The 230686-nt window shown below is 44.3% G+C and carries 202 protein-coding genes, 8 tRNA genes, 1 other RNA gene and 3 pseudogenes (1 of these 214 cut by a window edge); 132 read left to right on the top strand and 82 right to left on the bottom strand.

Annotated elements, in window-relative coordinates:
- Positions 1-49 precede the first annotated feature (49 nt).
- Positions 50-1012 carry an OmpA family protein gene (locus UQW94_RS18780; RefSeq protein ID WP_005382010.1) on the top strand — a complete coding sequence of 321 codons (963 nt, stop codon included), beginning with the start codon at positions 50-52 and terminating at the stop codon, positions 1010-1012.
- Between the two features lie 114 nt (positions 1013-1126).
- Here the strand turns inward: UQW94_RS18780 and UQW94_RS18775 are convergent, their stop codons facing one another.
- The 3 genes from UQW94_RS18775 to UQW94_RS18765 form a co-directional block, all read right to left on the bottom strand.
- Positions 1127-1633, bottom strand: a complete 507-nt coding sequence (locus tag UQW94_RS18775) for a hypothetical protein (protein ID WP_005382011.1) — start codon at positions 1631-1633, stop codon at positions 1127-1129.
- Positions 1634-1912: 279 nt separating this feature from the next.
- A tRNA-Arg gene (locus UQW94_RS18770) sits at positions 1913-1989 on the bottom strand.
- Between the two features lie 175 nt (positions 1990-2164).
- The gene (locus tag UQW94_RS18765; protein ID WP_005382012.1) at positions 2165-3298 is read right to left on the bottom strand and encodes a flagellar assembly protein FlgT; all 1134 of its coding nucleotides are present in this window, start codon (positions 3296-3298) and stop codon (positions 2165-2167) included.
- 169 nt (positions 3299-3467) lie between these two features.
- Between UQW94_RS18765 and UQW94_RS18760 the strand changes: the two genes are divergently transcribed.
- Both UQW94_RS18760 and flgP read left to right on the top strand, forming a co-directional pair.
- On the top strand, positions 3468-4106 hold the full coding sequence (locus tag UQW94_RS18760) for a FlgO family outer membrane protein (RefSeq protein WP_005382013.1): 639 nt from the start codon (positions 3468-3470) through the stop codon (positions 4104-4106).
- Between the two features lie 9 nt (positions 4107-4115).
- Positions 4116-4547 carry a flagellar assembly lipoprotein FlgP gene (flgP, locus tag UQW94_RS18755; protein ID WP_005382014.1) on the top strand — a complete coding sequence of 144 codons (432 nt, stop codon included), beginning with the start codon at positions 4116-4118 and terminating at the stop codon, positions 4545-4547.
- Positions 4548-4649: 102 nt separating this feature from the next.
- Here flgP and UQW94_RS18750 read toward each other — a convergent pair whose 3' ends face one another.
- The 3 genes from UQW94_RS18750 to flgA form a co-directional block, all read right to left on the bottom strand.
- Positions 4650-5075, bottom strand: a complete 426-nt coding sequence (locus tag UQW94_RS18750; protein WP_005382015.1) for a flagella synthesis protein FlgN — start codon at positions 5073-5075, stop codon at positions 4650-4652.
- A gap of 27 nt (positions 5076-5102) precedes the next feature.
- The gene (gene flgM, locus UQW94_RS18745) at positions 5103-5417 is read right to left on the bottom strand and encodes a flagellar biosynthesis anti-sigma factor FlgM (RefSeq protein WP_005382018.1); all 315 of its coding nucleotides are present in this window, start codon (positions 5415-5417) and stop codon (positions 5103-5105) included.
- Between the two features lie 116 nt (positions 5418-5533).
- Entirely contained in the window at positions 5534-6280 is a 747-nt protein-coding gene (gene flgA / locus UQW94_RS18740) for a flagellar basal body P-ring formation chaperone FlgA (RefSeq protein ID WP_005382020.1), read from the bottom strand.
- A 76-nt stretch (positions 6281-6356) separates the two neighbouring features.
- Between flgA and UQW94_RS18735 the strand changes: the two genes are divergently transcribed.
- The 16 genes from UQW94_RS18735 to UQW94_RS18660 all read left to right on the top strand — a co-directional run bounded on the left by UQW94_RS18735 (position 6357) and on the right by UQW94_RS18660 (position 23859).
- Positions 6357-7283, top strand: a complete 927-nt coding sequence (locus UQW94_RS18735) for a chemotaxis protein CheV (protein WP_005382022.1) — start codon at positions 6357-6359, stop codon at positions 7281-7283.
- Between the two features lie 11 nt (positions 7284-7294).
- Positions 7295-8122: a CheR family methyltransferase gene (locus UQW94_RS18730; protein WP_005382024.1), complete on the top strand. Its 828-nt coding sequence runs from the start codon at positions 7295-7297 to the stop codon at positions 8120-8122.
- A gap of 303 nt (positions 8123-8425) precedes the next feature.
- Positions 8426-8821 (top strand): flagellar basal body rod protein FlgB, encoded by a 396-nt coding sequence (gene flgB, locus UQW94_RS18725; RefSeq protein ID WP_005382026.1) that lies wholly within the window; start codon positions 8426-8428, stop codon positions 8819-8821.
- 5 nt (positions 8822-8826) lie between these two features.
- Positions 8827-9240, top strand: a complete 414-nt coding sequence (gene flgC, locus UQW94_RS18720) for a flagellar basal body rod protein FlgC (RefSeq protein ID WP_005393132.1) — start codon at positions 8827-8829, stop codon at positions 9238-9240.
- 17 nt (positions 9241-9257) lie between these two features.
- A complete protein-coding gene (gene flgD / locus UQW94_RS18715) occupies positions 9258-9968 on the top strand; it encodes a flagellar hook assembly protein FlgD (protein ID WP_005382029.1) in 711 nt (236 codons plus the stop codon).
- A 30-nt stretch (positions 9969-9998) separates the two neighbouring features.
- On the top strand, positions 9999-11312 hold the full coding sequence (flgE, locus tag UQW94_RS18710; RefSeq protein ID WP_005382030.1) for a flagellar hook protein FlgE: 1314 nt from the start codon (positions 9999-10001) through the stop codon (positions 11310-11312).
- Between the two features lie 331 nt (positions 11313-11643).
- Positions 11644-12393 carry a flagellar basal-body rod protein FlgF gene (gene flgF / locus UQW94_RS18705; protein ID WP_005382031.1) on the top strand — a complete coding sequence of 250 codons (750 nt, stop codon included), beginning with the start codon at positions 11644-11646 and terminating at the stop codon, positions 12391-12393.
- A gap of 18 nt (positions 12394-12411) precedes the next feature.
- The gene (flgG, locus tag UQW94_RS18700) at positions 12412-13200 is read left to right on the top strand and encodes a flagellar basal-body rod protein FlgG (RefSeq protein WP_005382032.1); all 789 of its coding nucleotides are present in this window, start codon (positions 12412-12414) and stop codon (positions 13198-13200) included.
- A gap of 30 nt (positions 13201-13230) precedes the next feature.
- A complete protein-coding gene (gene flgH, locus UQW94_RS18695; RefSeq protein ID WP_005382033.1) occupies positions 13231-14010 on the top strand; it encodes a flagellar basal body L-ring protein FlgH in 780 nt (259 codons plus the stop codon).
- A 43-nt stretch (positions 14011-14053) separates the two neighbouring features.
- Positions 14054-15145, top strand: coding sequence for a flagellar basal body P-ring protein FlgI (locus UQW94_RS18690; protein WP_005393118.1), 1092 nt, complete (start codon positions 14054-14056; stop codon positions 15143-15145).
- A 16-nt stretch (positions 15146-15161) separates the two neighbouring features.
- Positions 15162-16088 carry a flagellar assembly peptidoglycan hydrolase FlgJ gene (gene flgJ, locus UQW94_RS18685; RefSeq protein ID WP_031779079.1) on the top strand — a complete coding sequence of 309 codons (927 nt, stop codon included), beginning with the start codon at positions 15162-15164 and terminating at the stop codon, positions 16086-16088.
- A gap of 160 nt (positions 16089-16248) precedes the next feature.
- Positions 16249-18189, top strand: a complete 1941-nt coding sequence (gene flgK, locus UQW94_RS18680) for a flagellar hook-associated protein FlgK (protein WP_258515574.1) — start codon at positions 16249-16251, stop codon at positions 18187-18189.
- A 13-nt stretch (positions 18190-18202) separates the two neighbouring features.
- A complete protein-coding gene (flgL, locus tag UQW94_RS18675) occupies positions 18203-19396 on the top strand; it encodes a flagellar hook-associated protein FlgL (RefSeq protein ID WP_322142480.1) in 1194 nt (397 codons plus the stop codon).
- Between the two features lie 427 nt (positions 19397-19823).
- Complete coding sequence (locus UQW94_RS18670) at positions 19824-20978, top strand: flagellin (RefSeq protein ID WP_005382038.1); 1155 nt, start codon at positions 19824-19826, stop codon at positions 20976-20978.
- A gap of 506 nt (positions 20979-21484) precedes the next feature.
- Positions 21485-22618, top strand: coding sequence for a flagellin (locus UQW94_RS18665; RefSeq protein WP_005382039.1), 1134 nt, complete (start codon positions 21485-21487; stop codon positions 22616-22618).
- A gap of 116 nt (positions 22619-22734) precedes the next feature.
- Positions 22735-23859 carry a flagellin gene (locus tag UQW94_RS18660; RefSeq protein ID WP_137281775.1) on the top strand — a complete coding sequence of 375 codons (1125 nt, stop codon included), beginning with the start codon at positions 22735-22737 and terminating at the stop codon, positions 23857-23859.
- A 94-nt stretch (positions 23860-23953) separates the two neighbouring features.
- On the opposite strand, the gene crr is transcribed toward UQW94_RS18660, so the two are convergent.
- The 5 genes from crr to cysZ form a co-directional block, all read right to left on the bottom strand.
- Positions 23954-24463: a PTS glucose transporter subunit IIA gene (gene crr, locus UQW94_RS18655; RefSeq protein ID WP_005382041.1), complete on the bottom strand. Its 510-nt coding sequence runs from the start codon at positions 24461-24463 to the stop codon at positions 23954-23956.
- A 121-nt stretch (positions 24464-24584) separates the two neighbouring features.
- Positions 24585-26309, bottom strand: coding sequence for a phosphoenolpyruvate-protein phosphotransferase PtsI (ptsI, locus tag UQW94_RS18650; RefSeq protein ID WP_005389298.1), 1725 nt, complete (start codon positions 26307-26309; stop codon positions 24585-24587).
- 140 nt (positions 26310-26449) lie between these two features.
- Entirely contained in the window at positions 26450-26707 is a 258-nt protein-coding gene (locus tag UQW94_RS18645) for an HPr family phosphocarrier protein (protein WP_005382043.1), read from the bottom strand.
- Positions 26708-27007: 300 nt separating this feature from the next.
- Positions 27008-27976: a cysteine synthase A gene (gene cysK / locus UQW94_RS18640; protein ID WP_322142479.1), complete on the bottom strand. Its 969-nt coding sequence runs from the start codon at positions 27974-27976 to the stop codon at positions 27008-27010.
- 164 nt (positions 27977-28140) lie between these two features.
- A complete protein-coding gene (gene cysZ, locus UQW94_RS18635) occupies positions 28141-28884 on the bottom strand; it encodes a sulfate transporter CysZ (RefSeq protein ID WP_322142478.1) in 744 nt (247 codons plus the stop codon).
- A gap of 251 nt (positions 28885-29135) precedes the next feature.
- On the opposite strand from cysZ, the gene zipA reads away from it, so the two are divergent.
- The 3 genes from zipA to UQW94_RS18620 all read left to right on the top strand — a co-directional run bounded on the left by zipA (position 29136) and on the right by UQW94_RS18620 (position 34115).
- The gene (gene zipA, locus UQW94_RS18630; protein WP_137281777.1) at positions 29136-30092 is read left to right on the top strand and encodes a cell division protein ZipA; all 957 of its coding nucleotides are present in this window, start codon (positions 29136-29138) and stop codon (positions 30090-30092) included.
- A gap of 90 nt (positions 30093-30182) precedes the next feature.
- Positions 30183-32195, top strand: a complete 2013-nt coding sequence (gene ligA, locus UQW94_RS18625; protein WP_017819968.1) for an NAD-dependent DNA ligase LigA — start codon at positions 30183-30185, stop codon at positions 32193-32195.
- 510 nt (positions 32196-32705) lie between these two features.
- A complete protein-coding gene (locus tag UQW94_RS18620; RefSeq protein ID WP_005382055.1) occupies positions 32706-34115 on the top strand; it encodes a hypothetical protein in 1410 nt (469 codons plus the stop codon).
- Between the two features lie 40 nt (positions 34116-34155).
- Here UQW94_RS18620 and UQW94_RS18615 read toward each other — a convergent pair whose 3' ends face one another.
- The 6 genes and pseudogenes from UQW94_RS18615 to UQW94_RS18590 all read right to left on the bottom strand — a co-directional run bounded on the left by UQW94_RS18615 (position 34156) and on the right by UQW94_RS18590 (position 39607).
- Positions 34156-34338 (bottom strand): hypothetical protein, encoded by a 183-nt coding sequence (locus UQW94_RS18615; RefSeq protein WP_021707681.1) that lies wholly within the window; start codon positions 34336-34338, stop codon positions 34156-34158.
- 618 nt (positions 34339-34956) lie between these two features.
- The gene (locus UQW94_RS18610; protein ID WP_322142477.1) at positions 34957-35418 is read right to left on the bottom strand and encodes an NfeD family protein; all 462 of its coding nucleotides are present in this window, start codon (positions 35416-35418) and stop codon (positions 34957-34959) included.
- Between the two features lie 3 nt (positions 35419-35421).
- Positions 35422-36339 carry an SPFH domain-containing protein gene (locus UQW94_RS18605; RefSeq protein ID WP_005382060.1) on the bottom strand — a complete coding sequence of 306 codons (918 nt, stop codon included), beginning with the start codon at positions 36337-36339 and terminating at the stop codon, positions 35422-35424.
- 159 nt (positions 36340-36498) lie between these two features.
- A complete protein-coding gene (locus tag UQW94_RS18600) occupies positions 36499-37353 on the bottom strand; it encodes a co-chaperone YbbN (protein WP_318304484.1) in 855 nt (284 codons plus the stop codon).
- A 471-nt stretch (positions 37354-37824) separates the two neighbouring features.
- Positions 37825-38653: pseudogene (locus UQW94_RS18595) on the bottom strand (SDR family oxidoreductase).
- Positions 38654-38692: 39 nt separating this feature from the next.
- A complete protein-coding gene (locus UQW94_RS18590; protein WP_213899496.1) occupies positions 38693-39607 on the bottom strand; it encodes a TIGR01777 family oxidoreductase in 915 nt (304 codons plus the stop codon).
- A 255-nt stretch (positions 39608-39862) separates the two neighbouring features.
- Here UQW94_RS18590 and UQW94_RS18585 point away from each other — a divergent pair, with 255 nt between their 5' ends.
- The 6 genes from UQW94_RS18585 to yfcE all read left to right on the top strand — a co-directional run bounded on the left by UQW94_RS18585 (position 39863) and on the right by yfcE (position 43109).
- Positions 39863-40597, top strand: coding sequence for a DUF1538 domain-containing protein (locus UQW94_RS18585; protein ID WP_064376309.1), 735 nt, complete (start codon positions 39863-39865; stop codon positions 40595-40597).
- The gene (locus tag UQW94_RS18580) at positions 40594-41385 is read left to right on the top strand and encodes a DUF1538 domain-containing protein (protein WP_186584426.1); all 792 of its coding nucleotides are present in this window, start codon (positions 40594-40596) and stop codon (positions 41383-41385) included. The genes UQW94_RS18585 and UQW94_RS18580 overlap by 4 nt, the downstream gene beginning before the upstream one ends.
- Complete coding sequence (locus UQW94_RS18575; protein WP_005382084.1) at positions 41375-41725, top strand: P-II family nitrogen regulator; 351 nt, start codon at positions 41375-41377, stop codon at positions 41723-41725. Before UQW94_RS18580 ends, UQW94_RS18575 begins: the two co-directional genes overlap by 11 nt.
- The gene (locus UQW94_RS18570) at positions 41722-42129 is read left to right on the top strand and encodes a CBS domain-containing protein (RefSeq protein WP_031781352.1); all 408 of its coding nucleotides are present in this window, start codon (positions 41722-41724) and stop codon (positions 42127-42129) included. The genes UQW94_RS18575 and UQW94_RS18570 overlap by 4 nt, the downstream gene beginning before the upstream one ends.
- A gap of 149 nt (positions 42130-42278) precedes the next feature.
- Positions 42279-42488, top strand: coding sequence for a hypothetical protein (locus tag UQW94_RS18565; RefSeq protein ID WP_005382086.1), 210 nt, complete (start codon positions 42279-42281; stop codon positions 42486-42488).
- Between the two features lie 75 nt (positions 42489-42563).
- The gene (yfcE, locus tag UQW94_RS18560; protein WP_005389637.1) at positions 42564-43109 is read left to right on the top strand and encodes a phosphodiesterase; all 546 of its coding nucleotides are present in this window, start codon (positions 42564-42566) and stop codon (positions 43107-43109) included.
- Between the two features lie 40 nt (positions 43110-43149).
- On the opposite strand, the gene UQW94_RS18555 is transcribed toward yfcE, so the two are convergent.
- The 4 genes from UQW94_RS18555 to UQW94_RS18540 are packed head-to-tail and all read right to left on the bottom strand — an operon-like array spanning position 43150 to position 45657.
- Positions 43150-43428, bottom strand: coding sequence for a SelT/SelW/SelH family protein (locus UQW94_RS18555; RefSeq protein WP_005382088.1), 279 nt, complete (start codon positions 43426-43428; stop codon positions 43150-43152).
- Between the two features lie 21 nt (positions 43429-43449).
- Entirely contained in the window at positions 43450-44205 is a 756-nt protein-coding gene (locus UQW94_RS18550; protein ID WP_047102891.1) for a sulfite exporter TauE/SafE family protein, read from the bottom strand.
- Between the two features lie 46 nt (positions 44206-44251).
- Positions 44252-44767, bottom strand: coding sequence for a transmembrane regulator ToxS (gene toxS, locus UQW94_RS18545; RefSeq protein WP_318304488.1), 516 nt, complete (start codon positions 44765-44767; stop codon positions 44252-44254).
- 11 nt (positions 44768-44778) lie between these two features.
- Complete coding sequence (locus tag UQW94_RS18540) at positions 44779-45657, bottom strand: transcriptional regulator (RefSeq protein WP_130546537.1); 879 nt, start codon at positions 45655-45657, stop codon at positions 44779-44781.
- A gap of 271 nt (positions 45658-45928) precedes the next feature.
- Here UQW94_RS18540 and htpG point away from each other — a divergent pair, with 271 nt between their 5' ends.
- The 3 genes from htpG (at position 45929) to hemH (ending at position 49928) form a co-directional block, all read left to right on the top strand.
- Positions 45929-47833, top strand: coding sequence for a molecular chaperone HtpG (htpG, locus tag UQW94_RS18535; protein WP_017819957.1), 1905 nt, complete (start codon positions 45929-45931; stop codon positions 47831-47833).
- A gap of 320 nt (positions 47834-48153) precedes the next feature.
- Positions 48154-48798: an adenylate kinase gene (gene adk / locus UQW94_RS18530; protein WP_005382094.1), complete on the top strand. Its 645-nt coding sequence runs from the start codon at positions 48154-48156 to the stop codon at positions 48796-48798.
- A gap of 167 nt (positions 48799-48965) precedes the next feature.
- Positions 48966-49928 (top strand): ferrochelatase, encoded by a 963-nt coding sequence (hemH, locus tag UQW94_RS18525; RefSeq protein WP_171344862.1) that lies wholly within the window; start codon positions 48966-48968, stop codon positions 49926-49928.
- 49 nt (positions 49929-49977) lie between these two features.
- On the opposite strand, the gene UQW94_RS18520 is transcribed toward hemH, so the two are convergent.
- Positions 49978-51366, bottom strand: a complete 1389-nt coding sequence (locus UQW94_RS18520; protein ID WP_005382097.1) for a peptide MFS transporter — start codon at positions 51364-51366, stop codon at positions 49978-49980.
- A 333-nt stretch (positions 51367-51699) separates the two neighbouring features.
- Between UQW94_RS18520 and rfaH the strand changes: the two genes are divergently transcribed.
- Positions 51700-52200: a transcription/translation regulatory transformer protein RfaH gene (rfaH, locus tag UQW94_RS18515; RefSeq protein WP_005382098.1), complete on the top strand. Its 501-nt coding sequence runs from the start codon at positions 51700-51702 to the stop codon at positions 52198-52200.
- A gap of 115 nt (positions 52201-52315) precedes the next feature.
- On the opposite strand, the gene asnB is transcribed toward rfaH, so the two are convergent.
- The 4 genes from asnB to nagA all read right to left on the bottom strand — a co-directional run bounded on the left by asnB (position 52316) and on the right by nagA (position 58235).
- Positions 52316-53980 (bottom strand): asparagine synthase B, encoded by a 1665-nt coding sequence (asnB, locus tag UQW94_RS18510; RefSeq protein WP_005384979.1) that lies wholly within the window; start codon positions 53978-53980, stop codon positions 52316-52318.
- Positions 53981-54210: 230 nt separating this feature from the next.
- Complete coding sequence (locus UQW94_RS18505; RefSeq protein ID WP_005384981.1) at positions 54211-55800, bottom strand: cation:proton antiporter family protein; 1590 nt, start codon at positions 55798-55800, stop codon at positions 54211-54213.
- An 81-nt stretch (positions 55801-55881) separates the two neighbouring features.
- A complete protein-coding gene (gene nagC, locus UQW94_RS18500; RefSeq protein ID WP_005382105.1) occupies positions 55882-57096 on the bottom strand; it encodes a DNA-binding transcriptional regulator NagC in 1215 nt (404 codons plus the stop codon).
- 2 nt (positions 57097-57098) lie between these two features.
- Positions 57099-58235 (bottom strand): N-acetylglucosamine-6-phosphate deacetylase, encoded by a 1137-nt coding sequence (gene nagA, locus UQW94_RS18495; RefSeq protein WP_322142476.1) that lies wholly within the window; start codon positions 58233-58235, stop codon positions 57099-57101.
- A gap of 489 nt (positions 58236-58724) precedes the next feature.
- Between nagA and nagE the strand changes: the two genes are divergently transcribed.
- Both nagE and glnS read left to right on the top strand, forming a co-directional pair.
- A complete protein-coding gene (gene nagE / locus UQW94_RS18490; protein ID WP_005384985.1) occupies positions 58725-60218 on the top strand; it encodes an N-acetylglucosamine-specific PTS transporter subunit IIBC in 1494 nt (497 codons plus the stop codon).
- Between the two features lie 276 nt (positions 60219-60494).
- A complete protein-coding gene (gene glnS, locus UQW94_RS18485; RefSeq protein ID WP_005382124.1) occupies positions 60495-62165 on the top strand; it encodes a glutamine--tRNA ligase in 1671 nt (556 codons plus the stop codon).
- Positions 62166-62386: 221 nt separating this feature from the next.
- Here glnS and fcrX read toward each other — a convergent pair whose 3' ends face one another.
- Positions 62387-62836, bottom strand: a complete 450-nt coding sequence (fcrX, locus tag UQW94_RS18480; RefSeq protein WP_005382141.1) for a ferric iron uptake transcriptional regulator FcrX — start codon at positions 62834-62836, stop codon at positions 62387-62389.
- 200 nt (positions 62837-63036) lie between these two features.
- On the opposite strand from fcrX, the gene UQW94_RS18475 reads away from it, so the two are divergent.
- Positions 63037-63540, top strand: a complete 504-nt coding sequence (locus UQW94_RS18475) for a DUF4442 domain-containing protein (RefSeq protein ID WP_005382144.1) — start codon at positions 63037-63039, stop codon at positions 63538-63540.
- A gap of 52 nt (positions 63541-63592) precedes the next feature.
- On the opposite strand, the gene fldA is transcribed toward UQW94_RS18475, so the two are convergent.
- The 3 genes from fldA to UQW94_RS18460 all read right to left on the bottom strand — a co-directional run bounded on the left by fldA (position 63593) and on the right by UQW94_RS18460 (position 65276).
- A complete protein-coding gene (fldA, locus tag UQW94_RS18470) occupies positions 63593-64126 on the bottom strand; it encodes a flavodoxin FldA (RefSeq protein ID WP_322142475.1) in 534 nt (177 codons plus the stop codon).
- 48 nt (positions 64127-64174) lie between these two features.
- On the bottom strand, positions 64175-64396 hold the full coding sequence (locus UQW94_RS18465; protein ID WP_322142474.1) for a DUF2788 domain-containing protein: 222 nt from the start codon (positions 64394-64396) through the stop codon (positions 64175-64177).
- A gap of 112 nt (positions 64397-64508) precedes the next feature.
- Positions 64509-65276: an alpha/beta fold hydrolase gene (locus UQW94_RS18460; protein WP_017819953.1), complete on the bottom strand. Its 768-nt coding sequence runs from the start codon at positions 65274-65276 to the stop codon at positions 64509-64511.
- Positions 65277-65368: 92 nt separating this feature from the next.
- Between UQW94_RS18460 and seqA the strand changes: the two genes are divergently transcribed.
- Entirely contained in the window at positions 65369-65911 is a 543-nt protein-coding gene (seqA, locus tag UQW94_RS18455) for a replication initiation negative regulator SeqA (protein WP_262902122.1), read from the top strand.
- A 92-nt stretch (positions 65912-66003) separates the two neighbouring features.
- Entirely contained in the window at positions 66004-67650 is a 1647-nt protein-coding gene (gene pgm / locus UQW94_RS18450) for a phosphoglucomutase (alpha-D-glucose-1,6-bisphosphate-dependent) (RefSeq protein ID WP_213987175.1), read from the top strand.
- Positions 67651-67711: 61 nt separating this feature from the next.
- Here the strand turns inward: pgm and UQW94_RS18445 are convergent, their stop codons facing one another.
- The gene (locus tag UQW94_RS18445) at positions 67712-68485 is read right to left on the bottom strand and encodes a DUF1853 family protein (RefSeq protein WP_053303293.1); all 774 of its coding nucleotides are present in this window, start codon (positions 68483-68485) and stop codon (positions 67712-67714) included.
- A 232-nt stretch (positions 68486-68717) separates the two neighbouring features.
- Between UQW94_RS18445 and UQW94_RS18440 the strand changes: the two genes are divergently transcribed.
- Positions 68718-69476 carry a Nif3-like dinuclear metal center hexameric protein gene (locus UQW94_RS18440; protein WP_262902121.1) on the top strand — a complete coding sequence of 253 codons (759 nt, stop codon included), beginning with the start codon at positions 68718-68720 and terminating at the stop codon, positions 69474-69476.
- A 91-nt stretch (positions 69477-69567) separates the two neighbouring features.
- On the opposite strand, the gene UQW94_RS18435 is transcribed toward UQW94_RS18440, so the two are convergent.
- Complete coding sequence (locus tag UQW94_RS18435; RefSeq protein ID WP_005382163.1) at positions 69568-70857, bottom strand: citrate synthase; 1290 nt, start codon at positions 70855-70857, stop codon at positions 69568-69570.
- A 396-nt stretch (positions 70858-71253) separates the two neighbouring features.
- Between UQW94_RS18435 and sdhC the strand changes: the two genes are divergently transcribed.
- The 8 genes from sdhC (at position 71254) to sucD (ending at position 80963) form a co-directional block, all read left to right on the top strand.
- Entirely contained in the window at positions 71254-71646 is a 393-nt protein-coding gene (sdhC, locus tag UQW94_RS18430; protein WP_017634811.1) for a succinate dehydrogenase cytochrome b556 subunit, read from the top strand.
- Positions 71640-71984 (top strand): succinate dehydrogenase, hydrophobic membrane anchor protein, encoded by a 345-nt coding sequence (sdhD, locus tag UQW94_RS18425; RefSeq protein ID WP_005382169.1) that lies wholly within the window; start codon positions 71640-71642, stop codon positions 71982-71984. Before sdhC ends, sdhD begins: the two co-directional genes overlap by 7 nt.
- Positions 71985-73751, top strand: coding sequence for a succinate dehydrogenase flavoprotein subunit (gene sdhA, locus UQW94_RS18420; protein ID WP_005382172.1), 1767 nt, complete (start codon positions 71985-71987; stop codon positions 73749-73751). It begins immediately after the preceding gene.
- A 15-nt stretch (positions 73752-73766) separates the two neighbouring features.
- Positions 73767-74477 carry a succinate dehydrogenase iron-sulfur subunit gene (locus UQW94_RS18415; RefSeq protein WP_005382174.1) on the top strand — a complete coding sequence of 237 codons (711 nt, stop codon included), beginning with the start codon at positions 73767-73769 and terminating at the stop codon, positions 74475-74477.
- 171 nt (positions 74478-74648) lie between these two features.
- A complete protein-coding gene (sucA, locus tag UQW94_RS18410; RefSeq protein ID WP_005382176.1) occupies positions 74649-77474 on the top strand; it encodes a 2-oxoglutarate dehydrogenase E1 component in 2826 nt (941 codons plus the stop codon).
- A gap of 28 nt (positions 77475-77502) precedes the next feature.
- Positions 77503-78711 (top strand): 2-oxoglutarate dehydrogenase complex dihydrolipoyllysine-residue succinyltransferase, encoded by a 1209-nt coding sequence (gene odhB / locus UQW94_RS18405; RefSeq protein ID WP_005382177.1) that lies wholly within the window; start codon positions 77503-77505, stop codon positions 78709-78711.
- A gap of 213 nt (positions 78712-78924) precedes the next feature.
- Positions 78925-80091 (top strand): ADP-forming succinate--CoA ligase subunit beta, encoded by a 1167-nt coding sequence (gene sucC, locus UQW94_RS18400; RefSeq protein ID WP_262902120.1) that lies wholly within the window; start codon positions 78925-78927, stop codon positions 80089-80091.
- A complete protein-coding gene (sucD, locus tag UQW94_RS18395; protein ID WP_005382181.1) occupies positions 80091-80963 on the top strand; it encodes a succinate--CoA ligase subunit alpha in 873 nt (290 codons plus the stop codon). Before sucC ends, sucD begins: the two co-directional genes overlap by 1 nt.
- Positions 80964-81082: 119 nt before the next feature.
- Here sucD and znuB read toward each other — a convergent pair whose 3' ends face one another.
- A complete protein-coding gene (gene znuB / locus UQW94_RS18390) occupies positions 81083-81868 on the bottom strand; it encodes a zinc ABC transporter permease subunit ZnuB (RefSeq protein ID WP_005382183.1) in 786 nt (261 codons plus the stop codon).
- Complete coding sequence (gene znuC, locus UQW94_RS18385; RefSeq protein WP_005382185.1) at positions 81861-82649, bottom strand: zinc ABC transporter ATP-binding protein ZnuC; 789 nt, start codon at positions 82647-82649, stop codon at positions 81861-81863. Before znuC ends, znuB begins: the two co-directional genes overlap by 8 nt.
- A gap of 78 nt (positions 82650-82727) precedes the next feature.
- Here znuC and znuA point away from each other — a divergent pair, with 78 nt between their 5' ends.
- The 5 genes from znuA to UQW94_RS18360 all read left to right on the top strand — a co-directional run bounded on the left by znuA (position 82728) and on the right by UQW94_RS18360 (position 90759).
- The gene (gene znuA / locus UQW94_RS18380; protein WP_176310841.1) at positions 82728-83615 is read left to right on the top strand and encodes a zinc ABC transporter substrate-binding protein ZnuA; all 888 of its coding nucleotides are present in this window, start codon (positions 82728-82730) and stop codon (positions 83613-83615) included.
- A gap of 202 nt (positions 83616-83817) precedes the next feature.
- Entirely contained in the window at positions 83818-87195 is a 3378-nt protein-coding gene (locus tag UQW94_RS18375) for a helix-turn-helix domain-containing protein (RefSeq protein ID WP_322142473.1), read from the top strand.
- 833 nt (positions 87196-88028) lie between these two features.
- The gene (locus tag UQW94_RS18370) at positions 88029-88256 is read left to right on the top strand and encodes a FeoA family protein (RefSeq protein ID WP_005382190.1); all 228 of its coding nucleotides are present in this window, start codon (positions 88029-88031) and stop codon (positions 88254-88256) included.
- Positions 88256-90532, top strand: coding sequence for a Fe(2+) transporter permease subunit FeoB (gene feoB / locus UQW94_RS18365; protein ID WP_322142472.1), 2277 nt, complete (start codon positions 88256-88258; stop codon positions 90530-90532). The genes UQW94_RS18370 and feoB overlap by 1 nt, the downstream gene beginning before the upstream one ends.
- Positions 90529-90759: a FeoC-like transcriptional regulator gene (locus UQW94_RS18360; RefSeq protein WP_005426709.1), complete on the top strand. Its 231-nt coding sequence runs from the start codon at positions 90529-90531 to the stop codon at positions 90757-90759. Before feoB ends, UQW94_RS18360 begins: the two co-directional genes overlap by 4 nt.
- Positions 90760-90867: 108 nt before the next feature.
- Here UQW94_RS18360 and UQW94_RS18355 read toward each other — a convergent pair whose 3' ends face one another.
- From UQW94_RS18355 to argS, 3 genes are all read right to left on the bottom strand, one after another.
- Positions 90868-91389 carry a YqhA family protein gene (locus tag UQW94_RS18355; protein ID WP_042523163.1) on the bottom strand — a complete coding sequence of 174 codons (522 nt, stop codon included), beginning with the start codon at positions 91387-91389 and terminating at the stop codon, positions 90868-90870.
- A 150-nt stretch (positions 91390-91539) separates the two neighbouring features.
- Entirely contained in the window at positions 91540-91968 is a 429-nt protein-coding gene (locus UQW94_RS18350) for an HIT family protein (RefSeq protein WP_005446436.1), read from the bottom strand.
- A gap of 125 nt (positions 91969-92093) precedes the next feature.
- A complete protein-coding gene (argS, locus tag UQW94_RS18345; RefSeq protein ID WP_025517318.1) occupies positions 92094-93827 on the bottom strand; it encodes an arginine--tRNA ligase in 1734 nt (577 codons plus the stop codon).
- A 220-nt stretch (positions 93828-94047) separates the two neighbouring features.
- Between argS and UQW94_RS18340 the strand changes: the two genes are divergently transcribed.
- Positions 94048-94647 (top strand): VOC family protein, encoded by a 600-nt coding sequence (locus tag UQW94_RS18340; protein WP_318149189.1) that lies wholly within the window; start codon positions 94048-94050, stop codon positions 94645-94647.
- Positions 94648-94721: 74 nt separating this feature from the next.
- Here UQW94_RS18340 and purU read toward each other — a convergent pair whose 3' ends face one another.
- Positions 94722-95555, bottom strand: coding sequence for a formyltetrahydrofolate deformylase (purU, locus tag UQW94_RS18335; protein ID WP_005382206.1), 834 nt, complete (start codon positions 95553-95555; stop codon positions 94722-94724).
- A 217-nt stretch (positions 95556-95772) separates the two neighbouring features.
- Here purU and UQW94_RS18330 point away from each other — a divergent pair, with 217 nt between their 5' ends.
- The 7 genes from UQW94_RS18330 to rnd all read left to right on the top strand — a co-directional run bounded on the left by UQW94_RS18330 (position 95773) and on the right by rnd (position 103265).
- A complete protein-coding gene (locus UQW94_RS18330; RefSeq protein WP_213969441.1) occupies positions 95773-97713 on the top strand; it encodes an ATP-dependent DNA helicase in 1941 nt (646 codons plus the stop codon).
- Positions 97714-97742: 29 nt separating this feature from the next.
- Positions 97743-98444 (top strand): tRNA (adenosine(37)-N6)-threonylcarbamoyltransferase complex dimerization subunit type 1 TsaB, encoded by a 702-nt coding sequence (tsaB, locus tag UQW94_RS18325; RefSeq protein ID WP_017819943.1) that lies wholly within the window; start codon positions 97743-97745, stop codon positions 98442-98444.
- Between the two features lie 60 nt (positions 98445-98504).
- Entirely contained in the window at positions 98505-98810 is a 306-nt protein-coding gene (locus UQW94_RS18320; RefSeq protein ID WP_322142471.1) for a chromosome partitioning protein ParA, read from the top strand.
- Positions 98811-98851: 41 nt separating this feature from the next.
- Positions 98852-99409, top strand: coding sequence for a Slp family lipoprotein (locus tag UQW94_RS18315; RefSeq protein ID WP_005382214.1), 558 nt, complete (start codon positions 98852-98854; stop codon positions 99407-99409).
- Positions 99410-99415: 6 nt separating this feature from the next.
- Positions 99416-100270, top strand: coding sequence for an alpha/beta fold hydrolase (locus UQW94_RS18310; RefSeq protein ID WP_005382215.1), 855 nt, complete (start codon positions 99416-99418; stop codon positions 100268-100270).
- Positions 100271-100376: 106 nt separating this feature from the next.
- Positions 100377-102068, top strand: a complete 1692-nt coding sequence (gene fadD, locus UQW94_RS18305; protein ID WP_005382216.1) for a long-chain-fatty-acid--CoA ligase FadD — start codon at positions 100377-100379, stop codon at positions 102066-102068.
- A gap of 78 nt (positions 102069-102146) precedes the next feature.
- Positions 102147-103265 carry a ribonuclease D gene (gene rnd, locus UQW94_RS18300; RefSeq protein ID WP_031777213.1) on the top strand — a complete coding sequence of 373 codons (1119 nt, stop codon included), beginning with the start codon at positions 102147-102149 and terminating at the stop codon, positions 103263-103265.
- Between the two features lie 77 nt (positions 103266-103342).
- Here rnd and minE read toward each other — a convergent pair whose 3' ends face one another.
- From minE to minC, 3 genes are read right to left on the bottom strand one after another with little or no spacing between them, the layout of a single operon-like run.
- Positions 103343-103606, bottom strand: a complete 264-nt coding sequence (gene minE / locus UQW94_RS18295) for a cell division topological specificity factor MinE (protein WP_005388332.1) — start codon at positions 103604-103606, stop codon at positions 103343-103345.
- 2 nt (positions 103607-103608) lie between these two features.
- Positions 103609-104421 (bottom strand): septum site-determining protein MinD, encoded by an 813-nt coding sequence (minD, locus tag UQW94_RS18290; protein ID WP_005388331.1) that lies wholly within the window; start codon positions 104419-104421, stop codon positions 103609-103611.
- A 17-nt stretch (positions 104422-104438) separates the two neighbouring features.
- On the bottom strand, positions 104439-105101 hold the full coding sequence (gene minC / locus UQW94_RS18285; RefSeq protein WP_005382304.1) for a septum site-determining protein MinC: 663 nt from the start codon (positions 105099-105101) through the stop codon (positions 104439-104441).
- 197 nt (positions 105102-105298) lie between these two features.
- On the opposite strand from minC, the gene UQW94_RS18280 reads away from it, so the two are divergent.
- The 4 genes and pseudogenes from UQW94_RS18280 to UQW94_RS18265 all read left to right on the top strand — a co-directional run bounded on the left by UQW94_RS18280 (position 105299) and on the right by UQW94_RS18265 (position 109091).
- Positions 105299-105580, top strand: a complete 282-nt coding sequence (locus UQW94_RS18280; protein ID WP_005382303.1) for a YcgL domain-containing protein — start codon at positions 105299-105301, stop codon at positions 105578-105580.
- A gap of 48 nt (positions 105581-105628) precedes the next feature.
- On the top strand, positions 105629-106600 hold the full coding sequence (locus UQW94_RS18275) for a lytic murein transglycosylase (RefSeq protein WP_005388330.1): 972 nt from the start codon (positions 105629-105631) through the stop codon (positions 106598-106600).
- Between the two features lie 88 nt (positions 106601-106688).
- Positions 106689-107633 carry a LysR family transcriptional regulator gene (locus tag UQW94_RS18270; RefSeq protein ID WP_005382299.1) on the top strand — a complete coding sequence of 315 codons (945 nt, stop codon included), beginning with the start codon at positions 106689-106691 and terminating at the stop codon, positions 107631-107633.
- 257 nt (positions 107634-107890) lie between these two features.
- Positions 107891-109091, top strand: a pseudogene (locus UQW94_RS18265) (NupC/NupG family nucleoside CNT transporter).
- 68 nt (positions 109092-109159) lie between these two features.
- On the opposite strand, the gene folD reads toward UQW94_RS18265, so the two are convergent.
- Complete coding sequence (gene folD / locus UQW94_RS18260; RefSeq protein WP_005382297.1) at positions 109160-110020, bottom strand: bifunctional methylenetetrahydrofolate dehydrogenase/methenyltetrahydrofolate cyclohydrolase FolD; 861 nt, start codon at positions 110018-110020, stop codon at positions 109160-109162.
- Positions 110021-110223: 203 nt separating this feature from the next.
- On the opposite strand from folD, the gene UQW94_RS18255 reads away from it, so the two are divergent.
- Together UQW94_RS18255 and UQW94_RS18250 are read left to right on the top strand one after the other, a co-directional pair.
- Positions 110224-110300, top strand: a tRNA-Arg gene (locus UQW94_RS18255).
- A gap of 286 nt (positions 110301-110586) precedes the next feature.
- Positions 110587-112155 carry a class I SAM-dependent methyltransferase gene (locus tag UQW94_RS18250; RefSeq protein WP_322142470.1) on the top strand — a complete coding sequence of 523 codons (1569 nt, stop codon included), beginning with the start codon at positions 110587-110589 and terminating at the stop codon, positions 112153-112155.
- A 93-nt stretch (positions 112156-112248) separates the two neighbouring features.
- On the opposite strand, the gene UQW94_RS18245 is transcribed toward UQW94_RS18250, so the two are convergent.
- Genes UQW94_RS18245 through UQW94_RS18165 form a run of 17 tightly spaced genes read right to left on the bottom strand, consistent with a single transcriptional unit; the run spans position 112249 to position 127463 of the window.
- Positions 112249-113472 carry a beta-ketoacyl-ACP synthase gene (locus tag UQW94_RS18245; RefSeq protein WP_047009505.1) on the bottom strand — a complete coding sequence of 408 codons (1224 nt, stop codon included), beginning with the start codon at positions 113470-113472 and terminating at the stop codon, positions 112249-112251.
- Positions 113469-114194: a 3-oxoacyl-ACP reductase FabG gene (fabG, locus tag UQW94_RS18240; protein ID WP_005388326.1), complete on the bottom strand. Its 726-nt coding sequence runs from the start codon at positions 114192-114194 to the stop codon at positions 113469-113471. Before fabG ends, UQW94_RS18245 begins: the two co-directional genes overlap by 4 nt.
- On the bottom strand, positions 114191-114655 hold the full coding sequence (locus UQW94_RS18235) for a hotdog family protein (RefSeq protein ID WP_017634799.1): 465 nt from the start codon (positions 114653-114655) through the stop codon (positions 114191-114193). The genes fabG and UQW94_RS18235 overlap by 4 nt, the downstream gene beginning before the upstream one ends.
- A complete protein-coding gene (locus UQW94_RS18230) occupies positions 114648-115835 on the bottom strand; it encodes a beta-ketoacyl-[acyl-carrier-protein] synthase family protein (protein ID WP_238970232.1) in 1188 nt (395 codons plus the stop codon). The genes UQW94_RS18235 and UQW94_RS18230 overlap by 8 nt, the downstream gene beginning before the upstream one ends.
- A 20-nt stretch (positions 115836-115855) precedes the next feature.
- Positions 115856-116467 (bottom strand): DUF3261 domain-containing protein, encoded by a 612-nt coding sequence (locus tag UQW94_RS18225; protein ID WP_104975963.1) that lies wholly within the window; start codon positions 116465-116467, stop codon positions 115856-115858.
- Complete coding sequence (locus UQW94_RS18220) at positions 116464-118806, bottom strand: MMPL family transporter (RefSeq protein WP_104975964.1); 2343 nt, start codon at positions 118804-118806, stop codon at positions 116464-116466. Before UQW94_RS18220 ends, UQW94_RS18225 begins: the two co-directional genes overlap by 4 nt.
- Positions 118778-119398, bottom strand: coding sequence for a LolA family protein (locus tag UQW94_RS18215; protein ID WP_017819935.1), 621 nt, complete (start codon positions 119396-119398; stop codon positions 118778-118780). Before UQW94_RS18215 ends, UQW94_RS18220 begins: the two co-directional genes overlap by 29 nt.
- On the bottom strand, positions 119398-119844 hold the full coding sequence (locus UQW94_RS18210) for an acyl-CoA thioesterase (RefSeq protein ID WP_025631406.1): 447 nt from the start codon (positions 119842-119844) through the stop codon (positions 119398-119400). The genes UQW94_RS18215 and UQW94_RS18210 overlap by 1 nt, the downstream gene beginning before the upstream one ends.
- Complete coding sequence (locus tag UQW94_RS18205) at positions 119844-121397, bottom strand: aromatic amino acid ammonia-lyase (protein WP_322142469.1); 1554 nt, start codon at positions 121395-121397, stop codon at positions 119844-119846. Before UQW94_RS18205 ends, UQW94_RS18210 begins: the two co-directional genes overlap by 1 nt.
- On the bottom strand, positions 121381-123087 hold the full coding sequence (locus UQW94_RS18200) for a glycosyltransferase family 2 protein (protein WP_322142468.1): 1707 nt from the start codon (positions 123085-123087) through the stop codon (positions 121381-121383). Before UQW94_RS18200 ends, UQW94_RS18205 begins: the two co-directional genes overlap by 17 nt.
- Positions 123080-123448, bottom strand: a complete 369-nt coding sequence (locus UQW94_RS18195) for a 3-hydroxyacyl-ACP dehydratase (protein ID WP_262665592.1) — start codon at positions 123446-123448, stop codon at positions 123080-123082. The genes UQW94_RS18200 and UQW94_RS18195 overlap by 8 nt, the downstream gene beginning before the upstream one ends.
- A 10-nt stretch (positions 123449-123458) precedes the next feature.
- Positions 123459-124859, bottom strand: a complete 1401-nt coding sequence (locus UQW94_RS18190; protein WP_322142467.1) for an AMP-binding protein — start codon at positions 124857-124859, stop codon at positions 123459-123461.
- A gap of 4 nt (positions 124860-124863) precedes the next feature.
- Positions 124864-125424, bottom strand: coding sequence for a hypothetical protein (locus UQW94_RS18185; protein WP_139059979.1), 561 nt, complete (start codon positions 125422-125424; stop codon positions 124864-124866).
- Positions 125424-125681 carry an acyl carrier protein gene (locus UQW94_RS18180; RefSeq protein WP_005382279.1) on the bottom strand — a complete coding sequence of 86 codons (258 nt, stop codon included), beginning with the start codon at positions 125679-125681 and terminating at the stop codon, positions 125424-125426. The genes UQW94_RS18185 and UQW94_RS18180 overlap by 1 nt, the downstream gene beginning before the upstream one ends.
- Positions 125682-125696: 15 nt before the next feature.
- The gene (locus tag UQW94_RS18175) at positions 125697-125957 is read right to left on the bottom strand and encodes a phosphopantetheine-binding protein (RefSeq protein WP_005382278.1); all 261 of its coding nucleotides are present in this window, start codon (positions 125955-125957) and stop codon (positions 125697-125699) included.
- Between the two features lie 13 nt (positions 125958-125970).
- Entirely contained in the window at positions 125971-126738 is a 768-nt protein-coding gene (locus UQW94_RS18170) for a lysophospholipid acyltransferase family protein (protein ID WP_085569950.1), read from the bottom strand.
- Entirely contained in the window at positions 126735-127463 is a 729-nt protein-coding gene (locus UQW94_RS18165; protein ID WP_085569949.1) for a beta-ketoacyl synthase chain length factor, read from the bottom strand. Before UQW94_RS18165 ends, UQW94_RS18170 begins: the two co-directional genes overlap by 4 nt.
- A 76-nt stretch (positions 127464-127539) precedes the next feature.
- Between UQW94_RS18165 and UQW94_RS18160 the strand changes: the two genes are divergently transcribed.
- The 13 genes from UQW94_RS18160 (at position 127540) to UQW94_RS18100 (ending at position 144118) form a co-directional block, all read left to right on the top strand.
- Positions 127540-127938 (top strand): hypothetical protein, encoded by a 399-nt coding sequence (locus UQW94_RS18160; RefSeq protein ID WP_213870643.1) that lies wholly within the window; start codon positions 127540-127542, stop codon positions 127936-127938.
- 27 nt (positions 127939-127965) lie between these two features.
- Complete coding sequence (locus tag UQW94_RS18155; protein WP_322142466.1) at positions 127966-129033, top strand: class I SAM-dependent methyltransferase; 1068 nt, start codon at positions 127966-127968, stop codon at positions 129031-129033.
- Positions 129034-129040: 7 nt separating this feature from the next.
- Positions 129041-130285, top strand: coding sequence for an NAD(P)/FAD-dependent oxidoreductase (locus UQW94_RS18150; RefSeq protein ID WP_262592564.1), 1245 nt, complete (start codon positions 129041-129043; stop codon positions 130283-130285).
- 210 nt (positions 130286-130495) lie between these two features.
- Positions 130496-131236 carry a transglycosylase SLT domain-containing protein gene (locus UQW94_RS18145; protein ID WP_258483694.1) on the top strand — a complete coding sequence of 247 codons (741 nt, stop codon included), beginning with the start codon at positions 130496-130498 and terminating at the stop codon, positions 131234-131236.
- A gap of 99 nt (positions 131237-131335) precedes the next feature.
- Positions 131336-132544: a DEAD/DEAH box helicase gene (locus tag UQW94_RS18140; protein WP_005382264.1), complete on the top strand. Its 1209-nt coding sequence runs from the start codon at positions 131336-131338 to the stop codon at positions 132542-132544.
- Positions 132545-132794: 250 nt separating this feature from the next.
- Positions 132795-133457, top strand: coding sequence for a potassium channel family protein (locus UQW94_RS18135; RefSeq protein WP_005388291.1), 663 nt, complete (start codon positions 132795-132797; stop codon positions 133455-133457).
- Positions 133454-134821 carry a TrkH family potassium uptake protein gene (locus UQW94_RS18130; protein WP_193837668.1) on the top strand — a complete coding sequence of 456 codons (1368 nt, stop codon included), beginning with the start codon at positions 133454-133456 and terminating at the stop codon, positions 134819-134821. Before UQW94_RS18135 ends, UQW94_RS18130 begins: the two co-directional genes overlap by 4 nt.
- Before the next feature lie 360 nt (positions 134822-135181).
- Positions 135182-138166 (top strand): M6 family metalloprotease domain-containing protein, encoded by a 2985-nt coding sequence (locus UQW94_RS18125; protein WP_322142465.1) that lies wholly within the window; start codon positions 135182-135184, stop codon positions 138164-138166.
- Between the two features lie 172 nt (positions 138167-138338).
- Entirely contained in the window at positions 138339-139151 is an 813-nt protein-coding gene (locus UQW94_RS18120) for a sugar transporter (protein ID WP_213891944.1), read from the top strand.
- Positions 139152-139327: 176 nt separating this feature from the next.
- Positions 139328-140797 (top strand): protein adenylyltransferase SelO, encoded by a 1470-nt coding sequence (locus tag UQW94_RS18115; protein ID WP_322142464.1) that lies wholly within the window; start codon positions 139328-139330, stop codon positions 140795-140797.
- A 212-nt stretch (positions 140798-141009) separates the two neighbouring features.
- Positions 141010-142008, top strand: a complete 999-nt coding sequence (locus UQW94_RS18110) for a TRAP transporter substrate-binding protein (protein ID WP_017634784.1) — start codon at positions 141010-141012, stop codon at positions 142006-142008.
- Positions 142009-142078: 70 nt separating this feature from the next.
- Positions 142079-142753 (top strand): TRAP transporter small permease, encoded by a 675-nt coding sequence (locus UQW94_RS18105; RefSeq protein ID WP_322142463.1) that lies wholly within the window; start codon positions 142079-142081, stop codon positions 142751-142753.
- A gap of 3 nt (positions 142754-142756) precedes the next feature.
- Positions 142757-144118 carry a TRAP transporter large permease gene (locus UQW94_RS18100; RefSeq protein WP_322142462.1) on the top strand — a complete coding sequence of 454 codons (1362 nt, stop codon included), beginning with the start codon at positions 142757-142759 and terminating at the stop codon, positions 144116-144118.
- Positions 144119-144151: 33 nt separating this feature from the next.
- On the opposite strand, the gene UQW94_RS18095 is transcribed toward UQW94_RS18100, so the two are convergent.
- The 3 genes from UQW94_RS18095 to UQW94_RS18085 form a co-directional block, all read right to left on the bottom strand.
- Positions 144152-144334: a hypothetical protein gene (locus UQW94_RS18095; RefSeq protein ID WP_021034161.1), complete on the bottom strand. Its 183-nt coding sequence runs from the start codon at positions 144332-144334 to the stop codon at positions 144152-144154.
- A gap of 78 nt (positions 144335-144412) precedes the next feature.
- Positions 144413-145750: a sigma-54-dependent transcriptional regulator gene (locus UQW94_RS18090; RefSeq protein ID WP_005382254.1), complete on the bottom strand. Its 1338-nt coding sequence runs from the start codon at positions 145748-145750 to the stop codon at positions 144413-144415.
- 4 nt (positions 145751-145754) lie between these two features.
- Complete coding sequence (locus UQW94_RS18085; RefSeq protein WP_033906887.1) at positions 145755-147560, bottom strand: ATP-binding protein; 1806 nt, start codon at positions 147558-147560, stop codon at positions 145755-145757.
- Positions 147561-147599: 39 nt separating this feature from the next.
- On the opposite strand from UQW94_RS18085, the pseudogene UQW94_RS18080 reads away from it, so the two are divergent.
- From UQW94_RS18080 to UQW94_RS18045, 8 genes and pseudogenes are all read left to right on the top strand, one after another.
- Positions 147600-147812 (top strand): annotated as a pseudogene (locus UQW94_RS18080) (hypothetical protein).
- A 274-nt stretch (positions 147813-148086) separates the two neighbouring features.
- Positions 148087-149394: a trigger factor gene (gene tig, locus UQW94_RS18075; RefSeq protein ID WP_005382251.1), complete on the top strand. Its 1308-nt coding sequence runs from the start codon at positions 148087-148089 to the stop codon at positions 149392-149394.
- Positions 149395-149499: 105 nt separating this feature from the next.
- Positions 149500-150126, top strand: coding sequence for an ATP-dependent Clp endopeptidase proteolytic subunit ClpP (clpP, locus tag UQW94_RS18070; protein WP_005382347.1), 627 nt, complete (start codon positions 149500-149502; stop codon positions 150124-150126).
- A 70-nt stretch (positions 150127-150196) separates the two neighbouring features.
- The gene (gene clpX, locus UQW94_RS18065; RefSeq protein WP_005382345.1) at positions 150197-151477 is read left to right on the top strand and encodes an ATP-dependent protease ATP-binding subunit ClpX; all 1281 of its coding nucleotides are present in this window, start codon (positions 150197-150199) and stop codon (positions 151475-151477) included.
- Between the two features lie 130 nt (positions 151478-151607).
- The gene (gene lon, locus UQW94_RS18060) at positions 151608-153959 is read left to right on the top strand and encodes an endopeptidase La (protein WP_005382343.1); all 2352 of its coding nucleotides are present in this window, start codon (positions 151608-151610) and stop codon (positions 153957-153959) included.
- 191 nt (positions 153960-154150) lie between these two features.
- Complete coding sequence (locus UQW94_RS18055; protein ID WP_005382341.1) at positions 154151-154423, top strand: HU family DNA-binding protein; 273 nt, start codon at positions 154151-154153, stop codon at positions 154421-154423.
- Between the two features lie 201 nt (positions 154424-154624).
- Positions 154625-156484 (top strand): peptidylprolyl isomerase, encoded by a 1860-nt coding sequence (gene ppiD / locus UQW94_RS18050; RefSeq protein WP_005382334.1) that lies wholly within the window; start codon positions 154625-154627, stop codon positions 156482-156484.
- 255 nt (positions 156485-156739) lie between these two features.
- Positions 156740-157024 (top strand): ComEA family DNA-binding protein, encoded by a 285-nt coding sequence (locus tag UQW94_RS18045; protein WP_031777211.1) that lies wholly within the window; start codon positions 156740-156742, stop codon positions 157022-157024.
- A gap of 98 nt (positions 157025-157122) precedes the next feature.
- Here UQW94_RS18045 and rrtA read toward each other — a convergent pair whose 3' ends face one another.
- Positions 157123-157674, bottom strand: a complete 552-nt coding sequence (gene rrtA, locus UQW94_RS18040; protein WP_165401728.1) for a rhombosortase — start codon at positions 157672-157674, stop codon at positions 157123-157125.
- A gap of 3 nt (positions 157675-157677) precedes the next feature.
- Here rrtA and UQW94_RS18035 point away from each other — a divergent pair, with 3 nt between their 5' ends.
- Complete coding sequence (locus UQW94_RS18035; RefSeq protein WP_213871761.1) at positions 157678-158292, top strand: tRNA-uridine aminocarboxypropyltransferase; 615 nt, start codon at positions 157678-157680, stop codon at positions 158290-158292.
- A gap of 6 nt (positions 158293-158298) precedes the next feature.
- On the opposite strand, the gene UQW94_RS18030 is transcribed toward UQW94_RS18035, so the two are convergent.
- The 3 genes from UQW94_RS18030 to UQW94_RS18020 form a co-directional block, all read right to left on the bottom strand.
- Positions 158299-159621, bottom strand: coding sequence for an anti-phage deoxyguanosine triphosphatase (locus UQW94_RS18030; RefSeq protein ID WP_322142461.1), 1323 nt, complete (start codon positions 159619-159621; stop codon positions 158299-158301).
- A gap of 15 nt (positions 159622-159636) precedes the next feature.
- Positions 159637-160221: a 5'-deoxynucleotidase gene (yfbR, locus tag UQW94_RS18025; RefSeq protein ID WP_262634440.1), complete on the bottom strand. Its 585-nt coding sequence runs from the start codon at positions 160219-160221 to the stop codon at positions 159637-159639.
- Positions 160222-160311: 90 nt separating this feature from the next.
- Positions 160312-161526: a pyridoxal phosphate-dependent aminotransferase gene (locus UQW94_RS18020; RefSeq protein ID WP_005384283.1), complete on the bottom strand. Its 1215-nt coding sequence runs from the start codon at positions 161524-161526 to the stop codon at positions 160312-160314.
- Between the two features lie 217 nt (positions 161527-161743).
- Between UQW94_RS18020 and UQW94_RS18015 the strand changes: the two genes are divergently transcribed.
- The 7 genes from UQW94_RS18015 (at position 161744) to UQW94_RS17985 (ending at position 169255) form a co-directional block, all read left to right on the top strand.
- Positions 161744-163051, top strand: coding sequence for an isochorismate synthase (locus tag UQW94_RS18015; protein ID WP_033906881.1), 1308 nt, complete (start codon positions 161744-161746; stop codon positions 163049-163051).
- Positions 163048-164766, top strand: a complete 1719-nt coding sequence (gene menD / locus UQW94_RS18010) for a 2-succinyl-5-enolpyruvyl-6-hydroxy-3-cyclohexene-1-carboxylic-acid synthase (protein ID WP_025766952.1) — start codon at positions 163048-163050, stop codon at positions 164764-164766. The genes UQW94_RS18015 and menD overlap by 4 nt, the downstream gene beginning before the upstream one ends.
- Positions 164753-165580: a 2-succinyl-6-hydroxy-2,4-cyclohexadiene-1-carboxylate synthase gene (menH, locus tag UQW94_RS18005; protein WP_213899478.1), complete on the top strand. Its 828-nt coding sequence runs from the start codon at positions 164753-164755 to the stop codon at positions 165578-165580. The genes menD and menH overlap by 14 nt, the downstream gene beginning before the upstream one ends.
- Complete coding sequence (gene menB, locus UQW94_RS18000) at positions 165573-166439, top strand: 1,4-dihydroxy-2-naphthoyl-CoA synthase (RefSeq protein WP_005382318.1); 867 nt, start codon at positions 165573-165575, stop codon at positions 166437-166439. The genes menH and menB overlap by 8 nt, the downstream gene beginning before the upstream one ends.
- A 125-nt stretch (positions 166440-166564) precedes the next feature.
- Entirely contained in the window at positions 166565-167554 is a 990-nt protein-coding gene (menC, locus tag UQW94_RS17995) for an o-succinylbenzoate synthase (protein ID WP_225497057.1), read from the top strand.
- A complete protein-coding gene (gene menE / locus UQW94_RS17990) occupies positions 167539-168966 on the top strand; it encodes an o-succinylbenzoate--CoA ligase (protein WP_225497059.1) in 1428 nt (475 codons plus the stop codon). The genes menC and menE overlap by 16 nt, the downstream gene beginning before the upstream one ends.
- Positions 168967-169066: 100 nt before the next feature.
- Positions 169067-169255, top strand: coding sequence for a hypothetical protein (locus tag UQW94_RS17985; protein WP_017634658.1), 189 nt, complete (start codon positions 169067-169069; stop codon positions 169253-169255).
- Here UQW94_RS17985 and UQW94_RS17980 read toward each other — a convergent pair.
- The 3 genes from UQW94_RS17980 to UQW94_RS17970 all read right to left on the bottom strand — a co-directional run bounded on the left by UQW94_RS17980 (position 169252) and on the right by UQW94_RS17970 (position 172774).
- Positions 169252-170181 carry a YeiH family protein gene (locus UQW94_RS17980; RefSeq protein ID WP_213973147.1) on the bottom strand — a complete coding sequence of 310 codons (930 nt, stop codon included), beginning with the start codon at positions 170179-170181 and terminating at the stop codon, positions 169252-169254. The genes UQW94_RS17985 and UQW94_RS17980 overlap by 4 nt on opposite strands.
- Before the next feature lie 114 nt (positions 170182-170295).
- Positions 170296-172170: an MFS transporter gene (locus UQW94_RS17975; RefSeq protein WP_005384269.1), complete on the bottom strand. Its 1875-nt coding sequence runs from the start codon at positions 172168-172170 to the stop codon at positions 170296-170298.
- Positions 172171-172183: 13 nt separating this feature from the next.
- Positions 172184-172774: a TetR/AcrR family transcriptional regulator gene (locus UQW94_RS17970; protein WP_005382308.1), complete on the bottom strand. Its 591-nt coding sequence runs from the start codon at positions 172772-172774 to the stop codon at positions 172184-172186.
- 392 nt (positions 172775-173166) lie between these two features.
- On the opposite strand from UQW94_RS17970, the gene UQW94_RS17965 reads away from it, so the two are divergent.
- The gene (locus UQW94_RS17965) at positions 173167-174039 is read left to right on the top strand and encodes a Tim44 domain-containing protein (RefSeq protein ID WP_005384268.1); all 873 of its coding nucleotides are present in this window, start codon (positions 173167-173169) and stop codon (positions 174037-174039) included.
- Positions 174040-174640: 601 nt separating this feature from the next.
- On the opposite strand, the gene UQW94_RS17960 is transcribed toward UQW94_RS17965, so the two are convergent.
- The 6 genes from UQW94_RS17960 to UQW94_RS17935 all read right to left on the bottom strand — a co-directional run bounded on the left by UQW94_RS17960 (position 174641) and on the right by UQW94_RS17935 (position 175569).
- Positions 174641-174725, bottom strand: a tRNA-Tyr gene (locus UQW94_RS17960).
- Positions 174726-174809: 84 nt separating this feature from the next.
- Positions 174810-174894, bottom strand: a tRNA-Tyr gene (locus tag UQW94_RS17955).
- 84 nt (positions 174895-174978) lie between these two features.
- Positions 174979-175063 (bottom strand) — tRNA-Tyr (locus tag UQW94_RS17950).
- A gap of 84 nt (positions 175064-175147) precedes the next feature.
- Positions 175148-175232: transfer RNA gene (locus UQW94_RS17945), tRNA-Tyr, on the bottom strand.
- An 83-nt stretch (positions 175233-175315) separates the two neighbouring features.
- Positions 175316-175400, bottom strand: a tRNA-Tyr gene (locus tag UQW94_RS17940).
- An 84-nt stretch (positions 175401-175484) separates the two neighbouring features.
- A tRNA-Tyr gene (locus UQW94_RS17935) sits at positions 175485-175569 on the bottom strand.
- A 284-nt stretch (positions 175570-175853) separates the two neighbouring features.
- Between UQW94_RS17935 and UQW94_RS17930 the strand changes: the two genes are divergently transcribed.
- The 3 genes from UQW94_RS17930 to UQW94_RS17920 all read left to right on the top strand — a co-directional run bounded on the left by UQW94_RS17930 (position 175854) and on the right by UQW94_RS17920 (position 180480).
- On the top strand, positions 175854-176948 hold the full coding sequence (locus tag UQW94_RS17930; RefSeq protein ID WP_213874663.1) for an efflux RND transporter periplasmic adaptor subunit: 1095 nt from the start codon (positions 175854-175856) through the stop codon (positions 176946-176948).
- Positions 176948-180061 (top strand): multidrug efflux RND transporter permease subunit VmeF, encoded by a 3114-nt coding sequence (gene vmeF / locus UQW94_RS17925; protein ID WP_213874664.1) that lies wholly within the window; start codon positions 176948-176950, stop codon positions 180059-180061. Before UQW94_RS17930 ends, vmeF begins: the two co-directional genes overlap by 1 nt.
- A 221-nt stretch (positions 180062-180282) precedes the next feature.
- Positions 180283-180480, top strand: a complete 198-nt coding sequence (locus UQW94_RS17920; protein ID WP_031781369.1) for a type II secretion system protein — start codon at positions 180283-180285, stop codon at positions 180478-180480.
- Positions 180481-180570: 90 nt separating this feature from the next.
- On the opposite strand, the gene UQW94_RS17915 is transcribed toward UQW94_RS17920, so the two are convergent.
- Positions 180571-181146: a porin family protein gene (locus UQW94_RS17915; protein WP_033905033.1), complete on the bottom strand. Its 576-nt coding sequence runs from the start codon at positions 181144-181146 to the stop codon at positions 180571-180573.
- A gap of 214 nt (positions 181147-181360) precedes the next feature.
- Here UQW94_RS17915 and UQW94_RS17910 point away from each other — a divergent pair, with 214 nt between their 5' ends.
- Positions 181361-181678 carry a DUF1244 domain-containing protein gene (locus UQW94_RS17910; RefSeq protein WP_005378586.1) on the top strand — a complete coding sequence of 106 codons (318 nt, stop codon included), beginning with the start codon at positions 181361-181363 and terminating at the stop codon, positions 181676-181678.
- A 60-nt stretch (positions 181679-181738) separates the two neighbouring features.
- Here the strand turns inward: UQW94_RS17910 and UQW94_RS17905 are convergent, their stop codons facing one another.
- Complete coding sequence (locus UQW94_RS17905) at positions 181739-182833, bottom strand: PLP-dependent cysteine synthase family protein (RefSeq protein WP_005389952.1); 1095 nt, start codon at positions 182831-182833, stop codon at positions 181739-181741.
- A gap of 140 nt (positions 182834-182973) precedes the next feature.
- On the opposite strand from UQW94_RS17905, the gene UQW94_RS17900 reads away from it, so the two are divergent.
- Positions 182974-183438 carry an Lrp/AsnC family transcriptional regulator gene (locus tag UQW94_RS17900; RefSeq protein ID WP_025998626.1) on the top strand — a complete coding sequence of 155 codons (465 nt, stop codon included), beginning with the start codon at positions 182974-182976 and terminating at the stop codon, positions 183436-183438.
- 456 nt (positions 183439-183894) lie between these two features.
- Positions 183895-186936 carry a cadherin repeat domain-containing protein gene (locus UQW94_RS17895; RefSeq protein WP_322142460.1) on the top strand — a complete coding sequence of 1014 codons (3042 nt, stop codon included), beginning with the start codon at positions 183895-183897 and terminating at the stop codon, positions 186934-186936.
- A gap of 68 nt (positions 186937-187004) precedes the next feature.
- Here UQW94_RS17895 and tesB read toward each other — a convergent pair whose 3' ends face one another.
- Positions 187005-187865, bottom strand: coding sequence for an acyl-CoA thioesterase II (gene tesB / locus UQW94_RS17890; RefSeq protein WP_005378575.1), 861 nt, complete (start codon positions 187863-187865; stop codon positions 187005-187007).
- A 240-nt stretch (positions 187866-188105) separates the two neighbouring features.
- Here tesB and UQW94_RS17885 point away from each other — a divergent pair, with 240 nt between their 5' ends.
- Positions 188106-188540 (top strand): YbaY family lipoprotein, encoded by a 435-nt coding sequence (locus UQW94_RS17885; RefSeq protein ID WP_054577989.1) that lies wholly within the window; start codon positions 188106-188108, stop codon positions 188538-188540.
- Positions 188541-188570: 30 nt separating this feature from the next.
- Here the strand turns inward: UQW94_RS17885 and UQW94_RS17880 are convergent, their stop codons facing one another.
- Positions 188571-188873 (bottom strand): DNA base-flipping protein, encoded by a 303-nt coding sequence (locus tag UQW94_RS17880; protein WP_005378570.1) that lies wholly within the window; start codon positions 188871-188873, stop codon positions 188571-188573.
- Between the two features lie 257 nt (positions 188874-189130).
- Here UQW94_RS17880 and UQW94_RS17875 point away from each other — a divergent pair, with 257 nt between their 5' ends.
- The 6 genes from UQW94_RS17875 to UQW94_RS17850 all read left to right on the top strand — a co-directional run bounded on the left by UQW94_RS17875 (position 189131) and on the right by UQW94_RS17850 (position 195900).
- Positions 189131-189874 (top strand): hypothetical protein, encoded by a 744-nt coding sequence (locus UQW94_RS17875; protein ID WP_005389942.1) that lies wholly within the window; start codon positions 189131-189133, stop codon positions 189872-189874.
- A 152-nt stretch (positions 189875-190026) separates the two neighbouring features.
- On the top strand, positions 190027-192030 hold the full coding sequence (locus UQW94_RS17870; protein WP_213903576.1) for a GGDEF domain-containing protein: 2004 nt from the start codon (positions 190027-190029) through the stop codon (positions 192028-192030).
- A gap of 137 nt (positions 192031-192167) precedes the next feature.
- Positions 192168-192264: signal recognition particle sRNA small type (ffs, locus tag UQW94_RS17865), an RNA gene on the top strand.
- Between the two features lie 120 nt (positions 192265-192384).
- Positions 192385-193008: a TnsA endonuclease N-terminal domain-containing protein gene (locus UQW94_RS17860; RefSeq protein ID WP_213986683.1), complete on the top strand. Its 624-nt coding sequence runs from the start codon at positions 192385-192387 to the stop codon at positions 193006-193008.
- 1 nt (position 193009) lies between these two features.
- On the top strand, positions 193010-194917 hold the full coding sequence (locus UQW94_RS17855; protein WP_322142459.1) for a Mu transposase C-terminal domain-containing protein: 1908 nt from the start codon (positions 193010-193012) through the stop codon (positions 194915-194917).
- Positions 194914-195900, top strand: a complete 987-nt coding sequence (locus UQW94_RS17850; RefSeq protein WP_213986681.1) for a TniB family NTP-binding protein — start codon at positions 194914-194916, stop codon at positions 195898-195900. The genes UQW94_RS17855 and UQW94_RS17850 overlap by 4 nt, the downstream gene beginning before the upstream one ends.
- Here the strand turns inward: UQW94_RS17850 and UQW94_RS17845 are convergent.
- Complete coding sequence (locus UQW94_RS17845; RefSeq protein ID WP_213986680.1) at positions 195897-196205, bottom strand: helix-turn-helix transcriptional regulator; 309 nt, start codon at positions 196203-196205, stop codon at positions 195897-195899. The genes UQW94_RS17850 and UQW94_RS17845 overlap by 4 nt on opposite strands.
- A 102-nt stretch (positions 196206-196307) precedes the next feature.
- Here UQW94_RS17845 and UQW94_RS17840 point away from each other — a divergent pair, with 102 nt between their 5' ends.
- From UQW94_RS17840 to udp, 17 genes are all read left to right on the top strand, one after another.
- Positions 196308-196859, top strand: coding sequence for a hypothetical protein (locus UQW94_RS17840; protein ID WP_322142458.1), 552 nt, complete (start codon positions 196308-196310; stop codon positions 196857-196859).
- Between the two features lie 592 nt (positions 196860-197451).
- Positions 197452-200766, top strand: coding sequence for a VPA1262 family protein (locus UQW94_RS17835; protein WP_322142457.1), 3315 nt, complete (start codon positions 197452-197454; stop codon positions 200764-200766).
- Positions 200767-201376: 610 nt separating this feature from the next.
- Complete coding sequence (locus UQW94_RS17830; protein WP_322142456.1) at positions 201377-203983, top strand: S-type pyocin family protein; 2607 nt, start codon at positions 201377-201379, stop codon at positions 203981-203983.
- Positions 203984-203985: 2 nt separating this feature from the next.
- On the top strand, positions 203986-204240 hold the full coding sequence (locus UQW94_RS17825; protein WP_025767126.1) for a bacteriocin immunity protein: 255 nt from the start codon (positions 203986-203988) through the stop codon (positions 204238-204240).
- A gap of 91 nt (positions 204241-204331) precedes the next feature.
- On the top strand, positions 204332-204598 hold the full coding sequence (locus UQW94_RS17820) for a hypothetical protein (protein ID WP_322142455.1): 267 nt from the start codon (positions 204332-204334) through the stop codon (positions 204596-204598).
- Between the two features lie 259 nt (positions 204599-204857).
- Positions 204858-206069 (top strand): TniQ family protein, encoded by a 1212-nt coding sequence (locus UQW94_RS17815; RefSeq protein ID WP_213986674.1) that lies wholly within the window; start codon positions 204858-204860, stop codon positions 206067-206069.
- A gap of 3 nt (positions 206070-206072) precedes the next feature.
- Entirely contained in the window at positions 206073-208160 is a 2088-nt protein-coding gene (locus tag UQW94_RS17810; RefSeq protein ID WP_322142454.1) for a type I-F CRISPR-associated protein Csy2, read from the top strand.
- A gap of 6 nt (positions 208161-208166) precedes the next feature.
- Entirely contained in the window at positions 208167-209204 is a 1038-nt protein-coding gene (csy3, locus tag UQW94_RS17805) for a type I-F CRISPR-associated protein Csy3 (RefSeq protein WP_213986672.1), read from the top strand.
- A complete protein-coding gene (cas6f, locus tag UQW94_RS17800; RefSeq protein WP_213986671.1) occupies positions 209204-209815 on the top strand; it encodes a type I-F CRISPR-associated endoribonuclease Cas6/Csy4 in 612 nt (203 codons plus the stop codon). The genes csy3 and cas6f overlap by 1 nt, the downstream gene beginning before the upstream one ends.
- 741 nt (positions 209816-210556) lie before the next feature.
- Positions 210557-211990, top strand: coding sequence for a hypothetical protein (locus UQW94_RS17795; RefSeq protein ID WP_322142453.1), 1434 nt, complete (start codon positions 210557-210559; stop codon positions 211988-211990).
- A complete protein-coding gene (locus UQW94_RS17790) occupies positions 211983-212192 on the top strand; it encodes a hypothetical protein (RefSeq protein WP_258662217.1) in 210 nt (69 codons plus the stop codon). The genes UQW94_RS17795 and UQW94_RS17790 overlap by 8 nt, the downstream gene beginning before the upstream one ends.
- 553 nt (positions 212193-212745) lie before the next feature.
- Complete coding sequence (locus UQW94_RS17785) at positions 212746-213759, top strand: SIR2 family protein (RefSeq protein WP_213986669.1); 1014 nt, start codon at positions 212746-212748, stop codon at positions 213757-213759.
- Between the two features lie 7 nt (positions 213760-213766).
- The gene (locus tag UQW94_RS17780; protein WP_250157628.1) at positions 213767-215497 is read left to right on the top strand and encodes an ATP-binding protein; all 1731 of its coding nucleotides are present in this window, start codon (positions 213767-213769) and stop codon (positions 215495-215497) included.
- A gap of 594 nt (positions 215498-216091) precedes the next feature.
- On the top strand, positions 216092-216826 hold the full coding sequence (locus UQW94_RS17775; protein WP_322142452.1) for an RNA methyltransferase: 735 nt from the start codon (positions 216092-216094) through the stop codon (positions 216824-216826).
- 247 nt (positions 216827-217073) lie between these two features.
- The gene (locus UQW94_RS17770; RefSeq protein ID WP_322142451.1) at positions 217074-217493 is read left to right on the top strand and encodes a CBS domain-containing protein; all 420 of its coding nucleotides are present in this window, start codon (positions 217074-217076) and stop codon (positions 217491-217493) included.
- 172 nt (positions 217494-217665) lie between these two features.
- On the top strand, positions 217666-219972 hold the full coding sequence (locus UQW94_RS17765; RefSeq protein WP_322142450.1) for a zinc/cadmium/mercury/lead-transporting ATPase: 2307 nt from the start codon (positions 217666-217668) through the stop codon (positions 219970-219972).
- 314 nt (positions 219973-220286) lie between these two features.
- Complete coding sequence (udp, locus tag UQW94_RS17760) at positions 220287-221045, top strand: uridine phosphorylase (RefSeq protein WP_005378479.1); 759 nt, start codon at positions 220287-220289, stop codon at positions 221043-221045.
- 156 nt (positions 221046-221201) lie between these two features.
- Here udp and UQW94_RS17755 read toward each other — a convergent pair whose 3' ends face one another.
- Together UQW94_RS17755 and UQW94_RS17750 are read right to left on the bottom strand one after the other, a co-directional pair.
- Positions 221202-222362: a DUF1887 family protein gene (locus UQW94_RS17755; protein WP_005378476.1), complete on the bottom strand. Its 1161-nt coding sequence runs from the start codon at positions 222360-222362 to the stop codon at positions 221202-221204.
- 163 nt (positions 222363-222525) lie between these two features.
- Positions 222526-224517: a methyl-accepting chemotaxis protein gene (locus UQW94_RS17750; protein WP_213903574.1), complete on the bottom strand. Its 1992-nt coding sequence runs from the start codon at positions 224515-224517 to the stop codon at positions 222526-222528.
- A gap of 269 nt (positions 224518-224786) precedes the next feature.
- Here UQW94_RS17750 and hinT point away from each other — a divergent pair, with 269 nt between their 5' ends.
- The 7 genes from hinT to UQW94_RS17715 all read left to right on the top strand — a co-directional run.
- Positions 224787-225137: a purine nucleoside phosphoramidase gene (gene hinT, locus UQW94_RS17745; RefSeq protein ID WP_005378473.1), complete on the top strand. Its 351-nt coding sequence runs from the start codon at positions 224787-224789 to the stop codon at positions 225135-225137.
- Between the two features lie 69 nt (positions 225138-225206).
- Positions 225207-226604 (top strand): COG3014 family protein, encoded by a 1398-nt coding sequence (locus UQW94_RS17740; protein ID WP_213903573.1) that lies wholly within the window; start codon positions 225207-225209, stop codon positions 226602-226604.
- Positions 226604-226996: a YcfL family protein gene (locus tag UQW94_RS17735; RefSeq protein WP_005378469.1), complete on the top strand. Its 393-nt coding sequence runs from the start codon at positions 226604-226606 to the stop codon at positions 226994-226996. The genes UQW94_RS17740 and UQW94_RS17735 overlap by 1 nt, the downstream gene beginning before the upstream one ends.
- A 66-nt stretch (positions 226997-227062) precedes the next feature.
- Complete coding sequence (gene lpoB / locus UQW94_RS17730) at positions 227063-227653, top strand: penicillin-binding protein activator LpoB (protein ID WP_005378467.1); 591 nt, start codon at positions 227063-227065, stop codon at positions 227651-227653.
- A gap of 24 nt (positions 227654-227677) precedes the next feature.
- Positions 227678-228559, top strand: a complete 882-nt coding sequence (thiK, locus tag UQW94_RS17725) for a thiamine kinase (protein WP_258509561.1) — start codon at positions 227678-227680, stop codon at positions 228557-228559.
- Positions 228560-228634: 75 nt separating this feature from the next.
- Entirely contained in the window at positions 228635-229177 is a 543-nt protein-coding gene (gene ycfP, locus UQW94_RS17720) for an alpha/beta hydrolase YcfP (protein ID WP_054729258.1), read from the top strand.
- 533 nt (positions 229178-229710) lie between these two features.
- On the top strand, positions 229711-230686 hold the 5' portion of the coding sequence (locus UQW94_RS17715; RefSeq protein ID WP_005378463.1) for an NAD(P)/FAD-dependent oxidoreductase. 314 nt of this gene lie beyond the right edge of the window; only the first 976 of its 1290 coding nucleotides appear in the window; the start codon lies at positions 229711-229713; its stop codon lies beyond the right edge, outside the window.

Below are 230686 nucleotides of genomic sequence, written 5' to 3'. Positions count from 1 at the left end.
ACGGCGCATTTCGGCATCTAACAAAAGAACTTCTTTAGAGGAATCAATAATGAAAAAATTAGCAGCGGTAATTTCAGCGTCTCTACTTATGGCTTCAGCAGCACAAGCAGAAGTATACGTTGGTGGTAAGATGGGTAAGTCATGGATGGAAGACGCGTGTGTAGCGGGCCAGGCTTGTGACAAAGACGATTCTACTCTTGGCGCTTTTGTTGGTTACGAAATGAATAAATACTTCGCAGTAGAAGCGGGTTTCGACAACATCGGTGATTTTAACCAAACTTCTTTCGGTGGCCACGTAGAAGCAATCACTCTTGCTCCTAAATTTAGCCTACCAATCACTGAAGACATCGCACTTTACGGTAAAGTGGGTGGCGCTTACGTAATGTTTGATGGCAAAGATGATTACTCTTACCTAGGCGCAGCTGGTCTTGAATTCAACCTAAGCCAAAACGTAACAGCTCGTGCGGAATACCAAACACTGACTGACATCAGCAACGATGTAACTCGTGCGACAGGTAACACTGCAACACTAGGTGTTTCTTTCAAATTCGGCGGCAACGATGAGCCAGTAATCGTAGAAGAGCCAGTTGTTGTTGAAGAAGTGGTTGTAGAAGAAGTGGTAGAAGAGCCAGTTGTAGTTACGAAAACATTCGAAACTCAAACAATTGGTACAGGTAGCTTCGATCTAAACAGCACAACTCTAAAACCAGAGAGCGCTGCAAAACTTGATAACCTAGTTGCTTTCCTAAACGAGCACCCACAAGCGAACGTTGAAGTTGTAGGTTACACAGATACGTCTGGTCCAGCAGCTTACAACCTAAAAGTTTCTGAAAAACGTGCTGAGTCTGTTGCTAACGCACTCGTTGAAAAAGGTATTGATTCATCACGTATCCAAGCTCGTGGCGAAGGTGAAAACAACCCAATCGCTTCAAACGACACTCGTGAAGGTCGTCAACAAAACCGTCGCGTAGAAGTCGTTGTTCCAGAATTTGAATACCAAGTTCAGCAATAAGCTCCTATTCGACCGTAGTATAGAAGACTGAAGCTGAAAGCCCCAAAGAGTTCGCTCTTTGGGGCTTTTTATTTCTCTTTAAAAACTGACTGAAATGTTCAAAGTGGCTAGGTATTACTTAAGATCAATGCTGTTTAAACGCCCCATAAATGTCAGGATCTCCAAGTTATCTTTATGTGCTTCTAACAACGCTTTTTTGGTTTGCATGTAGGCGGCAAGTTTGCCGTACTTACTAATAGAGCGAACCACCGTTTTATATTTATACTCACCGTCATCATTGAACTCTCGCCACTTGGCGATGTAACACGTATCTCGGTTGTCAGGGTTTTCAAGAGTAGGGTTAGGCTTGTGAACGATTTTAGGCTCAACGCTATGTGGAAGCCTAGTCATTAGGTAAGGGTCTTTCAAAAGACGTCGCCAGAATTTGCCCCACATTTGCCGGCCTAACTCGTTTCTCAGCTTAATGGCTTTTTGTAAGCCTTTTTTTTCTCCAATACGAACAAATCCTACCGAGCGGTGTAGTACCGTATCCTCGGGGGTATGGATATGTATCTTAAAGGCTGTCTTGCCTTTAGAAATAAAGCGGTGTCCAGTGTTAGTTATTAAATTGCTCTTAGACATAGTGCTAACTAATAATTTTATTAATAGCTAAAAGGGTAAGCAAAACTCATAGATAATTAAAGTAATAAAATACAAAACTGTAAATAGGGCTTGTTGAAATGATTTCAAGGGGAAGAAGTCAGATCAGTAGAAGGCTTTATCCCGTAACCGAAACACCCGATCCGATCATATTGATTACTGGGAAGATTATCTAACACGGTGTACTAGGGGGAGCAGTGCGAGGCTTGAAATTGAAGATACAAAAAAGCCTTAGCTCAAGTGGGAGCTAAGGCTATGATATGGCGCCCCCAGTAGGATTCGAACCTACGACCTGTCCCTTAGGAGGGGACTGCGCTATCCAGCTGTGCCATGGGGGCGTAATACCAATAGTTGCAGTTCATTGCACTGTTTTACTGAGTTCAAATCTAGCAATCTACCAGATCTGTATCAGCATCACGTTGAACGATTCGCTACGGTCATTGGTATAATCAAATAAGATGCGCTGCCTATGATATTCAAAAGTGAGCATATCTCAAGACTTAATGTTTGCTTTTATAGGATCTTGTTCATTACGTCGCCAATTTGAACGCTAGACGCTAAATTTGGCTGATCAATCGTCAGTTCCGCTTCGTGTTCGTATATGCGTGATACCGTTAATGTAATTTCGCTTTGCGAGACTTTGTTTCTTGGCAATCCATTTTGGTCGATAAACGACGCGGTGTGCCAAAGCTGTAATTTGTCTCCCTCTTTTACGCCGTGCATACGGCCGAGATCCATCGTTACGGTATTACCGAAGACTGCCACAACCTCTGGCAGTGTAATTTTGCAAGATAGCTCCGACTCCAGATCCAACATAATATTGCGACTAACGCGAAGCATCATCTCGCCATAGGTCGATGCCCAAAAACGTGCACTACGAGTGTCCACTTGACTCGTCTTAGCAAATGGCCAACGCGCGACCTCACGGTAGGCTTTGTTGAAGATTTCATGGCCAGTTTTACCATCAAATACTTTCATTTCTAACGCAAACTGACGATTGATGATGTCATCTTGCAATAGTTGAGATTCGACCGTTGCAGTGAGATCGGTGATGACCCCTCCAATGATGTATTGTGCGCCATTGTCTTGCGCGATCATTTGAGTGCGAGCAGGATAGTTGCTGCTTATTGAGTAGTCCGTTGTACCAACAGACACAAAGCTGCGTGAGGTTTGATCAAGTTGACGGTTCACTACGTGGCTAAAATCGTCACCAACTTGATAAATTTGTCCCATCACTGCTTGTTGTGGTGATGCGACCTCAATATTGCCGACCAGCATTGTCTTTTTGTATTGATCGGTGTGGCAACCCGTTGCCGATGGATAAATATCAACGCGGATTTTTACCTCGACTTTACCGCGACGTTTGCGTTCAGACTCGACCAAAATGTAACGGACTTCATGATTGGTAAACTGGTATTCGTTGCGGCTTTCTTCTAATAGCGGCATCAAGTTGCTAATACTGCCAATATCTGCGCCCGAAAAATTGACGGCTTTGAACAGCGCGTCTTCCAACGCATGGAGCCTTGCCGTCTCTTCTGAAGAAACGATGGTGGCAACGCCTGTGACTTCATACCAAGATGCCATTACCTTAAAAGGCACAAGCATCACTAAAGTGATTGAAAACAGACTGTTTAATATTTTTTTCATTGGTTACAACCGTTCGGGTATAAATATTGCTTTAACAAATTCAGTGAAGTTTGGTGGGTTTTTCTTCGTTAGACAAACAAAGAAAAGCAAAGACTGTTCCAATATTCATTTTCTTGGAAAGGAATTAATAAAGAACGGTATCACCTAAGATTATCTGGAGAATCAAACCATGAAAAAGTGGCTTGTCGCCGCATCGATGATGACGCTTCTGACATCGTGCGCGTACTCACCGATTTACAATGGTAAAGAACCGTACTCGGGAAGCCAGTTCATGCTGATGGATAGTCCGCGTCATACGATGGACTTTTTCATTGAGAGCATGACAGAAGACCTGATGGTTTCTAATGTGGCAGTATCAGCGCGGACACCGATTGCGATTACCTCGTTTGTTGATCTACAAAATATGGATGCAACAAACTGGTTAGGTAACTCGGTCTCTGAAGGTTTTATCCATCAGTTTCAGCGCCGAGGGTTTAAAGTGGTTGATTTCAAAACTACGGGCTCTATTCAAGTGACGCAGCAGGGCGATTTTGCTTTAAGTCGTGATTGGCAAGATTTAGCTCAAGAGCAGCAAATTCAGTATGTACTGACCGGAACAATGTTGCGCCAAGAGGGCGGAGTGCTTGTCAATGCACGCGTGGTTGGCATGCAAAGCCGTGTAGTTGTAGCGACAGCGCAAGGTTTCCTTCCGGCTGACCGTATTGGGCGTGACTTAGATACGTTAAATAGCATCCGCACACAAGATGGTGTGTTGATTCGTTCTGACCCTACCATTCGTCAGCCGTACACTGTGATTCTCCGTCCATAGGATAGAAGCATGAAGAAGTTATTATTTATTGTTGCCACACTGATATTGGTTGGGTGTCAGCCATTACAACAGATGCGTCAAGATGAAATCTTAGTGGCGGTGGGCTACGCCAGCGTCAGTGAGCAAACAGGCCGCACAGTAGAAGAAAAGCGTGTACGAGCAATGCGCGCATCAAAAATTGATGCTTATCGTGAGCTAGCAGAGCAAGTTTATGGCATGCGTGTTAGTGGACGTGCAGAGCTGCAAGACCAGCGTTTGGGTATTGAAAGCACCACTGGTGCCGTCGATGGTGTAATTCGTGGTGCAGAAGTTGTGCGTAGTTATCTTGTTGAAGACAGTTATGTGACTGAGCTGCGTCTGGATATCCGTAAGATGGATAAGCTACGTGATTATGGAGAAGTTCAGCAGGTGCCTGAGAAGCGTCAGCAAACCTTGTTTTAAACCATTTCACTAGACAGATAATCTTTTTGAGCGGCTTATTGGTAACAATGAGTCGCTTTTTTATATCTACGTGAGCGCGGGAATTGAGGGTAGGAGTGACGTTTAAGCTTTTATATTGGTGCCAAGCGTCGAGATGGTGTGGGTTTTTCCGCCCGCATTGTAGGTCATGCCAACTTTGCCATGAGTTCGCTGAAGCATGTTGTTGAGTTTATTGAAGCTCAGCTGTGCGCGACTAAGCGATTCGCCATTTACTTGGTTAACTTGTTGACAGTCTAGGACGATCGATTGGATCTGAGCAACAACCTGACTTAGGTGCTCATCTTCAGTAAGTTGATTGACGTGCGGGTGAGAGGCGATTCGCTGATCAGTTGTTCTGAGCTGATCAATGAGCGTCATCTTCTGTTTGGCAATGTTCTCAATCTCGGTAGAGACACGCGCCGTGATTGCTTGTGTTTCTTGGCGTAAAACAGCGGAAAGTGCCTTAGCATTTTCTAGCTGGAAATTAACGAGATCGACTAATGCTGCCATAAAATATTTACCTTCGGCCTAAGTCAGTTAGCTTTTGCCTTGCAATTCGTTTTCAAACTTAATCATGTTGTCAGCCAATTTTTCAGGATCGACTTTGTATGAACCGTTTGTGATAGCTTCTTTGATTGCTGCAACTTTGGCGCTGTCATATGCCGGAGAAGCTGCCATATCCTTCTGGAGTTTACTGACGGCTTTACTTTGCTGGCTGAGTGATACTGCGTCTTGTTGCGCTGGCGCCTTTTTTGATTCTGTCGTGCTGGTAGCATTGGAATCGTTACGTGCAGGTGCGCGACTTGTTGTCGTCATCATTTGCCCTGAACGTATATTATCTATACCTGCCATGTTTAACCTTTGCCTTGTATCGTAATACTGGTATCCAGACTATCGACCAGCGCAAAAATAACTTTAGTCATTTTTTGCATTTTTATTGATCAGTTTAAACACGCTACCAGTGGGGATTAAAAATTAACAGTGATTTCCGCAATGTCAGTCACTATGCCTTCTATTATACGTTGTGACTTATCATTTTTCACTCTTACTTGATCGCCAGCTGAACCATCCTGCAATGCTGTGCCTTGCGTTGTGATCGTCATGCCAGAATTCACCGCTTTGATAATGACCTTTTCATTTCGGCATACCACACAAACATCATTTCTCTCTACGACATCGCCTAAGCGAACATTACGCTTTAGCTTTGCCCCAACCACTTGATCGTAGCTAGAAAATCCATCTTTACGAAAGCGCTGTAGCTCGATCATGGAAGTGGTAACATCCGATGCGCTGACGATTTCTCCTCTCCCTAGTGTTCGTGTCGCGACGATCATTGGTACTGATACCGAGATCCTTACAGGGACATAGACTTTCCAGTCATCCGGTTGGCATTCTACTAACACATTGATGTTACTTCTCGTGCTGCTGGTGGAAGAGGCAGATGTATCTAACGGAACAGGGCAATCCGTTGCTTTTATTCTCGAGTCGATCTCTGCCGCATTAACAGATAGCTCGCCACCATCAGGCTGATCAACCGTAGCAAGAATATGTTGTTCTGCTGCTGTTTTTATTTGCTCGATCTGATTATCTGAAGCTGAATGAACAAAAAAGCTAAACATACTGAGCAAAATGCCGATAGACTTAGCGTACTTTGTAATTAGCGCTCTACATATTGTCATAGTCAATGGTGTCGAAGTGAAAGTGAAATACGCCATACTGTCTCCCTGGTATCGTGCTTGCCAGTGGTAGAGTATCATTTAAAAACAAAAAGTTTGAGATGGAGATGAGCATATGACGGGGATTCTTGACTCGGTGAATCAGCGTACGCAACTCGTCGGTCAGAACCGATTGGAATTATTGACCTTTCGACTGATGGGCCGACAGCGCTACGGCATTAACGTATTCAAAGTGAAAGAAGTACTACAGTGCCCTAAGCTGACTTCAATGCCAAATCTACACCCTCTGGTTAAAGGTATCGCTCATATCCGCGGCCATACCGTGTCCGTTATTGATTTGAGCCTGGCAATTGGTGGCCGCCCAACCACTGATTTAGATAAATGTTTTGTTGTTATTGCAGAATTTAACCGTACGATCCAAGCATTTTTGGTATCATCGGTTGAGCGTATTATCAATATGCATTGGGAAGCGATTTTGCCACCGCCAGACGGCGCAGGTAAAGCGCACTACTTGACTGCCGTTACAAACATTGACAATGAGCTGGTTGAAATCCTTGACGTTGAAAAAATCCTGGCAGAAATTGCGCCAGTTGATGAAACGATGGATTCCGCTATTGGCGAAGAAATCGCACAAGCAGAACAAGAAAAGCCTATTGTACGCCGTATACTGATTGCTGATGACTCGACGGTCGCGCGTAAACAGGTAGAGCGTGCGATTACATCCATCGGTTTTGAGGTCGTATCTGTCAAAGACGGCAAAGAAGCGTACAATAAGTTGATTGAAATGGCTCAAGAAGGCAATATCTACGATCAAATTTCGTTGGTTATTTCCGATATTGAAATGCCAGAAATGGACGGCTATACCTTAACGGCTGAAATTCGCAGACATGCCGATTTGAAAGACCTTTATGTTATCCTCCATTCTTCATTAAGTGGTGTATTCAACCAAGCTATGGTTGAGCGTGTAGGTGCCAACACCTTCATTGCGAAATTTAACCCAGATGAGTTGGGTAACGCGGTTAAATCTGCATTAACACAATAAAAGAGACATTAATGACTGCTATTACAATCAGTGATCAAGAGTATCGTGACTTTAGCCGTTTTCTAGAATCGCAATGTGGCATCGTGTTAGGTGATAGCAAGCAATACCTCGTGCGTAGCCGACTGAGTCCTTTAGTGACGAAGTTTAAGCTCGCATCGTTATCAGATTTGCTACGTGATGTTGTTACAGGGCGTAATCGAGAATTACGAGTCGCCGCTGTGGATGCGATGACGACTAACGAAACCTTGTGGTTTCGAGATACTTATCCGTTCACGGTTTTAGCTGACAAATTATTGCCAGAAGTAGCGGCAAGCAAGCGCCCAATTAAGATCTGGTCTGCTGCCAGTTCATCGGGCCAAGAACCGTATTCTATTGCAATGACGATCCTGGAAACGCAACAGCGCAAGCCGGGCTTGTTACCAAACGTGTCCATTACAGCCACAGATATTTCGGCAAGTATGCTCGAGATGTGTCGTGCAGGGGTGTACGACAACTTGGCTTTGGGTCGCGGGCTTTCACCAGAACGTCGTCGCACCTTCTTTGAAAATGCGGACGGTGGTCGCATGAAAGTCAAAGATAACGTCAAGCGTTTGGTGAACTTTCGTCCACAAAACTTGATGGACAGTTACGCACTGATGGGTAAGTTCGACATCATTTTCTGTCGTAACGTATTGATTTACTTTTCTCCAGAAATGAAATCTAAAGTGCTTAACCAAATGGCGAGCAGTTTAAACCCTGGTGGTTACTTGCTGTTAGGGGCATCAGAGTCGCTAACTGGTCTGACTGATAAATTTGAAATGGTGCGCTGTAATCCGGGCATCATTTACAAGCTTAAATAGCGGTATCTCTTCATTGATAGAAAAGCCTGACTTCGTGTCAGGCTTTTTTGTTTGTTACCTTTCTGCGCCGAGCGTTTCATGTATCACTCAATTAGTTGAAGCGCGTTTTTGCCTTGTGCCCTCAACACGGTGTATCTTTATTAAGTGAGCAAAGTGATACGACATGACATTCCAGTTACTTTGGCTCACTTATTGCTATTTCAATTCACGATAACCACTAGGTTGGTGTAATGCTTTAGGTTTTGGCATGCTAATTGCTTTTTGGTTATCAATCACGGTCAGTTCTTAATTGTAGAGGCAAACATGGCTATATCTTTTGACAATGCACTAGGCATCCACCAGCACACGGTGGGCGTACGTGAACGCAATGCAGAGGTGATTTCCACCAATATCGCACAAGCAAACACGCCTGGTTACAAAGCAAGAGGTTTAGACTTTGCGAAGGAATTGCAAGCGGCAACATCTGGGGCAAGCATTGGTCTTAGTCGCACAGATGGTCGGCATATTCCTGCCACTACAACGTTGGTTGGGGACAAGTTATATCGTCTTCCTACGCAACCAGATACGGGAGATGGCAACACGGTAGACTTGGATTTAGAGCGTAACTTGTTTATGCAAAACCAAATCAGACACCAAGCATCACTCGACTTTCTAGGCAGCAAATTCAAGAACTTAACCAAAGCAATCAAAGGGGAATAATTTAGATGAGCTTATTTAACGTTTTCAATGTGACAGGTTCCGCAATGAGCGCTGAATCCGTTCGTCTGAATACTACCTCAAGCAACTTGGCGAACGCCGACAGTGTCAGCAGCTCTGCGAAAGACACTTACAAAGCGCGTCATGCAGTGTTTGGTGCAGAGTTAAGTAACGCCATGCGTGGCGGTGATACGGTGCCAGTGAAAGTGATGGGTATTGTAGAAAGTGATAAACCGCTGAGTGCGGAGTACAACCCAGACCATCCCCTTGCAAACGAAGAAGGCTACATTTACAAGCCTAACGTCAATGTAATGGAAGAAATGGCAAACATGATTTCAGCTTCTCGTGCATACCAAACTAATGTACAGGTCGCTGATTCTAGTAAACAAATGCTGCTGCGTACGCTGCAGATGGGTCAATAAGGATAAGGGGGTAGCGTATGGCCGGAATTAACAACGTTGGTCAAAGCGGCTTGTCCTATATCGACCAGCTTAAAAGTCTACAAGAGAGTAACAAGAAAGCGGAAGAGAGCACGGGTAAGCAGGACCTAAAACAGGAAGACTTCTTATCATTGCTCACGAAGCAACTGTCTCAGCAAGACCCTTTTAAGCCGGTAAGTAATGACCAGATGATTGCGCAAATGGCTTCATTTGCGACCGTTGATGGCATTGGCAAGATGAACACTCAGTTTGAGAGTTTGAATTCGTCAATGACATCAAATCAAGCGTTACAAGCTTCCTCTTTGGTAGGGCGTGACGTATTGGTCCCAGGAGCAGCAGGTGTGAAGCAGGACGACGCACCAATGGCGGCAATGGTTAAGCTTTCACAATCTATCGATAATCTGTTTGTTCGTGTAGAGGATGAAGCTGGCCAACTGGTTCGTACCTTTGAGGTAGGGGCGAAACCAGCCGGCGACACGCGTGTGCTTTGGGACGGTAAAGATGAAAGCGGAAATCCACTGCCAGCTGGCAAATACAAAGTGAAAGCGTCTGGCTTAGTTGAAGGGGAGTCGCAAGAGTTCCCAGTATCGACATACGCCAACGTAAACAGCGTATTGCTTGGCAAAGGTGACGGAAACGTATTACTCAATCTGGCTGGTTTTGAATCGCCAGTTCGACTTGCAGAAGTATTGGAAGTCGGCAAAGCGTAGTCATAGCTCGCTAGATTAGGAGATTTTGGAATGTCATATGTATCTTTAAGCGGTTTGTCCGCCGCCCAACTGGATTTGAACACCACCAGTAACAATATTGCGAACGCCAACACTTACGGCTTTAAAGAGTCCCGTGCTGAGTTTGCTGATGTCTACTCTAACTCTTTATTTACTAACGCAAAAACCACACCGGGTGGTGGTGCGCAAGCAAGCCAAGTGGCACAGCAGTTCCATGAAGGCTCTAGCATTTACACCAACAACCCAATGGATTTGCGTGTTTCGGGGACAGGTTTTTTCGCTGTAGCGAAAGAGCGTCTAACTCCACAACAGAATGAACTGACACGTAATGGTGCATTTCACTTAAATAAAGAAAACTACATGGTGACCGCGAACGATGAGTTCTTATTAGGTTACCAAGTGGACCCAAGCTCTGGTGAGGTTTCTTCATACGAGCCACAACCCATCAATATTCCTGCTGAATTTGGTAAGCCAAAACAAACAGCAAACATTGAAGTGGGTGTGAACTTGCCAGCGAACGGCGATTTGAAAGATCCAACGCAGTTTGATTTTTCAGACCCAGATACATACAACCGTTCAACCTCTTCGACAATTTATGACTCGATGGGTCAGTCTTACAAGCTAACGACGTATTACTTGAAAGATCAGACTCAGCCAAATACATGGAACACTTACTACACCGTGACAGATAAAGAAGGTGAAAAGCCTTTAAATGTTGCGGCTGGTGATGCGCAAACGCCAACAGGTCATGTGGGGCATACCATGAAGTTCAACAACGATGGTACGTTGGCGAGCTTGAACAATGGTCAGCCAATCACTTCTGTGGCTCTGGGCGATCCGGCGACGAACACGACACCAGTCGATATGAATGGTGCCGATCCTGCGCAGACGCTTAACTTCGGCTTAGGCTCAGCAACACAGTTTGCGGCTCCGTTCGAACTGACTAAGTTTGACGAAGACGGTGCAACGACGGGCTTCCTAACCAAAGTTGACTTCGATGAAAACGGCAGCGTATTGGGAACTTACTCAAACGGTGAAAACGTTACATTGGGTCGTGTTGCTCTCGTACGTGTTCCAAACGAGCAAGGTCTGGATAAGAAAGGCGGCACTCAATGGGATTCAACGCAGTTCTCTGGTGACAAGATCTGGGGTGAATCAAATAAAGGCTCTTTCGGCACCATCAATAACGGTATGCTGGAACAGTCAAACATTGATATGACGCAGGAGTTGGTGGACCTGATCTCTGCTCAGCGTAACTTCCAAGCAAACTCACGTTCGCTAGAAGTACACAACCAACTACAACAGAATATCTTACAGATCCGCTAGAGCACTAGCTGGGTCATTCGATACTCTGCTTGAGTAAGCAATGGCGTGTGATTGCTTCTTAGTAATTACCGCTTTGTTCATTTTCATCATGACATTCATCTGATGCTTAGCCTGAATACACCTCACTCAGGCTAAGCATGCTTTGATCTACGATTTGCCGCTGTTGCCGCCGTATGGATCAAAACCTTGCCTCTCGTTACAGTTTTCTGCCTCTATTGACCTCTTTTCATTGTTGATTTTTAATTCAAAGTATTGATTAATAAGTCTATTTTTGTTTTGGCATAACTATTGCTTTTTACTCCGTGTACAGAGAGATTTTTTGGAGTAATTTATGGATCGCGCACTGTTTCTCGCAATGAGTGGCGCCAAGCAAAATATGCAGGCACTACAATTGCGCGCTAATAACTTGGCTAACGTAAGCACGACCGGATTTCGGGCTGATTTAGCACAGGCTCGCTCAATGCAGGCTTATGGTGAAGGCCATCCTTCACGTGTATTCAGCATGACAGAGCGTCCAGGGCATAACTTTGCTCAAGGTAGCGTGATTACAACAGGGCGTGATCTGGATGTGACGATTGAAGGCAGCGGTTGGATATCGGTACTCGATCATACAGGGAAAGAAGGGTTGACCCGTAACGGCAACCTAAAAGTCGATCAAAATGGCATGCTTACCAACGCAAGTGGTCATTTGGTGCTGGGTGAAAACGACGCGCCGATTACTTTGCCTATTCCTCTCTCCAAAATTGAAATCGGTCGGGATGGCACCATCTCTGTACTTCCTCAAGGTGCCCCGGCAGAAGAATTCCAAGCGGTTGATCGCATTAAGCTTGTTAAGCCTAATGATCAAAGCTTGTTTAAAGACACCAATGGCTTATTTCGCCATAAAACTCCAAACCAACCTTACGAAGCAGACGCGACTGTTAGCCTCCAGACGGGAGCGATAGAAGGCAGTAACGTGAATGCCGTAGGTGAAATGACCGCATTGATTGACTTACAACGTCAGTTTGAAATGCAAGTCAAGATGATGAGCACAGCTGAAGAAATGGATAAATCTTCAGATTCACTGCTTCGTATGAGTTAACAGAGTTAGAGGTTCACTATGCATCCAGCACTATGGGTAAGTAAAACAGGTCTAGACGCCCAACAAACCAACATTGCCACGATTTCGAACAACTTGGCGAACGCCTCTACTGTCGGCTACAAAAAGAGCCGTGCAGTATTCGAAGATCTGTTCTATCAGAACATCAACCAGCCTGGCGGCCAGTCATCTCAGAACACGGAACTGCCAAGTGGCTTGATGCTAGGTGCGGGTTCTAAAGTGGTTGCGACGCAAAAAGTGCACACGCACGGCAATGCACAGACAACGACCAACGCACTGGACATGATGGTGGAAGGCGACGGCTTTTTTCAAGTGACATTGCCGGACGGCAACATCGGTTATACCCGTAACGGTCAGTTCACGCTAAATGGTGAAGGCACGTTAGTCACGTCGGGTTCTGGCTACCCTGTAGAGCCTGAAATTGTGATTCCAGAAGATGCGATTTCTATTACTGTCGGTACGGATGGTGAAGTGTCGGTTCGCGTCCGAGGGCAGCAAGACAACCAAGTCGTTGGTCAGTTAACCATTACAGATTTTGTTAACCCGGGTGGCCTAGAGCCAATTGGTCAGAACCTTTACTTACCAACGGGGGCCAGTGGCGATCCACAAGAGGGTGTTCCTGGTTTGGACGGTTTGGGGGAAATTCGTCAATCCATGCTGGAAGCGTCCAACGTGAATGTAACAGAAGAGTTGGTCAACATGATCGAAGCCCAGCGCGTTTACGAAATGAATTCAAAAGTGATCTCGTCAGTCGATAAGATGATGAGCTTCGTTAACCAGCAATTGTAACGATTAAGAGCAAGATTTGAGGAGCTCACGATGAAACGTATTTGCCTACTCGCTTTGATTGCTACGATGTCGGGCTGTGCCATGTTGGAACCGATTGAAACGGATGAAGTGACACAAGCAACCACTGTGGTCGACGCAGTAGAAGGCGATAAATCGAAAGAAGAGAGCAGCGGTATTGTAGATACTTTACGTGGTAGAAGCGATCCGGTTGCTGGCGACCCTGCTTGGGCTCCAATTCATCCGAAAAACAAACCTGAGCATTATGCTGCTGCAACAGGTTCGTTGTTTAGCGCCGAGCACATTACCGATCTCTACGACGATTCTAAACCACGTGGTATTGGCGACATTATTACCGTAACACTGGATGAGACAACCAGTGCGACGAAAAGCGCAAATGCCGATTTATCGAAAACCAATGAAGCGCAAATGGACCCGCTTCAAGTTGGCGGAGAAGAGCTGCAAATTGGCGGAAAATATAATTTCTCTTATGACTTAAACAACTCCAACTCATTTGCAGGTGACTCTTCTGCAAAGCAGAGCAACAGCATCAGTGGTTACATCACTGTTGAGGTGATTGAAGTACTGGCAAACGGCAACCTCGTGATCCGCGGTGAGAAGTGGATGACGCTAAATACAGGTGATGAGTACATACGTTTAAGTGGCACTATTCGTCCGGATGATATTAATTTCGACAACACCATTGCATCAAATCGTGTTTCTAACGCAAGAATTCAGTACTCTGGCACTGGTTTGCAACAAGATATGCAAGAGCCAGGCTTCTTGGCACGATTCTTTAATGTAGCGCTATAACACGCCGTGCTGACGGCAATTTGACTGCAAGAGATAAGTAAGCATGAAAAAACTCCTTTTAGTACTGATGAGCGTTGCTCTGTTTTCTACCGTAGCCCAAGCCGCACGTATCAAAGACGTCGCGCAAGTGGCAGGTGTACGAAGCAACCAACTCGTGGGTTATGGTTTGGTTTCAGGCTTACCTGGTACGGGTGAAGCGAACCCGTTTACAGAGCAAAGTTTCGCCGCCATGCTGCAAAACTTCGGCATTCAGATGCCGCCGGGCACAAAGCCAAAAATTAAAAACGTTGCCGCAGTCATGGTTACGGCAGAATTGCCGCCTTTCTCTAAACCGGGTCAGCAAGTGGACGTGACTGTCTCTTCCATCGGAAGTGCTAAAAGTTTGCGTGGTGGTACGCTACTACAAACGTTCCTCAAAGGTCTCGACGGTCAAGTTTACGCGGTTGCTCAAGGTAACTTAGTAGTGAGCGGCTTCAGTGCTGAAGGCGCTGACGGTTCTAAAATCGTAGGTAACAATCCAACCGTTGGTCTTATCTCTAGTGGTGCGACAGTAGAGCGAGAAATTCCAAACCCATTTGGTCGTGGTGATTACATCACGTTCAACTTGCTTGAGTCAGACTTCACAACGGCTCAACGTATGGCGGATGCTGTAAACAACTTCCTTGGCCCACAAATGGCGAGCGCTGTTGACGCGACATCAGTGCGCGTGCGTGCTCCTCGTGACGTCAGCCAGCGTGTTGCCTTCTTATCGGCAATCGAAAACCTAGAGTTCGACCCAGCAGATGGTGCAGCCAAAATCATCGTTAACTCTCGCACGGGCACCATCGTAGTTGGTAAGCATGTGCGTCTTAAACCAGCAGCAGTAACGCACGGCGGCATGACGGTTGCGATCAAAGAAAACCTGAATGTTAGCCAACCTAACGGCTTTTCTGGTGGGCAAACCGTAGTCGTACCAGACTCGGATATCGAAGTCAGCGAAGAGCAAGGCAAAATGTTTAAGTTCGAACCAGGCTTAACGTTGGATGATTTGGTCCGTGCCGTGAACCAAGTCGGGGCTGCGCCTTCGGACTTGATGGCAATTTTACAAGCATTGAAGCAAGCTGGTGCCATTGAAGGCCAGTTGATCATCATTTAATGGTTAGGAGGTAGGTATAATGAACAATCCTAACGACATTGGTTTTATCCATGACATCAGTTCTCTGGACACTCTGCGTCAAAAAGCAGTGAAAGAGGGAAAAGATGGCGAGCAAGAAGCATTGCATGCGGCTGCTCGTCAGTTCGAATCGATCTTCACCTCCATGATGTTGAAATCCATGCGTGAAGCCAATGAGGGCTTTGAGTCCAACATGATGAACAGCCAAAACGAGAAGTTCTACCGACAAATGTTGGATGAACAGATGGCGAGTGAATTGAGTTCGTCTGGTTCAATGGGACTGGCCGATATGATTGTTAAGCAATTAACGGCTGGGCAAGGGAACGACAAAAAAGAAACGGCTATGCGTGATGCGGCAAACAATGCTGCGGAATATCGTCGTGTTGACCCGAAAAAAGCGCGCGAGATTGAACAGCGCTTGATTGAATCTGGTCAACTATCTCGACCAAGCAATGAACCCACTCGATTCGATTCACCAGAATCCTTTGTTAACTCGATGAAGCCATACGCGGAGAAAGCTGCGAAAGCCCTAGGAGTCGAGCCATCTCTGCTACTTGCGCAAGCCGCTTTGGAAACGGGGTGGGGACAAAAGGTCGTGAAGAACGCGCGTGGCAGCAGCAACAACTTATTTAATATCAAAGCAGATCGAAGCTGGCAGGGTGACAAAGTGACGACTCAAACTTTAGAGTTCCACGATAACACGCCAGTGAAAGAGACGGCAGCGTTTCGCTCATACTCAAGTTACGAAGACAGCTTTAATGACTTTGTACGATTTTTGAATGACAACCCACGTTACGAGACAGCATTGCAGCAACGCGGGAACTCAGAGTCGTTTATTCGCGGTATCCACAGTGCGGGTTACGCGACCGATCCGAATTACGCAGATAAAGTCCTGCAGGTGAAGGATAAAATCGAAAGTATGTAATGTTTCTGCGACAATTTATGAAGTTCTCGAAGGCTTGCCATAGTGCAAGCCTTCACTTTATCTGAACATCTACGCCTTTCTATCACTTGGCACATCTTTTGCTTTTAATGTGTCTAGGTGATCGGTTTTGCCGATTTATATTTCGTTTTTGGGGGCATGTATGGCGTCAGATCTTCTGAATGTAGGTACTCAAAGTGTGCTTACTGCTCAGAGACAATTAAACACCACTGGTCATAACATTTCTAATGTTAATACAGAGGGTTATAGCCGTCAGTCTGTTATCCAAGGCACGAATGATCCGCGCATGTTCGGTGGTTCTACCTACGGCATGGGTGTGCATGTGGAAAATGTTCGCCGCTCGTGGGATCAGTTTGCCGTGAATGAACTGAACCTGTCGTCGACCAACAATGCCAACAAAACGGATACCCAAGATAATCTTGATATGCTTTCTAGCATGTTGAGCTCTGTGGCATCGAAGAAAATTCCCGAGAACCTGAATGAATGGTTCGATGCGGTAAAAACCATGGCAGATACCCCGAACGATTTAGGGGCACGAAAAGTGGTATTGGAAAAGGCGAAAATCTTCTCTGATACATTAAATGATTTCCACGAAACCGTGCGACTGCAATCTGATGTCACCAATAAAAAATTGGATATGGGCATTGAGCGCGTTAATCAACTTGCGTTGGAAATTCGCGATATTCATCGACTGATGATGCGTACTCCCGGCCCACATAATGACCTGATGGATCAGCATGAAAAGCTGGTTACTGAGCTGTCAGAGTACACCAAAGTTACCGTAACCCCACGCAAAAATGCGGAAGGGTTTAATGTTCATATCGGCAATGGACACACTCTTGTTTCTGGCACGGAAGCAAGCCAGCTCAAAATGATCGATGGCTATCCGGATGTTCATCAAAGACGATTAGCAATGGTGGAAGGGAATGGCATTAAAGCGATCAAGTCTGATGATATGGATGGCAAAATCGGCGCTTTACTTGAAATGCGCGACAAACACATCCCACAACTGCAAGATGAAATGGGCCGTTTAGCAACGGGCTTCTCCTACAAAATTAATCAGCTGCAATCTCAAGGTCTGGATCTCAACGGTAAGATAGGTAAAGACGTATTTACTGACGTGAACTCTGAGCTGGTGGCAAAATCTCGAGTTTTTGCTGCGCCTGACTCTCAAGCTAATGTTGCGGTTTACATCGAGGATATTTCCGCGATCAAAGGTGGTGAATATTCGCTGCGTTATGATGGCGACCAATACAGCGTGACAACACCGAAAGGTGAGCAAATGTCGTTGAACATCGACCGTTCGGATTCGTCGTTTGTTCTGGATGGTATGAAAGTGCAAATTGGTGAAGGCCTTGCCGCCGGTGAGCGCGTATTGCTACGCCCAACGAGAAGTGGTGCAGCCATCATAAAGATGGAAACCAATGACGCAAAAGCTATTGCCGCACAAAGTTATGAAGCCTCAACCACTTTTGCACAAGGTAACGCCAAGTTTAAAATTCGTGAGGCGGGGGATGTTAAAGAGTTTGAGGTTACCGTACAACCAGCCGACGAGAAGCATGATAAGCCGTGGTTAAAGATCACGGATAACAAGGGTAATTTACTATCGGACAAATACTCATACCCGTTAGATAAAGATAACCCGATGATTGAAATCTCAGTGCCGAAAAGCCATCCGCTGTATAAAAACGGCGATGCAACCGTGTTTGAGTTGAGCGAAGGCGCTCTGATGAATGATAAATTCACCGCAAACTTGGTGCCTTCTGAAGGTGGTAACGGCAACTTGAGAAAAATGCAGAAGATCCAAACAGACAAGATGATGGATGGAAAATCCAGTACCTTGATCGATGTTTATCATAACCTCAATACTGAAGTTGGACTGAAATCTTCTACAGCAAACCGTTTAGCCTCCGTCGCTCGTTTAGAGCATGAAGCGGCGCAAGAGCGCGTTGCTTCTATTTCTGGTGTTAACCTCGATGAAGAAGCGGCCAACATGATGAAGTTTCAACAAGCGTACATGGCTTCATCACGTGTGATGCAAGCGGCGAACGATACCTTCAATACCATTTTACAACTGAGGTAAGGAGAAGAGATAAGTGCTAACCCGAATTTCTAGTTTCCATAACTATCAGTCCGTACAAAATGATCTGCGTCGTCAAGAGAATAAGGTTCACCACAACCAAGAGCAGCTTGCTTCAGGGAAAAAGTTACTGAAACCTAGTGACGACCCCCTCGCTGCGCATTACATCCAAAACATTAGTCAGCAACAAGAACAGCTACAACAATATCTTAGCTCGATAGTGTTGGTGCGTAATCGTCTAGAAAACCACGAAGTTAATATCGCCAATGCGGAGAATTTTGCCGACGAGTCGAAGCGCTTAACGATGGAGATGATTAACGGTGCGTTTTCTGCGGAAGACCGACAAGCAAAGAAGCGTGAGCTAGAAGAGATTGCGAACAACTTCCTTAACTTGGTGAACTCGCAAGATGAATCTGGTAACTACGTGTTTGCTGGCACTAAGCCAAAAAGCCAACCATTTTATCGCGATAAAGATGGTAGCGTGCAATACGCTGGGGACGATTATCAGCGTAAAATGAAAGTTTCTAGCATGCTTGAGATGCCAATGAACGATCCTGGCAGCAAGCTGTTTATGGAGATACCAAACCCATTTGGCGATTATAAGCCGAATTACGATCTACAAAACGGTTCTGAGTTGCTATTAAACAGAGCCACTAACGTTGATACGAAGGATGATGCGGCGTATCGCGTGACATTTGTCGATATGAATAACGGCAAATTTGGTTACCAATTAGAGCGTAACGGCAAAGTAGTGGATGCCGATGAGTTTTCTCCAGAGAAAGGGATTGAATACAAAGGCCTGAAAGTGCACGTAAAAGGCCAAATTACGCCTGGTGACAGCATTGAGATCGAAAAGCGGGCAGAGTTCAGCATTTTCGATACCTTCAAGGATGCAATGGCATGGTCAGACAAATCGGTTTCGGATACGTCGGGGACCGCCAAATTGCACCAAATGACAGAAGAATTCCACGCTGCTTTTATCCATTTGAATAAAGCGCGTACAGATGCCGGTGCTCGATTGAGTACGCTGGATATCCAAGAGCAAAATCATGAAGACTTTAATTTGTCTCTCGCAAAAGCGAAGAGCAACTTTGAGGACTTGGATTACTCTAAAGCCGTGATCGAGTTCAGTGAAAACTCGCGAGCGTTACAGGCATCGCAACAAGCATTCGGTAAGACCAAAGATTTAACGTTGTTTAACTACATCTAGTATGGCACTCATACACATTGTCTGATTTTGATGCCTTATGTGCAAAGCCTTAAGCGCGATAAGTCGGCGTAACCTGAGAGTCTGAGATGTCATGCGGCACGATTTTACCCAAAGCGGCAATGAGGCGGGAGGCAAGTCGGGCGGCAACAGGGCAGCGTTCAATACCCTTGGGCTAAGATGAGTCTGACAAACCTGAAATAGCTTAATGATAAAGCTAACTTATTGTTTATCTGACTCTTTTAAAAGCAGTTAAATGATTTACGTAAGTTGGCACACAAATTGTATTGAAAATATCAGAACAGATTTAGAGATTCTAAACCCTGCGTTTAAGGCAGATTTAGCAAGTAACTTTTACGGTCAGTGCTTATCCAAATGAGAGTAAAGCTGGCCGCTTCGCAAAAGCTTGCGAACTCAACAGGAGAGCAAAATGGCTGTAACAGTTAGTACTAACGTCTCCGCGATGACCGCGCAGCGTTACCTAAACAAAGCGACTGATGAATTAAACACGTCGATGGAGCGCTTATCTTCAGGACATAAGATTAACAGTGCAAAAGATGATGCGGCAGGTCTACAGATCTCTAACCGCTTAACTGCACAGTCTCGTGGCCTAGATGTCGCAATGCGTAACGCGAACGATGGTATCTCGATTGCACAAACCGCTGAAGGTGCGATGAATGAGGCAACCTCTGTCATGCAACGAATGCGTGACCTTGCGATTCAATCATCGAACGGTACTAACTCTCCAGCTGAGCGTCAGGCGATCAACGAAGAGTCAATGGCATTGATTGACGAGCTAAACCGTATTGCAGAAACCACTTCATTTGGTGGTCGTCGTCTATTGAACGGCTCATTCGGTGAAGCAGCATTCCAGATTGGTGCGAGCTCAGGTGAAGCCATGATCATGGGACTCACCAGCATTCGTGCGGACGATACTCGCATGGGCGGTGTGACCTTCTTATCTGAGAACGGTAAAGATAAAAACTGGAGTGTTGACCCAGCTAAATCTGACTTGAAGATCACGCTACCAGGTATGGGTGAAGACGAAGACGGCAATGTTGATGATCTAGAAATCAACATTAATGCCAAAGCGGGCGACGACATCGAAGAGCTTGCCACTTACATTAATGGTCAGTCTGATATGATTAATGCGTCTGTAAGTGAAGATGGCAAGTTGCAAGTTTTTGTCGCGCATCCAAACGTTCAGGGTGAGATTTCTATTTCTGGTGGATTAGCATCTGAGCTTGGCCTGAGTGATGAACCTATCAGAACGTCAGTACAAGATATTGATATGACCACGGTACAAGGTTCTCAAAACGCGATTTCTGTGCTGGATTCGGCACTGAAATACGTAGACTCGCAACGTGCAGACTTAGGTGCGAAGCAAAACCGTTTGAGTCACAGCATCAACAACTTGGCGAATATCCAAGAAAACGTTGACGCATCGAACAGCCGAATTAAAGATACAGATTTTGCGAAAGAAACCACGCAAATGACCAAAGCACAAATTTTGCAACAGGCAGGTACATCGATTCTTGCTCAAGCGAAACAGTTGCCAAACTCTGCAATGTCACTATTGCAGTAGTTTACTTAGCCTGTACTCAATACATTCAGACGTGGATGGGAATGCAGGCTTTTGGCAAGCAACTTTACAATAGAATGAGCGGCTCTCTCATCTCTCACCTGCCAATCATTTTCAATGTAAAGTTGCACTCGGTATGCCGGAAATGTGTTCATTTCTCTTGATCTCCACATAGGCTCTGGCGACCAACCTAGCCCCAGTTCTCTCAAAGGAAAAGGGGCTTTTTCTTTTCTAATTTTCACGTCTATCGTCTGCGAACTTACCTTTAATTGTTTCCTTTTGCTGGTTTTCTATACAATTTAGCCCTCTCGGCTCGATTTGTGGAAACTTGAGCACTTTTTCTTACTTTTCTTCAATTTTATTAGCTAAATCTCGCAATGTTATTTTTTTAAACTTTTTTCTAAAGCTTCTGAATTTGGTGTCGTTAATAGAGGTAACTTTGAGAGAACTACTTGGTTTTCCGAGACGTCGGAAACCGCTACACCGGAAAATCAATTGGAGAAATCACCATGGCAGTGAATGTAAACACTAACGTATCAGCGATGACCGCTCAGCGTTACCTAAACAACGCAAACTCAGCTCAACAAACTTCTATGGAGCGTTTGTCTTCGGGTTTTAAAATCAACAGCGCAAAAGATGACGCTGCGGGTCTGCAAATCTCGAACCGTTTGAACGTACAAAGCCGTGGTTTGGATGTAGCGGTTCGCAACGCGAACGACGGTATCTCGATTGCACAAACTGCTGAAGGTGCAATGAATGAGACCACTAATATTCTTCAACGTATGCGTGACTTGTCTCTGCAATCAGCAAACGGTTCAAACTCGAAAGCAGAACGTGTTGCGATTCAAGAAGAAGTGACCGCACTCAACGACGAACTAAACCGCATCGCAGAAACAACCTCTTTCGGTGGTAACAAGCTGCTAAACGGTACCCACGGCGCGAAATCGTTCCAAATCGGTGCGGATAACGGCGAAGCGGTAATGCTTGAGCTAAAAGACATGCGCTCAGACAACAAAATGATGGGCGGTGTAAGCTACCAAGCAGAAAGCGGTAAAGGTAAAGATTGGAACGTTGCCCAAGGCAAGAATGACCTAAAAATCAACCTAACGGACAGCTACGGCCAAGAGCAAGAAATCAACATCAGCGCAAAAGCGGGTGACGATATCGAAGAGCTTGCGACTTACATTAACGGCCAAACTGACCTAGTGAAAGCCTCAGTAGACCAAGACGGTAAACTGCAAATCTTCGCTGGCAACAACAAAGTTGAGGGCGAGGTCGAGTTTTCAGGCGGTCTATCTGGTGAACTAGGCTTAGGCGAAGGCAAAAAAGTAACAGTAGATACTATCGACGTAACCTCAGTTGGTGGCGCACAAGAATCTGTTGCTATCATCGATGCGGCACTGAAATACGTAGACAGCCACCGCGCAGAGCTAGGTGCATTCCAGAACCGTTTCAACCACGCAATCAGCAACTTGGACAACATTAACGAGAACGTGAATGCGTCGAAGAGCCGTATCAAAGATACAGATTTCGCGAAAGAAACGACGGCAATGACCAAATCACAAATTCTATCGCAAGCGTCAAGCTCAATCCTTGCGCAAGCGAAACAAGCGCCTAACTCAGCGCTAAGTCTGCTAGGTTAATCAATTAAACAAAGCAAGAAACCAAAGCCAGGCTCATCCCTGGCTTTTTGCTTATTGGCTATAACGATTCAGATGTGTCCTGACATTATGTTCGATAAGGCATTCATATCGATTAGATGATCTCTTTAAATTCCAATGTTTCTGCGATGGTGGCGCAGAGACACCTGAGTCAAGCAGCTGCGCAAAATGTTGAGTCACAACGCAACCTAACTTCGGGGTTTCGAATCAACTCGGCGAGCGATGATGCGGCAGGTTTACAGATATCGAATACTCTCCATGTACAAACGAGAGGGCTTGATGTCGCCTTAAGAAATGCGCACGACGCTTTTTCTGTTGCTCAAACAGCGGAGGGAGCATTGCACGAAAGCAGTGACATATTGCAACGCTTACGCTCTCTGGGGCTTCAAGCAGCAAACGGCAGTTATGACTCAAGTGATCGGCAAAGTATTCAATATGAGGTCGTAGCGCTGCAAGATGAGCTTGATCGTGTCGCGATCACGACAACATTTGCGGATAAAAACCTGTTTGATGGATCTTACGGTTCACAAAGTTTCCATATTGGCGCGAACGCTAATTCAATCTCTTTGACGTTACGTAACATGCGTAGCCATATCCCAGAGATGGGAGGGCAGCATTATGTTGGTGATGCGGTCGATAAAGATTGGCGAGTCACTAAAGATAACCAAACCCTAAAAGTCGAATACCAAGACAGTAAAGGGCAAACCCAAACGGAATCCATTGGACTCAAATTGGGTGACCGTATAGAACAGGTCGCCACTTACATCAATGCTCAACAATCGATAGTGAATGCTTCAGTAACGGAAAACAACGAACTGCAATTCTTCGCTTCTACGATGAAGGCGCCAGAGGGTGTGGTTCTCGAAGGGAGTTTAGCGGATGAGCTTGATGTGAGCGCTGGTCAATTAGTCACAATGGATGACATTGATATGTCGACGGCAGGTAAGGCTCAGCTTTCAGTTGGAGTGATTGATGCAGCAATTAAGTACGTTGATTCGCACCGAAGTGAAATTGGCAGCTTTCAGAACCGTGTAAACGGCTCGATGGATAACTTAAATACTGTGAATCGGAGTGTTACAGAGTCCAAGAGTCGAATAAGAGATACAGACTTCGCAAGAGAATCTACAGAAATGGTGCGTTCTCAAGTGCTCCAAGATGCGACAACTGCATTACTCGCTCAAGCGAAGCAAAGGCCGAGCTCAGCACTAGGCTTGCTCAGTTGAACGTGTTTCAGCGATGCACATCGCTCAGAAAAAAGTCAGATAATAAAAAACGCTGCCATTGGCAGCGTTTTTTTCGTGTTCGATTAAGTAAAAATTACTTAGTTACACGTAGAACTGGAGTTTCACCAACAGTTACAGAACCAGAAAGCTTGTTTAGCTCTTTGATTTCGTCCATGTTAGAGATAACAACTGGAGTTAGCGTTGACTTCGCTTTCTCTTCTAGAAGAGCTAGATCGAATTCAATTACAGTGTCGCCAGCTTTAACAGTTTGACCTTCTTCAGCGATACGCGTGAAGCCTTCGCCTTTTAGTTCAACTGTGTCGATACCGAAGTGAACGAAAAGCTCAACACCGTCGTCAGACTCGATAGAGAACGCGTGATTAGTTTCGAAGATCTTACCGATAGTACCGTTTACAGGAGCTACCATTTTGTTGCCTGCTGGCTTGATAGCAATACCGTCACCAACGATTTTCTCAGCGAAAACAACATCTGGCACGTCTTCGATGTTTACAATCTCACCAGAAAGTGGCGCGATGATTTCGATAGCACCAGCGTCAGCGCTGTCATCAGATACAAGCTTCTTAAGTTTGTCAAACAGACCCATTGTGTCATGCTCCTAAGGTTTGGTTTTATTCTGTCGAATTATAGTATACCAATATAGCTCATTAGACGACTTTTTTCGCCGTCTAATGGCCATTAAGTATTGAATTACTTGGTACTACCGATTACTGAGCTTTCTCAGCAATAAACTTTTCTACCACGGCTTCGATTTCTTCTGCTGTCGGTAGAGAAAGGGCTTCTTCAGCCATTGCTTTCACTTCTGCGAAGTTAGAGTTACGAACTACTTTCTTCACTTTAGGGATTGAAATGCCGCTCATTGAGAACTCGTCCAGACCCATACCTAGAAGTAGAAGTGTTGCACGCTCGTCACCTGCAAGTTCACCACACATACCAGTCCATTTACCTTCTGCGTGAGAAGCGTCGATAACTTGCTTGATCACTGTAAGTACAGCTGGTGATAGTGGGTTGTATAGGTGAGAAATCATCTCGTTACCACGGTCAACCGCTAGCGTGTACTGAGTTAGGTCGTTTGTACCGATAGAGAAGAAAGACACTTCCTTCGCTAAGTGGTGTGCGATCGCAGCAGCAGCAGGAGTTTCAACCATAACACCGATTTCGATGTTTTCGTCGAACGCGTGGCCTTCAGCGCGTAGCTCTTCTTTGTACTCTTCGATCGCTTTCTTAAGCTCACGGATTTCTTCGACAGAGATGATCATTGGGAACATGATACGCAGTTTGCCGTGTGCAGAAGCACGTAGAATGCCACGTAGCTGATCACGAAGGATTTCACGACGATCTAGACTGATACGTACAGCGCGCCAGCCTAGGAATGGGTTCATCTCTTTTGGAAGATCCATGTATGGGAGATCTTTATCGCCGCCGATATCCATAGTACGGATGATCACAGCTTGACCGTTCATTGCTTCCGCAACTTCTTTGTACGCTTGGTACTGTTCTTCTTCAGTTGGTAGCGCAGTACGGTCCATAAATAGGAATTCAGTACGGTACAGACCAACACCTTCACCGCCGTTACGAAGGATACCGTCACAATCTTTCACTGTACCGATGTTACCGCAAACTTCTACACGGTGACCGTCAGTCGTTTCTGCGTGTAGGTCTTTCAGTTTCGCTAGCTCTTCTTTTTCAGCTAGGAATGCTGCTTTAACCGCTTTCGCTTCTTCTAGCTCAGCTTCTGATGGGTTGACAACAATCTTGTTGTTCATTGCGTCAAGAATCAGCATGTCGCCATTCTTAACTTTCTTCGTGATGTCGTTAGTACCAACGATAGCTGGAAGCTCAAGTGAGCGAGCCATGATTGAAGTGTGAGATGTACGACCGCCGATGTCACAAGCAAAACCAAGCACGTAGTCTAGGTTAATTTGTGCAGTTTCAGATGGCGTTAGGTCGTAAGCAACAAGAATTACTTCTTCGTTGATATCGCTAAGCGAAACAATGTTGATGCCTAGTGCGTTCTTAACAAAACGAGAACCGATATCGCGGATGTCAGTTGCACGCTCTTTTAAGTATTCGTCGTCTAGAGACTCAAGAGCACATGCTTGCTCTTCGATCACTGAGTGGATAGCGTGATCAGCAGTCATCTTGTCGTTTTTGATAAGTGCTAGGATTTCCTCTTCTAGCTCTTCGTCTTCAAGAAGCATGATGTGACCTTCAAAGATCGCTTCTTTTTCTTCGCCAAACGTTTCAAGCGCTTTTTGCTTGATAGTTTCTAGCTGAGCTGCAGATTTGTTACGAGCGTCAAAGAAACGCTGAACTTCAGCTTCTACTTGATCGTCAGAAATAGTGTTTGTGTTTAGGACAATTTCATCTTCTTGAAGTAGTAGTGCTTTACCGATTGCAATACCAGGAGATGCTAGGATGCCTGAAATCATAGCCTTACCTTAAGTTTGGTCAACTTTATAAAACGGGAGAATAATGGGTGCGCTAACGAATAGTTTTAGCTTAGTTTTGAGCCTATTTCCAACGAAGCCATTTTGCTTTCACAAAATGGCTTCTGGAGTAGGAGACCGGATTAGTGTAGTTGGTCCATTAGAGCAACTAGGTGGTCAACTGCTTGCTGAGCTTGTGGGCCTTCAGCAGAAATAGTAACTTGAGTACCTTTCACTAGGCCTAGTGTTTGTAGTTTGAACAGGCTCTTAGCGCTAGCGCTTTTACCGTTAGAAGTCACAGTGATGTCTGCGTCGAATGCTTTTGCTTCTTTAACAAACTGTGCAGCTGGACGAGTGTGAAGGCCGTTTTCTGCTGTGATTTCTACTTGCTTCTCGTACATGTGATATACCCCAATAAATGTATTTTTTTGTTAGTTTGTGACCAGATTTTAGCTTAACTGCTTTACATCTTGTGCGCTAGCACGGGAAGAGTTCAAAGCGCGTCAGTTCTGATACTAGTCAAAAGTTTGGTAACTACGCAACTGTTTGCGTGCGTAATCACTTTGAAACCTTTTTGTGTTCTGCTTCTTTATTTTGAAGCTAGAAATAAAACACCCTGATATTACCAAAGGTAGGGCAGGGATCAACAAAAAAGCCCCTAAACGGGGCTTTTTTAAACTAAAAATTGATTTGAACACATATTATTGTTGGTTCTCTTTTTCGGTAAAGATACCTGCAAAGAGTGCTGTACTTAGGTAACGCTCACCGGAACTTGGCAAGACAGTTACAATTGTTTTTCCTTCAAATTCAGGTAGTTCCGCAAGTCGGTTCGCTGCAACAACCGCTGCACCAGATGAGATACCAGCTAGGATACCTTCCTCTTCCATTAGGCGACGAGCCATCTCAATCGCTTCTTCTGAGGTAACTTGCTCAACACGGTCAATAATGTCTAAATCGAGGTTACCAGGGATGAAACCAGCACCGATACCTTGAATTTTGTGTGGGGCAGGCTGGAGTTCTTCGCCAGCAAGTGCTTGTGCAATAACCGGAGACTCTGCTGGCTCAACTGCAACAGAAGTGATGGCTTTGCCTTTTTCACCTTTGATGTAACGGCTAGTACCTGTAATAGTACCGCCCGTACCAACACCAGCAACGAATACGTCGATTTCACCGTCTGTCGCTTCCCAAATCTCAGGGCCCGTAGTCTTTTCGTGGATTTCTGGGTTCGCTGGGTTGTCAAATTGTTGAAGAAGTAGGTACTTCTCAGGGTTGCTTGCTACGATTTCTTCTGCTTTAGCAATCGCCCCTTTCATGCCTTTCGCCGCTTCAGTCAGCTCAAGGTTCGCGCCTAGTGCTTTTAGTAGCTTACGGCGTTCTAGGCTCATTGATTCAGGCATGGTCAATGTTAGCTTGTAACCGCGAGCAGCCGCTACGAATGCTAGAGCAACACCAGTGTTACCACTGGTAGGTTCTACAAGCTCTACACCTGGCTTAAGAAGGCCCGCTTTCTCTGCTTCCCAAATCATGTTTGCACCGATACGGCACTTAACACTGAAGCTAGGGTTACGCGCTTCAATTTTTGCGAGAACTTTGCCTTTACTTACTTTGTTTAGACGAACGAGAGGTGTATTACCAATAGTAAGAGAGTTATCTTCGTAGATTTTGCTCATAGTGATGTTCCTTCATTACACGTTGTGTGAATATGGATAGAAGAATATGCGGTATGAAAAAAAGGGAAAAGGATTAAAAAGTTATATCTTATTAGGTTGGCCCAGAACTTGATAAAAGAAAAGGGAAAAGCTGGCGCTGATCCCTTTCCTTAATCTCTAATCGACTATCGTTGGGGCTTAAACTCCGCGACCCACATAGCGGTTGCACCACATATTGCTACAGGCATGACAATGAGGTTCAAAATTGGGATCGTCGTAAACACAGACACCAATACCCCAAAGCCATAGGCCTTACCTTGCTTTTGTTTCAATTTGTAACGCATGTCGTTAAATGGGATTTTATGGTTATCAAACGGGTAGTCACAATATTGAATCGCGAGCATCCAGGCGGTAAAGATAAACCATAAAAATGGGCCTACTGTTTGTCCAAGGGCAGGGATGAGCAATAATAGGAATAGGCCTATTGCTTTAGGTAAAATGTAAAGGAGCTTTCTCCACTCACGAGCTAAAACGCGAGGAACATCTTTCAGGACGGCAGTGAAACCATCATCATTTACTTTTTGTCCCGTTAAGTACTCTTCCACTTTTTCAGCCAAGAGGCCATTGAATGGCGCGGCGATAAAGTTCGCGAGCGTGCTGAAAAAATAGGAGAAGGTAGCGAGTATCGTCAGAGCGAGTAAAGGCCAAAGAATGTAAGTTAACCAGGATAAAAACTCAGGCAGCTGCCCAATCCAGCCTTCTATCCATATATTAAGGTTTGAAAATAGATAGAAGATGGCACCACCTACAAGCAAGATATTTGCAAGTAGAGGTAAGATGACAAAGCGCCTGATTTTAGGGGCAAGTGCCAATTGTATCCCGTATAGAAAATAACCGAACCCGGTTCTCTGCTGATTGTTTTGCTTCATGTCTATTTTGGCTTCGTGTAAATGAAAACTCATTGTACCTGTGAGGACTTTTCTTTCAATGCCCTGACAAATGACGTCTTGTTAAGTGGAATCGTGGCAAGAATCACAACAAAAAACGGAACTTCTTGCATTAAGTTGTTCTAAATCTACATATAGTTTTGGTAAAGTAAACGTATCATTCAGATTTATTGCACTTGGGTTGCTGCTCAAGGAACTGCGAGTAGTAAAAACAAGTATATTGAGAGTAAATAATGCAGGAATTGCGATTCGTACTCATTGTTGTTGGCGCATTAGCCATCGCGGCATTACTGTTTCATGGTTTATGGAGCAGTAAAAAAGAAGGCAAAGCAAAGTTTGGTAACAAGCCACTTGGTAAGCTGGATGTTGACCAAGAAGACAAAAATGATCTTGTTGAGAAAGAACGAGACTTCGCTCCCGCTCCTGAAGATGACTTTGAGATCATTCGCAAAGATCGCAAAGAACCAGATTTTGGGATGGCGAATTCTTTCGACAACAAGTTTGAATCTGACCCGTTATTCGGTGGCCCATCTGAAGTCAAACAGACGCAGCAGGAGCCGGATGACATCCCTTCATTTGTTGCAGAAAAAGATAAAGAAGAGGACGTTGAGCCTGTTGTTCAAGCAACAGTAGCTGAAGAGCCATTCCAGCCCGCTGTGGAAGAAGACGCTATTCCCGCCGCGTTTGATATTACGGAGAAAGAACAGCAAGTCGAAACGGTTAGTGAGCCTGTCGTTGCAGAGCCTAAGGAAGAGCCAAAGCTAGAACCTGAAATGCAAGTGATTGTATTGAATGTGCACTGTGCTGGTGAAGAGCCATTTGTTGGTACTGCTTTATTTGAAAGTATGCAACAAAACGGTCTAATTTATGGCGAGATGGATATTTTCCACCGTCATGTCGACTTGTCCGGTAACGGCAAAGTGCTGTTTAGCGTCGCTAATATGATGCACCCTGGTACGTTTGAACATGCTGATCCTGCTGAGTTTACAACGAAGGGTATTTCATTCTTCATGACATTGCCTTGTTATGGCGAGGCTGAACAGAACTTCAACTTAATGCTCCGAACTGCGCAGCAAATTGCTGATGATTTAGGTGGTAACGTACTTGATGACCAGCGCAACTTAATGACGCCAGATCGTTTAGCATCTTATCGACGTCAAATAGTTGAGTTTAATGCCGCTAACGCATAATCTTAACAGCAAATAATAATAGGGCTCCGGATGGAGCCCTTTTTCTTGGATTTCCCAACCTCACCGATTGAAAATACACGGGGCTTTACTATGTCTGAATCAGTACTTCAGCGACTAGAAGAACTAAAAGAGTCGTTGCATTACCACGCTGTGCGTTACTACGTGGAAGATAACCCAGAGATCCCTGATGCCGAGTACGACCGTTTAATGCGAGAGTTACTGGATATTGAAGCTGAGAACCCTGACTTAATAACCGTAGACTCGCCAAGCCAACGTGTCGGTGGACAACCTCTTTCTGCGTTTAGCCAAGTGACACATGAAGTACCGATGCTTTCGCTTGATAACGCGTTTGATGATAGTGAACTTGATAGTTTCCACAAGCGCGCACAAGAGCGCGTGGGCAGCCAGAGTGTGAAAGAATACTGTTGTGAGCCTAAATTGGATGGACTCGCCGTAAGTTTGTTATATGAGAATGGCGTGTTAGTTCAGGCGGCCACTCGAGGCGATGGTACTACGGGTGAAAACATCACAGAGAATGTGCGTACGATTAAAGCCATTCCTTTAAAACTCAGGGGTAATGACTGGCCAAATCGTCTTGAAGTTCGTGGTGAAGTCTTTATGCCGAAAGCTGGGTTTGAAAAGCTCAATGAATTAGCAAGGAAGAAAGGCGAGAAAATCTTTGTTAATCCACGTAACGCTGCGGCAGGTAGCTTACGACAATTGGATTCACGTATTACGGCTTCTCGTCCGCTTAGCTTCTATGCATACAGTGTAGGCGTGGTGCAAGGCGCAGAATTGGCAGCAAGTCATTACGAACGCTTTTTGCAAATCAAATCTTGGGGACTGCCAATGTGCCCGGAAACTAAGCGAGTTGAAAGCTTGGCGGATGTAAAAGCTTACTACCAAGATATATTGCAGCGTCGTGATGCCCTCCCTTATGAGATCGATGGTGTCGTTATTAAAATTGACGATATTGCCGTGCAAGAGCGTCTGGGGTTTGTTGCTCGCGCTCCACGTTGGGCGATTGCCTACAAATTCCCAGCACAGGAAGAAATGACGACACTGAATGAAGTGGAGTTCCAAGTCGGTCGCACTGGTGCGATTACACCTGTTGCTAAACTAGAGCCTGTATTTGTTGGCGGGGTAACGGTAAGTAATGCGACGCTTCATAACGCAGATGAGATAGAACGTCTGCAGGTCAAGATTGGTGATCACGTTGTGATCCGCCGTGCTGGCGATGTTATTCCGCAAGTCGTATCTGTCATCAAAGAGCGTCGACCAGAAACAGCTCGAGATATTGTTTTCCCAACTCAGTGTCCTGTTTGTGGTTCGCATGTTGAGCGGATCGAAGGAGAAGCGGTAACACGTTGTATGGGGGGCTTAGTTTGCCAAGCCCAACGCAAACAAGCGCTAAAACACTTTGTTTCTCGTAAAGCGTTAGACGTTGACGGTTTAGGCGATAAAGTGATCGAGCAGCTTGTTGATCGTGAGATGGTGAAAACTCCTGCTGACTTATTTAAGTTATCAGCGGGGATTTTAACCGTACTAGATCGCATGGGGCCAAAGTCTGCGCAGAATATTGTGAATGCGTTAGAAAAATCCAAAGAAACAACTTTACCTCGGTTTTTGTATTCACTGGGGATCCGTGAAGTTGGCGAGGCAACCGCAGCAAACTTAGCAATGCACTTTAAAACGTTGGGAGCGATCCAAAATGCTACCGAAGAGCAGTTGATTGAAGTGCAAGACATCGGTGCTGTGGTTGCTCAACATATTACGACTTTCTTTAGTGAAGAACAGAACCAAGCGGTGGTTAAAGATTTGCTTGAACAAGGAATTCATTGGCCAGAGATTAATACTACTGAGCAGGTGGGGGAATTACCATTAGAAGGTAAAACAGTAGTATTAACGGGAACACTTTCTCAACTGGGGCGTACAGAAGCCAAAGAAGCCCTCCAAGCACTGGGGGCTAAAGTGACGGGTAGTGTTTCTAAGAAAACCGATATTTTGTTTGCTGGTGAAAATGCAGGTTCGAAGCTCGCAAAGGCACAAGAACTGGGTATCGAAATTAAAACAGAACAAGACTTACTCGAACTGATGAATTAAGTCTTCTCAAAAAAGCTAAAAAATAACTAAAAGCCCCGTATGCTAAGCATGCGGGGCTTTTTCTTGTTCATAATTAAGTGTTTTTTTATTGAGTAATTGATGCCTTTGTTCTTTTCAGTGATCAAGATCGAACCTTGGGCTATTGGTTTTTTTGGCTTTTTTAGTCTGCGAGTGACTTCAAGTTGATACTTTTAAGTTCAATTTAAGTGTTTGATTTTAAATAATAATTTATTGTGTTGTGTTGATGTTGTTAAAAATAAGATCTGGATCAATAAGTTATATGGAACTTTGGAGTGGCTCATATTTTTTTAGAAAAAAAATAAGTTACATTTGGATGTTTTTAGCTGCGAAGTTAGTCTTAATCACGTGGATACACGGTGTGTATGCAGGAACTAAAAAAAGCCAAATTAGAAATAATGAGGTTTGATCAGGAATTTACTTCTCTCCTTCGGCGGCCAACTAAAGGTGAGATAGAAAAATACAGCTATATCCATTTTTAGGAGTTTTTCCATGGACAAATTTTTTAAGGTTTCAGCGTTAACCGCAGCAATGTTTGGTGTTGTTGCTGTCGCTCCAGCTACAGCGTCTACTGAAAGTGCAGCAGGTGGCGAGTACGTAGAGAAAGTGAACGAATTTATGCAAGACTCAAGTCTGAATGCATTATTCATAGTTGATACTCGTTCACGAACTCGTACAACAGGTAAGCCCGGCGGTGAAAATGGTGACCGTTGGAGTCGTCTAAACTACTCTTCTTACAACGCAATTTTGGACTTCACTTCTGGCTACCACGATGGTTGGGTGGGCGCAGATGTTGCGGCTTACTACTCTGGCGATCTTTACAACGATAGTCTTTACAATTCAAACGAAGGCTACCTATGTAACGAAATCTCAACTTGTAACAACCTAGACTGGGGTGCAGGTGATGGTCAGCAGCTTAAAGTTTACAAAGCAGCGCTGAAATTCAAAGCAAACGAAAACTTTAATGCTCGTTTCGGTATGTTACAGGCTGGTGGTAACGGTACAATCGGTAACGTTTGGAGCTTTGTACCTGGTACTTACCGTGGTTTCGAACTGAACGCTAAACTTGGTGATTTCAACCTAAGCTACTTTGGCGCAGACCAATTTACAGCACCTTGGCTGCTTCACGAAGATGATTACGCACCAGCGCTTTGGTCTGACACTTCATGGAGCTACCTACACTCTCTAGGCCTAAACGGTAACCTAACTGACAGCTTGTTTATGCAACTTGGTTTGGGTCAAGCTACTGGCGTTCAATATGCAAATGGTGTTGACTGGGGTGCAGGTCAAGTAACTAGCTACCACAACGAAACTGACAACACTTCTTACAAGGCTTACTTGAAGTACACTGTTAGTGACCGTACAACTCTAGCATTTGATTTCTACGGTGTTGACGATGATGTGAAATACGATGGTCTAGGTTTCCACACTGGTCTATCTTTGAATCAATCTTTCGGCAAGCTAGCTTGGATGTCTGAGTTGCGCTACACAGACACAGATAACCGTGCGGACTTCGTTCCTCGTACTATTCATACATATGGTATGAACAATGGTACTTGGTCTCAGTGGTGGGACGCGCTGTCTGACTGGAACAAAGCGGGTGAGCTAGCATGGTACAACCGTCTATCTTACAACCAAGGTAACGGCTGGAACTACTACCTAGGCTTTGGTTACGGTACTGGCGCTGACTCTGCAGCAAGCGGAGCATCAGGTGACTGGGATTACGAAAGCGAATACGCAGTTAACGCAACAGTATCTTACTCACTACAAAGTGGCGCGCTTAAAGGTTCTACCATTCGTTTACACGGTACAATCCTAGAACGTGATGAGTACGCAGGTGCTGGCGATGCGGATGAAACAGACTTACGTCTACAAGTTCTTATCCCTTACAGCTTCCACTAATACTTAATTAGATAATAAAAGGAGCCGCTAGGCTCCTTTTCTATTTCACTTCTCGGCCGTCGTATATTTTGCAATATAACGGTGGCAACATATGTACATTACCGTTTGGCAACTCACACTTTATCTCTGGGCCTAACGTACGACCACCGGATGCACCATTAGCATGAGTGGTTAACGGAATTATGGCAAAAGATATTACTAATAGACCAGATAAAAATCTCATAATAATCACCTTAATATAAACTTTAAATATCTACGTGCTTGTATAAACCGTGACTACGCAGAAAGGCAAGGTTGAATAGGGCTCTTATATCAAACTAAGCTCTTACTTCTTTACTATTCCCATTCCCCACCTCTAAATCGACACATTTCACTTGGAATATTCGTAACGTCGCCACTTGGCATCTTACATTCGACTATAGGTCCCAAATTAGTTGTACCGCCGTTTCCGTTGTTGTAGGCAAAGGAAGAAAAAGAAAAAATACCGCACAACATTAAAAAGAGAAGCTTATTCATAGTACATCCTCTTACTTACCAAATAAAAAGCACTCAACTTAAATGCTTATGCGTTAAGTATGTATCCGAGGATAAAAAGATCAAAAAATAATTCAATAAAGTTTTATTTTTTAAAATAAATTTAGATCGATAATTTACCTAGATATATTTCTATCTTATTGATTGTCGTGTGTTGAATAATTAAATAATAGGAAATGGTAGGTAGGGTATTAATAATATTACTAATACTTATTTTTTTTCTCGATTTTAATTAAGGTAATGAAATGAAAGCAGTTGTTTAGATTAAAGTAATGGAGCATGATTTGCCCCATTACTTTGGCATAAATTAATTAGAATCAGGCTCAATGATTAAAATAATACCTTCAACATCGGTGATTCTTACGCGGGTACCGGCTGGAAGTGCTTGATCCGATAGTGCGGACCATGTGGTATCGGCTACCTTGATGCGATTGAGCCCGACGGAAAAGTCTTCTTCAAGGATAAGAGTACGCCCAATTAACTGCTTGTACTTTTGGTTCAGATCTCTTTCTTGGTCTTCTTGCTTGTCTTTAGACCATTGTCGTCGCCACCAAAGCCAGGTGGTGATTAAGCTGAAGCTTGCAAAGCAAAGCCATTGCAATTGCCAGCTCATTGGCAAAACGGTCATGAGTGCTCCAACGATAAGTGCAGACATCCCGAGCCAGAGAAAATACCCTGCGGTACCAAGTAGCTCAACTGCTAAAAGAGCAAAGCCAAACGCTAGCCAATGCCAGAAAGAGATACCTTCCAACAAACTAAAAAAGTCCATAAATTATTCTTTATCTTGCTGTTTAAACATTTCTGCTATCCCTGCAACCGAGCCCATTAGTCCGGTTGCTTCTAATGGAAGCATAATGATTTTACCATTTTCGGCTTGACCAATGCTCTTGATCGCTTCGGTATAACCCTGTGCAATGAAGTAATTGACGGCTTGCATGTCACCTTTTGCAATGGCTTCGGAAACCATGTAAGTCGCTTTTGCTTCTGCTTGCGCGGCACGCTCACGTGCTTCTGCATGGAGAATAGCAGACTGCTTTTCGCCTTCAGCTTTTAATATCTCTGATTGTTTATGACCTTCGGCCTTTAATATCTCAGCTTGGCGAACCCCTTCTGCTTCAAGAATTTCCGCACGCTTATTACGCTCGGCTTTCATTTGCGCATTCATTGCAGCGGTCAGATCGGCTGGTGGCTGGACATCTTTAATCTCAATTCGTGTGACTTTTACGCCCCAAGGGTTTGTTGCTTGGTCAACAATCGCCAACAGCTTAGAGTTGATCATGTCGCGTTGGCTCAGCATTTCGTCCAGTTCCATTGAACCTAAAACGGTACGAATGTTCGTAAGGGTCAAGTTTCTAATAGCGTGTTCTAAGTCGTTGACTTCATAAGCCGCTTTTGCAGCATCGATCACTTGAACAAATCCGACAGCGTCAATAACCACGTTAGCGTTATCTTTTGAAATGACCTCTTGCGCAGGAATATCGAGAACGCGCTCCATCATGTTTACTTTTTGACCAACTTTATCAACGAATGGAATGATCAAGTTTAAACCCGGCTTTAATGTGTGGGTGTAGCGTCCGAAGCGTTCAACTGTCCAGTTGTTTCCTTGCGGAACCGTTTTAATGGCTGAAGATAAGATAACGACAGCAAGAACGACGAAAATACCGATGGTGATCAGTGAATCAATTGGCATGAGTTATTCCCTTAAGTGCATAATATTCGATCCATTTTTACCTATTTATAGACAATAGACAATTGAAGTTCTGAGACCTTTGAGAGGTTATTGGTTTTTTATATGACAAAGGCCGGAAATCCCGGCCTTTGTTGTCTTATTCCTAGAAGAATGCGGCGCTTAGTACAAAATTGAGTAAAGCTGGCGACGATATCTGCTTGCTAATGCGTTACCTTGACCTAGCGCACTGAGAATATCCATAAAAGTCTTCTTCACGTCACCGTCTTGGGCGCCCAAGTCTTTTTTAAGAATATTCCACAGCAGTTCCAACGCTTCTTCATCCCGACCAACTTGGTTGTATTGTACCGCCAATTCACAAGCGAGTTCGAAGTTTGCCATGTCTGCTGCGTATGCTTGTTCTAGTCGCTGTAACTCAGGGCTATCTGCAGCCTGCAAATGCAGCTCGAGCTTGGCTATTAGGCTCTTGTAGTAGTTATCTTGATACTCGAGAGGGATAGCGTTCAGTAGTTCTTGGGCAATATCAAATTGTTTGGTTTCTAGCAAACAATCAGCCATCGCGAGTTTCACATCACCACGCTCTTGCAGCTCTGGCGGCAAAGTGTGGATGATGCTCAAAGCCTGAGCATGCTCACCTTGCTGAAGAAGTTCACTGATTTGCTTTAATAGTTGTTCATCTGGGCTTGGCAAATGCTTTTGTAGCATGGTAGCAATGGCATCAATTGGCTGGGGCCCTCCCAGACCATCGACGGCTTGACCATTTATAAACAGCGCGATAGTTGGCAATACTTGCACGCCAAATTGAGACGCTAAAGCGGGCTGATCTTCACAATTTAGTAGAGCAAGCGTAAATGCACCGTTGTACTGTTGAGCAAGAGATTGCAACTCAGGGAGTATCTGTGCGCTTTCTGGCTGAGCGTTGGCCCAAAAGTGGATCAAAACGGGCGTGTTCATTGATCCTTCAAGCGTTTCGCGAAAGTTCTGTTCTGTTATCTCAACGATAAATGGGGATTGCATCAGAGTATCCTTGCCTTGTGTCTGTCGTTGATATTAGATATGGAGTTGATTTAGGTGAAATTCAAGCGACATTCACCATCAATAATGAATCATTCTATTTTGAGAAAACGTGAGGTAATAGAGTGAGGTTATTGCTGCTCAGGTGTTAGATAAAAAGAAAACGCTGCCGAAGCAGCGCAATTCTAATGCTATTTGTTAGTGCGGTATCAAAATAGGATGAACATGGTCAACACTACACCCACACTAAGCCAGTTAAGCTGATTTAATGTCATTGTTGCCTCGCAGTAGTATAAACATTGCTACAAAACGTAATGGGTGGCGATACCAAATCTAAGCAACTCAATCACTTTGGGCGAAAGAATCCCCGCTGAATTGCGTAGAAATTGATTCGTTTAGTTGAGGTTTTTTTAACCTACATGTTCATAATGACATCACATTGTTACGGTGAAATTACATTTCGACAAAACTTTTTTATGCAGCCTGTCGCAAAATTTTATCAAGTACACGGGTTGGTAATAGTCTTTTCAAGACTGCGAATAATTTAGTCGGTGTAGTAATTCGATAACGAATTTTCGGTGAAACGCTAGTTAATGCATGAAGAACTGGTGCGATGCAAGACTCTGCAGGCAAAACAAATCGATTATTAGACTTGTCGTTGTTGAGTCGCTCTCTTTGTCCTTCATAAGCATGACGATGGGGGCTAGATTCAATATCAACCCACTTCTCAAAGGCTCGTAATGCATTGTTTCTAAATTGAGTTTCGATCGGTCCTGGTTCTATCAATGCTACTTTGATATTCGTATCCGCAAGCTCTAGCCTGAGCGTATCTGTCCAGCCTTCTAAGGCAAATTTTGATGCATTATAGGCGCCACGGTATTTCATTGCGGCAAAACCAAGAACAGAGCTGTTTTGTATGATGCGTCCTTCGCCTTGCTGGCGCATATGAGGAAGCACTTCTCTGACCAACTGGTGCCAACCAAAAAAGTTGGTCTGAAATTGATTCTTGAAGAGCCCCGGTGGGTAAGTCTTCCAGTGCTCCGGGCTGACCATAGGCACCATTATTGAACACTGCGTAAAGCTTACCTTCTGCTAACTCTAGCGCTTGCTTCACGCCCGAAGAAATGCTTTCTGGGCTATTTAGGTCTAGATTGATGCAGGTTAGCCCTTCATTAATTAGGCGCTGGACATCTTGTTCTTTCCTACAAGATGCAATGACATTAAATCCCTTGTTTTGTAGGGCGTGAGCGCACACGTAACCGATGCCAGTTGAACAACCCGTAATAAGAATCGACTTTTTCATAATTTAAGACTCAGAAACCTTGATTAGAGCCATCATTCATCAGCTCCGGTCATGAAGCAAGTGCTTGAGTGCTGGCTCTATTCTGGAGTAGCTAAATTTAAAGCCCAGTTCGGTGAGTTTTTTGGGTTTGGCTCTCATGCTATCGAACAATAAGCAGGAAGATTCTCCCATTAGGAGTTCCATCACCCATTTAGGCGTGAACAAGATATGCGGACGTTTTAGCGTTTTGGCTAGTGTACCGCTGAATATACGATTAGTCACAGGATGGGGGGCGCACATATTGAATGCACCGTGGGCATGTGGTGTTTCAAGCAAGTACATGATGGCGCGGACCATATCTAGGATGTGAATCCAAGGCATGTACTGATTACCGTTCCCAAGTGGGCCGCCTACGCCAAGCTTGTAAGGTAATAGCATCTTTGCCAACGCACCACCATTAAGGCCGAGTACCACGCCAGTTCTCATTAGACAAACCCGAGTTTGCTCCGACTCTGCGCGCTTGGCTATTTGCTCCCACTTTGCACAAACCTCGTGAGGAAAGTCGTCGCTATTAACATGTAAGCACTCATCAAACGGATGGTCTTGTTGATCACCATAGTAGCCAACTGCCGAGCCACTAATAAAAACAGAGGGAGGTTCGGTACTTGCGTGGATCAGCTCAACAATTTGCTCGGTAATTTTCCAACGACTTTTGCAGATTTTTTCTTTTTGCTCGCTGGTCCACCTTTTATCCGCAATAGGCTCACCTGCAAGATTAATGACGGCATCAACGTGATTGAGATCGGCGAACGACTCGAGCGAGTCAAGGTATTCGATATTACCCAGATCAGCATGCTGTAGGCGTTGTTTTGCTCGCTCTGGAGAGCGTGTAAGTAGCATAACTTGGTGAGTTGATAGCAGCTTGAGCAACTCCGAGCCAATAAACCCAGTGCCACCTGTGAGTAATATCTTCATGTTATCTCTTTGAATGTACACGTATTAGAACATTATAGTCGTTTTGTGCTTAGCTTGATCATCTCAACACCATTATTTCTAGGATAGTGACAAGCTGACAGAGAGGCTATTAACTTCACATATTAGAAAATATGTAACTAAATGTTATAAATGGCGCTAGTGCATTCACGGTAGAAGAGTGAAATCTATGCCAGACTAAAAGTTATCGCTCATTGGAACGAGCGTAATCAGTTTGCATAATCAAGGAGGATAGGCATGGAAGCATTTGTTGCGCTTTTTCGAGCGCTCCTCAATAGTGCTCGTGACTTATTACCCATCATCATTGTTATCACTTTTTTTCAATTAGTCGTTTTGCAAGAGCCGCTGCCCAACCTGGTCTCCATTCTTTTTGGATTGTTGCTTGTCATTTTAGGATTAACCTTTTTTATCTTTGGCCTAGAACTTGGTCTTTTTCCTATCGGAGAGAGTATGGCTCAAGCCTTTGCAAAAAAAGGCAGCGTGTTTTGGTTATTAGTCTTTGCGTTTTGTTTGGGGTTTGGCACCACGATAGCTGAACCTGCATTAACCGCGGTAGCGGAAGAAGCCTCAGAAGTTGCGGCAGAGGGCGGAATGATCGCTAACTCAGAGCAGTCCATGCAGGATTACGGAGAAGGACTTCGAGTAACAGTAGCTCTCTCTGTGGGGATAGCCATCGTTATCGGCGTTTTGCGTATCTTAAAAGGGTGGCCAATTCATTACATGATCATCGGCGGCTACGTCGGCGTTGTAATACTGACGTGGTTTGCACCGGAAGCCATTATTGGCGTCGCTTACGATTCCGGAGGTGTAACCACGTCCACCATAACAGTACCTTTGGTCACTGCACTGGGCGTCGGTTTAGCGTCTTCTATTAAAGGTCGCAACCCTATGGTGGATGGCTTTGGTTTAATCGCTTTTGCCTCGCTGTTACCGATGATGTTTGTGATGGTTTACGGAATGGTCGTAACATGATTTCAATTGATCATTTCCTAGACACTTTATTATCGACCGTTAGAGACGTCGTTCCCATCGCCAGCATTATTTTTGGTTTTCAGTTAGCCGTGTTAAGGCGTCCTGTTAGCAACCTTAAGAAAGTTTTGCTTGGGTTCGTTTATGTGATTTTCGGGCTAGCTCTTTTTTTACTTGGATTAGAAATGGCGTTGTTTCCACTTGGGGAGACGATGGCTGTGCAATTAACGGCGCCGGAGTTTTTACAAGAGTTCAAAGTATCTGTAGGGAAAGCCTTAATGTGGGTCGACTATTATTGGGTTTACACCTTCGCCTTTTTTATAGGCTTTAGTACCACGATTGCAGAGCCTTCTTTAATCGCTGTAGCGATAAAAGCAAACCAAGTCTCTGGAGGCAGTATCAGTATTAACGGCTTGCGCGTAGCCGTTGCGTTTGGGGTGGCAATTGGTATTGCATTAGGGAGTTACCGGATTGTCGTGGGCGATCCCATTCATTATTACATCATCGCGGGTTACATCGTCGTTGTGATTCAAACGTTTTACGCTCCTAAGCTTGTTGTTCCACTCGCCTACGATTCTGGAGGCGTAACAACTTCTACCGTCACTGTCCCACTTGTAACTGCATTAGGGTTAGGGCTTGCTTCGACCGTCCCTGGAAGAAACCCAATGATTGATGGCTTTGGCTTGATCGCGTTTGCCAGTCTATTTCCTATGATCTCTGTGATGGGCTATGCGCAAATAACCCAGTGGCTGAATAAAAACGTCTCGGAGGAAGAAGAAAATGCGCTTTAAATTGATACTTGCGTTTGTTGAAGACAGCAAAACAGACAAGGTGTTGGACGCTGCACGCGATGCTGGTGCGACCGGTGCAACAGTGATTAACAATGCTCGCGGGCAAGGTTTAAATCAAAAGCGAACGTTTTTTGGTTTAACGCTAGAAGTGCAAAAAGATGTGCTGCTGTTTGTGGTCGAGGAACATCTCTCTCGACACATATTAGAAACCATTAATGAGGTTGGTGAATTCGACAGAGAGTCGGGGCAGGGCATTGCTATTCAGATCGATATTGAAGATGCAGTCGGTGTCGCGCATCAAGTAGAAACGTTGACCAAAGTGGTTGAGGATGAGTTATGAGCAGTCAAACGATAATTAGAGTTCGAGATGTTATGGCGGCAACGTATGTGATGGTTGATGGACTGATGACCGTATACGAAGGCATAACGCTAGCGAAAAAATACCAAGTCAAAGCGCTGGTGGTGAAAAAGCGAGATGATAATGATGAATATGGCATCGTGTTGATGAATGATATCGCCAAAAAGGTGCTGGCGAATAATCGTTCTCCTCAGCGCACAAATATTTATGAAATCATGACCAAGCCCGCTTTGTGTGTCGAACCAGATATGAACGTAAAATATTGTGCACGTTTGTTTGAGCGATTTGGCATAAGCAGAGCGCCGGTCATTGAAAGTGGCGAGGTCATTGGGATGGTGAGTTATAACAATATTGTCATCAATGGTATGGTGCGAGAAGAAGTGTAATAGGTTGATATAAATGAAAAATCAACGAATTTTTTCTCAAGTCAGCGACTGTTACAAAGAACTAAAATATTTAATATATGTTAGGTTGCATATGTGTTGATTCACCATTATTCTTTGCGCCCTAAGCCTAATGTCGAGGAATCTGTATCATGCCTTTAGTCTCTTGCCCCGTGTGTGAGAAACAAATCTCAAAACGCGCTCATGCATGTCCAGGATGCGGAGAGCCCGATCCGCTGCACCATCTAGCCAAATCAAAATTTATGTCGATGGTGTTTTGGATACTGGTGTTGGTTGGAACAGCGTATGCAGCATGGTTCTATGTTTTGCCTATGGTCATTGAATCATTGCGCTATCAGTAGTATTCAAACCGTCGTAGGTTGAGCTGCTAAAAAAATGCCGTAGAATGACCTCATACTTTTTGAGGAGACGATGTCGTGAAACTATTTTTTGCCTCAGACCTACATGGCTCTTTGCCAGCAACTAAAGAAACCATTGATCTATTTTTGGCCTCTGGTGCGCACCACCTGATTTTGCTAGGAGATACGCTAAACCATGGGCCGCGAAACCCTATTCCAGAAGGCTACAACCCTCCACAGGTAGCAGACTTATTGAACCAATACAGTGATCAAATTATTTCTGTACGTGGCAACTGTGATAGTGAAGTGGACCAAATGCTATTAAAGTTTCCAATGATGATGGATTACTCATGGGTGCTACTTGAATCTGGCAAGAGAATCTTTTTGACTCATGGTCACTTGTACAACTCTGAAAAACGGCCGCCACTGCGCGAAGGTGATATCATCGCCCACGGGCATACACATGTTCCCGTCGCAGAGATGCAAGATGGAGCCATTATATTCAACCCAGGCTCGATGACATTCCCACGTAATGGCTTACCGAGAAGCTTTGGTACTCTAGAAGACAATAAGCTAACGGTAAAAACGCCAGAAGGCGAAGTATTAGCACAAACCATGATTTAACGGTTTTACTAAGTAAAAAAAATAGGGAGCGAATTGCTCCCTATTTTGTGTCTGAATGTCCTAAATCGCGTTCTGGGTCGATAATGTCTCTAACGCGCTGTTTTAGCACCTTGGCTTCAGGAAAGCCGCTGTCTTTTTTCCGTTCCCAAATTTGCTGGCCATTACAGAAAATTTCGAAGCGACCACCTGTGTCTGGGTGTAAGCTGATTGTTTCTATTTCTTCACTAAAAGTATGCAGTAATTCTTGCGATAGCCAAGTTGAACGCAACATCCAGTTGCACTGGCGGCAGTAATAAATATCAATGATTGCTTTATCCATGAAACTTTCCTTTTAATCTTTTTAAACCAGCAACTTGATGCCCACCGCAAACGTGAGAATTTCGAATGCAACTTTAATCACTCTGTTGCTGTATCGAGTCGCGGCCCATGCGCCTAAACTGCCGCCTAGAAAAGAGCTTAACAATAAAACAGGTAACCAAGCCCAGTGAATAGGCGCCCCTGCCTGTACGACGGCAATGCCTCCAATGCCATTCCAAAACAGGCCGACACAAATCATGGTGTAAGCAACGGCTTGTTTGTAGTCGTAACCAAACCAGCGCACCAAAAATAGTGTCACGAGCAAACCAGAACCTGCGGTAAGAGATCCGTTAATGATGCCGATAAACAGTAAGCCAATTCCACCAATAACCCAACCGATAGGATGACGGTTACGTATTACTTCAGCTTGGCCTAGCGATGTCTTAAATCGCGAGTAGATACCTAGCGCTAGGATCATCGTGCCGAGCATCTTTTCCGCGATACCATCAGGGATCTGTACAATTAAGTTAGCCCCTAAAATCACGCCAATACTACCGGACAAGATAAGGTAGAGCGCGATTTTCCATTTAATAGTGCCTGATCTTAAATGCGTGCTTGCTGCGCCTAAGCCTAAAGCAACCGAAGCCACCTTATGTGTGCCTAGCGCAACGGAGAACGGTAAGCCGAGAAAGATGAGTAAAGGGAATTGAAGCAAGCCTGCTCCGCCACCGGAAAGTGAAGCCAGCGTGTTGGCGATTAGTGAACCGAAAAAGAGAGTAGTGGTATCTAGCCAATCCATAAGTAAAACAAAGGGGGCGTCTTGCCCCCTTATCATCCAATCAAAATTAGTTTTTAAACAGTACCGAAGAACCGTGGTTCAAGCTAGTGAGCAATAGTGTTTTTTCGTTCACGACGTCAATACGACGACTTTGCTCCGCATCTAGCTTAAAAATTTGAGTAATCAAACGTAGCTGTGCTTCGGAAAAGTCTTTTGATTGAGAAGATGAAATATCTTTAAACTCCGAAGGCGAGACCAACAAATAGTTGTCACTTACTTCCCAGCGGCCTTTTTCCGAGATATTTATCGTTGATTCTGCGGTTGAACCTTGAGCGAATAGTTTTATATTTGCTACGCGAATATAGTCACCATTAGGGAGATATTTCACGTTTGATTCAACATTAACTCGGCGTAGTGGGCCGACAGTATTGTCAGGCAAGCTGTCTGTAATGACTGTCACCATGGTCGACTGCCATTCGTTTGCTGTGAGGAGCTGCTCCACTTTTAGGTCACTTCCCCAATACAACCAACTACTGAAAAGAACGGATACGGCCAAAACCGCAGATGCTAATTTAATCTTCATATTGGCCTCCTTTATTTGCAGATGTCTGTTGGATCGTTTTGACCTGCGAAAATACGCAGTGTTACGTTCTCGTAAGAGTGGTTACTGTCATGAATATAGTTCAGAATCAGCTGGTTATTTTGTCCACCAGTGGCAATCACTTCAACTGGCAACGAGTCTTCTGCATGGTGCTTCACGTAGCGCTCAATGCATTGCTCTATTGAGGGCAACCAGTTGTTGATTTGAGGGTGATTTACAGGTGTCATCACTGGTACATTTTGATACTCACCAATCTGACGGAATTGGGATTCCGCAGGGTTCGTGAATAACAATACGCAAACAGGAAGCAGCAGAGACAAAAAGATAATGACACGCGGTAGCCAGTTAATCGTGTTAGATGCTGGCTTCGGCTGAGTTTTAGTCGGCTCTACTTGAGGCTCAAGATCAGCAGTAGTATCGGTCACTACCTCTGTTGGTGGCATATCGCTCGCTTCTAACTCCACTGCTGGCGCTTCTTGTTCAGAAGCGGTTTCTTCAACGTCAGTGTTAGAGTCAGTAGAAAATGGGCTCAAGCGTTCCACTGAACAAATGAGTTGGTAGCCACGTTTAGGTACCGTTTTAACAAACTCTGGAGATTTTGTTGAATCCTTCAACATCTTACGCAGAGTAGAAATCGCTTGAGTCAGGCTTGAGTCATCCACCTCAAAACCTTGCTCACGCCAAACAAACTCGTGAAGCTCGTTACGGGTTAAAACTTCGTTTGGTCTCTCTGCCAACATCAGAAGTATACGGCTTTCGTTGCTTCCTAATCGTACAACGTCGTTGCCGTTTTGTTGGTCAGCGAGCGAATTACTATTTGGATCAAAGGTGAACCTTTGAGCAAGTAGAAATTTGGTGCCAATGTTAGTCATTTAGTTCTTCTTAGATGGATGATGTTGTAATTATGGTGATTTATGTCACAAAATTACCGGGGCGCTTGGAGTGCGCACGACATTTTAGATGCTTTTAGACGGGTAGGATAATTAAAATTTTCTAAAAAAACACCGTTTTTAGCAATATTGACCTTGAATTTACATTTGTCAGCCACATGTTAAATGACATCTCGGTAAGGTGATTTCAAGGGGAAAGTCACAAACTTGTCCCTATGAAAAAGCCAATTAGTTTAGATGTTATGGAGCACACATGAGCGAAACCGTATCTCAAAATAAAGAAACTCGTGGTTTTCAATCAGAAGTAAAACAACTACTGCATTTAATGATCCATTCTCTTTATTCAAATAAAGAGATCTTTTTGCGCGAGCTGATCTCTAACGCATCAGATGCATCAGACAAACTGCGCTTTCAGGCGTTATCTAACCCAGATCTATACGAAGGTAATGCAGACCTTTGCGTGAAACTGTCGTTTGATGAAAGCGCAAATACCTTAACCATTTCTGATAACGGTATCGGTATGAGCCGTGATGATGTGATTGAGCACTTAGGAACAATCGCAAAATCTGGAACAGCCGAGTTTTTCTCAAAGCTATCTGAAGAGCAGAGCAAAGACTCTCAGCTTATTGGTCAGTTTGGTGTTGGTTTCTACTCGGCATTTATCGTTGCTGACGCCGTTACCGTGCGCACTCGCGCTGCGGGTCTAGCCGCTGATGAAGCGGTACAATGGCACTCAGCGGGTGAAGGTGAGTACACCATCGAAAACATTACCAAAGAGTCACGTGGTACCGACATCATTCTTCATATGCGTGAAGAGGGTAAAGAGTTTTTGAATGAGTGGCGTCTACGTGACGTTATCAGTAAGTACTCTGATCACATCGGCATTCCTGTTTCAATCCAAACTGTCGTTCGTGATGACGAAGGCAAGGAAACAGATGAGAAGAAGTGGGAGCAAATCAACAAAGCCCAAGCACTGTGGACGCGTAACAAATCTGATATTTCAGAAGAAGAGTATCAAGAGTTCTACAAGCACGTATCACATGACTTTGCCGATCCATTGGTCTGGAGTCATAACCGTGTAGAAGGTAAAAACGACTACACGAGCTTACTATACATCCCATCGAAAGCACCTTGGGATATGATGAACCGCGACCACAAATCAGGCTTGAAACTGTACGTACAGCGCGTATTCATTATGGACGATGCAGAGCAATTTATGCCGTCATACTTACGCTTCGTACGTGGTTTAATAGACTCAAATGATTTACCGCTAAACGTATCGCGTGAGATCTTACAAGACAATAAAGTGACTCAGTCTCTACGTAATGCTTGTACTAAGCGTGTGCTAACGATGCTTGAACGTATGGCCAAGAATGACGAAGAGAAATACCAATCATTCTGGAAAGAGTTTGGTCTTGTGATGAAAGAGGGCCCTGCGGAGGACTTTGCAAACAAAGAGAAAGTTGCAGGTTTATTGCGCTTTGCTTCAACTGAAGTGGACTCTTCTGAGCAAACTGTGGGCTTGGCGTCTTACGTTGAGCGCATGAAAGAAGGTCAAGATAAGATCTACTACTTGACGGCAGACAGCTATGCAGCTGCGAAAAACAGCCCTCACTTAGAACAGTTCAAAGCGAAAGGCATTGAAGTTATCTTGATGTACGACCGCATTGATGAGTGGCTGATGAACTACTTAACTGAGTTTGATGGTAAACAGTTCCAGTCAATCACTAAAGCTGGGCTTGATCTAAGTCAGTTTGAAGATGAAGCAGAAAAAGAGAAGCAAAAAGAAACCGAAGAAGAGTTCAAGTCGGTTGTAGAGCGCACGAAGTCTTACCTAGGCGATCGTGTGAAAGAAGTTCGTACGACCTTCAAACTCGCATCTACGCCTGCTGTTGTGGTAACGGACGATTACGAAATGGGCACTCAAATGGCGAAGCTTCTTGCGGCAGCTGGTCAAGCTGTGCCGGAAGTGAAATACATCTTTGAGCTAAACCCTGAGCACGAATTGGTTAAGCGTATGGCTGACGAAGCCGATGAAGAAGCGTTTGGTCGCTGGGTTGAAGTTCTGCTTGGTCAGGCAATGCTAGCGGAGCGAGGCTCTATTGAGGATCCAACAGAGTTCTTAGGAGCCGTTAATCAACTTTTGACTAAGGTGTAATAACCTCTGCAAATCAAAAAGCTCGCATTTCGCGAGCTTTTTGTTTGTTGTCGCAAAATTTTGCATCTCAAGTGCTGAGTTAATAATCAATAGGGCGTGAAAGAGGGTACTGTTAACATTCTTTAGTCTTAATACACTCTTTGCTCAGAGAACCTGTGATAGAATCTGCGACTTGAATGTGAGTAATAAGGCGTGTATTTTTGCTCGCCTATATACGTTATACCGAAACTTATCGTTGCAGGTGCTTCTCAGGTTTGATGTCTAAGAGGTCAGCTATTGTGAGCTTCGGTATAAATCTTAAATATTAAAGAGGATAAATCATGCGCATCATTCTTCTAGGTGCTCCAGGTGCAGGTAAAGGCACACAAGCAAACTTCATCATGGAAAAATACGGTATTCCACAAATCTCTACTGGTGATATGCTTCGTGCTGCTATCAAAGCAGGTACAGAGCTTGGTAAACAAGCCAAAGCTGTTATTGACGCTGGTCAGCTAGTTTCTGATGAAATCATCCTTGGTCTTATCAAAGAGCGCATCGCTCAAGAAGACTGTGCAAACGGTTTCCTACTAGATGGTTTCCCACGTACTATCCCTCAAGCTGACGGCCTAAAAGAAATGGGCGTAGACGTAGACTACGTTATCGAATTTGACGTTGCAGACGATGTAATTGTTGAGCGTATGGCTGGTCGTCGTGCTCACCTTCCTTCTGGTCGTACTTACCACGTGGTTTACAACCCGCCTAAAGTGGAAGGTAAAGATGATGTAACTGGTGAAGATCTTGTTGTTCGTGATGACGACAAAGAAGAAACAGTACGTGCTCGTCTAGGTGTTTACCACGAGCAAACTGCACCGCTAATCAACTACTACGGCAAAGAAGCTGAAGCAGGCAAGACTAAGTACCTTAAGTTTGATGGTACTAAGCAAGTAGCTGAAGTTAGTGCGGATATCGAGAAAGCACTATCTTAATTTGCTGAAGTCAAAAATTTAATATTTTGATATATTGAAAGCGGCCCAAGTGGTCGCTTTTTTTAGTTTACTCGTAAACATATATCTAATTAACTTCAGCTCGGCTATTCGTTACTTCGAGGTTACTTAAATATATGAACCAAGCCGTTTACCATGAATAGGATGTTATGAAAGAGAATAATAAACAGGGTGTACTCCTAGTTAACCTGGGAACTCCTGACGCACCAACCGCTCCTGCCGTAAAGCGCTTTTTAAGTCAGTTTCTTCATGATCACCGAGTGGTAGACATGACTCGATGGCTTTGGTGTCCACTATTGCACGGCGTTATCCTTCCTATCCGAGCTCCTAAAGTTGCCAAACTCTATCAATCAGTATGGATGGAAGAGGGCTCGCCGTTGATGGTGTACTCTAAACGCCAAACGGAAAAGTTGGCACAAAAGCTTGATATACCTGTAGAGCTTGGTATGACGTATGGTAACCCAAGTTTACAATCAGGCTTTGAAGCCCTATTGGCGCAAGGCGTTGATGAAGTCATTGTTTTACCTTTGTATCCGCAATACTCGGGCACAACAACTGCAGCGGTTTCTGACGGAATCACTAAAGCATTTAAAAACCTGCCTGTGATGCCAAGCTTTAGCTTTATTCGTGATTATTACAATCACCCGAAATATATTGAAGCGTTAGCGCATTCAGTTCGTGAACATTGGCAAAAGAATGGTCAGGGAGATTACCTGCTGTGTTCTTATCATGGTATTCCAAAACGCTATGCTGACAATGGTGATGTTTACCCACAGCATTGTGAAGAGACGACTCGCTTGCTTGGGGAAGCGTTAGGTTTAAGCGAACAACAAATTGGTATGACGTATCAGTCCCGATTTGGGAGAGAAGAGTGGCTTCAACCTTATACCGATAAGACCCTAGAGGCACTTCCTGCAAAGGGTGTGAAAAATATTAATGTTGTGACCCCCGCATTTTCGTCAGATTGTTTAGAGACGTTGGAAGAGATCTCGGAAGAGTGTAAAGAGATTTTCCTTGAAGCAGGTGGTGAAAACTTTACCTACATCCCTTGTTTGAACGATAGTGAACTTCATATCGAGATGATGGTTGAGTTAGTTCAATCTAAACTTTAGATACAAAAAAGGGTCGCAATAGCGACCCTTTCTACGTTTAGTTGAGCGATCAAGCAACTTGTACTTGCTGCTCTTCTACTTGCTCTGCCGTGCTGTGCGTATTTTCAGCGCCATGCATCCAGCGAACGAGTGTATTAGAGAATAGGAGCAAAATTACGCCACTTACGGTTGCGCTGACCGCAATACCACTAAAGATAGCCATAGCGCCTAACTCGCCTACGTGAGAGCCCACATAGCCCGCAACATAGTTAGCAATCGCATTACAGCCAAACCATGCACCCATCATAAGTGAAGCTAAGCGAAGCGGTGCTAATTTAGTCACCAATGAAAGACCAATTGGTGATAAACACAGCTCGCCTAATGTGTGGAAGAAGAAAGCGCCGACCAACCATAACATCGATGTTTTTACTGTTGTATCTCCACCTTGTTCTAGCACTGCGCCAACCATACAAAGGAAACCAATCGCCAAGAAAAATAGTGCCATCGCAAATTTCACTGGCGAAGTAGGTTCACGTTTACCCAATTTTACCCAAAGGACAGCCAGAACTGGCGCTAGAGTAATAATGAAAAATGGGTTTAGTGATTGGAACCACGCAGCAGGAACTTCAAAACCACCAATCATGCGATCAGTATATTGTTGAGTATAGATGTTCATCAGACCACCAGCTTGTTCAAAGCCTGCCCAGAAGACAATAGTGAATAAGCTCATGACCAGAATTACTTTTAGTCGATTCACTTCTTCTTTGGTGAGTGGCTGCTTCGTGGTGGCGTTTTTGTTGTTTAGATCTCGTTTCGCCGCTGGTTCGCGACCAATATCACCAAGCCATGATTGAGCCAGTACCATTTGCATCACTAGGCTAACCAGCATACCCACACCAGCGGCAACAAAGCCTGCTTTCCAACCGTAAGAGGTTGTCACAGATCCAGAAACGACGCCGGCAAGTAATGCACCTAAGTTGATACCCATATAAAAGATAGTGAATGCGCCGTCACGACGGTTGTCACCTTCTTGATAAAGGTCGCCAACCATGGTTGATATATTTGGCTTAAAGAGACCGTTACCAGTGATAAGTAGGCCAAGGCCTAAATAGAAACTGTGTAGCGAACCAATACCTAAAGCATCAGCAGGAAGTGCAAGAGTAAACTGGCCGATGGCCATTAACGCGCCACCAAGCAAAATTGAGCGACGTTGACCTAAATAGTTATCTGCTAGGTAACCACCGATAAGAGGTGTGATATACACAAGCCCTGTGTATATGCCGTATAGGTCTAATGCGTCTTTGGTTGACCAGCCAAGGCCGCCATTCATTGTTGTATCAGTAAGGTAAAGCACGAGAATGGCACGCATTGCGTAGTAAGAAAAGCGTTCCCACAGTTCTGTACCGAACAATAAGAACAGGCCACGTGGATGACCAAAATATTGATGTTGGTTTGACATAAGCTCTTCTAATAATAGTTATTACATTTTTTAACGACTTCTACGTATACAATGCAATTCAACGAGTGACAAATAATAAAATTTTGCCATTCAACTATTTTTGTTTGTTAAGTGGCTGTTTTTGATTAGATTTGCAGATTATATGATGGTGTATTGGTTGTATTACAAACTTAATTTCCATTTTTGCCTATGGACTTCTTTATCGTAAGTTGCTGAAAAATGTCGTTAATGCGAGCGATGTATAATCATACTTTTATAGATAAACTGAATATCAATGACTCAACTTTGGCTTAATGCTAGGATAAAAACAAAATAGAATTGGCTAGTAAAAAGATGAAACGTTGGTATCTACTTTATTGTAAACGTGGGGAGCAGGTTAGGGCGAAACAACACCTTGAAAACCAAGGTGTAGAATGCTTTTATCCAACTGTAGAAGTTGAGAAGATTTTGCGCGGTAAAAGACAAAAAGTCGAGGAGCCGCTGTTTCCTTGTTACGTATTCGCTTACTTTGATTATGAGCAAGGGCCAAACTTCACCTCAGTCCGCTCTACTCGAGGTGTTGTTGACTTTGTGCGTTTTGGTGCTCAACCGAAAGAAGTTCAAGGTGACTTGGTCTTCGAATTGATGCAGCTAGAAAAGTGTTGTAATGACAATACCGTTTCTGAATGTATGCCAAAACCAGGCGATCAAATTAGAGTTAAAAGCGGTCAATTTGCGGGCATAGATGCCATCTTCCAAGAACAAGATGGTGAGAAACGCTCAATTATGCTAGTTCAGATGATCACCAAGCGTGTGCCTGTCAGCATAGACAATAGTGATTTAGATTTAAAATAGCCTAATTCCATCAAACATAAAAAGAGGTGCAAAAGCACCTCTTTTTGATCGTATCTAATTTTCTGTCTGTTTTAAAAGGGTTGGACGAACCGACCCTTATCTTTATCGTAGAGAATTAGTATGAGTCGTTGTGAACGGTCTGTACTGCACGACCTGATGGGTCAACACAGTTTTGGAACGATTCATCCCATTCAATCGCCTTCGCTGAAGAACACGCTACTGAAGGGCCTCCTGGTACACACTCTGCTGCTGATGGAAGTGGGAATAACTCTTCAAAGATTTCACGGTACACGTAGCCTTCTTTTGTCGTTGGCGTGTTGTATGGGAATCGATATTGAGCTGTTTCCATCTGCTGGTCTGTCACTTTCTGTTCCGCGACTTCTTTCAGCGTATCGATCCAGCTGTAGCCAACGCCATCAGAGAATTGCTCTTTTTGACGCCATGCGATCGATTCTGGCAGGTAGTGCTCGAAGCACTCACGAAGGATGTGTTTCTCCATTTTACCGTTGCCACACATCTTGTCTGCTGGGTTCAAGCGCATTGCTACATCAATGAACTCTTTATCTAGGAAAGGTACGCGTCCTTCAACTCCCCATGCTGCCAGCGACTTGTTAGCACGAGCACAGTCGAACATGTTCAGAGCAAGCAGTTTACGCACAGTCTCCTCGTGGAACTCTTTCGCGTTTGGCGCTTTGTGGAAGTAAAGGTAGCCACCAAAGATTTCGTCAGCGCCCTCACCAGACAATACCATCTTGATACCCATCGCTTTGATCTTACGACCCATTAAGAACATAGGTGTTGATGCGCGGATAGTCGTCACGTCATACGTTTCAATGTGGTAAATCACGTCACGAATCGCGTCCAAACCTTCTTGAATCGTGTACGTCATTTCGTGGTGAACGGTACCAATTTGGTCGGCAACTTCGCGAGCGGCTTTCAGGTCAGGCGCGCCTTCTAGGCCAACAGCAAAAGAGTGCAGTTGAGGCCACCAAGCTTCAGACTTTTCATCATCTTCAATACGCATCGCTGCAAAGCGTTTTGCTACCGCAGATGTAATAGAAGAATCTAGACCGCCCGAAAGAAGTACACCGTAAGGCACGTCAGTCATTAGTTGGCGTTTAACAGCCGCTTCTAGCGCTTCAGTCAATTCTTCTTTGCTAGTGCTGTTACCTTGTACTGCTGCGTACTCGTTCCAGTCACGAACATAGTAACGTGTTGGCTCAGTATCTTTAGAGCTGTAATAGCTACCAGGAGGGAATTCACTTACTGTTTTACATACTGGAACAAGAGCCTTCATCTCTGATGCCACATAGTAGTTACCATGCTCATCGTGACCTTGATAAAGAGGGATAATACCAATATGGTCACGTCCGACTAAATACTCATCTTTTTCTTCGTCGTAGAGCACAAAAGCGAAAATACCGTTTAGTTCTTCAAGGAGATCTGCACCCATATCTTGGTAAAGTGCAAGAATGACTTCACAGTCTGAATCGGTTTGAAATTCGTACTTTCCTTCGTAACGAGCACGAATTTCTTTATGGTTGTAGATTTCACCATTGACGGCAAGGATGAGCTTCTTATCAGGGCTGTATAGCGGCTGTGCACCACTATTTAGACCAACAATCGCCAAGCGCTCGTGCGCTAAAATAGCACGCTCTGAAGAGTAAATCCCAGACCAGTCTGGGCCACGGTGACGAAGTTTTTTCGACATCTCTAATGCGATAGGGCGCAATGCGGCTGCATCGCTTTTAATGTCTAAAATGCCAAATACTGAACACATACTACATCCTTACTAAACTAAACAATTTCTAATCGGTATGGTTTAAATTTGCCATTACTAATAAAAAAAGCAACGTTTTGTGATTAAAAAAATGACAAAAGGCCTTGTTGTATGGAAAATATTTAACTCAACCGTTGTTTTGGTGAATGAGATCAAGGTTTGGTATAAAAACTATACAAAAAAGGCTTTCTATCAATAGAAAGCCTTCCGAAAAATATCAGTGCTGTTGCTTATTTAATTGGTGTGAATTTAGGTTGAAGTTGTTTACAGACGTGTCGAGCAAAACCGCTACCAGCTTCACTATAAATATTGAATGCTGCGTCAACGCCATTTTCAAGTAAGCCTTCCAATTGATCTGGGTATTCGGCGATAGCGGCAATTTGCCCCTTATATTTTCTGCGTTTAAGCTGCTCAAGTGCTGTTTGGTTACCTTGATGATGTGGCATTGCAAGCAGAACCAGTTTTACATGACCTGTATCTAAAATTCGCTCCCAGAAATCCGGGTCGGTGGCATCACCAGAAATCACATTTCTTCCTTCTGAACGATGATGATGTGCAGCGTCTTCACGAATTTCTATACCCAATGAAATTTTGCCATAGCGTGAACGTAGCTCATCATAAGCGCCCGTTCCAATACGCCCCATACCTAAGATCAATACTTGGGCATGACCTGGGTTGATGAGTTGGTCGCGTTGATTGAGCTTTTCTACCGCTGTCTCTTGCAGCCACTTACCTGAATGTTGATAAATTTTATGGCTAAGGCGGTTAAGTGGCGCGGAAATTACAAAGGATACCGACACCGCAACCGCAATCGCAGCAAGCATATCACTTGGCATCCAGCCCATTTTATAGGCCAACCCAGCAACAATAAGACCAAACTCACTGTAGTTAAATAGTGATAAAGAGGCGAGCAAAGAGGTACGTACTCGAAACTTAAAATGATTAATAGTGACGAAGTACAAGAGTCCTTTGATTGGTAGCAGTAAGATAAATAGCAGGGCGAGAACGACGCCATTCACGCTCAATGAGGCGGATAAACCAATGTTCAAAAAGAAGCAGACTAAAAAGAGCTCCTTCATATTGAATAATGACTTGGATAGTTCTGAGGCTTTTGGGTGACCTGCGAGTAGCATGCCTAAAATTAGCGCGCCCAAGTCTGGTTTCATCCCGACCAACTCGAATAGCCCAGCACCGACAACAAGCGCGAAGAAAATACCGAATAGCACCAGCATTTCGCCGTGGCCAACTTTATCGAGCAGCTTATAGAATAGGGGACGAAGGAAAGGCAGTGCGAACAAACCGATGGCATACCATTCTGGGACTTTTCCGGTTGAAGCAGTCAGGAATACTACGGCAAAAATATCTTGCATAACCAAGATACCGATCGCGAGTGTGCCGTAGGTCGCGTTCATTTCGCCTTTTTCTTGCAATGCTTTTACGGCAAAAACGGTACTAGAGAACGATAGTGCAAAAGCTAAAAGCAGGATTTGGCTGCCGTCCATACTGGCTAGCGAAGTCAAGCCCAGTAGTTTTAAGCCGGATAACGCTAGGGCAAAAAAAGCGGTAGAGAGTATGTTGTGGGCGGTTGCCCCTCCCCATATTTCTTTGGACAGCAGGGTTTTTACATCGAGTTTGAGTCCAATAGTAAACAGAAGAAGAGTAACACCAAGATCTGCGAGAGTGACAATAACGTCATTGCTTTGGTAACCAAATGCATGCAAGCCAAATCCAGCTAGTAGAAAACCAACGAGGGGAGGGAGGCTGCATTTAAGCGCAATAAAACCAGCTAAAAAAGCGGCTGTAATTAGAATAATTTCCATACTGTTGAGCTGTATTCCTGATATACAAAAACGGGCTGTGAAAACACAGCCCGAGATTGTAACTCAATTGGTTGTATAAACTTAGTCTTCCAGTAACTTTTGTAACAAAACTCCGTTTAGCATAGCGCGTTTAATCATCGCAAATGCGCCCATCGTTGGCTGCTTATCAATGTGAGAAGCCACGATAGGGAGGTCGTTATGGAAAGTTTTAAGAGATTGATTCTCTACGTTGCGTTGAATTGCAGGGAAAACAATATCTTGTGCTGCAGTAATATCGCCAGCAATTACAATTTTCTGTGGATTAAATAAGTTAACCGTAATCGCAATCGCTTTACCTAGCTGGTTGCCCACTCGCACTAAACTCTGTTTCGCAAGTTCATCACCATTCATTGCGTGCTGACATACCGCTTCAATTGTGATGTTTTCAAGGTCGGTTAAGCTTGATTCGTATCCTTGAGTAATCAGTTGCTTCACTCGTTGAATAATCGCTGGGTTTGCAGCTACGGTTTCTAAACAGCCAAAGTTTCCACATTGGCATTGCTCACCAAGCGGGTCAATTTGGATATGACCAATTTCACCGACGTTGCGGTTAAAACCAAGAAAAACCTGGCCGTTAACGATAATACCTGCGCCAGTACCGCGGTGGACGCTAACCAAAATAGAATCCTGGCAGTCTTGGCTTGCTCCAAAGTAGTGCTCAGCCAACGCCATGCCACGTACGTCGTTGCCAACAAAGCATGCTGTATTAAACTTCTCCCCAACAATTTCACCGAGAGCAAGATTATCGATATCGGTATTAGGCATGTATTCGACCACGCCAGTTGTTGGGTTAACAAGGCCCGGTAAAGTGATGCCGATAGCGATGAGTTGATCAATTTTGTCTTCGCAACGGCTTACGAAATCTTTTAATAAATCGATGAGTCCTGCGATTAAGTCTGCTTGGTTAGTGTAGTGCAGTTCATGCTGATCTTCTGCCAGCGCGGTGCCACCTAAATCGTATAAACTGAACTGTACGTAATCTCGACCTAAGCGAACGGCAATCGAATGAAAAGGTTTGACTTCAGTAGTCAAAGAGATCGCACGACGACCACCAGTTGAAGCTTGTTGGGCGACCTCCTTAATAAGGCCGCGCTCTAAAAGTTGGCGGGTTATTTTGGTAACACTAGCAGGCGCGAGCTGACTCACGTCCGCGACTTGAATACGGGAGATAGGACCTTGCTGATCAATCAGCCTATATACCGCAGCGCTGTTAAGCTGTTTTACTAAATCTACATTACCAATCTGTCCGCCATTCATGCTTAATTTTGCTCGTATTGTCCGTTAACAACCGTCGCTTTTACTTTAAAGTCACGATCGAAAATAGTCAGGTTTGCAACCATCCCTTTTCGAACTCGGCCAAGGCGATCCTCAACACCAATTGCTGTTGCTGGGTATAACGTGGCCATTCGTAGAGCTTCGTCTAAAGCGATCCCCGCGTGCTCAACTGAATTCTGAACTGCTTCAATCATTGTCAAAGCTGAGCCGCCTAGCGTGCCATTTTCATCAACACACTTACCATCTCGGTAATATACTTCCTTACCGACAAAAATAAAGTGATCAATGTTAGCACCTGCTGGAGCTGTGGCATCCGTCACCAAAACAAGCTTTTCACCTTTGATTTTATGAGCAATTCGGATGTTTGCGTAGTCGACGTGAAAACCATCAGCAATAATGCCAGCATATACGTCAGGAGTATCGTAAATTGCACCAACAACTCCTGGTTCACGACCAACCATTGGTGTCATTGCATTAAAGAGGTGTGTAGCAAAAGTAATGCCTGCTTCAAAGCTTTTACGTGCTTCGGCGTAGGTTGCATTTGTGTGGCCAATTGAAACCACGATGCCAGCAGCCTTTAATCGCGCAATATGCTCTGGGTCGTTATGCTCAGGTGCTAGTGTTACTTTCGCTACGATATCGGCGTTTGCGCAGATAAGGTCGATCATGCTTTCGTCTGATGGGCGAATAAAATCTACGTTATGGATGCCTTTTTTCGCGACGTTAAGGTAAGGACCTTCGAGGTGTAAACCAAGCGATTGATTTTGATACTTGTTGTGGTACTCACGAGCTGCGGCAATTGCAGTTCGCATATCTTCATCAGATGACGTAATGAGTGTTGGCAGGAAGCTAGTACAGCCAGATTTGAGGTTTGCCTGGTGCATGATTTGCATGGTTTCAGGGGTAATTGCATCGTTTAGCATTACACCGCCACAACCGTTCAACTGCAGATCGATAAAGCCTGGACTTAGATTAGCGCCTGCAAGGTCTTTTACTTCGATGCTTTGAGGTAGCTCAGAAACCGGCACAATAGATTGAATAAGATCATTTTCGATGATGACCGCATGATCGGTAAGAACATCACTACCGGTATAAATTTTACAGTTACTTAGCGCGTACATAGTCAGCTAGTCCTTATAGATGAGAATTCAATTTCTATATCGTTATCTAAGTAGAGACTGCTTCAGTCATATGGGTACTTAGTTTGTATCACTGAATTAGATAACGAGTCACATACAGCAAGTCGCGTTTTATCGATGTTATTGTCATAGTAACTAACTGAAAAGTAATAATTGTATGGTTTTTTATGATTCTTTTTCAGAGCAAAGTTACAGTGATTTACCCGCCTAGATACCAAAATAACACTGATTCTGCCTTGCATAAAGTGCGAGAATATTATCTTTAAAACGCCATTTTTTCGTATAATAAAATAAGTTTTATGATCTCGCTAGCAAAAACCTTCCGAAAGGGCAAATTGTGGTGATTATGATCACAAACGGTGAGCTTTTAATTTGCGGAGCAAAATTAATATCATAAACTTAGGATGACTAAATTGGACGACTGAAATAAGTCATTCAACATAACATCTAATCCTATAGGGGGAACTTAAGGTGAACATTCTCGGATACTTCCAGAAGGTGGGTAAGGCGCTTATGGTGCCGGTTGCCACACTTCCTGCAGCAGCAATACTCATGGGTATTGGCTACTGGATCGACCCAAATGGCTGGGGCGCAAACAGTGCACTTGCTGCATTTCTTATTAAAGCTGGTGCAGCGATCATTGACAACATGTCAGTATTGTTCGCTGTTGGTGTTGCTTATGGAATGTCTAAAGACAAAGATGGCGCCGCTGCACTTTCAGGTTTCGTGGGCTTCTTAGTTGTCACAACGCTTTTGGCCCCTGGTGCAGTATCACAAATTCAAGGCATTGACCCAAGTGAAGTACCTGCTGCATTTGGTAAAATCAATAACCAGTTCGTCGGTATCTTGGTTGGTATTGTTTCTGCTGAGTTGTACAACCGTTTTTCTCACGTAGAGCTGCACAAAGCACTGGCGTTTTTCTCTGGCAAGCGTCTTGTACCGATCCTAACGTCTTTTGCTGGTATCGTTATTGCGTTCATCCTGATGTACGTTTGGCCATCAGTTTACGGCGGTCTGGTCAGTTTTGGCGAAAGCATTCAAGGTATGGGTGAAGCAGGTGCAGGTGTTTACGCATTCTTCAACCGTCTTCTAATTCCTGTTGGTCTGCACCATGCACTAAACTCAGTGTTCTGGTTTGATGTTGCTGGTATTAATGACATTCCAAACTTCCTTGGCGGTGCGAAATCATTAGCTGAAGGCACGGCAACGGTAGGTGTTACGGGGATGTACCAAGCGGGCTTCTTCCCAATCATGATGTTTGGTTTACCAGGCGCTGCTCTAGCGATGTACCATACTGCGAAATCAAAGAATAAAGAGAAAGTGGCATCTATCATGATTGCGGCTGCGTTTGCTTCATTCTTTACAGGTGTAACAGAACCACTTGAATTTGCATTCATGTTCCTTGCTCCAGGACTGTACGTTCTTCACGCAGCGCTGACTGGTCTATCAGTTTATATCGCGGCATCAATGCAGTGGATTGCAGGTTTCGGTTTCTCTGCTGGTTTAGTCGACTTAGTATTGTCAACTCGTAACCCGCTAGCGGTAAACTGGTACATGCTCATTGTACAAGGTCTTGGTTTCTTTGCGGTTTACTACTTCGTGTTCCGTACCGTGATTGTTAAGTTTGGCCTTAAAACACCGGGACGTGAAGATGATGAAGAAGCTTCATCTAACGTGGCTGGATCAAGCAATTCTTCAGAGCTTGCTCGTCAGTACTTGAAAGCACTTGGCGGTCATGACAACCTAAGTTCTATCGATGCCTGTATTACTCGTTTGCGCCTTTCTGTGAAAGATATGAGCGTTATCAATGAGAAAACTCTGAAAGATCTTGGAGCTATGGGAGTTGTGAAGCTAGGTACAAACAACCTACAAGTTATCCTTGGTCCACTAGCAGAGATTGTTGCTGGTGAGATGAAGAATGTATCTAAAGATGAAGACTTAAGTGGTGTTCAGTTACCAGCTTAACTGTTTAATAGTGGTGCGATTGTTTGTTATTGGTATTGCAAACAATTGATACTACAACATCGCAAAAGGCCTCCGCAGGAGGCCTTTTTTCGTTTAGGCCCTTTGAATCTGCTTTGCTTTCACGCCAACTCGATAAATATTGTCGTTTTAGAGCGAGTTCTTGTTGTCTAATTGCTTAGAATTGTGGATCATTAGGAACAATGTACTCTGTGAAACCATACTTGGATACAGGGTTCCGTTTTCTCTGACAATACTAATATTTTTGAGGTGCTATAGATGAGTGAAGCTGATGCTCGTCCATCAAACTTTATTCGCCAGATCATTGATAAAGATCTAGCGGATGGTAAACACACTAGCGTGCATACTCGATTCCCGCCGGAGCCAAATGGCTACCTGCATATCGGTCATGCTAAGTCTATCTGTTTGAACTTCGGTATTGCTCAGGACTACCAGGGTCAATGTAATCTGCGTTTCGACGATACAAACCCTGAAAAAGAAGACATCGAATACGTTGAGTCTATCAAGAAAGATGTAAACTGGTTGGGCTTTGAGTGGAGTGGTGAAGTATGTTACTCATCAAACTACTTCGATAAGCTTTACGAATATGCAATTGAATTGATTAACAAAGGCTTAGCGTACGTAGATGAGCTAAGTCCAGAGCAAATTCGTGAATACCGCGGCACACTAAAGGCGCCAGGTAAACCAAGTCCATACCGTGACCGTTCTGTTGAAGAGAACTTGGCGTTGTTTGAAAAAATGCGCGCTGGTGAATTTGAAGAAGGTAAAGCGTGTCTTCGTGCTAAAATCGACATGGGTTCTTCATTCATGGTCATGCGCGATCCAGTTTTATACCGTGTGCGTTTTGCTACGCACCACCAAACTGGTGATAAGTGGTGCATTTACCCAATGTACGACTTTACGCACTGTATTTCTGATGCATTAGAAGGCATTACGCACTCTATTTGTACGCTTGAATTCATGGATAACCGTCGTCTGTACGATTGGGTTCTAGACAACATCACGATCGAAAGCCGTCCACATCAATACGAGTTCAGTCGTTTAAACCTTGAATATACAGTGATGTCTAAGCGTAAGCTTAACCAGCTAGTTACTGAAAAACTGGTTAATGGTTGGGATGATCCACGTATGCCGACTGTCTCAGGTCTGCGTCGTCGTGGCTTCACACCTGCATCTATTCGTGAGTTTTGTAAGCGTATTGGTGTAACGAAGCAAGAAAATATGATCGAGTTTAGTTCATTAGAATCTTGTATTCGTGATGACCTAAACGAGAACGCTCCGCGTGCAATGGCTGTACTGGATCCTGTTAAAGTTGTTATCGAAAACTTTGAAGCAGGCGCAGTAGAAAACTTGACAGTTGCCAACCACCCAAATAAACCAGAAATGGGCGTGCGTGAAGTGCCATTCACGCGTGAATTGTGGATTGAGCGTGAAGACTTCCGTGAAGAAGCGAACAAAAAGTACAAGCGTTTAGTGCTAGGTAAAGAAGTTCGTTTACGTGGTGCTTACGTGATCAAAGCGGAGCGCGTTGAAAAAGATGCAGAAGGCAACATCACAACTATCTTCTGTTCTTATGATGCAGATACGCTAGGTAAAAACCCAGCAGATGGTCGTAAAGTGAAAGGCGTTATTCATTGGGTGTCAGCAGATAAAGCTCTTCCTGCGGAAATTCGTCTGTACGATCGTTTATTTACGGTGCCAAACCCAGGCGCAGCGGAAGATTTTGCTTCTACTATCAACCCTGAATCATTAGTTGTGATCAATGGCTTTGTCGAGCCTAGCCTAGCTTCTGCAGAAGCAGAAAAAGGTTACCAGTTTGAACGTATGGGTTACTTCTGTGCAGACTCGAAAGACTCTTCAGCAGATAATCTAGTATTCAACCGCACGGTTGGTTTACGTGATACCTGGGCAAAAATTGAGAATCAATAATCTCAATTAATGCTGAGAGTGATGAAAAATGCCAGCAAACGCTGGCATTTTTTATACCTAATCCCACAGAGTGCTATACAGATGTGCAAAACTGTGGATAAAAAAGATGGGTGTTTAGTAGCTTTTGTTCTGTAACCAAAGTACTGACGTCTAAGGTACTGACTTCTAGAAACAAAAAACGCCAGCATGTGCTGACGTTTACTTTTTAAATTAACAAACCCTTATTTTTTCGGTTTGTGTGCATCTGGATTGTCTTTACAACCACCATCGCTACACTTGCCGTACAAGTATAAGCTGTGGTTTGTTAGTGTGACATTGTACTTAGCTGCAATCTCTTTTTGACGTTCTTCAATAAGATCGTCAGAAAATTCAATTACCTCACCACAGTCTAGGCACACTAGGTGGTCGTGGTGATGTTGAGTCGATAATTCGAAGACTGACTTTCCACCTTCAAAGTGGTGACGAGTTACAATACCAGCATCGTCGAACTGGTTTAGAACTCGGTAAACAGTTGCTAGGCCAATTTCTTCACCTAGATCAATCAACTTTTTGTACAAATCTTCAGCACTGATGTGCTGGCAGTCTGGCTGCTGAAGTACTTCTAGAATTTTTAGCCTCGGAAGGGTTACTTTTAAACCCGCATCCTTCAGCGCCTGATTATTATCTGACATATACTTTCCCGTTGGATCATCTGCAGCGATTTAACAGAATTCAATCTTCCTACCATTATAGGATAAGCGTTCGGAACATTAAACCACGAACTTCAAAGGGTTAATAGAATCTTTTTGTAAATTAGAAACAGGTCCATTATATTACAGCTCTGACTAGTTACAATTGTGTAACATTAAGCTTGGAGAGGGCAGGGATAGCGATGAATAGGCGACTAGCGAAGATATACAAACCAGGAATTGTAAAGTTCGCACTCAATATTTGGCCTCCTTTTTGGGGGGCGGGTATTAAAATCTTACATATTTCTCAAGACTTCCGTACTGTAAAGGTACGTTTAAAGCTTCGCTGGTGGAATAAAAATGCCAATCGCACCCAATATGGCGGCAGTATTTTCTCTTTAACTGATCCTATTTACTCGTTGATGCTGATGGGGATTCTACGAGAGGAATATTATGTGTGGGATAAAGAGGCAAGCATTAACTTTATTAAGCCGGGGCAAAGTGATTTGTTTGCAGAATTTGAGGTCACTGAAGGGATGCTGGAAAACATTTATCAAATGACACGGAATGGAGAAAAGTGTTTTCCTGAGTTTATTACTCATGTAAAAGATAAACAGGGGAATGTGGTTTCAGAGGTTCAACGCAAGCTTTATGTAAGAAAGAAACCTCAGTATCGCGAAGAGGAAGTACTTACCGATGCTGTGTGACAATACATACAAAAAGACCTCCAAGTGGAGGTCTTTGCATCATTCAATTTGATTAGCCTTCTAGCTCAGCTAAACACATCTCTTCATAGATTTGTTTAACCCAGCTTTCAACACGCTCGTCAGTCAATTCTGGTTGGCGGTCTTCATCAATACATAGACCTACGAATTGGCTTTCGTCACCTTCAACAAGTGCTTTAGACGCTTCAAATTCGTAGCTTTCTGTCGAGGTATGGCCAAGAATTGTGCCGCCTTTAGATTCAACGATATCACGGACTGTGCCCATCGCGTCACAGAAGTATTCTGCGTAGTCTTCTTGGTCGCCACAGCCAAAGATAGCCACTAGCTTAGTAGAGAAGTCGATTTGCTCAAGCTCAGGGAAGAAGTCATCCCAATCACATTGTGCTTCGCCGTAGTACCAAGTTGGGATACCTAGAAGAAGAAGATTGAAGTTATCAATGTCTTCTTTGCTGCTTTTCGCGATGTCTTGAACGTGAACTAGATGTTTACCTAGTTGCTTTTGAATCATCTTTGCAACGGCTTCAGTATTACCTGTGTCGCTACCGAAGAAGATACCTACACTTGCCATAGAGTCTATACCTTTACATTGTTTGTTATTGGCGATGCTACTAAGGGTTTAACCTAACCCTGAGCCTTCCCAAGTTAGCTGAATTACACCTTTTGCAATAAAGCCAGCACAGCCTAGGAAAAGGACTAACCACACAATACGACGACCAAAAACAGGTACATTGCCTTGCTTTAGCACATCTTTTATCGCCATCCCGATGAAAAAAAAGATAGCAGCAAAAAGAAGATTGAGCCCAATAGACTCGAGCATATCCATATAGTCGTAAAGCATTTTAGCCCTTCATGCCGAAAAATCTTGGGCGCACTATACCACTGTTAAACGGTAAAGTTAATGCACTACAAGAAGGGTTATTTCAATAATCTAGTGTTGCTTTTCGAATTTGTTAACTCGAAATGTATTTTCGAATGACTCTCATTACTTCTGTCGGTTTCTCGGCGTGTAACCAGTGACCAGTGCCAGCGATAATGTGTGCTTTAGCATGGTTAAATTGTCGCTTCACTGCCGGCTGATGTTCTGGCATTAAGTAGTCAGAGTCGCCGCCTTTGATAAACAAAGTTGGGATATCTGTTGGTGTGATTTCTTGCCAGCCAATAATTTGGTCATAATTCTCAAAAAGGCTCGGTACGTTAAACCGCCAATCCATCTTATCGCCATTTTTGTACAGTGATTTAGAGAGAAATTGTCTTACACCATCGAGTTCAATATGTTGAGCTAGGATATCCATGGCTTGCTGTCGATTTGCTGGTTTTTCATTAATAACAGCATGTAAGCCGTTAAAAACATTATCGTGACGGTTCGTAGTGTAGGCTACAGGCGCCATGTCGAGAACGACTAACTGCTTGACTACATTTGGAGCAATGTCCACAAGAGCCATCGCGACTTTTCCGCCCATGGAGTGACCAATAACAATAGATGGTTCAACGTTTAAGTGCTGAAGGAGCTGAGCCACATCTTTTGCCATATCGGTATAGTTATGGACTTCGGAGTGGAAAGAGAGGCCGTGATTTCTCAGATCAATACTGATCACCGTGTGATCTTTAATAAGATCGCGGGCGAGTAGACCCAGATTACTTAAACTACCAAACAATCCGTGAATCAAAACAACTGTTTGGCCTTGGCCTTCCTGCTTATAGTTGAGTAATGCTGACATTTTATCTTATTCGTGATGGGTTTAACGTGGAGTATCCGCGTGGATCTCGTTATAATCCCCCAGAGTTTAAACATTGAGAATGTGAAAAGCGAATGAAAACAATTGAGGTTGATGAGGATCTATACCGTTATATAGCTAGTCAAACTAAGCATATCGGTGAAAGCGCCTCGGATATTTTGCGACGCCTTTTAAACCTTGATGGTCAGTTGCAGGAAGCTAAAGACGCGCCTGTAGTAGAGAAGCCACAAGGGATTGTAGTAAGTAAAGATGCGGGTAAAACGGAATCTGTTGATGTAGTGAAAGAAATGCGTTCGCTGCTTATTTCTGATGAGTTTGCCGGTCTAAAAAAAGCGATTGATCGCTTTATGTTAGTATTATCGACCTTACATAAATTGAATCCAGAAGGTTTCGCCCAGGCTACGAATGTAAAAGGACGCAAACGCGTGTACTTTGCAGATAATGAAGAAACCTTGCTAGCAAACGGTAATACGACCAAGCCAAAAGCCATTCCTGGCACACCGTTTTGGGTTATCACGAATAACAATACAAGTCGTAAAAGACAGATGGTTGAACAAGTGATGGCACACATGGGGTTCCAACCTGACTTAATAGAAAAAGTAACAGGTTCAATCTAAGAAACCTGATAGAAGCCTCATAATGCGTCGCAGTGAGCGGATATTATGAGGCTTTTTTAATTTTATTTGTATTGAAAGAAAGGATGTCAAACATGGCTATGCACCCTCGTGCTGGGCAAAAAGCGCAGCAGGAAGATCTTCACAATATCCCAGCACTCGTTGCTAACTACTTCTTACTTCAACCAGACGCGGCAAACGCAGAACACAAAGTTCAATTTGGTACTTCTGGCCACCGCGGTACTGCAGACAAGCACACTTTTAACGAAAACCACATTTTAGCGATCGCTCAAGCGGTAGCAGAAGTTCGTGCTGAGCAAGGCACAATTGGCCCGTTGTTTGTGGGTAAAGACACGCATGCGCTATCTGAGCCTGCTTTTTCAAGTGTGATTGAAGTATTGATTGCAAATGGTGTGAAAGTGATTGTCCAACAAGACAACGGTTACACGCCAACACCGGGTATTTCACACGCGATTCTGACTTACAACATCAAACACGATGAAAAAGCAGACGGTATCGTTATTACCCCATCACATAACCCACCACAAGACGGCGGTATCAAATACAATCCGACACATGGTGGCCCTGCAGAAGCAGAGTTGACTCAAGCTATCGAAGATCGTGCGAACGAACTGATTGCTGAAGGTTTACAAGGTGTGAAACGCCTACCACTAGCAGAAGCAAAAGCATCGGATCTGTTTGTAGAGATGGACTTGGTGAAGCCATACATCGATGACCTGGTGAACGTTATCGATATGGAAGCAATCCAAAAAGCGAACCTGAAGATTGGTGTAGATCCATTGGGTGGCAGCGGTATCGATTACTGGCGTCAAATTGGTCAGGCATACAACCTAGACCTAACGCTAGTAAGTGAATCGATCGATCCTTCTTTCCAATTCATGTCGCTAGATAAAGACGGCGTTGTGCGTATGGACTGTTCTTCTCCTTACGCAATGGCGGGTCTATTGGCACTGAAAGACGAATACGATTTAGCATTTGGTAACGATCCTGACTACGACCGTCACGGTATCGTTACGCCAAAAGGTTTGATGAACCCGAACCACTTCTTAGCCGTTTGTATTGACTACTTGTACCGTCATCGTGACGCGTGGGGTAAAGACGTCGCTGTTGGTAAAACACTAGTATCAAGTGCACTGATTGACCGTGTTGTGGCGGATCTAGGTCGTGAACTATGTGAAGTACCAGTAGGCTTCAAATGGTTTGTAGACGGTCTGTACACTGGTAAGTTTGGTTTCGGCGGCGAAGAAAGTGCTGGTGCGTCATTCCTTCGTAAAGATGGCACGCCTTGGTCAACAGACAAAGACGGCATCTTGTTATGTCTTCTAGCGGCAGAGATCACTGCGGTAACGGGTAAGAACCCACAAGACTACTATGAAGAGCTAGCGGCGAAACACGGTGAGTCGAAATACAACCGTATTCAAGCTGTAGCGAATGGCCCACAAAAAGACGTACTGAAGAAGTTGTCACCAGAAATGGTCGCGGCTGAAACACTAGCGGGTGATCCAATTACGGCTCGTCTCACGCATGCGCCTGGTAATGGTGCTGCAATCGGTGGTCTAAAAGTAACGACGGCAAACGGCTGGTTCGCTGCTCGTCCATCAGGCACAGAGGACATCTACAAGATTTACTGTGAAAGCTTCAAAGGTGAAGAGCACCTAAAACAAATCGAAGCAGAAGCACAAGAGATCGTTAATCAAGTGTTTGCAGCTGCCGGCCTGTAAACCATTCAATAGTCGATTTAGAAAACAAAGGGTTGATGTGCAAGCATCAACCCTTTTGCGTTTAAGATTCCTGAACTGAGTTGTTTCCGGGCCAGGAATCCGGTACCACAAACCAGAATTGACCGTCCTCCGTTTGTGCATGTACAAATCGGTCTGAAGGCTTTTCAATGGGTTGAGATAAATCGTCCGTACCAATCGCCCAGCATGGTTTGTGTAAATGATAAAGTGGCTTACCGATTAACTCCCATTGGCTCTGGTAGCACCAGTAACCACTAATCTGACTTGGATTTAGTTCATAACCCAAGCACTCGCTAGGAGTTGGCTCTGGAGTAAACGGATTAATATAGAGTCGTCCTTGCATCAATAAACGTTCTTGTGGAGCGTCGTTTAACGGAATTATTTTTTGAAATTCCGGGCGATCGCTCATTTTCAACTGATGAGTAAGCATTCTATTCAGTTTTGTATGCAGCTGGTCGTGAGCATTCGGACCATACCATACGCCGTTATAAAGAAGATAAAACTTAATCGCTACTTCCCAGTGTTCTATTTGATTTGATTCTGTATTCCGCAACACCAAGTCGATAGCACCAATAGTCTTACCTTCGATGTCGTTTAACTGAACCTCTTCCGCGATAACCTGATATCGTTCTGAACTAGAGAGAACTGCAGTGCATAAGTGCTGATATAAAAAGCCCAATCTTGGATTACCATTGTATTGCTCAGCGTTATTTAAAGGCGTTACCGAAAGATCCTCTAAGGTTGTAAACGGAGGGCGTAACTTGAAAAGAGGAGGTGAAGTGGCGATCCATTGGTAAAAGCGTTGCAGTTGGTTCATCCGTATCCCTATATGTATGGTGAGGCGACAAGCTTTGTTATTGTAACTAAATTTGCTTTTGAGGGTAGGGTGGCTAGCATCGATATTAGGGTTCGAGATACACTTTAAGTACCTAAATGATATCAAGGTGCCAGATGTCAAAACGTTGTTGTATCAACTAGGTTGCACACTCTCGGTCTGATTTCATCGAGAGGTTATTTAGGTTTACATGCGCTAGAAATTGGAAGTAATAATGAATAACTTAAAGCTAGAACAGATTCTTAATGACAAACTGTCACCGCAGTTAATTAAAGATTACGCACCAAACGGGTTACAGGTAGAAGGGACGCCAGCCGTAAAGCGTATTATCACTGGCGTAACTGCCTCTCAAGCCTTAATCGATAAAGCGATTGAGCTTAATGCAGACGCATTACTCGTTCATCACGGTTATTTTTGGAAAGGTGAACCTGAGCCAATTCGTGGTATGAAAGGTAAACGAATTCGTAGTCTGATCAAAAACGATATCAACTTATATGGTTATCACCTTCCTCTAGATATTCATCCAGAGCTAGGCAACAACGCTGAATTAGCTCGCTTACTTAAAATCGAAGTAGAAGGTGGGCTTGAAGGGCACCCTCAGTCAGTTGTTATGTTTGGGCGCTTGAAAAAGCCGATGTCTGGTGTTGAATTTGCGAGTAAGATCAACCAAGTTCTTGATAGAGAGCCTCTGCATATCGCTCCAGAGAATACCGATAAGATGATTGAGACAGTCGGCTGGTGCACTGGTGGAGGGCAGGATTTCATTGAACTTGCTGTACAGCACGGGCTGGATGCATTTATCTCTGGAGAAATTTCAGAGCGCACCACTTATACCGCTCGTGAAATGGACATTCATTACTATGCTGCAGGTCATCATGCTACTGAGCGTTATGGTGTTCAGGCTTTAGGCAAATGGCTAGCGGATGAATATGGCCTACATGTGGAGTTTATCGATATTGATAATCCGGTTTAACGTTCGCTATTAGTAACGTTAAGCGCTGAAAAGGAAAAGGGTTGAGACGAAAATCTCAACCCTTTTGTTTGTCTATCTTCGTACTAAAAGATCATTCACGTTCGTGAAGTGGAGAAAACTCACGTTGTGTTTCGCCAGTGTATAGCTGACGAGGACGACCGATGCGGTTCAGTGGATCGCTGTGCATTTCGTTCCAGTGAGCAATCCAGCCGATGGTACGAGAAATCGCGAAGATAACCGTAAACATAGAAACTGGAATACCAATCGCTTTAAGAATGATACCTGAGTAGAAGTCTACGTTCGGGTACAGCTTCTTAGACACGAAGTACTCATCAGAAAGCGCAATGCGCTCAAGTTCCATTGCAACGTCTAGCAGAGGATCTTGAATGTTTAGCTCTTTGAGAACTTCATGACACGTTTCGCGCATTACTGTCGCACGTGGGTCGTAGTTCTTGTAAACGCGGTGACCAAAGCCCATTAAGCGGAATGGGTCATCTTTGTCTTTCGCGCGGTCTACATATTCAGGGATGTTATCGACGCTGCCAATCTCTTCTAGCATTCTCAAGCAGGCTTCGTTTGCACCACCGTGAGCAGGTCCCCAAAGGGATGCAATACCAGCGGCAATACATGCAAATGGGTTCGCACCAGAAGAGCCAGCTAGACGAACAGTTGATGTCGACGCATTCTGTTCGTGATCCGCGTGTAGAGTGAAAATCTTATCCATCGCACGGGCAACCACAGGATTTACTTCATACTCTTCGCAAGGGTTTGCGAACATCATATGCAAGAAGTTCTCTGCGTAGCTAAGGTCGTTACGAGGGTAAATAAATGGCTGACCGATAGAGTATTTGTAACACATCGCCGCCAGTGTTGGCATTTTTGACAGCAGACGGTACGCTGCAATTTCGCGGTGTTCGTCGTTGTTAATGTCAAGAGAGTCGTGATAGAAGGCTGCAAGTGCTCCAACTACACCACACATTACCGCCATTGGGTGTGCATCGCGTCGGAAGCCATGGAAAAAGCTTGCGATTTGCTCGTGTACCATTGTGTGACGAGTAACGGTCGTTTTGAATTGCTCGTATTGTTCTCGGGTAGGGGCTTCACCATAAAGAAGGATGTAACATACTTCTAAGTAATCTGCGTTATTGGCTAATTGATCAATCGGGAAACCGCGGTGCAAAAGAATGCCTTTGCCGCCATCGATGTACGTGATTGATGATTCACAAGATGCAGTGGCAAGAAAACCTGGGTCAAAAGTAAAGTAACCATTGGCTCCCAGCTTACGAACGTCAATTACAGGTGTACCTAGCGTACCGTCCATAATTGGCAGTTCGATTGGCGCTTGACCTTCAACATGAAGGGTCGCTTTCTTATCCGCCATAACAATCTCCTTTGTTTATTATTTAATCCGTCCAGGATGTTTATGTGCCATTTTTGTACTGTTGTTAAAGCTTAAAGTCAATTTTTCTCCATCTTTGTGTGCACTTGTTATGATTTTTCTCATGAAAATCGTTAAAAATCTGTTCTATGTAGCATAATTTGTTACACCAATTGTATTAGAATGTTGCTCGCCGTATATTGGCAAAGAAAATTTTAGTTAAATCCTTATAAATTCGGGGCTAGAAACAAAGAGTGAGGTTTGTTGCTGGATTCCGTTTGTTAACAACTTGTTTACACTTATCTGAGTGGTTACTCGCGATATTTGTTAAATAGATGTTAACTTTTGTACGTTTGGAAGCTGAAATTGGTTATAACAATAAATGCTCAATGGAGCTGAGTGAGCAAGCCCGTGAAAGAAAGAAAGTCAAGACCTGTTAATTTAGATTTACAGACCATCCACTTTCCTATCACAGCAATCGCATCCATCCTACACCGTGTGTCTGGGGTAATTACGTTTGTTGCGGTGGGTATATTACTGTGGTTACTATCCATTTCTCTGTCATCCCCAATGGGTTTTATGGAAGCCGCTGACATCGTCGATAGCTTCTTCGTAAAATTCATCCTGTGGGGAATTCTTACTGCACTTGCCTACCACATCGCAGGTGGTATCCGTCACTTATTGATGGATCTGGGTCACTTTGAAGAACTAGATTCAGGCACGATGAGCGCTAAAGTCGCGTTTGGTGCAACAGCAGTATTATCATTATTGGCGGGGATCTTGGTATGGTAAAACACGTATCTTCATTTGGTCGTAATGGTGTACACGATTTCCTACTAATTCGTGCAACTGCAATCATTATGACGCTATACACGATTTATCTGATTAGCTTCTGTGCATTTTCAGATATCTCTTACGCATCTTGGACCCAATTCTTTGGTGGTACCTTCACTAAAGTATTCACCATGTTGGCACTTGTCTCGATCCTGATTCACGCTTGGGTTGGTTTGTGGCAGGTATTAACTGATTACATTAAGTGCGCGAAACTACGTGGCGCACTACAACTTGGTGTTATTGCCGTGCTATTCGGCTATGTCTTCTCTGGTCTATTTATTCTGTGGGGTGCGTAAGTGTCTATTCCAGTTCGTGAGTTTGATGCCGTAGTAATCGGCGCTGGTGGTGCAGGTATGCGCGCTGCACTACAAATTTCAGAACAAGGCCTATCATGTGCTTTGTTGTCAAAAGTATTTCCAACACGTTCTCATACTGTGTCTGCACAGGGTGGCATTACTGTTGCTCTGGGTAACTCGCACAAAGACGATTGGCAATGGCACATGTACGATACCGTTAAAGGTTCCGACTACATCGGTGACCAGAACGCGATTGAATACATGTGTAAAAATGGTCCTGAGTCAGTTATCGAGCTTGAAAAAATGGGTCTGCCATTCTCTCGTTTCGATAACGGTACCATCTACCAACGTCCATTCGGTGGTCAATCTAAAGAGTTTGGTGGTGAGCAGGCTGCTCGTACAGCCGCTGCTGCAGACCGTACTGGTCACGCACTTCTTCACACGCTTTACCAGCAAAACGTAAAACACAAAACAACCATCTTCTCGGAGTGGTACGCTTTGGATCTTGTGAAAAACCAAGACGGCGCAATCATGGGTTGTACTGCGATTTGTATGGAAACGGGTGAAATCTGTTACTTCAAATCAAAAGCAACCATTCTAGCTACAGGTGGTGCAGGTCGTATTTACGCATCGACCACTAACGCGCACATCAACACGGGTGATGGCGTTGGTATGGCACTTCGCGCAGGCGTTCCAATGCAAGACATGGAAATGTGGCAGTTCCACCCAACAGGTATTGCTGGCGCGGGTGTTCTAGTGACGGAAGGTTGTCGTGGTGAAGGTGGTTACCTTCTAAATAAAGATGGTGAACGCTTCATGGAGCGCTACGCACCAAACGCGAAAGACCTTGCTGGTCGTGACGTGGTTGCTCGTTCAATGATGATTGAAATCCGTGAAGGCCGCGGCTGTGATGGTCCTTGGGGTCCACATATCAAGTTGAAACTTGATCACCTTGGTAAAGAAGTACTTGAATCACGTCTACCAGGTATCTGTGAACTGTCTCGTACATTTGCACACGTTGACCCTGTGAAAGAGCCAATTCCAGTAATTCCAACTTGTCACTACATGATGGGTGGTGTACCTACTCAAGTCTCTGGCCAAGCAATTAAGCAGAAGGCCGACGGTAGCGAGATGGAAGTACAAGGCCTTTACGCATGTGGTGAGATTGCTTCTGTATCGGTACACGGTGCTAACCGTCTGGGCGGCAACTCATTACTAGACTTGGTCGTATTTGGTCGTGCCACTGGCTTGCACCTTGGCGAAACGCTAGCAGCGCAAGCAGAAGCTCGTCCTGCAACAGAATCTGATATTGAAGCGTCTCTAGCGCGTACTATGCGTTGGGAAAACAGCACTGGTGGTGAAGATCCAGTTCAGATTCGTAAAGACCTACAAGCATGCATGCAAAACAGCTTCTCGGTATTCCGTGAAGGCGATGCGATGGCAACCGGTCTAGAAGAGTTGAAAGTGATTCGCGAACGTTTGAAAGATGCGCATCTAGCGGACAAGTCTTCAGAGTTCAACACGCAGCGTATTGAGTGTCTAGAACTTGATAACCTGATGGAAACCGCGTTTTCAACTGCCGTTGCAGCGAACTACCGTACAGAGAGTCGTGGCGCACATGCTCGTTTCGATTTCCCTGAGCGTGATGATGAGAACTGGCTATGCCACTCTATCTACAATCCGGAAACAGAAGCGATGACTAAGCGTGATGTAAACATGACGCCAACGCATCGTGAAGCTTTCCCGCCGAAAGTACGTACATACTAAAGGGAGGATACGACTATGAAATTAAACTTCTCTTTATACCGTTACAATCCGGATGTGGATACTAAGCCTTACATGAAAGAGTATACCCTTGAGGTAGACGAAGGCTCAGACATGATGGTGCTTGATGCATTGATTCTGCTAAAAGAGCAAGATCCAAGCATCGCGTTCCGTCGCTCATGCCGTGAAGGGGTATGTGGTTCTGATGGTTTGAATATGAATGGTAAAAACGGCCTAGCGTGTATCACACCGTTATCTGCTCTACAAGGCGATAAGATAGTTATTCGTCCACTACCAGGGTTACCTGTCGTACGCGATCTTATCGTTGACATGACGCAGTTCTATGATAACTATGCGAAAGTTAAACCATTCTTGATTGATGATGGTGCATTACCACCATCACGTGAGAACCTACAATCGCCTGATGATCGTGCGCATTTAGATGGATTGTACGAATGTATCATGTGTGCATGTTGTACAACGTCTTGCCCATCATTCTGGTGGAACCCTGATAAATTCATCGGCCCAGCTGGTCTTCTCGCAGCGTACCGTTGGCTAATTGATAGCCGCGATACGGCAACAGATGAACGTTTGTCTGATCTTGATGATGCATTTAGCGTTTTTCGTTGCCATGGCATCATGAATTGTGTAAGTGTTTGTCCTAAGGGATTAAATCCGACGAAAGCCATCGGTCACATTAAGTCGATGTTGGTTAATCGTTCGGTTTAATTTACTCGCTCTTAGGAGTGTCGCAGTGTTGCGGATCACCCGATATGACCGCTTCACTGCTTCAGTAATATTCGAGTAAAGAATACAAAAATTGCCGACCGTATTTTTAGTCGGCTCTTATAGCTCGGCAAAGACCGAAGCAAACGTGAAAACTACTGGTTAAGGGAAAATATGCACAACGGCGTGATGAAGGCATGGCTCGAGTCTTCACACTTGGCTGGCGCCAATGCAACGTATGTAGAGGACCTCTACGAACTGTATCTAAGTGATCCCGATCTGGTAAGTGAGGAGTGGAAACGTGTTTTTGAAGGCTTGCCTAAGCCATCAGAAGAAGTGGCAGAACAACCACATTCACGTGTCCGTGACTACTTCCGACGACTCGCTAGAGAAACAAAGCATTACAATGTCCAAGTTAGTGACCCAGATGTCGATGCAAAACAAGTAAAAGTTCTACAGCTAATCAACGCATACCGTTTCCGCGGGCATGAAGCTGCAGAATTAGACCCACTAGGTCTATGGCAACGCCCAACAGTGGCGGAGTTAGACCCTGCTTTTCATAATCTTACCGAAGATGACTTCGAAGAAACTTTCAACGTAGGTTCTTTTGCTGTTGGGCAAGAAACCATGAAGTTGAAAGATATCTATGAAGCCCTCAACAAAACTTATTGCGGTTCCATCGGTGCTGAATACATGCACATGACTGACACAGAGCAAAAGCGTTGGATTCAGCAACGCCTTGAGTCTGTCGTAGGCCAGCCATCATTCAACAAAGATGAGAAGCGAACATTCCTAGAAGAGCTAACAGCCGCTGAAGGTTTGGAGCGTTACCTCGGGGCGAAATTCCCAGGTGCAAAACGTTTCTCGTTAGAAGGTGGTGATGCGCTGATTCCGATGACGAAAGAGTTGATCCGTCATGCGGGTACAAGTGGAATGCGTGAAGTGGTTATCGGTATGGCTCACCGCGGTCGTTTGAACATGCTGGTGAACGTACTTGGTAAGAAACCTCAAGACCTGTTTGATGAGTTCGCCGGTAAACACGACGAAACTTGGGGTACGGGTGATGTGAAATATCACCAAGGTTTCTCTGCTGATTTTGCGACTCCAGGCGGTGATGTTCACTTAGCACTTGCATTTAACCCGTCGCACCTAGAAATCGTAAACCCAGTAGTCATGGGCTCAGTTCGAGCACGTCAAGATCGCTTGGGTGATAATCAAGGTAGCAAAGTGCTTCCTATCACCATCCACGGTGATTCTGCAATCGCTGGTCAGGGTGTGGTTGCCGAAACTTTCAACATGTCTCTTGCTCGTGGGTTCCAAGTTGGTGGTACGGTACGTATCGTCATCAACAACCAAGTAGGCTTTACGACGTCTAATCCTCGTGACACGCGTTCTACAATGTACTGTACCGATATCGCGAAGATGGTGCAGGCGCCAATTTTCCATGTAAATGCAGATGACCCAGAAGCAGTTGCTTTTGTTACTCGCATTGCATTGGATTACCGTAACGAGTTCAAGCGTGATGTCGTGATCGATCTTGTATGTTACCGTCGCCACGGTCACAATGAGGCGGATGAGCCAAATGCGACTCAGCCTTTGATGTACCAGAAAATCAAAAAGCATCCTACACCACGCAAATTGTATGCAGATGTTCTGATCGACAAAAATGAGTCAGATATCGAGACGGCGACTCAGTTAGTCAATGAGTATCGCGATGCATTAGATCGCGGTGAAGTGGTTGTTAAAGAATGGCGTCCAATGGCGTTGCACTCTGTAGACTGGTCCCCTTACTTAGGGCACGAATGGGATATGGAGTGGGATTCAAAATACGACAAGACACGCCTTATTGAGCTAGGCAATCGTCTGTGTCAGTACCCAGAAAGCCATAAACTGCAAAGCCGTGTTAATAAGCTATACAATGATCGTCTAGCAATGATGACCGGTGAAAAAGCTATTGACTGGGGTATGGCTGAAACATTGGCGTATGCTACATTGGTTGACGATGGCAAGCGTATTCGTCTTTCTGGTCAGGACTCGGGTCGTGGTACTTTCTTCCACCGTCACTCGGTTCTTCATAACCAAACCGATGCAAGCACTTACATTCCATTAGCGAATATTCATGACAACCAAGGGCCATTCCAAGTCTTTGACTCAGTATTGTCAGAAGAAGCTGTGTTGGCGTTTGAATACGGTTACGCAACAGCCGAACCAGGTGGTTTAACTATCTGGGAAGCACAGTTTGGTGATTTTGCCAACGGTGCACAAGTTGTTATCGACCAGTTTATCTCGTCAGGCGAGCAAAAGTGGGCGCGTTTGTGCGGTCTTACTATGCTTCTACCTCATGGTTATGAAGGTCAAGGTCCTGAGCACTCATCTGCACGTTTAGAGCGTTACCTTCAGCTTTGTGCTGAGCAAAATATGCAGGTTGTGGTTCCTTCAACACCGGCTCAGGTGTACCACATGATTCGTCGTCAGGTTGTACGCCCAATGCGTCGACCTCTCATTGTTATGTCGCCGAAATCTTTGTTGCGCCACCCTCTATGTACTTCAACGATTGAAGACTTGGCGGATGGTACATTCCAATCTGCAATTCCAGAAGTAGATGATTTAGAACCAAGCAAAGTGAAACGTGTCGTGTTCTGTGCTGGTAAGGTTTACTTTGACCTACTAGAGCAGCGCCGTAACAACGAGCAAGACGATGTTGCTATCGTGCGTATTGAACAGCTTTACCCATTCCCAATGGAAGAAGTACAAGCAGCAATTGCTCAATACACTAACGTTGAAGACTTCGTGTGGTGTCAGGAAGAACCTCAGAACCAAGGTGCTTGGTACTGTAGCCAACATAACTTCCGTGCCGCTATTCCTGCAGGTGCAAATCTTAAATACGCAGGTCGCCCAGCTTCTGCTTCGCCAGCAGTTGGCTACATGTCGGTGCACTTGAAACAACAAAAAGCGTTGGTTGAAGACGCTCTGAACGTGAACTCAAAAACTTCGAATTAAGAACTAGAAGTTAAAGGAAGAAACAGATATGACAATTGAAATTCTGGTTCCAGATTTACCTGAATCAGTTGCTGATGCAACCGTAGCGACATGGCACAAACAACCAGGCGACGCAGTAGAGCGTGACGAGGTTTTGGTTGACATCGAAACAGACAAAGTTGTGCTAGAGGTTCCAGCTCCGGAAGCTGGCGTTTTAGAAGCTATTGTTGAAGCAGAAGGTGCGACAGTACTTTCTAAACAAATCATTGCTAAATTGAAGCCAGGCGCAGTTGCAGGTGAACCAACTGCAGACAAAACAGAAGGTACTGAAGCATCTCCTGATAAGCGTCACAAAGCTGCGCTTAGCGAAGAAAGTAATGACGCATTAAGCCCAGCAGTGCGCCGTTTATTGGCTGAACATGGCTTAGAAGCAAGCCAAGTGAAAGGCACTGGTGTTGGTGGTCGTATTACGCGCGAAGATATTGAAGCGCATCTTGCGAACGCTAAATCTGCGTCAAAAGAAGACTCGCCAGCAGTGGTTGACGTGCCAGCAGCGGCTCGCAGTCAGAAGCGTGTTCCAATGACTCGCCTTCGTAAGACAGTTGCTAACCGTCTGCTAGAAGCGAAGAACAACACGGCAATGCTAACGACGTTTAACGAAGTGAACATGAAACCAATCATGGACCTTCGTAAGCAGTACAAAGATCAGTTCGAAGAGCGTCACGGTATTCGTTTGGGCTTCATGTCTTTCTACGTGAAAGCAGTAACAGAAGCGCTTAAGCGTTACCCAGAAGTAAATGCTTCGATTGATGGCGATGACATTGTTTACCACAACTACTTCGACATTAGCATGGCGGTATCAACGCCACGTGGTCTAGTTACACCTGTCCTAAAAGACTGTGACAAGCTTGGTTTCGCTGATGTTGAAAAAGGCATCAAAGAGCTGGCTATTAAAGGTCGTGATGGCAAGCTAACGGTAGACGAGCTAATGGGCGGTAACTTCACTATCACAAACGGTGGTGTGTTCGGTTCACTAATGTCTACACCAATCATCAACCCACCTCAATCAGCGATTCTTGGTATGCATAAGATCCAAGAGCGTCCGATGGCAGTGGATGGCAAAGTTGAAATCTTGCCGATGATGTACCTAGCGTTATCTTACGATCACCGCCTAATTGACGGTCGTGAATCAGTTGGCTTCCTAGTAACGATTAAAGAGTTACTAGAGGACCCAGCACGTCTCCTATTAGACGTTTAATATCGCTAAAACGTCTAGTTATCGTAGGTAGCTAGACGTTAAAAATTTCAATGGCTAGACTAGCTCAACGTTTGGCCTTCATTTTAATCCTTCAGTATGAGAACTCATGATGAAGGATTGATTTGAGAAGACCCTACAGACGTACAAGCAGCCAAGACTGCAGCGTTATGGAAATAATAAATCCCTTAAGGGAAAAACAAACGGAATATCGAAATGAATTTGCATGAATACCAAGCCAAACAGCTGTTTGCAGAATTCGGTTTGCCTGTGCCAGAAGGCTACGCGTGTGATACACCACAAGAAGCTTTTGAAGCCGCAGGCCGTATCAGTACAGCCAAGAAAGTAGTTAAATGTCAGGTTCACGCTGGTGGCCGTGGTAAAGCGGGTGGCGTAGAGCTACACGATACAAAAGAAGGCGTTAAAGAGTTTGCACAGAAGTGGTTAGGTAAAAACCTAGTAACTTACCAAACAGACGCAAATGGTCAGCCAGTAACAAAAATCCTTGTTGAAGAAGCTTCAAATATTGCGAACGAACTATACCTAGGTGCGGTAGTTGACCGTGCTAGCCGTAAGATCGTTTTCATGGCTTCTACCGAAGGTGGTGTGGAAATTGAAAAAGTTGCGGAAGAAACGCCGGAACTCATCCACAAAGCAGCAATTGACCCACTAGTAGGTCCACAAGCTTACCAAGGTCGTGAGCTAGCGTTCAAACTTGGTCTTGAAGGCGACCAAATCAAACAATTCGTTAAGATCTTTATGGGTCTTGGCACTATGTTCTCTCAGTACGATCTTGCTCTGCTAGAGATCAACCCACTTGTGATTACTGGCGAAGGCAACTTGCTATGTCTTGACGGTAAGATCAACATCGACTCAAACGCACTGTATCGTCAGCCTAAGCTTCGTGAAATGCACGATCCTTCACAAGAAGATGAGCGTGAAGCACACGCAGCTCAGTGGGAGCTGAACTACGTAGCACTAGACGGTAACGTTGGCTGTATGGTTAACGGTGCAGGCCTAGCAATGGGTACGATGGATATCGTAAACCTACACGGCGGCAAACCAGCTAACTTCTTAGATGTAGGTGGCGGCGCGACGAAAGAGCGTGTTGCTGAAGCATTCAAGATCATCCTATCTGATGACAATGTGAAAGCGGTACTTGTTAACATCTTTGGTGGTATTGTACGTTGTGACATGATCGCAGAAGGTATTATCGGTGCGGTTAAACAGGTAGGCGTAAGCGTACCTGTTGTTGTTCGTCTTGAAGGTACTAACGCTGACCTAGGTCGCGAAGTTCTTGCTAATTCTGATGTTGATATCATTGCTGCTGAGTCGCTAACTGATGCTGCTCAGAAAGTTGTTGCTGCTGCGGAGGCTAAATAATGTCTGTATTAATTAACAAAGACACTAAAGTAATCTGTCAGGGGTTCACTGGTGGTCAAGGTACTTTCCACTCAGAGCAAGCTATCGCATACGGTACGCAAATGGTTGGTGGTGTGTCTCCAGGTAAAGGCGGCCAAACTCACCTAGGTCTTCCTGTATTCAACACAGTTCGTGAAGCAGTAGAAGCGACTGGTGCAACAGCGACAGTCATCTACGTACCAGCTCCTTTCTGTAAAGATGCAATCCTAGAAGCGATTGACGCGGGTATCGAGCTAATCGTAACGATTACTGAAGGTATCCCTACTACAGATATGATCGACGTGAAAGTGAAGCTAGAAGAAACTGGCGTTCGCATGATTGGTCCTAACTGTCCGGGCGTTATCACTCCTGATGAGTGTAAGATCGGTATCATGCCTGGTCACATCCACAAGAAAGGCAAAGTAGGTATTGTATCTCGTAGCGGTACTCTAACTTACGAAGCAGTTAAACAAACCACTGACGAAGGTTTCGGCCAGTCTACTTGTGTTGGTATCGGTGGTGACCCAATCCCGGGTTCAAACTTCATTGATATCCTAAAACTGTTCCAAGAAGACCCTGAGACAGAAGCGATCGTTATGATCGGTGAGATCGGTGGTACTGCAGAAGAAGAAGCAGCAGCATACATTAAAGAAAATGTAACGAAGCCAGTGGTTTCTTACATTGCTGGTGTAACTGCGCCTCCTGGTAAGCGTATGGGCCATGCTGGTGCGATTATCTCTGGTGGTAAAGGTACTGCTGAAGACAAATTCGCTGCACTAGAAGCGGCTGGCGTTAAAACTGTGAAATCTCTAGCAGAGATTGGCCAAGGTCTACGTGAAGTGACGGGTTGGTAATCGACCACACTGCTTAATAAGTATTAAAAAGCCTGCGATTTCGCAGGCTTTTCTTTTTCCGTTTCAGTGGATTTATGTTTGTTGTTAGCAAGGCCTTTCGCGTTTAATGCTCAATGCGATTATGCTTTGCTTTTAATCAGCTGGCTCAGCATAAATAAGGATGTTGCGCTGATCACTACAGAAGGGCCGGCCGGTGTATCGAAGTGCCATGATAGGCTAAGCCCCATCAGTACTGCCACTGAGCCAATAATGGATGCGAACAATGCCATTTGCTCTGGTGATGAAGAGACTTTACGTGCTGTTGCGGCTGGGATAATTAGGAGCGAAGTCATGATCAACGCGCCAACGAACTTCATACCTACTGCGATTACTACACCCACCATTAGCATTAACACCAATCTAACTAAGTCTGTATTCACGCCCTCAACAGCGGCAAGTTCTTCACTGACAGTGCTAGAAAGCAGTGGGCGCCAGAAGACGTACAAACACGCGCTTACCGCAACAACACCTGCGTAAATAAACATCAGATCTTGTGGAGAGACGGCAAGTAAGTCCCCAAATAGGTAGCTCATTAAATCGACGCGCACGTTTTCCAAAAAGCTAACCGATACTAAACCGATAGAGAGTGCACTGTGTGCCAAGATACCTAACAACGTGTCTGTAGCCACAAGTTGTTGCTTTTGCAGAGTGACAAGCAAAACGGCCAGAGCTAAACAGCAGACGAGTAGCGCAAGGTAGAGATTTACGTTGAGCAAGAAGCCCAGCGCTAGGCCCATTAACGATGCATGAGCTAGGGTATCTCCGAAGTAAGCCATTTTACGCCAAACGACAAATGACCCAAGTGGACCGGCAATGATCGCGATACCAATACCAGCAAGAATAGAAGGTAGGAGAAACTCAATCATGATGGTGATGTCCGTGTTTATGGTGGGAGCATGATGTCGCATCACCGCTTACTGGCGTTCCGGATAAATCGTGATGATGGTGCTCATGGTCGTGATGATAAAACGCGAGAGACTCTCTCGCAGCATTGCCAAATAGTGCGATGTAAGAAGGGTGCTGAGTAATAGTGGCAGGTGAACCTGAGCAGCAAACATGGTGATGCAGACAAATAACATCGTCCGTTTTCGCCATCACTAAATGTAAGTCATGCGACACCATAAATACGCCACAATCAAAGCGGTGACGAATGCTCTCAATTAAGTCATAGAGATCGATTTGACCTTGGATATCCACACCCTGAGCTGGTTCGTCTAATACCAACAGCTGAGGGCGCTGAAGCAGAGCGCGCGCCAGTAACACTCGTTGGTTTTCACCACCGGATAAGCGATGCATATTACTATTAAGTAAATGTTCAGCGCCAACAAGCCTTAATGCATCAATGCACTCCTGCTTACTGTATTTTCCTGCTAAATTTAGGAAGCGGGTTACATTCAATGGAAGGGAGTCATTGAGCTTCAACTTTTGAGGAACGTAACCAATTTTCAGTTTTCTTTGTCGGTTCAACTTGCCGCTAGTCGGCTTTTGAAGACCTAAGATAACTTTGACTAACGTTGATTTTCCCGCTCCATTGGGACCAATTAGGGTAGTTATTTTGCCCTTTTCTAATTCCATACTAATGTTATCGAGAACTCTGCGGCCATCGAACTCGACGCATAACTGCTCAAGATGGACTAAGGAAGACATGAATGAAACTCATTTGCAAATCAATAATGTTATAATGTAACATTATCTCACTTTCCACGCCATATCCCAAGTAAAACTATGAAAAGAGCATTAATTCTTGCTGCCTCAGCAATGTTAACACTGCCAGCACAGGCGGTAACGGTACTGACGAGTATCAAACCTATTCAGTTGTTAGTAACAGAGCTTACTCAAGGAGTAACTTCACCAGACGTGCTATTGCAGTCTAACACATCGCCCCATGACTATGCTTTGCGTCCATCGGATGTTAAAAAGGTCGCTTCGGCTGATTTGGTTATCTGGTACGGACATGATCTTGAACCGTTTCTAGAGAAAGTTGTTTCGGATAGATCGAATACTTTGACTATTAGTCAAATTCCAAATCTAGAATTGCGTGAATTTGATAGTGAGCACAACCATGATCATGATGGGCACGATCATGGCTCACATGATCCGCACTTTTGGCTAGGTGTAAGCCAAGCACAACAAGTGGCCAAGGCTGTTGTGAATCAACTTGTATCACTTGATCCGGAAAATGCAGCTCAATATCAAGCGAACCTCAAAAAGTTTGAACTCGAGCTAAAAGACACTGACCAACAGATAAAGCAGAAGCTGGCACCAGTAAAAAGCAAAGGTTACTTTGTATTCCATGATGCTTACGGTTATTTCGAAGATCGTTATGAACTAAATCAAATGGGGCATTTTACTGTGAGCCCAGAACGCAAGCCAGGAGCGAAGACCTTAATTCAAATTCGTCAAAAGCTAAGTGGTGGAGATGTGGCTTGTGTATTTTCTGAACCTCAGTTTACCCCGGCTGTCGTTCAGAGCGTAATGAGAGGCAGTGATGTCGCTAAAGGCGAGCTTGACCCGTTAGGGAGTACAATTGAAGCAAAACCTGGCAGTTACTTTACTTTTCTCAACAATATGGCGAATAGTTTTGAGCAATGCTTGAACAAAAAGTCAGATTAAGTGCTGTCGTAATGTAGGAGTAGTCTTTTTAACGTGATCCAGTAGTAAGAATTACAACCTTTGGTAAGGCGAGCCTTTTCTCAGAAAGTAATTGAGATATCATTACCAATAATTATCAGCTCAAAATAACCGTATCAATCCATGTTTTACAAACGATGAACGGTCACTTTCAGAGCACAAATTGATACAAAAGGTTTTCGTCTTGCTACGCCAATTAGCCCTTGCTCTGTTGGGCTTTATCTTATCCTACCAAGCATTTGCGCTTCATAATGCAAATGCAATCTTTTACCCTTTGCCAACTCAGGCAAAGGGTACTTTTATCGCGGCTAAAAAGTTGTTCTTGGGTGAAAAGGGCGGTTTGTGGATTCATGACGTACACGGGAGAGTCCTGTTTTACGATGGTCAAACTATATTGCCTAAATCAGGTAGCTTCCTACAAACGTCGGCCAAGCAGTTGGCTTATCATAAAGGTGCTTTTTGGACCTTTATTGAAAATGAGGTCTATCGAACTTATCCAAATCAGGAGCGACGTTTAGTCTTTAGTTTAAATCCAGGCTCACAAATAAGAAAAATAGGGTCTTCAAAGAACTATATTTGGGTGAGTGATGGCGCGCATTTCTATACCTACAATATCGACACTAGCGAGTTAAACTCTTTCTCTCTATTGCAGCTCTATCAACATAGTAATAATAGCTACGTTTACATTAATGATGCGGTGCTAGTTGAAACGAAGTGGGCACTAGCAACGACTTCCGGCTTCTATCTTTCTGAAGGTGATAAGTTTGACCATGTCGCTGCCTCAGGTCAAAACTACATTGAGAAAGTCTATTATTCACACACGCGAAGAGAAATTTTGATAGGTACATTGCGTGGCGCTTTAATTTTCAACATTTACCAGCCTGATAAAGAAGTGATTAGAATTGGCGGCTCACATGTTTTGACATTCGCAGAGACAAATCAAGAGTATTGGGTGGGGACAGAGCATGGCCTTTATTTGTACTCATTTTTTTCAGGTGAGGTCACCGAAGTCGCGCCTGCAAGCTTTCTTGAGTTAGAGTTAGATAACACGAAGATTTATTCGTTGTTGAGCGACAATATGGGAGGGATGTGGATTGCGACTAACCAAGGTATTCGTTATTACTCGCTATTTAGTAAAAAATTTGAACGAGTGACCTTTAGTAGTTATGACTCACACACCCTATCAGGACGAATTCGGCAAACTATTGAAGGTCCTGATGGTGCGCTTTGGTTTGCTGATGACCGAAAGATTTATCGTTCAGGAAAGAGTGGGATTAACCAAGTCTTAGAGTTGGAGTCGCAGATCAATGAATTTGCGTTTCAAAACGGCATGCTTTGGCTTGCAACCTCAAAAGGGCTGGAAATATTTGAGCTAAATGGTCTCAACAAGATTACATTTCCTTATTTACAGGTTATGGCTGGACATGCCGTAGAGCATGTGACCGTTGATGGTGATGACCGTCTTTGGGTATCAAGCGGATACCATCTTTACAATGTTGATACTGCTGCACAAAGCGTACGAAACTTTGGAAGTGAGTGGCTAGTAAGTCAGTATTTGCCTGCTAAGGTTACGCGCCTATATGATACTGAAGACGCCCTATTAATAGGCACCGATCATGGCGTATACCAATACAGTAATGACAACATCCAGTTTATCCGTTTTTCAGAAAAGTTTGGTGAATCATTAGACATGACCACGGCGGTTGATGGCAGCCAGTGGTTTGCTTCATCTTATGGTGTGTTTAAAACTGATACACGAAGCGATGAAAAACGTGTTGTTGAAATGAGTGAGCCCAACGCCAGACCTGCTTGCTTGATCAGAGACAGGCAAGGTGTATGGTTAGCTTCCTCTGTCGGTTTAAGCTATTACCACCTTTCGGGTGAGTTAGTGAAACATTACTCATCGTCATCAGGCTTAATGAACAATGAGTTCCTCCCTGGTATTTGTAGCGTTATACAGCAGACAGAAATTGGTGAGCGAGAGCTTGTTCTGGGGTCGAAGTACGGACTCGTAAAAGCAGAAGCATCCAAGCTGCTTGTATCTAATCCCCCAGAGTCTAAGTTTATTGTTAGCCAAGTTGTGCTTGAAAATGAAGTTCTGCAAGTTGGTAGTGCCGATCTGAATGGGCTCACACTGCCATATGGATCTTCGCTGAGTTTTTTATTCGGTGTGATGCCAAAACCAGACAGTCAAAATTTGTACTATCGATTGAACAACGATGACCCATGGCAAACGTTAGAGGGGGGCCAACTGACACTCGAGCACCTTAGTTCCGGTGAATATCACTTGCAGGTCAGTAATGAATCTCAAGTTGCCACTGGAGTCGTTGGTTTAGAATCTCACTTTATCGTCCTTCATCCTTGGTATCTATCGCGATTTGCTATTTTAGGCTTTGTCGTAGCTAGTATTGCGGTCGTCGCATTACTTGTTTTCTGGCGCTCTCGCTACGTTGTACAGGCTAACCGTGCTCTAGCAGCTCAAGTGACTCTCAAAACGAATCAGTTAAGACATCAAAGTAGAGTGTTGCTTACGAGCAACCAGCAATTACGTAAACAGATTCAAGTTAGAAACCTACTCGTAGACCATGTAGCTCTATCCATAAAATCAAGCGTCGACTTTATTGTGGCGAAACTACCTATGCCTCTGGATACTGCGACGGAGGATCATTTGGCTAAAACGAATTGGCAGTTAAATGAACTCAAAAGCGTTCCAAGTGATGTAAGTGGTGGGAGTCAGAACTACAACTTGAGTCAGATAACTCAGTCAGTGGTTGATGTATGGCAAGATGACTTTGCAAAAGCGGGTATTTTGGTAGAGCTAGAAGATGAGAGTAAGCAGAGCCGGGTTGCTCTGGAAAGCTTTAATCTTGATGTTATTTTCAATAGCATTTTTGCCAATATCATCAAGCGCTCTTTCCGGGGTCAAACGGTTAGAATTATGCTAGAAAAGGGGCATGATATTGTGTCATTGAGCTTTCTTGATTACGGGACGCAATTACCTAATAAAGTCGCGACTGGGCTTCCATCTAACTTAAATCACTCTGAGTTGAGTATTGACCACCTTGCCCAACTAGTGACAACGAGTGGTGGTTATTTGGCTGTCTTCTCTTCTGATGCTCAAAACAAAGTCGAGATTACATGGCCATCTGCGAAGGAAAGGAGTTATCTGGATGAACCGCAGCAAGAACTCAATCCTGTAACTATTGCAGAAGATCAAGTCACACCAGAGAAAGAGTGGTTGCAAAAAGTCTATCAATTAGTGGCAGAGCATTACCATGATCCTGAATTTGGCACTGCGTCAGCCGCTAAAATGCTGTATATGTCTGAACGCTCTTTGCAGAGACGTTTTAAATCTGCCTCGTCAAGAACGTTAAAAGACTATGTCACAGAGGTTCGTTTAGAAACGGCGTGTGAACAGTTATTGGCGGGTGAGAAAATCAGTGAAGTCGCCTTTAACTGTGGCTTTAATGATCCATCTTACTTTAGCCAAAAGTTTAAGCTACATTTTGGTTTGCCCCCTTCCAAGTTTGCTTTGACTCAAGAAAGCCAAGAAATTAACTAGAAAACCTTCATTATAAGCTCCCTAGTTAATAGTTAAGATGCTGGGGAGCTGCATACAGTGCTCTATTATTGCTGCAGTTGCTAACGCAGTGAGTTTCATTGTTTCTTCATCACATCTAGCCTACAAATCCATTCTCAACACGTAAGCACGATCACGTTCTATCTGTTAGTCGCGATGTTCATAGCAATAAGCATAAATGGCTTCAAGAGAATGATTTACTAATAGTTGCAACAAATAAATGACAGTTGTATTGCTGTATCAAAAGAGCGTTGTTCATTTGGGTGAATGATGGTGTGCGACATTCGTGAAAACGAAAACTGTGTTGAAAAGATGAATAAGGTAAAGAAGTTTTGAAAGAGGTGAAAAAAAATATCGTGGTATAGCCGGGGGGACTATACCACGGGTGTCAAGGACACCTTCGCTTGCTGCCGGAGTGACATGTTGCCATGCCACCTCTGGAATTTATTAGAGAGGTTGCCCTCTCGATGGAGTAACTATACGAGAGGTTACTTATTTTTCTTATAAAAATAACGCCATGTTTATATGAGAAAAGCGACAACGTTTTGTTTTTTAATTAACCCACTGTTTTAATTTGCATTTTTTGTTTTCTATCTTGGTTTGTGACATTTTTGTTTCGTTAGGTGTCATTTTTAATTGTTAATTTTGACGTAAATAACGAGAGGAAATTTACGAAGTTAACGTTTGAAAGCGTGAAAACATTTACGGAATCTTTGATTTCACACAAGGATTGAAGGGGTATAGGGGAGTAATATTGGCAACCTAAACTTATTAAATAATAATATTTCTCATTAGCAATACTCTTAAGGGCCACTATGAAGTTATCAGAGATTAATCCTGGCGATACGGTGACGATTCGGTTGTTAGATGGTCTTTCATCAGATATCAGAAAGAAACTCATGGTAATGGGGCTGCTTCCCAATACAGAAGTCAAAGTGATTCGACGTGCGCCAATGGGCGATCCTTTACAAGTCGAAGTCCGTGGTGTGTCTGTCGCATTGCGAGAAACAATTGCTCAGAAAATTGAAGTGGAGCGAGTGTAATGCAATATCAAGTGCTAACCGTAGGTAACCCTAATAGTGGTAAAACGACGCTATTTAATGGTTTAACTGGCGCAAAACAGCAAGTTGGTAACTGGGCAGGCGTCACGGTTGAAAAGAAAACAGGACAATTCAAGCATGCTGGGGATGAGTTTTTGCTCACTGACCTTCCGGGTATTTACTCATTAGACAGTGGTAATGACAGTAATAGTATCGATGAGTCTATCGCGTCTCGTGCGGTTCTGACGCACCCTGCTGATCTGATCATCAACGTAGTCGATGCAACAAGTCTTGAACGTAGCTTATATATGACACTGCAGCTGCGTGAACTTGGTCGTCCGATGATTGTGGTATTAAACAAAATGGACGCACTTAAGCGTGAACGCCAAATCATCAACGTTGCGGAACTCGAAAAAACGTTGGGTTGCCCGGTAGTTAGCCTGTCAGCAACAAACAAAGCACAAGTAGCAGAATTTAAAGAGAAGTTGCACAAGTCTGTGGTTCAAGGTGTCGCGTTAAAAGAAGTCGCTTTGAATTACGGTGAACAAATGGAAGCGGCGATCGGCAAAGTTTCGGCTCTTTTCAATGATCAAACCGTTTCTCACCGAGCATTGGCGATTCGCGCACTAGAAAAAGATGCACTGGTTCTTAACAGCATGTCGGATACAGACCGCAATAGTGTTGAAAATACGATTGCCGAGCTAGATCTTGATGTTGACCTTCATGTGGCTGACACCAAATACACACATCTTCATGAAGAGTGTAAGAAAGTACGCCGTAGCGAAGGCAAGCTAAGCCGCAGCGTGACTGAAAAGCTAGACCAATTCATTTTGAACAAGTGGGTGGGCATCCCATTCTTCTTTGTTGTGATGTACCTAATGTTCATGTTCTCTATCAACATTGGTAGTGCATTCATCGACTTCTTCGATATCGGTGTTGGTGCTCTGTTGGTTGATGGTGGTCACCACTTGTTAGACGGTCATTTGCCTGTGTGGTTAGTGACGGTTCTTGCTGATGGTATCGGTGGTGGTATCCAGACGGTTGCAACCTTCATTCCGGTTATTGCGTGTTTGTACCTGTTCCTAGCGGTACTTGAGAGCTCAGGTTATATGGCTCGTGCAGCATTCGTACTAGATAAAGTGATGCAGAAGATCGGTCTACCGGGCAAAGCATTTGTACCGTTGGTTCTTGGTTTTGGCTGTAACGTTCCGTCAATCATGGCAACTCGTACTCTAGACCAAGAACGTGAGCGTAAACTGGCTGCATCTATGGCGCCATTTATGTCATGTGGTGCTCGTCTGCCTGTCTACGCACTATTCGCTGCGGCATTCTTCCCTGGTTCTGGTCAGAACATTGTATTCGCACTTTACCTACTTGGTATTGTGGCAGCGATCTTCACAGGTCTTTTCCTTAAGCACACGCTTTACCCAGGTAGCAGCGACAGCCTAGTGATGGAAATGCCAGATTACGAGCTTCCGACGCTACAAAACGTGGTGATCAAAACTTGGCAAAAGCTAAAGCGCTTCGTACTTGGTGCAGGTAAAACCATCGTTATCGTTGTTGCTATTCTGAGTTTCTTCAACTCATTGGGTACTGATGGCAGTTTTGGTAACGAAGACAGCGAAAACTCTGTGCTTTCTAAAGCAGCGCAAGTAGTGACTCCAGTATTCTCACCAATCGGTGTTCAAGAAGACAACTGGCCAGCGACGGTAGGTATCATTACTGGTATCTTCGCAAAAGAGGCGGTAGTTGGTACGCTGAACAGTCTATACACTACTCCAAGCGACGGTGAAGACGCAGAATTTGATCTAATGGGCAGCCTAGAAGAGGCTGTAATGAGTATCCCTGAAAACCTAGCTGGTTTGAGCTACTCAGATCCACTAGGCATTGAAGTGGGTGACTTAACTGACTCAAATGCGGTTGCAGAAGAACAGGAAGTCGATGCTTCTATCTTCGGTAACATCAAATCGCAGTTTGCTTCTGGCAATGCCGCATTTGCTTACCTAATCTTTATCCTACTGTACACACCTTGTGTGGCGGCGATGGGTGCTTACGTACGTGAGTTTGGTCATAAGTTTGCACGCTTTATCGCGGTTTGGACAATGGGTTTGGCTTACCTATGTGCGACGTTCTACAACCAATTGACGCATTTCGCAGATAGCCCGGTAACAAGTGGCATTTGGATGGCAGTGATCGTAGCTATCTTCTTTGGCACATACCGTGTGTTCAAACGAGTTGGCAAGAAGCAAAACGGTGCATTAGAGGCGCAAGTAGCATGATTTTAAAAGAGCTTTATCAATACATTGCAGACAAAGGAACCGTCTCCCAGTCAGATCTGGCTAAGCAGTTTGGGATGAGTGAAGATGGTGCTGACGCGATGTTAAGCGTGTGGATTAAGAAGGGTAAAATTAGCCGCTTAGTCGACACCAATAAAGCTCATGACGTGACTCGAGTTCGTTACTCAGTGACTAAACAGGATGGTTTGTCTCTGACAGTCACCATGTAGCGACTATCAAAATTAGTCACCTAAAAATTATCACGTAAAAACGACAAAGCCGCATCAGCAATGATGCGGCTTTTATTTTGCTGGTTATTGTTTGTGAATACAGCGAAATTAATGTTCTTCAGAGTGTTTAGTCGCGCCTAACCCTAGGAACTTTAAACCAAGACTTAAAACTAAAATAGAAATAGGTAATGTTAAGATCGTCCAATCTAAGCTGTCGAAGTTAATCAGCACGAGCTCTAAGAACTTCACAAACAAGATCACGATGATGACTTCAGCCAAAATGTTTTTTAGATGGCCGATGTTTGGGGTTCTGATCCAATGCAAAACCGACTGCTCTTGTGTTTTCGCTTTAGCTTTGTTGGAAATAAATAGTGTGTAGATGCCGTGAGCAAAGATGAACAAAACTAGTGCGACAAGAAACGTATCCAGTGACTTGATCAAATAAGCGATCGCGATGTCTGCTTTATCTAAATGTGCGAGTGCTTCTGGAGGTGTTTGATTAAGAATGAAGACCGCAAATGCTGAATAGGTTTTTGCTGCACCCATAAGAAAAAGCAAGAATGAAGCAGCCATAGAACAGATGATGGCGATCCAGCTGACGTATCGGAATGTGTTGAAGACTTGTTTCATGATGACCCTCTCTAACTGAGCTGGTAGTCTAAACAAGTTTTATTTTAGTGATAATCCCAGAAAAATGAGAAAGATTGTTACAAATACGTATTAATCTTTCTCTGTCTGTTTCAGCCGTATTCAAAGGCGAATTATTTTCGCTTGCAGTGCTTATGCTTTTTGGAAAATAGAGCTCAGTGATAACACGTTCTTAATACGACCAAGCAATTCGTTTTGCTCTTCTTCTGTACGGAATTCACCTTTGGTGTTACCCCAAACCGGTCCCGGCCATGCGACGTCATCTTTGAAGCGAGCAATATGGTGAATGTGCAGCTGTGGCACCATATTACCTAGTGCACCAAGGTTTAACTTGTCTGGACGGAATGTTGCTTCCAGTGCTTGGCTTACTGCCTGAGACTCTAGCAAAAATTGTTGCTGTTCTTTCATTGGCAAGTGGTGAAGCTCTTTTAGGTTTGCACGTTTTGGTACCAAGATAACCCATGGCACGGCATTGTCTTTATGCAGAAGCGCCACACACAGTGGGAAGTGACCGATAACGGTAGTGTCTTTTGCCAATTGAGGGTGCAGTTCAAAACTCATTATATTATCCGATTAGATTTGAATGACATCAGTATACGCCAGATAAAACAAAAGGTTGACGCTTTCACGCCAACCTTTCGAAATCATCTCGATTCTCGATTCTCGATTCTCGATTCTCGAATCGCTTACATGCGCTCTAGAGTATCAATACCTAGTAGAGACAGACCTTGCTTGATGGTCTTCGCTGTTAGCGCTGCTAGTTTCAGACGGCTTTGTTTCACTGCTTCGTCTTCAGCAACTAGGATAGGGCACGCTTCGTAGAAGCTAGAGAACTGACCTGCTAGTTCGAATAGGTAGCTACACATGATGTGTGGTTGACCCTCGCGAGCGACAGATTGAACCGCTTCTTCGAACTGCATAAGCTTAGCAATAAGTGCTTTCTCTTTCTCATCAGTGATTTTGATGTCGCCTTGGAGAGCGTCCATAGCAACACCAGCTTTAGCGAAAATAGAAGCTACGCGAGTGTATGCATATTGCATGTATGGTGCTGTGTTACCTTCAAACGCTAACATGTTGTCCCAATCGAACACGTAGTCAGTCGTACGGTGTTTAGATAAGTCAGAGTATTTAACCGCTGCCATTGCAACTGTTTTAGAGATCTTCTCTTTTTCTTCCGCATCTAGCTCAGGGTTTTTAGATTCGATCAGTTGTGCTGCACGAACTTCTGCTTCATCTAGAAGGTCGGCAAGGCGAACGGTACCACCCGCACGAGTCTTGAATGGCTTACCATCTTTACCAAGCATCATGCCGAACGCGTGGTGCTCAAGAGATACTGACTCAGGTACGTAGCCTGCCTTACGAACAATTGTCCAAGCTTGCATTAGGTGCTGGTGTTGACGTGAGTCGATGAAGTAAAGCACACGGTCTGCGCTTAGCTCTTCATAACGATATTTTGCACATGCGATGTCTGTTGTTGTGTATAGGAAACCGCCATCGCGTTTTTGAACGATAACGCCCATTGGTTCGCCATCTTTGTTCTTGTATTCATCTAGGAATACAACTTGCGCGCCATCATCTTCAACGGCAAGACCTTGTTCTTTTAGGTCTGCAACGATCTTAGGAAGCATGTCGTTGTACATGCTCTCGCCCATCACGTCGTCACGAGTCAGTGACACGTTTAGACGGTCGTAGTTGCGCTGGTTTTGGATCATGGTTACATCAACGAGTTTTTTCCACATTTCTGCACAGTACTCGTCACCGCTTTGCAGTTTCACAACGTAGTTTCGCGCCTTTACTGCGAATTCTTCGTCTTCGTCGTACAGTTTCTTAGACTCACGGTAGAAGCCTTCAAGGTCAGCCAGTTCCATAGAAACTTCGCCAGACTCTTGTTGTACACGCTCAAGGTTTGCGATAAGCATACCGAACTGAGTACCCCAGTCGCCGATGTGGTTCGCACGGATCACTTTGTGACCTAGGAACTCAAGAGTACGTACTACTGCATCACCGATGATGGTTGAACGTAGGTGACCAACGTGCATTTCTTTAGCAACGTTTGGTGCAGAGTAGTCAGCAACGATAGTTTGAGCTTCGTCTGCTGCAACGCCAAGACGTGAGTCAGCCAGTGCTGCTTCCGCTTGTTTTGCTAGGAACTCTTCGCTTAGGAAAATGTTGATGAAACCAGGACCAGCGATTTCTGTCTTGCTCGCAATACCATCTAGGTCTAGAACATCCAGTACTTTCTGTGCAAATTCTCGTGGGTTAGTACCCAGTTTTTTAGCAACGCCCATTACGCCGTTTGCTTGGTAGTCACCAAATTGTGGCTTTGCTGATTGGCGTACTGCCGCAGGACTGCCTGCAGGTGCGCCAGCGGCTTCTAGAGCCTGAGATACTTTGTCATTAATAAGTGCTTGGATATTCACACGCGTTTCCTTCAATTCAAGGACGAAGAACTCGGCGAAATAAGTGCCGAGTTCTGTTGGAGTTCACAAAAATGGGGCTAATGATAACAACTTTATTGCTTTTCATACAGAGAGGAATTGGGGAAATTTATACTTTTTCGATTGAATGGAAATGTGGCTTAGTTTGCGTTTACTATTGCGCTCAGAGTAATGAGATAAATCGCCCCAAAAGAGAACCACAATGACGACTCAACTAGTTGAAAAACGCCTAGCGCCTAAATTGATGATCCAAGATCTGGATGCATTTATGGCGAAGATTGAAGAGCTTGCATCCCTGTTAAAACTGGATCTGAGCTTTGCTCAAGCTGACCATATTGCGCTGCGAATTAATGATACTGAAACAGCAAAAGCCGCGCATGAAGCATGGAATCAATACGGTAAGGTGATTTCACAAGCGAAAATCAACGGTCGCCCAATCATCGTTATCGAATTCGATAAAGCGTTGGAAAGTCGTGGCTGGAAGATTGAGTGTCTGGAACTGCCATACCCTGCGGAAGGCAAAATCTACCCAATTGAAAGCTGGGAACATGTGGAGTTTGTGATTCCGTCTCATGCTGAAACCGCAGATGAGTTTCTTGCTGATTTGAAACACACTTACCCAGCGTTTGGGGCGCGTTTTAATGAGTTGGAAGAGCTGGGTGTGAAGATCAAACTGTCGAGCCCGAAAGGGGATGGCGAACGCTTGAATAACCCAACGGTGGCGTTTAAGTACCAAGACATTTGTATCAAACTGCACCCGCATTCACTTAAGCGTATTGTGGAGTCTGAGCAGGCTGAATAAGCAAGTTTTGAACGACTAGAAAGAAGAAAGGTTTGCAAATGAGCAACCCTTTCTTTCATTCAAAAGCGATGAACTTAAAGGATCACTGTCTTATTCCCATAAACAAAGACGTGGTCATTGATCACTTTATTCAAAGCCTTACTCAATACGTTCTTCTCTACATCGCGTCCCGCTTGCGCCATATCTTGGGCATTGAATGTATGGTCGACAGGAATTACGTCTTGCTTGATGATCGGCCCTTCATCTAAATCATTAGTCACGAAGTGTGCTGTTGCACCGATGATTTTCACACCGCGATCGTAAGCTTGTTGATATGGCTTCGCGCCAATAAAAGCAGGTAAGAAGCTGTGATGAATATTAATGATTTTGTGGTGATATTTCTCAACAAACGTCGGCGTTAATACGCGCATGTATTTAGCTAGCACCAAAAAGTCAGCATCGTATTGATCGATCACTTCTAGCATCTTCTGCTCGTGTTCTTCACGGCTAAGGTTTTCATGGGTCACATGGTGGTAAGGAATGTCGAAGCGTTCAGTGAGAGTTTGCAGTTTGTCGTAATTCCCCACCACAGCGGCGATCTCAACATCTAGGCTTCCATCGTAGGTTTTCATCAGAATATCGCCTAAACAATGCGCTTCTTTTGTGACGAGAATGACGATGCGCTTACGGCGAGAGCCAACCAATTTACGCTTAGCACCTTGCGGGAGAGCTTGGTCCAAGTCGGCAAGAAACGTTTGATCGTTGAAGTACCCCTCCAACTCCGTTCTCATGAAAAAGTGCCCACTGGTGTTATCAACAAACTCGTTATTATGAACGATATTCAGCTGATGCTTATAACAGATATTGGTGATTTTTGAGATCAAACCCGGTGCGTCAGAACAATGGGTTAACAGTGTTTTCTTTTCCATAAATCAGATACTTCCATGCATTATTTTTCTAGCGTACGAATAAAAGGGTCACGTCAGAAGCGTGAATCGTACTGCAATCTGACTTCATAAATAATCTATTCTCGGCGCGGTTTCAACAAATTATCCGCGCGATGCTAAAACCTAGTGCTTTTGTTGGCTGATGTTTACGCTCAACTCCTGATATACTCTCGACAATTTTTCCAACCAGATGTCAGGCATGATCGCAAAAACATTCTCCTCTGAGGGCGCGTTAGGCAAAGCTATTCCGGGCTTTCAAGCTCGCCAGCCACAAATCGATATGGCAGAAGCTGTCAGCAGTGCGATCAAAGACCAAACTCAGCTGGTAGTTGAAGCAGGAACGGGAACGGGTAAAACCTTCGCTTACCTTGTGCCTGCGCTCTTGAGCGGCAAAAAAGTCATCATCAGTACGGGGTCGAAGAACCTGCAAGAGCAGTTGTATCACCGTGACTTGCCGTTGATGGTCAGTGCTTTGGGCTTTTATGGACAAGTCGCGCTACTAAAAGGTCGCTCCAACTACTTATGTTTGGATCGTCTTAGCCGACAAATGGTCGAGAGCCATACTAATGAAGCCGATCCAACATTGTTGACCCAATTGGTGAAGGTTCGCACTTGGTCCTCTGAGACCAAAACGGGCGATTTAGGTGATTGTGAGGATCTGCCAGAAGACAGCATGATCATCCCGACCATTACCTCCACCAACGACAACTGTTTGGGTAAAGAGTGTCCGAGCTACACCGATTGTTTCGTCTTAAAAGCACGTAAACGCGCAATGGATTCAGACATTGTTGTCGTTAATCACCACTTGTTTCTTGCAGACCTTGCGATCAAAGAAACCGGCTTTGGTGAATTGATCCCAGAAGCTGATGTGTTCATCTTCGACGAAGCCCACCAGCTTCCAGACATTGCCAGCGAATACTTCGGACAATCGATTTCTAGCCGTCAGATCCAAGAGCTCGCCAAAGACATTGAGATTGCCTACCGCACAGAAGCAAAAGACATGCGCCAACTGCAAAAAGTGGGCGATAAGCTGATGCAAAGTGCGATGGATATGCGCATCGTGTTGGGTGAACCGGGCTTTCGTGGTAACTGGCGTGAAGCTTTGCAATCGGAATCGATCAAACGTGAATTGGTACGTTTGACTGATAGTTTAGATCTGGCGATTGACGTGTTGAAACTGGCGCTAGGTCGAAGCCAATTGCTGGATACTGCCTTTGAGCGCGCCAACTTGATTAAAGGGCGAATTGACCGCGTTTGTGATGTCGATATTACCGGTTACTCATACTGGTATGACACTTCTCCACGTCACTTTGCTTTGCACATTACGCCGCTATCGGTGGCGGACAAATTCCATGAGCAAATCGAAATCAAACAAGGCGCGTGGATTTTTACTTCTGCAACCCTAGCGGTATCGGGCGACTTTAAACACTTTACCGACCGTCTTGGATTGAAGCCGAAGCAGCAGTTTTCGTTACCATCTCCGTTCGATTACGAGAAGCAAGCACGCTTGTGTGTACCTCGTTATCTACCAGAGCCAAACAGCCCAGGCTTAGCCGACAAACTGGTGCGAATGCTTGCGCCTGTGATTGAAGAGAACGACGGGCGTTGTTTCTTTCTTTGTACTTCGCACAGCATGATGCGTGAGCTTGGTGAACGTTTCCGTGAAGTACTGGATCTGCCTGTGCTGATGCAAGGTGAGATGAGCAAACAAAAGACCCTTGCCGAGTTTATGGAACTGGGTAACGCTTTACTCGTGGCGACGGGCGCTTTCTGGGAAGGGATTGATGTTAGAGGTGATGCGCTGAGCTGTGTTATTATCGACAAATTACCGTTTACCGCCCCTGACGATCCGTTACTCAAAGCCCGTATCGAGGATTGTCGATTACGTGGCGGTGAACCATTTGCTGAAGTACAAATCCCGGATGCAGTGATTACGTTAAAGCAGGGAGTAGGGCGATTAATTCGAGATCAGAAGGATCACGGTGCGTTGATCATTTGTGATAATCGCCTCGTCACGCGAGACTATGGTGGTATTTTCCTCGGAAGCCTACCACCTATCCCAAGGACGCGAGACTTAGATGGAATCAAAGCATTCCTGAAAGCAGAACAATCTGTCACAGACGCAAGTGCTGAGGCATAACCCAATAAATGAAAGTTGTAGAGAGTTAAATGAGCGCAAAAATTCTTGCTATCGATACAGCGACTGAAAACTGTTCAGTTGCGTTGTTGGCTAATGATCAAGTGATTTCACGTAGCGCGGTTGCACCACGCGATCACACCAAAAAAGTACTGCCAATGGTTGATGAAGTACTCAAAGAAGCTGGCCTGACTCTACAAGAGCTGGATGCGTTAGCGTTTGGACGTGGTCCAGGTAGCTTTACTGGCGTTCGTATCGGTATTGGTATCGCACAAGGTTTGGCGTTCGGTGCTGACTTACCTATGATCGGCGTTTCAACGCTGGCTGCAATGGCTCAAGGTAGCTATCGCTTACATGGTGTGACCGATGTCGCTGTGGCCATTGATGCACGTATGGGTGAAGTTTACTGGGCACGTTACACTCGCCAAGCAAACGGTGAGTGGGCAGAGATGGATGCAGAGTGCGTAATTCCACCAGCACGTCTAGTTGAAGAAGCACAAGCAGACGACAAAACGTGGACGACAGCAGGTACTGGTTGGGATGCTTACCAAGAAGTATTAGCAGACCTACCGTTTAATTTGACGCATAGTGACGTTCTGTACCCTGATTCACAAGACATCGTGATTCTTGCTGAACAAGAATTTAAAAAGGGTAATACCGTGCCGGTCGAAGATTCGAGCCCTGTTTATTTACGTGATAATGTGACATGGAAAAAACTTCCTGGTCGCGAATAGTCCGTTTTTCATTAACCTGACAAAAAGCAGGGCGTTTGCCCTGTATTTTTATGGAGTGCTATGGCGTCGATTAATGGCTTGCCTCCTTCTTTGATTCCCGGTGCAAATCGCACTCATAAAGCCAGTCAAAAGAAGCAGGTAAATAAATCACAAACAAAGCAGCCTGTAGGTCAGCCTTCAAAGGTTGCTAACGCCGTGGCGCACTCCATAAAACACGTGGATGAGTCCCAAATTCACCGAGATCAAGTGCAATATGACCTTCCTGAAGGGGGCGCACGTAAAGCAATGGAGCAGTACATGGATGTCATGAATCGAGCTAAAAAAGAGGAACTGGCTCAATTACTTGGTGTCGATATTTACGTGTGAGATCTCCCCAGCTTGGGGTTACTAATATTGAAAGGTGGTTTATGAAGGTTTTTGGACGGTTTTTTCTCGCATTATTTGCTACGGTTGGTTTGTCTGCGTGTAGCTCTTTGCCAGAGGAGCTAAATGCAAGCACAGAATTGGTCGTTACAGACTATAAAGCGTTTGCTGAGTCTCAGGGGCAAGTGAGTGAAGATGTTCGCCTTGGTGGAATCATCGCTAAAGTGGATAACTTTAAAGATAAAACGCGTCTAGAGATTGTAAACCTTCCTATCAGTAAGTCTGGTAAACCTGATATTGATGAAGAGCCTACGGGGCGTTTTGTCGCCTATTTTGATGGCTATTTAGAGCCTGTCGCCTTTAGTGAAGGCCGTTTGGTGACGGTTGTAGGCAAAGGAGCAGGGGAAGAAGAAGGAAAGATCGGTGAGCACGGTTACATCTTCCCAGTAATTAAGGGGGAAGGGTACCGTTTATGGAAAATTGAAGAACGTGTACGCATGTATGACTCGCCAACCTACTTTTACCCATGTTACTCGATTAACTGCCGCATGTGGCGTAATGATTTCCCGCAAGACGGTAAAGTGATAAAACAGGTCAAATAATCTGCGATGCATGAGCGTCAATTCGAGCTTCCTGCCGGCAAAATGGCAGCCCTTGAGATAGGGAACGAGAAAACGGCTGACTTGTCAGTCGTTTTTCTTCATGGGTGGTTAGATAATGCGGGCAGCTTTAAAGCGCTCATGGAGCAGTTGAATCAACTTAATCCTCACTTACACCTCCTCGCCATCGATCATTTTGGTCACGGTTTATCGAGTCATAAATCTCACGATAATTATTACCCCTTTCACGACTATATTGCCGATTTGTATCAGTTTTTGGACGAATTATCACCAAACAGACTGATATTAGTAGGGCATTCACTTGGTGCTTTAATCGCAAGTTGCTATAGTGCAGCGTTTCCAGAGCAGGTCGAAGCTCTTGTGCAAATTGAGGGAGCAGGACCTCTTCATGAGGATCCTACTAACAGTTTGCCTCGTCTTCGCGATGGCGTTTTAAGTCGAATAAGACAGCAAAACAAGCCAGAGCGAGCCATTGCCTCCTTCGATCTGGCGTTAAAATTACGCATGCAAGCCAACCAATTAACCGCTGAGCAACTTCTACCGATAGTCGAGCGTGGAACAGAGCAGCGAGGAGATAAATGGTATTGGCGGCATGACGCCAAGTTAAAATGTGCGTCGCTTTACCGAATGGCGCAAGCGCATGCTAACTCGATTACCAGCCAAATACGTTGTCCTCATTTGATTGTATTAGGCGATCAAGGATTTCAGAATTTACCATCTAACCAAGCTGATTGGGGAGAGAACCCACCGCAAGTGGTTTCTGTCAAGGGTGGTCATCACTGTCATTTAGAGCAAATACTCGAGGTCGCAACGCGAATTCTTGGTGTAGTTAACAAAATTTAAACAAGTGTTTGAGAGTTGCGTGCTCAAGCACGTTCGCTGTGCTGTAATAGCTTTCAAAATAAAAAGGACGCTATTTTTTAGCCAGTTATAAACGAGGAGTAACATCGTGGATAAACCATGGCTTTCACGTTATCCAAGTGACGTACCTGAAACCATTAATCCAGAGCAATATGAGTCTTTGGTAGAGATGTTTGAACAGTCTGTACAAAAATATGCAGACCAACCAGCATTCATGAACATGGGCTCGGTTATGACCTTCCGTAAATTGGAAGAGCGTAGTCGCGCATTCGCAGCGTATCTGCAAAACGAGTTAAAACTGCAAAAGGGTGACCGTGTTGCTCTGATGATGCCAAACCTACTGCAATACCCAGTGGCGTTGTTTGGTATTTTGCGTGCAGGTTGTATCGCCGTAAACGTTAACCCACTTTACACTCCTCGTGAACTTGAACACCAATTGAATGACTCAGGTGCGACGACGATTGTGATTGTGTCTAACTTTGCGAATACGTTAGAACAAATTGTCGATAAAACACCAGTCAAACACGTAGTGTTAACCAGTCTTGGTCAAATGCTGCCACGAGCGAAAGGTACGATTGTCGATTTTGTCGTGAAGTACGTTAAGGGCATGGTGCCTAAGTACGATTTACCTGGTGCAATCTCAATGCGTCAGGCTCTACGTAAAGGTCGTCGTCTACAATACGTTAAACCGTTTATGTCTGGGGATGACATTGCATTCCTGCAATATACGGGGGGGACGACAGGTGTCGCGAAAGGCGCGATTCTGACTCACCGCAACATGATTGCGAACGTTCTACAGGCAAAAGGCGCGTACGGACCGGTTTTATCTCCGGGGCGTGAATTAGTCGTAACAGCATTACCGCTGTATCACGTATTTGCTCTTACCGTAAACTGTCTGCTGTTTGTCGAAATGGGTGGTCGTAACTTACTTATTACCAACCCTAGAGATATTCCAGGGTTCGTGAAAGAGCTACAAAAGCATCCGTTTACTGCTATTACGGGCGTGAATACCTTATTTAATGCATTGGTCAACAATGAAGATTTCCACGAGTTGGATTTCAGTAATCTACGTTTAGCCGTTGGCGGCGGCATGGCAGTGCAGCGCTCAGTGGCAGAAAGATGGCAAAAGACCACGGGTTGCTATTTGCTCGAAGGTTACGGTCTAACAGAGTGTTCTCCGTTGGTGGCGGCATATCCGCATGATCTTGTTGAATACAATGGCTCTATTGGTCTGCCGGTACCATCAACAGAAGTTCGTATCGTGGACGAAGAAGGCAACGCTCTTGCGAATACTGAAACTGGTGAACTTCAAGTTCGTGGTCCTCAGGTTATGCAAGGTTACTGGCAACGACCTGAAGCAACGAAAGATACGATTAACGAAGACGGCTGGCTATCAACTGGCGACATCGTTAAGTTCGATGACGAAGGCTTCCTGCATATCGTTGACCGTAAGAAAGACATGATCTTAGTATCAGGCTTTAATGTTTACCCGAACGAAATTGAAGACGTTGTAGCACTACACGGCAAAGTACTTGAAGTTGCTGCTATTGGTCAGCCGCATGAAGTGTCTGGTGAATTAGTGAAGATTTATGTCGTGAAACGTGATCCGAGCTTGACCAAAGACGAAGTGATCGCGCATTGTCGAGAACACTTAACTGGCTACAAAGTTCCGAAGTTGGTTGAGTTCCGCGAAGACTTACCTAAAACCAATGTCGGTAAGATCTTGCGTCGTGTTTTACGCGAAGAGAATGACGCTGAACTTGCGAAGAAAAGCGCATAAGCCGATTTCGTCGAGTCGAGAGATTTAAAAAATGATAGAATGCCAGCGTTTTGCTGGCATTTTTATAGCGAGAAGTATGTGAACTATCAAATTATTACTAAAAACAAAGACCTAGAAGAGGTTTGCACTCATGCCCGAGAGGCAGACGTAGTGATGCTGGATACCGAATTCGTTCGTATTCGCACTTTCTACCCGCAGTTAGGTCTGATTCAGCTTTTCGATGGTAATCGCCTCTCGCTGATTGATCCGACTGAATTAACGGATATGACGCCGTTTGTAGCGCTATTAAAAGATACTTCTGTGCTAAAAGTGCTGCACGCATGTGGTGAAGATTTAGAAGTTTTCCAAAACGCTTTTGGTTGTACACCATTCCCTATGGTGGATACGCAGCTGATGGCCGCTTTTCTCGGTCACGGCCTATCGACAGGCTTCGCATCGCTGGTGGAAGAATATTTAGGCGTAGAGCTCGACAAAAGTGAATCACGTACCGACTGGATGGCTCGTCCACTGACACAAAAGCAATTAGATTATGCTGCCGCAGATGTTCATTACTTGTTACCGTTATACGAAAAGCTGTTCGATAAGGTGACGCAAGCAGGTTGGTGGGAAGCTGTACAGCAAGAAAGTGATTTACTCGTTTCGAAACGTATTCGCGTAACCAATGAAGAGAATGCCTACCTTGATATTAAGGGCGCTTGGCAATTAAAACCTTCTGAGCTGGCGATTTTAAAGCCATTGGCGACGTGGCGTTATCGTGAAGCAATCAAACGAGATTTAGCGCTGAACTTTATCTTCAAAGAAGGTGATCTATTAACGGTCGCTCGTCTTGGTTTAACGAACTTTAAGAAGATGGAAGCAGAAGATATTGATATCCGAGCGATTAACCGCCATGGCGCGAAGATTGCCGCGATTGTTAAACAAGCGAAGCAAACACCTTCTGAAGAGTATCCTGCGAAAATTGAGCGTTTAATGGACTATCCGGGTTACAAGCAGGTCTTCAAAAATATGAAAGACTTGGTGAAATCGGCTTCGCAGAAGTCTGGTTTAGCCACGGAGTTCCTTGCCTCTAAAAAGCAGATCAATCAGTTGATCAGTTGGGTTTGGAAAAAAGATCGTGACCCAGAAGTGTTGCCTGATTTGATGCAAGGGTGGCGTTTGGATTTACTCGGCGACAAGATGAACAAAGCATTAAAGTAATGAAAGATGAAAAAGGTTGGCCTCGATGCCAACCTTTTTCGTTCTAATTAGAGCATTCGTCTGGCGAGAGAAACTGATTACTTTTCTTCGTCTGGTAGCTTCACATTTAGCTCAAGAACTGAGATATCGTCGTCTTTGTGCTCAAATGTTAAGTCAACCATATTTGGATCAATTGCCACGTACTTGCTGATCACCTTCAAGATGTCTTCTTTTAATTGAGGCAAGTAAGACGGCGCAGGATCATTTTGGCTGCGGCGCTCTGCGACAATGATTTGCAAACGCTCTTTAGCTAGATTCGCAGAAGTTTTCTTCTGTGGACGGAAAAATTCTAATAATGACATGTCTAGCCTCCAAAGAGTCGTTTAAAGAGTCCTTTCTTCTCCTCAGTAAGGAAACGAAATTCAACCTGATTGCCTAATAAGCGATCAACGGTGTCAGAATAAGCCATACCCGCATCGGTGTTATCGTCAAAAGTGACTGGCACACCTTTGTTTGACGCGTTAAGCACGGCTTGGCTTTCTGGAATCACGCCCAGTAGTGGAATATGTAAGATCTCCTCAACGTCTTCAACGCTTAGCATTTCGCCTTGAGTGACGCGAGATGGGTTGTAGCGAGTCAGTAACAGATGCTGTTTTACTGGCTCTAGCCCTTGTTCTGCACGCAGTGACTTAGAATCTAAAATACCGAGAATGCGGTCAGAGTCACGCACAGAAGAGACTTCTGGGTTCGTTGTGACAATGGCTTCATCGGCATAGTACAAGGCCATTAACGCGCCTTGCTCGATACCTGCTGGTGAATCACAAATAATGAAATCAAAGCCCATTTCATCAAGTTCGCCGAATACGCGCTGAACACCATCTTTTGTCAGTGCGTCTTTATCACGAGTTTGAGAAGCAGGAAGAATAAATAGGTTGTCCGTGCGCTTATCTTTGATCAGCGCTTGGTTTAATGTCGCTTCGCCGTTAATGACGTTTACAAAGTCATACACGACGCGGCGCTCACAGCCCATGATTAGATCGAGGTTACGCAAACCGATGTCAAAATCGATCACCGCGGTCTTTTTTCCCTTAAGAGCTAGACCAGAGGCGATGGCTGCGCTTGAAGTGGTTTTACCAACGCCACCTTTACCAGACGTTACTACAATAATGCGTGCCATTTTTTTTCCTTTTTAGATTAAATCGCGAGAACTTCTAAATGTAATGATTCATCGGCTTTACTGATCATTACTTTCTTTTGCCAGTACTCGCTTTCAATTTGATCGCTTAACCAGTAGTCACCCGCAATGGATACCAGTTCTGCTTGTAAATCGTGGCAAATAATACGCGCTTCCTGCTGACCACTTGCTCCTGCAATCGCACGACCTCGAAGTGTGCCATGGATATGAATAGAGCCGTCAGCAATGACTTCAGCACCTGCACTGACGTGCGCTAGCACCACCAAATCACCATCTTTTGCGTAGATCTGTTGTCCTGAGCGGACAGGCGTACGAACTACTTTCGTTGGTGCCATTTTGGCAGGTGCTTGGCTTGGCGATTTGCTCGCCGACATAATGGCGAAGCCAGCTTCGGAAGCAAGGTTTTGTACACGCTTGTCTTTACAGCCCGTTACACCGACCGGAATAAAACCGGCATCTGAGATGCCTTGTTTAAGCTTAGGGAAATCAATGTCGCCTTGTACTTTTGCTATATTGATTACCAAAGGCGCGGATGCAAAAAAAGAAGGTGCTTGAGAAACTTTTTCTTGCAAAAATTCGACAGTCTTTGCGATCTCATTGTCAGAAAGGTGTAAAACTGACAATGTAAAACTGCTACCTTTAAGGTCTGGTGAATGGGTCATCGTGGACTTCTTGCCTTTATTGAAAGAGCGTTGCCTTAAACTAGGTATGTCATGTTATATTTCATCCTTTGACGCAGCAAGTTCTCTCGGGGGCAAATAGGTGAATTAATCTCAAATTTGCTATTAAGTTTGCGAGAATTTGACGTTTACAACCTAATCCGCACTCAACGCGGCTAAATCAGCATAAAAGGCGTGTCATGCTTTGTTCTATTTATAAAAGCTCGAAAAAAGAAGGTACTTATCTCTATATTCCGAAAAAGGATGATTTTTCACAGGTTCCTGACACCTTAATGCAGATGTTCGGTAAGCCTATCGCTGTCATGACGATTAAACTTGATGGCCGTAAATTGGCACAAGTTGATATCGAAAAAGTGAAGGCTTCATTACAAAATGATGGCTTCTTTCTTCAGGTTCCACCGCCGCCGGAGAACCTATTAGAAAAGTACAAAGAACAAAAAGCCCAGCAGAAAGGCGAATAACGTCATCGTTTTTCATCTGGGATTTCTGCCTTGCTCAAGGAGGGCAATATGAAAAAAATACTGGCTACCATGCTTAGCGTTGGTATGTGTACCTCGGCTTTTGCAAGTAGCGAGGGTTTTGATGAATACTTGAATAAGCTGCGTGCTGAAGCTCGTGATAAAGGTATCTCAGAGCAGGTCATTAGTGCTGCTTTTGCTAATGTTGAGTACAAGCCCCGAGCAGTAAAAGCGGACCGAAACCAACCAGAAAAGAAACTGACATTGGATGAGTACATTCCTCGCGCGGTGCCTGAATGGAAGGTGAAGCAAGCCAGACAACTCTACAAAGAGCATTACACTGAGCTAAAGCGTATAGGCGATGAGTACGGTGTCCACCCGCGCTTTATTGTGGCACTTTGGGGAGTTGAAAGTAACTTTGGTAAGTTTACCGGCAACTTTAAAGTGATTGATGCACTATCCACAATGGCATTTGAAGGCCGTCGTGAAGAGTTTTTCCGTAAAGAGACTATGTCGGCACTGCAGATCCTCGATCAAGGCCATATTGAGCTAGAGAACTTTAAAGGCTCATGGGCTGGTGCGATGGGTCAATGCCAGTTTATGCCAAGCTCTTTCCTTCGTTTTGCTGCTGACGGCAACGGGGATGGTAAAAAAGACATATGGCAATCTGAAGCGGACGTGTTTGCATCAACCGCTAACTATTTGAGCAAGTCTGGTTGGGATGATAAATATACTTGGGGTCGCCAAGTTAAGGTTCCTAAAAATATTGATCGCAGCCTAGAAGGGCGCACGGCTGAAAAAGGCAAATACCTTCAAGAGTGGAGCCAATTAGGGATCACAAAATATGACGGTAGCCCGTTGCCAAAACTGGATGAAGACATCAAAGCATGGTTGATCATGCCGGACGACGAGAATGGTCGTACGTATCTGGTTTACAATAACTACAACGTATTGATGAAGTGGAACCGCTCTTACTACTTCGCACTTGCTGTGAGTCACTTGGCTGACCGCATTAAATACTGATCTGCCATCAAACAATTTGGCATTCAGTCTTCAATACAAGGGCTCTTCGGAGCCCTTTGTTTTTTCTATAACCAAATCGAGGTAAAGCGTGTTATCTGAACGTGCCGCACAAATGGTGATTTTCTCCGCTCTTCTTAAACACAAAAGCTTCACAGCTGCTGCAAAGAGCTTAGGCGTGTCGGTGTCTCATGTGAGCAAACAGTTGAGTCAGTTAGAAGCGTCTCTTGGTATCAAGCTTGTTCAACGCACTACGCGAAGCTTTACGCCGACTGAGGCAGGGAAAACCTTTTTTCATCACTGTGAGCAAGTGGTACAAGCGGTGAGCAGCGCCACATTAGAGATGGAAACCCAGCGGGATGAAGTAGCAGGTTTGGTACGTCTTGGGTTGTCGCAATCATTTGGTACCTTACACATTATTCCAGCGATTCAAGAGTTACGCGAACTGTATCCTCAACTTCAAGTGGAAGTACATCTGTTTGACTATAAGGTCGATATGTTAGCCGAAGGGCTCGATTTATGGGTAACCAACAACGAGCATTTGCCTGAAGGTTACATTGCGCAGCGTTTGACGGATTGCCAGTTTGTTGTTGCGGCATCGCCAGATTACTTATTGAAACATGACACGCCAGCAGAACCGGATGACCTATCTGCTCACAACTGCCTCATATACAGAAGCTGGGAGCGTGACTATACGGGGTGGGCGTTTACCAAAGATCAGCAAGAATTGAATGTAAAAGTCTCGGGTAACTATTCAGTGGATCTGGCAGAAGCCGTTCGGGATGCGGCTATTGCAGGTTGGGGTATTGCCTACCTTGCCACTTACTTGCTGGGGGATGAGTTTAGAACGGGTAAGTTAATACAGCTGTTACCTGACTGGAAAGCCAGCCAGTCGATGCCGTTTTATGCGGTATACCCAAGCCGCCAGCATATGCCAAAAAAAATATCCGCAGTGATTAACTTTATCAAACAGAAGATCGGCAACCCTTGTCATTGGGACCAACGTTTGGCGCCTTACATCTCTATTCCTAAATAACAGGATCAATGACGTTGTAGAACGACACATAAGGTGATTCACTTCACAAAAATTTTTCCTGAACCAGAAACATATTTTCCATATGGAAATAATTAAAATAAGCAAACGTTTATCTTTAATAAATTCAATTGGTTATTTTGTTGGTCAGTTATTGGTCGCTTAAACTTTTCACACTGTTAACATCCTCAACTTGCAGCATTTTGAGTCCGCTATACAATCCGGTGCCTTCCATATCCCCCTTCTGTCGGATTCATTTTATGAACTCAATTATTGGTATCGTAGCCATACTATTCCTAGCATGGCTACTTTCTACAAATAGAAAAAATATAAAGCTGAGAACAGTGTCGTTTGCGTTTGCTTTGCAGGTACTGTTTGCGTTGTTGGTTTTATATGTACCAGCAGGACGAGATGCGCTGAATTCAGTGAGCAGTGTTGTGTCGAATTTGATCAACTATGGTCAAGAGGGCATTGCGTTTTTATTCGGTAATTTGGCGACAGGGGGCTTCACCTTTGCGATCAATGTTCTGGGTATCATCGTTTTCTTCTCCTCTCTTATCTCAGGTCTTTATCACATTGGTGTGATGCCAAAAATCATTAACTTTATCGGTGGTGGTATTCAAAAGCTGCTGGGTATCGGTCGTGCTGAGTCTTTGTCTGCTACGGCGAATATCTTTGTTGGCACCATTGAAGCACCATTAATGGTAAAGCCTTACCTAAAACACATGACTGACTCGCAGTTCTTTGCAGTTATGACAGGTGGTTTAGCGTCAGTTGCTGGCGGAACGTTGGTTGGTTACGCATCACTGGGTGTCGACCTCAACTATCTTATTGCTGCTGCATTTATGTCAGCACCTGCCGGCTTGTTGATGGCAAAAATTTTAATGCCAGAAGATACGGATAAAGCAGCAGATATCGACATTAGCCAAGTTGAAATTCCACGTGCAACCAACGTAGTAGAAGCATTAGCCGATGGTGCCATGGCGGGTGTACGCATTGCTGTATCGGTCGGTGGTACGTTACTGGCGTTTATTAGTGTCATTGCAATGCTAAACGGCATGTTAGGCTGGATAGGTGATTCTGATTGGGACCCCCTTAAGTTTTGAGCTCATCCTAGGTTTTGTGTTTGCGCCAGTCGCTTGGTTGTTGGGTATACCATGGCAAGAAGCAACCACAGCAGGCTCGCTGATTGGGAACAAGATTGTGGTGAATGAGTTCGTCGCTTTCATCCAGCTTGCAGAAGTGAAGTCTCAACTTAGTGAACACTCACAAGCAATCGTGACGTTTGCTTTGTGTGGCTTTGCAAACATCTCAAGCATGGCGATGCTGATTGGTGGGTTGGGCTCTTTGGTACCAGAAAAGCGTGCATTTGTTTCTAAGCATGGTTTCCGTGCGATTATCGCTGGTGTCATGGCGAACTTAATGAGCGCTTCTATTGCGGGCGTGATTTTAAGTCTGTAATTGAAATAGATATCAACAATTAGCAAAAAGGCTCCTTGCGGAGCCTTTTTCGTATCTGAAGTTTTACGCTATTTGTCTGTGTGGAACTGTTCGCAAGCGAGCATTGTGTTCTCAATTAAACTTGCGACGGTCATTGGGCCAACACCACCAGGAACAGGAGTAATAAAGCTCGCACTTTCACGTGCTTTGTCGTATTCCACGTCACCAACTAGTTTGCCTGAATCAAGACGGTTAATACCGACATCGACCACCACTGCGCCTTTTTTAATCCACTCACCAGGGATGAAGTTAGGCTTACCAACCGCAACCACGACAACGTCAGCTTGACGCACATGACTCTCTAGGTCTTTGGTAAAACGGTGACATGTTGTTGTTGTGCAGCCCGCAAGCAGCAGCTCAAGTGTCATTGGACGACCAACAATGTTTGATGCGCCAACCACAACCGCATGTTTACCACGTAGCTCAATGTTGTAACGGTCGAGTAGGGTAATGATGCCCTTTGGCGTGCAAGAGCGAAGCTTTGGAATACGTTGCGCAAGACGGCCAACGTTATAAGGGTGGAAGCCATCCACGTCCTTCTCTGGGTGAATGCGCTCTAAAACATGTGTTGTGTCTATGCCCGCAGGAAGGGGTAATTGCACTAGAATGCCGTCAATTTCATCATCGTTGTTTAATTCATCAATCAGAGCTAGTAACTCTTCTTCTGAGCTAGACGCAGGAAGGTCAAAAGACTTAGAAACAAACCCAACTTCTTCACATGCGCGGCGTTTGCTACCGACATAAACCTGAGAAGCAGGATCTTCACCAACTAGAACCACTGCTAAACCAGGAGCACGTAGCCCAGCTTCAACACGTGCTTTAACACGTGCAGCCACTTCAGATCGAACAGTTTGGGAAATGAGAGTTCCGTCTATATTTTGAGCAGTCATGACTTTCCTTATAAATTAAGAAGGCAGATTATCTGCGGCGCATTGTCGCAGAATTTCTTATCAACATCCATACGCAAACGTTTGCTTTGTGGTGTTTTTGAACATTAAGCGTTTTAATGGACTTTTTTTAGGCATTCAGATCAGAATGTTATGAAAACCCGTTGATTTACCCGTTTGAACTCGTATAATCCTGTCCCTGTAGCGCGCCCTTAGCTCAGCTGGATAGAGCACGTCCCTTCTAAGGATGTGGTCATTGGTTCGAATCCAATAGGGCGTGCCATTTATTCAAAAGCCCCGATAACTCTTTGAGTTGTCGGGGCTTTGTCGTTTTTAGGTTTTTGGCTGTAATTGCCACTCTATCTACAACTTTTGAATGGCATTCTAGCCATTGCAATTTCTAGCAATTAATATGGACGCATATTAATTACCTTTCGTTAACCTTTATGCCTGCCACTTCTAACTTTTATGACCGACACGCCGACTCTTTCGCGAAGCAATACACATCGATCCAGTTTGAGGATGTCCACGCGAGTTGGAGAGTCTTCTGGCCCTAGGCTGGAGATCGTGTGTTAGATGTTGGCGCGGGCTCTGGTCGAGACGCGAAATGGATGGCTGAGCATGGGTGTGAAGTTGTTGCGATTGAGCCTGCTCAAGCACTTCTAAGGCTTGGTAAGTCTTACTGTGGCGATTCCGTTACTTGGCTTGAAGATGCATTACCTAAGCTTGAGAAAACCATTAATCTTGGCTTTCGCTTCGGTTTAATTCTTGTCAGTGCGGTATGGATGCATCTTGCGCCTACGCACCGTGAACGTGCATTTCGCAAACTTGCAAATTTGTTAGCGCCTAATGGTCGATTGGTGATTAGCCTTCGTCACGGTGACTTTTCTGACGGTCGTAAAGCTTATCCCGTATCGGTTGAAGAGCTCGAAAAGTTTGCAAAGAATAGCGCTTTAATGGTGAGAAACGTATCTCTCGATGACGATCAGTTAAAGCGAACGGGTGTATCTTGGCAAACTGTAGTGATGTCTTTGCCTGATGATGGTTCCGGTGATCTGAATAAGGTTCGCCACATTATCGTCAATGATTCCAAATCGGCTACCTATAAGCTCGCACTACTACGTACTTTACTACGTATTGCAGACGCTCATTCTGGTGCAGTGGTTGATCGCAGCGAAGGTAAAGTTGCAATCCCATTAGGATTAGTTGGCTTATATTGGATTCGTCAATTTAAGCGTTTAATCGATAAAGAGAACATCCAGCAAAGCTCGAACTCGTCTAAAGGGCTAGGTTTTATAAAGCCCGATGGCTGGGGCAGACTTTCCCATTTAAGTCCTGATGATCTTGCTATAGGCACGACATTTTTTGGTGAAGATGCAGTGGCGCTTGATAAAGCGATAAAAGACAGCTTAAAAACCATAAAAGATGGTCCCGTCACTTTTACCTATCAAGGTGATAAATCAAACCCTTACTTTGAAATGATTCGTTCAGCTAAGAAGCCAAAACGTTCAATTGTTGTGGATAGCGAGTTCCTCGAAGGTTATGGGCTGTTTGTGTTGGATGAAAGCCTTTGGGATTGTTTTCGATTGTATAACTCTTGGATTGAGCCGCTGGTGGTCAACCAATGGATTATGGAAATGCAACGATTTCGGTCTAATCAAGAGCGGGGTATTCCACTGCAAACGTATCATGATTGTTTGGTCTGGATTGATAAAGACCATGATACGCGAGTCGTGCGAAAGAGAATTGAACAGTTGAAGCTCAGCCATTGCGACATTGTCAGTGTATGGAGTGGAAGCAAATTACGAAATGAGTATCACGTTGATCACTGTTTGCCATTTGCTTATTGGCCCAACAATGATAAGTGGAACTTACTACCAACATCTAAGGTTGAAAACCTAAACAAGCGTGATCGTATTCCTGCTAGCTATCGATTAAACGCATCCAAGCCGCGAATTTTGGATTGGTGGCAGTTAGCTTGGGGAGAGACGGATAATTTGAGTCGGACGTTTTTTACCGAGGCTTCATTGTCGCTACCTAATGTGCCTGCATCTTGTCAAGATTTTGAGCATGTCTTTGAAGCGATGGGATTACAAATTCGTGGTGTTAAAAGTCGCCTTTGTATCGCGGAATGGTAATGTCTTGTTTGCCGTTACAGCGTGATATATGAACCTGATAGCCACCAACAAAAAAGCGCTGGTTAACCAGCGCTTTTGCATTTACTAAGGGCATTACATCTTTTTAAAGATGATGGAGGTGTTGATGCCGCCAAAGGCGAAGTTGTTACTCATCAAATATTTCACGTCCAGCTCTCGGCCTTGTCCGGCGATGTAGTCTAAATCGCCACATTGCTCGTCGAGGTTTTCTAGGTTGAGCGTTGGGTTAAACCAACCTGTGTGCATCATTTCTAAACCTAGCCACGCTTCAATCGCGCCACAGGCGCCTAGTGTGTGGCCAAAGTAGCTCTTGAGTGAACTGATTGGCACTTTGCCCAGAGCATTCGCTGTTGCGTTGCTTTCCGCAATATCGCCGCGGTCGGTGGCAGTGCCGTGAGCAGATACATAGTCGATCTTCTCAGCAGGAATGCCCGCGTTTTGCAAAGCCATTTCCATACAGATTTGCATGGTTTCCATCTGTGGTTGAGTGACGTGTGCGGCATCGCAGTTGCTGGCAAAACCGATGATTTCTGCATAGATTTTCGCGCCACGAGCGACGGCGTGTTCGTACTCTTCCAGAACCAGTGTTCCCGCACCTTCACCAATCACCAAACCATCGCGATCGGAGTCATAAGGTCTTGGTGTGCTTTTCGGGTCTTCATTCTTCAGACTGGTGGCAAAAAGGGTATCGAAGACAGCAGATTCCGTTGGGCACAATTCCTCAGCGCCACCAGCAACCATCACCGTTTGGTAGCCGTGTTTGATCGCTTCGTAGGCATAGCCGATTGCTTGACTGCCAGAGGTACATGCACTACTGGTTGGGATCACTCGGCCTTTCAAACCGAAAAATAGACCAACGTTCACTGCCGTAGTATGCGGCATCATTTGCACGTAAGTCGTTGCAGTGATCGCTTTAGTGGTTTTCTCATTTAGCATGACACCAAATGCACCGATTGCGTCGGTACTGCCTGTTGATGAGCCGTATGCGATACCCGTTTGACCGTTGGTTAGCACGTCGTTACCAATCAAACCTGCTTGGCTTAGTGCGTTTTCTGTTGCGACGGTCGCTAATTTGGAAACACGCCCCATGCCACGTACTTGTTTGCGCTTGTAGTGCTTTGGCAGATCAAAATCTAAAATGGGTGCCGCGAGCTTGGTGTTCAAGCCATCATACTGTTCGTAAGAAGGCATGTATTGGGTCGCGTTCTGGCAGTCACGCAGTTTTGGTTCGACAGACTGCCAATCGTTACCAAACGCAGTCACGCCTGACATTCCGGTTACAACAACTCGACGGCTCATACTAGGCCTCCGTTTACCGAAATGACTTGGCGAGTTACATAGCCTGCGATGTCAGACATAAGGTAACTGACTAAACCAGCAACTTCTTCTGGCTCTCCCATGCGGCGCAAAGGAATTTGCGGCATCGCATGTTCTTTCACGTGTTCGTCTACCATGCCTGTGTCGATAAGCCCTGGAGCAACGCAGTTGACGGTGATTTTGCGTTTTGCCAGTTCAAGCGCGAGTGATTTTGTTGCACCAATTACGCCCGCTTTCGCTGCGCTGTAGTTAGTTTGACCACGATTCCCCATCAGGCCCGAGACTGATGCAAGCGTAACAATTCGGCCGCCTTTGCGCTTTTGCACCATTGGCATAACACAAGGGTGAAGAACGTTGTAGAAGCTGTCTAAGTTGGTATGAATCACACCATCCCATTCTTCTTCGGTCATCGCAGGGAAAGCGGTATCTTTTGTGATGCCAGCGTTGTTTACTACGCCATAGTAAGCGCCGTGTTCGGCGATATCGGCTTCTAGCTTCTCACGACAATCTGCACGGTCACTGATGTCGAATTGGATAAGACGACCGCTACCACCATGCTGTTCGATGGTGTTTAGGGTGTCTTGCGCGCCTTGTTGATCGCCCATGTAATGGACAATGACTTGGAAACCATCTTTGGCTAATTGAACGGCAATGGCTTTACCGATGCCTTTGCTGGCACCTGTAACGAGGACTTGTCGGGTCATTGTTGACTCCTGATTTTCATTTCTTGTAATTTTTCTTCTGATGGAACGTAAACGTTCAATTGGCAAGTCGCTACAACAGTTCCTTGTAGCTCAATACGGGCTGAAAAAACCGCCATACCGTTATCTTCCATAACTTTTTCAGCATACACATCGAGCACCTGTCCGCGAGAAAACGTATCGCATTCAGACGTGTATCGACGGCTACCAAGCAAAAAGCCAATCGGTGGCGCTTGTTCTTTCATTAATGCGTGGTAACCAGACCACGCCGCGACAGATTGCGCCATAAACTCAATGCCAACGTAAGCTGGCACAGTTTGAGAGGCCGAGTCGAAGAACGGGTTGTGTTCTGCGATATCAACCTGGCAGTGAATCGTATCTTGTTGAACATCCAAAGCACGATCGACCAAGATCATTGGTTTGTCGTGTGGCAAAAGTTGTTCGATGGGAGGAAGTTTAGTCATGAGCGTAACCAAAAATAAGACTAATATTATTGCCACCAAAAGCAAAAGAGTTGCTGAGAATCGCTTTGTTACCCAGTTTGGTTGGCGTCTCAACTAACGATATATGGATATCGTCTGCTTTGGTTTCGCAGTGTTGTATTGGCAAATCAAGGTTGTACTTGAGAATATGCCAAGCGATCGCGGCTTCCGTTGCACTTGCTGCGCCTAATGTGTGTCCGGTAAGTGGCTTTGTCGAGCTTACGGGAACGGAGTCACCAAAGCAGCGATGAATGGCTTTGCTTTCCATCGCATCGTTTAACGGCGTTGCTGTGCCATGCGCGTTGATGTAACCAATGTCTTGCGCTGTAAGTCCTGCATTGGCCAACGCTTTTTTCATCGCTTCTTCTGCGCCTAACCCTTCTGGATGTGGTGCGGAAATATGGTGTGCGTCTGAGCTGTCGCCAGCTCCGAGAAGAGCAACGGGCGCAGGTGTTTTGCTTAGCAACATTAATGCTGCGGTTTCACCGATATTGATGCCGTTGCGATGTTGGTCAAACGGCTTACAAAGGGTATCGGATAGAGCTTCTAAACCGTTAAAGCCGTTTAGTGTGAGGCGACAAATGGTATCCACACCACCCACAATAACTGCATCAACAATGCCAGAGCGAATCAGGCGTTGCGCGGTTAAAAAGACACGGCCACTAGAAGAACAGGCGGTTGAAACTGAGTAATGTGGGCCGCTCAAATCAAAGTAGGCGGCAATAAAATCGCTGCAGTTGCCAAGCTCTTGTTTGGTGTAATGGTAGTCGGCAGGAAAATTACCGTTTGCCAGCTTTTCGCCAAATGCGATTTCGCCATCTGAAATGCCAGATGTGCTGGTGCCGATCACGACTGCGATACGGTCACGACCATATTTAGCCATGGCGTCACGCACGTCGCTTTCGATTTGCTGCAAAGCCGAAAGTGCGAGGCGGTTGTTTCTTGTATCAAACTGGCTGAGTGCGGGTGGTAATTGCGGTAACGCCTGTGCGATTCGACCGATTACTGTTTGGCGGCCTGAAATTAAAATATCTTGGTCAACCACCATGTTGGATGGCTTCGCTCCCGATAAACACTGGTGGATGAGCGCGTCATCTTGCCCCATGGCAGAGTGAAAGCCACAGGCCTGAATATACAAAGGTTGAGAAGAGCGAATAGGCATATTGTTATTCTAAATTGTTCTTAGTTAATCTGATGTTGCAGTGTTTGAATAGAAATTGAAAACTGATGTTTGAGGTGATGAAAATCAATCTTACCCTCTAACTTGTTAGAAGAGCTGTATTGAATCTCAATGATCTTTTCACCGCCGCTATCAAAGATGGCGCGAGAATTATTTTTATCAATAATTCGCCACCTTACCTCATTTAACGATCCTTCCCAAGCGGAACTCGGCCAGAGCGTGATCATCAGGTTAAATAATACCTGTTCTGGCTGCGGTAGCGAACCTTGTAAACCGTTGAGCACTTCGGTTTGAATTTGTTCTCCATCGTAAGACAGTGAGAGTACTCTCGTCCCCCAGGATGAGAAGCCTGCCAGCACCACTTCGTTGTTGATCACTTGCAGTTGTACCGGAAGTTGCTCAGATTTGGTTTTACCATCTATTGCCCAAGAAGCCGTAATTAACTGACTGGCAGACAACTGATAGCCCAAGCTTGCGGGAGTGGGCAAGCTAACTTGGGTGTGCTCGGCAATGTCGACCAGAGGCGTCGATTGGTGAGGGACCAAGCTGCATGCACTTAAAAACAGACTCAGTACGATTAACGTCGCGCAGCGAAAAGCATGGTTAAAAATCATGACGTCGTTTCCTCTGTTTTAATCGCAATCGGAGAGAGCAGCCAAGCAACAAAAATACCACTTAACACCGTAATGCCGAAACTGTGAATCGCGTGAGTTTGGCTGAGTGATAGCAACCCAAATGACAGCACAGTGGTTATTGCCGAAAGGGTGATCGCCAATAGTGTGCTCACGCTGCGGGCTTTCTCGGCAAAGAACAGAGTGTAATCGATCCCGATACCAAGAATGAGCACCAAGCCAAGCAAGTTGAATAGGTTTAATGTTGTTCCCATCGCGACTGCCGTTGCCAGACCGCAGGCGCAAGCAATCAATGATGGCAGTAAAACTCGCCAACTGTGTTGCAGACCGTACCGCTTGATTAATACCAGAAAGATCACAGCACTGGCGGCTGCCAATAGTTCCATGATTTTGATTCGGTATTCACCAAATAGGGCGGATATTTCCTCAGCTTTGTTTAGATAAACAACATCAGACTGCGATTTGGCAAATGCCTTAACAACGGCGGAGTCTTGCAATTGGTTTAACACCACTACCGTTGCAGATTTTCCTTTGATCTTACCCAAATGGAGAAAACGCACAGGCGCTGATACTGGGTTTTGCAAGTACTGATCAACCGTGACAGGGATAAAGTCGGCGTCCATTTTAGGCTTTTTACTTAAGCTCAGTCCGGAAGCTAGTGGGCTGGATTGTGTCGCGTAAAGATCGCGAATCAATTGATAGTCTTGTTGCTGACGTTCCACTGAGCTCAAGTAGCGGCTCAGGCTCTGGTAGCTTTCGATGGTGCTGTCCGCTTTCCACGCTTCTAATGTTGGCGTCAAAGACTCCAGCTTTTTCATTAGGTTTTCGTCATCGTCGGCGGTAACGACCAACATTTGCTGTGAAGATTGCATGCCACTGAGCGTCGTAATCAAGGTTTCTTGCTGCTTGAGATCGTTCGGCATCGTTTGCAGTAGACGAATGTCGTCATCGTAGTTCAATTGCAGCAAGAAAAAGCCACTCGCAACCACACATAACATCGGCAATCCGACTTTAATTCGAGGTTGATTCCAAAGCGTTAACCATTTCGCCAACAGTGATTGTCCCGGTAAAGTCGAAATGGTGCGCGATGGGTTACGAGCCAGTATCGGATACCAAGCCACCACGGTGATGTAAGCGGCAATCAGACCAATGGATGAAAACAGCGCAAGCTGCTGCAAACCAGGAAACGGTGCCACTAACATGCCCAAATAGCCGATCAAACTGGTGATTAAGCCCAGTGTGATCGCTATGAAAATATGCTTTAACCCTTGCTCGCTATCCCATTCATTTCCCGCCGCAAGACGTTCCGTTAGGTAGTGGAATGCGTAGTCGATAGACACACCGATTAAACTTGCGCCAAACACTAAGCTGAACAGATGGACTTTTCCAAAAATCCACGTCGTAACGGACAACGCAACGAGCAGACCAATGGTGATGGAAAGCAGTGCTAGGGACAGCGGCATCACACTCCGAAAGACCAGCAAGAACAATGCAATGATACCGAGTAGAGAGAATACACCGATGGTGCTGATCTCCGATTTTGCACTTTGCGTACCAAAGTCAGCGTAAAATAGAACGCCAGTATGTGCGACTTCAGCGCCATATTTCTGCGCGACGCCTTGTTCTAGCGCTTGAATATCAGGGACTGCAAGTTGCCCAGTTAGGCTATAAGGCGAGTCTTTTAGCTCGGCAGTAATAAGCAAGTATTGAGCACCGTCTTTTTCGACGGACAGATAGCCGTTATCCAATCGGAAAGAGGACGATTGCTGGGTAACTTGGCTCAAATAATCACGAAATAGCAAGAAAGGATCATTTTGTAACTCTTGCCCGGTCACTCCAGAAAACGGGTTGTACAGCGACTGAATCACATGCTGCACTTGCTGTTCTGGATTTTGGCTTAAACGCTCTCGTTGTTCAGGCGTCAGCAATTGGAAGCGGTGCTTAAAGTAGTAACTCGCCCAAGCTTGCTGCTCTTGAGGTGAGATTTTTCCCACCACATCGCGAAAATGATTACTCTGACGCAAACCCTTATCAAATTCAGCGGCTGCTGCAAAAAGGGCATTTTTGTCCGGCGCTGTGATCACGAAAATGACTTTGTCGCTCATACTTGCCGAGACCGACTCAAAGGCTTGCTCAGCCACCGGGTTTTGTTGGTTCTTCGGCAACAGTTTTAAAATGTTGGTCTCAATCGGAGATTCTGCACTCCAAACCCATTGTTTGAGTAGCAACGCGCCCGCTAAAACAACGAGATTGAGCCAAACCAGAGCAAAGGTGTGAGTGCCAAGACTGAGTTTAGAAACGGAATTGAGCGTCTTCGGCATCCGTGAGTTCCTGAGGTAGAGAGGTCTGGTTTGTAAACGTGATTTCGGTCTTATCGCCGCGCAGCTCTTGCAGGGTTAGGCGATCAATATGCGTTTTACCGGAAAGGGTGATGGCTTTAAACACCGCATTTAATGGTGACTGTTTGGGCACTAAAACGAGCTGCCACTGATTGTTCTCAACTGAAAAATCGAGTGTGAATTGTTCTTGCAGTGCAGAAGTATCCCCGTGGAACACGGATAAAAACACATGACTAAAGTAGAACGCCATTGGGTTTTCTTGTGCAGAGATCGTTTTCGGTGCTTGGTCGGCAAAAGTTTGACGAAGTTTGTTTTCCGTCAATACCAAATTGACTGCGAAAGGTTCTGTTTGTTGCCACAACAAGCCATGTGTTTTGCTCAGCGTGAACTGACCTTTAGAGGTTAGAGGTTGACTGAACATTTCCAGATGACGCTGCTGCGTAAAATCTCCGCGCACGATTTCATGCTGAGACAACTGCTGTTGAAGCGACGCCAAATCTGTTACGTTTGCTGTCGGTGTGGCCAGTGCTGGAACAGAAAATATCAACAAAAAAGAGAGTAACCACTTTTGCATTAGTTCAGGCTCCCATGGTTGTGCCATTGCTCTACTTTATCTAAAAAGATTGCCGGAGAAACAAAGCACATCTCTTGCTTTTCAATGGATACAGCGACTTGCGTTGTATGCGCTTTGCACATACGTTGATTCGTTTCGGCGTCGTAAATCACGTAATCCACACGTAAGCGGTTTTCCCACTCAGTGAGTTGCGCGGTAATACGAATGGTGTGATTAAACGGAATCGCCTTCACGTATTTAACGCGCGTATCGATGATCGGCCACATGTACCCAGAGTCTTGCATATCGCGATAGCTGTATTGGATCTTCTCCATCAGCACACGACGCGCTTCTTCAAAATACCGAAAGAAGTTGCCGTGATATATCACGCCCATCGGGTCAGCATCTTGGAATGAGGTGACCATAGTCACCTCCGCTTCTAATGGGTAGAGAACCTGCTCTTGCATTATACCTCCGCGTAGAGTGGCCAATGACGTTGCTGAATGCGTTCAATGAAATGACGCAAATCTTGTTCCAATGGGCGATCTTCAATCACAAACTCAAACTCGCTCAGCACGGCGTCACGAATTACTCGCAAACTCTGACTCATGTGGTGTTCGTCCAATTCGTTATGACGGCGACGAATCTCAACCGCTTGAACGCTTGCTAGGAGTGAAGCCGCAGCAACTTGCTCTGTTAACTCAAGTACGCGTAGGCAGTCACGAGCCGCAATGGTGCCCATGCTCACTTTGTCTTGGTTGTGACATTCGGTTGAGCGAGAAAAAACGCTCGCTGGCATGGTGTTTTTCAACGCTTCTGCCGTCCAAGCTGAGATACCAATCTGAACCGCTTTAAAGCCGTGGTTGATAGGTTTACGCTCGCCTTCTGCACCGGTTAAGTTAAACGGCAGGCCGTTATTGAACTTGTAATCCATCAGTTGCGCCATCTGACGGTCCAGCAAATCAGCCAAGTTGGCAATGTTCACCTTCAACGTATCCATCGCCATTGCGATATGGCCACCGTAGAAGTGACCGCCGTGCAGAACGCGCTCATTGTCGCCATCGATGATTGGATTGTCGTTGGCACTATTTAGTTCATTCTCAATCAATTGACGTAGCCAAGGCAGTGAGTCTTGCGCCATGCCAATTACGTGTGGCGCACAACGCAGCGAGTAACGATCTTGCAGTCGGTCGCTATTGCGTGGCGGACGTTCAGCATTAAGATCATCACGCAGCCAAGCCGCAACTTGCTGTTGACCAGGATGAGGTTTTACCGCAAACAACGCTTCATCAAAGTGGAAGTCATTACCTTGCATACCCACAGAGACCATCGCGGTAATCTTGGTGCAAAGCTGCGCTAGGTATTCTGCGCGTTTGTAGGCAAGACAGGCGAGGGCAGTCATCACGGATGTACCGTTCATTAACGCCAAACCTTCTTTTGGTTTTAGGCGAATTGGCTCAATGCCCAGCTCTGCAAACACTTCTTGTGTTGGTCGCACATCGCCTTTGTAAAGCACTTCACGCTCGCCAATTAAGGTCGCCGCCAGGTAAGACAGAGGCGTTAAATCGCCACTTGCGCCCACCGAGCCTTCTTGTGGAATACGCGGCGCAATATCGTGGTTGATAAGTGTAACAATTTGGTTCAACAGATCGTGAGACACGCCAGATACGCCTTGCGACAATGAACATAAACGGGTTGCCAGCACCGCGCGAGCTTGCTCATGAGAAAGAATTTGACCTAAGCCACAACCATGGAAGCGTGTAAGGTGCAACGGAAGTTCATCCACAAGCGCGGGTGGAATCGCCACAGTACATGAATCGCCGTAACCCGTGGTCACGCCGTAAATAACGCCTTCTTCTTTCAGTAATCGTTCCAGAAACGCCACGCCACGATCAATTTTCGCGGTAAATTCTGGCGAGGTGTTCATGTTTGCCTTTGCACCTTGAGCAATGGCAACGACATCTTCGATGGTTAAAGATTGGGCACCAAAAGTGATGTTGTGATTATTGTTGTTTGTCATGTGGCTGATTACTTAAAGTCCAGAAGTTAAAAAAGTTGTACCACTGTAACGGCGCTTGCAGTGTGTGGTGTTCTAATCTGTGTGCGTACTGTTGAACAACGTGTTCTAGTGCCTGCTGACGCTCCTTGCGCGGTAGCGTGATTTGGTCACTAAAGTGTTCAAAGTACACATTAAAATGCGGAGTGTTTGCTTCGTCGTCGCGTAGGCCGAAGAGTAGGTAAACCGGCGCTTTTAATACCGATGCTAGCATGAATGGGCCTTGCGGGAATGGTGCGGGTTTACCAAGAAAATCTGCCCAAACAACCCGATTTTCTTTACTGGTGGAAGTGCGATCGCCAACGATCACTACCCATTCGCCTTGCTCGATTTTTTGTTGAAGCAGAATCGCGGTGTCTGGTCCCATTGAGCTGACTTGAATCAGATTCAGTTCCGAATTTGGGTTTACCGCCTTCATTACCGCATTAAATTGTTCAGCGTGTTGGGTAAATACCAAGGCATTGATTTTGACATGAGAGTGTCGACGACCAAGCGCGCGGCAGAGTTCGATATTGCCAAGGTGCGAGCCTAAAATGAGCACGCCTTGTTTTTTCTGCGCCATCTCTTCGAAATGATGCTGGCCGTGAATGGTTAGGTTATCGACGTTAAAGTCACCTTGCCATGCTGCCAGTTTGTCGAGCATGGTACGCCCAAAAGAAAGCAGATGATGATAGCTGTCCAACTGTTTTGGTAGTGCGATGTTCTGCTGCGCTGCGTAGTACTGCAAGTTTTGCAGGTAAATCTCAGACGCTTCGCGGGCAGATTTACCCGTGAAGTGGTAGTAGCGCATGACTAACTTCAAAATCAGGTCGAACGCTTTTCTGCCGAACAAGCGGTAAACCGCGAGTAAGGTTTTGATGCCTAAAATCGTGCCTTGTTCTTTTCGTTTCGACCAGTGGGCATTACTGTCGTCTGTGTGACGGCGCTTTCTGGCGAGTAGTGAAGGGATGCGCGGCAACATGCCAAAAAATAGGCGAGTGTGCATCCAGCTTATCTTGACGTTATCCCACAATGCGTCGAAGTGGGAAATGCCACCTTCAGGGTAGATCACGCGCGTTGGAACAAAATCAATATCGACGCCTTCCCAATACATTCGCACCAGAATTTCGATATCAAAATCCATGCGTTTGCCGATGTTGTACTTGTTCAACACGGCGACCGTTTTCGCCACTGGGTAGGCGCGAAAACCGCACATGCTGTCTTTGATAGACAGTGACAAGGTTTCTACCCACACCCAAACGTGCGTAGCGTAGCGACCATAAAAACGGGATTTAGGTACGCTCTCGTCGTATATCGGTTGGCCCGAAATCAGGTTATCTGGTTTTGTTTCGCTGGCGCTGAGCAATTTCGGCAATGCTTCTAGGTCGTGCTGACCATCTGCGTCGATTTGAATGGCGTGCGTAAAACCAAGTTGGTGAGCTTGATGTAGGCCTGCCATTACCGCGCCACCTTTACCTTGGTTTTCACTCAAACTAATCAGTTTTATTAGCCCTTGTTCACTCAAAGCAGAAAGCGCTTGTTTGGTGTCTTCATTGCTGCCGTCGTCAACGGCCAGCATTGGCAAAGCGAAAGAGGATAACGACGCAACCACGTCTGCAATTGTGCTGCCGTGGTTGTAGCAAGGAATTAAAAAGCAGGGACGGTAATCACTCACGTGACTCACCCAGTTTCATTTTTCCTGACGAGTGAGTCACCAAGGTTTCACCGCTTTTCGATGTGTACTTAAAGGTCAATTTCTCACGCTCATTGTCCCAAGAGAGTGAGAGGCAAACGTCGGCGTTTGGCAGAATCGGCTCTTGAAATTTGATGACTTCCATTCCTTTAAATACCTTGGGAGTATTCAAATATTGAACGGCGTAGAACAGCGCCCAATCAATTTGAGTGACGCCGGGTAAAAGAGGGAAGTGATTGAAATGACCTTGGAAATCTAAGATGTCAGCATCCACTCGCAGCGACAGCTCCGCGGTGTGGTCACTCACTTCAATATTCTGAATAGTTGGTTTTCTTTTTTCCATGTTACTAGCTTTATTGGAATAATTTTTCAATTTCAGCAACTTGGCGTTTGCCTTGGCTGTTCAATGGAATTTCGTCGACCACTCGGAATTTTCTCGGGATAGCGATCGGTTCTAACCAATTGCGCAGTGCCTTGCGAAGCTCAAGCCAAAACTTACCTTTACCAAGTTCATTAAGCATATCACCGCCTTTATCGTTAAGTACGATGATCGAGACTAATGTGAGGCGACCCGATTCTTCCATTGGGATCACCACGCTTTCTTGAACCCACGGCAGTTGCTCTAAACGTTTTTCCACTTCGACAAGGGAAATACGCTTTTCTTCGACTTTGACGATTCGGTCAGTGCGTCCACGCAATTCAAAAGAAATACTATCATGGAAATAGCATTCATCCGCAGTTTGGTACCAAGTGTTTTCATCAATGTGTGGCGAGCGGAGCTTTAAACAATTTTCATGGTTAAGCTTTGCTTCAACACCTGGGAATAACGTCCAAGGAGTGCTGGCTACGTGCTGCTGACGGTAAGCGATGCCGCCGGTTTCTGTGCTGCCAAAGACTTCAATAGGAAGTGACCCAAACAACAGCTGGCTGTGTTGCGCGGCTTGGTTTGGCAAGGGACCACCAGAAGAAAATACGCACCGAATTGCAACCGGATTATGCTCTTCACTGAGTCGTTTTAGTAACGCAGGGCTGCTTACTAGCGTGGTGTCAGCGTCGGCGTGATGGACAATTTGCTCTGGGAACTCAAGGTTGTGTGCTGAAAATGGACGTGCAGAGCACAAAGGCCACAATACGCGGAACAGCAAGCCGTAAATGTGTTGATGAGAGACGGTGCTTTCAACGCGTGTGTTGGCAACCGTGTCGCCCCATAGGTTGTCTAGAATAGACACTTCGACATCGAGCTGTTTCAGCGTTTTTGCAATGGCTTTTGGTTTGCCGCTTGAACCAGAAGTGAATAGCGTCACTGGTATTTGTGCCAGATTCAATTCACGCCAAACATAAGGTTGTTTGGCCTCTGGCTCGTTAATCACGGTGGTTTCTAGCAATGATTGAGCTTTTACTAGGAGTGAACTCACCTGTTCTGGAACAGAGACATCGGCATCGTGCAGCAATAAATCGTAGTGCTCACTGAGTTCTTTGAGTGCTTCTGGTTGGTAATTACCAGGCAATACAATGGATTTTCCTGCGTGACAACAAGCAAAAAAGCCAACGGCAAACAGGTAGCTGTTGCTAAAACACAACGCAATGTTTTGCGTTGGTTGGGTTTCTAACTGCTGAGCAAGTGTTGCGACGTGCTGCTGGAAATCACCCCAAGTGATAACCGTATCGCGATCGTAAGAGACTGGGGATTGCTCAGACCGCTCTGCGACGAACAAGGTCGCTAGGGAGGTAAAGCTCGAATACGTTGTATTCATACGATTAGTGTTCCTTTCGAACAAATTGACGCACGATCCATTCTCCAGCGAACAAGCCACCAGCAAGTAAGTAGCTGATGAGGCCGTTATAAAGCGTCCATATTTTTACTGGTAGGAAACAGGTATAGAGCGCAACGGCAGCATTGAGCGTAAAAAAACCGCACCAAACCATCGTCACTTTGCGTGTGTAAGCCACGCCACTAGCCGGAAGGTCAGGCTCTTGCAAGCGAGCAAGCCTTTCAATGATTGATTGCGGCTGTTTTAAGCTCAGTCCAAAGACACACAGCATACATACATTGACAACCACAGGGTAAAAGTGAAGCCACCCGTGTTGTTTAAACACCATGCCAAGTGTAATTAGAACAATGCCAACAGCGCCCGTAGCGAGCGCCAAGAATTTAAACTCTTTTAGTGGGGTCTTATTGGCGACGAAAACACGCAAAAGTAACGCAGCAATTAACAAGCCCCCGACTAAGTTCAAGCCAAATTTATCTATACCGAAATAGACGGCGAAGGGGTAGGCAAACAGTACAATTGCAGACAGACCAGTCAGCAATTGGCGCATTAACTTTCCTTCAATAACTCAGTGACGGCGTTAACCACATCGTCAACGGTTCTTACAGCACTAAACTCTGCTGGCTTGATTTTTTTGCCAGTGACATTCTGTAGGTGTACGACCAAATCAACGGCGTCAATGCTATCTAGATCGAGATCTTGGTATAAGTGCGCATCTGACTGAATGTCGGCTGCGTCAATTTCGAACAGCTCAACAAGCGCATCTTTAACTTGTTCAAATACTTGATCTTTATTTACATCAGTCATGAATATACCTACAACTTATTCATTAGTTTGAGAAGAAACGTATTTCGCTAGGTTTGCTACAGAAGCAAAGTGTTCGCGCGTGTTTGAGTCGTCGGCATCAATAACGATGTTGTATTGTTTTTTTATTGCGAGTCCAAGCTCAAGCGCGTCGATAGAATCTAAGCCAAGTCCATCACCAAAAAGTGGTGCATCCGTTTCAATATCATCTACGGTTAAATCTTCAAGGTTTAAAGCATCAATAATAAGTTGCTTAATGTCGTTGTGTAACTGTTCCACTGGGACCTGCTTATTAATAAAAGTTTTCTGGAAAAATGTTTTCAGCTAGGTGCTGTTGTAAGCGTCGCGCCGCTATTGTCGGCGACGTAGTTTGCTTTATAAAGGGGGTAATCTCAACTTTATCCTTAACTTCAACCCTGAAAAAGGGCTTTGTTGCCGGTACTTGATACCATTTTTTCTCTTTTGTGAGGAAACTTGGCGTTACCGTAATATGGACAACTCTTAAATCTCGTTCTGTTCTTACCGCAATTTGTGCTGCACCGCGTTGTAATTTCGGCTCTACACCTGGTGTTGTTCTTGTTCCTTCAGGAAATATAAGCAACACGTTGCCTTTGTTAAATCGTTCATCACAAAGTGCTAATAAATCATCCGGTGCTTCATTGGGAATATATCCGGCTGCTTTTACGATGTGCTTCATAAAAGGATTCGACCATATTGCCGATTTTACTAAACAGTCGCAGCGATTTAATTGTGAAGCAATGAGAACGTAATCGATTAAACTAGGGTGGTTAGCAACAATTAAACAATTACGATCTTGTTGAAGAATATCGGCACCAATAATTTGATAATCGATTGCGCCACTCAACTTCATCAATTTACAAAATGTGTTGAATGAATATCGAATCGCACCTTGAACTTTATATTCGCGTTCCGTTTGGTCTGAAACAAAAATACGAATGGTCGGAATAACAATGAAGCTCAGTACTAAACCACCTAACCCAAATACTGAAAAACAAAAGCCTGTTGCTAGCACACGCCAATACTGATTTAAGTGACTCATTGCTTGTGCCATTCCCAAATTTGTTTCGGAGCGTGAATAGTCCACTGATTTTCATCTGACAAGTAGTGTTGCAAAAACGCTAAGCCTTGTGGCAACGGGTGGTTTGAGCATTTTGCACTGATGCCGCTTTGCACCGTGAAGCCATCTCCATGAGAAAGTATCAAGCCAAGTCCAAACCCTTTGTATTGTTGGTTTTCATATTCTAAATAAGAGTCAGGCATAGGCTCATCAAAATCAACAAGCAGTACTTTTTTGTCAGGATTGTCGGACAAAAACAGCCAAGCTTCTAATATTGCGCTTTGGAATGTGTTTTCTGCCGCAGCGATAGAAGTTAGGGGAATGGGTTGTTTAGTTGCGATAGTGGCAAGCCCTGCGGCGGTATTGTGCACCGATTGAGAAAAAGCCATCGGAGACGCCTCTTCTCCATTAATTATATCTTCAACTAGTGCGACGCTGCGATGCAGTTCACCATGACGGCTTGAAAATACAAGGTAATCAACTTGATGTTGATTAAGCATTTCGATTGCAGTTTGTACCGCCAGTTTACTGAGTGGGCTCATTCTTCTGCGCATCATCGCAGGAATATTTGCAACATTGATTTTGCCATCTTCTGGCCATTTTATCTCTGTTGCCCATTGTTTCCATTCATTGGATTCGGATAAACCGAATGAATTCGCTGTCCACGCATCAATATTGAACGAAATGTTGATCTTCGAGTTTGGCATATTGGGTTAAATTGTTTATTTTACAGCTCGATACAAATTGGGGTTGACCCAAATTCACAATAAAAAGGAAATTATCATGTCGCGTTTTAAGCTGTATGTCTCGTTATTATTAACTTTGCTTCTTGTTGGTTGTGGACGAGTACAACCTGTAATGAAGGTGGAGGATACTCCAGTTGCTTATGATCTTCAAAATAAACAAGTAAAAATGGCCATAGTGCAATCAGCAACTAACCGAGGCTGGACGATCGAAGAAGTAAGCCCTGGTGTTCTTATTGCAAAAATCCACGTTCGTAAACACTCTGCAGAAGTAAAAATCCCATACAATAATAAATATTACTCAATTATTTATCTCAACTCAGTAAATCTCAAAGCAAGTGATGGCAAAATCCACCGCAATTACAATCGTTGGGTAAACAACTTGAATGTTGATATTCAGCGAGCTATTGCATTGTTGGGCAATCAATCTCAACAATAAAACTATTAATTGCAGTTAGGTTTTTCCGTGTTAAATCAAAATAATGACCCTTTTAATGCTTTTGAAGCGAAGACAGAAGCTCAGAAGTTATCTTTTGCACCAATCGTGTTCCAGACCGCCAAAACGCTTCGAGATTTAGGTATTTTAGCCGCTTTAGACAGCGCTGGCGCTCAAGGCATGAGTGCCACAGATATTGCCGAGAAAACGGGAGTATCAGAATATGGTGTTAAAGTACTGTTGGATATGGCGATTAGTGCGCATATTGTTTTATGGGAACGACCTAACTATTCGCTTGCAAACCTTGGTTTTTACCTTCTTCATGATGGTATGACGAATGCAAACATGGATTTTACGGCAGATGTTTGTTACGCCGCGATGATGCATTTGACGGAAGCAATTCAAGAAGGTAAACCGTCAGGTTTGAAAGAGTTGGGCAATTGGGAGACCATTTATCAAGGTCTATCGACGTTACCAGAACAAGCCAAACAGAGCTGGTTTAAGTTCGATCATTTCTATTCGGATCGCTCGTTCCCACTTCTGCTTAAAGAAGTATTTGCAAGCAAGCCAAAGCATCTTGTGGATATTGGCGGAAATACGGGAAAATGGGCGATTCAGTGTTGTAAACATGACCCTGACGTTCAAGTGACGATTGTTGATTTACCACAGCAATTAGAAGTAGCGATGAAGAATGTTTCAGAAAACCAGTTCGTCGAGCGTGTACGTCCATACCCTGCAAACATGCTGGATAAAGCACAAACATTGCCTGGACACGCTGACGTATGGTGGATGAGCCAGTTCTTGGATTGCTTTTCCCCAATTGAGATCCTCAATATCTTTAAAAAAGTTAAAGCCCAGTTAACGAAGGGAGATACTATTTACGTATTGGAGCTGTTTTGGGATGCTCAAAAATACGCGGGAGCTTCCTATAGCCTTAATGCCACTTCTCTTTATTTTACCTGTTTAGCTAACGGTAATAGTCGCTTTTATCGCAGTGATGATTTCTTAGAAATTGTCGAAGCGGCAGGTTTATCTGTCGTTGAAAGAACCGACAATATTGGCCTTGGTCATACCTTATTAAAACTACAAGCAAACTAAATTCAGAATGAAAACAGAGCTCAAGCAAGTTGTTGTCGTAGGAGCGGGGCCATCAGGTTCAACCGTTTCTGCCTTATTAAAATCGCGTGGCATAGATGTTGTTGTCTTAGAAAAAGCGACTTTTCCACGTTTTTCCATAGGAGAAAGCCTACTCCCTGCATGTATGGAAGTTGTTGAACAAGCAGGAATGACCAATGCAGTAAAGCAGTTTGGCTTCCAGTATAAAGATGGTGCTGCATTTCGTCGTAATGGCGTATACACCCAGTTCGACTTTACAAACAAATACACGCCAGGACCGGGCACGACGTTTCAGGTTCAACGTGCCAGCTTTGATAAAGTATTGGCAGATAGCGCTGAAGAGCAAGGCGTAGAGATTCGCTATCAGCATGAACTGCTCAATCTAGTGTTTGAAGGGAAAAAGTCTCGATTAGAAGTGCTCGACTCAAATAAGAAGGCTTATCAAATCGAAGCAGATTTTGTGTTGGATGCAAGTGGCTTTGGGCGTGTTTTGCCACGCTTGTTGGAGCTAGAAGAACCTTCTTGTCTTCCGCCTAGAAAAGCGATCTTTACCCATATCGAAGATCATATCTCTCCCCAAGAGCCGGAATACGATCGCAACAAAATTTTAATTTCAGTTCATCCTGAAAATCACGACGTATGGTACTGGCTAATCCCATTCTCTAATGGTACTTGTTCGTTTGGTGTGGTGGGTGAGCCAGAATTTTTCGAACAATACCCAGAAGATAAGATTGCAGCGTTGCAGCAGTTAGCCAATGAAGAGCCGGGTTTGGCTTCTTTGTTGCGAAATGCGAATTACCCGAATCCAGCAGGCGAGTTGGGTGGCTATTCTGCTAACGTCAAACGTTTAGCGACAGAGCACTACGCGTTGCTTGGTAATGCAGGTGAGTTTCTTGATCCTGTATTTTCATCGGGTGTCACTATCGCCATGAAATCGGCCGAGTTTGCAGCGGACTGCGTGGTTCGTCAGCTGAATGGTGAAAAGGTTGATTGGCAAGAAGAGTACTCGCAACTCTTAATGGTGGGAGTGAACACATTCCGCACTTATGTGGAAGGCTGGTACAACGGCACGTTGCAAGATGTGATTTTCTATCAAAACCCGAACCCACGTATTAAACAGATGATTAGTGCGATTTTGGCTGGATATGCTTGGGATACGAATAATCCTTACGTAAAACAAAGTGAGCAGCGTTTGTCGACGCTTGCAGAACTGGTTCGGGAAGCTGAACTGTAAGAATATACATTCGCTTATCCGAGAATCAGTAAACCTAGGTCTTACCAAAAAATTGGTAAGACCTTTTTAATGCCTCTTTACTTTTACTTCTAGCGTGTTGGAGACACATTGACCACTTACATCGGTGTGTATCGAATTTGAGAATTTTTATGGTGACATTGATCACATCTAGAATTCCTGTTGCTGATATTTATATTAAATTTGTAGGAAATGGATTACATTCTGGGAGTGTTCCCTACATCCGGCTTCGTTGTGAAAACGGTTTATAAGCAACTGTATAAGTTAGTAAAGTTCCAAAAACTACACCAAAAAAAAGACAAGTTTCTTACCAAATCAATTCGCTTGGTGAGTTCGAGCCATCGACTACGCCAAACGCTTCCTCTACTTTCTAAAATTGTCGAAGAACATGACGCATCAACGGTCTCTTCGATTGCAGATCCCGAGAACGCGGTAGCGTGGGGAGGCAAAGTTTCTCCAGAGTTCAAATCTAAAGTCATCCGTATTAGTAAAGAGCTAAAGATCAATCCTAATCATCTTATGGCGTGCATGGCATTTGAAACTGCTGAAACTTTCAGTCCAAGCATCAAAAATGGTTCCGGAAGCGGGGCTACAGGGTTAATTCAATTTATGCCCTCTACCGCAGAATCATTAGGAGTGAACACAAAGACTCTTGCGAGAATGAGCGCGCTTGAACAACTTGACTATGTGAAAGCGTACTATTGGCCCTATCGAAATAAAATTAATAGCTTAGAAGATGCTTACATGGCCATTCTCTACCCTGCTGCGATTGGCAAACCGCCGTCTTTCGTTTTGTTCAGACAAGGCTCAATTGCCTATCGACAGAATGCAGGTATCGATCGCCACAACACGGGGAAAATCACGCTTAATGATGTTTCCTACAAAGTGAGGAAAAAATTAGAAAAAGGTTTGCAGCCCAATTTCCTGGGCTAAGATTGTGTCATGTTCCTAGTTTTTCGCGCATGAATCCTTCTGTTACTTCACGGGGATTCTGATACACTACGCGCCCATTTCCTCTGTTGAGACCTTTCTATGCCATTTTCTAAGCTTGGTTTAAGCGCATCGATTGCTGATGCAGTAAAAGCGCTAGGTTATGAAAAACCCACTTCTATCCAACAAAAAGCCATTCCAATCGTATTGCGTGGCCGCAATTTAATTGCAGCAGCGCAAACGGGCACAGGTAAAACGGCCAGTTTTGTTCTGCCAATCTTAGAAAAGCTTAGTCGAGGCGAAACGCAACGTAAAAAACGCGCTCGTGCGATTATCCTAACGCCAACACGCGAACTTGCGCTTCAGGTTCATCAAAGTATTGAAGCTTATGGTAAAAACTTACCATTACGCTCAATGGCGATGTTTGGTGGTGTGGATTATGCACCACAAAAACAAGCCTTGATCGAGGGTGTCGATATTGTGGTAAGCACGCCTGGGCGCTTGATTGATCTGTACGGTCAACGCGCGATTCACTTTGATGAAGTGGAAATGCTAGTGCTTGATGAAGCCGACAAAATGTTGGATATGGGATTCATCGATGCGATCGACAAAATCGTCGACTGTATGCCAGAACATGTGCAAAGTTTGCTGTTCTCAGCGACGTTATCTAACCCTGTTCGTGACTTGGCGAAAAATGCGATTATTGATCCTGAAGAGATCACGATTGCAAAGCACAGTGCCTCAAAATCAAATATTAAACAGTGGATCACGACCGTCGATAAAGACATGAAGTCGTCGCTGTTAAGTCACTTGCTTAAAGAAAATGACTGGTCGCAAGTACTGGTATTTATTGAAACTAAACACGGCGCAGCCAAACTGGTAAGCCAACTTGAGAAACGTGGCATTGTGGCAGAAGCATTCCACAGTGGCCGTAATCAGCGTGTTCGCCAGGAATTAATAGAAAAGTTTAAAGCGGGTGAAATCCAGTACTTAGTCGCAACCGGCGTTGCTGCGCGCGGTATTGATATTGATAATCTGCCAGTTGTCATCAACTACGATTTACCTTACCCAGCGGATGAGTATGTACATCGTATTGGTCGTACAGGTCGTGCTGGCGCGAAAGGTGAGGCGATATCACTGGTTTCAAAAGACGACTTTAAGAACCTCTGCATGATTGAAAGTCGTTTAGGGCACTTGCTAGAGCGAGTGGAAATTGAAGGTTTTGCGCCAAGAAAGCCAGTACCAATTTCAATTTTAAATTACGTGCCTAAGAATAAACGTAAACCGCACGATAAGCGCGAATCAAAATAGCCAGTTTATCCCATGATCTAAAAGCCGCATTCTTGCGGCTTTTTGCGTTTTAAGGCATCCAATTATGTAGCCATCGCGACGGTTTCTATTCGGTAATGAGGAAAAAAGTTAATCAGTGTCATACGCTTAACACGTAAAGTGAATCAAGGTGCGTTAAGCTTTTGTCAATTATCTGTCCGCAGGTTTGCACAAGGTAAGGAATGGGCGCAAACTTTTTTGCTTGCTAATGAATGCATAAGATGGGGCACAAATGAAAACAGGTGATAAGCAATTCGCCGTTATTGGTCTTGGCCGATTTGGTTTGGCAGTGTGTAAAGAGTTACAAGATTCAGGCGCTCAAGTTTTAGCCGTTGACATCAACGAAGACAGAGTTAAAGAAGCCGCCAGTTTTGTTAGTCAGGCGGTTGTGGCTAACTGTACTCACGAAGAGACGGTTGCTGAGCTCAAACTTGATGATTACGACATGGTGATGATTGCCATCGGAGCGGATGTCAATGCCAGTATTCTTGCGACATTGATTGCTAAAGAGGCGGGAGTAAAGTCAGTATGGGTTAAAGCCAACGACCGCTTCCAAGCTCGTGTTCTGCAAAAAATTGGCGCAGACCACATTATCATGCCTGAGCGTGACATGGGAATACGTGTCGCGCGTAAAATGCTCGATAAACGGGTTCTTGAGTTCCACCCATTAGGCAGTGGCTTAGCTATGACGGAGTTTGTGATTGGCTCTCGTTGGATGGGTAAGACACTAAGTGATTTGGCTCTGTGCAAAGTCGATGGCGTGCAAGTGCTAGGGTTTAAACGGGGCCCAGAAATTACCAAGGCACCTGACCTTAATACCACACTAGAAATTGGTGACCTAATTATTGTGGTCGGCCCTCAAGATGCGCTAGCAAATAAATTAAAATCGCTATGACGTATTTTCATCAGAAAGGTGTTTTTTACGCACCAGATGGTAAACAAGAGAAAGCGAAAGGCAACGAACCGCGAATTATATTGCTCAGTTTTCTCGGTGTTTTACTGCCTTCTGCGGTATTGCTAACCTTGCCAGTTTTTTCTGTCACGGGCCTGTCGATAACGGATGCTTTGTTTACCGCAACGTCCGCTATTAGTGTGACAGGGCTTGGTGTTGTCGATACTGGGCAACACTTTACGCTTGCGGGTAAAATCTTGCTGATGTTTTTAATGCAAATCGGTGGGTTGGGGCAGATGACGTTGTCGGCGGTCTTACTCTATATGTTCGGCGTGCGTTTGAGTTTGCGTCAACAAGCGCTGGCGAAAGAAGCATTAGGGCAAGATCGGCAAGTCAATCTAAACCGACTAGTAAAGCGGATTGTTGTTTTCGCGCTTGTTGCAGAAACGATCGGGTTTATTTTTCTCTCTATCCGCTGGGTCCCTGAAATGGGCTGGAAGACTGGTATGTTTTACGCCTTGTTTCATGCAATTTCTGCATTTAACAACGCTGGGTTCGCGCTGTTTTCTGACAGTATGATGAGCTTTGTGAATGATCCGTTGGTTATCTTTACACTGGCGGGGCTATTCATTTTTGGCGGGCTTGGCTTTACTGTTGTGGGTGACATCTGGATAAACTGGCGCAAAGGTTTCCACTTTTTGCATCTTCACACCAAAATCATGCTGATTGCGACACCGATATTGCTCTTAGTCGGAACGATGATGTTTTGGTTACTTGAGCGAAGCAACCCAAACACAATGGCGTCTTTACCTGCAACAGGGCAATGGTTGGCGGCATTCTTTCAATCTGCGAGTGCTCGAACGGCAGGGTTTAATAGTGTTGACTTGGCGTTGTTTACCCAGCCAGCCTTACTGGCCATGATTGTTCTAATGTTAATTGGAGCGGGTTCCACCTCAACGGGGGGCGGTATTAAAGTTTCCACATTTGCTGTTGCGTTTATGGCTACGTGGACCTTTTTACGCCAAAAGAAACATGTGGTTATGTTTAAGCGAACCATAAATTGGCAAACTGTGACTAAGTCATTGGCAATTATCGTTGTGAGCGGAGCCATCCTGACAAGCGCAATGTTTTTATTGATGCTTACCGAGAAGGCCAGCTTTGATAAGGTTATGTTTGAAACCATTTCCGCATTTGCCACAGTGGGGCTCACCGCCGGTTTGACTGCGGAACTTTCTGAACCTGGTAAATACATTATGATCGTGGTGATGATCATTGGTCGTATTGGGCCGCTCACGCTTGCCTACATGTTGGCACGTCCTGAACCTACCTTGGTCAAATACCCAGAAGACGCCGTTCTTACAGGTTAATATAGCGTTAAACAATGGCAGCGCGACCATTACGAGCATTGATTAATAGCAGTGCTCGTACATTTATAGAATATGTGGAATGTTGCCCAGTTTTACCTATAAATTCGTAGAAGTTCATTTATTCTTCCTTTCGTTTCGATACTATTCATTCACTCAATTTATATTCTCAGAAGCTACGCTCATAACAGCGTTTTGGAATCCGACGCTTTTGTAGTGTGACACCAAACTACGTCGTGTTATCTGAGCGAATTGATACCAGCCTTCGTCAATAGTCACTCAGTCTTACTCTATGCCCATAGGGTTACTTTGTGTTTGTTGTGCTTGGTATGAATGAACGAATCGAAAAGATGGAGTCGTACTTTGAAATTCAACACACTCGCCATGGCTATGCTAACTGCGCTTCTTGCAGGGAAGAGCATGGCAACTACTCCGCCATCACCGGTCTGGCATACTATTGCGTTGAGCGATGGTAGCTCCAGTGAGGCAATTCTACGTGGAACGGCAGATTTCCACTGGTTTGAAGATAAGCAGGGCAATGCCTTACTTCAGGAAGACGGCGTTTGGTTTTTCGCGCAGATTCAGCGCGAGTCAGACACGCCAATATTGACCTCGACAGGTGTGGTGAAAACGCAGTCGAGTGAGCCACCTGAGTCGGCGAGGTTTCGCCCGGATTTACAAGTTAAACCGCAATTATCTTCTCTAAAAACCATTGAGCCGATGGCACGAAAAAACCTACTGCGTTCGGCGCAAGGTTACCAGGCGATGAGCAGTTCAACGGTGAAGCAGCAGCCCCTATTGGTTGTGCAAGTTTCGTTTGATGACCAAGCAATGGTGCACGATTTTGAGCAACGCGTATTTAATACCAATGGTCAAAGCGTTGTGGATTACTTTGATAAAAACTCTCAAGGTAAATTCAAAGTTGTTCCTGCACTTGAGAGTTACGGCACCGCCAATGACGGTGTGATAGATGTGACTGTGGCACAAAGCCACCCTAACTGTCACTCTAGTTCTACTGATAAGACATGCACCGCCAAGTTGAATGCGGTTTTCACCGAGGCTTATCAAAAACTGGATCCATACTTTAATCTTTCGGCCTACGACAGCAATCAAAATGGTACCGTAGAACCGTCAGAACTCTCTGTCATGTTTATTTTTGCGGGGGGCGATCGTTCAACAGGGGTTCTCAACCGTCCTGCTATTTGGCCGCACAAATTCTCTCACGATGATGTCACACTAGATGGTAAAAAGATCACAGACTATTGTGTGTTCGCTGACTATCAAGTTGATCATCAAGCGACCTTGGGCGTGATCGTACACGAGCTTGGCCACTTAATGCTTGGCTTACCGGATTTGTACGCAAGGAACAGTGATGCCTCGATCGGCTCTTGGGGCGTGATGGGTGGCGGTTCATGGGCGCAGAAACCGGGAGATTCATACGCTGGTGACACTCCGGTGAACATGAGTGCATGGAGCAAACACGCTGCTGGTTTTGTTGTACCAACGGTAACTCATGAAAGTCCAGCGCCTATTTCTGTGAACAACGACGATGTCAAGCTGGTGTATCTCGACCCGTACTTGAAAGAGTTTGGTCCACGTGTTTACTTGGAAAATCGCACCTTTAGCGGTTACGACCGAGCATTGGCGGCTGAAGGTATCCTGGCGACGTCGGTCAATGTCCAGAACCGCTTTAATGATGTTGGCGCGATGCAGGTTCAAATCATGCAGGCTGATGGTCTGAATGAGTTAGAAAATGATGGTAGGAGTGACGCTGACGATTTGTACCCTAATGGTGGCGATGTCATTTCAGATACATCGACCCCGGGTCTGAGAGCGATCACAGGGTTTGATACTGGGGTTCGTATTTCCAACATTGCCAGCAACACCAACGGCGGTAGCTTTTCTCTTGAGCATACAAACGAACCAAATAAATCAGCATGGCTGAACTCTCTTCATCAAGGTTATGTGTACGCGAGTGGGAGTAACACTCTGGCGGTGTCACTGGACTTGAATAGTGATACAGAGCTTGATGGCCTTCAACTTTACGCGCAAAGAGATAGCGCTCAAAGTGACATGACTTATCGAGTTTGGCGATTCCCATTTTCTGGAAACATTGGCTATCGATTAATATTGAATCAAAACAACGCTGAGCTTTTACAGCAAGGTAACTTCCAAAAGTCATCTCGAATTTTATTCCCTCAATCAAGCCAATTGAGTGCGGGTCAGCATTTATTGGTCGTTGAATTGGAAGGCGGTCAATTTGATGCAAACTTTGACTTCGGCCGCTTGCTAAAAACTGAAAAAGCCTCCCTACCTGTAATGTGGACTGGTGATTACAGTGAGATTGGCACGTTTGGTCTAGAAAAAGCCGGGTTCTCTTATATTCCGTTTGCAGCATTATTAAATGTGGATGCGAGCAACTTGGTTGAAGCGAAATCTGATTCGTTACAAACCAATAAAAATACGCCAATCAAACTGAACCTGATGGACAATGATTTCATGGCGGTAGGGTATCAGTTCAATGTGGACATTGTGCAGAAGCCTGAGCACGGCACCATCTCTGGCAACCAGTACCAACCTGAAGCTAACTTCGTTGGTCTGGACACTTTCCAATATCGTTTGTTGTCGGTTGATGGTGCGTACTCATCTTCAATCGTGAATGTGCAGGTGGAAGTGCTTGGCAGCAACGAAGCGCCAGTGGCCGTGATTGATGTTGATAATAAAGACATGACGGTTGGGCAGCGAGTCACGTTGTCTGCGTTAAATAGTACGGATGCTGATGGTGACGTGTTGAGTTATAAATGGGAGCAGTTGGCTGGCACTTCAGTTTCTCTTGGCAATGCAACCAGTGTTAGCACAAGCTTTACGGTGCCTCAAGGTGCAAAAGCGGGTGAGGTTCTGACATTCCGTTTAACCGTGACTGATCCTAGTAATGAAACGTCCAGTGCTACCGTCGATTTAACCATGAAAAACGCAGCGCCACTTACGCTTGCAGATACGGCGACCGTTGCCGTTGGTGAAAGTATTCTGATTGATGCAGCGAGCAATGATTCGGATGTGAACGGCGATAAACTGGTTGTAGAAAGCGTACAGAACGTAACGGGTGTGGGAAGTGCGAGTGTAGAGAATGGCAAAATCCGTTTTCAAGCACCGGATAGCCCTACTGACGGCATCAAGCTGCAATATACGGTTTCAGACGGTCATGGTGCCACTGCTACGGGGGAAGTTATCGTGACGGTTGTTGCTTCTTTGAAGACAACGACATTCAAGAACTCTGAAGGTAGCGGCAGTGTTTCTTATTGGGCTTTGATGTTACTTGCAACATTAGGCTGGCGACGTCGCGTCTAAAACGGTATTGAATTGCGGTATAAGCCACTCACATTGAGTGGCTTATTTTTTATCTGATCTATTTTGGTTTCGTTCTCATTGTCTTATGAGATGTGTTTCTCATTATTTTTAAAGCGATTTTTCTACTCTGCGGTTACCCTAGGGGCCGATTTTTATGAACTAAGGATGTTATATGTCTACCGAGGGCTTTTCTGTTTCGGAAATATGCCGAGAAGCGGCAGTGATGGTCAGAAGGAATCTACTCGCAATTGTTATTGCTTGTATTCCGTTGATTATCGTGCACTCAATTTTTGCTTTTATGTATCCTGAAATGACGGGGCAAGATCAAGCGAACGTTCAAGAAGGCAATGTCGCAGGATTTTATTTCGTCACAATTATTTTGTACCCACTTGTTGCCGCTATGGCGGCTGTGCGTGTGCATCGAATTTATTTAGCCGGCGATTACATGCACTCTGCGTTGGATGTATTTCGTTTGTCAGCTCGAGAATTCCGTTTCATAGGCTGGTGGATACTGTTTGGACTGATGATGATGCTCGTTATTGGTATGCCGATCTTTGTGTTGTCGTTTATCTACATTGCAGAAAGTGGTGAAGCCGACTTTGTTGCTATGGCTATTATCACAACGATTGCAAGCATTCCTGGCTATTGGGTAATGGCGCGATGGTCATTTGTGTTGCCAGCGACTGCAATGGATCATCAGCCGCGCAGTTTGCGTCGTTCGTGGAACCAGAGCAGAGCATACAACAAACAAGTATTCATTTTGATGGGACTAATTCCATTGGGTGCGGGCTTGCTCAGTCAGCTGATCTTTAGCCACTTTACGAATCTCTTTATGTTGAGCTTCGTCGGTGTGGCCTATGGTATTTTTGGCGCGTACCAGCTGGCATTGTTATCGTTGAGCTATAAAACGGTAGTGGATATCGAACGCGCTCGTTTTGATACGCCATCACAGCCACCAAAAACGGGTGAAGAATTTTCCGCTTAACCCTTTGATCGTTTTTACATGCTACCTCCGTTTAGGAGACGGTCTGCGGCAGGTTGATACCTTCCTGCCGCCTTCGCGTTATTCACGCAAAATACCCATGCCCATTTCATGGCTGAATGACAGGGACATTCACACGTATACTCACAACAGTACTTCTTTTTATTAAGGAACCCTACATGTCCATTTGGCAACGGGTCAATTTCACCCATCGCTTTAGTCAATTACCGTCAGCGTTCTATACGTTGGTCGAGCCACAACCCTTGGACAACACTCGCTGGGTCGCTTGGAATGGTGAGTTTGCACAGCAGTTTGGTTTACCAGAAGAGCAAAACGATGAGTTATTGGCGGTTTTTTCTGGGCTAAGTGAATTCGAACAATTTCGTCCTCTTGCGATGAAATATGCAGGCCATCAGTTTGGCGTTTACAACCCAGATTTGGGCGATGGACGTGGATTACTGTTGGCAGAAATTGAGCATCAGAATGGTACTTGGTTTGATCTTCACCTCAAAGGTGCAGGGCTAACGCCTTACTCGCGAATGGGAGATGGGCGAGCGGTATTACGCTCAACTATCCGTGAGTACCTGTGCAGTGAAGCCATGGCGGGCCTTGGGGTTCCCACGACACGTGCTCTCGGTATGATGGTCAGTGATACACCTGTTTATCGAGAAAAAACGGAATCGGGCGCTTTGTTACTTCGAATGGCTGAAACCCATGTTCGATTCGGTCACTTTGAGCATTTCTTTTACACCAACCAGTTAGCAGAGCAGAAGCTGTTGGCGGATAAGGTGATTGAGTGGCACTTTGCTGATTGTGCATCGGTGGAGAAACCATATGCCGCGATGTTTGACGCCATCGTGACTAAAACAGCCGAGATGCTCGCATATTGGCAAGCTTTTGGTTTTGCGCATGGTGTGATGAATACCGATAACATGTCAATTCTTGGGCAAACTTTTGATTATGGTCCGTTTGGCTTTCTTGATGATTATGAGCCGGGATACATTTGTAATCATTCAGACTACCAGGGTCGTTACGCATTTGATCAACAGCCTAGAATTGCGCTTTGGAACCTGTCAGCACTGGCGCATGCGTTATCGCCACTCGTTGAACGAGAAGATTTAGAATCGTCGTTGAGTCAATTTGAAGTTCATTTAAGCCAGCAGTTCAGCCGCCTCATGCGTGAGAAGTTGGGCTTAAAAACTAAGATAGCGGAAGACGGGCGTTTGTTTGAAGCTATGTTTGAGCTTCTTCACCAGAATAAAACGGACTACACTCGCTTCTTCAGAACGCTTTCAAACCTTGATAATGCGCCTTCCCAAGCCGTAATCGATTTATTTCTCGACCGAGAAGCAGCGCGAGCTTGGCTTGATCTGTATTTAGCTCGGTGTGAACTAGAGGTTGATGAACTAGGGGGGCTGATTTCAACCGAACAGCGTTGCAAACAGATGCGTCAAGCCAATCCCAAATACATCTTGCGTAACTACTTGGCTCAGTTGGCGATTGATAAAGCGGAAGAAGGGGACTTTAGCGAATTACACCGATTGGCCGAACTATTAAAACGCCCATTTGATGAGCAACCCGAGTTTGATGATTATGCGAAATTGCCGCCGGAATGGGGGAAGAAAATGGAGATAAGCTGTTCTTCATAAATGGGTCATTTCCCACCCATTTGTATCTTTTTCTTGGGTGGAATTCACTCGTTACACTTCTGATTTATGTTAATGGGCTTTGTTAATTTATTGAAATACATATAAATTTTAACATGGTCCATTAATTGCTCTTTGTTGAACATCCGTACCCATCGCCTAACACCTAGTTACTCATGGACGGGATGGGATGTGATTCAACAAGGAGAATAATAATGTTTAAGCCTCTAACTCTACTATCTGTCTCTGCACTTGCTGTTACCAGTTTTAATGCTGCCGCAAATTGTGACCCGGGTGAAACGGTCATCAAGTTTAGCCATGTAACGAACGCGGACAAACACCCTAAAGGCATCGCGGCTTCGTTACTTGAAAAGCGCGTCAACGAAGAGATGAACGGTAAAGTCTGTATGCAGGTGTTTCCTAACTCAACACTTTATGATGATGACAAAGTGTTGGAAGCGCTACTGAATGGTGATGTTCAACTCGCTGCTCCTTCTCTTTCTAAGTTTGAGAAATTCACCAAGAAGTACCGCCTTTTCGATCTTCCTTTCTTGTTCGATGATGTCGACGCGGTTGACCGTTTCCAAAACTCGGAAGCGGGTGAAAAGCTGAAAAATTCAATGAAACGTCGTGGCCTACAAGGCATTGCGTTTTGGCATAACGGCATGAAGCAAATGTCAGCCAACAAGCCGCTCATTTCTCCAACTGATGCTGAAGGACTTAAGTTCCGTGTTCAAGCCTCTGATGTACTCGTTGCTCAGTTTGAGCAGCTAGGTGCTAACCCACAAAAAATGTCGTTCAAAGAAGTTTACGGCGGCTTGCAAACCAAGGTTATTGATGGTCAAGAAAATACTTGGTCAAACATTTATGGCAAAAAATTCTTCGAAGTTCAAGATGGCATTACGGAAACGAACCACGGAATTCTGGATTACTTAGTTGTGACGTCAAACGACTTCTGGAAAAACCTACCAGATGATCAGCGCGAGCAGTTAAATACCATTATTCAAGAGGTAACTGCGCAGCGTAATGCTGAGTCAACCAAAGTAAACCTTGCGAATAAGAACAATATCATCGAAGCAGGTGGTGTGGTTCGTACTCTAACGCCAGAACAGCGCCAAGAATGGGTCACTGCACTTCAACCAGTATGGAAGAAGTTCGAAAAAGACATTGGTTCTGACCTAATCGAAGCCGCTTTGGCGTCTAACCAAAAATAATAACACCTAGCACATTTAGCCCTCTCAAACTGAGGGGGCTCTTTCCCCCTACAGACGACGTGATGTAATTATGGAACAGACTTTTTTTGCCAAGGCTGGACGAATCACTGATGCCATTGAAGAGACTTTGATTGCTTTCTTCTTGGGTGCCATGACCTTGCTGACCTTTGCCAATGTCATCTTTCGTTATGTCTTTAACGACAATATTCTTTGGGCGCTTGAGCTCACCGTTTTCATGTTCGCATGGATGGTGTTGGTTGGCGCATCTTATGGTGTAAAAAAACACTTTCATATTGGTGTCGATGTCATTATTAACATCGTTCCGGAAGGTAAACGAAAAGCCCTGGCGCTTTTTGCAGCAATGTGTTGCTTAGCCTTCTCTATTTTGCTGTTAATTGGCGCTTGGAACTACTGGTATCCGTTCGCTACTGACCGAGCGTGGTATGAAACGGACGATATTCCGATGCCTGAAATACTCCAGTTCATGGCCGGCTGGTTAAATGAGGGAGAGCGTTATGAAAAGCTGCCACGTTTTATTCCTTACTTCGCTTTGCCACTTGGAATGGCGCTACTAACGTTTAGATTTGTTCAAGTCACGTGGCAAATCGCTACTGGTAAGCTCGATCGCTTGATTGCAGGACATGAAGCGGAGGAAGAGCTCGAATCTCTTAAAGCTGAGATGAGTGACGCTGAAGACGTAATGGCTCCAAAGGCCTCGCAAGACGCTAAAAACAAGGAGCAATAAGCCATGGATATCTTATTTCTATTTTTGATGGTAATTGGCTTTATGCTGGTTGGCGTGCCAATTGCTATTTCGCTGGGTCTTTCCAGTGTTCTTTTCCTTTTAATGCATTCGGATGCCTCTTTAGCGTCAGTTGCTCAAACGCTGTTTAATGCATTCGCGGGCCACTACACGCTATTGGCTATTCCATTCTTTATATTGGCTTCAAGCTTTATGTCGACGGGTGGCGTAGCAAAGCGGATAATTCGTTTCGCCATTGCCATTGTAGGCTGGTTCCGCGGCGGTTTGGCGATGGCTTCGGTTGTAGCGTGTATGATGTTTGCCGCGTTGTCAGGTTCCTCACCTGCAACGGTTGTTGCCATAGGTAGTATTGTTATCGCAGGTATGATCAAAAACGGTTACTCAAAAGAGTTTGCCTCTGGGGTAATTTGTAACGCAGGTACGCTAGGGATTTTGATCCCACCTTCGATTGTGATGGTGGTGTATGCAGCCGCAACGGATGTGTCAGTTGGACGTATGTTCCTTGGTGGTGTGATTCCCGGTTTGCTGGCGGGTGTCATGTTGATGATCGCGATTTACATTGCCGCGAGAATCAAGAACCTTCCAAAGCAACCTTTTGTCGGTTGGAAAGAAACTTTTGATTCCGCCAAGGATGCAAGCTGGGGCTTGTTGTTGGTCGTCATCATTCTTGGTGGTATCTATGGCGGTATCTTTACGCCGACAGAAGCCGCTGCGGTTGCTGCTGTGTACTCATTCTTTATTGCTAACTTTGTATACAAAGACATGGGGCCATTTGCAGACAAGAAAAACACTAAACCTGCGCTCGTTAAAATCTTCCAAACCTTTGTTCATAAAGACACGAAACACACCCTGTATGAAGCGGGAAAACTCACCATCATGCTGCTGTTCATCATTGCTAATGCCTTAATTTTGAAGCATGTTTTAACGGAAGAACGCATCCCGCAAATGATCACCGAGTCGATGCTCTCGGCTGGTCTCGGACCAATCACTTTTTTGATTGTGGTGAACGTCTTGTTGCTGATTGGTGGTCAGTTCATGGAGCCATCAGGCTTGTTGATCATTGTTGCGCCGCTCGTGTTCCCAATTGCGATTGCATTAGGTATAGACCCAATTCATTTGGGCATAATGATGGTGGTGAATATGGAGATAGGAATGATAACGCCGCCCGTGGGTCTTAACTTATTTGTGACCGCTGGTGTTGCCAAAATGTCGATGATGAACGTAGTGAAGGCAGCATTACCCTGGGTTGGAGTGATGTTCTTGTTCCTAATTATCGTCACATACGTACCATGGGTTTCGACTTGGTTGCCTACTACCTTGATGGGGCCGGAGATCATTACCAAGTAATGGAAGCCAGAAAGTAGAAAGAGGTGTGAGAATTCACACCTCTTCGTCTATTGACTTGTAACAAGTTTTGCGCGGGTCTGAATTAATTCGACGTTCATAGTGTCGCCACCTCTTTTTATTTTTACGACGCTCTTCACCGAATCTTCTCTCTTCTTGATAGCAACCGTCTACGAGCACGGTATCTGTAACAATCGGTATTCTCACTTTTTCGTTCATATCTATAACAACCATGATAAACCCGTTGTTAAAAATTATGATTCAAGTTGAATATAATGCCAGCTATTTGAACGTGTTTTATTTGTAAAGGTCTTTATTTATTTGGTAGCGCTGCATCTTGTCGTAAAGAGTTTTTCTTGGCACATTCAATTGGCACATTGTCTGTTTAATACTACCGTTGTTTTCTAATAAAGCGCCTTCAATGGCTGCTCTCTCAAACTCCGCCACTTGCTCTGCAAGGCTTGAGGAAGACTTAGCAACTGGGTTCGATTCTCCCAACTGAATTAACTTACCCAATAGCACAAAACGCTCTGCAGCATTTCTGAGTTCTCGAACATTGCCAGGCCAGTCATGGCTCATCAGTTGCGCTAGATCTTGGGGTGACAAGCTAGGTGAGCTTTTGCCATAACGTGAAGCTGCTACCAACAGAAAGTGGTGAAAGAGGGCGGGAATGTCTTCTTTTCGTTCGCGTAGTGGCGGGAGATCCAGGGTCACGACATTGAGCCGATAGTAGAGGTCCTGACGGAAAGTACCTTCTTCAGCTGCGTGTTTTAAATCGACCTTTGTTGCGGCAATCACTCGAATATCTAAAGGCAATAATTCATTTGAACCGACACGCTCAATCACGCGCTCTTGTAATACCCTCAATAAACGAATTTGGGCTTGGATAGGCATCGACTCGATCTCATCCAAGAAAAGTGTGCCGCCTTGTGCAAACTCAAATTTACCGATACGACGGCTTTCGGCGCCAGTGAATGCGCCTTTTTCATGGCCGTAGAGTTCACTCTCAATTAAGTTCTCTGGAACCGCTCCACAATTTACGGCGACAAAGTTTTGGTTCCGGCGAGAGCTTTGCTCATGTAAAGAACGAGCGATTAACTCTTTCCCTGTACCGGTTTCACCAAACAATAAAATATCGGCGTCGGTATCGGCGATTTGGGTGATGGTCTCTCGTAATATTTGGATGCTAGAGGTTTCACCAATAACTCGTGGACCAAGGGTTTTACTGGCTTTAAGTGACAGGCGCAGTTTTTCATTTTCATTGGTTAGTTTGCGCTTCTCAATCGCCCGCTTAACCGTTTCAACCAAATGTTCTGGCGCAAAAGGTTTCTCAATAAAGTCGTAAGCGCCTTGATGAAGGGCTTGCACAGCCATGGAAATATCACCGTGTCCAGTGATCATGATGACGGGTAAGTTTGCATCGCGTTGAGTCAAAGTTGTCAGCATATCCATACCAGAAATGCCCGGCAAACAGATATCAGTGACCACGACGCCAGCTTCTTCTCCTTGCTGCATCGCTATTAAAGCCGATTCTGCATCCACAAAAAACTTGGCGTCGATATCCGCCAGTTCAAAGGTCTGTTCTATAGCGATTCTGAGATCGGCCTCATCATCAATAAAAAACACCTGACACATGATCTTATCCTTTTGATGGTTCAGTGTTGTAAGAAGTGATAGGTAAACACAATGAGAATCGAGCGCCGCCTTGTTCTCGATTATGGGCACATAATTTTCCATTCATACTGGCTAAGATTTGTTGCGAGATAGAGAGACCCAAACCTAAACCGTTCAGTTTAGTGGTTAGAAACGGTTCACATAAATCAGAAAGTGAGAAAGAGCCAAGCCCTGGGCCATTATCATCAACATGAATCCAAACCAAATCAGTGTGCTCATCGTGTTCTACAGATAATTCTACCTGTTTGTCTTGTTGCTCTTTGAGTGCTTCTATCGCATTAGTCAGTAAATTGACCAACACTTGCTCCAGTTGAATAATATTGATCTGCACTTCAACATCATGCTCTGGCAAATTTGTTTCTAACGTGACGCGCCCTGATTTAAATGCGGGCTTCATCAGTTCTTTTACAGAGGCAATAACAGGGAACAGTCGAGATTGAGCCAACTCGTCACCACTGGTTTTTTTGGCGAAAGAGCGAAGTTGCTGACTGATATTTGCCATACGGTCAGTGAGAGCAGAAATGCGAGTGAGATTATCTTCCACTCGCTCATATTTTTCTTTTTTTAGAAACAGCTTGCCGTTCTCCGCAAAGCTACGAATTGCCGCAAGTGGATTATTCAGTTCATGGCTGATACTGGCCGACATTTGTCCTAACACCGCGAGTTTCGCTGCTTGCACCAATTCGTCTTGAGTAACGCGTAAAGTTTGTTCGGTATCGATACGCTGTGCGATCTCCGCTTGCAACTCGGCAGTCCGTGCCATGACTTGATATTCCAACTTTTGATTTGCTTCTTGTTGAATTCGTTCAAGTTGCAAGTGACGCTGTTGACGGTGATAGATAAGCTGACCAATTAAAAACAAAACCATGAATGCTAGAGTGAGTACAAAGATGTAACCCATGGTGAACCAAACGATCGACTGTTTAGGAGACAGCACACGAATAGTCAGTTTGAGTTCGGGTAGGGGCAGCGAAGAGACTACCAAGGTTCCTTTATTGTATGGGTAACCCTGTTTAAGCTCAGAATGCACCTCGTCCAAACTACCCACTAATCCAAGCGTTTCAATTGGCGCATCAAGATATTGTTGGCTTGCCCAAACTTGCTTTTTCTCTTTTTTTGTCAGTGGTTGTAAGCTTTTGAGCAGCCATTCACTTCGGCTACTCATGAAAACAATTTCGTATGGGTCGCTGGCGACAAAAACACTGTTTGGTTGCTGCCAGTTGTCCTCTATCTTACTTAGGTCCATCTTCACCACGACGACACCAAGTACACCGCCAGCGTATACGATGGGATAAGAATAGTAGTAGCCACGTTTACCAGATGTTGAGCCCAGTGCGTAGTATTGGCTTCTTTTGCCTACAATGGCTTGTTTGAAATAAGGGCGAAATGCAAAATTTCGCCCGATAAAGGAGCGCTCTTTACGCCAGTTGCTGGCCGCGATCGTTGTACCCCATTGATCGATTAAGTACGTATCCGCTGCTTCAATCACGCCATTAACGGATTCTAAATACCGATTAGTGATTTCCAGTTGCGCACTGTTGTTGGGGTGCAGAAGCGCTTGATAAAGAGGATCATCTTTAGCGAGAAGATTTGGAATATGGGCGTACTTATCGAGTTTATTTTTTATATGGCCAGAAAACTGCTCCAACTGTGATTGGTGTTTATCAAGTAGAGATTGATAACTGGTCTGCCAAACCCAATGGCCACCGATAATTGCGGACAGGAAATAGAAAGCAAAAAATGTCAGCAGAATTCGTTTTTTTTGCGACATCCTTACACTCCTTACAACTTCCTTTGGTCACGTAAGAAAATGTTAATAGTTTGTAGGAAGGATTAGGGATTTAGTTTTCAACTCTGTGGAGTAAAACAAGAGCAAGATCTCTTTTTAGGCTTTTCGATAAAAAAACCGGTCGATTCTCTTGAAAAAGTCGCTATTGTCCCCATTCTAGATATGCTGGCGATGCTTAGACGGTGTCTGAATCGCATTTTTGAAGAAAAAATGGGTCAGCATTCGAGAATTTAGCGCAGACAATGTCCACATAGTGGCTATTGGCTCGACAGGGTTGCGACAGATCGCTAGAATGTCGCGTCTAAAAATTCTGTCCTGAGGCTAATAGGAGATACCTTTGGTTATTTTATCGAAGATATCACTGATTAGTCCGGTACTGACAACCAGTATCGATACTCGATTTTAAATTAGGTGTTCGGACAGAACACTACACAAGGATGAAGCGTAAGCTCCTCTGAGTTTCGCTCATACGCTCGGAAAACCGAGCCACTTTAGAGGTTTATATATAATGCAAGTTACTGTTGAAACGCTAGAGGGCCTAGAGCGCCGTCTAAACATTACTGTTCCAGCTGCAAACATCGAAGACGCTGTAACAGCTGAACTACGCAACATCGCTAAAAACCGTCGTTTCGATGGTTTCCGTAAGGGTAAAGTGCCTCTAAAAATGGTTGCTAAGATGTACGGCAAAGCAGTACGTCAAGACGTTCTTGGTGAAGTAATGCAACGCCACTTCATCGAAGCTATCGTTAAAGAGAAAATCAACCCAGCTGGCGCTCCAACTTTCGCTCCTGTAGAGAACAAAGAAGGTTCAGACCTAGTTTTCACTGCAACTTTTGAAGTTTACCCAGAAGTTGAGCTTAAAGGCCTAGAGAGCATCACTGTTGAAAAACCACTAACAGAAGTTAAAGATGCAGACGTAGAAGAGATGATCGATACTCTACGTAAGCAACAAGCAACTTGGGTTGAAGTTGAAGAAGCAGCAGAAGATGGCAAACGCGTAAGCATCGACTTCGTTGGTTCTATCGACGGTGAAGAGTTCGAAGGCGGTAAAGCTGAGAACTTCCCTCTAGAAATGGGTGCTGGTCGCATGATCCCTGGTTTCGAAGACGGTATCGCAGGTAAAACTGCTGGTATGGAATTCGACATCGACGTGACTTTCCCAGAAGATTACCACGCTGAAAACCTAAAAGGTAAAGCAGCTAAGTTCGCAATCAAAGTGAACAAAGTTGAAGCTCGTGAACTTCCAGAACTAAACGACGAGTTCGTTGCTAAGTTCGGTGTTGTTGAAGGTGGTGTTGAAGCACTTAAAGCTGAAGTTCGTAAGAACATGGAACGCGAACTTAAGCAAGCTGTTAAGAACCGCATCAAAGAGCAAGCGATTGACGGTCTAGTTGAGCAAAACGACATCAACGTACCATCAGCGCTTATCGAGCAAGAAATCCAAGTTCTACGTCAACAAGCTGCACAACGCTTCGGTGGTAACCCAGAAGCTGCTGCTCAGCTTCCACGTGAACTGTTCGAAGAACAAGCTAAACGTCGCGTAGTTGTTGGTCTTCTACTAGGTGAAGTAATCAAATCTGAAGAGCTAAAAGCGGACGACGAGAAAGTTAAAGCTCTAATCGAAGAAATGGCTACTGCATACGAAGATCCATCAGAAGTTATTGCTTACTACGAGCAAAACGAAGAAATGATGAACAACATGCGCAACGTAGCTCTAGAAGAGCAAGCAATCGACGCGATCATCGCTAAAGCACAGGTTTCTGAGAAAGAAGTAGGCTTCAACGAGCTACTTAACCAACAACAACCTGCTGCTTAATAAGCAATATCTTGCGTAGAAGGTTGACTTAACGTTAACTATTCTGCTAACAATGGTCCGTATGATAGTCATCATCCGGGCCATTTATTTTAGGGACATAAGAATATGAGCTACCAAGAAAAAAATGCAATGTCGCCAATTATGGACGCGCTAGTACCAATGGTGGTTGAACAAACTTCCCGAGGCGAACGCTCTTACGACATCTACTCACGTCTGCTTAAAGAGCGCGTGATTTTTTTAACGGGTCAAGTGGAAGACCACATGGCAAACCTTGTCGTGGCTCAGCTACTTTTCCTAGAATCTGAAAATCCAGATAAAGATATTTTCCTATACATCAACTCGCCAGGCGGCAGCGTAACAGCTGGTATGTCTATTTACGATACCATGCAGTTCATTAAGCCAAATGTCAGCACTGTGTGTATGGGTCAAGCATGTTCAATGGGTGCCTTCCTGCTTGCAGGTGGTGCGCCAGGTAAGCGTTACGTACTGCCTAACTCACGTGTAATGATCCACCAACCATTGGGTGGTTTCCAGGGTCAAGCTTCTGATATCCAAATCCATGCTCAGGAAATCCTGACGATTAAACAGAAGCTAAACAAGTTGTTAGCAGAACATACAGGCCAACCTCTTGAAGTCATTGAGCGCGATACTGATCGTGATAACTTCATGTCATCAGAGCAGGCTGTGGAATACGGTATCGTGGATGCAGTGTTAAGCCACCGTGGCGAGTAATTAGCCAGCGCATTTTGGCAAAAATTGATATACACTCATTCATGAAGAGTAAAGGCTAAGAGGTTAGCGAATGACAGATAAAAGCAAAGAAAGTGGCAGCGGTAAATTGCTGTACTGTTCTTTCTGCGGCAAAAGTCAGCACGAAGTTCGCAAGCTAATCGCAGGTCCGTCAGTGTACATTTGCGACGAGTGTGTCGACTTATGTAACGATATTATTCGCGAAGAAATCAAGGATGTTCTCCCTAAGAAAGAATCTGAAGCGTTACCAACGCCAAAACAGATCCGTGAACACCTTGATGACTATGTGATCGGGCAAGATTACGCGAAAAAAGTGCTCGCAGTTGCGGTATATAACCACTACAAGCGTTTACGCAATGGTGATACAACGAGCGAAGGTGTGGAGCTTGGTAAGAGTAACATCCTTCTAATTGGTCCTACAGGTAGTGGTAAAACACTACTTGCGGAGACATTAGCTCGATTTTTGGATGTGCCATTTACAATGGCAGACGCGACGACACTAACCGAAGCCGGTTACGTAGGTGAAGACGTTGAAAACATCATCCAAAAGCTTCTGCAAAAATGTGATTACGATGTAGCTAAAGCGGAACGCGGCATCGTTTACATTGATGAAATTGATAAGATTTCACGCAAAGCTGAAAACCCATCTATTACGCGTGACGTATCTGGTGAAGGTGTTCAGCAGGCGCTACTAAAACTTATCGAAGGTACGGTTGCATCGGTTCCACCTCAAGGTGGTCGTAAGCATCCTCAGCAAGAATTCCTACAAGTGGACACATCTAAGATCCTGTTCATCTGTGGTGGTGCTTTTGCTGGCTTAGACAAAGTGATTGAGCAGCGTGTTGCAACAGGTACAGGTATTGGCTTTGGTGCTGAAGTTCGTTCGAAGAATGAATCGAAGACAGTAGGTGAGCTATTTACTCAAGTTGAACCTGAAGACTTAGTGAAGTACGGCCTCATTCCAGAATTCATTGGTCGTCTACCTGTAACAACAACACTGACTGAGCTTGATGAAGAAGCATTGATTCAGATCCTATGTGAACCGAAGAACGCACTGACCAAGCAATATGCAGCATTGTTTGAGCTGGAAAACGCTGAACTTGAATTCCGTGAAGATGCGCTGCGCGCTATCGCGAAAAAAGCAATGGAGCGTAAAACAGGTGCTCGTGGCTTACGCTCGATTCTTGAAGGCGTGCTACTTGAAACCATGTACGAATTACCATCTGCAACAGACGTTAGTAAAGTCGTGATTGATGAGTCCGTCATTAATGGCGAGTCAGAGCCACTGCTTATTTACAGTAACGCAGACAATCAGGCAGCTGGAGCAGAGTAAATTCAGCCATAATGAAAAAGGAGGTAAGTAATTACCTCCTTTTTTTATTTCTCTTATTGAATCCAAACAATTAGCCCCCATATACTGCCTTAAGTAATACGTTAAACGTGAAAGCGGAAGAGAGAATTATATGAACTTGGAACGTTCCGAGCGTATCGAGATCCCGGTACTACCTCTACGTGACGTAGTGGTCTACCCACACATGGTTATTCCATTGTTTGTTGGTCGTGAGAAATCGATTAGCTGTCTAGAAACGGCGATGGAAACCAACAAACAAGTTCTTCTTGTGGCACAAAAGCAAGCGGATACTGACGAGCCTACGGTTGACGACCTATTTGACGTAGGTACGGTAGCCACCATTCTCCAGCTCTTGAAGCTTCCGGATGGCACAGTAAAAGTATTGGTCGAAGGCCAGCAGCGAGCAAAAATTAATCACTTTAAAGAGAGTGACTTCTTCCTAGCGGAAGCTGAATTTGTTGTTACGCCAGAATTGGATGAGCGTGAGCAAGAAGTGATTGTTCGCAGCGCGATTAATCAGTTTGAAGGGTTCATTAAGCTAAACAAGAAGATTCCACCAGAAGTGCTAACGTCCCTTAATGGTATCGACGAAGCCGCGCGCTTAGCGGATACCATCGCGGCTCATATGCCGTTGAAGTTGGTGGATAAGCAGCAAGTGCTTGAAATTGTTGACGTCACTGAGCGTCTGGAATTCCTGATGGGCCAGATGGAATCAGAGATCGACTTGCTGCAAGTTGAAAAACGAATTCGTGGTCGCGTTAAAAAGCAAATGGAAAAATCTCAGCGTGAGTACTATCTGAATGAGCAAATGAAAGCGATTCAGAAAGAACTTGGTGAGATGGAAGACGCACCAGACGAGTTCGAAACGCTACAGAAGAAGATTGACGAATCAAAAATGCCTCAAGAGGCACGTGAAAAGACAGAACAAGAGTTGCAAAAGCTTAAGATGATGTCTCCAATGTCTGCTGAAGCAACAGTGGTTCGTAGCTACATCGATTGGATGGTCAGCGTTCCTTGGGCTAAGCGCTCAAAAGTTAAGAAAAACTTAGCGAAAGCAGAAGAGGTTCTTAATGAAGATCACTACGGTCTAGAACGCGTCAAAGAACGTATCCTTGAATACTTGGCGGTTCAAAACCGTATCAACAAGCTAAAAGGTCCTATCCTTTGTCTTGTTGGTCCTCCTGGTGTCGGTAAAACATCTCTTGGTCGTTCAATTGCTTCAGCTACAGGCCGTAAGTATGTTCGTATGGCGTTGGGTGGTGTGCGTGATGAAGCGGAAATTCGTGGTCACCGTCGTACTTATATCGGCTCATTACCAGGCAAATTGATCCAGAAGATGTCGAAGGTTGGTGTGAAGAACCCGCTGTTCTTATTGGACGAAATCGACAAAATGTCTTCCGATATGCGTGGTGATCCAGCATCGGCTCTGCTAGAAGTACTTGATCCTGAACAGAATAACTCGTTCAACGATCACTACCTAGAAGTGGATTACGATCTCTCTGACGTTATGTTTGTTGCGACATCGAACTCGATGAACATCCCGGGTCCATTGTTAGACCGTATGGAAGTTATTCGTTTATCTGGTTACACCGAAGACGAGAAGCTGAACATTGCAAAACGTCACCTTGTTGATAAACAAGTGAAGCGTAATGGCTTGAAAGCGGATGAGATCGTCATTGAAGATTCTGCGATTATTGGCATCATTCGTTACTACACGCGTGAAGCGGGTGTCCGTAACTTAGAGCGTGAGATTTCTAAGATCTGCCGTAAAGCGGTGAAGAACATCTTGCTGGATAAGGACATCAAGTCAGTAACGGTAACGATGGACAACCTAAAAGAGTACTTAGGTGTTCAACGTTTCGATTACGGTAAAGCGGATGAAAGTAACCGAATTGGTCAAGTAACTGGCCTAGCTTGGACCGAAGTGGGTGGCGATCTATTAACGATTGAAACTCAATCAATGCCAGGTAAAGGTAAGCTGACACAAACGGGTTCTCTTGGTGATGTGATGCAAGAGTCTATCCAAGCAGCAATGACAGTGGTTCGCTCTCGTGCAGAAAAGCTAGGTATCAATACTGACTTCTACGAGAAGAAAGATATTCACGTACACGTCCCGGAAGGCGCGACACCAAAAGATGGCCCAAGTGCGGGTACAGCAATGTGTACAGCATTGGTTTCTTCTCTAACAGGCAACCCTGTGAAAGCAGAAGTAGCGATGACGGGTGAAATCACACTGCGTGGTGAGGTTCTACCTATCGGCGGCCTAAAAGAGAAGTTACTTGCGGCACACCGTGGTGGCATTAAGACAGTGCTAATTCCAAAAGATAACGAGCGTGATTTGGAAGAGATTCCTGATAATGTTATCGCGGATCTGGAAGTTATCCCTGTACAGTGGATTGATGAAGTACTGAAAGTCGCACTAGAGCGAGACCCGACGGGCGTTGAGTTTGAGTCTCAAAAATAGTGATGTGTAGCAAAAATAAGTAAAAGTTTACGCTGATAAGCCCAAAAAGGCTTGTCAGCGTTTTTTTTGGGCGCTAAGTTAGTTTCGATAGCTGCCAGCCCTTGATGAATAAGGGGTGGAGCATATTTTCTTAACAATGGAACGAAAGTCATCACAAAAATAATCACAGATGACACAAAGGGGAAATTACAGTGAATAAAACTCAGTTAGTAGAACAAATCGCAGAAAATGCAGATATTTCTAAAGCGTCAGCGGGTCGTGCTCTAGATGCATTCATCGAAGCAGTAAGCGGAACTCTTCAATCTGGTGATCAAGTCGCTCTAGTTGGCTTTGGTACATTCAGCGTTCGTACTCGTGCTGCACGTACTGGTCGTAACCCAAAAACTGGTGAAGAAATCCAAATCGCAGAAGCAAAAGTACCAGCTTTCAAAGCTGGTAAAGCACTGAAAGACGCTTGTAACTAATCACGGCGTTATTTCTGTAACCGGCCATTTGCTTAACTTTTGCTCAAACAATAAGTTTCGAACAAAAATTTACAAACTTCGAGCCGAACTTTCTTAAATTATGCGCATCATACTGATGCGCATTTCTTTTTCTGATATTATTGCGCCATTATTTCTATTAGATAGAAGCAGTAGGCTTCAATTGTGGAGAGCAGTTAAATTATGATGGATCGACTACGCGAAGGCGTGAATAGCATCGCGGTCAAAATTATCCTTGGACTTATCATCCTGTCTTTCGTATTTGCAGGTGTAGGTAGCTACATCGTTGGTGGTAGCAACAACTCTGCAGCGAAAGTCGGTAACACTGAGATTCCTCGTGGTGAGTTCGAGATGGCATACCAAAATGAGCGTAACCGTATGCAAGCTCAGTTGGGTGACTACTTCTCTCAAATGCTGGCTGACCCTGCATATGTTGAATCTTTCCGCAAATCCGTTTTAGATCGAATGATCAATGACGTGTTGCTTGACCAACAAGCTGAAGCTTTGGGTCTGCGAATCAGCGACACTCAAGTGCGTAGCATGATTCTAGACATGCCTCAGTTCCAATCTAATGGTCAGTTTGATCAAGAGATCTATCAAGCTTCTTTGCGTCGTGCAGGCTTTTCGCCAGACTCTTTTGCTGAGTACATGCGTCGTGAATTGGTTCGTGAGCAACTGCTGAATGCGCTACAAAACAGTGAATTTATTCTGCCGGGTGAAGTACAAGCAGAAGGCAAGCTGTTCACTCAAACTCGTGATATTCGCACGATTCAGATCGACTTAGCGGAGTTTGCGAAAAATATTGAATTGACCGACGAAGAAATTCAAGAGTACTACAAAGCAAACCCAGACAACTTTACACGCCCAGAGCAGGTTAAAGTCTCTTACATCGAACTGTCAGCTGAAGCGCTAAAGGAACAAGTTAATGTTTCTGATGCTGAGGTGAAAAAGTACTACGACGAGCACTTAAACAAATACTCTTCAGAAGAGCAACGACGTGTCGCTCACATTCTTGTAGAAGGGGACGATGAAGCAAAAGCGCAAGCTATCCTAGATGAGCTAAACGCGGGTGCAGATTTTGCGACGCTTGCTCAAGAGAAATCTGACGATTTTGGCAGCGCTGAAAACGGTGGTGACCTAGGTTGGATTGAGCGTGATGTGATGGACCCTGCTTTTGAAGAAGCGGCATTCGCACTGAAGAATCCTGGCGATACGTCGGGTCTAGTAAAGTCGGACTTTGGCTATCACATTATCAAGCTTGAAGAGCTAAAAGATTCTGTGGCGAAGCCATTTGAAGAAGTCGCTGCTGAAATCAAACAAGAGATGGTCGACCAACAAGCGATCGATCAATTCTACGAGTTGCAAAATGAGCTTGAGCGCGTAGCGTTTGAATACCCAGACTCATTGTATGATGCTTCTCAAGCGGTTAACCAAGAAGTGAAAACAACGGACTTTATTTCTCAGGTTGATGCACCTGAAGTGCTTCGTAGCCCTGCGGTAATGCAAGCTATCCTAAGCCCTGAAGTTAAAGAAGATGGCCTAAACTCTGAAGCTATCGAAGTTGCGCCTGAGCATATTATCGTTGTTCGTGTTGAAGATGCGCGTGACGAGACAGTTCTTCCACTAGAAGAAGTGAAAGATCAGGTTGTTGCAGAGCTATCTCGTGTTAAAGGTGAGCAAGAAGCGATGGAACTTGGAACACAAGTCGTTGCGGCATTGAAAGAAGGTAAGACGAACGTGCTTGCTGAAAACAATCTTGCCTTTGGTGAACAAGAGACAGTAGATCGTCGTTCTCCGTTGGCAACAACGGTATTCGCGATGGCAAAACCAGTCGATGGTAAACCAGTATACGGTCAGTCTAAAGATCTTGAAGGTAACATCATTATCATCGAGCTTGATGCTGTAAACGCAGAGCTAGATAGTGAGTTAGAAGATCAAGTTGCGATGCAAATGCAGCGTGCATCTTCTCAGCAAGATTTATCATCTGTACTAGCCGTACTGCGTGCAAATACTGACATTGAGTACTTTGTTGTGAGCAACTAAGCACAATTAGTGTAATTTGTATGTTGAATAAAACGGACCGCATAAGCGGTCCGTTTTATTTTTGTCTTTATGAACTTCAATCATCAATAGGCATTACTTAAATTAGTGCGCGTTTAAGTGATAGCGGCCGTTGTGAATTCCGGGTCATCTCAGTTTGTTAAATGCATAACCATATTGCTTTCCATTGCAAACTTGATAGTGACTCGCTCTCGACGACTGTTTTTAGCCTACTATTTTGGAGATTGTATGTTCAATATGAAATGGATTTTGACATTGTGCTTATTTGTTTTTGCACCTTTTAGCATGGCTGCGGATTCAGCCACTGACAAATATGAAGGAATTGAAATTACTGTAAATATCAACACGGCCACTGCTGAAGAAATTGCGACCATGTTGAAAGGTATAGGTGAGAAGAAAGCGCAGAGTATAGTGGACTACCGCGAGGAACATGGCCCTTTTAAAACGGCAGCAGATTTGAAGAGCGTAAAAGGCATAGGTGAAGCGACAGTTAAGAAAAACGAAGACCGCATTTTACTGTAGCTTGATGTATCGTAGATATTGAGTCTGAATTCAGAACAATATCTGTTTCCCTATTACTGCTTTCCCGAACCAGCCCCTCTTTCGTGGTTCGGGATTTTTTATCCGAATAAACGACGGCGAAGGCCTTTTTCCATTAAAGCCATTACTAACCCACCGAGTGCGCCAAACATATGAGCATCAATAGCAACGTTTGCACCGATAAGCTCAGCAGTACTGCTGGATGGGCCATAGACCTGCTCCCATGCTACTTTGGCGATTAGCCCTCCGACTAACAACACACTGCTTCTTCTGCTTTCAAAGACTTCTCTGAGCGCCCAAAATCCAAACAATCCGTGTAATACGCCGGATAAACCCACGTACACCGACATGTTGGTAAACAAATTCAGCGCACCAACACATGCACATAAGATTGAAAAAACGATAAGGAAGTTACGAGTGCTTGGGCGAAAAATAAAAGTAATGATCCACAATCCTGCGAGGTTCATTCCTAAGTGCGCAAAGTTGGTATGTGTGAGATTTCCTGTTACGATTCGCCACCATTCACCATGGCGTATATTGTAGCTGTGCCACTCGGTTAGGCTTGCCATTGGTTCAAATTGAAGTATCAAACAGATCACGCTGATAATACTCAGCAAGGTATAAAGGTTCACTCTATGTCTCGTTATTGTTCTCGTTGTGGAAAATCGCAAAAAGCGTGTATTTGCCAATGGATTGTACCGCTGGCAAGCGAGGTAGAACTTATCATTCTTCAGCACACGAGTGAAGAACATCGTCCGCTTGGTACGGCACGGATTCTCAATTTGAGTTTAGATAACTGTATTTGTTTGATAGGAGAGGACTTTTCTTGTGATGATGTCTTAAATCACTTATTAGCGGATGAGTCATATCAACATTTTGTTCTTTACCCATCAGAAGAGTCACGATGCATTTCTGAAATCACTCAAGCGAGTCATAGTGTATCTAAGAAAATACGTTTGATTTTGCTCGATGGTACGTGGAAAAAAGCGTACAAAATGTGGCAACTCTCAAGCAACTTACATTCATTCCCAACCGTGCAGTTGCCTAAGCAACTACAAGGGCACTACACCATTCGTAAGGCGCCCTCTGAGAATAGCTTATCGACAGTCGAGGCTGGTTATCATTCGCTTCGCTTGCTTGAACCCGAGCGAGACTTTACACCGCTGATGCGTGCCTTTGAAAAGATGATCGAATTCCAAATCGCCCAGATGCCTCCGGGCGTTTTTGAAAAGAATTACTTGAAAGGTTGAGTGTTACTAAAGAACGATGGAAGAGAAAAGTTGGCGGTGTAGCTTTTGCGCGTGACCATCGGTCATTGCAGAAATATAATCGGCGATGACCCTCATTTTATTGCTCTCGCTCTTCGCCTGACACCACAGATCTTTTGTATGAACGGGTAGTAATCGCTCTGGGTCTGCTGTTAACGCTTCAAAAATATCCATAATAATTTGCTGACCCTTATACTCAACGATCTGGACCTGCGGGACTTGGATAACGAAGGTGCTGACAAAGTGCTTGAGTATGTCAAGTGCACGTGCCATCTGTGGTTCTAAACACGCATTCCAAGACAGTAACGGGTTATTAAACGGCTCATCCACCATTTTGATTGAAATGCTGGTCAGTAGCGCGTTAACCATACCACCGATGGCATCTTTCCGCTCATGGTGCTTACCGCTAAATAGCATCTGTCCGATGGAATCGATATGAGCTTCAAACCACGGGTCGCCACAGTCCGCTAATTGACTTGCTGCGCCTTCTTGCCATTGCTGACGTGTCACCATACCAAGTACGATTGCATCTTCTAAATCATGAACACCGTAGGCGATATCATCTGCCAGCTCCATGATTGAGCAATCGAGTGATTTAAAACGCGTTTTACTGTGCTCAAACTCCGATTCTGGCGTTGAACGCATCAGACTAAGCAATGCCTTGTCGTTGTCAGAAAGCGGTGCAATTACCCAATCAAATAAGTCTTTATCACAATCATAAATGCCTTTAGCTGGGCTCCAGTCTTTTGCTTTTAGTTTACGTTGATGCTCGGCTGGCTGAGGCAACTTGACGGAGCGTGTTTGACTAATGAGGGCAGGGTACTTAATCAAACCAAGCAGTGTGCGGCGTGATAAATTCATTCCGAAATGCTCGGTATAAGGCTCTAACTTAGTGACTATACGAAAGGTTTGGGCGTTCCCCTCGAAGCCGCCATGTTCGCGCATTACGTAGTTTAGAGCGACTTCTCCCCCATGACCGTATGGGGGGTGCCCGATGTCGTGCGCCAAACATAATGAATCAATTAAGCTGTCTGATGGTAATAGATCACGGAACTCTGGCTGTTTTTTCTTTAACTGGGCGACGATACCGGTCCCGAGTTGCGACGCTTCTAAGGAGTGTGTTAACCGACTGCGGTGAAAGTCTTCCAAGCTATTGCCGTGTACTTGGGTTTTTGCTTGTAGGCGTCGAAATGCAGCCGAGTGAAGAATGCGCGCTCGGTCTCGTTGGTACGGGCTCCGATGGTCGTCTCGACGGATTTTATGCTCATCATCATGGCGCTCTTGCCATTGCGGGTGTAATTCAAACGACACGATTATCTCCGTAAGCTAACTGATTTCATCTAACGATAATTCGAAACTTGGGGCAAAGGTATTGAGAAAGTAATCCATTTCAGGTGTTCTGCGTTCTTGCAAAGTGACGTCTAAGCGTTTTTTTGCCAGAGCGAACTCATGGTTGCCGGCGCTTAGTTCTTCGAGACATTTTAAATAGGCACAGATGGAATCGGCTTGCTTAACGATTTTTGCGTCCTCTTCATGTGCAGAGTGAGAAAGAAGATAGGGGGAAAAATCATCTTGGAACTCTTCCGGTAACATTGAGAGTAATTTTTGTTCCGCTGCCGATTCTATCTTCTTATATTCTTTGGCAATTTCAGGGTTGTAATACTTCACTGGAGTTGGAAGATCACCCGTTAATACTTCACTGGAATCATGGTACATGGCAAGAATCGCTATGCGCTCTGGATTAAGGTTGCCGCCGAACTTTTTGTTTTTAATTAGGGCAAGGGCATGAGCGACAAAAGCAACTTGTAAGCTATGCTCTGAAACGTTTTCTGGTGAGACGGACCGCATTAAAGGCCAGCGTTGGATCAGCTTCATTCGAGCCAGGTGGGCGAAAAAATGGCTTTCTTTCATGGCTTTCTCCGTTTCTGGTGTAAAAAAGGAACTCACTAGGAGTTCCTCTAAGCATATGAGAGATCAGCACTAATTACTACCAGTGATTCATTACTGGCTGTAGGTTGATAGGAATCTTTCAAAACGTCCAATGGCGATTTCTAGATCTTCAACGTGCGGTAGTGTCACGATGCGGAAGTGGTCTGGTTTTGGCCAGTTAAAACCAGAACCTTGCACCAGTAAGACCTTCTCTTGTTTTAAGAAATCTAAAACCATCTGCTGATCGTTCTTGATGTTGTACATTTTAGTGTCGATTTTCGGGAAGAGGTACATCGCACCCTTAGGTTTGACACAAGAAACACCAGGAATCTGATTGATCAGTTCATACGCTCGGTTGCGCTGCTCTAATAAGCGTCCGCCAGGTAAAATCAGTTCATTAATACTCTGGTATCCACCTAACGCGGTTTGAATCGCATGCTGCATTGGTACGTTTGCGCATAAACGCATCGATGAAAGCAGCTCCAAGCCATTCACGTACCCTTGAGCCAGATGTTTAGGCCCCGTTAAGAACATCCAGCCACCACGGAAACCACAAACACGGTAGGCTTTTGAAAGGCCATTGAATGTCATGACTAGCACGTCTTCAGTGAGTGTGGCGACTGAGGTATGTGTTGCACCGTCGTACAACACTTTGTCGTAGATCTCATCTGCGAAAATGATCAGTTTGTGCTGGCGTGCTATCTCAATCACTTCAAGTAGGAAGTCACGGCTGTATACCGCACCTGTCGGGTTGTTCGGGTTGATCAGAACAATGCCACGTGTCTTTGGTGTGATTTTCTTTTTGATGTCTTCAAGGTCTGGGTACCAGTCAGCCTCTTCATCACATAGATAATGAACCGGCTTACCACCAGATAGTGCAACTGAAGCTGTCCATAACGGATAGTCTGGTGCTGGGATCAGCATTTCGTCGCCATTGTTTAATAGCGCTTGCATGGCCATTACGATCAACTCAGACACGCCGTTACCTACATACACATCTTCGACATCTAGCGAGCGTATACCTTTACGCTGATAGTGTTGGACCACAGCTTTACGAGCAGAGTAAATACCTTTGGAATCACAATAGCCTTGAGAAGTCGGCAGATTACGAATCACGTCGACTAAAATCTCATCAGGGGCGTCAAAACCAAATGGGGCAGGGTTACCAATGTTTAGCTTTAGGATTTTATGCCCTTCTTCCTCCATGCGCTTAGCATGTTTGAGTACAGGACCCCTAATGTCGTAGCAGACATTGTCGAGTTTTGACGACATCCCGATATTTTGCATTGTTTAATTCCTAAAAATTCGTTAATTTCTTTATTAAAATACAATAATTTGTTTTTTATTAGAATATATATCTGTAAATAATCTGTCTGCTGGTTAAGTTTTGCTCGCTTGCTATCACAGGATTTTGCAAAAGATCGCATACGACCTTGATTTGCTTTGGGTCTAAACTTAGAGTAGCCGTCAGTTACCATTTATCCTCACATACAACGAGGTTGATTTGTCACAGTTCCATCAAGCCGTAAAGAGAATTATCGAGCGAGTTCAGCAATCGGAAGGCAATCAAACACGTCTGGTCGAGCCCCTTAGCGAGAAACCTAATTTCTCATTTATTGATTGGCTTGATGCACAACCACTTTTCCCTAAGTTTTATTGGCAGTCCCGCGATACACGTGAAGAGGTCGTTGCACTAGGGCAATTGCACGCTTTTGTTGAGCCAGGTCCTGCTTATACCATTCTAGGTGAAGGGCAAAGAGTCTGGGGCGGGCGCTCTTTTGATGGACAGCATGAGAAGAATCGTCGCTGTATGCCTTCTTTTTTCTTTTTGCCTCAAATTGAGTTAATTCGTTTTGACCAACAGTGGTCTCTCGCAGTTAATATTTCAGAAGACAAAGCGCGAACTCTAGCTGGGTTGAATAAACTGGTTTGTGAGGTCGCGACCTTAGCTCCAATTTCGTCTCACATCCGCTCTATTGTTCATACGCCAAGTCAGCCTCAATGGAATGAGTTAGTTCATAAGGTTCTGACTGGTATAGAGAATGATGATTTTAAGAAAGTGGTTTTAGCGCGTCGCTCTACCGTGCAGCTTGATAACACATTAAGTGCTGCACAGCTACTTAAAGCAAGTTACTTAAATAACCATCATAGCTTCCATTTCATGCTGAGCTTAGACAGTAAGCACAGTTTTATGGGGTCTACGCCAGAACGTTTGTATTCTCGCGTAGGGCATGAGCTACATACCGAAGCGTTAGCAGGTACGATTGGTCGGGGAGACAATGCCACTCAAGATATGGAGTTGGCGAATTGGTTATCCCAAGACCAAAAGAACCTCAACGAAAACCAGTATGTGGTGGACGACATCATTGACCGTCTATCACCGCATTCTGAAATGGTTGAAGTGGAAGCTGAACCGAGTTTGGTCAGACTACGAAAAGTGCAGCACCTTAAGCGAAATATTCACGCTAGTCTAAGAGCGGGGATAAATGGTGTTCAGTTGTTATCGGCGCTTCAGCCAACAGCGGCGGTTGCTGGCTTACCCCGACAAGAGTCCATGCAGTTTATTCTTGATAATGAGCCGTTTGCACGCGGCTGGTATGCAGGCTCTATGGGTTACATCAGCCATGAGCGTGCAGAGTTTTGTGTCGCAATCAGAAGTGCGCTTGTGCTCGGTGAGCAAGTACAACTGTTTGCGGGCGCAGGGATTGTTCCAGGCTCCATTGCAGAACATGAGTGGGCAGAACTTGATAAGAAAATGTCGACGTTACTTACGCTGATTTCTGATCATCCGCCATTGGGAGTCGCATCATGAGTCATGACCAAGCGGTGCTCAATCGAGTTTGGTCAGAAACCATATTGATTGAGCTTCAGCGATTTGGCGTTAAGCATGTTTGTATCGCTCCCGGATCTCGTTCTACGCCTTTAACTTTAGAAGCGGCAGAACAGTCCGACTTTTCCATTCATACTCATTTTGATGAGCGTGGATTGGGCTTTATGGCTCTTGGTTTAGCGAAAGCTACTCAGGAACCCGTGGCAATTATCGTTACCTCTGGTACGGCAGTGGCGAACTTATTACCGTCGGTTGCCGAAGCCAAACTTACTGGTGAAAAACTGGTGCTGCTGACAGCAGATCGTCCAGTAGAACTTGTCGGCTGTGGTGCAAACCAAGCGATAAATCAATTGGGTATTTTTTCACATCATGTTTCGGCCAGTTTGAATTTACCAAGCCCAAATTTAGCAACGTCGCTTAACTGGTTGCTGACCTCTGTTGACGAAGTGATGTTTACTCAGCAATTGCAGGGTAGTGCCGTTCATATTAATTGTGCATTTCCAGAGCCTTTGTATTCCAACGGCGCAAAAGCGGATTATCAAACCTACTTAGATTCGGTCGCCGGATGGCGAAAAGGAAGCGGCACTTATACTCAGCGTTTTAGCCATTTGTCACAGGCGAACATCCCGCCTTTTTCAGACAAAAAAGGCTTGGTTGTGATTGGCAGCTTACCGCTTGAACAAGCGAAGTCGGCGCAGGCATTTGCACAAAAGATGGGATGGCCAGTACTTGCAGACCCGCAAAGTGGTCTCAGTTCGGATTGGGCGTATTACGATGTATGGCTTCAACTTCCCGAGTTCGCAAACGAGCTTGAATCTTGTGAACTTATTATCCAATTTGGTAGCCGAATCATCTCCAAACGTTTGAACCAATGGATTGATAAACAAGTATCGAAAAATCAACAAAGTAAAGACGTTCAGTATTGGTATGTCTCACCTTGTATGGACCGGAATAACCAAAATCATCTGGCGCAAATGCACTGGGTTGAGCCTCCTAAAACGTGGGTTTCTCGCATTAGTTTTGAGAAGTCAATATTTGCTGGGTGGGCTGATAGGTTAGCGAATGACGTTAAGCGAGTTCATCAACGTATCGAAGAAGCCTTCCTATCTGATTCAGCGTCTGCCATTGACGAAATTGCGTTGGCAGCAGACATCAACGAGCGCACAAAGAACGTAGATGTTTTCTTGGGTAATAGCTTGTTTGTTCGGCTTGTTGATATGTACGGAAAATTGGATGGTGTAGAGGTTTTCACTAATCGAGGCGCATCAGGGATTGACGGTTTGTTTGCTGCGGCATCAGGCGTGCAACGGGCAAGAGGTAATCCGTTACTAATGTATATCGGTGACACAGCAGCACTTTATGATCTCAATTCTCTGGCGCTATTTTCTCACAATAAACTGCCGGCGGTACTTGTTGTTACTAATAATGACGGCGGTGCGATTTTTGATATGTTGCCAGTACCACCAGAGCGCAGGACGACATATTATCAAATGCCTCATGGTTATCAGTTTGAACACGCGGCAAAGCAGTTTGGTTTGGCGTATTTGCATGTTTCTACACTGGAGCAATTCCAATCATCTGTAAAAGAGCATTTATGTCACCGCCAAGGAACGTTGCTGGTCGAGGTTCAAACCCCACCTAATCAAGCTGCTGAGACACTCAAGGCATTTAATAAGAGTCTGAATGCTTTACTTTGAACGTTTCCCTGTATTAGAAAAACACCAAAGTAGAACGTTGCCCACTTTGGTGTTTTTGCATGGTTTGCTTGGTAGCGGTGAAGATTGGCAATCGTGTATCAACGCGTTACCCGAGTATGAACGTGTTACGGTTGACCTCCCTGGTCATGGGCACAGCCAATCTATTTCTTGCAGCGATCTGAATGATTGCTGCAAACTTCTTGGTTCCACACTATCTTTATTATTTCCCTCACAACAACCACTTATTTTGATTGGTTACTCTATGGGCGGCCGCATTGCGATGCATGGTATTGCCCATCAATGCTTTCCAGATCTCAATATTGCGGGCGCGATTGTTGAAGGGGGAAACTTCGGGCTTCAAACTGAGTCAGAGAAACAGGTGAGATTAGAGAATGATGCTCGCTGGGCAATGCGTTTCAAAACTGAACCACTTGAACGTGTTTTGAACGATTGGTACCAACAAGCGGTGTTTTCTTCACTAAACCATGAGCAAAGACAAACATTCATTGCGAAGCGAAGTGATAATCTTGGCTCAGCGGTGGCGAATATGTTGATGGCGACATCGTTAGCCAAACAGGCATATTTGTTGCCCTCACTGCAAAAGCAGAACATACCAGTGTATTACTTGTGTGGTGAGAAAGACCAAAAATTTAGCCAACTGGCACAACATAGCGGGTTGGCGTATCGACAAGTTGAAGGCGCTGGTCATAACGTCCATCAAGAGCAGCCCAAACAGTTTGCGATACATACCAAGCAAATAATTCAGTCTCACTTTGGTGAGAGTAACGAGAACAATGGGAATCACCATGGCTAAAACAGTAGGCATTTCTGAAGAAGAACTTTACGCTCCGGTTCAATGGAAAGATTGCGGCGAGAAATACGAGGACATTCATTACCATAAGTCTGAAGATGGTATCGCGAAAATCACCATTGCGCGTCCTCAAGTGCGTAACGCGTTTCGTCCTCAAACGGTAAAAGAGATGATTGATGCGTTGGCAGATGCGCGTTACGACTCTGGTGTTGGCGTGATCATTCTGACAGGTCTAGGTGAAGACGCATTCTGTTCTGGCGGCGACCAGAAGATCCGTGGCGACTATGGCGGCTATAAAGATGACCAAGGTACGCATCACCTAAACGTATTGGACTTCCAACGCGATATTCGTACTTGTCCAAAACCAGTGATCGCATCGGTAGCGGGTTGGGCTGTTGGCGGTGGTCACGTTCTGCACATGATGTGTGACCTAACGATTGCAGCTGACAACGCTCAATTTGGTCAAACAGGCCCTAAAGTGGGTTCATTTGATGGCGGTTGGGGTGCATCTTACATGGCTCGCATCGTAGGCCAAAAGAAAGCTCGCGAAATTTGGTTCCTATGTCGTTTCTACAATGCTCAAGAAGCGGTAGACATGGGCCTAGTAAACACAGTTGTACCACTAGCGGATCTAGAGAAAGAAACCGTTCGTTGGTGTCGTGAAGTACTACAGCACAGCCCAATGGCATTGCGCTGCCTGAAAGCTGCATTAAACGCAGATTGTGATGGTCAAGCGGGTCTGCAAGAGCTAGCGGGTAACGCAACGATGATGTTCTACATGACTGATGAAGGACAAGAAGGTCGTAACGCCTTTAACGAGAAGCGTCGCCCAGACTTCGATAAATTCCCTCGCAACCCATAATCCGTCTAAATGAGGAGCGTGTTAGCTCCTCTGTTCCTTTTTTCCTGAGCGCCTCGCCCTCTGGGAGGCTGGTGGGATTGCTCGTCAGAACACTCAAATATACGGCATTACATAGGACTTGAATTATGCGTGAAGCGAAAATTTATCGTTATAGCTTGCCCATGGATAGTGGTGTCATCCTACGTGACAACAAGCTAACCGAACGTGTTGGTTATGTTGTTGCGCTTTCCGAAGATGGTAAAACAGGGTTTGGAGAAGTCGCTCCTCTTCCTGGTTTTAGCTTAGAGAGCACCGAAGATGCGGGTGTTCAGCTACAAGAACAGGCGGAGCGTTGGGTAGCAGAGTTGGATGTGGATTATGCCAATATGTACCCGTCGGTTGCGTTTGGTTTATCGATGGCACAGCTTGAATTAGCTGGTGGCTTACCACAACAAGGTAAATACCAAACAGCGCCACTATGCACTGGCGACCCAGATGAGCTCATTCCAAAGCTGAACGAAATGGAAGGTGAGAAAGTCGCTAAGGTGAAAGTTGGACTTTATGAGCCAATTCGCGATGGCATGCTTGTGAACCTTTTTCTTGAATCAATCCCTCAATTAACGCTTCGACTCGATGCCAATCGCACTTGGACACCAGAAAAAGCGCAGCAGTTCGCTAAGTACATTGCTCCGTCTCTGCGTCAACGAATCACGTTTCTAGAAGAGCCGTGCCGCTCTCCTGGCGATAGTCTCTCTTTTGCGATTAATACTGGTATTGCTATCGCTTGGGATGAAACATTGCAAGATGCGGTTCGTCGTGAAGATTTCCGTCTTGAAGATCTAACTGGTGTGAAAACGATCATCATCAAACCCACACTCATTGGTTCAGTGGATTTTTGTATTACACTGATAGTGAAAGCGAAGTCACTGGGGATGAAAGCAGTGATTAGCTCGAGCATTGAATCCAGTCTCGGTTTAACTCAATTAGCGCGCTTTGCCCAATGGCAGCTGCCTGATGAAGTTCCAGGTTTGGATACGATTGGCTTATTCAAGGCTCAGCTAGAGCAGGGCTGGCCTAAGTGTGAACTTCCCGTTCTTCCTCTAAAAGACCAGGAGATTGTGTGGCATTCTGCGTAGACAATATTGCGAAGGCACCATGGAAATACTGGGCTCAAACGAGCCCTTTTTCTATTGCACTCAAGACATCAACAGAAGTATTAAACTGGCAACAACTCTCGAAGCGTATTGACCAATACACTCACTATTTGAATGACTTGGGTGTAACTCGGGGGGATGTGCTGACTTTGGTTGGCAAGAACCAAGTAGAAACACTGTTGTTTTATCTTGCCTCCAAACAGTTGGGTGCGCTCGCTGCGCTGACCATGGAACAACCACTAGATAAGTTGCAGGGTAAGCTTGCTACACTTTACAGGCCTGATCAAACTCGGTTTATCTGGTTTTCTCAGGAGTGCGCTTCGACCTTTTCTGAACATGATATACAAAAACTCAAGGCAACATTGCTTTCACCTCCTGTAGTATCACAGCAAGAGAGTGATTCGTTGACTGAAGATAGCTATCATCATGACCGGCTAGCTTCAGTAGTATTTACTTCTGGCTCTACAGGGGAGCCTAAAGCTGTGGTTCATACACATCGACAGCATCTTGCGTCTGCAGAGGGCTTGTTGCAGGAGTTCATTTTCACTCAGCAAGATGCTTGGCTGTTATCGCTTCCGCTGTATCACGTCTCTGGATTAGCGATTGTCTATCGTTGGCTATATGTCGGAGCAACACTAAAAGTCGGTTCAGGGAAACTTGTTGATGATGTTCAGGGCGTATCACACGCTTCTTTGGTTGCGACTCAGCTCAAACGGTTATTGGATGATGATGCACATTTGTCATTGACACATGTGCTACTGGGCGGCAGCCACGTTGATCACGAATTGGCACTACGAGCAACAAGGCAAGGCATTGAGACATGGTTAGGTTATGGGATGACGGAGGCGGCCTCTACCGTTACCGCAAAGAGAATTGACAGCACCAGTAATGCTGGACATGTATTGAAGCACCGTAAGATAAAATTAGTTGACCAACGCATTTTTATTGGCGGTAAGACATTAGCGGCAGGGTATTTCCATCAAGGACATGTTACCCCATTTCTGGATGAGAAAGGCTGGTTTGACAGCAAGGATCTTGGCGAGTGGCAAGGTGATGAATTAAAGATAATCGGCCGTGCCGACAATCAGTTTATCTCTGGTGGTGAGAATATCCATTGTGAAGAGATTGAAGCCGCTTTGAACCAAATTGATGGTGTAGTGCAGAGTATAGTGGTTCCAGTCGAAGACGCGGAGTTTGGTCATAGACCAGTAGCTGTGATTCAGACCAATGGATTGCGCAGCAAGTCGGAGTATGACCAGCACTTGCAATCAAAGTTAGAGAAGTTTAAATGGCCAGTGGAATACCATGTAATGCCACAAACTCTACTAAAAGGTGGGATCAAAATTTCACGTAAGGCCGTGAAAGAGTGGCTGCTGTCATCACTTCAGCATTAGTCAATTTTGCTATGTATTAGTCATAAAGAGAATTTCGTATCCTTATAACTCTGAATCATAATTATGCTTCTTCGTGGAGAGAAAATGCATAAGGTTCAGGATGGCAAAGCTAGTTTTAATTGCGGCAGTAGCACTACAAATTGGTATCGCGATAAGTAGTGAAGGGCTAGCCCGCTCTCTTGCAGAGCTAACGGCATTTTTGATCGCTATTGCGTTGGTCGTTATATACAAAAATAGCAAACGGGAAATACCGTCCCCTCAACGCGATAAGCAGACCACCAATATCTAAAACAGTAACCAACTTAGAGAAGTGGTCGAAATTAACACCCACAGAGTCACGCCAAACAACAGCGGCTTAGCTCCAGCTGACTTTAGTTTTGAAATTGAAATGCTGCAACCTATCAAGAACAGACATACAACCAACGCTTGCTTTGCTCCAATGAAAATGCCGTGATAGACCATTTCAAATTGAGGAAAGAAGTCGCTAAACGCGATAGCTGCACAGTACCAAAAAATGAAATAAGGGATAGCTAGTTTTTTCTTTCCATTCTCTTTTTGGCCTCTTGAAAAGATGACGGCACTGATAAAAGCAACAGGAATGATCCATAAAGCGCGCGCGAGTTTCAATGTTGTTGCCGTCGTTAGTGCTTCTTCCCCATAGGCCGAGGCAGCCCCGACAACAGAAGATGTGTCATGAATGGCAATCGCAGCCCATGTGCCAAACGTGTGTTGATCTAGCCCTAAAGCATGTCCAATCACAGGAAACACAAAGAGTGCAATGGAGTTCAGGACAAACACTGTTGCCAGTGCTAATCCAATCTGCTCGTCTTTCGCTTTAATCGCCGGTGCCACAGCAGCAATTGCGCTACCACCACAAATTGCAGTACCTGATGAGATTAAGTAAGCGGTTACTCGCTCCAATTTAATTACCCTGGCAATGAGAGTGCCCATGATCAGTGTGCCTGTAATAGTGGCGATGATCAGGCCGATACCATCCGATGTGACTGCAAGTGCTTGCTCGAAGTTGATGCCAAAGCCTAAGCCAATAATCGAGTAAGACAGCAGCTTTTTAGTAAAAGAAGCGATGGGCAGCTCGGAAGGCACAAAACCAAAACTTGCGAGTAGAAAACCGATAACTAGAGCAATGGGAGAGGAGGCAAGAGGGGTTAGACAAAAAAGTAACGCCAATCCAAACAGGAGGTAGTTTCTATTCAAGGTTTTTATTCGCTGTTGTGAATGAAAGGGAGAGTATATCGCACTGGGTGTGGTCAGTTTGTCTTAATGATTTGAACACATGTTCAGTTATCCTAAACATGTGTTCAAGTGTATTTATCGCCAGTCGCCTCTAAGTTGATGCACTTTATCGAACATTGTTTTTGCCGTTGCCTCGTTTGGTGGCACCGGTTGTCCTGCCTCTATTTCTAGCTTTGACCAAAATCGAGTCGGTAAGCCACAGCATGCGCGACCTTTTGCGCGGCTGAAATAGCTTCCCCATAAGCCTTTAAGTGCAACAGGTATGACAGGTACTGGACTACGACGTAGGATTATATCAATACCGCGCATGAATTCATTCATTTCACCATCTGAAGTTAATCTTCCTTCAGGGAAAATACAGACGATATGACCTTCGCTTAGCGCAGCTTCCACATCGTTAAATGCACGTCTGATAGAGCTTCTGTTACTCGCTGAAATTGGAATTACCCCAGTTCGACGTAAAAAGCGCCTTAATGGAGGTAGGTTGGCGTAATCTTCCTCCATCACAAAACGAATCAACCTTGGGCATACGGCACTAAGTAGCAATGCATCCATGTAGCTTACATGATTACATACAATCAATGCCCCACCATGCTCGGGTAGGTTGTGTAGATTCTTATGCTTAACTCGATAGATGGTGTGCGTAAGCATCCACATGACAAAGCGAACTACAAAAATAGGAATTTGCAAAAAGATGTAAGCGGCGACTAAGAAATTTAAAATGGCTAACAATGCAAACAGCTGAGGAATTGTCATCTTGATTACACTTAGGCACACAATACCTAAGACAGCGCTGCCGACCATAAACAGAGAGTTAAAAATGTTGAGCCCTGCGATGACTTGAGCACGTTCGGTTTCCTTTGCTCGATGCTGCATTAATGCGTAAAGAGGCACGATAAACAAACCGCCCGAAGCGCCAATCATCAATAGGTAGAAAAATAATGGCCAAAAAGGCTCATATCTAAAGAAGTCTACAAAGTTATGGAAAGTAGGTAGATCATTGGGAATGGAAGTGGCCATTAGGTACCCAAATACCGTAATGCCAAAGGCACCAATTGGCACAATACCGACTTCGATACGATGGTTTGAGATCCAATTGCAAAGTAGCGACCCTAGCGCGATACCAATGGAAAATAGAGCGAGCAAGAAAGACACCGCACTCTCGGTGCCATTTAGGTAAATCTTAGTGAAATTCGGAAATTGTGTTAGATATGCGGCGCCTAAAAACCAAAACCAGCTTATTGCCATTATGCATTGAAAAACAACTCGATCGGATTTGGCGATAGAGAGCGTGTGTTTGGTTTGCTTGTATGGTTGCCAACGAAAAGAGAGATTGGGCGCGCTGGCTGCAGCAAAGGGGATTGAGCGGCTCGACAAGTAGCCTAACAATGCGAAGATCACGACACAAAATGCGGCGAGGTATTTTGCGTTGTCTGCAGAGGCTATAATCCCAGCGCCTAAGGTGCCAATAAGGATGGCGATAAAGGTACCAGCTTCAACAAGAGCGTTGCCGGGCACTAATTCTTTAGCATTTAACTTTTGAGGCAAAAGGGCATATTTAACTGGGCCAAAAAATGCTGACTGTGTGCCCATTAAAAACAGTAGCAATAAAAGCACACCATAACTTTCGGTTATGAATCCGATGGCACCTAACAGCATGATGGCTATTTCAAATAGTTTGACCTTACGAATAAACCATGACTTTTCATATTTGTCGGCTAATACGCCAGCGGAAGCAGAGAACAGAAAGAACGGTAGAATGAACAAGCCTGCCGCAAGGTTGATGAACAAATTGCTCGAAATAGGCAGTGCACTGGAGCCAGCGAATGCGACAAACAACAGCAAAACGTTTTTAAAAATATTGTCGTTGAAAGCGCCAAAAAACTGAGTAATGAAATAGGGCAGGAACTTTCTCTGCGTAAGTAAGGACGGCTGTCTGTCGGATGACATGGATAATCCTTTGTTACCAGTTCGTGAGGTAGTTAGAAAGAAGATTACTGATCAATTCTTTGCCATCAATCGGTTCACTAGAGAAAAACTTATCATCAACACTGAGTAAAGTAATGCCATGTACGCCAGACCAAAGGACTCGACTCGCTTGAATCACTTCGGATTCAGTACGATGTGGTGCGATTTGAGCCAATAGTGACTCTAGCATTCCCGTCATACCATCGATACGTTTGGCATGCCATTCCGGAAGTTCTGCTCCATTCATGTTGTGTTCGAACACTAACTGCCAACGGTATGGGTGTTTTTGAGCAAAATCGTGGTAGCAATAAGCGAGTTCAAAAAGCGCTTGATGGGAGTCTTTGCTGTCATTAGTCGCTTTGCGTGCTTCTTGAGATAACTCATCTAAAGTTTGAGCGACAACATGAAGCAACAACAAATTATAATTACCAAAAACATTTACCAATGTGCTTGGCACGTAACCAATCATGTTAGCGATTTTACGAAGACTGAGTTCGTGGTAAGAATTCTCATCTAAAAAGTTTTTGACCGTTGTTAAGGTCAAATTCACTAACTCTTCTCGGGTGTGATCGTTTCTGCGCGCCATACTCTCAAACTACTTTATTGAACATCGTTCAATATGATAGTCAGCTACCTATTAACCGTCAACAAGGCAATGTGTCCAAGTGCCCTCAAGGTGTAGGATTCTGAGTTGTGTCACTGATTCTAATTCAAGTAAAACAATCTGGAGTATTAGTGAACTTATTCCATACTTTTTTTACATTGATCAAGCGCCTTCAGCTGAATTGCAAGCAGTGTGAGCAGTCTGCATTTTTGGCAATATTCTGATACATGTCAGCTTCTATAAGCTATTTTCATCAATCGGTATACAGAGTATGATGACTTAAAAATCATCTTTGGCGTGCTACTGTTTGAAACAACGATTGTTTCGTCTTGAAAATGGGGCACTATCTTAGATAGCTAACTTTAAGGATAACGATGAAACGTTTATTTTCTATTGTTGCTTTATTGATGTTTACTGTTGCTGTAACGCCTATCGCGGAAGCGAAGAAGTTTGGTGGCAGTAAGTCTTTCGGTAAGAGCTACAAAACTGCACCAGCACCGAAACAACAGCAACAAAACACCAATACGGTCGGCAAAGATCAGACGACAAAGTCTTCAAGTAAGAAAGGCCTTATGGGTGGTCTGCTAGGCGGACTTCTTGCTGGTGGTCTACTTGCTGCATTCTTTGGCGGTGCTTTTGAAGGTATCCAGTTTATGGATATCCTAATTATTGGTTTGATTGCCTTTGTCATCTTTAAACTAATGCGCGGTATGCTAGGTGCGAAGCAGGGCAGTATGAACCAGCATCGTCAACAGCCTGCATTTGGTGGCAACGCATCTAAGTTTGAGCAACCAAACATGCAAAACTTTGAGCAACAACCAAACACAAATAATGGTGGCTTTGGTGGTTTTGGCGCTCAAACAGACGTACCACATAACTACCCACCGGGTTTTGACCAAGCAGCGTTCATTAATGGTTCTCGTGAACACTATCGAATCCTGCAAGGTGCGTGGAATCACAACCAGCTAGAAACTATTGAAGAATATGTTTCTCCAAGCTTGTTTGAAGACCTAAAAGCAGAGCGCGCGAAGCTCGACGGTGAGCAGCATACTGATGTAATGTACGTTGATGCAGAGATCGTCCGTGCTGATTACGATGCAAATAAAGCACAGCTTAGTCTACAGTTTAGCGGTCGTTACCGTGACACAGTAGAAGGTGTTGAAGAAGAAATCGAAGATATCTGGCACCTAGAGCGTGACTTGACTGCGCCTAATGCGCCATGGTTAATCGTTGGTATTCAAGGCTAGTCACCTTTAAACCGATTTAGCCACTAGTAAAAATCCCGCACCCCCTGCGGGATTTTTTGTATCTATCATTTATATTTCTTGTACGTGCTTTTACACAAACATCACTAATTGAGTCCGCTTGATAACTTTTGCTCTAATTTTGCGAGCCCCCTTTTTCTAGTAAGTCCTCAAGTGTTTTCCTAGTTATATTGAACATTCATATTAAGGCCATACGAACTAACAAAATCAAAATAGCTAGTACATTGTTTGTAGGGTAAAGATTTGCTCCTCAGCCTTTTGTTTGTGGAGCTTCACATGGGGTTGGTTACTTTAGTGAGATTGAGTATAGGTTATACCAATCGTAGTAAATAACTGGTCATTCTAGCTTGTTAAAATACTCGATAACTGCGTTGCAATTTTTGATTGCAGAATAACTACTTATCGAAAAATTGCGCCTTGTTCTCAAGCATTTTCCCTACGCTATTTCTGATCACTTATTTACTGTGATAGGTATTAAATCGAGCAGAGTTTCGGTGAGGAGTGAAAGGTTCGTGGTAGTAGGACTATGCTATCAAGATCCTGAAACGAAAAAAGCCAGCTCAATGAGCTGGCTTCTTCAATATGGTGGAGGGGGACGGATTCGAACCATCGAAGGCAGTGCCGGCAGATTTACAGTCTGCTCCCTTTGGCCACTCGGGAACCCCTCCAGGGTATTTTTATACTTAAAAGTTAGTTTCCCAACCTAGCTTCCAAGTTGTTCTCACGTTAAAGGAAAAACATAAGAAAGAATATGGTGGAGGGGGACGGATTCGAACCATCGAAGGCAGTGCCGGCAGATTTACAGTCTGCTCCCTTTGGCCACTCGGGAACCCCTCCAGGGTGTTTTATACTTAAAAGTTAGTTTCCCAACCTAGCTTCTAAGTTGTTCTCATGTTTAAAGGAAAAACATAAGAAAGAATATGGTGGAGGGGGACGGATTCGAACCATCGAAGGCAGTGCCGGCAGATTTACAGTCTGCTCCCTTTGGCCACTCGGGAACCCCTCCAGGGTGTTTTATACTTAAAAGTTAGTTTCCCAACCTAGCTTCCAAGTTGTTCTCATGTTTAAAGGAAAAACATAAGAAAGAATATGGTGGAGGGGGACGGATTCGAACCATCGAAGGCAGTGCCGGCAGATTTACAGTCTGCTCCCTTTGGCCACTCGGGAACCCCTCCAGGGTGTTTTATACTTAAAAGTTAGTTTCCCAACCTAGCTTCCAAGTTGTTCTCACGTTAAAGGAAAAACATAAGAAAGAATATGGTGGAGGGGGACGGATTCGAACCATCGAAGGCAGTGCCGGCAGATTTACAGTCTGCTCCCTTTGGCCACTCGGGAACCCCTCCAGGGTGTTTTATACTTAAAAGTTAGTTTCCCAACCTAGCTTTCAAGTTGTTCTCACGTTTAAAGGAAAAACATAAGAAAGAATATGGTGGAGGGGGACGGATTCGAACCATCGAAGGCAGTGCCGGCAGATTTACAGTCTGCTCCCTTTGGCCACTCGGGAACCCCTCCAGAGGATTTTTATACTTAGTAAGATGTTTTCCCAACTCATCTCCCAAGTGCGGAGCGAATCATAGCAAACTCGCTCAGGCTGTAAAGCGTTTTTCTTACGTTTTTACGTTGAATGCTGTCTTTTTGGGCAAAGATGGTAGAAAGTCAGCGTTTTGTTTGTCCTTTGAACAGAAGAGAAGCGCGCTTTTTACTTGAATTTACACTACTTGACGTTAAACACCGTATCTACTGATAAACTGTAAGCAGTTTAATGACATAAGTTTATTCGTTTAGAAGTCAATATCATGAGCATGAAAGCCACGTTATCGTTATCTGTTTTAACGCTTTCTATATTACTGAGTTCTCCATCGGTTTGCGCTGCGATGCGAGGAGGCTCAGCGGTTACTGTTGTGACTGAACAAGTAGAAACGCACGAGATCAATCAATCCTTAACTCTTATCGGCAAATTAAAGGCAGCGGAGTCTGTGGTTGTCGCATCGGAAGTCGCCGGCAAAGTGAATCAAATCGCTGTTAAAGCGAATCAAAATGTCCAGCAAGACCAGTTATTAATTAAGTTAGATGACGATAAGGCTCAAGCCGCTTTGATTGAGGCAAAGGCGTATCTAAAAGATGAACAGCGTAAGTTAAAAGAGTTCCAACGTTTGGTTAAGCGGAATGCGATTACTCAAACTGAAATCGATGCACAAAAAGCCAGTGTTGAAATAGCACAAGCGAGGCTAGATGCTGCTCAAGCCAATTTAGCTGATCTCCATATTACTGCTCCATTTTCTGGTACTGTTGGTTTTATCGATTTTAGCCGCGGCAAAATGGTCAGTGCGGGTACTGAACTTTTGACGTTGGATGATCTTTCCGTCATGGAACTGGATTTGCAAGTACCGGAGCGCTATTTATCGATGCTTTCTATTGGTATGGAAGTCATCGCTAAAACCAGTGCATGGGGTAGCCAGATCTTTACTGGTCAAGTCACAGGTATTGATACGCGTATCAGCGCCGAAACACTGAATCTTCGCGTGCGTATTGAGTTTGATAACCCAGAAAATCAATTGAAGCCGGGCATGTTGATGAACGCTTCACTAGCATTTCCTGCTATTAAGGCGCCAATCATTCCTGTTCAAGCGCTTGAATACTCCGGAACTAAACGTTTTGTATATGTAATTGATGAAAACAACAAAGCTACTCGTCGAGAAGTGTCGCTAGGTGCTCGTGTTAGTAACGAGGTGGTGATCGAATCTGGTGTTGAGATTGGTGACAAGATTGTGGTTCAAGGCATTGTTAACATGCGTGATGGTGTCGAAGTGAAAGAAATTGTCGCGCCACTAAAAGCGAACACCACGGATGTGACACGCAATGACAGTGAATCGGATGAGGAAGAAAACTAATGTTACTGTCCGACGTTTCAGTTAAACGCCCTGTCGCGGCGTTGGTTCTGAGCATGCTGTTGTGTGTGTTTGGCTTTGTGTCATTCACCAAATTAGCCGTTCGTGAAATGCCTGATATAGAAAGCCCAGTCGTTTCTATCAGTACGCGTTATGAGGGTGCATCGGCGACTATTATTGAAAGCCAAATTACCTCCGTTTTGGAAGACCAGCTTTCTGGGATCAGTGGAGTTGATGAAATTAGCTCCACTACTCGTAACAGCATGTCGCGTATCACGATCACGTTTGAGTTAGGTTACGATCTCAATACAGGTGTAAGCGACGTGCGGGATGCCGTGGCTCGTGCTCAGCGCTCGCTACCTGATGAAGCGGATGACCCTATTGTTTATAAGAACAATGGCTCGGGAGAGGCGTCGCTCTACATCAATCTCAGTTCTGCAGAGATGGACCGTACTCAATTAACGGATTATGCCGAACGTGTATTGATGGACCGCTTTAGCCTGATCTCTGGGGTTAGCTCCATTGATCTCTCCGGTGGTTTGTACAAGGTAATGTACGTGAAGCTTAAGCCTGAACTAATGGCTGGACGTTCAGTTACAGCTTCGGACATTACATCAGCTTTGCGAAGTGAGAACCTAGAAAGCCCAGGTGGTGAAGTTCGTAACGACTCAACGGTAATGTCCGTGCGTACGGCTCGTACTTATAACACGCCTGAAGATTTTCAATATCTTGTCATTAAACGCGCAAGCGACAATACACCTATCTATTTAAAAGATGTAGCAGATGTCTTCATTGGTGCAGAAAACGAAAACTCAACCTTCAAAAGCGATGGTGTAGTAAACATCAGTCTTGGTGTGGTACCGCAGTCAGACGCAAACCCGTTAGAGGTTGCTAAGCTGGTTCGTTTTGAAGTCGATAACATCCAGAAGTTCTTACCAGAAGGTACACGTCTTGCGATAGATTACGACGCGACAGTATTTATCGAGCGTTCAATCGAAGAGGTGTACAGCACGCTATTTATCACGGGCGGCTTGGTGATTTTGGTGTTGTACATTTTCATCGGCCAAGCTCGTGCAACCTTAATTCCTGCGGTTACGGTACCTGTTTCTCTGATTTCTTCGTTTATTGCCGCGTACTACTTTGGGTTTTCTATCAACTTGATCACCTTGATGGCGTTGATATTATCGATTGGTTTGGTGGTGGATGACGCAATTGTGGTTGTAGAGAATATCTTCCACCATATTGAACGCGGTGAATCGCCATTACTCGCCGCATATAAAGGCACAAGAGAGGTTGGTTTTGCTGTTATAGCAACAACATTAGTGCTGGTGATGGTGTTCTTACCGATCTCCTTTATGGATGGCATGGTAGGTCTACTATTTACAGAGTTTTCTGTATTGCTGGCTATGTCGGTCATATTCTCCTCTTTGATTGCCCTGACGCTGACTCCTGTATTAGGTAGTCAGATTTTGAAAGCGAATGTAAAACCAAATCGATTCAATGAAGCGGTTGATCGCTTGTTTAGCAAGCTTGAGAGTGGCTATCGCGCATTATTGAAAGGCGCATTGAAAGTACGTTGGGCTGCTCCGCTGGTGATTCTAGCTTGTTTGGGCGGTAGCTATTTCTTGATGAATCAGGTACCGGCCCAGCTGACCCCACAAGAAGATCGCGGTGTGATATTTGCGTTTGTGCGCGGTGCAGATGCTACGTCATACAATCGTATGTCAGCCAATATGGATATTGTCGAAGACCGATTGATGCCATTACTAGGGCAAGGTTATCTGAAGTCATTCAGCATCCAAACGCCAGCGTTTGGTGGCCAGGCAGGAGACCAGACAGGCTTTGTGATCATGATTCTAGAAGATTGGAACGAACGTGATATCACGGCTCAGCAAGCCCTTAACAAAGTACGGAAAGAATTGGCAGGTATCCCAGATGTTCGAGTGTTCCCATTTATGCCAGGTTTCCAAGGTGGTTCGAGTGAGCCAGTTCAGTTCGTATTAGGCGGCTCTGATTACGATGAGCTCGTTGTTTGGGCTGAAATGCTAAAGAACAAAGCAGAAGAATCACCAATGATGGAAGGAGCAGAGATAGATTACTCGGAAAAAACGCCTGAGTTATTGGTTACAGTTGACCGACAGCGTGCCGCAGAGCTAGGAGTCAGTGTTAAAGACATTTCTGACACCCTAGAAATCATGCTCGGTGGTAAAAGCGAAACGACTTATGTTGAGCGTGGCGAAGAGTACGATGTGTATCTTCGCGGTGATGAAAATAGCTTTAATAATGCTGCAGATTTAAGTCAGATTTATCTGCGCACGAATAGCGGTCAGCTAGTGACGTTAGATGCGGTCACAAAAATTGAAGAAGTGGCGGCCTCTATTCGTCTTTCTCACTACAACAAACAGAAGTCCATCACTATTACTGCCAACCTGTCGGAAGGTTATACATTAGGAGATGCGCTGAATTACCTAGACCAGGAAGCCATCGACAACTTACCGGGTGACATTTCGGTGAGTTATTCGGGGGAGTCGAAAGACTTTAAAGAGAACCAAGCGAGTGTTGCTGTTGTGTTTGCATTGGCACTGCTAGTGGCGTATCTTGTGTTGGCGGCTCAGTTTGAAAGCTTCGTAAACCCGTTAGTGGTCATGTTTACGGTGCCGATGGGTGTCTTTGGTGGCTTTCTTGGTTTGGTTATTATGGGCCAAGGTATGAACATTTATAGTCAGATCGGCATGATCATGTTGATTGGTATGGTGACGAAAAACGGTATTTTGATCGTAGAATTTGCCAATCAGCTACGTGATCGTGGCGTTGGGTTTGAAAAAGCGATCATTGATGCTGCCGCGCGACGTCTACGTCCAATCTTGATGACTGCGTTTACCACACTTGCTGGCGCAATTCCGTTGATCGTATCGACAGGGGCGGGTTATGAGAGCCGTATTGCCGTGGGTACGGTTATCTTTTTCGGGATGGGGTTTGCGACATTGGTGACCTTGTTTGTTATCCCGGCAATGTACCGATTGATTTCGGCGAAAACACAAGCACCAGGTCATGTAGAAGCAGAGTTAAACAAAGCAATTAGCCATGATACGAAGGGCCGTGTTGCCCACCCCTAGCAGTAGCACGTAAAGCTTTGATTGAAAACGCCGGGCAATTTTTGTTCGGTGTTTTTTTATATAGATAGTGATTACTTATAGATTTAATGATTATTTTTGTTTATTATTTCGCCACTTCTTCGAGGGGCACAGGACTCGCTCATCGTTTTGACTGAATGTTGGGCCTTGTTAGGTTTAATGCTAGGAAAGCAGCCTATGCCTATTATTATTGAGGTGTTTCCTTGAAAAAAGTACGTGGTAGTTACATGGTCGAAATGGTTTTAGTTGCAGGTGTTATGGCGTTGCTAGCAACTACCGCACTTCCAACGTTGACGAATGCATTAAAAGATCGTCAAGATGGTATTTTGCATTCTCTCGATGCTGGTCAACCAAGCAACCATGTGAACAAAGAGGCAACAGAAACGTTCTCTGTTCAGTAAATGACGACATATTATAGAATCTAAAAGAAGCCGAGGCAAAACTCTCGGCTTCTTTGTTTTTCAATTATGGAAACTTGGTGCTATCTAATGTTAGAAGCGTTTCCCTAGGCTGATTTGTACACCTTCGTAGCTGTCGTAAAAATCTTCAAAACCCATATCTGCGACATTATAAATGTACTCTGCGCGTAACCAGATATCTGTACTCATATCCCAATGGACGCCAGCACCGATGTTGAATAGTGCGCCTGAGTCATCTGTGACTTTTTGTTCGTTTGGTACGTACATTTCGGCTTGAGTGCCAAGCGCTGTTACGCGACCGAATAGTGATAGTGGCGTATCGCCTAAGTCATCACTCGTTACAACAGCAGACATACCTGCTTGGTAATAGTGAAGATCTAAGTCAGTTTTTAGAGCATCGTTCTTAAGTTCATTTTGTGAATAGCGCAGAACCCCTTCAAACGCGAGGTATTGGTTTACATGGTAACCCCAGCCAACTGTGATATGTGGTGTTGACCACTCATTGTCTCTATCCGAGCCAAAATACGGTGTATCAAAACCAACGTTACCAGTACCCAGATAAAAATAAGATTGATGAGCTTGTTCTTGAGCAGCTAAAGTTGGCACGCTAATGGTCAAGGCAGACAATAATAGAATGGCGTTTTTCATAACTAGACGATAACCTTGGTAAAAGACCGTTGTAATGATTTGTTTAAATGTTAATTTAATCAATAGGATGGATGGTAGTTATCATATCAGCTTTTATCAAAGGTAGTGATTTTAGAATAGGAATTGTTGCGCTAAAGCATACTTCTTACTCATGACTACCGACTAACTAGATATGGTGACGAAAGCTAGCTAAATAAGAGAGAAGGAAAGGAAAGTGGCTGAATTCAAATACAAAAACTTGACTCAAGAAGAACAAGATAAGTTAGACGCGGCGACATTTCGCCGTTTATTGGCGCATTTAGATGCCAACAAAGACGTACAAAACATCGACCTGATGATCCTTGCGGGCTTCTGTCGAAACTGCTTTAGCAAATGGTATAAATCTGAGGCTGAAAATCTCGGTTTGGATTTAGATATTGATGACGCTCGCGAACGTGTTTACGGGATGACTTACGATGAATGGAAACAAAATCATCAACCAGCGGCAACGCCAGAACAATTGGCTGCGTTTGAAGCGCGCCAGAAAAAGTAAAACCCAGCGATAAAAACAGCCCGCATGAAGTTGGGCTGTTTTTAAAGTCCAGTTTGCACGTTAAGCGTTAGTTGAGCCGCAACAAGCTGGCTCAACGCAACCTTTTGCTTGAATGACTTCGAGTTGAGCTAAGTAAGGTTGAATATCGCCGATGTTCTCTTTTACCCATGTTAAGTCATAATACGTATCTAGGTAACGCTCTCCAGAATCACATAGAAGCGTCACGATAGAACCCTTCTCACCGCGTTGTTTCATCTCACAAGCCAATTGCAGCACGCCGTAAAGATTGGTGCCTGTTGATGCGCCGACTTTACGCCCAATCAGCTGAGATACCCAATGGGCAGTTGCCACACTGGCTGCGTCTGGAATTTTGCGCATTTCATCAATGACACCAGCAATAAAGCTTGGTTCGACACGTGGTCGCCCGATACCTTCAATTTTGCTGCCAGTATCACCTTTCAATGAGTGATTTCCTGACTGGAAAGCGTCGTAAAACACTGAGTTTTCAGGGTCTACCACGCAAAGCTTGGTGTCGTACTTTTGGTAACGAATAAAACGGCCAATGGTTGCTGATGTGCCGCCTGTTCCAGGGCTCATCACTACCCAGCTAGGAATCGGGTGATCTTCTAACTCCATTTGGCTAAAGATAGAGTTCGCGATGTTGTTGTTACCGCGCCAGTCAGTCGCACGTTCAGCATAAGTAAACTGATCCATGTAGTGACCATTTAGCTCTTGAGCCAAGCGTCGAGACTCGTCATAAATCTGATCTGAGCGCTCTACAAGATGCGCTTTACCACCGTAAAACTCAATTTGTTCAATCTTTTTACGTGCGGTGGTTTTCGGCATAACAGCAATGAACGGTAAGCCAAGTAAACGCGCAAAATACGCTTCCGAAACGGCAGTGCTGCCTGAGGACGCCTCGATTACAGTGGTTTCAGGACCAATCCATCCATTACAAATAGCATAAAGAAACAATGAGCGCGCCAATCGATGCTTAAGAGAGCCTGTAGGGTGCGTACTCTCATCTTTTAGATAGATATCGATACCATCAAGAGAAGGTAGTTCGAGTTTAAATAAGTGAGTATCAGCAGAACGTTGGAAGTCTGCTTCAATTTTACGCACTGCATTGTTGATCCAATTGTGGTCAGTACACATGGCGTCTCTCCTTGGGAAATCGATAGATAAGTATTAGATAGGGATAATTTATCTATAATTTTCGAGAAAAACTTTGCTATTGTTACTCTTAATAAAGATATCTGTAGAAAAATTTTCTACATTTTATGGATTTTATAGAAATGAGTTTAGATCGAATAGATAAGCAGCTGCTTGCTTTACTACAAACCGACAGCACCTTGTCATTAAATGACGTGGCTGAGCGAGTCAATCTTACTACAACACCATGCTGGAAGCGCTTGAAAAGGTTGGAAGAAGAGGGCTACATCGAAAAACGCGTGGCGTTGTTAAGTGCAGAAAAGCTCGAGCTATCTTTCATTGCATTTGTTCAGTTAAAAACGATTGATCATTCCGAAGGTTGGTATCACCATTTTGTTACAACTGTGAGTGACTTTCCTGAGGTAATGGAGTTTTATCGTATGGCTGGCGAGTATGACTACATGATGAAAGTACTAGTCAAAGATATGAAGTGTTTTGACGAATTCTATAAGCGGTTAGTTAATAGCGTAAAAGGGCTATCTAATGTGACTTCAACATTTGCTATGGAGTCCATTAAATACACAACAGAGTTACCAATCCTAAAATAACTCGCCCTATAAGAATTCTATCTAATGTTAATTCTACCTTTTAGTTTTTTAAATGTTAAAAGGTAGTTTGATTATGCTTTTAAAACTATTTCCTACCAGATTTTTATAAATATAAACGATATTTATTCTCTCTTCTATTTTTCATTAACCATTTGTTTTTACAGTCCATTAATCCTGTACATCATAATGAAAGAAAAAATAACGCAATTTTTTCTCTTTCTTTTTCATGTTTTATTTTATTGAATATTAATTTTTACTAAATTAATGGAAGGGTTTGATTTAAACGTTTGCTTTTTGTTTTTTCATGTAATTTGGTCGCTATTTTTGAGTATTTGTTTTTAGGATTAATACAGTAGCAATTACTTAAGTAATAAAGTACTCAAAAATGGGGATAGTGATTAATAAAACATCGTATTATTATCGCCCCATCTTGTATGTAACAAAGTATTACTAAAAATGAACAGAAATTACTATTTGCTTTTTCTCGCAGCTTTACTCGCTGGCTGTGGCGGTGGGGGAGACTCTAAGCCGAACAATACGAAGACACCAACTACGATAACAAAGCAGAACCGTCCGCAATTAAAAGTTGAAGACACGGTATTGAAGTTTGAAGGAGTGGGAACGGTTACTGAAGCAAAACTGAGCAATGTACATGGGTCGGTATCTTACCAAGTCATTGACTCTAATCCGCCAAATGTCGTGAAAATTAATGACTCAGGAATACTACAAATTCTGCGCCCAGGAACGGCGACGATTCTTGCTACAGATAGTAGCTCTGCTTATGAATCTTCTGAAGCAAGATTTTCTGTCACTGTAGAGCGAGGCATCAATACTGAACTTTCAGTGAGTGATCTGAATTTCAATGCGATTGAGTCAGAAGGAAAAGCGTTGATCGTCCGTGGCCAAAAAGGCGAACTGAGTTATGAGGTAGAAAGTGGTCATAACTTGATTCGTGTTGATGAGAACGGTTCGGTATATTCATTAGGTTCAGTTGGTCAGGCATCGGTGCTGATTACTGATTCAGGTAACGACTTTTACTTGCCGAAACAAGTTCGCGCTACGGTTAAACTGCATGCAGTAGCTCCGGGGCAATTACAGTTCGCTTTGCTTGAAGACGAGTATCGAGAAGGGTTGACGTTAGAACCAGTGCGTTTAGATAAAGCTCAAACGCAACGTATTTCTTACAAAATTATAAATAGCGTACCAGACAGCAAGGTGGCCGAGTTGCTAGACCCTGAAACGGGTTTGCTTCTTGTTCATAATGTTGGGCAATTAACGGTTGAAGCGACAGCAACTTACAGCGACGCGTTTCTGGATAAACAGCAAACAGCGCAATTTTTTGTGGATGTAAAACAAGGCAAGCGTCAAGAAATCAGCGCAGCGGATATCGTCACAACTTATGAGGAAGGTGGACGAATTTTCCCTAAGGTGACGAACGCCTACGGTGACTATGAGCTGAGAATCATTCGTGGTGAAGACGTTGTTGCTAAAACAGAAAATGGTGAAGCATTACTGATCAAAGGTGTTGGTGCTGCTGAAGTGGAAATTTACGAGCATGATATGCGTAATTATCCTGCAAGCAAAACTCGTTTTGATCTTGAAGTTAATCGCGCGCCTCATCCCGTTATAAAAGACATTGAAATGCCGCTTACCTATCAACCAAATCTTTCAATCCCTCTGGCGTTTAAAGGGCAAAAAGGTAACGTAAATCTAGTTAGCAGCTTACCTAATGGCTTACGAATGACTGACGGCAAGTTGGAGGTAGTGACTGCGGGTGAGTACGGCCTTAAGTTTGAAGACGATGGTGGGGAGTTCTACCAACCTATTCAATTTAATGTCGTCATTAAAGTTGCAAAGGCTGAAGGCCAACCGATGGCAACGCACGATTATGACGTTGTATACAGCAACAAATACAGTTTTGATCTTCACCGTGATTTTGGTTTGAGTGCTGACGAGCAAATTGAGATTGTAGATAACACCGCACCAGATGTTGTCGGTGGTTTGAGTGAAGGACGTCTCCATGTGTATAAAGCGGGTAAAGCGACGCTAACTGTGCGCAGAAAAGAGAGCGCGAATTATACTGTTGGTCCTGATCAAAAAGTCTATGTGACAATTTTGAGTGCGCCGAGCCGAATTGAAGTTCAATCCGATGTGGAAGAGATTTGGAAGGTTGGCCAAACATTTGTTGCGCCGAAAATCTCTGGTACGGTTGGAGAAGTTACGTACCGATTTGCAGACAACGCTGCAACAGATGTGGTTTCCTTAAACAGCCAAACGGGTGCCATGCAAATTCTTAACGCGGGTAGCACAAAAATTATTGTTTCGGATGCGGGGGACGACAAAGTGGATCCGGGTGAAAGTAGTTTCTCGGTCACGATTAAACAAGGCACAAACCCTGTATCGGTTACTTACCCAACGGTAGAATTCTCCGCTGGTAGTGTTATCTCACCAGTGATGAGTGGTGGGACTGCGAAGGCAAGTTACCGTCTTATTAACCAAAAAGACCCTGTGGTCGAGCTAGTTTCTCCTGATACAGGGCGTTTGAAAATCCTGCATGCAGGCACGTACCAATTAGAGGTTACTCTTACTGGGCGCAACTACAAAGCTAAAACAATCGTCGTAAATGGCACTATTAACAAAGCGAATCACCCTGGTTTAAGTGCTTCTACAATGAAGGTGGAATTTGAACCATTTAAAAAGGTTAAGCTAGACTTTGGTACACCAATAGGAAACCGCAGCTATCAAATATCCAGCTCAACAATTAAAGGAGTCGCTTCATTAGATGTTGATAAGGAAGAGCTGACGTTACTTGACCTCCCACCAGTAAAAAGACGTTGGATTTCTCTCGACGTTTCGGAAGGAGAATCTCGAGATTACAAAGCGTTGGAAAGTAAGAAAGTCCAGCTGTATCTAAGCTTTGCAGATGAAGGTGTTGCGGATCAATATACATTGCTTGAAACTGAACAAACAGTATTGTTTAGCACGCTAAATGCACGTGAGTTTTCTAACTTAGAAGAAAGTGAGTTTGGTTTGATGAACGTTCGTTCAGTGCGTGAGCCAACGGACGAAGAATTGAAATTATACGGCAAAGGTAAGATTGCACTACTTGCATTCAAGCCGGTGGGTAACGATGACCAAACTCTAATAAAAGGAGCGTGGGTACACTTAGCTCGATTTGATGGATGTACATCAGAGCTGTTCGAAGATGATCTCAAGCCTTTTGAAGCAATTGACTATGATGACCCAGGGTACTGCACCAGCGGCAGCACGATTCGTATGACTCGGTTCTTAATAATTGATGACTCGAAGATGGAAAAGGTAGAGTATGAGTTAGTAGCACCTGTGATTACTTATCGTCGTGGGGTTCGTGAATTTTTAGCAACGAATAAAGGTGGATTCTATGCCGACCCAAATGTCATTTACGGGAAAGGCGAATATGGTTACCCGAAATCACTTTACGAATGGTCGGTTGTTAACATGAAGTATCAACCAAATTAATCATCGTTTGATACCCATTAAAAAAGGAGTGCGGAACAGCACTCCTTTTTTCGTCTAGCGAACACGAGCTATTTCGTGTAGCGCATCACCCCTTCTTGCACGGCGGTCGCCACTAAGTGACCTTGCTGGTTGTATATTTCGCCACGGACCAACCCACGAGTATTGCTCGCCGTTGGGCTCTCTATCGCATATAGAAGCCATTCATCCATCTTAAACGGGCGATGGAACCAGATAGAGTGGTCAATGGTGGCCACTTGAAAGTTAGGCGTCATTAATGAGACTTCATGTGGATGCATTGCTGTTACAAGGAATCCCCAATCGGATGCGTAGGCCAGAAGGTACTGGTGAATTAGCTGATTCTCTGGCATTTCACCATTAGCACGAATCCAAAGGTACTGTTTGGGTTCTGCTTTTTTGGGCTTCAAAGGGTTGATAACCGTAACGGGGCGAGTTTCGATTGGCTTTTCCCCGCAAAATGTTTTGCGTAAGCGTTTGGGTAGAAATTCTGCAATATGGCTTGCGAGCTCACTCTCTGAGGCAAAGTTTTCTGGACCAGGGATATCTGGCATTTCTTTTTGATGATCAAACCCAGGTTGATCGCCATGGTAGGATGCGGTTAGGTAAAAAATAGGGCGTCCATTTTGAATTGCCTTTACGCGTCTAGTGCTAAAGCTACGGCCATCTCTCAGATTTTCTACGTCATAAATAATAGGTTTTTCTGGATCGCCAGGGTACAAAAAATAGCTATGGAAGGAGTGTACCGTGCGTGTTTCTTCAACGGTGTAGCGCGCAGCAGAAAGTGCTTGCCCAATTACTTGACCGCCATAAACTTGAGGCAAACCTAGGTTTTCACTTTGGCCACGAAACAAGCCTTCTTCTAATTTTTCGAGTTGTAGTAGGCTGAGCAATTCTCGTAGTGGTTTACTCATTGTGTCTCCTCACCGTTGTCTTTCATTCCAAGTTACCTCAACAGCCTCACTCTTGTGAAGTGGCATAGTTAAGAACTATTGAGTAACTTAGAAATAGTATTGTTCCAATTATGAAACAAAATCAATTGTTTGATAAATTCTAACTCAGTCAAACTATTGTCAAATAAAGTGACAGGAAGCAGACAGTTTTATATTCCACACCTATAATTGCTTCGGTTTAATGCTCTTTTCGAGGAATATATGAAAAAAACACTACTACTTGTTACTTCTCTACTCTTTGGGGCTGCGTTAGTGGGTTGCCAAACTTCTCAAAATACAGAAATGGAATCTACAGAGGCGTCAATGAAGACGATTACAGGTACAGTGGCTTATCGCGAGCGGATTGCCTTGCCACCAAACGCAGTGGTTACTATTGCGTTAGAAGATGTGTCCTTGGCGGATGCGCCAGCAAAAGTGTTGGCGAAACAGACATTTGAAACGAAAGGTAAGCAAGTTCCTCTTTCTTTTGAGTTGAGTTACGACAGCAATGAAATCAAACCAAACCATCGTTACAGCGTTCGTGCTCGCATTGAGGTAGATGGAAAGCTGCGTTTTATCAGCGACACACATAACGGTGTTATTACTGATGAAGCACAAACTCACCAATTAGATATTCGTCTAGTTGGAACACGTTAATACGACGTACTAAGAACAAAAAATGGCAGCTTAAGGCTGCCATTTGTATTTTTTAAGTGAAGTTTTGCCAACTTCCGAGACTTCAATCCCTTCTGCTTCTAATTTCTTTTTTTGTCGCTCTAAGTCTCTGCCTTTTAAAGATATTTTTCCTTGGCTATTTACCACTCTAAACCAGGGGAGTTTACTGCCTTCTGGTAAGTTGCCCAGTGCTTTACCAACATGTCTCGCATAGCCCGGATAACCGGCCATTTTTGCAATTTCCCCATAGGTGGATACTTTTCCTTTTGGAATTTGGTGAATTACAGCAAAGATTTGCGCTAAAAATTGGTCCATACTCAAAAGTGTCTATTTTGGATTACTAAGGAATGGTAAACCATTGGACTTGTATATTGCTAACGGTTCTTAACCCTTGTGTTATCAGCGACTCACTTTGAAGAATTACATTTTCTGTTCTGTAGTGTCGTTGGTTGATGAACGTTAAACAGCATGAAGCAAACGCAAGCTAAGCTTGAATCTAGACCCTCTCAACGACTTTCAATCCCAGTTTTTGCCGTTGAGTTACCAAGTAGGTGGGGAAGCCAGGAGGCGCTATGATTTTATCGACACTTCAATTTTTCGTTACGACCTTACTCGCTGTTGTCTGCGTTCGGGCGATGAGTTTGAGCGAGGGTGACATTCCCGTTCTTGCACTTATGATCCCCGCGCTGTGGGTTCTGCCACAAGGTGGGTTCGCTGGCCTAGTATTACTGGGCGCGATGATGGCTTTTGGTGCGACACTCTCAATGCAGCCAATTGCTTTGTCGGTTGGTGTTTTGATCCTTTTCCCACTTTTAATGGTGGTATTTTCTCGTAGAAGCTCTTTAGGTGTGTTGCTCACCGCTGGTCTTATTGTACTTACACTGCAAGTTGGTCTTATGGTCACACAGCAAGGCGGTAAGCTGGATGGGTCTGCTTGGGTTACAGTGGTTCAAACCATTGCGGTTATGGCGATGTGGTGGTCGGCTGCGCATTGGACGCCATCCAATAAACACAGCTGGTGGCCGTTGTTTTTGTTGCTCCCATTGTGGATTGCAGGCCTACCGTACGCCGTTCTTATGGCGTTAAGTTTGACGGGAATGTTAGCGTCAATGGAAGCACTTGCGAAGCTTCAACATACCATTCGTTGGAGCAAATTATTATGTTGGACATTGCCGACTGTGGGTTTTGCCGCTTTAGTCGTCAGCCCGACCACGGATGTGCCAAACCCTGTTTTCGTGGTTTGGATCTGTTTGTTAGGGACGGCTTGGATGACTGACTATATTTTACGTAGTAGCGATGAACAGGCTGAATTATGAATTTTTAGTCAGGTAAAAAGTGACATGTGCGGCAGAGTATCGAATTGGTTGTGGAACAAAATGGAGATTAGTATATGTTCTTCATTTCATATTTACTACACTTCCAATAACAATAACCACAATATAAGTGGTTGATTTAAGATAAGTTTGTCATGACAACTTTTGCTCGAACACTGTTGCTTTTTGCATGTTGCCTCTTGAGTTTGAATGTAAAAGCCGAAGCCCCTTTAATTGCTCATTATAAAGTCGCGACTGAAGCGGATGATGTCGTCACTCGTGTTCTTTTCAATGCTGCTTCAAAGGAGTTTGGCTTTATCGTTCAATACGTAAACTACTCCAGCTTTGATGCCATTCTAAATTCAGTAGCGAATGGGGAAGCGGACTTTGCTGCGAATATCACTTACACACAAGAACGTGCTCAACGTTTTAGTTATTCCCGCCCAACAAATATCGAATATACCTACCTCTTTGGTTTAAAAGATTCGACGTTGAGTGACATTTCGCGTGTTGGCGTCCCCAAAGATACAGTTTATGCCCAATTACTTAAACAACACTACCCTGAGCTAGAACAGATCTCTTATCAAGGTCACGAACAAGCAGTAACACTGCTACGTTCAGGTGCTGTGGACGGCGTTGTCGATGCCATTAACCAGCTCAAGCCGATGCTGATGGAGGGGTTTGACGCCAAGATGCTCAATGATCAGATTTCGATAAAGCCCGTATCCATCATCAGTAAAAAAGATCATCATCTTGAGGAGTTGGACACGTTCGCCACGTTTATTCACGGAGAAGCGGTGCAAAAGCAGCTTCGCGAAGAAATTTCCCAGTATCAATTTGAATTAAGGCGAGCAGCGTTGCGTGAGTCTATTCGTTTATTGCCCCTTGATTTTAATGAACCAATACGGATTAAGCTCGAATCTATCTTTCCATATGTTGTATACAACGCAGATGGTAGTGTCGAAGGGATGACGGCTGATGTAGTCCTGAGAAGCTGTGAGATCTTGGCTTTAAACTGCTTGATCATTAGTGAGCCTGGTGAAAGCTGGGGTTCTATGTACCATGAGTTTATCCAAGGTAATTTCGAAATTTTGGCGCCGTTAACGGTCAGCCGTGAGCGGCGCGCATTTAGCTACTTTCCAAAGCCCCATTACGCGCCAGCATCGGTGATGGTCAAGCGTTTAGGTTACAAGCCGAGCACATACTCTCATGTTTCACAGTTGATATCTGAGCGGATTGGCGTGGTTAAGGATGACTTTTTCGATCAAATGATGACGCAACTGTTACCGCTAAAAGAACTCAAACGTTATCGTACTCAACAAGAGCTCATTCAGGGGCTATTAAATGAAGAAGTCGATTACATTCCGATGGATACGGCGATGCTCAATCATTTTTTACGTCTCAGTGAACTGGTTCCGATAGAGCAGGATACCGCTATTGGCGAGTTTTATGAGTCACAACTCTCTGTTGGATTGGTCGCGAATGAAAAAGGAGCCATGCTTGCGCCTTTCTTCAGTCGAGCGATAGCGATGTTAGAAGTTGATAAGATCATTGCTCAGTACGATGTACGCCCAGATTGGCGTACCGCACTTGAATATGAGATTCGATTAGCGACGCAAACACAAGCTGTGTTTATCTTTGTATTATTGTTTGCTATTTGTGTTTCGCTTTATCTTTACCGTCAATCGAACACTGACAACTTAACAGGGTTAAGGAACCGTCGTGCGTTGCAAGTAAAGTATCGAAAAGGAGTAAACAAAGATCTATCCATACTTTACTTAGACATTAATCATTTCAAACGAATCAATGACACTTATGGGCATCGCGCTGGGGACGAAGTTTTACAACTACTGGCACTAAAAATTCATTATGTCTGGTCGGGAAGATGTTATCGAATTGGAGGGGATGAGTTCATATTGCTGGGTTATCCAACGCAAGCCGAGTTAACTAGAGCAATGAGAGAGCTCAGTAGAATCGACGTGAAAGGCAAATTATGTAGTGATTTGGAGTCTATAAGTATCTCTATTGGTTTCTCTGCAAAAAGGGAACGGCACATGAGCTTAGAGCAAGCGATGCATTTGGCTGATGAAGACATGTACATGAGTAAGCAGTCCTCACGGCACGACTCCTCTTATCGTGACTGCACGGTTTCATCATAAAGGAATGAATTGATCGAGTTTTGTTCAAACGGTAATGAAATGATGAAATTCAAGGTTTTTGCTCTTGCATTATGAGAGCTGATACTGAATAATCGCCCCATCGATTGAGGCAAGACCTCTCGAAAAGAATTATGGGGCTCTGGTCCTCTCGCAACAATAGCTCGTGAACTCGGTCAGGTCCGGAAGGAAGCAGCCGCAGCGTGTGACTTGTGTGCCGGGATGTGGCTGGGGTCCCACCCTTTGTGTCGCTGAAAGCATAAAGCGTCCTAAAAACACCATAAGGTGTCCTTTTAAAACCCATAAAGTGTCCTAAACTAAATTGAGTTGTTTTCTTACAACATTCAGGGGCACTTTATGTACGTTCGCAATCTCCGAAAACCTTCTGCAAACAAAAACGTTTATAAGTTTGTTAGTTCCAAAAACGGTTGCACCGTTATGTGTGAAAGCTCATTGGAATATGACTGTTGCTACTATTTGGAATATTCGGATGATGTTGTTAGCTACCAGTCTCAGCCGAAAGGCTACAGTTTCTCTTACCAGGGTAAAGAACACCCATACACTCCTGATTTTTTAGTTCATAAGAAAGATGGAACGTCCTATCTCATCGAAGTAAAACCACTATCCAAAACGTTTCAGCCAGAATTCCAAGATAAGTTTCGCCAAAATCAATTTATGGCGAATGAATTGGGAACATCACTATTACTTGTGACCGATAGACAAATTCGGAACGAAGTGCATCTTAATAATTTAAAACTCGTACATCGCTATAGTGGCTGCATTGAGAATTCTAGCCATTTAGAAAGAGTTTGGTCAGCTGTTAATCAATCGTCGTCCATCTGCATTAAGGTGTTATCAGAAATACTAAACCTAACGATTGGTGAAGTTTTTGCATCCGTACTGCGTCTTATTGGTTTGGGAAAAGCCAAGACAAAACTGGATGTTTTACTGGATGAAAACTCTTTAATTTCGGTGGCCTAATATGTCTTTCGGGCCATTTGAAGATGAGTTCGGTTCAATAACAAGTGACGTTCAGCAACAATATGAAGAAAGCTCTGAAGCTAAGTTATTTCGCCTGAAGTATTCACCGCTTGAAACCACAAACGTTATTGAACGAGATCTATCATCTTTTCCTGAAGCGCAGAAACTAAAAGCGCTTGAACGTTATAAATTAATCTCTCTGATTGCTAAGGAGATAAATGGTGGTTGGACACCTAAAAATCTTATTCCCTTGATAGATAAGCACATAGAAATACTTTCGATACCGAGACCAAGCGATCGTACAGTAAAGCGTTGGTATAAAGCTTTTTGTGAAAGCGATGGTGATATTAAGAGCTTGGTAGATAGCCATCACTTGAAGGGCAATCGTCAACCCAGAATTGAAGACGATGAACCGTTTTTTATAGAAGCAGTTGAACGTTTTCTAGATGCTAAAAGGCCAACATATTCCCAAGCATATGAATTCTATTGCGACAGAATAGAAATTGAAAATAGCAGTATTATCTCGGGGAAGATTCCGAAGATTAGTTATCAAGCGTTCAAGGAAAAGCTTAAAAAACTACCTCCGTATGCAGTAGCTTTAGCAAGATATGGTAAACATTATGCTGATAAATTATTTAACTATTATCAGTCATCAATTATGCCGACTAGGATTCTTGAGCGAGTCGAGATAGACCATACCCCTTTGGATTTAATACTACTAGATGACGAACTGTTAATCCCATTAGGTAGAGCTAATTTAACATTGCTTGTTGATGTGTTTAGTGGGTGTATTATTGGTTTTCATTTGGGCTTCAATCCTCCTAGCTATGTTTCTGTAGCTAAAGCAATTATTCATTCAGTTAAGAAAAAGAATTATATTCAGGGTATGGATGTTGAGTTTCAAAACGGTTGGTTATGCCATGGAAAAATGGAAACGCTAGTTGTCGATAACGGAGCTGAATTTTGGTCAGATAGCTTAGATCATGCCTGTACCGAAGCTGGAATTAACATAGAGTTTTGCAAAGTAGGGCAACCGTGGGAAAAACCAAGAGTAGAGAGAAAGTTTCTAGAGATTATTCAGGGCATTGCTGGTTGGGTACCAGGAAAAACGTTTTCAAATATTCTGGAAAAAGATGAATATGACCCTCAGAAAGACGCAGTTATGCGATTTAGTGTTTTTGTCGAAGAACTGCATCGCTGGATCATAGATGTGCACAATGCATCACCTAATAGCCGTTTTACCAAAATTCCTAATTATCACTGGAAGAAGAGTGAAGATGTGTTGCCACCGCCAGCATTAAATGAGAACGACGAAAAGAGTTTTAGCGTCGTAATGGGTAAGATTCATAAAGGAACAGTTACCAGTAAAGGGATAAAATTTAAGCACTTGACTTATGACAATGTGGCATTAGAGCACTATAGAAAGCAGTATCCTCAAACGAAAGAAAGCCGTAAAAAAACTATCAAAATAGATCCGGACGATTTATCAAGAATCTTCGTTTTTCTAGAGGAAATTGGCGGTTATATAGAAGTACCTTGTAACTTTGATCCGCTTGGTTACACCAAAAAACTTAGCCTTTGTGAGCATTTAAGAACGGTAAAAGTACATCGTGATTTTATAAAAGGACAAGTTGATTCACTATCGTTAGCCAAAGCACGTCAGGCGTTGCATGAGAGAATCAAGCAGGAACATGAAAACTTACGTCAAATGTCGTTACCTCAGCGTGCTAAGAAAGCTAAAAACGGTAAAAAAATGGCTGAACTGGCTGGCGTTAACAGCGATAGCCCTAAATCCATAACAACCGATTACCCGATAGAAGACATCATACAACCGCACGAATCTACACCTGTCGATGATCTCCAATCTCTTTGGAATAAACGCAGGGAATTACGGAAGTCGAGCAAATGAAAGCGCTTCACTTAACTAACAATGACATAGATTCGTTGCTAGCTGATTTCCATCAGTCTTTCGTTGTTTATCCTGACGTGGAAAAGATATTTGAAGGTTTAGATTGGATTGTTCGTCGTAGTCAGTTCGGCAAATTTACTCCTTCAATGCTAATTACAGGCGGAACAGGAGCAGGTAAAACTTCCGTAGTTGAAACTTATCTGAACAACCATTTTTCAGCTTCAGAGGTATTAATCACGCGAGTAAGGCCAAGTTTTGTAGAGACACTGATATGGGCAATTGAGAAATTAAACGTGTCATACAATCGTCGGTCTAAGTGCTCTGAGATAGGATTGCAAGATTACTTCATTGATAGTGTTAAAAAGTCTGGGTTGAAGTTATTGATTATTGAAGAGGCACAAGAGCTTTTTGAATGTGCGTCTGTTAAAGAGCGTCAAAAGATACGCGATAGACTCAAAATGATCAGTGATGAATGTCGGCTACCCATAGTGTTTGTTGGCATTCCCACGGCAAAGCTGATTCTGGAAGATTCGCAGTGGGATAGGCGAATTATGGTTAAGCGAGAGTTGCCATATATTTCCATAACAGGTGAAGAGTCTTTAGATGTATATATCGATTTACTTGAAGGGATAGAACAACAGTTGCCTATTTCAGTACAGCCTGAATTATCCGATATGGAAATAGCTATGCGTTTATTAGCAGCCAGCAAAGGGATGCTCAGTCTAATTAAAGAACTTGTAGGTTATGCGTTTGAACTGGCTTTACTTGAAGGTAAAAGTCAGATTACTAAAGCTGAATTTATTCAAGCGTTTAAATCCATTTTTGGTCCCGATATTAGTAACCCATTTGAGTTAGAACTCGAAAAATTATCAATTCCACAGGTTATTAAATACGAAAGTTTCTTAATCGACTCAGATAGTGGCGACATTAAGTTCACCCATCAGATATTTGAAGATATACCATTAACAGAATTGCTACGTTAACTATTTGCTTCGGAAGATAACTTATCCAATAACCCCGCCTTCTCTTCATCACTCAACTTATCAATCAGACAAGCCAATTCAGCCGTCACTTCATCTTTACAAAAGAAATAATTCAGCGGTACATCCAACTCTTCAGCCATACGGGTTAACGTTCCGATATCAGGGACATGACGACCTTTTTCGTAATGGTTCATGCGACCACTTGCAGAGCTTTCTTCCATTCCAATTTTTACCCCAAGATCTTTTTGGGTGATTTTGGCTTTTTTACGCGCTGCTTTGAGCCTCGCTGGGATCGGGTTTTCCACTTAGACATTCTTTTCTATACCTATAGATAACTTAGATTGTCTAAGTTTTACTTATTTTTGTATACTTAGCAATCCTAAGTTTTGTGGTGTTTAGAGGTTACAGTGAAAAGAACCAAAAAGCTCAGCCATCCAATTTATAACCTTTTGATAAATCGAAATTTGGATCGCTTTACAGTGATACAGGCCCGGGACGAACTGCAGCAATCGGAAGATCGGTTTGATGATGATAATCACGCGAGAAAGTACATATACCGCCAGATCAACCATCTGGTATCTAATGGCTACTTAAAGACGTTAGGTAAAGGCCGAGAAAAGCTTTATATAAAAACAGAAGCTTTTAATTTAGGTTCTTTTTCCAAGAAAACGGTTAAAAGGTACAAGTGCAAGTCATTGGAAGAGGAAAAAAGTGTCCAAATAGTTCAAACGGAACAATACATTGAAGCATTAGAAAAAGAGCGTGTTCAGTACAAGAGTGAATTGTCTGTAACATATGCTGAAGAACAGGAATACAGTCGTTTGATGAGTCGTTTCCCGGATAAAAAAGAACTATTGATGCCGATCTATGTGCAGGCTAAGGAACGTTCGGAAAGTACACTTGGGAAAATAAACGCTTTGACTGGTGCACTTAACGCAATCCAACATTCAGTTCTTTGAGTATGAGTATTTGACGGATCCGAAACGATTCAATGGGAGGTAGGCTGAATCGTTTTTGGACAATAACGACTTAGAGTAGATACCCTATAGTCCCGCTTTCAGATAACTTCTCGAATCCCAAAATGACAAAGAGACCACCGTTAATGGAGGTGGTCAATTTGCAAGGAATTGGACATAAGCTGCATCCCCCGAATTACGATGTCAGATTCACTTTATGCAGATTTTTACGAAGAACATGCAAAGCATGGTTTATCCCTGGAACACATTTGCCCCCAAATTGCTTCTTAAAGTGGGAAACTCCTTCGGTTAGTAACAAGATCTTCAACCAACATAATCTAAACCAAATATTTAAGAGTTTTGAGTCGTCACTTAAGCAAATAGTGGATTGAGTCGATTTCGGGCCATAAAGCTAGTAGACCACCCAAATGGGTTTTAATGCGGTAACGTGGTAACTCGTATTGAGATGTCCTTTGGTTGCTCAAGAGAATTAGTCGGAACTCATAAGGCGCTGTATTTTAAATGAATTTAAAATGTTTGATACCATGATATTATCAAACTATAACCATATAACCTTGAGACAAAAGGAAATTCTATGATTAACTATCTCAATACGTTGTTTGCAGATTTCAGGTTGTATAGCCTTTTTGGGGATGATGACAATTTCACCGTAACCCAACTATGGGTGTTGGAGATCGAAAGGGAAAGTTCGAGCGAGCTGCGCTTCCTATATGCTCGAACACTACCAAGTACCTATCAATCGGACACTTGGCAAGGTAGCGTTAGTACCAAAACACAACTCTATGATAATTGCTCAGTCAAGACTCATACCTTGACACTTCATACCTCTACCAAGAAATTAAAAGCTTTCCTTGAACACTTCATCAACGGAGCACCGCTCCAGAAAGCCAGCCAACTCGCCGAAGTCAATATCAGCGACAAATTAGCCAATACAGTAGGTGTTAATACATTTGGTGACAGTCCCCTCATTCGCTCTGTAATGCATCTGCCGACACGCGATTATTATCAATTCCAGACCAGTCGGTTAAGCCCAACTAGTTATTGTAGTGTTGACAGCGGCGCAATTTCTCCAGAGGACAAACCAAAGATATTCAGTGTCCCTGAGGGATGTGACATGATGATTGCCGAAGCTGCGTGCCAAGCATTAGATGCTGATACTGGCTTAGATTTCTCCAAAACGGATTCCTGGAGAATTAGTGACTTCGAGTTCATTTGCGCTCCAGGACTAAATGCCGCAGAGCGGTGTAAGTATGATATATCCTTGAAAGGCAAGCAGTCGTCTCTGACACTATTCGAATCATTAACTCGAGAACCCTCGGATTTATTAGTTATGATCAAAGCTTACAGTGAGGGTAGCATTCAGTCCTCTTACATTACCAACCTCAGCAAGAGCTCTTCTTACCCACTCCATCACCAGTTTGAACTTAAAGTGTTTCAAAACCAATCTAGCACAGCTTATACAATGGAAATCTTTGCACTTGGACCTAACGGAGAACATTCATCCCTCCTGCTTCAAACGGGCAACCATTTCATGCGCCAAATGAATTGCAATTTACAGCTAGTTGAACCTATCAGGGCATACGAGCAATTCTCATGGTTGGACAAGAAAGTACCGAAAAGAGAAAAGGTCAAATTGGAAGCAGCCAAGCAGGTTGGGCGTGCTATTCGCCCCTCTCGATCACAGATGAGCGATTATACAGCTGATCCATGGGTTCCACTTAATCGGCTCATCCAAGATAGAGTCAGGCAGCTATGCCCCAATAAATCCGACGGTCGGTTTTTTCCCACTCTCAACAATAGCAACGGTATGAGCCGTCTTGAGTTAAAGGACTGGCTCAAGAGCATCTTCGAACAACATCACGACGCGAAAATCGCTTGGATCGATCCGTATATGGAGGACGTCGGTATTGAGCTTCTCAACAGGTTGGGTACAGCTAGCGCTGATTACTTGATCATTACGACGGAGAAAACGTCTAATGATGATAGTACAAAAGAATCCGGCCAGCCCACCCGAGTTGACAATCTTCTGGCAAGATGTTCGGGCTGGAACAATGGCTATTTTGGAAGCGTTCATCTCAAGGTACTCGCAGTGCCAGAGAGTAAACTCCATGATCGCATGATCCTTATTCGCTCCGCCAATGGTCAGCCTTTATCAGGGTATCATCTTTCAAATTCAGTTCAGAGGGCCAGCGAAAACCACCCTCTGCTAGTGACCCCAATTCCTCTGGACGTGGTTCCACATGTATTTGAGTATGTTGATCAGATTATCCAAAACACACTCCATAGAGACGATAAGACGCCGCCTCCAGCAAGGATAATTTTCAATTCTACCGATATTAAGCCACGTGATGAAGAAAAGCCCAAGGGGTTGAGCCACAATTCTTCATTCGCTGAACCACAATGCGCCGGTAGTGTTATAGCTTGGTGGCTCGACGACGAACAGCTCTCAGATTTTTCCGGTTCCGAACTCATGGAGAAGATGAGTACTAAAGGATACGTTAAGGATGGACAACTAGATCCTGAGCACTTTGACGCTCTTCCGGCCAAATTCTGGAAGGAAGGGCTACCAATGGCAGATTTCCACTCAGCCTGGGATGCCCTTGGTTATGTGATAGCAAACTCCCCAGCTAGGCGCTATTCCGATAGCCTCTACAATAAGGAGCAGTCGGTATTATCCGAACAAGTGAAGCTTGCACTGTTGGAGCACATCTCCCCCTCCAGAGCAAACGCGCTGCAACCACGCCTCACAAATAAACAACTTGATATTGAACACTACCGTTCTCAGGGACTTATAGAACTACTGCTTTCAAAATGTGACCCGTTTAGTACATTCACATACTCACCCGTAGATACCTCATATAGCGACTACTTCTCTATACAGCTCCTATGGTCGGAAGCTCCAAAGCAGTTTGTATCTTGGTTAAATACAATACTCTCTAAACCAATCAAGCAACCTCGCTCCCATGCGCTTGTGGTTGAAGCCCTTAAGCATATTTGTTTGGTTGTTAGCTTCGACAAGCATCAAGAGCAAATTGATGCACTGTTGCAGAGTAATGTGAGTGTCATAACCTGGATAGGGCTTCATGCACTTGCAAAAAACATTAATGGAGGCGAATGGGGGATTGAAGCACTCTCGAAAATTGAGCATATCAGACCTTCCGCTGTTCGACGTACCATCCAGTGTTGGCTGATCAACGAAGCTAACTACTTCAATTCGGATATTAAACCACAACTCATCGCTTCGTTAACTCGATCGTTGGAGGCACCTCTCAAAGACAATGAGCTCAAGGATATTCTTCTGCCCGTTCGTAATCACAATGGCAGACTGCACCATTTCAAACCATGGATTCTTGAATCCATGCTTGTTCCTATGCTGGAACAAAGAATAATAGACATTACTCAAGTTGCTCATCAGTGGTTGACAGAGCTGATTAACCAATGGCAAACGGCGCTCAAGAATAACCGCCTCGATTTCATGCTTGAAACAGACGGTGCGTTCACAGATGAGCTGGCTGTGTTGACCAAATACCTAAGCCCTGACGTTCGAGAGAAAATTTTCAGCAAACTCCAGAAGGTTTTTAATACGCTGGCTCGAACTATCAGGAGACCGATGAGCGCTCAAATAAGCTGGAACTCATACAGTAATGCGCATCAAGTTAACCTATGGCTCTATGCATTCGCTAATAGGATGGCAGAGTTGCTACCTGATAAGCCATCACCTTTGAATGAGCTTTTGTTGGAAAGCAAAGAAATTATAGAACGAATTTCCCCATCTACTTGGGACAGTTTTTCAATCAACAAACTCTCTATTTACGCAATGGCTGATCCCAAACATATTAGGTCACATAACCTTCACCAAATTATTAAGAACACACTCACCACGCACTAACTCCTGTTTGTTAAGTAGTATATTAGGCCACTTGAGTTGATTGTAGTGGCCACCCTAAAATGATCGCGATATAAAGGCTTCCCACATTATTCTTATCCGTGTAGAAGGTCTGTTGTTTTGCTTCTAACGTAAAATTATCTAGTTTTTAGGTATGCTTTTCTGTGGTCTCGCATAACTATGCACACGAAAATGACTCGTTGAGAACACCGTTTTTGAACTTTTTTGGGAGATTCCTTTCATCCCCCTGCACTACCAACCATGAGTACAAATACTGCTATTCCCATGGCACGATTCGCTACTGAGTAATAGCGTTAACAAGGAATGGGGCAAAACCGTCTTAGAACTATTACATACACAACGTGCCCACTACGAATGTGTTCACGGGTAAAAACACCATATGTATCGCTTCAACTAAACAGGTACCGTACACAAAGACCACAGCCAACACCGACCAACTTCTTGGATTTATATCCAACTTTTTGGCTCGATAAACAAAAAATTGTATCGGCGTATACTACTATCATCCTACCTGGCTGATTTTGCAGAAGAAAGTTCATGGCATGCTTACTGCTTATTGCCGTGATAACTAGTATTCACTTTAGGTATTTGTGTGTCCTATAAAGTTCTTCCACTGTCGGAAGTAATGTCTCATGAATTTGGATTGATAGAGGGCAACTTCCATAATATTTCGGAAGCGGATATCGCCTCTGCTATTCCTTCACATCTTACTTTTGAACAGCTAAAGCAGCATCTCTACGAAGGCAATCTCGTACTCGTGAGTGATACGCCTCAAACTCCCGCTCTACTTAGTTACAACGACCCAATAGGTCCTAAAACTTGGAGGCTGAACTCTGAGGTTATCCCAGCATTCTCTGATGATGCCGCTAATAATTTATTAGCAAAAACGAAAATCACCAGAACAACGGGAGGATACAGCTCTTGTCTAGGGGAAACCTCGACGCTCGAACGAGTTTACACGCCGCAGCCAATCGCAACCGAAAGTGAAGAGGAAATCACCAAGGAATTTGAGTACAGCTTCGAAGTTGGCTGCTCGGATGCCACCATAAAGAAAATGGTGCACAGTGACTTTGCTTTAGCGAAAACTGAAAAAGAGAACGCGTTAACTCGCTGGGAACAAACCAATACCGAGCAAGGCACCCGCTACACAGCGTTATGTGTATTTGATGAGCCAAAGCGTTTAAATATCCACATCGCTGATGACAATCTCGGGCTGACGCCACAGGAAGCCGTCACACTAAAAAAAGTCGGCAGCCATAAAGCTGAGGAAGGTTTTATACCTGTTGTCCCTGCAGTGCGATTGGGCGAACGTTTAGGTTTGCCTACTGAAGGCTATTACTACCACTTTAATGATGGTGAACTTGTCCAAGAATACAAAATTCTTGGGGACGAAAAATGGGCGTTTTACGCTACGCAATCGACACAAGACAAGCTCAATGACGAGCGTGGTTTTACTAAAGACCAAAGCGCTATTTTGGTGTATTGGAAATTAGCCGATCAAATCATCGAAAATCAATACATCATTTATCTTGAGCGACAAATCACGCGTGAAGAGCTCGATAATCTCAGTGAAGATTGGCTGTGTGAAAACGGGATAAAGTTGGATATCCCCGCATTGTTTGATGCGGTCAAACAGCCGGAAGAAGCGCGCTCAGAAGGTAACAACGATGAGACGCAAGCGGAACAAACCGCAGCGACGCACACCGTAACGGTAGGGGAAGACTGGCAAAGCATCGCTGAACTATATGGTATGGGAGCTAAAGCCTTGCTCTTGCTTAACCCAGTGTTTGAGGCCGACCCTCTGTCACTTGCGGTAGGTGATGAAATTATTGTTGCTGAGAAACAGCAACAACAAGCACCGGACAAAAAGAATACATTTCCGCCGCTGCGCCCACAAACTTACAACAACATCCGCAACAGTCATTATCAGCACAGTGATCCATTACTCGGGTTGACCAAATATAGAGCCATTAACACTGCCGATTGCATAGAAGGCGATGTGGTAATCCTCAATTTAAAAGACGCCACGAGCTTGCTCGTGTTCGCTAAATCCTGCACCAGACCAGAGGGATGTATTGAAATTGGCGACCAACAAGAGTCAATAAGTAACTTTGGTCCTTGGTCATTCTTCTTTGCACAAGCCAATGCAAACCCAGCTGCTGTCATACCCGCCATTCAAGCGACACAAGCACAAATGGCTATGGGCAGTTCCGCAGCTGTCGCCGGTTCCCCAGAGCAAATGCAGCAAACCCAAACCGCAGCGATGCAGTTAGATAAACTGGCCGGCACATTGAAAGACAAAATCGTCGAGGGCTACCGCTGGCAGGTCGAAGGTATTGGCGCTTTGTTTGCCATGCAGCAAAGCTTATTTGGCGATAACACCCAATACACAGACCAAGATTTACGCCAAGTAACCACGGCGCAAAGCCGCGTTCGTGTCCACATTACCGAGCCCCAAGATGGTGAGTTTTATCCGCACGTACAGGGCTATCATGTAGATGACACACGAATCCCCATCAAATATGTGAAACAAGGGAACAATGGTCAGTTGTCCGTTGCGATTGAAGAGAACGGACCAACCATATATTGGACTCCAGAAGAAAACGGTGAAGCAAGTTGGCAAACTACCCCCGATCATAGTGATGGGTTTGAAAAAGACGATATACTGGTCACGCCAATCCACTCGGATAGCGATGCGAACGTCACCGTTACGCCTGCGCCTGAAGAGAAAGACTGGCGTGATGCGATCTTGGTATTCCCTGAAAGCTCAGGCATTGCTCCGCTCTATGTAGTTTACAAAGAAAGACTGAGGGATAAGCCCGGAGTCGTTACTGGTAAGGGCGAAGATATCTTGGGTATCTGGTTAGCTGATGCGGGTAAAGATTTAGGAGCTCCAATACCGTCTCAAATTGCTGATAAGCTAAGAGGAAGTGAGTTCAGTAGCTTTGACGATTTTAGAAGAGTCTTCTGGGGCGAGATTGCCAATGATCCTACTCTATCAAGTCAATTTATACCTGCGAACCTTAAACGGATGATGGATGGCAAAGCTCCTCGAGCAAGGTTTAAGGATACCGTTGGAGGAAGACGTTCTTTCGAACTACACCATGTTGAAGAAATACAACATGGCGGTTCTGTATACGATGTTGACAATTTAAGAGTAAACACCCCCCGTAACCATATTGATATACACAAGAGTTAACGATGGAATTAAAAGACACACTGAGTGCTTATACTGAAGCTGATTTCATAAACTTAATAGATGAGATAATTGAATCAAAGGGCAGCGATGATTATCAAGATAAGTTGCTTGAACACTTCATATTAATTACGGAGCATCCGGCGGGTTCAGACTTAATTTACTACCCAGAGAACCCGGGTGAGGATACGCCTGAAGGGATAGTCAAAATAGTGAAAGATTGGCGTGCTAGTCAGGGACTTCCTTGCTTCAAAGAGTAAAAGCTAAAAGGCGTCACGATGACGCCTTTTCTCATTCCCATTCCTCAACCTGCTCTAAAAACCGCTCAAAATCCTCTTGTGTCAGAACCTTATGGCTGCTCTCGGTGAACTCAATATTTTGTCCATTGCGATTGTAGATAACGTACCAACCATCAATTGGACGCCAGAAAAAACGGTGAAGCAAGTTGGCAAACTCCCGATTCAAGTCAATTTATACCTGCTAACCTTAAACGGACGATGGGTGGCAAAGCTCCTCGAACAACGTTTAAGGATACCGCTGGGGGAAGACGTTCTTTCTAAATGCACCATGTTGAATAAATACAACATTGTGGTTCTGTGTACGATGTTGACAACTTAAGAGCCCCCGTAATACAACATGAGGATTAACAACGAATAGCATTAGAAGAATGGATTACTTTTAGTAAGGCAAAACCCAATTAACAGGATATGAATGAGTATTTACTCTGTCTTATAATGGGGCAGCTTCAAGTTACGCTGTCCTGTGCCTACCTGTGAGCACCGTGAAGTGTACTTTTAATTTATTAACTAGTCTCATTTGTAATCTGCCAAATCAGGGGACATACTAAAACTTAGTTATTCTAAGTTTTAGGTTGGCAATGGATACGGAAATTGAAGTCTACTCTGATGAATCGCTCGAAAGCTTTCTACTGCGTTTAAGTAAGTATCAAGGCTACGAGCGGTTCGCTCATTTCGCTGAAGACATTTGGCAAACTACGCTACTACAACATGAAGCTATTCCCGGCGCTTTTCCTTTCGAGTTAAGTCGAATCAATATCTATAAAGCTCAAACAACTAGCCAAATGCGAGTTCGAGTACTCATAGATTTAGCAAAGCGGCTGAAACGTAATGATTTTGGTATTCTGCGATTAGCTCTTTCCCATTCGAATGCGAGTTTATCTCCGGATTACAAAGCGGTGCATCGCTTTGGTGTTGATTACCCTCAAGCTTTTCTTAGAAAACGTTTCACACCGGTTTGCCCTAAATGCATAGAAGAAGCACCTTATATCCGTCAATTCTGGCATTTTATTCCCTACCAAGTTTGCCATAAACACTACTGCCAACTCGTTCAGCGATGCCCTGAATGCGGAAAATTATTGGACTACCAGTCGTCAGAGCTAATTGAGCAGTGTGAATGTGGTTTTTCTTTAGCCAATAGCGAATCAGAGAAGGAAAGTGGTTCGGCTTATATCGTTGCTCAATGGCTAACGGGAGATATGCCCGTAAAATCTGGTTTTATGAGTCAGAAACTGACTCAATCAAGTCGATTTGGGTTTCTGCTTTGGTATATCAACCGATATGGTGAACTTGATGATATTAGTTTCGACGACTTTGTTGAGTGCTGTAAAACTTGGCCGAAGAAGCTCTATGCCGATCTAGATGCAACCGTGCAAAGGGCTGATGTAGTGCGAATTCAGCCTTGGAATAAAATCTACTTCAGCGAAGTGTTTGGTGATTTACTGAAAGAGTGCCGAAACCTTCCAAGTCGTGACCTTAGCAGAAATCCAGTGCTGCAGAATGTGATTCGGTATTTCAGTAGGTTGGTTGCTAATTATCCCAGGGCGAAATCAGCTAACATCGGTGATGTGTTATTAAGTCCGTTAGAAGCTTCAACACTTCTTTCATGTAGCACCGATGAAATACGCCGCTTATACCAGTTTGGAGAGCTTAAAGCGCAGCTCACGCCCAAATTGCACACTAAAATTGAAAACCATCACTCTGTTTTCACTCTTCGTAGCATCATTGAGCTCAAATTATCCAGCATGTGCAGTGAAACCGATGGTTTAAATCATTATTTGCCAGAGTGGTAAGTTATGACGACTTTGCAAAATTTAATCGACATTGAAGATCCCCAACTCCGCTTTGCTGAGATTAAAAAAGCGTTCATGCCGTATACACGACCAGTAGACGTCGATGGGAATGAAAAACAGGCATTAGTTGTGTTACTCAATCTATCCTTGAGTAAACCGGAAGCTAAAGACTGGCTCGATTTTACTCGTGCTTTGGGTTACTTCGCCAATTCAGATAATTTAGTGACTGCTGAACAAGAAATTCAGTGGTTTCATACTCATAACCTCAAGTTTCCAGATTGCCGTGTATCGGAGCAGCGAATTATAGCAACGCCTCTGTACAGTGAGACGCTGACACTTACCAGTCAGTCATTAAATAGAACTTATGGGTGGGCACATAATTCTGCCGTTTATAAACATACTATCTGGTTATTGAATGAGTTCCGCTGGCGCGGAAGAGTGGAAAATCTACTTAATCTCATTTGTGCTGGCGATGATTTCTGGCTGGAACTTTTAGCTGATATCGAATTAAAACCTAAAGCACAAATACAGCTCAAAGACCTAATTGAACGTCAGTTGCCACCGACTCATCTTCCCGACAAAGTGAACCGCTATAGCAAGCAGCTACGCTTCCCCTGGAAGGGTGACTATTTATCCGTAACTCCAGTGGTTAGTCATGCTATGCAGCAGGAGCTCTCTGTATTGTCTCGTCAAGGTGAATGCTCTCTTCGCTTTAAAACGATGAGCTATCCCAATTCAGCTAGTATTGGGAATTTATGTGGCTCACTTGGCGGATATATAAATATACTCAGCTATCCGATTGAAGTAATAGCGAATCGGCATCAAACACTCGGTGCAAGCCGCAGTAGAACTAACCGCTACTTCGATGATTTTCAGTTAACCTCAAAAAGAACCTGTAGTGTGTTAGCTCATTTGACAGGTTTTGAACAACCTCAAACGCGCAAAGCGCAGAAACATGTTCGCCAATATCAACTTAAAGTCATACGTAAACAAATTGCGCGATGGTTACTACCGCTCATCGAATTACGAGACAATTTAGTTACAGAACCAATAGGTTTTTATGATGATCCAGAGGACGAGCTGGTGAAGCGGTTCTTAACCATCAATGAGTCTGATTTTTTAGATCTGACAACTGGTTTAAATCAACGCTTGAACTTAGCTCTGCAGAACAACCGCTTTGCTTCTCGTTTCGCCTACCATCCAAAACTGATGCGAGTCTTAAAAACGGAACTTATATGGGTACTAACTCAGCTAAGTAGTCCTGAACCTGATCTTCCTTCCGTTTTTGATAGCAAAGTGCAGTATCTTTATCTTTCATCTATGAGGGTATTTGATGCCGCGGCTTTGAGTTGTCCATATTTATCAGGTGCACCTTCATTAACGGCAGTGTGGGGATTTGTTCATCGTTACCAACGAGAGTTGCAAGATTTACTGCCTGATGGTGAAGGTCAATTCGAGTTTAAAGACTTTGCTATTTTCGTTCGCAATGAATTAGTTCAAACCAGCGCAAAACTCACCGAATCAAGTGTAATAGCTAAAGCTCGGAGTATTTCCCCAGTTAAGCGAACCACAATCATTCGTGAAGACAGCTCTGATTTAGTATTCGATATTGTGATTACAATAGAAAGTGACCAGCGTCTCTCAGACTACCAAAGCCAGTTAAGAGCAGCGTTACCAACTAATTTCGCCGGAGGTACTTTGCTTCAACCTGAAATTAAACCAGAGATTAATTGGCTAAGAACCTTTGTGAGTCAGTCAGTTCTGTTTCAAGCGGTGAAAGGTTTACCTGGCTATGGTACTTGGTTATCACCATATTCTTTTCAGCCTCAAAATCTGGCTGAGTTACAAGAGCGTTTATCTATTGATGGTTCGTTAATTCCGGTAGTAAATGGCTTTCATTTTCTAGAGCAGCCACAGGAACGAAAGGGCGCATCGACGAACCTTCACACTTATGCGGAAAACAATATTGCTTTAGCGAAGCGGGTTAATCCAATCGAAGTAAGATTAGCTGGAAGAGATCAATTTTTTGAGCAGGTATTTTGGTCGCTGGAGGTGACAGAGCAGACTATCCTTATAACAAAAAGGATTTAGTTGCTTATGGAACTCTGTAGTCAGCTGAACTATGTTCGCTCGTTATCACCTGGCAAAGCATATTTTTATTATCTTGATGAGGATAATAAAATGCGCCCACTTCAGATAGACAGGACTCATTTACGAGCCCCAAAAAGTGGTTATTCAGAAGCATTTTCGGGCAATTTCAAATCCAAAAATGTAGCTCCTCAAGATCTTTCCTATTCAAATCCACAATTCATTGAAGAGTGCTATGTACCGCCCGGAGCAGATGATATTTATTGTGCCTTCTCTTTAAGAGTTCGAGCGAATTCGTTATCTCCAGAAGTTTGTGTTGATAATGAGGTTAGAGACATACTCAGTAACCTTGCTGCCCTGTATAAAGAATTGGGAGGATATCGGGAGCTGGCAAGGCGTTATGCAAAAAATATTTTGATGGCGACATGGGTTTGGCGTAATCGAGAGTGCAGAAACATAAGCGTTGAAGTTAAAACAGAAGATAAGCAGTGGGTAATTACTGACGCAAGGTTTTTAGATTGGTATGGCTCGTGGGATAAGGGGTCACAACTAGCCTTGGATGAATTTACTGACTATTTGTCTCAAGCTCTGTCGGATAGGACCAGCTATTTCAATGTGGATATTAAAGCGAAGCTCACCGTAGGCTGGGGCGATGAGGTGTACCCAAGCCAAGAGTTCTTAGATGCGAAAGAAGTAGGAAAACCAACTAAACAATTGGCAAAGGTAATAGTCAATGGAGAAGAGTCAGCAGCATTTCATTCGCAGAAAGTAGGAGCCGCAATCCAACTAATCGATGATTGGTGGGATGAAAATGCAGATAAGCCGCTGCGTGTTAATGAATATGGCGCTGACAAAGAATATGTAATCGCAAGGCGACATAGTTCACAGCACCGAGACTTTTACTCATTGATTGCAAAAACAGAAAGCTATGTTGAATCGATGCTTGAAACCAACCTAATCCCAGATGACGTTCACTTTATCATGGCGGTATTAGCTAAAGGCGGTGTGTACAGTGGTGGGAGTAAGAAAAAGAATAAGGATGACTGATGGAATCACGGTCTTATTTTTCTATTCGTTACATACCGGAGCGTGCTGATAATGAGCTCTTGTCAGGCCGCTGTATTTCCAATATGCACGGCTTTCTTTCTCATGAACGTAATAAGCAGTTTAAAAACAGTGTTGGTATCTGTTTCCCTTTATGGAATGAACAAACCGTTGGCAATGTAATTACTTTTGTCTCGACCAATGAAAGTATCCTAACTGGTCTATCGTACCAACCCTACTTCTCTACAATGATGAACGAGAACCTCTTTGAAATCTCAGATATTAATGTTGTTCCTGATGATGCAGAGGAAGTTCGATTTGTATTCAATAAAACGATTCAAAAGATTTTCAATGGTTCGAAAAAGCGAAGAATAAAACGAGCAATGAAACGTGCTGTGGAGCAAGGTCGTATTTACACACCTATATCCATTGAAGAGCGAGAGTTTGATCTATTCCATGAAATCCCTATAAGTAGTCAGTCATCAGGTCATGAATTTGTTCTACATATTCAACGGCAATATCCTGTGCAAGTAGAAATAGGGCAGGGCTTTAATGGTTATGGTTTTGCATCTAATAACAAGTGGAGAGGGACAGTACCTATCATAACGGTTTAACCCTATTTTAGAACGCTAAAAGTTAACGATCTAAAATCAAGCAGTTAAAGATAGAGCTAAAAGAAAGGTATTTTAGCTAGAAAAGTTATAAATATTCGTTTAGTAAATGAATTGTGTTGTAATCTATGCAGCACTCCGCCGAGTAGGCGGCTAAGAATTCTGGCTACGGCGCGGGTCTCTCTGGTGCAGCGTACTCCGCCGAGTAGGCGGTCAAGAATAGGTCAGGAAGTAAGCATCCTATATCCGCTGGGCTAGCGGTAAAATAAGCCGATTATAAAACCATGGGTGAAGGTCTGCGGTTTTGTTTTTGTAGGGGGCTAGATTACGTGATCACAGACTAAGATTACGTGTCACTAAATTGGAGTTACACCGAGACGTGTTACGTGACCGCTTTGGAACAGTTCCGAGTTACGAAATAATAGAGCAGTCAAACGTTCAGGATACTGCCTCAAACATGCCAGTTAACTACAAATTGGAGTGAATCGTTTATTTGGAGTTGAACATGTTTAGCAAAGCAGATCGCATCATACAAAGAGTAGGTCAGAATGATGAAAGTAGTGTATTAATGAGAAACCTCTTCAAGCGATGTATCAGCGCCAAGCCTGACGTGTTAATGTTGGAAAGTCAGGATTATTGATGTGTTTGTTTAGTAGCGTTCGTTAAAACACTTAGCGGTCAAGTGATAATTTTAAGCCACTTTATTTGTAGTAACCAAAAATGATTAATGGAATAGTAACTGTCATGTTCACGTTGCTTTTAGCAGCGTCAATTTCTGTAGTAGCTTGCTTTGTCTTAGTAATTGCTATCATCCAATTCGACTCGGTATCGTTTTCGAGTATGGCTTCTTTAATGCAGAACATGTCATTCGGCAGTTACTCTGACTGGACCGTTATTGCCATCATTATAAGCGCCTTATTGTCTTGGGCCCTTAATCATTGGGCAGAGAATAAAAGGGTAAAGGTTGTAGCAAACTTTACATTGTCCTCTCTGGGTTATGCTTTACTAACCCTGACCGGTGTCGCATGGGGTGCAATCGTTTCAGTCTCTAGCTCTGAGCTAAAAAATGAGATCATCGGAGGTGCATCAATTGGAGTTTCTACGTTCGTTTTTGTAGTATCTCTTGGCGTTTTCGTAGTTGCTACCGTATTACATCATGGGGCGAAGCGCAGAAAGAACCGAGAAGAGCAGTCGCGGCCTCCTGTTGAAGTAGTAGCCTTAGCTAATAAAAAAACTATTGAACTAGCCAAACAATGGAAAGATGTTGCAGAAACATCCGACTTGTTTAAAGAAGCACTGAGTGTTGATGATGAATTCGCGAATGATGAGGACTTGGTTAAGATAGAAAAGGACCTGCACGACGCAAAGCAAAGGTGCATGAAGTCAATGATCGAAGTTTTGGAAGCCTGGAATGGCTTTCACAAGTTATCCATGCTCTACCGATGCAACTTGTTCATGATAATTAAAGCCAACGAAGCATTGGAGACCTTTAAGGGTGACCAGACTGCGCCACATATAGATCAATACTCGTTTGAGCTAGAAGCAATAAAGAGCTCTCCATTCTTTCTGTTTAATAATAACTGGGAAGCAAAACTAGAGAGAGCAGAGTACATACTCATCAATGAGCAATCATTAAGTCAGACTATTTCAAACAATAAAGACGCAGAGCGCTCGCATCAACCGATATGCATGCCGTATAGTGCAAGCGAAATATGCAGTAGCTCGAAAGAAGCGAACCAACCGAATATGCATGGCGCTCCACTAGCAATGCACAGAAAGGGACCTGTATACCATCCCGAGTTAACACATGCTGCGACATCTAGACTCAAGGAACTCAGCGATTCTCCACTTTATTCAAGAGAAATGACACCAAAGTTTAAAGACGATATCATGTCGTACTATAACACAAATAGTACGGGTTCATTGATATCCATCCCGATATTTGGCTTTAAAGGTGACACTTTAGAGCCAGACAGTTCGAAGATAAGGTGTATACTTAACGTGTATGCAAACAAAAACGATATTCTTGCTAACTCTAAAATGGCAGAAGTTTATGCGGATATTACTGCACCATTTTGTCACTATTTGTCGAAATTAACCGAGATAAAAATGTGGCTTAGTGAGTATAAAATAGAAAGAAGTAAGACGCTGAAACAGGGGGAGGGCGATTATGAATAATGACACACTATGGCGTTTGAGTGCTCAAGCCCAAAAGGATCTTGAATGCCAAGAAGATAGCTGTGACTATCGCAATCGAACAGCTCGACGAAGAATTGCAAAGAGTAGCTTGTTACGTAAACGTCGATATGAACGTCCAAGTCATGACTCTACGGTAGAGAATGATGACAATGTTCCCCAAAAAATGATCACTATTAGATAGCCAGACTGGTGACCTATTGATAGCTCGACTAAGTTAGTCGAGCTTTTTTGTATTTGGGATATAGAAAACACAGGTTCGATGGGTTAATCAGGAAGCAATCTGTTATTTTTCAACTCAAGTTTTAATCTGTGCTGACAGATTGCTAAGACCTAATATTCTATTTCACTAAACTCATTTATCTCCAAAGGCGTGCTGATGGAGCATGAAACACGAAAGTGCCCCCAAAGTGTGCTGGCAGCATTTGTAACAATTTTTTTCGTGCCCCATAGTTGCCCTACTAAATCTAATCGTGCCAAAAGTTTGTGTTCTAATGCAAAAAACGCACTGGGCAGTTCTGCAAGCTACAGAAAGATGGGAATGGGGAAGTTCCTTGTATCGATAAGCTTGAGAGACTGATCAGTAGCTTGGGTAGAGAGCTAAGTGGATGAGTAGATGGTACATTGTCTAAAAAAAGATGAGAGTTTTGTTAGTTAAATCTGCTGGTTAACACAATTTTTGTGCTGTGAGTGTGGTATAGATAGGAGTATTGCATTAAGAAATTAGGTGAGTATTCATGAGTGAATTTGACTTTTACGCTCAGGCGCAAAAGTACTATCAAAAATCTCCTGTAATCATCCTCGGTAGCGGCGCATCTGCTGCGTTTGGTTTATCGGGGATGGGAGAGCTGTCAAAGCATTTAGTAAGTACAGTTGAAACTAGTGGACTTGATGGGACGGAGCTCGAAGTTTGGGAAAGATTTAAAGTCTTACTGGAATCAGGAGCCGATTTAGAATCGGCTTTACATGAGGTTCGCTTATCTGAAAACTTAACAAATGCAGTAGTTAGTGCTACATGGGAGTTACTCAACCCACAAGATATAGGGGTGTTTAAATCATCTCTTTTGGGAACGAATGAGTTCCCTTTAGCAACCTTGATTAAAGGCCTGTTTCGTTCGGTTGCAGATCAAATTAATATTGTGACAACCAATTATGATCGTATTGCTGAATATGCAGCTGAGCAAGCAGGAGTTCATCATTACACTGGATTTACGCACGGCTATCGAAGGTTACAGGCTCCACCTCAATCACTCCGAGCTGATAGAGTAGTCAATATTCTAAAGGTGCATGGCAGTCTAGACTGGTTCACAAGTCCTCTTGGTGATGTGATTGGTTTAAATCAAGTCGAAACTATTCCTGAAGGACATAAACCTCAGATTGTAACGCCAGGTATAGCTAAATACATGACGACATATCATGAACCATTTAGAACTATCATTCAGATGGCTGATAGTGCGATCAGAAATAGCGACTCTTATCTTTGTGTTGGCTTCGGTTTTAACGATGAACACATTCAAGAAAAGTTAGTAGAAAAATGTATCCGTGATGGAGGATGCATAACTCTTGTCACTTGGGGATTGAGTGATACTGCTAGAGATTTTCTTTTATCAGGAAGAGCCAATAACTTCTTGGCTATTGAACGAGGAGTACACGATAACCAATCAATAATTTACAGTTCAGAAACTGACACTCCTATTACCGTAGATGGTGATTTTTGGAGTCTATCTGGTTATTTGGAATTAGTTATCTAGGGGGGAAATGGAATTGCCATTATTTACTTACAGTGATGAACAAGCGCTTGGTAAAGTCGCTTCGGTTGACACTGCGACCGTTATTGTTGAAGTTGAAGATAGAGAATTATTGAAGCGCTTGCAGGTAAACAGGCTTGCTGTGCTACAAAGTGCTAAACCGGGACAGCACTTGATAGGGTTAATCTCTCAAGTTACTCGTAAAAAGTTATTCGATCTTGAAGAAGGGAATGAGGAAGAGACGAATGAGCAAAACCTTTGTAAGGTAGCTTTAATAGGTACCATGCTTGATCGAGATGGAGCACGTCGAGACGTCTTTAGAAGAACGTTAGAAAGTGTTCCTGAAATAGATGCTAATTGCTTTGCTTTAGAGGGAGATGAACTTACTGCTTTCATGAGAGTGTTATCTAATGCTGCTGCTGAGGGCAACTCTCTTACTTTGGGCAAGTATACCTTAGATGACAATGCTATTGCGTATCTAAATGGCAATAAGTTTTTCCAACGACATGCATTTATTGGTGGAAGTACTGGCTCGGGTAAGTCATGGACTACTGCAAAAATTATCGAGCAGATGGCTAACTTAGCGTCATCCAACGCAATTGTATTTGATCTCCACGGAGAATATTCACCTTTGCAGCATGAAGGCTTGAAGCATTATAAAGTTGCGGGGCCTGGGGAAATTGAAGCAGGAAAAACAATTGTAGATGGGGCAATCTACTTGCCTTATTGGCTTTTGTCTTATGAAGCTCTTGTATCACTATTTGTTGACCGCTCTGATCAAAACGCACCTAATCAGGCCATGATCATGTCACGGGAAGTCAATGCCGCCAAACAGCAATACTTAGTTACTGGAGGGTATACTGATATTCTAAATAGCTTTACTGTAGATAGCCCAGTCCCTTTCGATATTGATGTACTGCTAAATCGGCTGAACGAAATAAACTCGGAGATGGTTCCTGGAGCAGCTGGGAAGACTAAACAAGGAGAGTTTTATGGGAAACTTTCTAGGCTTATCGCGAGGCTCGAAAACAAAGTCACAGACAGAAGACTAGGCTTTCTATTTCAAGGTGGCACAGAAACATTGGAATTTGATTGGCTTGGTCAGCTTACGGACGCTTTGTTGGGAAGTACTCAAGAAAATGGACAAGGTGGCATAAAAATTATCAATTTCTCTGAGGTTCCTTCTGATATATTGCCATTGATTGTTTCTATGGTTGCTCGGTTAGCTTTTTCTATTCAGCAGTGGACTTCAAGTGAGGAGCGACACCCAGTCGCTTTGCTTTGTGATGAGGCGCATCTATACATTCCACAACGTAATGCCGCTGGTGCCGCTGATGATATTTCTATAGAGATTTTCGAGCGAATTGCTAAAGAAGGTCGAAAATATGGAGTCAGCTTAGTAGTTATCAGCCAGCGACCTTCAGAAGTAAATAAGACAATGCTGAGTCAGTGTAGTAACTTCGTATCAATGCGCCTCACTAATGCAGATGATCAGGCAGTTGTGAAAAGGTTGCTACCTGATAGCCTCGGAGGGTTTAGTGATATCCTACCTACATTGGATACTGGTGAAGCTCTGGTCGTTGGTGACGCCAGTTTATTACCAAGCCGTATCAGAATTGATGAACCAATCCACAAACCAAATAGTGGTACAGTCGATTTTTGGGATGAGTGGCAACAACAGGCCATTAATGGTCGTATAGCCAAGGCAATACAAAACTGGCGAAAACAAAACATTCAATGATACTGAGAGGGAGTTTCTCCCTCTTTTTTGTTGAGTTGAGTAACAAATAATAGCCTCAGGTCTTGTCTTGTGCCTGTCGTTGTTTTCCATATTTGAGCTAATCCATCTTTTGGTGCATTAGCAAAATTCAATAATACATCATGTTTAGCTTCTATTCAGCCTTGTGACGAGGTTAGTCTGTTTGCTTACCGCACGGTCCGGCTTACTGGTATTACACCGCTGCCTGAGCATGTAAGTAGTTTTCTTTCACAACATTACTCAGGGCTAAACGGAAAAGAGGATTAGGACATTATATGCTTTGACATTAGGACATTATATGGTTTTAATGTGTTGGTAACTGATTGATTCGCAGTAGGGCTTTAGGATACGTTATGGTTTCAGCGACACTTTGAAAGCCCTGCGTTATCGCAGGGCTTTTTTCGTTTTTGAGCCTTCTTTTATTTTGGCTACGCTTGGTGTTCAACGTCTTCTGATGATCAAGCTTCTTGAGGTTATTTAGGTATAATTTATAATCTCATCCGCTTGATACCGAACTGTCGTGAAGATTGTTTAGGGTACGCTCGCCGAATAACCATTTTCACCTGGGATACTTTAATGATTTCAAAAAACCAATTAAAACTGCTTCGTGCTTTAGGTCAAAAGAAACAGCGTAAAGCGCATGGCTTATTCCTAGTTCAGGGTGAAAAGAACGTACTAGAGCTAGCAAGTTGTTCATTGAAGGTGAAGCAGGTTTTTGCAACAGCGGCATTTCTCGAACAAAATGCTGGTACGCTAAATCGTTTTGATTGTGTTGAAGCATCGCTTGATGAATTGACCAAAGCGAGCACGCTTGTGAGCAATAATGCGGCCATTGCTGTGGTTGAAATTCCGAGTGTAAAAGAGCCTCAAGCGAAAGGCTTGATGATTGCGCTAGATGGTGTATCCGACCCTGGTAATCTAGGTACGATTATTCGTGTTGCAGACTGGTATGGCATCAAGCACATTATTGCGAGTACAGATTGTGCTGATCCTTATAATCCTAAAACGATCAGTGCGACCATGGGCAGCTTTGGCCGCGTACAAGTGAGTTTGGTGGATTTGCCAAGTTACTTGGAACACGCCAAATTGCCAGTATATGGCGCGTTTTTGGAAGGAGAGAGCGTTCATAAAACGGATTTCGCTGCTGAAGGTATTTTGTTGATGGGCAGCGAATCTCATGGTGTGCGCGAAGCCGCAGCAAAATTCGTGACAGATAAAATCACGATTCCGGCGTTTGGCGGTGCCGAATCACTGAATGTCGCGATGGCGACTGGCATTATTTTAGACAACATGCGCCGCCAACATAGCTAACGCAACAATTACTTAATAACAAAGCCAGTCAATTTGACTGGCTTTGTTGTATTTATTGCCTAGAAAAATCAGCCTGGCTGAATCTTGCGTTTAACGAAATACAGTGAATGTTGTTCGGTGAGTTAATTTTGTTTTAGTTCAATAGGCTGTGCCTATAAATAAAATTACTCCTTTCCATTTAGTAAAATCAGGAAATTAGGCGACACTTATCTAAAGGCCGCAATAAAATGCCCTTAAGGAGATAAGAATGCATTCATTAAAAGTAAAAGATTACATGACGTTGCAAGCGGTGACTTTCACGAAAGATATGTCACTTTCGGCAGCTTTAAACAAAGTAATGCAAAGTGTCACACTAGGTGGCCCTGTCATTGATGAAAATGAAAAAGTGGTTGGGTTTTTATCGGAGCAAGACTTATTAGATAAGTTGGTGAAAGCAAGTTATCACTGCCAAGATACACATACGGTACAAGAGTGTATGCATGATGATGTCTTATCTGTTTCTCCAGAAATGTCAGTAATTGAACTGGCTGACATGATGAAAGTTGGAAAGCCGAAAATGTATCCAGTGGTGGATAGCAAAGGTAAGTTGGTTGGTGTTATCACAAGAAGAGACGTGCTGCGTGCCATAGGAATGACATTAAATGAGTGCTTTAAGCATCCCGTTTAACCTCTCTGTTTAAACTTTACGGAATATTGCTTTTAAACTGGTTTGGAAAGACGCTTCGGCGTCTTTTTTATTTTCTATCGCCGAACTGTACAAATTTATCTTGACCTTGGAGCTTACTCTAAGGTTTATCCTTAGCAATAGGTAAATCACCGATACCAATAAGGAAAAAATTATGTGTACAAAACATCAAGGTTGCCAATCTAGCAAAATCAAAACTGCGGTGCCGCTTGGTGCAAGCGAGTCATGCTGTGCGCCAGTAAAATCTTCGCTCAATATCTCTCAGGCCAGTGTTGATGTTTCTGAAAGCTCTTGCTGTAGTGGAGGAGGCTGCAGCGTTGACACAGGCGAGGAAGACGATCCCACAAGGGAGAGTAATTCCTCCGTTCGGAACGCTTGGCTTGTGTCAGGTATGGATTGCCCATCTTGTGCGCAAAAGCTTGAGAAAGTCATTACGTCTTTACAAGGCGTCAGCCAAGCCAAGGTTTTGTTTGCAACAGAAAAACTGGTCGTCGATTTTGATGGTCTAGAGCTGATAGCTACGATAGAGCAGACAGCCCAAAAAACGGGTTTCCCGCTCTCTTCACTGGATGCTCCAAAACCAAGCACTACAAAGAAAGGCTGGCTTGGCGTCATAAGAGACAACATCCAAATTCTCTCGATTGCTGGTGCAATGGCTACTGCGGCAGTAATTTCTAAGATCGACCCTCAAATAAGCGCTTGGTTATTCACTTTGACGTGTTTACTTGGTTTATACCCAATCGCGCTCAAAGCATTTAAGTTGGCGCGTAGCGGTACGCCTTTTGCGATTGAAACGTTAATGAGTGTAGCGGCGCTCGGCGCTTTATATTTAGGTGAAACCGCCGAAGCCGCAATGGTGTTATTGCTTTTCCTTATTGGTGAAAAGTTAGAAGCATATGCATCATCTCGCGCGCGAAGCGGTGTCCAGGCGTTAATGGACTTAGTCCCAGAAAGTTCAATTTTAATAATTGATGGTGAACGTAAAGAAGTACCAGCTGCTCAGCTTAAACCAGGGGATATCATAGAAGTCGCACCCGGAGGTCGTTTGCCTGCCGACGGTGTTTTGCAAGATGCGCTTGCGAGTTTTGACGAAAGTGCGTTAACGGGAGAATCTGTTCCCGTTGAGCATCAAACCGGTGGCAAAGTGATGGCCGGGGCTGTGGTTGTCGATAAAGTGGTTCGTTTACAGGTGACTTCCCGTCAGGGCGAGAATGCGATAGACCGAATTCTTCATTTGATTGAAGAAGCAGAATCCCGTAAGGCACCATTAGAACGCTTTCTTGATAAATTTAGCCGTTGGTATACGCCACTAATGATGTTGGTGTCTCTGGTGGTTATCGTTACGCCGCCATTACTATTTGCTCAACCGTGGGAGACGTGGATCTATCGAGGACTTGCCCTGCTGTTGATTGCTTGTCCATGTGCATTAGTAATTTCAACGCCTGCGGCGATCACTTCTGGCTTGGCGGCAGCTGCTAAGCGGGGCGCATTGATCAAAGGTGGAGCGGCGCTTGAGTTGCTTGGCAAGGTTGAGTCTGTCGCATTTGATAAAACTGGGACACTGACGCAAGGTAAACCAGAAGTGACCGACGTCTTTGCTTTTGATATGGATGAAGACAAGTTACTTAGCCTAACTGCGTCAATCGAGGTTGGCTCAAGTCATCCTCTAGCAGTTTCTTTAGTTACCAAAGTGCAAGAGCAGGGGCTTACTATTCCTGAAGCGTTGGATAAAACCGCGCAAATAGGCTCTGGTGTCACTGGTTACGTCGATGGAAAAATGGTCCAAGTGGTCACGCCTTCAAAGGCAGACTTTCCACTTTCTCAAGAAGCCAAAGAGCAAGTGGTTACGTTGGAACAACAAGGTAAAACGGTTGTCATTGTGCGTTTCGATGACGAGGTCATTGGCGTGATCGCATGGCAAGATACATTGCGCTCAGATGCCCAGCAAGCCATCGTAATGTTGAAGGAACTTGGGGTCACGTCGGTGATGCTAACGGGTGACAACCCGAGAAGTGCAGAAGCAATGGCAAATAGAATAGGCTTGGATTATAAAGCGAGTTTGTTACCTGCAGACAAGGTGCATTACGTCGAGAAGCTATCACAACAACATACCGTTGCGATGGTGGGAGACGGTATCAATGATGCTCCAGCCATGAAAGCTTCGAGTATCGGCATTGCGATGGGAGGCGGTACGGATGTTGCGCTCGAGACTGCTGATGCGGCGTTAACACACAACCGTTTGATTGAGCTACCTGCCATGATAGAACTGTCGCGTGCGACGCTAAGTAACATTCGTCAGAATGTCGCGTTAGCGCTAGGTTTGAAAGGTGTATTCTTAGTGACAAGTTTACTTGGTGTAACTGGGTTGTGGGTTGCTGTATTAGCCGACAGTGGTGCAACAGCACTGGTGACATTGAATGCGTTGAGATTACTTCGTTTTGAGTCCAAGCAGATCAAATAACTGACCTAACCATTGATCCCACTCATTAATAGCCCGAGGCATTCGTGTATCGGGCTTTTTTTAACCGTATTAACCTGATGCGATCGGACGTTTTTCTCGTCCTTGAAATCACGCATTGCTATGCAACAAAATGATCTAACGCCCCTTAAAGTGTGATCAATACCAGTTTTGTTTGAAATTTCATTTTCATTACATTTTGTCATTGTGATTGTGATCACTCTATGTTGGTGAAAGGTTCGCTACAGTGCATCTGTACCCAATAACTGATTAATGAGCTTATTGTTCATAAAATAAGCCACAATAAGGAGCGACTTATGTCTCAAGCTGTATTCCATTTAGGTGTTACTGAAGCTGATCTTAATGGTGCGACTCTAGCGATCATTCCTGGTGACCCAGCGCGTGTTCAAAAAATCGCAGAACAAATGGAAAATCCAGTATTTCTAGCAAGCCATCGTGAATACACGCTATACCGTGCAGAGCTAGACGGTAAACCTGTTGTGGTTTGTTCTACAGGTATTGGTGGTCCTTCTACCTCTATCGCAGTTGAGGAATTGGCACAGCTTGGTGTTCGTACTTTCCTACGTGTTGGTACAACGGGTGCAATTCAACCGCATGTAAACGTGGGTGACATGATCGTAACGACGGGGTCAGTTCGTCTTGACGGTGCGAGCCTACACTTTGCTCCTATGGAATTCCCAGCAGTTGCTGACTTTGAAGTAGCAACCGCAATGAAAGCAGCGGTAGAAGAGTCTGGCGCTACAGTTCACATGGGTGTGACTGCATCAAGCGACACGTTCTACCCTGGTCAAGAACGTTACGATACGTTCTCTGGTCGTGTTGTTAAGCGTTTCCAAGGCTCTATGCAAGAATGGCAAGACATGGGCGTACTTAACTTCGAGATGGAGTCTGCAACACTGCTAACAATGTGTGCGAGCTCTGGTTTAAAAGCGGGTTGTGTGGCTGGTGTTATCATCAACCGTACACAAAAAGAGATTCCAGATCATTCAACTCTGAAAGAAACGGAAGCGCGTTCAATTAAAGTGGTTGTAGAAGCAGCGCGTAAAATGCTTTAAGCCGCTATAGTTGGCATTTAAACAAACAGAAAAAACCAGAGGCTAACCTCTGGTTTTTTTCTACTTATAGAAATGCGTACAGCTAAAATTTAGGTATAAAAAAGCAGCATTAATGCTGCTTTTTATCGTTGTGAATTTTAGCTTTTCTTAATGGCACTATATCTCGTCTGAACCGCCCGCGTCTTTAAACCAAGCCGTTAAGTGCGTTCTTAAATCTTTAAGCTCATCAGGGCCAATCAGGGCTAGCCCTAAGTCTTCAGCACGAGTAATGTCATTGTGACGAAGAGGACGGAAGCTCACCAACATTGCGCGCGCTTGTAAGCCACCTAATAGATCGCGAAGCGATTCTAACTTATATAAAGTATCGTCGCCGTCATCTCTCATGCCTTTGGTTTTGCACTCGATGATGTGCAGCTTGTTGTTTACAACTGTTGCGACATCTAACTCATTGCGTACTTCACTTTCACCAAGTTTGCGATAAACCTGAACATTTAACGATCGATCTTGGATCGTCGGCATGGTGTCTTGGATTTGCTTCACGGTGCTGTGAACCAAAGTCTCTAACCACTCACCGTTTGAAAAGCGTCGAGCATCTTCATCTGCAAACGTTAAAACGCCATTCTCGTAGGTGGCGATTTCTGCTTCTACTAAATCTGAAAGCAACATGTTGAGCTCACGGTAGCCCTGCTGTTTTTCGGAGAGCTCGACATCAAGCTTTTGTTCTTTGCGGCATGTGGTTGCAAGGTAGTTAAGTGTTGCTAGACCTGGCCCAAGCTCAAGCGCATTTGAGGCCCATCGTTCACCAAGTTCATACAATTTTTTATCAAGAAGAGGTGGTAAATCAACGTGGTGAAACTCGCCGCGTGCACCAAAGATAGTGAGGTAATCTGCAATCGTAATGTGATCTTCGACTTGGGTATCTTCTTTGCCATCAGGGTATAACCAACAAAGCTTATCGCTACTAGGCTCTACCACAAAAATTGGCCAGCGATAGGTACGGAAAACTTCGTACACCGACAACAAGCGATGACGAAGACCACAGCTCGCGTTCAATTTTACATCTTCGCCGCGTTCATGGAGGTCTTTTGCCAGTTTTTGAATTGCTTGTTTGATCAGAGATGTATTAACAGCGGATGGAATTTCAAAAAATTCAGAAGTAATTTCTCGTTGATCTAAAACGGCACTCAGTCGGTCAAATATATCTAACTGGCTCTTGTCTCCGATGAAGACGATATGTGTGCTTAGCGTACGATTATCTAATAGAGGAGTGACCAATCTCACTGGGTCTTGGTCGATAATACCAACATGAACAGCCATAGATTTTCCTTTTTATGAGGCCGCTCGAAAAGAGTTGTGCAAGGGGATGAGCTGGCCTTATTAATCATATGTAGACATGGCCGACAAAAAACAAGGGCGACTTAACAAAAAGTCGCCCTTATACAGTTGATTGCACTAATTAATGCTCTTAATTATAAAGTATTTATAACTTAAAGCGGTGGACCAATTCATTTTGCTGATGAGCCAAGTGGGTCAGTGACTCACTGGTTTGTGCGATACTCGACATGGCTTGGAAACTTTCATCGGCGATGCTGTTGATATCTTCAATACTGCGAGCAATGTCTGTTGATGTTTCACTTTGCTCTGCTGCTGCTTGTGAAATGTGCGTACTCATTTGGCTGATCTCAATGATTAGCGCCTGGATCTCTTCCATTGAGCTGTTCGCTTTTGACGCTTGCTCAACCGACATCTCCATATCGCTCATACAGCTTTGTATGACTTGGTTTGCTGATTGTGAGCTAGATTGCAGATTACTGATCATGGATTCAATTTCAGTGGTTGATTGAGTCGTTCTTGATGCGAGTACTCGTACTTCATCTGCCACTACCGCGAAGCCGCGACCTTGTTCACCAGCGCGAGCCGCTTCAATTGCCGCGTTCAATGCCAGTAGGTTGGTTTGCTCCGCAATGTTGCGGATCACATCAAGGATAGACCCAATTTGGCCACTCATCTTTTGTAGCTCAGAAACAGCGGAGACCGATTCGTTCAAACGTGTTTCTAGTTGATTAATGGTTGAGATATTACTGCTCATAACATTTCTACCTTCTTCAGAGGCAGATTCGACGCGTTGCACCATTTCTAACGAGCCTTGCGCACTTTGCGCGACTTCCTGCACTGAATGAGACATTTCTGTCATCGCGGTAGCGACGTTTGCTGTTTGTTCGCGTTGAGAGCTCAATTTAATTTGTGCTTGCGAAGAGGTGCGTTCGTTGGTTGTCGCGGTTGACGATAGGTTTTCTGACGCTTCGTTGAGTTTCACCAAGATCTCGTGAAGGTTGTCGGCGAGTGAGTTAATGTGTCCACTCACACGGCTGAATTCGTTGTTATAGCGAATGTCGATACGCTGTGTCATATCTCCTTCAGTCAGGCTTTCTAACACTTTTAGAATACGAGTCAACGGTTCGCGAACGCTTTGTGCGATGTGGTAGCCAATCGCTGTCGCGAGTAAAACGACAATAACGCCAATGATGATGGCTTTCGTTACACCTGCCGAATATATGTCACCTGCGTCTGCCAATGATTCATTGAGCTTATCTGTTGCGGTTGTCGTGAATTGCTCAAGAATCGCCATGGTTGAATCCACTTTATTTGCTAGGTTGGCGATATTGTTATACAAAGCGGCGCGAGCATTGAGGTAATTATTATGTTGGTCTAGCACACCGCCACGCATACCAACGTCACGAGTAAATTGCTCCACAGATTCGCCAAAAGCTTTTTCTAGCTCAGGAAGCTGAGTCACCAACCCGCGGAATGCGTAATTCAAGTGCGTTACTGCTTTGCGGTTTTTAGCTACGGCTTGCGTAACAAACTCAGGGTTGGAACTGGCGAGGGCATCAGAGGTAATTACTTCGGCATCTTTTAACTTGATAAAGTAGCTCTTTGCCATGACTTTGACAGAAATGCTGGTTTGATCTGCCACATATTCTTTAAGACCAACCGAAAGTTCGGTATTCAGTTTTTGGAAGCGGCGTGAGGATTTTTGCACTTCTTCTTGAGCCGCAAACATTGCTTCGTAGTTGTCCATGGCCTCTAGAGCTTCTGTAAAATAGCTCTGCTCTAACGTTTTTAACTGTGAAAACGGTTCGGCAAGAGAAGGGTAGATTTGGCTTGCGGTTTTCAGTTGAGCCAATGTGGATTCGAAGCGCTGTTGAGATCTAGCAAATTCCTGACGCATTTCATCCATGCGTTGTTTATTCTCTGTCGTCAGGAAGTCTTTAAATGATTTGTCGGCAGAAAGCAGCTCAACACTGGTTTGATTAGATAACGATACCAACGGTAGGGATGATTTAGAAACCGTGCTAAATTTTCCGTGAATATCACTCATTCCTCCCATCATAATGGCAATTGTGACGGCAAATAGGATGATGATCAGTGCAAAGCCGGCATACATCCTTTTAATAACTGAACCTCGCATAAGTGAGCTTCCTCTCCCAAAAATAGACAAGCTACCCAAGTATTTTTGAATTTACTTGGGTATAAAAATAATAATTGTCTTAAAAAAGTAACAAAATTCATTGGATTGTATTCAGTTTGTGATGCGCATTTTATGACGCACACGACAAAAAAAGCTTCGTTAATTAGCATTTGATTAATAATGTTAAGTGAACACTGTTTTTATTGAGCTCCGCTTTTGGTTGGCGCATACTAATTGGGGTCTAATTACGTTTATAAAATGGAGTCCTCATGGCGGAAGAAACGATCTTTAGTAAAATTATTCGCAAGGAAATCCCTGCCGATATCCTTTATCAAGATGATTTGGTGACTGCGTTTCGCGACATTAACCCTCGCACACCAAGCCATATTCTCATTATTCCGAATAAACTGATCCCAACAACGAATGATGTAGAAGCTGAAGATGAAGCAATGATGGGGCGTTTGTTCACTGTTGCTAGAAAGTTGGCGAAAGAAGAAGGTATTGCTGAAGACGGCTATCGCCTGATCGTTAATTGTAATCCACATGGTGGCCAAGAGGTTTACCATATTCACATGCACCTACTAGGCGGCCGCCCTCTAGGTCCAATGGTATTGAGCTAAGCTTTTAAAAGTGGGTGGCGATTCACCCACTTCTTTTTCCTGTCGAATGACACATTTGTGGAGATAAATGTGAAACTAGGTGTAAAGCTGTTAGGGCTGATGAGCTGGGCTTTAATGGCCTCTGGCTGCGCGAATTTATCTGCGGGCAATCTGTTTAGTCATTACAGCAACCAGAATCAAGAAGTTTATCAAGCCGTTGTTGCAGGGGAATATGCCAAAGCAAAACAACTTCAATCAAGTGAAGTGGGTGGCGAGATACTTGGCAATTTTGAAAAAGGTCGCATCTCTTTTCTTGCTGAAGATTACCCAACAAGTTTGAATGCGCTAGAAAGCAGCGATCGTGCCGTACGTGTTCAACAAGATCGAGCGACGATATCTGTGTCAGACACGGCAACGAGCGTCGGCTCTCTCGCAGTGAACGACAATCTCCAAGATTATCATCCCGCCGATTACGAACTTGGCTTTTTGCACCTGTATCTAGGACTAAATTACTTACAGAAAAACGATTTAGAAGGAGCACTAGTTGAAGTGCGTCGAGCTAATCAAGTTCAGGAAGCGGCAAGAAATGCGCGTGAAAAAGAGCTAAAAGCAGCAGAGAAAGACCTTAACAAGCAAGGCATGTCTGCCAATTTAGGCAGTGTATTAGCGAACTACCCTGATGCTGGTAAAAAACTAAGCGCGGTACAAAATGGTTATCTGTTCTATCTTTCTGGCTTGTTATATGAAGCGTCGCGAGACTTAAACAGTGCTTATGTTGATTACCGACGAGCACTCGCTGTAATGCCAGACAACAAGCAAGTTGTAGAAAGCACCTTATACGCTGCTAAGAAGTTAGGCATGCGTGAAGACTTGCGCATGCTAGAGAAGCGGTATGGCAAAGCACCTTCTGGATTAACTCAGTCACAAGGGCGAGTCATCGTTATTGATGAGCAGGGTGTTGTTGAGGCGATGAAAGGGTGGCGTATTGATTTACCGATTTACGACAGTCGCGATAATGGCGCGATTTATTCGTTGGCGCTTCCTTATTATCAGAACCGAGGTGCTCAACGTTTTAGCGATGTTGTTTTAAATGGTCAGGTATTATCTTCCAGTACGCTGGTTGATGTTAATGCGATGGCGCAAAACGATCTTAATGAACGTCTTACTACAATAGTGATCCGTCAAGCTCTTCGTGTTTGGGCAAAAGATCGAATCCGAAAAGAGGCGGCGAAAAAAGGCGATGATGTGGGCAACATACTTTTCAATGTATGGAACACATTGACCGAACAGCCAGATACGAGAAGTTGGCAAACATTGCCAGCGCAAGTGAAAACGGCTTCAAAAATCGTGAAACCGGGAACACAAAGTTTAAACTTGGGTGATCAAACCTATCAGTTTGAAGTGCCTGCACAGCAGACTACATTGGTATGGGTATCTCGTCAGGGAGCACACTCAACCGTGTGGCATAAACAGCTAGGGAGACTGTAATGAAAGCATGGCTTGTTTGTTTAGCAATGGCTATTGGTTTAGTTGGATGCGCCGAAAACACGGCTGGTATTCGAATTGATGGCCAAACGCAAAAAGTATTTTTTAATGATAACGTTTTAGGTAGTCGCTTATTAGTTGACAACATCACCACCACTTACGTTGATGATCGCCCACGAGGAGTCGTGCAGCTGAGTAGCAATTACAAAGGTGATCAGCACATTCTTTACCGATTTTATTGGTATGACAACAATGGTTTAGAAGTGAATACCAAACCTGGTCCGTGGCGAAAAATGATTGTGCGAGGATTTGAGCAAGTCACGTTATCTGAAGTTACTGTGAATCCAAATGGCACAAAATTCCGTGTGCAAATTAGAGAAGCACAAGACGATTAATCTTAACGGCTCTGCCGAAGCTGCCGCGCTAACGATGCGCTGGTATTGAAAAACTAAGGAACTCTCATGAAAAAAAGTATTATTGCTCTTTTAGGTCTTGCCGTCATTTTAGGTGGCTGTTCTAACAAAGTCTCTTACGGCGATGCGCAAGCAACAGAAACCACGACTATCGATTTTGGCTCAACAGATTTACAAAAAATCGCGGCTGAAATGGTGGATAGCATGATGATGTCGGGCTCTGTAGCAGCAATTACTCGTGACCAACGTCCTATCGTTTTTGTTGAGCGAATTAAGAACAAAACCAGTGAACATATTGACACTGAATCCATTACCGACACGATCTCTACTAAGATGTTGAACTCAGGTAAGTTCCGCTTTGTTGATATGGATCGTGTTGAGTCTGTGCGTGAACAACTTAACTTCCAAAACACGGATGAGCTTGTTAACCAAAGCACAGCGATCCAATTTGGTAAAATGGTTGGTGCTCAATACATGCTTTACGGCAACCTATCTAGCATTGTGAAAAATGCAGGTAGCGATAAAGATGTATACTACAAGATGACCATGCGCCTAATGGACCTAGAAACAGGTTTGATTGAGTGGGCGGATGAAACTGAAATTCGTAAAGCGCAATCTAAGAGCCTATTCGGTCTTTAATCGAACAGGGTGGAGAAGTCATCAATGGCATGGTTTTCTTGGCAACAAGCAAAACAGTTAGATCCGAGTCTTAACGCTCTCGATGGCTTCTTTACGGAGCCTCCGGTAAAAGTACAAACTGTTACCGGGGGGCTCACCAACCGTTGTTGGCGGTTGGAATCTTCTCAAGGCCTTGCATACATCTGGCGACCGACCAGTCATGTCTGCAAGGCTTTTTCAATTTCTCGTCACAGTGAATATCAAGTGCTGAATGCAGTCTCTTCATTGGAAATTGGCCCCAAGCCAGTTTTTATTCATGAGCAAGGGTTGCTGGTGGAATGGATAGAAGGAGAGGCTCTGACGGAGTCAGGCTTAGCACTAAGCGATTTATTATCCATTGCGGCGAAGATTCATCAATATCCGATAAGCGCAATTCCTTTGGTTCCATTTTCATATATTTCTCGCATCGATCATTATTGGCTTGAGCTTGATGGTCAGTATGTGGGGACGGAGTTTGAGGCTTTGTACATGAAGTGGCGCACGGAACCGAACGTTGCACCTGTTCCGCTGGCACTATGTCACTTCGATCTGGGGTGTTACAACCTAGTGCGAGGAGAGAGTGGGGTGAAAGTCATTGATTGGGAGTATGCCGGGATTGCTGACCCTAGGCTTGATTTGACCTTAACTATTCAGGTCGCGAATTCGCCTGTGGAAGAAGCGGTAAAGCAGTATTGCCAAATTCGAGGTGTCGAAGATGTGTCTCTTTGGCTGAGAGGTGTAAAAGCTTGGCAACCAAGAACCTTGGTGATGGCGATGCTCTGGTATCTACTTGCCTATAAATTGTGGGGAGATGAACAATACTTAAACAGTGCGTATGAGTTGAAAGGCTCATTGTGTATGGAAGATCACTGTTTTGAGAACTCGTGATATTTTCCCCTTTAACAGTAAGGAAATAGTGGTAGTTTTAATAAAAGTACCAGATACACACAGGGAGAGGTACACATGATTATTTACTTACACGGCTTTGACAGTACAAGCCCGGGTAACCACGAAAAAGTTCTTCAACTGCAATTTATCGACGACGACGTTCGTTTTATCAATTACAGCACCCTTCACCCAAAGCACGACATGCAACACTTGTTAAAAGAAGTGTCTAAAGTTATCGATCAATCTGATGACCCAAACCCGTTAATCTGTGGGGTTGGTTTAGGTGGTTACTGGTCTGAGCGAATTGGTTTTCTATGCGGTATCAAACAAGTGATGTTCAACCCGAACTTGCACCCAGAAAAAACGATGGCTGGTCGAATCGATCGCCCAGAAGAGTACGAAGATATCGCAACAAAATGTGTTGATCAGTTTCGAGCGAAAAATCAAGCGCACTGCTTAGTGATTCTCTCTAAAGATGATGAAGTGCATGACAATTCGAAAACGGCAGCTGAGTTAGGAAAACACTATCAAATCATTTGGGATGAAACTCAGTCTCATAAGTTCAAAAAAATCTCTCATCATTTACAAGCGATAAAGGTATTTAAAAATACTTATTAATGTTGAGTGTAGACAGTAAAGCGGCGTTTTTATCGGCTGCTTTGCTGCGATTCCTTCTCTTGAGTATGCCGAGCCACTGTCTCTTTGAAAGGCACATTTTCTTGGTTTAACGCTTTGAATATTGTGTTCTCCTTACCGTTTTCTTACTTCCCTCCTATGTAGCACGAACACCTTGTTGTAGAGTAGTCGAAAAGTAGTCAATCCGTACTCGTTACACGGATTTTGGTTGCCTTCAAAGTTGGTCTCTATATAATGAACCGGACTAAAATAATTTGATAAATATCAAAAAAAATTGAGAGCGAGTAATAAACTTGCCCAAAAAATTCTGGCGTCGTATGCGTACCAGATAAACATGCCAAACCCTGACAAGTCATTGATAGATAAAGATTCAAGGTGAGTGGCAGTTTTTTAATCCAAGTAATTGAGACACCTCTAAGAACCAAGAATTCATCGGTTGGATGGATGCCACAAATGTTTGTGAGTCATGCATCGAGCTGAACCCCATATATTCATTTTTGTAGAGGAAAATCATTGTGACACGCATTATCGTTGTAGGCGGCGGTGCAGGTGGTCTTGAGTTGGCAACTAAGCTTGGTCGAACTCTAGGTCGCAAAAACCGTGCGCAAATTACGCTAGTCGATCGAAAAGCGAGCCACTTGTGGAAGCCATTATTGCATGAGGTTGCTACAGGTTCTTTGGACGAAGGAGTAGATGCACTGAGCTATCGAGCTCATGCAAAAAACCACAGCTTCGACTTCCAAATGGGTAGTCTTCAAGACATCGACCGTGAACGTAAAGTGATCATCTTAAGTGAGCTTAAAGACGAACACGGTGAACTTCTTATGCCAAGCCGTGAGCTAGAATACGACATTCTAGTGATGGCGATTGGCTCGACATCAAACGACTTCAACACGCCTGGCGTTCGTGAAAACTGTATTTTCCTAGACAGCCCTGAGCAAGCACACCGTTTCCGTACAGAAATGAACAACGAGTTCCTAAAGCTGCACGCGAAAAACGGTAACGGTACGGTCGATATTGCGATTGTTGGTGCTGGTGCAACTGGCGTTGAACTATCAGCGGAGTTACATAATGCTGTTAAAGAGCTGCGCACTTATGGCTTCGGTGATCTTGACTCTAGCAAGTTGAACGTCAATCTGATTGAAGCAGGTGAGCGTATTTTACCAGCGTTACCTCCACGTATTTCTTCTGCTGCTCATCAAGAGTTGGTGAAGTTGGGCGTAAACGTGCGCACCGCCACTATGGTGACTAAAGCTGAAAAAGATGGCCTTACTACAAAAGATGGTGAGAAGATCCCAGCTCAAATCATGGTTTGGGCTGCAGGTATCAAAGCTCCAGACTTTATTAAAGATATCGCTGGCTTAGAAACGAACCGTATCAATCAGCTTGTAGTGAAAAACACACTACAGACAACACGAGATGATGACATCTTTGTTATTGGTGACTTAGCACAATGTACCCAGTCTGACGGTTCGTTCGTGCCGCCACGCG

This window comes from Vibrio sp. PBL-C16, from assembly GCF_034321865.1.
GTDB classification, from domain to species: Bacteria; Pseudomonadota; Gammaproteobacteria; order Enterobacterales; family Vibrionaceae; genus Vibrio; species Vibrio alginolyticus.
The sequence above is the reverse complement of the archived record's forward strand: the minus strand, read 5'-3'. Positions and strand labels throughout refer to the sequence as shown.

Excerpts from the sequence above, each read along its gene's own strand:
- UQW94_RS18210 (WP_025631406.1), bottom strand. The coding sequence starts at position 119,844 with ATGCAAGAGCAGGTTCTCTACCCATTAGAAGCGGAGGTGACTATGGTC.
- UQW94_RS18180 (WP_005382279.1), bottom strand. The coding sequence starts at position 125,681 with ATGACTGATGTAAATAAAGATCAAGTATTTGAACAAGTTAAAGATGCG.
- UQW94_RS18575 (WP_005382084.1), top strand. The coding sequence starts at position 41,375 with ATGCGCTTTAAATTGATACTTGCGTTTGTTGAAGACAGCAAAACAGAC.
- UQW94_RS18320 (WP_322142471.1), top strand. The coding sequence starts at position 98,505 with ATGGCGTCGATTAATGGCTTGCCTCCTTCTTTGATTCCCGGTGCAAAT.
- UQW94_RS18020 (WP_005384283.1), bottom strand. The coding sequence starts at position 161,526 with ATGCAAAATATCGGGATGTCGTCAAAACTCGACAATGTCTGCTACGAC.
- nagC (WP_005382105.1), bottom strand. The coding sequence starts at position 57,096 with ATGAATGGCGGACAGATTGGTAATGTAGATTTAGTAAAACAGCTTAAC.
- fldA (WP_322142475.1), bottom strand. The coding sequence starts at position 64,126 with ATGGCAAGTGTAGGTATCTTCTTCGGTAGCGACACAGGTAATACTGAA.
- UQW94_RS17755 (WP_005378476.1), bottom strand. The coding sequence starts at position 222,362 with ATGGCTGTTCATGTTGGTATTATCGACCAAGACCCAGTGAGATTGGTC.
- UQW94_RS18045 (WP_031777211.1), top strand. The coding sequence starts at position 156,740 with ATGAAATGGATTTTGACATTGTGCTTATTTGTTTTTGCACCTTTTAGC.
- odhB (WP_005382177.1), top strand. The coding sequence starts at position 77,503 with ATGACAATTGAAATTCTGGTTCCAGATTTACCTGAATCAGTTGCTGAT.
- UQW94_RS18225 (WP_104975963.1), bottom strand. The coding sequence starts at position 116,467 with ATGATTTTTAACCATGCTTTTCGCTGCGCGACGTTAATCGTACTGAGT.
- csy3 (WP_213986672.1), top strand. The coding sequence starts at position 208,167 with ATGGAACTCTGTAGTCAGCTGAACTATGTTCGCTCGTTATCACCTGGC.
- clpP (WP_005382347.1), top strand. The coding sequence starts at position 149,500 with ATGAGCTACCAAGAAAAAAATGCAATGTCGCCAATTATGGACGCGCTA.
- UQW94_RS18150 (WP_262592564.1), top strand. The coding sequence starts at position 129,041 with ATGAAAACAGAGCTCAAGCAAGTTGTTGTCGTAGGAGCGGGGCCATCA.
- UQW94_RS18135 (WP_005388291.1), top strand. The coding sequence starts at position 132,795 with ATGAAAACAGGTGATAAGCAATTCGCCGTTATTGGTCTTGGCCGATTT.
- pgm (WP_213987175.1), top strand. The coding sequence starts at position 66,004 with ATGGCTATGCACCCTCGTGCTGGGCAAAAAGCGCAGCAGGAAGATCTT.
- UQW94_RS18665 (WP_005382039.1), top strand. The coding sequence starts at position 21,485 with ATGGCAGTGAATGTAAACACTAACGTATCAGCGATGACCGCTCAGCGT.
- UQW94_RS17860 (WP_213986683.1), top strand. The coding sequence starts at position 192,385 with ATGTACGTTCGCAATCTCCGAAAACCTTCTGCAAACAAAAACGTTTAT.
- UQW94_RS17870 (WP_213903576.1), top strand. The coding sequence starts at position 190,027 with ATGACAACTTTTGCTCGAACACTGTTGCTTTTTGCATGTTGCCTCTTG.
- ycfP (WP_054729258.1), top strand. The coding sequence starts at position 228,635 with ATGATTATTTACTTACACGGCTTTGACAGTACAAGCCCGGGTAACCAC.
- tig (WP_005382251.1), top strand. The coding sequence starts at position 148,087 with ATGCAAGTTACTGTTGAAACGCTAGAGGGCCTAGAGCGCCGTCTAAAC.
- UQW94_RS18615 (WP_021707681.1), bottom strand. The coding sequence starts at position 34,338 with ATGAGATTTTTATCTGGTCTATTAGTAATATCTTTTGCCATAATTCCG.
- sdhD (WP_005382169.1), top strand. The coding sequence starts at position 71,640 with ATGGTAAAACACGTATCTTCATTTGGTCGTAATGGTGTACACGATTTC.
- sucC (WP_262902120.1), top strand. The coding sequence starts at position 78,925 with ATGAATTTGCATGAATACCAAGCCAAACAGCTGTTTGCAGAATTCGGT.
- UQW94_RS18550 (WP_047102891.1), bottom strand. The coding sequence starts at position 44,205 with ATGGATTGGCTAGATACCACTACTCTCTTTTTCGGTTCACTAATCGCC.
- purU (WP_005382206.1), bottom strand. The coding sequence starts at position 95,555 with ATGGAAAAGAAAACACTGTTAACCCATTGTTCTGACGCACCGGGTTTG.
- UQW94_RS17820 (WP_322142455.1), top strand. The coding sequence starts at position 204,332 with ATGGCTGCTCTCGGTGAACTCAATATTTTGTCCATTGCGATTGTAGAT.
- menC (WP_225497057.1), top strand. The coding sequence starts at position 166,565 with ATGCGTGAAGCGAAAATTTATCGTTATAGCTTGCCCATGGATAGTGGT.
- UQW94_RS18660 (WP_137281775.1), top strand. The coding sequence starts at position 22,735 with ATGATCTCTTTAAATTCCAATGTTTCTGCGATGGTGGCGCAGAGACAC.
- minE (WP_005388332.1), bottom strand. The coding sequence starts at position 103,606 with ATGTCATTATTAGAATTTTTCCGTCCACAGAAGAAAACTTCTGCGAAT.
- flgB (WP_005382026.1), top strand. The coding sequence starts at position 8,426 with ATGGCTATATCTTTTGACAATGCACTAGGCATCCACCAGCACACGGTG.
- UQW94_RS17735 (WP_005378469.1), top strand. The coding sequence starts at position 226,604 with ATGAAAGCATGGCTTGTTTGTTTAGCAATGGCTATTGGTTTAGTTGGA.
- UQW94_RS18765 (WP_005382012.1), bottom strand. The coding sequence starts at position 3,298 with ATGAAAAAAATATTAAACAGTCTGTTTTCAATCACTTTAGTGATGCTT.
- UQW94_RS18600 (WP_318304484.1), bottom strand. The coding sequence starts at position 37,353 with ATGCAATCCCCATTTATCGTTGAGATAACAGAACAGAACTTTCGCGAA.
- yfbR (WP_262634440.1), bottom strand. The coding sequence starts at position 160,221 with ATGAAAGAAAGCCATTTTTTCGCCCACCTGGCTCGAATGAAGCTGATC.
- UQW94_RS18230 (WP_238970232.1), bottom strand. The coding sequence starts at position 115,835 with ATGCCTATTCGCTCTTCTCAACCTTTGTATATTCAGGCCTGTGGCTTT.
- UQW94_RS17775 (WP_322142452.1), top strand. The coding sequence starts at position 216,092 with ATGATTTCAAAAAACCAATTAAAACTGCTTCGTGCTTTAGGTCAAAAG.
- adk (WP_005382094.1), top strand. The coding sequence starts at position 48,154 with ATGCGCATCATTCTTCTAGGTGCTCCAGGTGCAGGTAAAGGCACACAA.
- UQW94_RS18315 (WP_005382214.1), top strand. The coding sequence starts at position 98,852 with ATGAAGGTTTTTGGACGGTTTTTTCTCGCATTATTTGCTACGGTTGGT.
- UQW94_RS17895 (WP_322142460.1), top strand. The coding sequence starts at position 183,895 with ATGAACAGAAATTACTATTTGCTTTTTCTCGCAGCTTTACTCGCTGGC.
- sucD (WP_005382181.1), top strand. The coding sequence starts at position 80,091 with ATGTCTGTATTAATTAACAAAGACACTAAAGTAATCTGTCAGGGGTTC.
- glnS (WP_005382124.1), top strand. The coding sequence starts at position 60,495 with ATGAGTGAAGCTGATGCTCGTCCATCAAACTTTATTCGCCAGATCATT.
- UQW94_RS18205 (WP_322142469.1), bottom strand. The coding sequence starts at position 121,397 with ATGACAAACAACAATAATCACAACATCACTTTTGGTGCCCAATCTTTA.
- minC (WP_005382304.1), bottom strand. The coding sequence starts at position 105,101 with ATGACCCATTCACCAGACCTTAAAGGTAGCAGTTTTACATTGTCAGTT.
- UQW94_RS18310 (WP_005382215.1), top strand. The coding sequence starts at position 99,416 with ATGCATGAGCGTCAATTCGAGCTTCCTGCCGGCAAAATGGCAGCCCTT.
- UQW94_RS18275 (WP_005388330.1), top strand. The coding sequence starts at position 105,629 with ATGAAAAAAATACTGGCTACCATGCTTAGCGTTGGTATGTGTACCTCG.
- UQW94_RS18590 (WP_213899496.1), bottom strand. The coding sequence starts at position 39,607 with ATGAAGATATTACTCACAGGTGGCACTGGGTTTATTGGCTCGGAGTTG.
- flgC (WP_005393132.1), top strand. The coding sequence starts at position 8,827 with ATGAGCTTATTTAACGTTTTCAATGTGACAGGTTCCGCAATGAGCGCT.
- UQW94_RS18120 (WP_213891944.1), top strand. The coding sequence starts at position 138,339 with ATGTCTACCGAGGGCTTTTCTGTTTCGGAAATATGCCGAGAAGCGGCA.
- UQW94_RS18775 (WP_005382011.1), bottom strand. The coding sequence starts at position 1,633 with ATGTCTAAGAGCAATTTAATAACTAACACTGGACACCGCTTTATTTCT.
- UQW94_RS18220 (WP_104975964.1), bottom strand. The coding sequence starts at position 118,806 with ATGCCGAAGACGCTCAATTCCGTTTCTAAACTCAGTCTTGGCACTCAC.
- UQW94_RS18435 (WP_005382163.1), bottom strand. The coding sequence starts at position 70,857 with ATGGCGGATAAGAAAGCGACCCTTCATGTTGAAGGTCAAGCGCCAATC.
- UQW94_RS18475 (WP_005382144.1), top strand. The coding sequence starts at position 63,037 with ATGAATAGGCGACTAGCGAAGATATACAAACCAGGAATTGTAAAGTTC.
- UQW94_RS17855 (WP_322142459.1), top strand. The coding sequence starts at position 193,010 with ATGTCTTTCGGGCCATTTGAAGATGAGTTCGGTTCAATAACAAGTGAC.
- cysZ (WP_322142478.1), bottom strand. The coding sequence starts at position 28,884 with ATGAAGCAAAACAATCAGCAGAGAACCGGGTTCGGTTATTTTCTATAC.
- UQW94_RS18085 (WP_033906887.1), bottom strand. The coding sequence starts at position 147,560 with ATGTCGCAAAAAAAACGAATTCTGCTGACATTTTTTGCTTTCTATTTC.
- flgD (WP_005382029.1), top strand. The coding sequence starts at position 9,258 with ATGGCCGGAATTAACAACGTTGGTCAAAGCGGCTTGTCCTATATCGAC.
- UQW94_RS17765 (WP_322142450.1), top strand. The coding sequence starts at position 217,666 with ATGTGTACAAAACATCAAGGTTGCCAATCTAGCAAAATCAAAACTGCG.
- UQW94_RS18090 (WP_005382254.1), bottom strand. The coding sequence starts at position 145,750 with ATGTGTCAGGTGTTTTTTATTGATGATGAGGCCGATCTCAGAATCGCT.
- UQW94_RS18620 (WP_005382055.1), top strand. The coding sequence starts at position 32,706 with ATGGACAAATTTTTTAAGGTTTCAGCGTTAACCGCAGCAATGTTTGGT.
- UQW94_RS18360 (WP_005426709.1), top strand. The coding sequence starts at position 90,529 with ATGATTTTAAAAGAGCTTTATCAATACATTGCAGACAAAGGAACCGTC.
- minD (WP_005388331.1), bottom strand. The coding sequence starts at position 104,421 with ATGGCACGCATTATTGTAGTAACGTCTGGTAAAGGTGGCGTTGGTAAA.
- fabG (WP_005388326.1), bottom strand. The coding sequence starts at position 114,194 with ATGACCCGACAAGTCCTCGTTACAGGTGCCAGCAAAGGCATCGGTAAA.
- UQW94_RS18465 (WP_322142474.1), bottom strand. The coding sequence starts at position 64,396 with ATGCTTTACGACTATATGGATATGCTCGAGTCTATTGGGCTCAATCTT.
- UQW94_RS17815 (WP_213986674.1), top strand. The coding sequence starts at position 204,858 with ATGGATACGGAAATTGAAGTCTACTCTGATGAATCGCTCGAAAGCTTT.
- UQW94_RS18190 (WP_322142467.1), bottom strand. The coding sequence starts at position 124,859 with ATGAATACAACGTATTCGAGCTTTACCTCCCTAGCGACCTTGTTCGTC.
- UQW94_RS18195 (WP_262665592.1), bottom strand. The coding sequence starts at position 123,448 with ATGGAAAAAAGAAAACCAACTATTCAGAATATTGAAGTGAGTGACCAC.
- flgG (WP_005382032.1), top strand. The coding sequence starts at position 12,412 with ATGCATCCAGCACTATGGGTAAGTAAAACAGGTCTAGACGCCCAACAA.
- UQW94_RS17785 (WP_213986669.1), top strand. The coding sequence starts at position 212,746 with ATGAGTGAATTTGACTTTTACGCTCAGGCGCAAAAGTACTATCAAAAA.
- udp (WP_005378479.1), top strand. The coding sequence starts at position 220,287 with ATGTCTCAAGCTGTATTCCATTTAGGTGTTACTGAAGCTGATCTTAAT.
- UQW94_RS17970 (WP_005382308.1), bottom strand. The coding sequence starts at position 172,774 with ATGGCGCGCAGAAACGATCACACCCGAGAAGAGTTAGTGAATTTGACC.
- UQW94_RS18095 (WP_021034161.1), bottom strand. The coding sequence starts at position 144,334 with ATGAACGAAAAAGTGAGAATACCGATTGTTACAGATACCGTGCTCGTA.
- flgE (WP_005382030.1), top strand. The coding sequence starts at position 9,999 with ATGTCATATGTATCTTTAAGCGGTTTGTCCGCCGCCCAACTGGATTTG.
- hemH (WP_171344862.1), top strand. The coding sequence starts at position 48,966 with ATGAAAGAGAATAATAAACAGGGTGTACTCCTAGTTAACCTGGGAACT.
- lon (WP_005382343.1), top strand. The coding sequence starts at position 151,608 with ATGAACTTGGAACGTTCCGAGCGTATCGAGATCCCGGTACTACCTCTA.
- thiK (WP_258509561.1), top strand. The coding sequence starts at position 227,678 with ATGGCATGGTTTTCTTGGCAACAAGCAAAACAGTTAGATCCGAGTCTT.
- ppiD (WP_005382334.1), top strand. The coding sequence starts at position 154,625 with ATGATGGATCGACTACGCGAAGGCGTGAATAGCATCGCGGTCAAAATT.
- fcrX (WP_005382141.1), bottom strand. The coding sequence starts at position 62,836 with ATGTCAGATAATAATCAGGCGCTGAAGGATGCGGGTTTAAAAGTAACC.
- znuB (WP_005382183.1), bottom strand. The coding sequence starts at position 81,868 with ATGATTGAGTTTCTCCTACCTTCTATTCTTGCTGGTATTGGTATCGCG.
- UQW94_RS18605 (WP_005382060.1), bottom strand. The coding sequence starts at position 36,339 with ATGCCAATTGATTCACTGATCACCATCGGTATTTTCGTCGTTCTTGCT.
- lpoB (WP_005378467.1), top strand. The coding sequence starts at position 227,063 with ATGAAAAAAAGTATTATTGCTCTTTTAGGTCTTGCCGTCATTTTAGGT.
- UQW94_RS18165 (WP_085569949.1), bottom strand. The coding sequence starts at position 127,463 with ATGCCAAACTCGAAGATCAACATTTCGTTCAATATTGATGCGTGGACA.
- UQW94_RS18035 (WP_213871761.1), top strand. The coding sequence starts at position 157,678 with ATGTCTCGTTATTGTTCTCGTTGTGGAAAATCGCAAAAAGCGTGTATT.
- UQW94_RS18100 (WP_322142462.1), top strand. The coding sequence starts at position 142,757 with ATGGATATCTTATTTCTATTTTTGATGGTAATTGGCTTTATGCTGGTT.
- clpX (WP_005382345.1), top strand. The coding sequence starts at position 150,197 with ATGACAGATAAAAGCAAAGAAAGTGGCAGCGGTAAATTGCTGTACTGT.
- hinT (WP_005378473.1), top strand. The coding sequence starts at position 224,787 with ATGGCGGAAGAAACGATCTTTAGTAAAATTATTCGCAAGGAAATCCCT.
- UQW94_RS18540 (WP_130546537.1), bottom strand. The coding sequence starts at position 45,657 with ATGACTAACATTGGCACCAAATTTCTACTTGCTCAAAGGTTCACCTTT.
- cysK (WP_322142479.1), bottom strand. The coding sequence starts at position 27,976 with ATGAGCAAAATCTACGAAGATAACTCTCTTACTATTGGTAATACACCT.
- UQW94_RS18340 (WP_318149189.1), top strand. The coding sequence starts at position 94,048 with ATGACGACTCAACTAGTTGAAAAACGCCTAGCGCCTAAATTGATGATC.
- UQW94_RS17875 (WP_005389942.1), top strand. The coding sequence starts at position 189,131 with ATGATTTTATCGACACTTCAATTTTTCGTTACGACCTTACTCGCTGTT.
- UQW94_RS18445 (WP_053303293.1), bottom strand. The coding sequence starts at position 68,485 with ATGAACCAACTGCAACGCTTTTACCAATGGATCGCCACTTCACCTCCT.
- UQW94_RS18115 (WP_322142464.1), top strand. The coding sequence starts at position 139,328 with ATGTCCATTTGGCAACGGGTCAATTTCACCCATCGCTTTAGTCAATTA.
- UQW94_RS17885 (WP_054577989.1), top strand. The coding sequence starts at position 188,106 with ATGAAAAAAACACTACTACTTGTTACTTCTCTACTCTTTGGGGCTGCG.
- zipA (WP_137281777.1), top strand. The coding sequence starts at position 29,136 with ATGCAGGAATTGCGATTCGTACTCATTGTTGTTGGCGCATTAGCCATC.
- vmeF (WP_213874664.1), top strand. The coding sequence starts at position 176,948 with ATGTTACTGTCCGACGTTTCAGTTAAACGCCCTGTCGCGGCGTTGGTT.
- UQW94_RS17905 (WP_005389952.1), bottom strand. The coding sequence starts at position 182,833 with ATGTGTACTGACCACAATTGGATCAACAATGCAGTGCGTAAAATTGAA.
- UQW94_RS17835 (WP_322142457.1), top strand. The coding sequence starts at position 197,452 with ATGATTAACTATCTCAATACGTTGTTTGCAGATTTCAGGTTGTATAGC.
- flgH (WP_005382033.1), top strand. The coding sequence starts at position 13,231 with ATGAAACGTATTTGCCTACTCGCTTTGATTGCTACGATGTCGGGCTGT.
- UQW94_RS18245 (WP_047009505.1), bottom strand. The coding sequence starts at position 113,472 with ATGAGCCGTCGAGTTGTTGTAACCGGAATGTCAGGCGTGACTGCGTTT.
- folD (WP_005382297.1), bottom strand. The coding sequence starts at position 110,020 with ATGACTGCTCAAAATATAGACGGAACTCTCATTTCCCAAACTGTTCGA.
- UQW94_RS18185 (WP_139059979.1), bottom strand. The coding sequence starts at position 125,424 with ATGCGCCAATTGCTGACTGGTCTGTCTGCAATTGTACTGTTTGCCTAC.
- sucA (WP_005382176.1), top strand. The coding sequence starts at position 74,649 with ATGCACAACGGCGTGATGAAGGCATGGCTCGAGTCTTCACACTTGGCT.
- UQW94_RS17825 (WP_025767126.1), top strand. The coding sequence starts at position 203,986 with ATGGAATTAAAAGACACACTGAGTGCTTATACTGAAGCTGATTTCATA.
- nagA (WP_322142476.1), bottom strand. The coding sequence starts at position 58,235 with ATGTACGCGCTAAGTAACTGTAAAATTTATACCGGTAGTGATGTTCTT.
- ligA (WP_017819968.1), top strand. The coding sequence starts at position 30,183 with ATGTCTGAATCAGTACTTCAGCGACTAGAAGAACTAAAAGAGTCGTTG.
- crr (WP_005382041.1), bottom strand. The coding sequence starts at position 24,463 with ATGGGTCTGTTTGACAAACTTAAGAAGCTTGTATCTGATGACAGCGCT.
- UQW94_RS18330 (WP_213969441.1), top strand. The coding sequence starts at position 95,773 with ATGATCGCAAAAACATTCTCCTCTGAGGGCGCGTTAGGCAAAGCTATT.
- UQW94_RS17780 (WP_250157628.1), top strand. The coding sequence starts at position 213,767 with ATGGAATTGCCATTATTTACTTACAGTGATGAACAAGCGCTTGGTAAA.
- htpG (WP_017819957.1), top strand. The coding sequence starts at position 45,929 with ATGAGCGAAACCGTATCTCAAAATAAAGAAACTCGTGGTTTTCAATCA.
- menH (WP_213899478.1), top strand. The coding sequence starts at position 164,753 with ATGCTTTACTTTGAACGTTTCCCTGTATTAGAAAAACACCAAAGTAGA.
- UQW94_RS18355 (WP_042523163.1), bottom strand. The coding sequence starts at position 91,389 with ATGAAACAAGTCTTCAACACATTCCGATACGTCAGCTGGATCGCCATC.
- UQW94_RS18780 (WP_005382010.1), top strand. The coding sequence starts at position 50 with ATGAAAAAATTAGCAGCGGTAATTTCAGCGTCTCTACTTATGGCTTCA.
- UQW94_RS18580 (WP_186584426.1), top strand. The coding sequence starts at position 40,594 with ATGATTTCAATTGATCATTTCCTAGACACTTTATTATCGACCGTTAGA.
- feoB (WP_322142472.1), top strand. The coding sequence starts at position 88,256 with ATGCAATATCAAGTGCTAACCGTAGGTAACCCTAATAGTGGTAAAACG.
- UQW94_RS18645 (WP_005382043.1), bottom strand. The coding sequence starts at position 26,707 with ATGTACGAGAAGCAAGTAGAAATCACAGCAGAAAACGGCCTTCACACT.
- ptsI (WP_005389298.1), bottom strand. The coding sequence starts at position 26,309 with ATGATTTCAGGCATCCTAGCATCTCCTGGTATTGCAATCGGTAAAGCA.
- asnB (WP_005384979.1), bottom strand. The coding sequence starts at position 53,980 with ATGTGTTCAGTATTTGGCATTTTAGACATTAAAAGCGATGCAGCCGCA.
- cas6f (WP_213986671.1), top strand. The coding sequence starts at position 209,204 with ATGGAATCACGGTCTTATTTTTCTATTCGTTACATACCGGAGCGTGCT.
- menD (WP_025766952.1), top strand. The coding sequence starts at position 163,048 with ATGAGTCATGACCAAGCGGTGCTCAATCGAGTTTGGTCAGAAACCATA.
- UQW94_RS18585 (WP_064376309.1), top strand. The coding sequence starts at position 39,863 with ATGGAAGCATTTGTTGCGCTTTTTCGAGCGCTCCTCAATAGTGCTCGT.
- flgM (WP_005382018.1), bottom strand. The coding sequence starts at position 5,417 with ATGGCAGGTATAGATAATATACGTTCAGGGCAAATGATGACGACAACA.
- UQW94_RS18415 (WP_005382174.1), top strand. The coding sequence starts at position 73,767 with ATGAAATTAAACTTCTCTTTATACCGTTACAATCCGGATGTGGATACT.
- znuC (WP_005382185.1), bottom strand. The coding sequence starts at position 82,649 with ATGTCTTCCTTAGTCCATCTTGAGCAGTTATGCGTCGAGTTCGATGGC.
- UQW94_RS17795 (WP_322142453.1), top strand. The coding sequence starts at position 210,557 with ATGTTCACGTTGCTTTTAGCAGCGTCAATTTCTGTAGTAGCTTGCTTT.
- rfaH (WP_005382098.1), top strand. The coding sequence starts at position 51,700 with ATGAAACGTTGGTATCTACTTTATTGTAAACGTGGGGAGCAGGTTAGG.
- UQW94_RS18145 (WP_258483694.1), top strand. The coding sequence starts at position 130,496 with ATGGATTACATTCTGGGAGTGTTCCCTACATCCGGCTTCGTTGTGAAA.
- UQW94_RS17965 (WP_005384268.1), top strand. The coding sequence starts at position 173,167 with ATGAAACGTTTATTTTCTATTGTTGCTTTATTGATGTTTACTGTTGCT.
- UQW94_RS18690 (WP_005393118.1), top strand. The coding sequence starts at position 14,054 with ATGAAAAAACTCCTTTTAGTACTGATGAGCGTTGCTCTGTTTTCTACC.
- UQW94_RS17880 (WP_005378570.1), bottom strand. The coding sequence starts at position 188,873 with ATGGACCAATTTTTAGCGCAAATCTTTGCTGTAATTCACCAAATTCCA.
- UQW94_RS18735 (WP_005382022.1), top strand. The coding sequence starts at position 6,357 with ATGACGGGGATTCTTGACTCGGTGAATCAGCGTACGCAACTCGTCGGT.
- UQW94_RS18670 (WP_005382038.1), top strand. The coding sequence starts at position 19,824 with ATGGCTGTAACAGTTAGTACTAACGTCTCCGCGATGACCGCGCAGCGT.
- UQW94_RS18280 (WP_005382303.1), top strand. The coding sequence starts at position 105,299 with ATGCTTTGTTCTATTTATAAAAGCTCGAAAAAAGAAGGTACTTATCTC.
- UQW94_RS17985 (WP_017634658.1), top strand. The coding sequence starts at position 169,067 with ATGGCAAAGCTAGTTTTAATTGCGGCAGTAGCACTACAAATTGGTATC.
- UQW94_RS18610 (WP_322142477.1), bottom strand. The coding sequence starts at position 35,418 with ATGGACTTTTTTAGTTTGTTGGAAGGTATCTCTTTCTGGCATTGGCTA.
- UQW94_RS17930 (WP_213874663.1), top strand. The coding sequence starts at position 175,854 with ATGAGCATGAAAGCCACGTTATCGTTATCTGTTTTAACGCTTTCTATA.
- toxS (WP_318304488.1), bottom strand. The coding sequence starts at position 44,767 with ATGAAGATTAAATTAGCATCTGCGGTTTTGGCCGTATCCGTTCTTTTC.
- UQW94_RS18730 (WP_005382024.1), top strand. The coding sequence starts at position 7,295 with ATGACTGCTATTACAATCAGTGATCAAGAGTATCGTGACTTTAGCCGT.
- UQW94_RS18460 (WP_017819953.1), bottom strand. The coding sequence starts at position 65,276 with ATGTCAGCATTACTCAACTATAAGCAGGAAGGCCAAGGCCAAACAGTT.
- UQW94_RS18370 (WP_005382190.1), top strand. The coding sequence starts at position 88,029 with ATGAAGTTATCAGAGATTAATCCTGGCGATACGGTGACGATTCGGTTG.
- UQW94_RS18440 (WP_262902121.1), top strand. The coding sequence starts at position 68,718 with ATGAATAACTTAAAGCTAGAACAGATTCTTAATGACAAACTGTCACCG.
- tsaB (WP_017819943.1), top strand. The coding sequence starts at position 97,743 with ATGAGCGCAAAAATTCTTGCTATCGATACAGCGACTGAAAACTGTTCA.
- UQW94_RS17850 (WP_213986681.1), top strand. The coding sequence starts at position 194,914 with ATGAAAGCGCTTCACTTAACTAACAATGACATAGATTCGTTGCTAGCT.
- UQW94_RS18350 (WP_005446436.1), bottom strand. The coding sequence starts at position 91,968 with ATGAGTTTTGAACTGCACCCTCAATTGGCAAAAGACACTACCGTTATC.
- seqA (WP_262902122.1), top strand. The coding sequence starts at position 65,369 with ATGAAAACAATTGAGGTTGATGAGGATCTATACCGTTATATAGCTAGT.
- UQW94_RS18505 (WP_005384981.1), bottom strand. The coding sequence starts at position 55,800 with ATGGAAATTATTCTAATTACAGCCGCTTTTTTAGCTGGTTTTATTGCG.
- UQW94_RS18215 (WP_017819935.1), bottom strand. The coding sequence starts at position 119,398 with ATGCAAAAGTGGTTACTCTCTTTTTTGTTGATATTTTCTGTTCCAGCA.
- UQW94_RS18750 (WP_005382015.1), bottom strand. The coding sequence starts at position 5,075 with ATGGCAGCATTAGTCGATCTCGTTAATTTCCAGCTAGAAAATGCTAAG.
- UQW94_RS17790 (WP_258662217.1), top strand. The coding sequence starts at position 211,983 with ATGAATAATGACACACTATGGCGTTTGAGTGCTCAAGCCCAAAAGGAT.
- UQW94_RS18565 (WP_005382086.1), top strand. The coding sequence starts at position 42,279 with ATGCCTTTAGTCTCTTGCCCCGTGTGTGAGAAACAAATCTCAAAACGC.
- znuA (WP_176310841.1), top strand. The coding sequence starts at position 82,728 with ATGAAAAGAGCATTAATTCTTGCTGCCTCAGCAATGTTAACACTGCCA.
- UQW94_RS17900 (WP_025998626.1), top strand. The coding sequence starts at position 182,974 with ATGAGTTTAGATCGAATAGATAAGCAGCTGCTTGCTTTACTACAAACC.
- UQW94_RS18520 (WP_005382097.1), bottom strand. The coding sequence starts at position 51,366 with ATGTCAAACCAACATCAATATTTTGGTCATCCACGTGGCCTGTTCTTA.
- UQW94_RS18555 (WP_005382088.1), bottom strand. The coding sequence starts at position 43,428 with ATGGATAAAGCAATCATTGATATTTATTACTGCCGCCAGTGCAACTGG.
- flgF (WP_005382031.1), top strand. The coding sequence starts at position 11,644 with ATGGATCGCGCACTGTTTCTCGCAATGAGTGGCGCCAAGCAAAATATG.
- UQW94_RS17770 (WP_322142451.1), top strand. The coding sequence starts at position 217,074 with ATGCATTCATTAAAAGTAAAAGATTACATGACGTTGCAAGCGGTGACT.
- flgK (WP_258515574.1), top strand. The coding sequence starts at position 16,249 with ATGGCGTCAGATCTTCTGAATGTAGGTACTCAAAGTGTGCTTACTGCT.
- UQW94_RS17975 (WP_005384269.1), bottom strand. The coding sequence starts at position 172,170 with ATGTCATCCGACAGACAGCCGTCCTTACTTACGCAGAGAAAGTTCCTG.
- UQW94_RS17750 (WP_213903574.1), bottom strand. The coding sequence starts at position 224,517 with ATGCGAGGTTCAGTTATTAAAAGGATGTATGCCGGCTTTGCACTGATC.
- UQW94_RS18105 (WP_322142463.1), top strand. The coding sequence starts at position 142,079 with ATGGAACAGACTTTTTTTGCCAAGGCTGGACGAATCACTGATGCCATT.
- UQW94_RS18170 (WP_085569950.1), bottom strand. The coding sequence starts at position 126,738 with ATGAGTCACTTAAATCAGTATTGGCGTGTGCTAGCAACAGGCTTTTGT.
- UQW94_RS18160 (WP_213870643.1), top strand. The coding sequence starts at position 127,540 with ATGTCGCGTTTTAAGCTGTATGTCTCGTTATTATTAACTTTGCTTCTT.
- tesB (WP_005378575.1), bottom strand. The coding sequence starts at position 187,865 with ATGAGTAAACCACTACGAGAATTGCTCAGCCTACTACAACTCGAAAAA.
- UQW94_RS18130 (WP_193837668.1), top strand. The coding sequence starts at position 133,454 with ATGACGTATTTTCATCAGAAAGGTGTTTTTTACGCACCAGATGGTAAA.
- UQW94_RS18235 (WP_017634799.1), bottom strand. The coding sequence starts at position 114,655 with ATGACTAAACTTCCTCCCATCGAACAACTTTTGCCACACGACAAACCA.
- UQW94_RS18110 (WP_017634784.1), top strand. The coding sequence starts at position 141,010 with ATGTTTAAGCCTCTAACTCTACTATCTGTCTCTGCACTTGCTGTTACC.
- flgP (WP_005382014.1), top strand. The coding sequence starts at position 4,116 with ATGAAGAAGTTATTATTTATTGTTGCCACACTGATATTGGTTGGGTGT.
- UQW94_RS18760 (WP_005382013.1), top strand. The coding sequence starts at position 3,468 with ATGAAAAAGTGGCTTGTCGCCGCATCGATGATGACGCTTCTGACATCG.
- menB (WP_005382318.1), top strand. The coding sequence starts at position 165,573 with ATGGCTAAAACAGTAGGCATTTCTGAAGAAGAACTTTACGCTCCGGTT.
- UQW94_RS18570 (WP_031781352.1), top strand. The coding sequence starts at position 41,722 with ATGAGCAGTCAAACGATAATTAGAGTTCGAGATGTTATGGCGGCAACG.
- UQW94_RS18140 (WP_005382264.1), top strand. The coding sequence starts at position 131,336 with ATGCCATTTTCTAAGCTTGGTTTAAGCGCATCGATTGCTGATGCAGTA.
- UQW94_RS17915 (WP_033905033.1), bottom strand. The coding sequence starts at position 181,146 with ATGAAAAACGCCATTCTATTATTGTCTGCCTTGACCATTAGCGTGCCA.
- UQW94_RS17810 (WP_322142454.1), top strand. The coding sequence starts at position 206,073 with ATGACGACTTTGCAAAATTTAATCGACATTGAAGATCCCCAACTCCGC.
- flgA (WP_005382020.1), bottom strand. The coding sequence starts at position 6,280 with ATGGCGTATTTCACTTTCACTTCGACACCATTGACTATGACAATATGT.